This window comes from Pyxidicoccus xibeiensis (genome assembly GCF_024198175.1).
In the GTDB taxonomy this organism is placed as follows: domain Bacteria; phylum Myxococcota; class Myxococcia; order Myxococcales; family Myxococcaceae; genus Myxococcus; species Myxococcus xibeiensis.
This window is the reverse complement of sequence record NZ_JAJVKV010000016.1, coordinates 1-229840: the sequence shown is the minus strand read 5'-3', so window position 1 is coordinate 229840 and position 229840 is coordinate 1. Positions and strand designations below refer to the sequence as shown.

Here is a 229840-nt window from a genome sequence, read left to right as displayed (position 1 = left end):
CCTGACGAACCGCTGTCCCCGGAAGCCCGGTGGCGCTGCTGGAGCTGCGTCACCACGGCTTCGGTAGGCGTATACCGGGTCACCCACGTCCCGTGGCGAGCCGATTCCGCTTCGGGCGCGCCGCGACCTACTCCGGCAGCTGCTCCACCCAGCGGTGCAGGAGCGCCATCGCGTCGTGGTCCACCACCTCGGTGGCGAGCGGCGGCATGCGCACCCCCGGGCCCCGCCGGGCCATCAGCACGAGGAGCAGGCTGTCCTCGGGCGCTCCGGGCTGCACGCCCCGCTCGAAGGACGCGTACGTGGGCGTGGCGGAGGGCGAGGAGAGCCGGTCGACCTGGAGCCAGAAGTCGAGCTCGTTCTGGGGGGCGAAGCAGCGCGAGCCGCCCTGCGACGGCCTTGCCAGGTTGTGGCAGGAGCCGCAGTTGGCGTGCAGGTACCCGAGTGCCGCGCGCTCGGTGGCGTTGCCCGGGACTCGCGGCACCTCGCGGGGCGGCGCGGTGAGCAGCCCCTCGGCGACGAGGCCATCCAGGTTCAGCAGACCGGGCCCGGCGTCATGGGCGAGCTGGATGGCGGAGAAGCCCAGCACGTGGCTGCTCCTGCCCCCGTGGCAGGCGTCACACTGCGCCGCGGTGGGCACGTCGTGCTTCGTGCCGAGCACGTCCTTCGCGCCCGCCGGGGTGAGCACCGCGTCGGCCCCGTCCGCCGTCCAGAGATAGGCGCCGTCCGCCCAGTCCCGCTCACCGGGCCCGAACTTGAGCAGCAGCCGCGTCTCCACGCGCACGCCGTCGCGGGTGAACTCCTTCCACAGCCGCGTCCCCACGGGAAAGCGCCATGCGTCCATGTCCGAGGTGTCGATGCGGCCGCCCTCGGGCAGCGCCACCCAGCGGCGCTTCGCCGCGCCATCGCTCCACAGCTCGAACTGGGGCCGGAAGGCACGCACGCCGGGCGCGAGCGTCCCGGCCTTCACGTCCGCGAACAGCCCCGTCTCCGACAGCCGCGCCGGCAGCACCGAGAGGCGCGCCGGCGCCGGGGCGTCACACACCGTGTAGTCGTTGCACTGGCACGCGGAGGCCAGCGCGAGCAGGAGCCACAGCCAGGGGAACACCCGGAGACGCAGAGGAGTCATGGCGACAGCCTTCCAGCACCGCGCGGGCATCGCTTGCCGGTCCTTGCCCTGTCTGACACGCGCTTGCTGCCTTCCGCCGGCCGCTGGAGTCGCTTCCCCTACGGAAGCCCCGGGGTCTGATTGCACGGGACCCGGACTCGCCATCAAGGTTGGACCCAGGTACAGGAAGAGAGCCGAGCACGGTTGCCTGACAGACAGTCCCTCAGGCGCCGGTGCGCTTCGCCCCTCGAAGCTGGGTGGGCATCGTGTCCCACGAGGGATGATGGCCCCCTCCACGCCGTACACCGTGACGGACATGCCCTCATCCAGCCCCTCTCCCGCCCACGCTGAAGCGCGCTACCACGTTGGAAGGGAGCTGCTCGCCCAGCCGGCCAGGGACGCGCATGTCGTCCAGCTCTACGAGGACGAGTCGTTCCTCTTCGACGTCCTCGAGCAGTACCTGGCGGGAGGCCTGCGGGCCGGTGAGCCCTCGGTCATCATCGCGTCCGAGGCCCACCGGCAGGCCCTGCGCCAGCGGCTCGCGGCGGCGGGGGTGGACGTGGAGGCCGCCTGTGCCACCGGGCAGCTCACCCTGCTCGACGCGCGGCAGACGCTGTCGCGGTTCATGGTGGATGGAAGGCCGGACTGGGAGCGCTTCAAGGACGTCGTCGGTGGCGTGCTCGAGCGGAGCCGGGCCGCGGGCAACGGAGCCCGGGTGCGCGCCTACGGGGAGATGGTGGACCTCTTGTGGCAGGACGGGCTGCCCGACGCGGCCGCGGAGCTCGAGGAGCTGTGGAACGACCTCGCCCGGTTGCACGCCTTCTCGCTGCTGTGCACCTATGCCCTCGGCACCTTCGGCGAGGCCGGTCACGAGCGGCCGTTTCGCGACGTCTGCCGGGCGCACACCCACGTCATCCCCGCGGAGAGCTACTCCCAGCTCGAGGACCCGGACTGCCGCCTGCGGGAAGTCACCCTCCTCCAGCAGCGGGCCCAGGCGCTGGAGAATGAAATCGAGCGGCGGCGGAAGGTGGAGCAGGAGCTGCTGCAGGCCCTGCGCACGCGGGACGAGTTCCTCTGCGCTGCCGGCCACGAGCTGAAGACGCCCCTGACGGCCCTCCAGCTCCAGCTCCAGTCGCTCCCCGCGGTGGCCCTGCCCACTGCCGGCGACGGCGGAAAGCGCCTGCGCGAGCGCCTGGACAAGGCCATCCGCCACACGGAGCGGCTCACCACGCTGGTGGAGGGGCTGGTGGACGTGTCCCGCGTCAGCGGCGGCGCGCTCCGGCTGGAGCGGGCGGAGGTGGACCTGGCGCGGCTGGTGCGCGACAGCGTCGCCAGGGCCATGGACGAGGCGACGCGGTCCGAGTGCCAGGTCCGCGTGGTGGCGGACGGGCCCGTGCGCGGGAGCTGGGACCGCCAGCGCCTGTCGCAGGTGCTCCACCACCTGCTCACCAACGCCTTCAAGTACGGAAGGGGCAAGCCCGTGGACGTGCACGTGGAGGCGGCCGCCGGGCTCGCGCGGCTCGTGGTGAAGGACCAGGGCATCGGGATTGCCACCGAGCACCACGAGCGCATCTTCGACCGCTTCGAGCGCGCGGCGTCATCGAACCACTTCGGAGGCCTGGGGCTGGGACTCTGGATGGCCCGGAGCATCATCGAGTCCCATGGAGGCAGCATCCGCGTGGGCAGCGAGCCGGAGTGCGGCGCCGTCTTCGTCGTCGAGCTGCCGTACCATCCTGACTGAAGGACGCGGACATGCCCGAGAAGCCCACCGTCCTCCTGGTCGAAGATGACTTCGACATCGCCGACTCGCTGCTGGACGTGCTGGATGACGCGGGCTTCCGCCCCGTCTGGTGCCCCGAGGGTGCGAAGGCGCTCGACTACCTGTCCACGCATGCCGCGCCGGCCGTCATCCTGCTCGACTTGATGATGCCGGGGATGGATGGCTTCCAGTTCCGCCGGCGGCAGGTGAGCCAGCAGCAGCTGTCCGACATTCCCGTGGTGGTGATGACCGCGAGCCGGGACCAGGAGCGCCTCCAGGAGCTGTCACCCGCGGGGTGGATTTCGAAGCCCTTCCACCTGGACGAGCTGTTCCGGACGCTGGAGCGCTTCCGCTAAATCCAGAAGGCCATGTCGCGCTCGGCCTCCTCGGGGCCCGGGCCGTGGCCGCCCTCGAGCAGCCAGCGCCGGTACGCCTCGATGTCCGCGTGGTGCAGGTCCGCCTCGGTGCCAGAGTAGACGCCGCCGCCGGGCCCGTCACCCAGGCCCTCGCGCTGGATGCCCATGATGACCACGTCCTGCTGGATGACCTGCCGCGTGTACCAGCGCACCAGCGGCTTGAGCGCCCGGGCCACCAGCGCCCCCGGCACGTCCAGCGGGAGCCGGTAGCTGATGGCCGTGTAGACGAGGCTGTCCGTGGGGCCGATGGGCGTGCACTGCGAGTTGATGACGAAGCCGTGCTCGCCCCACAGGTAGTCCACGCGGGTGACGTTGGGCACGTAGTACTTGTCCGTGTGCACCAGCGGCAGGCCGCGCGGGTTGAACAGGCGCCCCAGCCCGGTGACGGTGTCCTGCTCCTGCTTGTACGTCACCAGCACGCTGCCCGCCGTGCGCCGCACGGTGGCGGGGACGCGCCGGCTCGCCGGCTTGCGGAACCAGCCCGGGTGCACGAAGAGCGTGTGCGGCACGTCCATGAAGTTCTCGACGAGGTTCGTCACCCCGTTCGGGAAGCGCGTCACCATGAAGTACACGGTCCACCCGGCCTGCCCCTGGTACGGGACGCGGAAGGGCTCGGCGCGCGCCTTCGACGCGTCGGGGCCGCCCAGGTAGACGAAGACGAGCCCGTCCTGCTCCACCGTGGGGAAGCGCTGGAGCCGGCCCAGCTGGCAGGGCTCGGGCTTCAGGCCCTCGCGCGCGCAGGCGTCCGCGTCCAGCAGCTCGTGCTTCTGGGTGGGCCCCAGCGAGGGCACCTCCACCACCGCGCCGGACGCGTCGTAGACCCAGCCGTGGTACGGGCAGCCGAGGCGGCCGCCGAACACGGCGCCGCGCGACAGGCGCGCATTGCGGTGCAGGCACCTGTCTCGCAGCGCGGTGGGGCGGCCCTGCTCGTCGCGGAAGAGGACCACGCCCGTGCCGAAGAGGGTGCGCGCCAGCGGCTCGCCGGCCTTCAGCTCCGGGGAGAGACAGGCCACGTACCAGTAGTCCTTGAGCGCGCCACAGCGGGCGAGGTCGGCCTCCGCCTCCAGGTCCACGTTGGCGGTGGGGCGGGCTTGGGGCGGGTGCAGTTGCAGGGGCTGTCTCATGCGGACGCTCCGGAGAAGTGGGCGGACCAGCCGGGCTGGCGGTGCAGGTCCATGGGCTTGATGTCGCCGGCACGCTGGCCGAGCGCGATGCAGCGGGCCTCGTAGCGACGCGCCCCTTCCGCGACGCGCACGGCGAGCACCGGGCCGAGCTGCCCCAGCTCGCGCGCATAGCGGTAGTGGTGCCCCTCGCACAGGGCGCGCTCCACGGCGGCGGCGGCCTCGGTGAGCTTCGTGTCCGGGGCGGGCGTCTCGAGGAAGAGGCGGTAGGCGGGGGGCTCCGGGGCGGTGGGCCACTCGGGGGCGAGCATGGCGAAGCCCGGGCGTGCGCCGCCGAAGAGGGCCGGCAGCGTGGCGTCCAGCACGGTGCCCACGCGTGTGGCGGAGAGCTTCTCTCCCACGAGGTCGCAGACGGCGTCCGCGCGGCCGAGGAAGCGCAGGCACGGCGTGGCGCGCAGGAAGCCCTCCACGCGCACCAGGTCTCCCAGGCGGTAGCGCAGCAGGCCTCCAGAGGTGGAGAGGAGCACGGTGTACGTGCGGCCCCGCTCCAGCTCGTGTGCGAGGCGGGGGCGGGCGTCGGGGCGCTCCGGGTCCTGGAACTCGAAGAAGTGGCTGCGGAGGGCGAGCACGGGCGCGGGCGTGTCGAAGAGGGGCAGCGTGACGACACCCTCCGTGGCGAGCAGCCCCTTGCCCTGCACCTCCACGCCCGTGAAGCGGCGGCACGCGGCGGGCACCGCGTGCGCGGCCTGCGCGTCCGTCCACATGCTGAGCAGGGAGAGCCGGGGCCACAGCTCGCGGGCCTGGAGGCCGTGGTGCAGGGAGGAGCGGAGCACGGCGGCGCGCGCGGGCTGCGCGGGGAAGCGCAGGCGGGCGAGGACGGCGCGCACCGCGGCTCCGTCATCTCCTGGCGGTCGGCAGGTGCCGCGCTCCAGGTCCTCCGCCAGTCGCTCGCCGTGCCGCACCAGCGCGTCCATGAGCAGGGTGAGGAAGCTGGGGTTCCACACGCTGATGAGCGTCAGGTCCTCGCGCGCGACGAGGTGCCACAGCGTCACGTAGCGGCAGGACTCCACGTCCGGCAGGGCACCCACGATGCCGGGCACGGCGAAGACCCGCGCGAGCAGCGGCCGCAGCGCACGAGAGAAGTAGGCGCTGTCCTCCATGCTGCCAACGGGGAGTCCTCCGGAGGTCCGTCCCTGCTTCGCGCCCATGGGGGAGATGGACCAGTAGCTCGGGCCGGTGCGCAGCGCGGGCCTGCGGTGGAGCAGCTCGAAGAGCATGGGGGAGAGGGCGGCCTGGAACTCGGAGAGCAGGCCCTGCGTCATCGGCACCAGCTTGCTCGCGCCCGAGGAGCCTCCGGACGGCTCGAAGCGGAGTACCGGCTCGTGGGTGAGCACGCGGGGCGCGCCGGCCGCGATTCGCTCCACGTCCGGCGCGACGGCATCCGGGGAGGCCAGTGGCACTGCATCCTGGAAGTGGCGCGGAGTCCGGATGCGGTCGAAGCCCGGAAGGCGCGCGGCCTGCTGGCTGCCCGAGACAGCTTGGAGCACCCGGGACAGGCATTCCGCCTGTGCCGCCTCCGGGACGTGGAGCGCGCGATGGAAGCGCAGCGCGGACGGGGCCAGCGCGGCGCGCAGCCCTCCGAGCATCACGGAGGAGGCCCTCACGGCGTGGCCCCCGGCGTCCCATTCCATGACAGAGCTGCCTGGAGCAGGCCCTGGCACCGGGCCGCGCGGAAGGAACGTTCCTTCCAGCCTGCCGACCCGGCCGGGGCACGACGCCACGTGGAATGAACGTTCCTTCCAGGCACCAGGGCCGGGGGGCGGGGCGCGCCGCGAAGCAGCCTCGCTGACGGCATGGAGGATGCACTCACCGCACGCCCCTCCTCACGTCCCCGCGCGGACGCCCACCTGGCGCAGCCCGCGCTTTGCCCAGCCCCGGAGCTGCTTGACGACGCTGCGCCCCAGCGCCCGGGTGAGGTCCCACCAGCGGATCTCCACCAGGCACACCAGCTCCTCGCCGTCGGCATGCCCGGGGTTGCGCTCGGCGAAGAAGGCGATGTGCGGGTGCGCGGCGGCCTCGCGGTCGATGGGCGCGATGCCGTCCCGCACGCGGTAGTGCGCCCCGTCGAAGCGCAGGGTGCCCCGCCCCGCGTCGTACTGCGCGCCGAACCAGCGGGTCGCCAGCTCACGCAGGAAGTCCGCGCGCCCGGACGGAGGCGTCCAGTCCCGCCGCGGCATCGTCCGCCAGAAGTAGTTCACCGCGAGCAGGTACGTCTTGAACCCGGCGCTCAACAGCAGCCAGTGCAGCGGACGCAGCGGGTGGCGCAGCTTGCGCGACAGCAGGAAGCGCCCGAAGCAGACCTGGAGCACCTTGTGCCCCCACCAGTCCGGATGGATGACGGTGTCGCCCGAGTACACCACCTCCACCACCTGTCCACCGGCCCGCTCCTCCGCGACGCGCAGCGTGCTGAAGCCCACCAGCTCCGCGCCCCGCCGCGCGTGCAGCAGGATGACGTACTGCTTGCCGTCCAGGTCCTCCGTGAACCGCTCCGGCGAAACGCCCGCGTAGCAGAGCTGCATCAGCGCCAGCATCTGCGCCCGCTGCGCCTCCGTCAGCGCTTCCCGCCGCACCGTGGAGCCCTTGAGCGACGACATCATGGCTGGGCGCTCCCGCGCAGCGCCGAGGCATCCGCCGGCTGCCGCAGCTCGTGGTAGCGGTCCGGCTCCAGCGTCACCTGCTGCACGCCGCCGCCATACCAGTGCACCTGTGCCGTCACCGGCCCCGCGTGCCGCCCCAGGCCGAAGTGCAGCCGGGGGTCCGCCGACGCGGAGAAGCCTCCCATCAGCCCCACCTCGCGCACCTGCTCCACGCGCCGGCCGCCCTCGTCATAGGAGACGACGACGCGCGTGCCCACCGCGCTCCGGTGCGTGCCCGTGCCATTGCCCACCAGTGACAGGCCCACGAAGTGCGCGGCCGGGGTCGCCCCGTCCCGCAGCGTGTTGCGATACACGGACACCGGCGCGTGCTGGTTGGTGATGAGCGTGTCCAGGTCGCCATCCCCGTCCAGGTCCGCCAGCAGCACGCCGCGCGAGTTCTCCGGCTCCTCCACACCCAGCTCCCGCGCCACGTCCACGAAGTGCCCCGGCTTCGCGTCGCCCAGGTTGAGGTACGCGCGCCGCGCCTCGTTCGGGTAGATGGTGCGCCCGCGGATGTCGCCCCACTTGTCCGCGTACGTGTGCATCTCCGGCCCGGACTGCATCAGCTTGTGGTTGACGTACCAGTAGTCCTTCCGCTGGCCGTCGGGGATGCGCCACTCCTTCCCGTCCAGCCGGTCATCCACCATGCCGTTGGCCTGCACCAAATCTGGCCAGCCGTCGTTGTCCAAATCGCCGGCCGCCGCGCCCCAGCCGAAGCGCCGCTCGTTGAGCGCGCCCCGGAAGGTGGCCTCGTCGCGGAACGTGGGGACGAAGGGCTCCTTCCCCGGCCCCAGCATCCACAGCAGGCTGCCCTCCGCCTGCAGCGAGTGGTGCACGTTGGACACGTAGACATCCAGCCACCCGTTGCGGTCGAAGTCCGCGACGGACGCATTCATGCCCTTGTACGTGTCCTTCCCAATCTCCCCGAAGAGGCGGCCCGCCACGCGGCGGAAGCGGCGCCCGGCCTCGTTGAGGTACACGTCGTCCGGACCGAAGTCGTTGGCCACGTACAGGTCCGTCCAGCCGTCGCGGTTCATATCCACCGTGCTCACCGCGAGCGACCAGCGCGTGTCGCCCAGGCCCAGCGCGGCGGCGTCCTGCTTCTGGAAGGTGCCGTCGCCCCGGCCCCGGTAGAGCGCCTTGAGGCCGCCGTTGTCCGCGTCGTGCCAGCCGTCGTGCATGAAGCGGAACATGCGCCTGTCTCCAGGGTGCTCGGCGTCCGGCAGGCGGAAGAGGTTGAGCGGCACCGGCGGCGCGTAGTCCGGCAGGTGCGTCGTCATCGCATTCAGCACCAGCAGGTCCAGGTGCCCGTCGCGGTCGTAGTCCAGGAAGGTGAGGCCCAGGCTCACCGCGTGGTCCGCCACCCCCGCCGCCACCGTCACGTCCTCGAAGCCCGCGACGCCAGTCTCGCGCAGCGTGTTGCGCAGCAGGCGCACCGGCCCGAAGGCCACCGCCACCGCGAGGTCCGCGTCTCCGTCCCCGTCCCAGTCCACGAAGGTGCCGCCGCCCGCCAGCCCCTCTTCCTTGTAGCGGGTGGCGAAGCGCTCCAGCGCGGGCACCGCGACGCGCTCGAAGCGGAAGTCGCCCAGGTTGCGGTAGAGGCCGGCGTGGTGCTCGGGCGTGGCCAGCGGGTGCGAGAGGAACAGGTCCAGCTTCCCGTCCCCGTCGTAGTCGCCCGTGGCCACCGCGTCGCCCACCGCCACCAGCCACTTGGAGACGTGCGCCAATCGCGGGTCCAGCTCGTCCAGGGTGCGCCCCATGGTGGAGCCCAGCCCCACCGACGCCGCGTCCAGCCGCTCCAGTTTGAAGGCAAGCGGCGCCGTGCGCGCACCCGGCGCGGCGGCCACCGAGTAGCCCACCACCATGACGGCGCCCAGCCCGCCCACCACGGCCGCGCGCTTCAGCCACGCGGGAGACAGCAGGCCCTTCAGGTGCTCGAACACGCCGCGCTGCCAGGCCGCGCGTGCATGGAGGAAGAGGAAGCGCAGGGTGGCGACGGTGAGGGCCGCGTAGAAGAACGTGTAGACGCTCTCCTTGAAGTGCAGCACCGCGTCCACCACCGTCACCGCCAGGGCCAGCAGCACCTGCCCGCGCCGAGTGCCCGGCGAGGTGGCCGGGTCGGTGAGCATGTAGAAGACGAAGATGAAGAAGGAGGGCGCGCCCAGCGTGCCGAGGAAGAGCACCTCCGGCGGCAGGTGGTGGCGCATGACGTACGCGCGCGCCGCCGTCTGCAGCGCGTAGAAGCCCAGGAAGCTGACCACCAGCCAGCCCCGCCCCACGCGGAAGAAGAAGAGCACCAGCGCCGCCATGACGATGAAGGCGGACAGCGCCACCTCACCGTTGGCCCACTGGTACGCAGGCGCGGCGGTGATGAGCTCGCGCGTGAGCAGCAGCGACGTGGCCACCGCGAACATCGACGGGTTGAAGACGTGCCGCCCCTGGAAGGTGAGCACGTACTTGGAGCCGATGGCCAGCCACACCGGCAGGAACAGCAGCCAGCTGGAGTGCGAGTAGTTGAGCAGCAGCGCCAGCGAGCAGCAGGAGATGTACGCGCTCAGCGGGACGACCTTCTCGCGCTTCAGCAACCACCCGAGCGCCATGTCCAGCAGGCTGCCGGTGACGACAATCGTGGCCATCTGCCACGGGCTGCGGTTGAAGCCGAAGAAGGTGAAGCCCAGCACGCCGTAGAGCGTGAGCAGCCCGGCGAAGGGCAGGCGCGCGTCATTCCACCGGGGCCACGTCCAGCCCCAGCGCTCGACGCGCGGTGTCGTGTGCAGCGGGGCATACACCTGTGCAGCCAGGTTCCCGCCAGGTCCAGCACTCATGGGATGTCGCCTCCGGCCCCGTGTGACGCGCGCCTTGGCGAGAGCCCGGGCAGCTGCCCCGAGCGTGCCCCGCCGCTGGCGGAGTGTCCATTCCGGCGGGGGGCTTGCAACAGCCCTCCCCGGATGTGCTCACCTGCGCGTCCGTCCATTTCATGCGCGCGTCTCTGCAAGCCCCGGGCACGTCCCCTTCCCTGCTCGCTCCTCTTCCCGCCTCGCTCCCACGACGCGCCGCGGTGCCGCGCGCACTGCTGGTGCGGGCCACCGTGCCCGGCCTGCTGCGGCTGGCCGCCGTCGAGTGGGCGTGGATGGGCGCGTGCTGGCTGGCCATGGCCCTGTGGCCGCCGGTGGCGCCGCTGGCGGTGCTCGTGCTCGGCGCGCGCATCCACGCGCTGGGCGTCATCTTCCACGACGCCGTCCACCTGAGCGCGCGGCACAAGGGCCCGGGGCTGCGGCTGCTGGAGGTCCTCACCGGCTACCCGGTGGCCAGCACCTGGGAGTCCACGCGCTACCACCACCTGCGCCACCACCACGACGCGGGCCTGCCCACGGACCCGTACCGCCGCCGCCCGCACCGGGGCTGGCGCCTGGGCGTCACCTGGCTCCTGTTCATGGGCGTGTTGCCCTTCTGGATGCTGCGCGGGCCGGTGGGGCTGCTCGCGTGGGGGGTGCCCGCGCTGCGCGGCGCGTATGCGCGCGTGTTCCTCCAGGCGGGCGCGGTGAAAGCGCCCCCGGACGCGGAGGAGGTGCTCGCGTGTGCCCGCTCGGAGGCCGGGCAGGTGCTCTTCCACCTGGGCGTGCTGGCGCTGGCGTGGCACTGGCCGGCGGCGGTGGGCTGGGGCTACGGGCTGCCGCTGGGGGTGGCCGCGGCGCTCAACGCGCACCGGCTGCTGGCCGAGCACACGCCGGTGGAGGCGCGCGGGCGCACGATGGAGGACGTGCTCGCGGTGACGTCGGACCACGGGCTGGGGTGGCGGGGACGGCTGGGGCTGGCGCCTCGCAACGTGGGCTATCACGTGGTGCACCACCTGCACCCGCAGGTGGCCCTGGAGCACCTGCCCCGGCTGCGCGAGTGGTACGTGGCGCACTTCCCCCACCACTATCCCCCGCCCCGGTGATGCTCTCCGTCCACACCCGCGTCCTGCTCACCGTGCTCGCCCTGGCCTGCGCCGTGGCCGCGCTCTTCTTCCGCCGCGCGCAGAACGCGAAGGGCGCGCGAGGCGGGCGCATCTCCGGGCCGAAGGTGGCCTGGCTCTTCTACGCGGTGTTCCTCTGGTTCCTCGTCTGCCCGCTGGTGGCGGCGGACGCGGCGGTGCCGCTGGAGGCGCGTGCGGTGCTGGGCGCCTTCGCCGCCTTCATGTGGCTGCGCGGCGCGGCGGAGCTGTACCTGCTCTACGTGACGAAGAGCTGGCGGCCCCCGTATGGCGTGGCGCATGACGTGGCGTGCATCGTCCTGGTGCTGGGCGGGCTCGCCTGGGGCCGCGCGCGGTGGACGGGGACGCTGGGCCCCGTGGAGATGTGGGCGCTGGCGCTGGTGCTGCTGGTGCTGGTGAGCCTGTTCGTCGAGGTGGCCTACGCGGCGCTGTTCTTCCACGCGGTGGAGGGACGCACCACCGGCGACGAGGGCATCTGGTTCGCGGACGAGGAGCAGGCGCGCTTCCGCCGTATCAACCGGCTGACGCTGGCGCTCAACGTGCCGCTGTACGCGGGGCTGGCCGGGCTGCTGGCGGTGGGCTGGGCCTGAGACGGCCCGGTGGGTGCTACAGTGCCAGGTCCGCATGGGACACCCCACTCTCGAGAACGAGACCCCCTTCGCCTTCGACCTGATGGGCCTCGCCGACGAGGAGGGGCGGCCGCTGCTGCTTCTCGTAGTGAAGGCCACCTACGCCTTCGGTGACTCCGCGTTGAAGCTCGCCGATGAGCAGGTCCCGGTGAAGTGGAGTGGCCAGCCGTGGGGCAAGCCCGGCGAGTCCAGCGACAAGTACGAGCCGGAGGTCGCCTTCATCAAGCCCGCCACGGACGTGGTGCTCCTCGGCCACGCATACCCGTCCCAGAAGGGCGCCACCGAGACGCTGGTGGCCCTCCAGGTCGGAGCGCTGAAGAAGGCCGTACGCGTGGTGGGCGAGCGGACGTGGTACCGGAGCATGGGCCACGTCGCCGCGACGAAGCCACTGCCCTTCGACAAGCTGCCCCTCACCTGGGAGCGCGCCTTCGGCGGGTGGGACAGGACGGACGCGGCGAAGCCCGCCTTCGAGCCGCGCAACCCCGTGGGCACGGGCTTCCGCGCCAGCCCGCGCCACTTCGACGAGGGGCTGAAGCTGCCCAACCTGGAGGACCCCGTGGAGCCACTGCGCGAGTTCGGCCAGAGGGTGACGCCCGCGGGCTTTGGCTTCACGTCACCACACTGGCAGCCGCGCGCGAAGTATGCGGGCACCTACGACGAGGCGTGGAACAAGACGCGCAAGCCGCTGCTGCCCAAGGACTTCGACCGGCGCTTCTTCAACGCCGCCGCGCCGGGCCTCGTCGCGCCGGGCTACCTGAAGGGCAACGAGCCCGTCATCATCGCGGGTGCCTCGCCGAAGGGCCGGCTGTCCTTCCCGCTGCCCGGCCAGGCGGCCCCGGTGGTCACCGTGGCGCTGGCCAGCGGCGAGGACGCACAGCCTGCGATGCACCTGGACACCATCATCCTCGACACGGATGCGGAGCACGTACTGCTGCTCTGGCGCGGGCACGTGGTGCTGAGCGAGGGCCTCCATGACGTGCGCGGTCTGAAGGTCACCGCCGAGGGCGTGTCCAAGCCGAAGAAGCCCTGAGAGGGCTCCATTGGCTGTCGCTGGCAGGAACCACTACAATCGCAGACAGCACGGACCCGGGGGGGGCCGCAATGGTCAAGCGCACGAAGAAGAACATGACGCGCGAGGAGAAGTTCATCCAGCGCGTCTACGCCCTGCGCCTCAAGAACCCTGAAAAGCACACCCGGCCCCGCGGCCTCCAGCGCGAACCAGAAGCCCGAACATCTCAGCAGCCAGAAACTGATTCGCGGAAACCTCGCCCCAGGGCGGCACCTCTATACGTTCGACGAAGGCAAGCTCAAGCAGGCCTACGTCCAGTCGTATTACGCGTGGAACGCCTGGAACTACATCGGCTCAGGCGCGGACGACGCACGCGACATCTACAAGGGAGAAGAAACGCGTTTCCCCGAGCACCAGTTCTTCCACGCCGACCACCGGCCCAACTTCTATCAGCTCTATCCGACCCCAGCCCTCGGTACCTACGCGGAGGTGGAGGCACGCTACAAGCAGGAGAAAGACCCCGACCTGCGCCGCTACTACCGACGCAAGACGAGCGTCCTCTACGTCAGCAAGGAGTTCAACAAGCGGTCGAGCGTCATCGGCGTCACCCTGCCCTACCCGTGGGAGGCCCACCACCTGCTCTCCACCAACGTCTTCTACAAGTACCTCACGTTGGCGCAGATCAAGGTCATCCTCCGCAGCGACTACGACATCAACGATGGCCGGAACATCATCTTCCTTCCCCAGGAGCCCATCGACACGCCCGTCCACAAGCTCCCGTACCATTCCTCCGGGCACACCCAATACGACAAGAAGATCAAAAGAGAGATGGTCACACTGAAGGCCACGCTGGATGACATCGTGAAGAACCAGCGCGACCACAAGGAGGCGGCCAAGATGATAGAGAAGGAGCTGCACGACCTCGAAACGATAATGTTCATGTACACCCGCGACGTGGGCAAGAAGCCCCGGCAGAAGCTCCATTGACCCCGATGCGCTACTTCGTTTTCGTCGAAAACGGGGACGTTGAGGACAATGCCGTCCTGTCGGACCCGCCTGAATCCATCAAAGATGAGCTGTTCAGGTTCCGTGAGGGCGTGCCCCTCAAGGACTGGTTTCCGTCCCCTGCCGTGTTCCCGATGGACCCGGAGTTCCCCAAGGCCCGCAAGCTCTATGACCTGCAGGCCACCACCCTCAGCATCACCATCGCGTCCAAGGCGCTCAAGACCACCTTCGACGAGGCCGGCTGCGACAACGTCGAGTACCTCCCCATCCTCATCCACAACCACCGGGGGAAGCTCGCCAGCGCTGACTACTGCATCGCCAACATCCTCCAGCCCGTGGATGCCATGGACCGCGAGGCCTCCATCTACACGAACAGTGCGCTGATTCCTTCGCTCGTCACGCGGCTGGAAAAGCTCGTCCTGCGGATGGAAGCAATTCCCCCCGGCCTTCACCTCTTCCGGCTCACCGGCGTCCCTCACTATCCGCTGGTCAGCGAGACGCTCAAGCGGGCCATCGAGAAGAAGAAGCTGACCGGGATGCTCTTCGTTGCTCCCGAGGAGTTCAACAGCGCGCTGTACTGAGCAGGGGGCCACATGCGCAGCCTGGCATCGTATATGGATGTCGGCAGGCAGTACCTCGTCCAGACCTCCGCGGACTTCGACCCGGCGGCCCCCTGGGACGAGCGGCTCGAGCACCACCGCACCTGGGGCTTGGCGCTGAAGATGGTCGCCTACGGGAAGCTGCTGGTGGAGTGCGACGTGCCAGGCTTCCATGCGCACCTGCTGTGCGCGGCGATGAACTGGCGCCAGCTGCTCACCCACGCCCGGGCCGAGGGCCACCGCGTCCCCGCTTCGATGAATGACGCGTTGCTGAGCGCCATCGCCTGCGGGCGGATGGACCTGGCGCTCGAGCTGGCGGAGCTCTCGGCCCGGGAGCCGACGGTGCCAGAGTACGAGGACGAGTTCCTCGGCGCCTTCTTCCTCCAGGAGTACCTGCGCTCCCGCGTGGGCCGGGGAGAGGCCGTGGACCTGGAGCGCCTGTGCCAGGACATCGATGACTTCCTGGGCGAGCCGAGCCCGCGCACGGACACGCTTCGTGCGCTCGCCCGTGGGGACGGGCCTGCCTTCGACGAGGCCTTCCGGACCTGGAACGAGACGGTGGCCGCCACCCGGGCCGACCCGGCCGCGCCCGGCTCCACCTTCTCGTCTGGCATCACCCGTCACGTCTGGCTGGAGGGGCTCGCCCTGCTCCGGCTCGCGGGTGAGGCCGGCCTCTCACTCCCATCCGAGCTCCGGCCGCTGCTGCCAGGACTCGTGCTCCAGCCACCCCCGGCGACGCTCTCGGCGGTGCCCTGGCTGCTCGGACAGACCCGCCTCACCGAGGAGGACCTGTGAGCGGCCCCGCGAAGCCGTCCATCCGGAGACTCGCCGTCACCGGCATCGGCATGGCGTCCTCGCTGGGCGACGCGGTGACGGCCTGCGCCGCGGCACGAGCGGGGCTGGTCCGGCCCGGCTCGCTGCCACTCTTCTCCGGCATGGACGGGGAGGAGCCCGCCGTCGTCTCTGGCCATCCCTGTGCCGAGGTCCAGGGCTTCGAGGGCTTCGCCCGGCTGTGCTACCTCGCGTTGCTGGCGCTCGAGGATTTGCTCACACGGTGGTCTCCGGGAGACGTGCCTGCCTCGCGTATCGCGGTGCTCATCAACCTGCCCACGAGCGATGAGCGCCCGCTGCTGCTCGCGCACCTGGGCCGCGCTGGAAGCAGCACGCCCGGCGCCCGGGAAGGAGATGTCTTCGCGGGCATGCTCGGCCCCCTCATGCCACGGCGCTGCGCGGAGCAGCGCTGCGCTTCGTGCATGGCGGGCATGCGGGCGTGGGCGAAGCGCTCCTCCAGGCCGAGTCCATGCTGGACAACCGGCAGGCGGAGCTCTGCGTGGTGGGCGGCGTCGACAGCTTCCTGGAGACCCCCACGCTGGAGTGGCTGGATGGCACCGGGAGGCTCAAGACACCCGAGCGGCCCACCGGGCTGATGCCCGGCGAGGGCGCCGCATTCGTGGCCCTCGGCCGGCCCTCCCGCGCTCGTGAGCCGCAGCAGCCTCCGCTGGCGCTGCTCGGGCCGCTGTCCTGGGGAGAGGAGGAAGCCGACGAGAGCCCCGCCCCCGGAGAGGTCCTGGCGCGCACCCTCCGCGACGTCCTGGAGCGCAACCCCGAGAGGGACGAGGAGGCCTGTGTCCTCATCCACGACCTCAACGGGCAGGATGGGCGCGCCCTGGACTGGGGTCATGCGCTGCTCCGGAGCAGCCAGGCGTTTCCGCGCATCGGGCAGCTGCCACGATGGCTGCCAGCCCTCAGCTTCGGAGACGTGGGCTGCGCCACGGGCTTCTTCCAGCTCTGTATCGCCGTGCGCGCCTTCGCGCGCGGGTACGCGGCGGGCCCACAGCTCCTGCTCGCCTGCAGCTCGGACGAGGGCGCACGGGCCGCGCTCGTTGTCACGGCCCCAGGCTCTCCGGGCTTCCATGACTCCGGGGACCTGGCCCGACCCGGCTCGCGCAGCGTCGTCCCGAGGGAGTAGACTGTCCCCTCTGGAGGTGGACGCCATGCCCGTCAATACCGGTGTGAACAAGATGTCCGTGGTGACCAAGGACAGCGGCGGCATCACCACGGCCTTCCCGGACGTGTGCAAGACGCCCAGCCCCGCCGGGCCCGTGCCCATTCCGTACCCCAACATCGCCCAGTCCTCGGACACCGATAAGGGCACCAAGAAGGTGTCCGTGGCCGGCAACCCGGTGTGCGTGAAGGACTCCAACTTCAAGACGAGCACCGGCGACGAGGCGGGCACCGCCGGTGGCGGCGTAGCCTCCAGCAAGACCAAGGGCAAGGCCGAGTTCGTCAACTTCTCCTTCGACGTGAAGTTCGAGGGAAAGAATGTGGCGCGCGCCATGGACCTGATGCTCCACAACGACAAGAACACGCCCCCCTTCCCCGTCATCCAGGGGCCCGTCATGGCCAGCGGTGATGGACCGGGCAAACCCAAGTGCCTCGTCTGCGACCACGACGTCTAGGCCCCCGCACGCTGGAAGCCACTCCATGAGCGCACCTCCCGACAGGAAGCCCCTCGCCCCGGAGCTGCACACCCCGGAGCCCATCCTCGGCAGTCGCGGAGGCCAGCTCGCCGGGCTCGATGCCTCGGGCGCCGTCCTCGTCGACTTCCCCGGCAACACCACGGGCCCCGTGCGCGCCCGGCTCGCCGTGGCAGTGGATGCGAAGACGCTCCAGGCCGCCGTGGCCCAGAAGCAGAAGGTCGTCCTCCTCTTCGAGAACGGCGACCCGCGCCTGCCCTTCGTAATGGGCCTCATCCAGGAGCCCAGCCCGACGCCCCTGCTGGACTCCCTGCTGAACGCGCCCCCCGAAGAGGCACGGGCTCCCACCGAGGCCCACGTGGACGGCAAGCGCGTGGTCATCGAGGGCCAGGACGAAATCGTCCTCAAGTGCGGCGAGGCCAGCATCACCCTGCGCCGCAACGGCAAGGTCATCGTGAAGGGCACCTACCTCGAATCCCGCGCCACCGGCACCCACCGCATCAAGGGTGGCTCCGTGGAGATCAACTAGCCCGCCATGGCCGAGCACTCCGGACGGACGCTGCGCTGGGACATCTACGAGGAGCACCTCAACGAAGGCGCGTTCCGGTGGACGCAGCGGGAGAAGGCGCTCGACGCGCCTGACTACACGCTGGAGGAAGTGGCGGAGCTGGAGGAGCCGGTCGCCGCGCACGTGGATGCGCTGGTGCTGGGCGGTGAGCCCGTCGCGAAGCGCCTGCTGGTGCCCGCGCTGGCGGACGAGCCCGAGCGCGTCGTCGCGGCGGCCCTCGCGCTGCTCGGCGCCGAGGAGCCTTCCGGCCCCGCCGCGGTGCTCGCCGCGCTTCCCGTGGCCGAGCCTCCCGCGCTCGTTGCACTCCGGCGCGCCCTCGAGCTGTCCTCCCCTGCCGCCATTCCCGCGGACCTGCCGTCACTCCTGAAGAAGGAGGATGGCCTGCCGGAGCTGTTCGCCCTGGTGCTCGACACGCTGGGCTCGCACGGGCTGACCACGGCGCCGCTGTGCACGCCGTTCCTCGCGCACCCGGAGCCGCAGGTGGCCGCCGCCGCCCTTCGCGCCGCCAGCCGTGCCCGGCTGCCGCTGGACTCCTCCGTGCTTCAGCGCGCGCTGGACTCGGGCGAGCCCGCGCTGCGTGACGCCGCCATCGTCGCGGGGCTGCTGGGAGGCCACCGCAGCGCCTGGGCCGCGTGCCAGGCCGTGGCCGAGTCCCGCACGCCCGGCGGCCGGCTGCCCCTGCTGCTGCTGGGCATGAGCGGGGACGAGCGCGACGTGAAGCGGCTGCTGGAGCTGCTCCCGGACGCGAAGCTCCAGCGGGACGTGCTGTGGGCGCTCGGCTTCAGTGGCCGCATGGCCGCCGCCGACGCCTGCGTGGAGCTGATGCGGCAGAAGCCCGTGGCGGCGCTCGCGGGCGAGGCCTTCTCCGCCATCACCGGGCTGCGCCTCGTGGAGCAGTACGCGGCCGTGCGGGAAGAAGAGGACGACGCGCTTCCTCCCCTGGAGGAGGACGACCTCGACGCGGACCTGTCGGCGAAGCCGGAGGACTCGCTGCCGCTGCCCCAGCCCGACACCGTGACGGCGTGGTGGCAGGAGACGCGCCAGAAGCTGGACGTGAAGCAGCGCTACCTCGCGGGGCAGCCCTTCACTCCGCAGGCCCTGCTCGAAGCGCTCGTCAGTGCTCCCATGCGGCGCCGCCATGCGCTGGCCCTGGAGCTGGCGCTGCGCAGCCGGGGCGCCATCCTGGTGCCCACGCGGGGCTTCGTCTCGCAGCAGCTCGCCACCTGGAAGGAGGCGCGCTCGGTGCCGGCGTCTTCCATCAGCCGGCCCTTCGCCGAGGGCCTCCGGGGCTGACGCTTCGGGAGGCGTGAAGGCCTCACGCCCCCGGGTGCACACCCGCGCCCGCGTCACCGTGGATGAGCCACTGGCGCGCGGCCGACTCCTGCCAGAAGCGCTTGAGCACCCGGTCCGCCCGGCTCTCCCGGGCAATGCGTTGCAACTGCAGCGAGACAATCTGGCTCTCCACCAGCTCCGCCACCCGCACCACACCGCAGCGCAGCCCGTACTCCTGCGCGCGGCGCAGCAGGTCCGCCGCCTCCGGTGACACCGGCTTGAAGGTGCGCAGGTCCGCCTTCAGCTTGATGTCCCGCCCCCGCAGCGACTCCGTCGCCGCCCTCAGCTGCGCCACGAAGCGCTGCATCTCCTCCACGCGGAGGTACCCGTCCAGGATGAAGTCCACGATGGCGTGCCGCCGGTCCACCTCGAGCTGGAACACGGGACTCCCCCCTTCACTCACATGGATTCACCGTTGAACCGGTTGAGCGAGGATTGGAGCGTAGAGAACCCCGAGGTCCGTCGATAGGCGTCCGGCAGGGCGGTGCGAGCGTTCAGTTCAGGAAGCCGTGCCCAGTTGCTCCAGCAACAGCGCCAGCGCCCGCTCCGCCACCGCGCGGCGGATTCCCGCACGCTCTCCCGTGAAGACGTGGCGCTCCACCGTGGCCTGTTCCCCCCTGCGCAGCACGGCGATGAAGGCCAGCCCCACGGGCTTCTGCGGCGTGCCTCCGCCCGGGCCGGCGATGCCCGTCTCCGCCACCGCCCAGTCCGCGCGCGAGCGCTCCAGCGCGCCCCGGGCCAGCGCCTCCGCCGCCTCCACGCTCACCGAGCCGTGCGCCTGGAGCAGCTCCAGCGGCACGCCCAGCTGCTCCACCTTGGACTCGTGCGAGTAGGGCACGAAGCCGCGCTCCACCACCGCCGACGCGCCCGGCACGTCCGTCAGCCTCGCGCAGAGGAGCCCGCCCGTACACGCCTCCACCAGCGCCAGCCGCACGCCCGCGGCCCGGCACCGCTCCAGTACCTCCCGCGCCAGCACGTCCGGTGACTCGCCCGTCATCTCGGTCCTCCCGCCAGGGCCTGGAAGCCCCACTTTCTCATCTTCCACGCGTACCCCGTGAGCCAGGGAAGTTGTCCTCCGTCCTGCGCGGAGCCCCCACCCCAGGCCCCCTGGTGCGCCCGGACGCCATCACCACCTTCCGGCCCCACCCGCCGCGCCGCAAGAGCCCTCCGGCGCCGCGCCCCCGTAGAGGTCCCCATGGCTGGAGCAGTGAGGAAGTCCCTGGCCCTCGTGTGGCTGCTGGCGCTCGCGTGGCCCCTGACGGCCGAAGCCCAGTCACAGGACGCCGACTGGCGGCCACGCTTCCCGCCCGTGGTGGACACGCCCTTCAAGAAGGTGCCGCGCCCCATCATCGGCGCGCTGAGACAGCCGCTCCATGAGCTGCCGCAGAACGACCACTTCGAGCTCATCGGCTACCACCCGCTGCCCAACCCGGGAGACACCATCGCCCGGGGCCGCAATGGCCCCACCGGCATCGCTGGCGACTGTCTCTACGTGGGCAGCCGCATCGGGCGAAGACCCGGCACCGGACCCGCGTTCGGCACCCCGCCCCTGCCGCCCGAGGTGCTCATCGTCGACATCTCCAACCCCCGCAGGCCACGTCCCGTGGGCGCGCTGCCGACGACTCTCAACGCCACGTCGCGAGAGCTGCGCACCATCCCCGACGCGCGCACCCTCATCATCATGAACTTCCGCGAGGTGGGCCCGGACAGCGGCGCGGTGAACAACTACCAGGTCTATGACATCACCGACTGCCGCCGGCCCGTGCTGCGGCAGACGATTTCGCTCGGCGTCGACCGGCCGCAAGAGTTCTTCCTGTGGAGGGACCCGCGCGAGCCCGCGCGCTTCCTCCTGTATTCCTCCATCCACCTGGGCGACGTGCGCGAGCCGTCCCTGCGCGTCTTCGAGCTGATGGCGCCCCCGGACGGCCCCATCAGCCCCGAGCCGGTGGCCACCTTCACCCTCACCCCCGCCGTGCCCCGCGTGCAGCCGGTGGAGCCGTTCGAGTGGCGCGACGACCACTTCGTCTTCGACACCGAGAAGTCCGCCGTGCAGCGCAACAACGTGCACTCCATGTCCGTCTCCGCGGACGGCACGCGGGTGTACGTGGCCAACATCCACGGCGGCTACTACGTGCTGGACAGCACGCGGCTGGCGAACAAGGAGCCGTGCATCCGCGACACCGTCACCGTGGACGAGACGAGCAACACCGACCCCCGCCTCTGCCTGCGCAAGCTCAACCCGCACCCGGACGCGCGGGTGGACTTCACGCCGCCGTATGCGTGGACGGAGCACTCGGTGTACCCGGTGCCGGGCCGGCCGTACCTCGTCATCTCCGGCGAGCGCAACGGCACCAACACCTGCCCGTGGAGCTGGGGCCACATCCTCGACATCTCCAACGAGCGGCGGCCCCAGGTCGTCTCGCGCTACATGCTGCCGGAGAACCTGGAGGCCAACTGCGTCACCGGCGGCCCGGGAGACCCGTCGCTGTTGCGCGAGTTCTCCCCGCACCAGCAGCTCGTCTTCCCCAACCTCTTCTTCGTCTCCTGGTACTCGGCGGGGCTGCGCGTCTGGGACATCGCCAACCCCGCGCTCCCCATGGAGGTGGGCGTCTATGTCCCCAAGCCCGCGTCGCGCGTGGTGGAGCGCTTCCGCGACAGCCCGGACGTGTGGATGTGGCCGCACCCCATCCTCTACAACGGCCTCATCTACATCACCGACGAGAACAGCGGCCTCTACGTGCTGCGCTACAAGGGCCCCCGCGCCAGCGAGCTGCCCCGCACGGGCCTGTTCGTCAGCAACACCAACTACCTCGCCCCACCCCCGCTGCCGCCCCGGCCGGCGGCGCCCGCCTCCCACCGGCCCTTCAACCCCAGCGAGGGTCCGCTGGAAAAATGACGGGGCACTGACCGCGCCAGCCGGGTGGGGGGTTTTGGGAGGAATCCCCTGGCTGATATAGGCGGCAGCCGCGAACCGCACTGGCCGGAGTGACAGTTTCGCGAGCTTCGGTTCTGGTGCGTGTGATGCAACTCCAGTGTCTCTGCCTCCTGCTGGCAATGCTCCCCGCGCTCGCAATGGCGCAGGGAGTGCCCTCTCCCTCCAGCGAGCCGCGCGAGGTGGAGGTGGATGTCCAGGCCACCGACGGGGGCACCGCCGTGTCCTCGGACGATGCCGCCCGCCTGGGCCTGGCCACCGACGGCGGCGCGGCGAAGCTGGAGCCGCCCGCGCTGGTGGCGGAGTCCCCCGCCGCGTGGCCCGAGGGCCTGGAGGGCACGCCCGGCGAGGTGACGCTGGAGCTGCTGGTGGACGCCGAGGGCGCGGTGGCCGAGGTGAAGGTGCTCCAGGCCCCCGCCGAGCCGCGCCTCACCGAGGCCGCGCTGAAGGCCGCGCCGGGCCTGCGCTTCTCCCCGGCCACGCTGGGCGGCACGCCGGTGTCCGTGCGCCTGCCCTTCGTCTACCGCTTCGAGCCGCCCGTCGTCGTCCCCGCCGCCACCGCGCGCATCCAGGGCGAGGTGCGCGCCCGCGGCACGCGCCGCCCCCTGGCCGACGCCACCCTCTTCCTGGACGGCAGCGCCGAGCCCGCGGGCGCCGTGGACACAGCAGGCCGCTTCACGCTGGAAGTCACGCCCGGCGCCCACAGGGTCGAGGTGCGCGCCCCCGGCCACAAGGCCTCCACCTTCGAGGAGACGGTGGCGCAGGGGCAGTCCCTGCAGGTCGTCTACCGGCTCCAGCCCGGCCAGGTGAACCCGTATGAGACGGTGGTGCGCGACGACCGGCCGCGCACGGAAGTCACCCGCATCAGCCTGCACGAGCAGGAGATTCGCGAGGTGCCCGGCACGCTGGGAGACCCGTTCCGCGTGGTGATGCTGATGCCGGGCGTGGGCAGCCTCGCGTCGGGCATCAGCTACCCGGTGGTGCGCGGCAGCCAGCCGGCGGCCACCGGCTTCTTCCTCGACGGCGTGCGCATCCCCATGCTGTACCACCTGCTGCTGGGGCCCGCCGTCATCCACCCGGACTTCATCGACACCGTGGACTTCTATCCGGGCACGCCGCCGGTGCGGCTCGGGCGCGTGCTGGGCGGCGCGGTGGAGGGCCGGCTGTCCCGCCCGCGCGAGGACCGGCTGCACTTCACCGCCTACGCGGACTTCATCAACAGCGGCGGCTTCATCGAGTACCCGTTCAAGGAGACGGGCACCTCCATCAGCGCCGCCGGCCGCGTCAGCTACACCGGGCTGTTGATTTCGCTGGGGGCCAACCTCCTCAACGAGCCGGGAGCGGAGAACGTGCGCGCCAACTTCTGGGACTACCAGGCGCGCGTGGAGCAGAAGGTGGGCCAGGGGCGGCTGCGGCTGTTCGCGCTGGGCAGCTCCGACGACGTGGGCGTGAGCCCGGGGACGGAGTACGAGGGTGACTCGGGAGGCGGCGTGGTGTCGCGCTTCCACCGGGTGGACCTGCGCGGCACGCACCCGCTCGCGGGCGGCGAGGCGGAGCTGGGCTTCACCGTGGGCTGGGACGCGGTGGGCCTCACCGGCGAGGAGTCGCGCCAGCAGCCCGCGGGAGGGCTGGCCTCCGAGCAGGTCGGTGAGTACGCGCTGGAGCAGACGAGCGTCGCGCTGCGCGCGGGCTGGACGCGGCGGCTGGGTGAGACGCTGGAGGTGGCGGTGGGCGGCGACGTGGAGCACCGGCGCGCGGCCACCGTCATCACCGGCCAGGCGCTGCCTCCGGGCTACCGGCCGGGCAGCGCTCCGGACCCGCTGAAGAACCCCTCGTCGCTGGCCACGTTCTCCGGCGCGTGCGCCACCGCGACGTGGAGCCCGGGCGAGCGCTGGCTCTTCCAGCCCGGCCTGCGCGTGGACGCGTACCACCTGGTGCCCGGCATCACCCACACCGCCGTGGAGCCGCGCCTCACCGTGCGCCACCGGCTGACGGACGCGCTCACCCTCAAGGGCGGCGCGGGCCTCTTCCACCAGCCGCCCACCGTGCTGCTGCACCTGCCCGCGGTGGACACCGCCGGCCTGCGCTACGGGCTGCAGGAGGGCGCGCAGCTCGACGTGGGCGCCGAGTGGAAGGCCTTCGAGGGGCTGGAGCTGAGCGGTGACGTCTTCTACAACCCGCTGTCGCGCACGGTGGAGTTCGACGTGCAGGACGTGGTGGAGAACCGCCGCCGCGGCTCGCTGGCCGCGCAGGACCTGGCCGCCAGCGGCTACGCGTACGGCTTCGAGCTGATGGCGCGCCACCCGCTGGGCCGCAACTGGTTCGGCTGGGCCTCCTACAGCTTCCTGCAGAGCAGGCGCCACGTGCGCCTCGAGCGGTATGGCGACGACAACCGGGTGGTGGAGACGCAGGAGGGCACCCTGCCCTTCGCCTTCGAGCAGGCGCACGTCTTCAACGCCGCCCTCAGCTACAAGCTCGGCAACAACTGGACGCTGGGCACGGTGGTGCACTTCAACACCGGCCGCCCCGAGTCCGGGCACGTGACGTCGCAGACCCACCGCCTGGTGCCGGGGCGCGAGGGACGCGGGGAGTGGGTGCGCCAGGACGAGGACCGCGTCGAGCGGCTGGGCAACTTCTTCCGCGTGGACTTCCGCGCGGCGAAGTCCTGGGCCATGGAGGACTTCACGCTCGACGCCTACCTGGACATCCTCAACATCTCCGTCCAGCAGGAGGTGTTCGGCTACGAGTACGGCCACGACTACGCCACCGGCGCCCCGCTGCGCAAACCCATGCAGCTGCCCATCATCCTCCCGCTCTTCGGCGTGAAGGGGACGTACTGACATGCGCCATCTGCTGCCCCTGTCCCTGCTCGCGCTTCTCGCCTCCGGCTGTGAACGGATGCCGGAGGACTCCGTCTTCCTCTATGGCCGGCTGCTGAAGGAGGACGGCTCGCCCCAGGCCGGCTCGCTGCGCGTGGAGCGCGCGCTGAACCGCAGCTTCGTCGACGGCCAGTACAACCCGGAGGTGGACTGGAACTTCGAGCCGTACTCGGAAGGCGACAGCCAGGACTCCGGCGACTTCACGCTGGAAATCGTCTACGGCGATACCTACGTGGAGGACCTGTACAGCTACGCGAGCCACCGCTTCCGCGTGTACCCGCCGCTGGACGCGGACGGCAACGGCGTCTTCGTGGCCTTCTTCTTCCAGGACGACGTGGAGCTGCCGGCGCTGCGGCCGTGGACGTCGGGGCTCGCCGTGACGAGCGGCCCCGAGGGCCCCACCCTGTCCTTCGCCCCCGCGCCGCCCGGGCCGGAGGTGCCTCCGGCCGGGAGGCAGCGCGAGTTCTACGACAACGAGGGGAACGTCGTGCCCAGGCCCCCCAGCACCACGATGCCGGTGGTGCAGCTGCATGGAGCGGGCGCGCTGGTGTGGCAGCAGCTCCAGGCGGCGTCGCCCTGGGTGCCGAGCCCCTACGTGCTGGAGGACTTCCAGGGCGTGGAGGCACAGGTCCGCGCGCTCAGCGCGGACGAGTGGTACTTCGAGCCACTGGCCGCCCAGTACAGCTCCGTCACCTTCCGGATGGAGTGGAGGAGCCCGCGCGTGGCGGTGCCCCCCGGGGGCCTCACGCCCATCAGCCGGGGCGCCGGGTGCAGCGCCGCGCCGGTGGACGGTGCCTGCCCGTTCACGGACGGGAAGCTCCTTCCCCGGGACACGCTGCCCGAGAGCCAGCAGCCCGGGGCCGGGAGTGACTTCGGCGTGGAGGCGGTGAGCTTCACGCTGCCCGCGCCCGCCCGCCCGCGGCGACTGGTGGTGCGCGCGCTGGAGACGACGCTCGGCTACACGCCGCGCATGCGGCTGGTGCTGGAGGGCAGCACGGACGCCGTCAGCTGGGCCCCGCTGGGAGACTTCCCCATCGTCAACTACGACGAGAAGGACCGGAACCGGGAGCTGTACAGCTACGCCCTCACGAACGACGAGGACAGCCCGTTCGACGCGCCGATAGTGGTCTTCAATGGCCCGCTGTTCCTCGATGCGCCCCTCACCGGCGATGCCCCCGTGCGCCATGTGCGGCTGCGCGTGACGGGCGAGGACGGGAAGACACCCGGCAGGCTGTTGAAGCTGGCCGAGCTGTCGCTGTTCGAATAGGCGAGCCGTGCCGCCGCGGGGCTCAGTCGTGGGTCCAGTACTCAATCTCGCCCTTGTTGGCGATGCCGGTCAGCTTCGGGTGCGCGTAGCCGTGCTCGAAGTTCGTCTTCCCGGCCTGGGCGATGAGGGGGCCGTTCTTCGCGTCGTACGGCCCGGCCCGGTCGGGGCGCACCATGGCCACATGGCCGCTCTGGCTGGGGTCCGGGTTCTTCCACGCGAGCACCGTGGGGTGGCCGGCGTTCGCCCGCGCCTGCGCCTCTTCCGGGCTTATCTTGCGCCAGCCGCGTGAGGGCCCGTGCTTGCGCAGCCAGTCGACCTGGCCATTCGCATTCGTCTCCACGGCCGGCTTCGCCCAGATGGGCTCCCCCACCTTCGCCTTGCCGTTCACCTTGCCCGGCTCGCCGGTCGCCGGGTCGTAGGCGATGGGAAGCTCGCAGCCCATCGCCTTCGTCGCGTCCCAGACGTACGTGTTGCAGTGGGTCTTCTGGTCGGCCTTGATTTCGTAGCGGGGGCTGACCGCCACGCTGAACTGGTCCAGCACCGCGTCGTAGGCGAGCGGGTTGCGCGCCCCCTCGGAGTTGCGGAGCACCGGCTCCACGGGCGCTCCGGGCGGCGTCTTCAGGAACAGCTTCGTCTTCAGCCCGGACTTCAGCTCGGTCAGCAGCTCGAGCGGGTTGGGCAGGAGCTGCTTCGGCTGGAAGGCGTCGAGCGTCATGGCCGGAGCGGCGGGCGCCGCCTTCGGTGCGCTCGCGGGCGGGGGTGGGGGGAGCTCGCGCGTCTGCTGGGGCGCGAGGGGGCGGCTCTGCGGTCCAATGGGTGCGGGCATGCCCCGGTGCTTTTGCAAGCCACGCGCCTGCGTCCGTCCCCCCTCGATGTGACTGCGCACCGTGACAGCTGTCACGCACTTGGAGGCCGGGTGTCCCAGCGTCCGGTGGTTCCTGCGTGACGCCCTGCCCCTCGCGCAGCAGAGTGCGCCGCGTGTCAGGGCAAGCATTGAGGATGGGGTGGAGTGTCGCGGCGGCGGTGCTGATGGCGGCCTGCGCCTCCGTGCGTGAGCGGCCAGCGGACGGCCCGGTGGACGAGGCCGAGGTCTACCTCCAGGCGTGGGCCCGAGGGGACGTGGCGGCGCTGCGGCGCGCGGTGGTGGAGCCTCCCTCCAGCTTCGAGGCGCAGCACCAGCACTTCCGCGACGGGCTGCGCATCGTCTCCTCCCGGTTCGAGCTGGGACGCGTGGAGCGCGACGGGGAGAGCGGCCTGGCCACCTTCCGCGCCTTCCACGTGCTGCGCGGGCTGGGCGAGTGGGAGGTGGCGGGCACGCTGCGCTTCGTGCGTGTCGGAGGGCGGTGGCTCGTGCGCTGGAGCCCGGAGGTGCTGCACCCGGAGGCGCGCGAGGGCGACCGCTTCTCGCGCACCCGGACCCGCGCGGAGCGGGCCGACCTGCTCGACGCGCGCGGAGAGCCCCTCACCCACGTGGGCGAGGTCATCACCGTGGGCGTGCAGCCTTCGCGGATGCAGGGGCTGGCCGCTGTCGCGTCCGCGCTCCAGGTGCAGCTCGGCGTGGACCCGGAGCGGGTGGAGAAGCTGGTGAGCGCGGGGGGTGCGGCGTCGGACCCCGAGCGCTTCGTGCCCGTCATCGACGTGCGGCCCGAGCGCTATCAGCAGGTCCGCCCCGCGCTGGCCCCCGTGCCCGGCATCTTCTTCCGCCGCAAGAGCGCCCGGCTCTCTCCGGCCGAGGGCTTCGCCGCGCACACCCTGGGCCGCGTCGGCGAGGTGACGGCGGAGCTGCTCGCGGAGCTGGGGCCGACGTACCTGCCGGGAGACGTGGTGGGGCTGTCCGGGCTGGAGCGGGCCTTCGAGGCGCAGCTGGCGGGACGTCCCTCCGGCGAGGTGCGGCTCACCCGGGCGTCCGGTGAGGTGCGCGTCCTCTTCCGCTTCGAGGGGACGGAGGGAACTCCGCTGTCCACCACGCTGCTGCCCGAGGTGCAGGCCGCGGCGGAGGCGGCGCTCGATGGTGTCGCGCAGCCCGCGGCGCTGGTGGCGGTGGACAGCGGCACGGGGGCAGTGCTGGCCGTGGCGAGCCGGCCGCTCGGGCAGGCGCTGAACCGGGCGCTCACGGGACGCTACCCGCCCGGCTCCACGTTCAAGGTCGTCACCACCGAGGCCCTGCTGGCCCAGGGCATGGGCGTGGAGGCTCCGGCGCCCTGCCCTCCCGTGGCGACGGTGAAGGGGAAGGCGTTCCGCAACTTCGAGGGCGAGGCGCTGGGGAACAGCACGCTGCGACAGGCCTTCGTCCATTCGTGCAACACCGCGTTCGTGATGCTGGCCGCGGGGCTCGGGGGCGAGGCGCTCGCGGCGGCGGCGCGGAGGTTCGGGTTCGACGTGGACTACCAGGCAGGGCTGCCCACTTCCGGGGCTTCGTTCCCCCCGCCCCGGGATGCCGCCGAGCTGGCTGCCGCCGCCATCGGACAGGGGCGCGTGCTGGCCACGCCGCTGCACCTGGCCTCGGTGGCCGCGGCGGCCGAGTCGGGCCGGTGGCGCGCGCCCTACCTCGTGGAGGACTTGAAGGAGACTGGGCCGAGCGCACAGCTCACGAGCGGGGCTCGCGCGCCCCTGTTCACGATGATGCGCGCCGTCGTCACCGAGGGCACGGGACAGGCGGCGAAGGCGGTGCCGACGCTGGCTGGCAAGACGGGCACGGCGGAGTTCGGCACCGGTGCGCCGCTGCCGACGCATGCGTGGTTCATCGGCTTTCGCGGCGGCATCGGGTTCGCCGTGCTGGTGGAGGATGGAGGCGTGGGCGGCCGCGTCGCCGCGCCCATCGCCGCGAGGTTCGCGGCGGCGTTGTGAGAGGGCGACGCTCAGCTCTACTCAAGGGGAGCGCCAGGCGTCTTCCCCGGGCAGGGAGGCCCCCAGTGGAACCCTCGCGATTCGAGGAATGAGGTCGTAGGCGCTCCGGGTCGGAAGCTCGCGAAGCTCCGCGATTCGCAGGATGGCGAGCCCGTCCACGTAGACCTTGCCCTCGGTGGCGAGAATCTCCTCATCGCTGTCGACCTGCTTCCGGTAGTCCTTCATGGCCCGCTTCCGGTCCACGATGAGCTCGTCGAAGGCACGAGCAAAGTCGGGCCCACTCCGCTCGACGAGAGCCTGGCAGACCTCCAGCTCGGGAGGGATGTCGCTCCCGACCACCTCTCGCCATCGGGCCAGGGCCTTCTCCTGCAAGCGCCTCTCCTCCGGCCCGAGCAGCAGCAGATGGAGGACTCGGAAGAACAGGTAGTCGTCCTCGTACTCGAGCTCCGCGAAATGCTCGCGGGGAGAGAGCGCCGCGAGGCGCGTCGCGGTTCGGACGTCCCCCGCCGCCAGCGCGGCGCTGAGGCCGACATCCTCGCTGACGCAGAGGAACTCGGGCAGAAGCTCGCTGCCCGAAGCGGCAAGGCTCAGCAGATGCGCTCGCGCCTGACCGGCCTTGCACAGGTGCGCGGCGAATGCCTCCGTGTCCGCCTCCTTCAGCAGGGCACAGAGTCCCATGAGCCGGTTACAGGTGGAGACGTTGAGCAACAGTTCCCCGACATTGCCCTTCCCGGCCTCGAGGCCGGCGAGGGCCTGGTCCAGATGGAAGGTGTAGCGCTCCTCCGCGAGGTCCACGGGATGGTGGCTCATCGCAGGTCCACGGGTGCGCCGACTTCGTGGAACCGCGCCCCTGTGATGCCCTCCTTCTGGAGGTAGTCCTTGAAGTCGCTCCGCAGAATCATCAACTGTGGCATGGCCTGGACCCGGAACAGGTCCACGGAGGGGTCGACCTCCTCGTCCTTCAGCACGAGCCGCTTCAGTCGCGCGAAGGACCTGTGCTTGTCCACAGCACTCGTGCGGCCCTCGCACCTGCTCATGTCCGCCCAGTCACGGGTGCCGAGGACATTGACGATGTAGCACTGGTCGCTTGCCACCCGGCCCTTGTGGTTCAGCAGGATGAAGCGGATGTACTCGACGTCCGCTCGCGCTTTTTCGAGGAGCGACTTCATGCGCTCCGACACCATGAAGTAGCCCACCGCGTTGTCGATGACGTCCGGTATCCGGAAGCCCTTCACCTCCGCCGCCATGTTGAACTTGAGACCGGAGGAGAAGAGCGTTCCCGTAGGTACCCCTTCCGCAGGCTTGTAGATATCAGGCATCCCTTTCGGGTATCGCCAGATACTGCAGTCCTTCTCTCCACGAATCGAGGTCAGGATGTAATGGTTTGTCATGGGCTCACCCTGGGCTCCTCATCCGCAGCTTCCTGTTGATACCGACAGACATCTTCGACGAGGCAGCCTCCCTGCCATACGCGACGATGTCGTCGAACTCCTCGTACTGCCAGGTTTCGAGGTCCTTCTTCACGTCCGGGGCCGTCTTGTCGGTAATGGGGTGCGGCGGATCGGCCTGCTTGCCTTTGCCGACCAGCCGCTTGATTCGGTTGATTTCATTGATGCAGTCCTGGGCATAGTTCGTCCTGCGCCCGTGCCGCCCGCGGTGGGTCGGCAGGGCGAGCGCGATGCCTATCTCCGGACTGTGCGGCAGGATGATGATGTTGTTGCCGCTGTTGATGTTGTACTCCGCTGCCTGGAGGACATTGAGCTCCTTGTAGCTGAGCTCATTCTTGAGCACCTCGTCGGGCATGATGTGGTGATAGTGGTGATTGAAGGGCTCGTAGGCCTTGTGCTTGAAGTTGTCCTGATGCTTGAACCCCCAGACCGTTTCCTGCCCGGGCTTCAGGGGGTTGACCGGAGTCCTCGAGCGCCTGGCCATGAGGCTGTTGGCCCCCAGCTTCCGCTCCCGCGGAATCGTGATGCTCTGAAGCCGCTCGCGCACGGCGCTGTCCTGGAGGTCGAGCTCGTACAGCGTCTGCCGGGTGGGATGCTTGCTCAGCTCCTTATGGCCGTTGTTCCGATAGGCGCAGCGGGGATGCTCTTTCGAGTCGAACGACTCGACATGCTTCTGGATGCAGCCGAGCTCATCCTTGTGCTTCTTCCTCTTCCAGAGGTTGGTGATGTGCTTGTCGCTTCCCGCCATGAATCCTCCGGCATCAGTCCATGAGGGGGTGTGAAGCACGGAGGCGGAGCGCGCCCCGGCTCCCGTCATCCCCCACCATCCAGAGCAGCGCGGCGTCCGTACCGGCGTAGCGCCGCCGGAACGCGTGAGCCGCCAGCAGCACGGCAAGGGGACCCGCCGCGGCCCCCACGTCTCCGAAGGAGATGGCCGGGTACCATTCCGGGCAGTCCTCCGGCAGCAGCCGCCGCCCCCGCAGGCGGATGAGCGCATGGCCCCAGTCCCTCGCCCGGTACTCATCGCCATTCAAGCCGGCGATGACGAGCCCCGTGCGTCCGCCCGCGCCACCGTCCCCACCGAGGGCCTGAGCGATGACCTCCGCGAGCACCGCTCCCACGGCCGGCTCGCGAGAGAAGCGATGGAAGGGCTCGGCCCCGATGCTCGGTGACTCCACCAGCGCCTGAACGGAGGCTCCATGCCGGCGCGCGGCGTCGGCACGCTCCAGGACGAGGAACGCGGCCGCCTCTCCAGGGAGCAGCCCCACCGCACGCTCAGGCCCTTTCAGCAGCCCGAGCTGGTCCAGGGCCCGCAACAGGTGGGGCTCCACCAGGGTGTCCACGCCGCCGATGATGCAGCGCTCGACCACGCCCCGCTCCAACTGCTCCCGCGCCCGCTGGAGTGCCTGGAGGAAACCCACCTCACCAAAGAGCACCTCCTGGGTGCGAGGAGCCCCCTGGACTCCCGCGGCCCGCAGGGTGGCGGGAATCAGGCGGTGCAGGCACTGCCCCCGGAGCCACTCCCGCTCCTCGGCGTGGGGAGCCTCCTCCTGGAGCATCCCCCGGTAGAAGTCGTTGCCGGTGACGAGGAAGACGGCACTCCGACGCCAGTCGTCCTGCCGCACGGCGGGATGCAGGTCCCGAAGGGCCGCGCTTCCCAGGACGATGAGCCGCCCGAGGCCGGAGAAGCCATCCGTCAACCAGGACACCTGATGCCCACGAGCAGGCTCCACCTCGCGCAGGTCCTCATCCCAGAGCGCGTAGCCCTCCAGCGCGGAGATGCGAACCACTCCCGCCCGGCTCGCCGCACAGCTCGACGCCGCGCCATCTCCAATGGCCGAGACCATCCCGCCGCCAGTCACCGCCAACATGCGCGACGCGTCCACGGAGGGACGCGGAGCTTGCCCACCAGAGACTATCGGGCCAGGCACCCGGGCTCGCGCTGGCGGCTCCGCGCCCCTGCCCTCCAACGGTCGGTCCACCAGGAGCCTGTGCATGCCGGCTCGTGCCGTGAGCAGCCTGGAGCGCTGCACCTCCGAGAACGCCCGCGTCGGCACCTGGCAGGCGCCGCGGCTGCGAAGCAGGACCTCCAGCGCCAGTGCATGGCGGCGTCGCATGGGCAGGAGCTCGAGGGACTCCAGCATCCATGCCGGGGTCAGCGGCTGCCCCCACAGGTAGCGGAGCCCTGGCCTGAATCGCGTCCGCTCCTGCTGCCACCACTCCCGGACAGCTCCCAGCGAGGCGCGTGGTAGCTCGACTCCGGTCGTCCCTGGCGCGAGTCCATCCCACGAGGCGCCAGGCGCCGACGCCTGCTCATCCCCAGGCTGCGCCTTGAACCGGCCCTCCAGACGCAGTCCCGTGATGCAACAGAACGCCTCCGCCGCGAGCCCGCCGAGCGACGTGTCCTCCAGCAGCGGGAGACAGCTCTCGGCGGCTTCCACGCATCCACTGATGCCCAGTGCCCAGAGCGCATCGGCGCATGCCCCCGGCTCCGCCAGTCTCGCCTGGAGCAACGCGAGGTTCTCAGGGTGCCGTCCCTCCATCCCGAGCAACATCATGGCGAGCCGGCCGTGCCCGGAAGACCGCTCCACGAGCCGTCGACACCGGGACCACACACCTTCCGCTCCCGACAGCAGGCCGGTGAGCAGCGCCTCATCACGGACGGCGGGTGACGGAGACTCCAGCGCCTCACGCAGCCAGGCCGCCTCGACCCGGCCCGGGGTGACACGCGCCAGCCGCAGGGCTGCCGCCTGGATCCGTGGCTCCACATGGGCCAGGAGCAGGCGCCAGTCCAGGTCCGGGTCTGGCTCGTGCCCCCAGAAGCCCAGGACCTCGAGCGTGGCGGCCACCAGGGCCGGCGCTTCGGAGCGCAGCAATGGCAGCAGCCTGGGCGCCCAGGAGGGATTCCCACACAGCTCGAGCGCGCGCTGAAGCAGGGAGCGCCGCGCCTCGTCCTCCTGGAAGAGCTCGAGAATGCGCTGGAGGTGACGCTCCTCGCCCGAGTACAGGAGCGCCAGGGCCCCGGCGGTGACCGTGTCCGCCTCGGACGATTCCAGCGCGGTCCCAAGCAGGGCCTCGACGCCGGGAGAGGCACTCTGTGCGAGCGCGTCCAGATGCGCGAGGAGGCGGTGCTCGTCTCCCTCGGTGACGTCTCCCAGGGTCAGGTGGGGTGAGCCCAGCGCGGCCTCCCACTGGGTCCACAGGAAGGCGGCCTCCCCCAGATGTTCCTCGAAGATTTCCTTCTGTGCCGAGGAGGGCTCCGCCAGCCCTGGCTCAGTTGATCTGGACATTCCCGCCCTTGATGCGGTTGGTGCCCATGGCGCGGGTTTCGACCCTCAGTCCCCGGATGAGAACCTGTCCGTCGCTGCGCAGGGTGATGCTCGAATCTCCGCACCGCAGGACGACCTCCTCCCTGCCCTCGAGCACGACCCGCTGACCGTCCAAGCTGACCTCCCGCGCCTCCGGACGCGCGGGCACGTCCAGCAGCGCATCCGTGAGTGGCGAAGGACTCGGCTCCTGAATGAGCCCGACGATGATGGGGCGCTGGGGGTTCCCCTCGTCGAAGAGGAGGACGACGGACTGCCGCGCCGCCACGGCCGCATCCATCGCACGGGAATCCAGCGAGACGGTCGAACGCGCCGGAAGCAGTCCGCCGGAGTTACCTCGGAAGTCCACCAGCAGGGCTCCCTCGCTGGCCCGGCCGGCGACCCAGCCCACCTTGTGCCCATGAATGAGGTCGGGAGCTGCTGTCCCGCGCTGCTCAGCACCTGGCTTCTGGCCGCTCATGCGACCTCCGCGGACATCACGTGTCGTGGTATTCGTTACAGACAGGGCACATCGTCTTCTCCGGGCTCTTCCCCGGCGCGGCCACGGGTGGCTGCATCAAGGGCACCGGAGGGGTGTTCTTGTCGTTGTGCAGCATCAGGTCGAAGGCACGCGCCACGTTCTTCCCCTCGACCTTCACGTCGAAGGAGAAGTTGACGAACTCGGCCTTGCCCTTCGTCTTGCTGGAGGCCACTCCACCTCCCGCCGTGCCGGCCTCGTCCCCCGTGCTGGTGCTGAAGTTCGAGTCCTTCAGGCACAGGGGGTTGCTCTCGACCGTCACCTTCTGGCTGCCCTTCGCGGTGTCGGCGGAGCGCGCGATGTTCGGGTACGGGATGGGGACGGGCCCTGCGGGGCTCGGCGTCTTGCACACGTCCGGGAAGGCCACCGTGGTGCCCTGTGAATCCTTCGTGACCACAGACATCTTGTTCACACCGACCGTGTTAGCCATGGCGCGGTCCGACCCTAGGAGTCGGCAACAAGGTGGGCAATCGCCCTCGGGGGCCGTTCGCGTTGCTCCGTCGTGTCTGTCTGGACTAAGACTGTCCGTATCAGCGGAGCTTGGGGGAACGCGATGAAGCAGCCAGAGGCGGCTTTCGAGGCAATCGCTCCCACAGCGGCAAGCCACTTCCGCCTGTACTGGTTCGCCGCCGTCTCTCGGGTGCTCGCACGCGTCGGCGCCTCGGACGAGTTCCCCTTCCTCGCCGGCTACCACGACGAGCTGGCCGCACTCGGCGCGGCCGGGCGCGACGACGCGTGGTGGCAGGCCGCCCTCTCCGCCTGGGAGCGCCGCGTCCCCGGCCACCTGCCCACGCGCGCCCTGCGTGAGGCCGCCGGGCTCGACCACCGCGCCCTCACCCTCCTCTTCTGCGTCGGCCTCACCGAAGAGGACGCCCGCTTCGGACTTCTCTTCGAGACACTGCAGGCCGCGCCCGGAGTTCACCGTCCGACGCTCGGACTGCTCCACGCCTGGTGGAACGCCGAGGGCGGCGAGGCCCGCGCCGCCCTGGAGCCCCTGCGCGAGGCCGGCCTCCTGCGCGTGACGAACCCCGACGCGCCCCGCATCGAGTGGGCCTTCGAAGTGCCTGGCCCCCTCTGGGACGCGCTGCGCGGCGACGTGCGCGCACGCCCCCTCCCGTGGCTGCGCCACCGCCCGGCGGCCGAGCTGCTGGAGCCCTCACGCCTGATTCTCCCGGACGCGCTGCGCGACACCGTCGAGCGGCTGCCACCCCTGCTGGACCGGCGCGAGGTGCGCACGCTGCTGGTGCGCGGGCCTCGCCACGGCGGACGGCGCACGCTGGTGGGCGCGCTCGCCCGCTCGCTGGGGCGCGGCCTGCTGGAGGTGGAGCTGCCCTCGCCCCGCGGCGACGAGCCCTCACGTCAGGCCACGACTCGCAACGAGGAGCACGCGCGGCTGGCCGGCACGCTGGCCACGCTGCTGCACGCCGTGCCCGCCTTCGTCGTCGACCCCGCTCCGGGAGAGGTCACCGAGCTGCCCGGGTTCGGTGCCTGTGATGCCCCCGTGGCCGTGGTGCTCGGCCGCTTCGGCGGCGCGGGCGGCAGGGTGGAGCGCGCCGTCACGCTGACGCTGGAGACACCGTCCCCGGCGGCACGCCGCGCGCACTGGCTCCGCTCGGGCGTCGTGGAGGAGGCAGTGCTCGACACGCTCGCCACCCGCTTCCGGCTGAGCAGCGGCCACATCCACGCCGCCGCGGAACTGGCCCGCTCGCAGGCGGCACTCGCCGGCCGCGACACCCTCACCGCCGAGGACGTGCGCCGCGCCGTGGGCGGGCTCGACCGGCAGGCGCTCGATGCGCTCGCCACGCGCATGGAGACGGGCGGCGACTGGAGTGAGCTCGCCGTCGCCGCCGACGTGCAGCGGGAGCTGCTCCACCTGGAGCGACGGTGCAGCCAGCGCGAGCAGCTGCAGGACGCCGTGGGCCCGTCCCTGGGCCGGCACCTCCGCCCCGGCGTGCGCGCGCTGTTCCGAGGGCCCAGCGGCACCGGCAAGACGCTGGCCGCGCGCCTGCTCGCGGCGAAGCTGGGCATGGAGCTCTACAAGGTCGACCTCTCCAGCGTCGTGAACAAGTACATCGGCGAGACGGAGAAGAACCTCAGCCGCATCTTCTCGCTCGCCGAGGAGCTGGACGTCGTCCTGCTCTTCGACGAGGGCGACGCGCTGCTCGCCAGGCGCACCGCCGTGCAGACGTCGAATGACCGCTACGCCAATCTGGAGACCAACTACCTCCTCCAGCGCATCGAGTCGTTCGAGGGCATCATGCTCCTCACCACCAACGCGGGCGACCAGATAGACACCGCCTTCGCCCGGCGCATGGACGTCACCGTGGACTTCCGCGCCCCCGACGCCGCCGAGCGCTGGGGCATCTGGCAGCTCCACCTGCCGGTGCACCACGCCGTGGAAGCGCAGTTCCTCCACGAGGTGGCCGCGCGCTGCGGGTTCTCCGGCGGTCAGATACGCAACGTCGTCCTTCACGCGGCCAGCCTCGCACTCGACGATGGAGGCACCATGGAGACCGAGCACCTCGACGCGGCCATCCAGCGGGAGTACCGGAAGTCCGGCGGCATCTGCCCGCTGAAGCGCAACGTGGGCACCATCCGGAGCGTGCGAGGATGAGCACCCCCACCCGCACGACGCGCCCGCCCGCGCCAGCGCCCGCCGCCTCGCGCCCCTCGCCGTCGCGAGCCGCCGCACCGGCCGGCGCCGCCTCCCGCATGGGCAGCGCTCCGGTGGTACGCCTGACGCCGCAGCCGGTGGGCGGCACCCTGTCCATCGGCGAGGTGGACCTGTCCTCGGGACAGCTGCTGATTCCCGAGGCCACCGCCGCCGAGGCGAAGGTGGGGCGCGACCTGGAGGTCCCCGTGCGCCTGCCCGGGCTCGCCGAGGGCACCATCAAGGTGCGCAAGCGCGGCGAGACGTTCAACACCACCGGCGCGGGCACCGCCATCCGCCTCGCCCACCCCGCGCTCGCGCCCCTGGCGGACGCGGTCCCCACCACGCTGGTGGTGGTGGTGAAGGACAACGTCGTCACCGGCTGGGTGGGCGTGGGCCAGCCGGGCCCCGTGCGCGGCTCGCGGCGCGCGCTCGTGGACGGGATGCTCAAGAGCACCGAGGCGCTCGGCCTCTTGGGCATGACGCGCATCACCGTGCCCCGCGTCGTCAATGAGTTCACCGCCGGGCGCATCAACCTCGCCGTGGAGAACATGGGCTTCCGCCTCGGCGGCTACCTGGAGGGCACCGGCTCGCTGAAGCTGGACAACCAGGCGCTGCAGGTCGAGGGCGGCGCGAAGATAGACATCCCCGGCTGCTCCGGCGGCGAGCTGCGCGTGCGCCGGGGCTCGGACGGCAAGCTGGGTGGAGACCTGCGCATCTCCGTCACCATCGGTCCGGCGTCGGGCGCGGTGGTGGCGAAGCTCGCGGACGGCTTCGTCCACGTGCAGGGCACGGTGGGGTACCGCAACGAGCGCATGGGCGGCACCATCACCCTCATCGCCACCGACGAGAAGACCGCGAGGGACCTCACCACGCGGACCGACCTGGACCCGTCCGCGCTGCCCGTCGCGCCGCCCGGCGAGGGCAACCCGCCCAAGCCAGGCAAGCGCGCCTTCTGCGGCTGGGGCGAGCTGACCATCACCCTGACGCCGTGGCTGTCGGGCCGCGCTCGCGTGCTCGTCAACAGCCAGGCACAGGCGACCATCATCGGCGAGGTCCGCCCGCAGAAGGAGCTCATCCTCTTCCCGGAGAAGGAGTGGAACAAGCGCCTCTTCAAGCTGGAGATTCGCGCGGGCTACGGCGTGCCCGTCATCGGCCAGGTGGGCGTGTTCGCCAACATCGGCCTGGAGGCCCTGGCGAAGGTGGGGCCCGGGAAGATTCACAACATGAGCGCCAGCGGGCAGTTCTCCACGGACCCGCGCGTGGAGAACCTGTTCGTCCTGGAGGGCTCGGTCAACATCTCCGCCTTCGCGGGACTGCGCCTGCGCGCCGAGGGCGGCGTGGTCATCACCGTGCTCGGCCACGACCTCAAGGCGGGCGTGGGACTGAACGCGCTGGCCGGCGTGCGCGGCTACGTGGACGCGGTGGCGCGCATCGGCCGGCGGATGAACGCGGCAGGCAAGCCCGAGTGGTTCATCGGCGGCCACATGGAGATTGCCGCGCAGCCGTTCCTGGGCTTCAGCGGAGATTTGTTCGTCGAGCTGGACTCGCCGTGGTGGTCACCCGCGCCCGACAAGAAGTGGACGTGGCCGCTGTTCAGCCTGGAGTACCCGCTGCCCGGCGAGTTCGGCATCGGCGCGGACGTGGACTACGTGCTCGGCTCTCGCACCTGGCCCACCGTCCAGTTCGGCGAGGTGGACTTCGACTCCAGCAAGTTCATGACGGACCTGCTGGCCAACGACGTGTCCAAGGGCAGCGGCGGCGAGCGGCGCAAGCCGGGCACCTGGCGCGAGGGCACGGGCGGCGGGGCTCCGGGCGGCGCGCGCGGAGGCAAGGGCCGAGGCGGGCGCGGAGAGAACACCGAGAGCTTCGACGGCCCCATCGGCGAGACGATGACGTTCTCCGACGGCGCCGAGTCCCACCGCCTGTTCATCAAGGAGGAGGCGCGCGGCACCACGACGATGATGGCGAGCGAGGTGGAGACCCTCGAGGCGAAGCTCACGAGGTGGCAGGGCCGGATGGACCTGCTGGCGGACGCGGACAAGGCGACGGTGCGCACGCTGCTGCCGCAGGCGAGGGACCGCGCCCACGCCCTGGACCAGCTCACCGACGAGCAGAAGACGCTCAAGGAGGCGGAGAAGAACGCCAAGGCCACCCACGACCGGCACAAGGGCACGAAGCGCAAGCGCTCGGGGCAGAACCAGAAGAAGAAGCCGTCGGAGATGAAGAGGCGCGTGCAAGTGGCGCAGGCCGCGCTGACGGCGCTGGTGAAGCAGGTGAGCACCCTCACCGCCGATGAGGCCTTCAAGCCCGTGGACCGCCAGGCCCGGCTGCACGGCGGCAGCGAGCCCGTCCAGTTGGGCCAGAAGGACGGGCGGGCCCGGCTGCGTGTGGCCGACTCCGACGAGGCCCTGGCCCTGGCGGCCGTCTCCGCCGGTGAGGCCATGTCCCGTGCGTTCAACCAGTCAGGGCCGAACCTCGTCCGCACCACCCGGGATACCGTGCAGGCGCGCGCGGAGAAGTTCAAGGTCGCGCGCATCATCGGAGGCCGCATCAACCGGCGCGTGCGCAGGTCGCTGGACGCGCCGCTGGGCGACGTGATGACCGTGGTGGCCAGCCTCGGCCGCACCATGCAGATCGCCAGGCTCGCCCGCGCGCTGAGGACCATTCCCGTGGCGCCGCGCACCCTCGAGTTCCATGGGAACCCCTTCCAGTATCCCGACAAGTCGAGCCCGCGCGCCCAGTACCGCACCGCCTTCCGCAAGGAGATGGCGCGCCAGCTCAAGCTGCAGCAGCGGGGCATCAACGGCTACACCGTGGACCGGTGGCTGAAGAACCTGCTGCTGTTCCGCATGGACGCGACGCTCTACCGGATGATGGACATGGGCGGACGCGAGGCCGTGCTGAAGGCCTTGAAGGAGCGTGCGGCCAAGGCCCTCGAGGTCAGCACCGACCGACAGAAGGACCTGGACGAGCGGCTCAAGGGCATCAGGGCCGAGCTCGACCGGCTCGCGCAGGATGCAAAGACCCTGGAGAAGCTCAAGCAGGAACTGGCCCAGGCCAAGAAGACCACCAAGAAGGCCCAGGAGGCCGTCGGCGTCAACAAGCGAAAACTCGAGCGGAACGTGAAGGCCACCGAGAAGCAGCAGGGGCTCCAGGCGCACTGGGAGCCGCTGCTCGCCCTGGCCAACGAGCGGCTCCGCCTGGCCCAGGTGGCCGTGGACCGGATTCTCAAGGCCCAGGGCTCGTCCGACCTGCTGGGCCTCCAGGTGGATGACGGAGTCACCGTGCAGCGGGAGCTGCACGAGGACCTGCGGCCCAGGCGCACCGACCTCGGCGGCACCGACGAGGAGGAGGACGAGATTCACTACCACGAGCTGCGCGTCATCGGGCGGCAGGGGAACGAGGTGAAGGTCCGCGAGAAGCTCAGCCCCTACTACGGTGCGATGGCGAAGCGGGTCGGCCTGTGGAATCAGTTCATCCACCTGAAGAACGGGTTCGGCACCTTCGCCGTCCTCCACAACCCCGACCAGGTCGCGGGAGGCGAGGACAGCTGGCCGGAGTTCAAGCTTCCCCCGGGGAAGAACTTCGACGACAAGGCCTGGACGACCCTCTTCCAGAAGATGCGGCGCTACGTCGGCAACTCCAAGGTGAACAGCCAGATTGGCGACCAGTGGAAGAAGCGGATGAACACCGAGGCGCAGGTCATCATGAAGCTCCTTCCGCCGCAGTCGCACCCCATCTGGAAGAACAACTTCCGGTTCGTGATGACGCCGCCAGAAGGGAAGCCGTGAGATGACGCCACTCGCGAAGCACTTCCGCCGGGGCATGGGGCGCCCCGCCCCCGCGACGGAGAATGCCATCCACTTCGAGGTGCCGGGCGCGCGCCTCTTCTGGGAGATGGTCTCCCCCGACCTGGGCGCGGGCTGGTACCTGGACCGCTTCGTCTACCTCTTCGGCCCCGGGCTGGAGCGGCTGCATCGCTGCCTGAAGGCGTGGTCCTTCCTCGTGCCGCCCGACCACCCGGACCGGCTGGTGCTCGGGTACAACATCCACGGCGCCATCCTGGTGCTCGAGGACGCGAAAACCTCGCTGCCGAAGGTGCTCGTCCTGGAGCCGTACCGGATTGCCTGGTGGACGCACGAGCACCTGGGCTTCGAGAACCTGCTCGCGCGGTGGCTGCCCGACCGGGAGCTGCCAGAGTTCCTCGACACCGAGGTGTACACACAGTGGCGCAAGTCCACGGGCGAGTACCTGGCCGAGGACATGATTCTGGCGCCGAAGCTGCCGAAGGAGGCAGGCGGCTCCCGCGACTTGGAGAACTTCCAGGTGGAGAACCTCTTCGACTTCTACGAGCGCACCGGCCGCGAGTACGCGAAGCTGGCGAAGGGAGGGAAGCCTCCTGGGCCCAAGGGGCGCAAGCGATGAAGCCGCCACCACCGCGAGCCCCCAGCTACCTGCAAGGCCTGCCCTTCCACCTGGCACCGCGCACCGCCGCGTCCATGAGCGAGCGCGAGCGGCGGGTGGCGGCGGCGCGCGCGGGGGACGCGCAGGCGGCGCTGGGGGCCGCGTCCATGCTGTTCGCCGGGGAAGAGGGGCCGGTGGACGTGCCGCTCGCCACGCAGTTGCTGCGGGACGCGGCGGAGCGGGGCTCGCTGGAGGCGCTGCTGATGCTGGGCGGGATGTTGTGGAGCCTCGACGGCCATGAGCACGAGGGCGTGAGGTGGCTGCAGGAGGCCGCGGTGCTCGGTGCGGCCGAGGCCGTGTATGTCCTGGGCATGGCGAGCGCGCGGGGTCGGGGCCTGCCGCGTGACGTGGCGCTGGCACGCCAGTTCCTGGAGCACGCGGAGCGCTCGGGTATCGCGGAGGCGCGGGACGAGCTGGCGCGGCTGCCCTCCTCGGGCTGAAGCAGGAGAGCGGCGGTTGCGCCGCCCGCCCATGCCCGCGTGGACTCGAGCACGGGGGCGTCCGAGCCGCTGCTCGCGAGACAGACCGGGGCTTGCCTGCGCATGCGCGGGAGCGGGCCCATGTTCCTTCCGAAGAGGCCAGGAGGAAGCCCGCCTGGCAACACACAGGAGGGACATCATGGCAACCCACCGCATTCCCGTGGTCTTCATCCACGGGCTCTGGCTGCACTCCGACTCGTGGAAGCCCTGGGTCGAGCTGTTCCGCGCGGCCGGCTACGAGGCGTTCAATCCAGGCTGGCCCGGAGACGCCAGCACCGTCGAGGAGACGCGGCAGCACCCGGAGCGCGTTGCCAACCTCAGCGTCGCGGACATCACCGAGCACCACGTCCGGTTCGTCCGCGAACTGGGCACGAAGCCCATCCTGATTGGCCACTCCTTCGGCGGGCTGATTGCGCAGAAGCTGCTGGGAATGGGGCTCGCGTCGGCGGCCGTGGCCATCGACCCCGCGCAGTTCCGGGGCGTGCTGCCGCTGCCCTTCATCCAGCTCAAGACAGTCTTTCCCGTGCTGGGCAACCCCGCCAACTACAAGCGCGCCGTGTCGCAGACGCCCGAGCAGTTCCACGAGGGCTTCGCCAACGCCGTCCCGGAGGAGGAGTCCAACGCGCTGCACGCGAAGTACACGATTCCCACCCCGGCCCGGCCGCTGTTCGAGGCGGCCTTCGCCAACCTCAACTGGAAGACGGCCGCCCGCGTGGACACCCGGAATCCGGACCGGGGCCCGCTGCTCATCATCGGCGGCGGCAGGGATGCGACGGTGCCCGAGTCCGTCTCGCGCGCGGAGTACCGGCGCTACCGCAAGGCGCCGACGGTGACGGACTACAAGGTGTTCAGCGACCGCGGGCACTCGCTGGTCATCGACCATGGCTGGAGGGAAATCGCCGAGACGGCGCTCGAGTGGCTGGCCCGCCAGCGGCTGGCCCCCACCGCAACGGGCGAAGAACACTTCCTGGGCCTGGACCCGGCCGCCGCGAGCCCGCCGCCCCCCGTGCCCAGGACGCCTTGAGGACCCGCGTGAGTCGCACGTCATCCGGTGCCCAGAGGACGGACTCCCGCCGGCCCTGTGCCATGGTCAACACGGCGCACCGGCTCCCGCGTTGCACTTGGAGCCGGAAGCACCTATCCGCAGGTCGCAGCGCCGCCGCGCTCCCATCTCACGCAGGTGACGATGGGCCCCGTTGCCCCCTGAGTGGTACCCCTCCTTGACCCCCACCTCCGCGCGCGCGGGACTCCATTCCCTGCCCTGGCCCACCCGGGCCTTCAGCGTCGCGCTGCTGTTCGGGGTGTGCATGGCCGCCTCGGTCAGGCTCGACACGCTCAGCCACAGCGTGCCCTTCCCCATCTTCCTCGCGGGCATCCTCGCGGCGGCGTGGCTGGGCGGGACGTGGCTCGCGCTCGTCTTCACGGGACTGGCGACCACCGCGCTCGCGCTGCAGTTCATCCCGCCGCGAGGGCTCCTCGTCGTGGCCGAGCCAGGGGATGCGGTGCTCCTGGGCACGTTCAGCCTCGTGGGAGGCCTCATCAGCGTGGCCGTCGCCTCGCTGCAGGAGGCGCGCGGCCGCGCGGAGCAGCTGCGGCGGCTCACCGAGGCGCTCGCGCGCGCGGCCACCCCGCCGGAGCTGGCCGCGGCGGTGCGGCAGCAGGCCCTGGCGATGCTCGAAGCGCCCCTCACCGCGCTCTGGACGGCGCAGGGCGGCACAGCCCCCCTGGCCCCGCGCCACGTCCCCGCCAGCCCCACCGAGCCGCTGCCCGGCGACTCCTTCACGACGCTGGCCGAGCACGCCCTCCGCTCGGGCGCGCTCCTGTGTCCCCGCAGCCCCGGCCCTGGAAGGCCCTGCGAGGTGGCCGTGACGCTGCGCGGGAGCCATCAGGTGCTGGGGGCGCTCGTGCTGCTGCTGCCAGGGCGCGCGTCCCCGGGCCTCCGGCAGCGCCGCCTCCTGCTGGCGCTGGGCGAGGCCTGCGCCGTCGCGCTCGAGCGGGCCCTGCTCCAGGAGCGGCTGCTGGGCGAGCGGCAGATGCTCGACGCCGTGCTCGCGCAGGCGCCGGTGGGCGTCATCGTGGCCGAGGCCCCCAGCAGCCGCATCCTGCTCTACAACGCCGCCGCCGAGCGCATCCTCGGCCACCCCTGCATCCCTTCCAACGCAGTGGCCGACTACGCCGCGTACGGCGGCCTCCACTCGGATGGCACGCGCTTCTCCGCCGAGGAGTACCCCACTGCCCGGGCGCTGCTGAAGGGAGAGCACGTCCAGAACGAGCTGCAGCGCTACCTGCGTGGCGACGGCGTGGAGACGCTCCTGGAAATCAGCGCCGCCCCGCTGCGCTCGCCGGAAGGTGCCATCACCGCCGCCGTGTGCGTGTTCTCGGACGTGGCCGCGCGCCAGCGCGCCGAGCAGGCCCTGCGCGTCAGCGAGGAGCGCTACCGGCAGATGTTCGAGGCGGCCCCCCAGGTCATCTGGACCAACGCGACGGACGGCAGCAACACGCTGTTCAACTCGCGCTGGTTCGAGCTGACGGGGCAGACGCCGGAGCAGGCCGCTTCGTACGGGTGGCTGAAGGTCATCCACCCGGAGGACCTGCCGCGGCTGCGGGCCCGGCGCGACGAGGGCATCCGCGAGGGCCAGGCCTACGCCGTGGAGTTCCGCGTGAAGGCGGCGCGCGGCGGGTACCGGTGGCTGCTGGGGCGCGTGGTGCCCCTGCGCGGCGCGTCCGGCGCGCTGGAGGGCTGGTTGGGCGCGGCCATCGACATCCACGAGCGCAAGCGGGCGGAGGCCGTGCAGCGGTTCCTGGCGGAGGCGAGCGCGGTGCTGGCCCGCTCGCTCGATGAGCGGGAGACGCTGGAGCAGGCCATCCGGCTGGTGGTGCCGGAGCTGGCGGACTGGTGCATCGTGGACCTCAACACCGCGGCCGGGCTGGAGCGCGTGGCGGTCTTCCACCCGGACCCGGCTGCCGCGCCGCACCTTGAGGCCCTGCGCCGCCACCGCCACCGCGCGGGCGCGTCCAGCCCCGTGCTGGAGGTCTTCCGCACCGGCGAGCCGCGGCTCATCGAGCGCTTCACGCAAGAGGACTACGTGGCCACCACCCGCTCCGACGCGCACCTGGCGGCGCTGCGCGCGCTGGCGCCGAGCCAGGTGATGGTGGTGCCGCTCGTGGCGCGCGAGCAGGTGCTCGGGACGCTCTCGCTCCTGTCGGGCGCCGCCCGGGAGCCCTACACTGGGGAGGACCTGGGGCTGGCGAGGGACTTCGCCGCCCGCTGCGCGCTGGCGCTCGAGAACGCGCGGCTCCTCAACCGGCTGCAGCGCTCGCTGCGCACCCGCGACGACTTCCTGTCCTCGGTGGCCCACGACCTGCGCAACCCGCTGACGGTCATCAAGATGCGCGCGGCGCTGCTGGCCGCCGAGGTGGCGAAGCGGGGCGAGCTCGCACCCGAGCGCCTGGAGTCCGCGGCGGCGCGCATCCTCAAGGCCACCGACGAGATGGGGACGATGATTGAGAGCGTCGTGGACCTGATGCGCGGAGAGATGGGCCAGGCCCCGAACCTGCGGCGCACGGACGTGGACATGGTGGCGCTCACGCGGGACGTGGCCTCGGACCAGCAGCAGGGCTCGCGGCGCCACGAGGTGCGGGTGCACACGCCCGACGCCCCCATCATCGCGCCGGTGGACCCGGTGCGCGTGCGGCGCATCGTCCGCAACCTGCTGACCAACGCGGTGAAGTACAGCCCGGAGGGCAGCAGCATCGACGTGAGCGTCCAGCACCGCGAGGAGCAGGGCAGCGGCTGGGCCGTCGTCGAGGTGCAGGACCGGGGCATGGGCATCCCCGCCCGGGACCTGCCCCACCTCTTCGAACGCTTCTTCCGGGGAGAGAACGTCACCGGACGCATCCCGGGCACGGGGCTGGGGTTGTTCGGCTCTCGCGCGCTCGCGGAGCAGCATGGCGGCCGCATCGAGGTGAAGAGCGTGGAGGGCCAGGGCAGCACCTTCTCGCTCTGGCTGCCGCAGACCGCGCCCGCGGAGGCGAGCAGCGGGAAGGAGCAGCGCGCATGAGCCACACGCCGGAGGCCGGCGCGCCCCCGTGGATTCTCGCCGTGGACGACGACCCGCGGGTGCTCGAGGCCATCCAGCTGGTGCTGGAGACGCTGGGAGGGCTGCGGGTCTGCACGGCCACGGACGTGGCGTCGGTGGAGGACTGCCTGACGCGCATCCGGCCCGCCGTCGTGGTGCTCGACCTGGGCCTGCCGGGCGTGGACGTGACGGGGCTGGCGGCGCGGATGCGTGGGGAGACGGAGCGGCCCGCCCCGCTGCTCGTCATCTCCGCGGACGAGCGGGGCGCGGCCCGGGCGGCGGAGCTGGGCGCGTATGCCTTCCTCGCCAAGCCCTTCGGGCCGGAGGAGCTCCTCGCCTGCGTGGGCCAGGGGCTGGGCCCCGGCGGCGGGAGGCCGTAGCGCTCCCGCGGGTACCGCTCGGTGCGAAGGGGCCCCGTGCCGGGAGCCCCTCCGCGGTAGCGCGGGGACTCAGGCTCCGCGACGGCGCAGGGCCAGGACGAGCCCGGCGAAGGCCACCAGCAGCCACAGGGCCATGGCCCCGGGGCCCGACGCGCTGCAGCCACCGCCACCCACGTCTCCGTCGTCCGGACCCACCGTGCCGGCGTCCGGCACACCCGTGCCGGCGTCCGGGTCTTCCGAGCCCGCGTCCGGTGTGCCCGCGTCCGGTGTGCCCGCGTCCGGCGGCTTCGTCAGCGTGCTCTCGTCGAGGTAGCCGCCACACGCGATGTCGAACGCCGACGGCTGCGCCCGCTGCGCCAGGGCCAGCGCGTACGCCCCCGCGCCGAAGCCCGCCATGGGCGTGTTGAACTTGTAGGTGCCTTCCATCTCGTCATACGTCTCGGAAATCGTCAGGTAGTTCTTCAGCGACTGGTCCGTCACCCACTTCAGCACCCGGTCCGCCCGCTCCGTGTCGCCGGCCAACCGCCGGGCCACCGCGCCCCGCAGGCTGACGATGACCCACTCCGCGCTGTCGTACTCGCTGCCCCACGGGCTGAGGTCCGAGCGCCCCGTGTGGTCATACCGGTCGTCGTTGCGCTGCCAGCCCGCGCCCGCCGGCGACGACAGCCGCAGGTCCAGGCCGCTGAACGTGGCCTGAGCAATCTTCCCCTCCGGGTCAAACAGCCCGAAGGCGAACGCGTCGAACACCGCCGCGTCCCAGTAGCCGCGGCCCGTCCTCACCTCCTCCAGGTTGGAGCCCAGCGCGAAGTTGCCGTCCGTCAGCTTCTCCGCCATCGCCAGGCGGATGGCCTCGCCCGCATTGCGGTAGCGCAGCGCCCTGTCCGTGTCGCCCTTGCGCTGCGCCAGCCACGACGCGTCGCACAGGCCGCGCGCCGCCGTCAGGCTGGTGTAGGCCCACGAGCGCTGGCGCCCGCTCCAGTGTGTCTCCCAGATGGACGAGTCCGGACGGATGAGCCCCGTCTCCGGGTCGATGAGCGCCAGCAGCGCGTCCGCCACCTTGGTGGACACCGCCGGCCAGTGCTGGTCCACCAGCGTCCGGTCCCCGGTGACATTCTCGTAGTGCCGCAGCGCCCAGAGGAAGAGGCCGAAGCCGTCGAACTCGATGTTGGGCCCGAACTCGTTGAAGTCCGTCTCCTCCACGCCGAAGCCGTGGTAGCGCGTGAGGGTGATGAGGTACGGCGGCATGCTGTACGACTGCAGCTCCTTCCAGTCGCGGAACCGGCCGCTGTCCGCCTTCAGGTAGTACTCGAGCGCGTCGCGCGCGTCGTCTTGCATCCCCAGCGTGGCCATGGCCGCCGCCGCGTATGCGCCGTCCCGAATCCACGCGTACGTCCACTGCCCCGGCGGGAGGCTGGCCAGCACCGCGCCCTTGCCCGCGTGCTTCACCGTGGCCGGCAGCGTCACCGGCGAGCCGTTGGGCTGCTTGAAGCGCGTGCGGCGCACCTCGCCGTCACGGGAGAGGAACTCGCGAATGAAGGTCTCCGACTCGCGCACCTGCGACATGTGCAGCACCACCGCCGAGTGGCGCGCCAGCGACTCCTCGTCGCGAGACACTCCCACCGGCACCTTCACCGTGTTCGTCTGGAAGTCCGCCCAGCGCGCCACCTCGGCCTCCACCAGCGCCTTCGCGTCCGACGTGCCCGCATAGTCCGCCAGCCACTGCCGCACCGTGGCCGCGGCCCCCTGGTTCCCGTGGTGCGCGAAGGCCACGCCCGCCCAGCGCTCCGCGCCCGCCGGGATGTCTCCGAGGGTGAACTGGTACGCGGTGGCCCAGCCCGTCCCCACCGCGGGAGCCGTCTCGTAGGCCTGCAGGTCCTTGGTACCGCCCCCGTTCACCACGTCGTACCCGCTGGCGTCTCCCGTGGCACCGGCCAGCCACGCCGCCCTGCGCGCCACCGTGCCCAGCGGGTGCGCCACCAGCACGCCCGCGAAGCCCTTCTCCGAGAAGACGTCCCCGGCGAGCTCCACCGCCTCGCCGTTCTCATCCGTCTCCGCCATGACGCCCGGCCGGCCGAAGCCCAGGTGGAAGTTGTGCAGCGAGAAGGCGCTCACCCCCGGCACCGCCGACGTGCCGGTGTTGCGCACCCGCAGCGCCATGACGAAGGACGCGTGCGGCAGCGATTGCGGCGCGAAGACGAACGTCGTCACCTCCAGCGGGCCCACCTTCTGCACCAGCGTCGCCAGGCCCGTGCCGCCCGTCTTCCCCGCCGCCCACGCCGCGTAGCCGCTCGCGTCCAGGTCGGCCCCCTGCGTGTGCAGCCAGCGCTGCGTGCCCTCCGAGCGCAGGCCGAAGAAGGCGTCGAAGAGCAAATCCCGCGAGTGCACCACCTTCGGCTGGCCGCGGTCGAAGACGTCCGCGCCCGCCACGTCGATGACGGGCTCCTCGGTGGCGAAGAGGTGCTCGCGGAAGTGCGACACCTTCTTCTGCTCCAGGTCCAGCATCACCGCGCCGTGCCCGTTGGAGGACGGCAGGCGCAGGAAGGTGCGCTGGACGGCCACCTCCGCACGGGCGCCCGGCGCCACGACACAGAGGAGCGTGAGGAGGAGGGACACCCCGCCGGGGCGTCGGAACGGATGGGGGAGCAGTTGCATGGCGCGGATTCTGGAGTGCTTCCGGCCCGGGGCCAAACCCCCAGGCAGGGGACACTCCGACGCGGGGCGGCAGGGCCCCCGCGCCCTGTCAGCCGTGCCTCCCCGCAACCGTGGCCGGGACCTGGTGTTGGAGGTCGGATATTATCCGATTATCCAGTAATTTCAGGAAGGCGAGTCGCGCTGCCCGTGCGGGTGGGATGCTCTCGCCGTCCTCCAGGAGAGCGCCATGCGTGTCGTCCGTCGGGTCCTCGCGGTCCTGCTGCCGTGCCTCGTGCTGTCGTCCGGAGGGGCCGCGCGGGCCCAGTCCTCCGGCGCCTTCGTCAACTGGGAGCACCCGCAGGTGCACCCGCTGGAGCTGACGCCGGACGGCTCGAAGCTGCTGGCCGTCAACACCGCGGACAACCGGCTGCTGGTGTTCAGCGTGGCGGGCGGGACGCCGGTGCTCACCGCCTCCATCCCCGTGGGGTTGGACCCGGTGTCCGTGCGGGCGCGGAGCAACACGGAGGCGTGGGTGGTCAACCACGTGTCCGACAGCGTCAGCATCGTGGACCTCACCACGCTCAACGTGAGGGCCACCGTCCCCACCGACGACGAGCCCGCCGACGTCGTCTTCGCAGGCAGCCCTCAGCGCGCCTTCATCTCCTGCTCGCAGGTCAACCGCGTGCTGGTGGTGGACGCGGCCAGCCCGCTGTCGGCGCCCACGCGGGTGCAGCTCGGCGGCGAGGAGCCCCGCGCGCTGGCCGTCAATGCCGCGGGCACCCAGGTGTACGTGGCCTTCTTCGAGTCCGGCAACCGCAGCACCGTGCTGGGCGGCGGCAACGCCATGGGCGGTGGAGGCTTCCCGCCCAACGTGGTGAGCCTCAGCGCCGGGCCCTACGGCGGCGCCAACCCGCCGCCCAACTCGGGCGCGTCGTTCTTCCCCGCGCAGAAGGCCGGCAACCCCACGCCCCCGCCGGTGAGCCTCATCGTGAAGAAGAACGCGAGCGGCCGGTGGATGGATGACAACGCGCGCGACTGGACGTCGCTCGTCTCCGGCACCAGCGCCGCGGCCTCGGGGCGCCGCCCGGGGTGGGACTTGCCCGACCGGGACCTGGCCATCATCAACGCGTCCACGCTGGCCGTCACCTACGCGTCCGGGCTGATGAACCTCAACATGGCGCTGTCCGTGCACCCGAACGGCACCGTCGTCGTGGTGGGCACCGATGCTCGCAACGAGGTCCGCTTCGAGCCCAACCTCCAGGGCCGCTTCCTGCGCGTGCTGGCCGCCGCGGTGAATCCGGCCACTGCCACGGTGGTGGGCCACTTCGAGCTCAACCAGCACCTCACGTACACGTCCCCCACCGTGCCCCAGGCCACGCGCAACCTGGCGCTGGGCGACCCGCGCGGCATCGCCTGGAACACCGCGGGCACGCGCGCCTACGTCACCGGCATGGGCTCCAACAACGTGGTGGTGTCGGATGACCTCGGCAACCGGGTGACGCACGTGCCGGTGGGCGAGGGCCCCACGGGCGTGGTGTTCGCCGGCACCCGGCTCTACGTGCTCAACAAGTTCGCCGCCAGCGTGTCGGTGGTGGACACGGTGTCGAACACCGAGGTGGCCCGCGTGCCCTTCTTCGACCCGTCCCCCGGCGTCATCAAGGTGGGCCGCCAGCACCTGTACAACACGCACAAGAGCTCCGGCCTGGGCCACATCTCCTGCGCGTCGTGCCACATCGACGGGCGCATGGACCGGCTCGCGTGGGACCTGGGCAACCCGGCTGGAGACGTGAAGGCCGTCACCGGGCAGAACCTGGGCATGAACGTCCCCGGCCTCAACACGGGCTTCCAGCCGTGGCACACGATGAAGGGGCCGATGACGACGCAGACGCTGCAGGACATCATCGGCCAGGAGCCGCTGCACTGGCGCGGGGACAAGGCGGGCCTGGAGGAGTTCAACCCCGCCTTCGTGGGCCTGCAGGGCGACGACGCGCAGCTCACGGTGGTGGAGATGCAGCAGTTCGAGGCCTTCCTCGCGACGCTGACCTTCCCTCCCAACCCGTTCCGCAACGTGGACAACTCGCTGCCGACGAGCCTGCCGCTGACAGGGCACTTCACCACCGGCCGCTTCGGCGCCGCGGGCCAGCCGCTGCCCAATGGAAACGCGGTGCGCGGGCTGAACATGTACCGGCCGCCGCGCCTGCTGGACGCGAACAACCTGGCCTGCTCCGCGTGCCACACGCTGCCCACGGGCCTGGGCGCGGACATGCGGTGGAATGGCAGCCAGTTCGTCCCCTTCCCCGTGGGCCCCAATGGCGAGCGCCACACGGCGCTGGTGTCCGTGGATGGCTTCACCAACGTGACGATGAAGATTTCGCAGCTGCGCAACCTCTACGAGAAGGTGGGCATGGACCTCACGCAGACGTCGAACCTGGCCGGGTTCGGCTTCTCGCACGACGGCGCCGTGGACTCGCTGGCGCGCTTCCTCACCGAGCCCGTCTTCACCCTGCAGAGCGACCAGGAGGTGGCGGACATGGTGGCGTTCATGCTGGCCTTCTCCGGCTCGGATTTGCCCCGGGGCTCGGCCACCTCGCTCCAGGAGCCGCCAGGGCCGGGCAGCAAGGACACGCACGCGGCGGTGGGCCGGCAGGTGACGCTCACCGCCGCGAGCCCCACGGCGGCACAGCAGGCCACGCTGGCCACGTTCCAGTCGCTGGCCGACAGCGGCAAGGTGGGCCTGGTGGTGAAGGGGAACCAGGGCGGCATCGCCCGGGGCGCCACGTACATGGGCGGGGGTATGTTCCAGACGGACCGGGCCCTGGAGACAGTCACCGCGTCGCTGCTCCAGACGCTCGCGGGCCCGGGCAACGAGCTGACGTACACGGTGGTGCCCAAGGGGTCCGAGGTCCGCATCGGCATCGACCGTGACTTGGACGGCGCCCTGGACCGGGACGAGCTGGACAGGGGCACCCGGCCGGATGACGCGAGCAGCAAGTAGCACTGTGTGACGGGCGCGGCCGTGGACCTGGAGGGAGCGGGTTCACGGCCGTGGCCCTGGAGGGCTGGCGGACCGACGTCTGAATCACCGCGCAGGTCCTGGCGAACGTCTGGCGCCCGTTCGCAAGCAGTTGTCGCCGGGCAACTACCCAGAAATGAGACTCATGACGTTCTTCCTTGTGCGCGGCGTCCACACCCGCCGCGACCGGAGAGGACCGCATGATTTCGCTTTCCTGGCCCCTGGCCCTGCTCTGGAAGAAGGCCGCCGCGTACCTGCGCGTGCTGCTGACGCAGGTGCTCTACATCGCGCCGCTCTTCTGGTTCATGGAGCTCGCCCAGAACATCGCCTGGAAGCAGATGAATGGTGAGTGGGGCTGGTACTACCCGGAGTCCCCCTACCACTGGTTCTCGTTCGGCAGCCTCATCCTGTGGACTGGCTGCGTCGGGCTGCTCTGGAGCATGCATTGCCTCTGGTTCTACCCGCGCCGCATGACGGTGTGGCCGCGCATCCTCATCTCCGCCGTGGTGTGCTGGCTGGGGGAGTGGTTCGGCGGGTACGTGGCCGCCAACGTCTTCGGCCACCCGCTCCAGGTGTGGCCCGGCTCGCCGCTCGTCTACGTCCACTACAGCGCCCTGTTCTTCTGGGTGAGCAACGCCGTCATCTACCACCTGCTCACCGTCAACGTGGTGGACCTCACCCCCGCGTACGACGCGCCTCGCGACCCGCCCGCCTCCGCCCAGGTGGCCTGAAGCCTCGCGACACGAGCCCAGCCATCCTCCGGGCCGCTCCGGACCTCCACAGGGGTCCGCGGGCGGCCCGTGTCGTTTCCGCGGCTCTGCTCGTGATTCAACCGAAGGGTTGACCTTTTCGGGCGGCGTCTCTATACATTGAACCCAATGGTTGAACGTCATTCAGGACAGCTCGACCAGGTCTTCCAGGCGCTCGCGGACCCGACGCGGCGGCGGATGCTGCGCAGCCTCAGTGCGGGGGAGCGCAGCATCGGTGAGCTGGCGGCGCCGTTCCGCATGTCCTTCGCCGGGGCGTCCAAGCACGTGAAGGTGCTGGAGCGCGCCGGGCTCGTGCAGCGGACGGTGCAGGGACGCACGCACGTGTGCCGGCTCGCGCCCGCGCCGCTGGCCGAGGCCATGGAGTGGCTGCGCTTCTACGAGCAGTTCTGGCCGGGCCGGCTCGAGGCGCTCGAGCAGGCGCTGCTCGACGACGGACGAACCGCCAAACGAGGAGCCCCCCATGAGTGACCACGGCGTCGTCACGGGCGAAGGCATCCTCCGCTTCGAGCGCCTGCTGCCAGGCCCCATCGAGCGCGTCTGGACCTTCCTCACCGAGTCGGAGCAGCGCGGCAGGTGGCTGGCCACCGGGAACATGGAGCTGCGCGTGGGCGGGCGCGTGGAGCTGCTGTTCCGCCACGCGGACCTCACGTCCAGCGTCGAGCCGACGCCCGAGAAGTTCAAGCGGTACGAGTACGGCACCGGCTTCGAGGGCCGCGTCACCCGCTGCGAGCCTCCTCGCGTGCTGAGCTACACGTGGGGCGGCGAGGCCAACGAGTCGGAGGTCACCTTCGAGCTCACGCCCCGCGGGGACGCCACCCTGCTCGTGCTGACGCACCGGCGGCTCGGCAAGGAGCGCGCCGTCATGGCCAACGTCGCCAGTGGCTGGCACACGCACCTGGGCATCCTCACCGACGCCCTCGGCGGCGTGGAGCGGCGCCCCTTCTGGTCGACGCATGCGCGCATGGAGGCGGAGTACACCGAGCGGCTCGCGGAGACCTGAGCCACCGTCGCTCGACGGCGGGGCCCGGGACGCGCATCACCGGACAGGTCCATGGGCGGCAGGTGCCTCCTGGGCTATACTTGGCGGCCCTGAAGGCGCAGGAACACGAGGCCGTCATGAGCGAACCACGCACCGTCGCGCTCACTGCATTGGGAGCCGCCACCTCCCTGGGAGGAATCGTCCAGGCGGCGGCCGCTGCACGGGCGGGTATCGTCAGGACCGGGGAGCTCACCGGATGCTGGCACCTGGACGACGAGCTCAACGAGCCAATCCCAGTCACCGGGCACCCCGCCGCCTGGCTGACCGATGGCTTTGAGGGCCTGGGAAGGTTCATGCAGCTGGGCGTTTCGGCCCTGACCGACCTGCTCGCCACCAGCCCGCACATCCAGCGGGAGCGCACCGGCTTCTTCCTCGCGCTTCCTCACGACGTCGGGCAGGAGGAGGACGCGGAGGAGCAGGACGAGGAGGCGCAGGACGGGGGCGAGGACGAGGAGGCGCAGGAGCCCCCGAGCGACGGAGAGGGGGACGAAGACATCGCCGCCCCGGCTCCCCTCTCTCCCGAGGAGAGTGCCCAGCGGTTGATGGAGCACCTCTTCCAGGAGACGGAGCTCGCGTTCCGCCCCGAGGCCATCCGCGTCTTCCTGGAGGGGCGAAAGGGAACCATCCTGGCAGTGCAGCAGGCCGTGCAGGCGCTCCTGCAGGGCCGGTACCACCACGCCCTGGTGATGGCATGCGACTCGCTGGTCGACCCGTGGCGCGCGCAGCGCATGCTGCGGGCCCGGCGCATCAAGACGTCCGACAACCCGGTCGGCTTCATGCCGGGCGAAGCGGGAGTCGCCATCCTGCTGGAACGGCTGGACACCGTCCGGACACGCCGCGACGAGCCCCTGGCCCTGCTGTTCGAGCCCGTCACAGCGCACGAAGCGCACAACCGTGCCGAGCAGCGCCACTCGAGTGGAGCGGCCCTGGTGGAGGTCATCGCCGGAGCCATGGAGCGCGCAGGCGCCATTGCGTCGCTCGAAGGAAGCGTCTACCTCGACCTCAACGGAGAGGACTTCCGAGCCCGCGAGTGGGGGGGTGCCCTCGTCCGCGCGAGAGGGCGTTGCCAGGTCGGCGCCTGGGCCCAGCGGCTTCCGGCCCTGAGCTTTGGAGAGACCGGGACGGCGGCCCCCCTGCTCGCGCTCGGGCTGGCGACCCGCGCCTTCGCCCGGGGCTATGGCAGGGGTGGCCAGGCCCTCATCCTGGCGTCGGACGACCACGGCGCCCGGGCTGGAATGGTCCTGAAGCACGACGCCAGCGGGCGTGCGAAATGACAAGAGAGAGGGTGGTCTCGTGAGCGTCCTGAAGCACATCAAGAAAGAGAAGAAGCGCGAATCGACCCTTCACAAAACCTCCAACTACGCGAAGAACTGCAACACGGGCTTCCGCACGAAGCCCTATTGCGAGATTCACCACATCGTGTGTCTCCAGTCCGTCGCGGCTCGCGTCGAGCAATACAACCCGGGGCTCAAGGACTACGTCGAGGCCTGCCTCTGGGTGACGCCCTGGGACATCAACGACTCCAACAACCTGATGGGGCTGCCCCTCAACTTCCAGTACCGGATGTCGGACGGCACCGCGCCGAAGAACATGCCCTCACACCAGGTCGACCACAATACGAGGGGTGGCTACCGGGAGGAGGTCTCCGATTACCTCAAGGAGAACGTGTGGAACGCGCTGACCGCCAAGAAGAAGGTCCACGACGTAGATGTGAAGAGGCTCAAGGACGAGCTCGACAAGGCCAGCACCACCTTCCGCGGGAGAATCAAGGTCCGGGGAACCCGCCAGGGGGGTACGAAGAAATGCTGGCAGAAGCGCTTCGACAAGGCCTACAAGGCCCTGTGGTACCACCCCTTCTCCATGGCCCTGCGTCCCAACCCTCGCCATCCAGGGCTGTCGCTGAAGACGCTGGTCAAAATCTTCAAGAAGCTGAATTGAAGGACCTCATCCAATGAGCAAGCTGCCTCTAGTCTGGGAGTGGGATGTCGGCGGGAGCTTCTGCGTCCTGACGCCGCTGCGGAACGTGGAAGACGAGTACGAGCTCTCCCGGGGCATCTCCAGAGCCAAGGGGTTCCCGTCCGACGCCGCCTTCCACATGGACCCCAAGTTCAAGCGGTACGTCGACCTGGCCGACAACCTCAAGAACCCCGACAGAATCATCACCGTCTCCAAGGCACTGAAGGAGTTCATCGAGGCCCGGAAGCCGCGCGAAGTCGAGTACCTGCAGGTGCCCATCTTCAACCACAAGAAGAAGGTGGCGAGCGATGAGTACTTCATCATCAACCCGCTGCGCGTCTTCGACTGCATCGACAAGGAGAAGTCAGACATCTCCTGGAACGCCATCGACCCGGACAAGATCAGCGCCGTCGAGAAGCTGGTCCTGAAGCCCAAGGCATTCGAGCCGGGGTTCCTGCTGTTCCGGCTGAAGCACTTCGAGCACGCCGTCATGGTGGACCGCAAGCTCGCACAGGCCATCCTCGACGAGGGCTTCACCGGCCTCATCTTCGACGAGGTCGACACCTTCGTGCGCTGAGCCAGCCATCCACGCGCTGTCCGACACGTCCCGTCCGGGAGCAACGCCATGACACTGAGTGCGAAAGAGAAGCAGGTGCTCGACCAGCTCAAGGAGCACCTGGCGGTCATCGCAGCCGGACACCCCGCCGTGGAGATTGGAGAGACGTACGAGGAGGCCGAGCTGTGCTTCCAGGCGATGGCCTGCTGCAAGCTGCTCAGGGCGGCCGACAAGGCGGGCTTCCAGAAATACCTCTTCTGGACGGGGCTCACCCGCCGCTACTTCCTCGAGCGGAGCAAGGACGAGGGCGGACAGAATGACTTCCGCCGCGCCAGGAGCCGGAGCGAGGGGTTCTTCTGCGCCGCCGCGGCGGGGGATATCCCCCTGGCGCTCGAAATCAGCGCCCTGTCCCCGACCCGATGGATGAAGAAGGGGGAGTACGAAGAGGACTTCGCCTATCACGAGTTCCTCTCCGTGACGCTCGGCGGGGCGGAGGAGGCTGAGCGCGAGGCGTCTCTCAAGCGCTTCGACAAGGCCCTGAAGGGTGATGCGTCCGCGCGCTACGACGTGTGCCAGGCCCTGCAGGAAGGGGACGGGGCGGCCTTCGAGCAAGCCTTCCAGGAGCTGTGTGAGCGGAATGCGTCCGAGCAGCTCAAGGAGCGCCCCGAGTTCGCCGACACCGCCACCTTCGAGCCCCGCAGCCGCGTCTTCACCGAGGGCTTCGCGCTGGTGAGAATCGCCGAGAGCCGGGGCATCCGCGTCCCCAAGCAGCCCTTCCCGCTGTGTCCGGAGACGGGCCGCGTCGGGCTGCTCCGCCGCCGGCCGGATGACCTCTTCGCGGAGATGGCGGGCCTTCAGTAGGGCGGAGCGCCCGGGCCCCATGGGGCGCTGAGGCTACTTCTCCGCGGCAGGCGGGGTGCGCTCCGCGCCCGAGGGCAGGGGCGCGGCGCTTCCGGACCGCACCTCCGGGTTTCCGACCTGCTGCGCGGCCTGCTGCAGCAGCACCGCCGCCGCCTGCGGCGGCACCGTGGGCGCCACGGGCAGGGCTTGCTGGACCGGAGGAGGCTGCGGAGCCGGCGCCGCGGGCTGGGGCTGCGCCGGTGCGCTCGGGGCCTGCTCGGGGCGTGGGGCGGCTTCCGCGGCGTTGCGCCGGGCCTGCGACTGCTGACCGAAGATGTATCCACCCACCGTGCCCAGCAGCGTTCCGAGCACGGCTTTGTCAATCTTGTCGTCCGTCGCGAGGATGATGATGGTCAGCAGCAGGAAGGCCATGCCGACCATCTCAATCAGCGTCCGCTGCTGGAAGATGATGGCCTGCACCTCCGGCGTGAAGAAGCGCGTGGAGATGAAGAGCAGCGACAGCGAGACAATCATGCTGATGACGGCCCAGTTCAGCCGCGCGTCCGTCTCCACCTTCTCGAGCTGACGCGCATCCAGCTCGGTGCTGAGCGTGTCGATGGCGCCCTGGGCGTCCTTCACCTGCTGGAAGCGGGCGTCGAGGCCCGCCTGGGCCCGGTCCATGATGTCCTGCCAGACCTTGGCCACCGCGTCCCGGTCCCGGGTGAACAGCCGCTCCAGCTCCGTCAGCGAGAGCGACTTCGCCCGCTCCGAGGCGCTGGCGACGGACTCCCGCATCTGCTCGAGGAAGGCCTCGGGCGTCTGAGCGTCGCGGCCAATCGCCGGAAACTGCAGAGACTTGAGCTCGAGGGCGCTCGGCATGTCCAGCTTCTTCGGCTCGCCGTACACCTCGTCCATCAGCGGTGAGCGCTGGCCGTCATCGGCGTGCTGGGGCAGGTAGTCGACGAGCGCGAAGGTCATGGCGCTGGTCAGGTCGTTCGCGGAGCGCTCCAGCCGCTGGTACACGTCCTTCGTCGGGAGGCCGCCCCTCGTGGTGACCTCGCTCACCGCGGCGAAGTCCTTCTGGAACCGGGTCAGCAGAGGCGCGAAGCGCGCGCTGTCGAACTTCTGCGCCTGGACCTCCGCCTGCCGCGCCCGCGCCGTCCGCAGCATCTGCCGGAGCGTGGTCATCTCGGCTTCCGCCGACTCCAGCGTCTTCTGCTGCGTCGTCATCCGCGCCTGGAGGAGCCCCGTGGACTGCTTCTCCGGCGTCTCCTCCGCCTTGGTCGCGGGCTCCGCGGCCAGGGCCGTCCCCATCAGCCCCCAGAGCGCGAAAGCGATAATCCGTCCTGCGTTCATGACAATCACCCCAGGGGAACGGCGCCGGGCCCGGATGTTCCCAGCCGGCGTGCCTGCCCTTTGCGCCATCCTAGTTCCAAATCGGAGGCGGCCGCTCAGGGGGCGGGCTACCCGGCTCCGCCGCCAAGCGCTGGCGCCGGAATGAGGCGATACCGCTCTTCGGTCTTCAACGCCCGGTTCCTCGCCAGGCGGACGAGCGCCACGCCCTCGATGAAGACGAAGGCAGACGTCTTGTGGAGATAGGGGTCGAAGAGTCCGGAGCGCTGCTGCCGCTCGACCCAGGCGGCCTGCTCCTCAATCATTCCCTGGAGGCCGGCTTCGAAGGCCTCGGCATCCGCGAGTGTCAGGCCCTTCACCGCGTCGAAGCGGTAGGACTGTCCTCCCTGGAGGCACCGCTCGAAGGCCGCCAGCTCCGAGTCCAGGTCGGGCCGCTGGAGTAGCATGGCGCTGAGCACACCGAAGTAGTGGAAGTCCTCCTCGGCCTCCATCCGCTGCATCCAGGTGGACGTCATCCTCGCCGCAATGTCCCGGGCCAGGTCCCATGCACCCACGGCGAGGGCGTCGAAGAGCGGCTCGCCCTTGCTGCGTGCAAGGTAGTACTGGTCGAACTCGGAGCATGCGCTCCGGCGCTTCAGCAGGTCCCGGTAGAGCGTCGCCGCCTGCTCCAGGCCATCGCGAAAGCCTTCCTCGTCCAGCTCGGACAGCAGCAATCCACAGCCGTACTGCCGCCAGAGGGCCGCCGTCTCCAAGGTCAGCTTCGCGTCCGGCTTCGCCGACGACGACTGAAGCCGGGGCATCCGCTGGCCCAGCAGGAAGAGGAGGTTGTCGAGGACCGAGTCCATGGGTGGAAGGACCTCAGCCCGGGATGGTCTTGCCCGCGGGGTTGACCGCGAGCCCGGTGAGCCCCGCCTGCTGGAAGGCCTCCAGGAGGTCGGAGCGCAGCACAATCATTTCCGAGTACTCCGCCATCCGGAAGAGCTGGGCGTTGTCGGGCACGGCATCCTCGCGCACGTGCAGCAGCTTGACCTCGGCGAGCTCGTTCGGGTCGCTGGCGGTGCGCCGGTACTTCGAGCGCTCGAAGTCCAGACACGGTACGCGCACCAGCGGATTGGCGATGGCATAGGACTCGCGGGTGCGACGGCCGCGCTTGTCCAGCAGTACGAAGGGCAGCAGCTCGATGGCCTCGCCTACCAATCCCCGGCTCTTCAAGACGTCCTGCACGCGCTGGGACACGTAGAGCACACGGTCCGGGTTGTCGATGAAGTCCGTGAACATGTCCCCAGCGCGTTCGTAGAGGCTGAGCTCGGTCGTCGGCGGCAGGTAGGAGGCACACGGGATGCCATCGCTCAGGTAGAAGTAGTCCTCGACCCTGTCCGGAAGGTCGACGATCTCCACCGCACGGGGGTCATGCGCATGTCCGAACGTGTAATAGGAATAGGGCATGGGCTCGTAGTTCAAACACCAGCGGCCGTGAGCTGCACACCGGGTTGACTTTAGTCCAGCCGCCTCTGCGATGGCGCATAGCAGCAAGGTGACGAGACGCTCAGCCCTGGCCCACCTGCACGCCCGGGGCGTCCAGCGGCAGCTTCAGCCGTGCGCGGCACCCCCGCCCCTCCGGCCGGTTCTCCAGACGCAGGCCTCCGCCATGGGCCTCCGCAATCTGCCGGCTCAGCGCCAGGCCGATGCCGCTGCCCTGCGGCTTCGTGGTGAAGAAGGGCACGAAGAGGTTGCCCGTGTCCGCCAGCCCGGGGCCCTCGTCCTCCACCCACACCTCCACCGCGCCCGGTGACAGCACTGCCCAGGACACCCAGACGTTGCCGCCCTCCGGAGCCATCTGCACCGCGTCCACCGCGTTGCGCACCAGGTTGATGAGCAGCTGCTCCAGCTGGTCCACGTCCCCGCGCACCACCAGTGCCGGGCCCGCGCGCACCGCCACCGGCCGGCGGTGCTCCAGCGCCGCCACCCGCCGCACCCAGCCGTCCACTTCCACGTTCCCCAGGGACGGCGGAGGCAGCCGCGCCAGCCTCGCGTACGCGGACATGAAGCGCGCCAGTGACTCCGAGCGCCGGGCGATGATGCCCAGCCCGCTCTTCGCGTCCTCCTCCCAGTCCGCCGCGCGCGGCTGCTGCACCAGCATGTCCCGCAGCGCCTCGGCGATGGAGCCGATGGGCGTCAGCGAGTTGTTGATTTCGTGGCTCAGCACCCGCACCAGCCGGCGCCACGCCTCGCGCTCCTGCTCGCGCAGCGCCAATCTCAAGTCAGCGATGACGACGAGCTGGTGCGGCAGCCCGCCCTGGCGGAACTCACCCCGCCGCACCTCGTAGGGGCCGCCCTCCTCCGCGAAGCTGCGCGTCAGCCGCCGGGGCACCGGGCCCTCCAGCAGGTCCGACAGCCCCAGCGAGCCGGCCCCCTTCCCCACCAGCTGCGAGCGAGGCTGCCCCAGCAGCCGCTCCCCCGCGCGGTTCACCAGCTTCAGCGTGCCCGCCACGTCGAAGGCCAGCACCCCGACGTCGATCTCCTCCATCACCTGCTCCAGGAGCGCCCCTGCCTCCAGCGCCCCCAGCCGCTGCTCGCGCAGCGTGTCGCCCAGCGCGTTGACCTCCAGCAGCACCTCGCCCAGCGCGTCACCCCCGCGCGCACCGCGCCCGCGCACCGAGTAATCACCCTCGCGCAGCGCGGCCAACAGGTTCGCCACCGCGTGCAGCGGCCGCATCACCCGCTCGCGCACCAGGAGCCCGACGCCGAGGAAGACGCCCACCACCAGCGTGGTCAGCGTCCACTGCACCTTCGCGGAGAAGTCCCCCGTCCACACCATGATGAGCGCGGCCACCGAGCCCGGCAGCCCCGCCAGCCACGCCAGGCCGAGCACCTGCACGTCATGTGGCGGAGGGCTGCGCTTCTGCTTCACCGAGCTCCCTTGATTCCGTAGTGCTGGAGCCTCCGGTATAGCGCGCTTCGCGACAGGCCCAGCCCCTTGGCCGCCTCGCTCACGTTGCCCTCCTGCCGCGCCAGGGCGCGCTCGATGAGGTAGCGCTCCACCTCCTCCAGCGTCATCTCCTCCAGCCGCGACGGGCCCTCACGCCCCACCCGCTTCAAGAGCAGGTCGTCCGCCGACACCTCGTCACCCGCCGCCATCAGCAGCGCGCGCTCCACCGCGTGCTCCAGCTCGCGCACGTTGCCCGGCCACGCGTACGCCAGCAGCGCCTCCAGCGCGCCCGCCGACAGCCGCACCGTGGGCCGCCCGTAGCGCCGGCCGTGCTCCGCCAGGAAGTGCGTCGCCAGCAGGGGGATGTCCTCGCGCCTGTCGCGCAGCGGCGGCAGCTGCAGCTCCACCGTGTTGAGGCGGTAGAGCAAATCCTCGCGGAAGCGCCCCTCCGTCACCGCCTTGGACAGGTCCACGTTGGTGGCGCTCACCACCCGCACGTCCACGCGCCGCACCTTCGACGAGCCCACCGGGTGCAGCTCGCCCGTCTGCAGCACGCGCAGCAGCTTGGCCTGCTGCGACAGCGGCATGTTGCCAATCTCGTCCAGGAAGAGCGTGCCGCCGTCCGCCAGCTCGAAGCAGCCGATGCGGTCTCCCTTCGCGTCCGTGAAGGCACCCTTCACGTGGCCGAACAGCTCGCTCTCGAAGACGCCCTCGGACAGGCCGCCGGAGTTCACCGCCACGAAGGGCCGGTCCGCGCGCGTGGAGGCCGCGTGGAGCAGCCGCGCCACCACCTCCTTGCCCGTGCCGTGCTCGCCCGTCACCAGCACGTTGGCCCCGGACGGCGCCACGCGCTCGATGAGGCGGCGGATGGGCTGCATGGCGCGAGACTCCGACACCATGGTGGGCAGGCCACCCTGGCCGCGCCGCAGGTGCTGGTTCTCCTCCTCCAGCCGCCGGCTGCGCTTCAAGGCCCGGCCCAGTTCCAGCTGCGTGCGCAGCGTGGCCAAAAGGCGCGTGTTGTCCCACGGCTTCTGCACGTAGTCGCGCGCGCCGCCGCGCATGGCCTCCACCGCGCCCTCCACGCTGCCCCACGCCGTCATCACCACCACCGGCAGCGCCGCGTCCTGCGCGCGGATGCGGCCGAGCAGGTCCATGCCCTCCTTCCCGGACGTGGTGTCGCGCGCGTAGTTCAGGTCCATGAGGACGAGGTCCACGTCCTCCGACTCCAGCGTGGCCAGCGCGCCCGCGGGCGACTGGGCGGTGACGACGGCGTACCCGTCGCGCTTGAGCAACAGCCGGAGCGCCTCCAGCACGTCTGCCTGGTCATCGGCGATGAGGATGCGCGAGGGCCTTGCGGCGGCGGGCGCGGGTGCGGCGGGAGGGGACGCGGTGGGAAGGGGCTCGGACACGGGGGGTACCTACCAGAGAGAATGTGCCAGAAATGGGACGGCGTCAGCCGCGACGGAGGATGGAGGCGGGGTCCACGCTGGCCGCACGGCGTGCTGGCAGCCAGCTCGCCAGCCAGGCAGTCCCCAGGAGCACCGCGGCCACCGCGCCCAGCACGGTGAGGTCCAGCGAGCTGACGCCATAGAGGAGGCCCTCCATCACCCGGTGCACCGCCAGCGCACCAGCGAGCCCCAGCCCGAGCCCCAGCCCTACCCGCCGCAGCGCCTGCCCCACGACGAGGCCCAGCACGTCCCGCCGCTGGGCACCGAGGGCCATGCGCACGCCCATCTCGTGAGAGCGCTGCGCCACCACGTAGGACATGACGCCGTAGATGCCCACCGCCGCCAGCACCAGCGCCAGCACGCCGAAGCTGCCCAGCAGCACCGTGCGGAAGCGGGGCCGGGCCAGGTCCACCGCCAGCCGGTCCTCCAGCGTGGTGGGCTGCGCGAGCGCCGCCGTGGAGTCCACCGCGCGCAGCTCCTCGCGCACCACCGCCTCCAGCGCCTGGGGCGACAGGCCCGGCGCGGCCCGCACCGCGAGCTGCGCGCCCAGGTCCGGCCCGTCTCCGCCCTGCGCCAGGGGGAGGTACGCCGTGGGCTCCTGCCCCGACTCCACCCCGGCGTACGGCACGTCCCCCACCACGCCCACCACCGTCAGCCACAGCGGGTTGCCCTGCGCGTCGTCGCCGCCGAACGTCACCCGGCGCCCCACCGCGTCCTGCCCGGGGAAGACCTTGCGGGCGAAGTGCTCGCTCACCACGAGGACTCTCGGGGTGTCCTTGCGGTCGTCCGCGGTGAGCCGGCGGCCCGCGAGCAGCGGCACGCGCAGCGCCTCCAGGAAGCCCGGCGAGGAGGCGTTGACGAGAGCATGCGGCCGGTTGGGCACGTCCTCCGTCCCCTCCACCCAGTAGCCGGAGCGGCGGATGTCAAAGCCTCCCGGCAGGCTCTGGCCCACGCCTGCCGCCGCCACCTCCGGACGGGCCTCGAGCCGGGTCATCAGGTTCCGGTAGAAGGCATTCACGTCGTCGCCGTGGGTGTAGCGGTCGCTGGACAGCGACACCAGCGCGACGAAGACGCCTTCCGGGTCCAGCCCGGGGTCCACCTGCTGCAGCCGCCAGAAGCTCTTGAGCATCAGCCCCGCGCCGGTGATGAGCAGCAGCGCCAGCGCCACCTCCGCCACCACCAGGGCCGCGTGCGTCCGCCCCCGGGACGCCTCGCTGGCGCTCCGGCCCAGCACCGTCCCCGGGCTCAGCTGGGTGCGCTGCAGCGCGGGGGCCAGCCCCACGCCCACGCCCGTGAGCAGCGTCACCGCCAGCGCGAAGAGCAGCACCCGGCCCTGCACCGCCACGTCGCCGCCGCGCGGCAGGGCATTGCCGCCCAGGGCCACCACCCAGTCCGTGCCCCACAGGGCCAGCAGCACCCCGCCCACGCCGCCCAGCGCCGCCAGCAGCACGCTCTCCGTGAGGAGCTGCCGCACCAGCCGCCCGCGCCCGGCGCCCAGCGCCACGCGGATGCCCAGCTCGCGCTGCCGCGACGCCGCGCGCGCCAGCTGCAGATGGGCCACGTTGGCCGCCGCCAGCAGCAGCACCAGCGCCACTGCGCCCAGCAGCACCCACAGCGCCAGGCGCACGTCCCGGGTGAGCTGGTCGGAGTAGCGCACCACCCCCAGCTCCAGCGCCGCGTCCTGCTTCAGCAGCTCCGGAGCGAGCGCCGCCAGCTCCTGCCGGGCGGACTCCAGCGTGGCGCCCGGCGTCAGCCGTCCCGTCACGATGAAGGCGCGATAGCCGCGCGCCGTGCGCGCCTCGGACGTGGCCGCTCCCGGCTGGCTGTCGTACGGCACCCACACGGCCGTCGTGGCGCGGGGCACCTGGAACGAGGGCGGCATCACCCCCACCACCGTGTACGGATGGCCGCTCAGCGTCAGCGTGCGGCCGAGCACGTCCTGCCCGCCGCCCATCGCCAGCCACTGCCCGTAGGACAGCACCGCCACCGGGGTGCGCTGCTCCTCGAGCGTGAAGGTGCGCCCGAGCAGCGGCTGCACGCCGAAGGCCTTGAAGAAGTCTCCCACCACCACCGTGCCGCGCAGCTGCTGCGTGTCCCCGTCGCCGGTGAGGTTGAAGACGTCATTGCTGTACGCGGTGAGCGAGACGAGCTGCTTCGACTGCCGCGCGATGTCGTCGAAGGACATCAGGCTGTAGCGCGGAGACACCCGCTGCGGCGTGTCCGAGCCCAGCATCACCACCCGCTCCGGCTCCGGAAAGGGCAGCGGCCGCAGCAGCACCGCGTCCACCACGCTGAAGAGCGCCGTCGTCGCGCCGATGCCCAGTGACAGCACGAGCACCGCCGCCACCGTGAACACGGGCGACTGGCGCATCGTGCGCAGCGCGTACCGCAGGTCCATCTTCAGGTCGCTCAGCATGGAGTGTCTCGCTCGTGCCTTCAGGGCTTCTGCAGCCAGCCGTCCGCGAGCTGGATGATGCGGTGGCCATACGCGGCGTTGGCCTCGGAGTGCGTCACCTGGATGATGGTGGTGCCGTCCTTGTTGAGGCGCTGGAAGACCTCCATGATGTGCTTCGCCTGCGCCGAGTGGAGGTTGCCCGTGGGCTCGTCCGCCAGCAGCACCTTGGGGTTGGCGATGAGCGCGCGGGCGATGCCCACCAGCTGCTGCTGGCCGCCGGAGAGCTGCGAGGGGAACAGGTCCTTCTTCCCCACCAGGCTGAAGCGGTCCAGCATGTCACCCACCAGCGACTCGCGCTCACTGCGCTTGAGGTTGCGGTAGGACAGCGGGACTTCGAGGTTCTCCGCCACCGTGAGGTTGTCCAGCAGGTGGTACTGCTGGAAGACGAAGCCGATGGTGCGCCGCGACAGCTCCGCGCGCTCCTTCGGCTTCATCGCGTGGACGGACTGGCCGTCCAGCACGTACTCGCCCGTCCACTCCGCATCCAGCATGCCGAGGATGGACAGCAGCGTGGACTTGCCCGCGCCGGACGGGCCCATCAGCGTGACGAACTCGCCGGGCTGGATGTCCAGGTCGATGCGGCGCAGCACCCAGGCGCGGCCGCCCGCCAGGGGGTAGGACTTCTCGACGTTACGGAGGGAGATGAGGGGCTGGGACATGATTCTCTCGTGCGCCTATTCGGAGCGCAGGGCAATGATGGGGTCCACCAACGTCGCGCGGCGCGCGGGCAGCCAGGTGGCGAAGAGGGCGACGCCGCACAGCAGCGCGGCCACTCCGACGAAGGTCCACGGGTCATACGCCGTGACGCCGTACAGCAGCGTGCTCAACAGCTGCGCCAGCCCGAGCGAGAGCATCAGCCCCGCCGCCACGCCCAGGCCCGCCAGCTTCAGGCCCTGGCCCAGCACCAACGTCAGCACGTCCCTGCGCGCCGCGCCCAGCGCCATGCGGATGCCCATCTCGCGCGTGCGCTGCGCCACCGAGTAGCCGATGACGCCGGAGATGCCCAGCGCGGCCAGCAGCAGCGCGGTGCCCGCGAACAGTCCCATCAGCAGGGCGGACAGCCGGCGCGAGCCGATGGAGTCGTCCACCAGTCGCACCATGGGCGCCACGTTGAACAGGGGCAGGTTGCCGTCCAGGGCGCGCACCTCGGCTTCAATCGCCGTGCGCAGTGCCTCCGGGCTGCCCGCCTTCGCGCGCACCGCGAGGTTGAGGTTGTAGAGCGGGAACTGCGCCGCCGCGTAGTACGCCGCCGGGCGCGCGGGCTTGTCCAGGCCCCACTCGCGCACGTCGTCGACGATGCCCACCACCGTAGCCCAGCGCGTGGTCTGCCGGTGCAGCCTCAGCCGCTGGCCCAGCGCGTCGCCCTTGGGCCAGTAGAGGTTCGCGAAGGTCTTGTTGATGACCACCGCCCCCGGCGCGGCGGAGTTGTCCGTCTCCTGCAGCATGCGCCCGTCGCGCAGCCGCACCTGGAGCGTGCGCAGGTAGTCCGCGCTGGCGAAGCGCGTCTCCACCGCCGGCCACGCCTCGTCCGGCCCCTTCGTCCGGCCCTCGATGTCGAAGCTGTTGTCCGTGCGGCCTCCCAGGGGCAGCATGTTCGCCGCCCCCGCGGACTCCACGCCGGGCAGGGCCTGCACTCGGGTGAGCAGCTCGCCCATGAACGTCTCCCGGCGCGCCGCCTCCGAGTACGCCGCCTGGGGCAGCGCGATGCTGCCGGTGAGGACTCCTTCCGGGGTGAAGCCCGCCTCCACCTCGTGCAGCGCCTGGAAGCTCTTCACGAAGAGGCCCGCGCCCACCAGCAGCACCAGCGCCAGCGCCACCTGCGCCACCACCAGCCCCGCGCGCAGCCGGCCCGCCTTCTTCCCATCCGTGCCGCGCGTCCCCTCGCGCATCGCGCCGCTCAGGTCCGCGCGGCTCACCTGGAGCGCCGGCACCAGGCCGAAGACGATACCCGTGAGCAGGGACACGCCCGCCGTGAAGAGCACCGACGGCACGTCCAGTCCCACCTCCGTCGCACGCGGCAGCCCGTCGCCCACCACCACCAGCAACATGTCGGTGCCCCACATCGCCAGCAGCAGGCCGAGCGCACCGCCCGTCACCGCCAGCACCAAGCTCTCCGTGAGGAATTGCGCCACCAGCCGCCCCCGGCCCGCGCCCAGGGCCGCGCGGATGGACACCTCGCGACCGCGGGCCGCCGCTCGCGCCAGGAGCAGGTTCGCCACGCTGCTGCACGCCACCAGCAGCACGAAGCCCACCGCGCCCAGCAAGAGCCACAGCGTGCCGCGCACGTCGCCCACCACCTCGTCCTCCAGCGACTTCACGGTGATGGCCCAGCCGCCGCCCTTGTAGTTGTTCTCGTGCGCGGCCTCCATCTCCCGGCCCACGCGCGCCAGGTCCGCCTGCGCCGCCGCCAGCGTCATGCCGGGCTTCAGCCGCGCTACCACGCTGAGGAACCGGCTGCCGCGCCGCTCCTGCGACGCCTGCTCCGGCGTGGGCGCGAAGGGCGCGTACACGTCCGTGTCCGCCGGATACTCCGCCCCGGGCGGCAGCACGCCCACCACCGTGTACGAGTCCCCATCCAGCTGCAGCGTGCGGCCCAGCACCTTCGGGTCCTGCGCGAAGCGCGAGCGCCACGCCTTGTCCGTCAGCACCAGCACCCGCTCGCGGCCCGGCGTCTCCTCGTCCTCGGTGAAGGCACGGCCGAGCACCGGCGACACGCCCAGCGTGGCGAAGAGCGAGGCCGTGGCGTTCGTCACGCTCAGCCGCTCCGGCACGTCCCCGCCGGTGAGCGTGGCGTCGTTCTCGTCATAGGCCGCCACCGACGCGAAGGCCTTCGGCAGCTCGCGGTAGTCCCGGTACTCGGGCACCGACACCGAGATGTCCTTCAGCTCCATCCTGAGGAAGTTGCCCCAGACGTGGACCAGCCGGTCCGGCTCCGCGAAGGGCGGCGGCTTGAGCAGCACGCCATTCACCACGCTGAACACGGCGCTGTTCGCGCCGATGCCGAGCGCCAGCGCGAGCACCGCCACCAGCACGAAGCCGGGGCTCTTGCTCAGCGTGCGCAGCGCGTAGCGGACATCCTGGAGGAGGGTTTCCATGGGGTTCCGGTGAGACGGAGCGTGAGGCGTAGAGGCGCACCCCTCCCGTGGCCGCGCCTTCGGGGGCACGGTGCGGGACGGAGCGTGAAGCGGGGACTAGCGGCGCTGCTCGTCCTGGACGATGCGGCCGTCGAAGAGGCTCACCGTGCGCGTGGCGGTGCGCGCGTGCGCCGGGTCGTGCGTCACCATGCAGATGGTGGCGCCGCCCTTGTGCAGCTCGGAGAGCAGCTGCATCACCGCCTCGCCGTTCTTCGAGTCGAGGTTACCGGTGGGCTCGTCGGCCAGGAGGATGAGCGGGTCGCCCGCCACCGCGCGCGCCACCGCGACGCGCTGCTGCTGACCGCCGGAGAGCTGGCCCGGCATGTGCCGCGCCCGGTGCGCCATGCCGACTCTCTCCAGCGCGCGCTCCACGCGCTGCTTGCGCTCGGCCGCGGGCATGCCCCGGTACGTCAAGGGCAGCTCCACGTTCTCGAACACCGTCAGGTCGCCGATGAGGTTGAAGCTCTGGAAGATGAAGCCGATGTGCCGGTTGCGCACCAGCGCCCGGTCCGACGGCGACAGCTCCAGCACGCTGCGCCCGTCCAGCAGGTACGCGCCGCGCGAGGCCGTGTCGAGCAGCCCCAGCACCGCCAGCAGCGTGGACTTGCCGGAGCCCGAGGGGCCGACAATCGCCACCCACTCGCCCTGGCGGATGGTGAGGTGGATGTTGGAGAGCGCGTGCGTCTCCACCTCCTCCGTCTCGAAGACCTTGGTCAGCCCCTCGAGCTGGATGAGGGACTTGCCCGCGTCCGTCTTCGGTCCACCCGCCAGCACCGCCTCTTCTGTCGAAGCGGGCGCCTTCACGTCGTTCGTCGTCATCATCGCAACCTCACCCGCTCGACCGCGTCCCACGCGGCCATGTCAGACAGCACCACCTGGTCGCCTTCTTGGAGGCCCTGTACGACCTCCACGGCGTTCACCGAACCCCGGCCCAGCTGCACCGGCACCCGAATCGCTTCGTCGCCCCCGGGCATCAGCCGGAAGAGGGACATCGTCCCGTTGGGCTGCGCGCCCGCGGGGCGGCCCACGGAGAGCACGTTGCCCAGCCGCTCCAGCTCCACCGTCCCCTCCACCGTGAGGTCGGGCCGGGCGCCACGGGGCAGCTCGGCCGGCAGCGACACCTCCACCCGCACCGTGCCCTGGCTGGCCGCCGGGGCCACGCGCGCTACCGTGCCCTCCACCACCCCGTTGCGCGTGTCGACCAACGCCTTCTGGCCGGGCTGGATGTCGCGCGCCTGCGTCTCGGCGATGCGCAGCTCCGCCTTCAGCCGCTCGGGCTTCACCACCTTCGCGAGCAGTACGCCCGGCGTCACCCACTGTCCCAGCTCCAGCGGCAGCTCCTGCAGCACCCCGTCCTCCCCGGCGAGCACCTTCATGGACTCCACCTGGGTACGTCGGAAGCGGGCGACCGCTTTCAACCGCTCGACCTGGCCCTCCTGGGCGGCGAGCTGGTCCTTCATGTTGACGGCGACCACGTTGAGCTTCTTGCGCTCCAGCTCCAGGCGGCGGGACAGCTCGCCGGCCTTCTCGCGGGTCTGCGTCACCTCGAGCTCGCCGATGAGCTCCTTCTTGTGGAGGGTGTCGCTGGCCGCGGCGCGGCGGACGGCGTCGGCGGAGTCGGTGGTGAGCGTCTCCACCGTGGCGGCCTGGGCCAGGCGCATCGTCTCCAGCTCGGTGCGCATGCGGATGAGCTCGGCCTGCGCGCTGGCGAGCTGGCGCTCGGCCTCCAGGGCCTGGAGCTGCACGTCGGGGTTGGACAGCTCCATGAGGAGCGTGTCGGCCGTCACGGTGGCGCCGGGGCGCACGTGGATGCGCTCGACGCGGCCCGCCGTGTCGGCGGTGAGCCAGCGGATGTACTCGGGCACCAGGGTGCCCGCGCCCTTCACCTGCCGCACCATGGGCCCGCGCTTCACCGTGTCGAGCCACACCGAGGCGCGCTCCACCGTGGGCGCCGCCGGACGCAGGCGCGACAGGCCCACCGTCACCGCGAGCAGCACACAGGCTCCGCCGATGGCGAGGACCCAGGGCTTGCGGGTCTTCTTCTTGGCTTTGGGGATGTCCACGGCCTCTCTAAGAGCGAGGCTCGTGCCAATTGCTTCTGGCCGTTCAAATCCCTGGATTTGCTCGGGAGGAGGGGGGACGTCCCAGGTCCGGTGCCCGGTTGCGGAAAGTGTCGTCCCAGAAGCGGACAGTGGATCAACGGAGGGCGGGCAGGCGGGCGCCACGGCAGCGGAAGTGCCGCTCAGTGCCCCTCCACGCTTCACTCATTGCGTCTCTCCACTCCGCCACGCGCCGCCGTGGACTGGAGACGCGTACGCATCAGCGCCCCCGGTGTGGTGCCCGTCAGGTGCTTGAACTCGGTGATGAGGTGCGACTGGTCGTAGTAGCCCGCCGCCACCGCGATGGCGCCCCAGTCCGGTGTGGCGGCGCGCTCCGAGGCCCGCACCGCGCGCTGGAAGCGCACCACGCGCGCGAACTCCTTGGGGCCCATTCCCACCACGTCGTCGAAGGCCCGGCGCAGCTGTCGAGCGCTGACGCCCAGTTCTCTCGCCAGCGCGTCGACACGCGGCAGCTCCGTGGCCTCCGTGAGCAGCCGGACGGCTCGCCGCACCGTGTACGCCCCCGCGGGCTCGAAGACGTCTCCCCGGCGGAGGCGCTCGGTGAGCGCCGTGTCCAGCAGGCGCAGCCGGTCCACCACGGACGGTGCCTCCGTGAGCGCTTCGCGCAGCCGCGCTCCCTCCGTGCCCCACAGCGTGTCCAGGGACAGGATGCGGTCCGTCAGCTCGGACATCGGCAGGCCGAAGAACGGGTATGCACCTCCCGGCTTGAAGCGCACCACGAGCATCTGCGGCGTCAGGACCTCGGTGCCCTTGCGCAGCGGGCTCAGCCTCGGGCCGATGGCGTGCGCCGCTCCGCGCTCGCCCCTGAAGCGGATGACCAGGTCGACCTCGCCATCCGGCAGCCGGACGTAGGGGCGGGCATCGGCTCCCCGCGAGACGACCCGGAATCCCTTCACGAAGCCCGCGAGCACGCCTCGCGGCGCGAGCTGAACGGACGCGTCAGTCATCGTCACAGCATGGGTCACCGCCTCGCGGTGTTCAACCCGGCCCACGGGCCATGGCCGATTCCTCCAATCGCATCCCGACGACTTTCCGTAGGTATCCGGCATGACAACCCCGCACGCCCGGCACGTCCCGGCGAGGAGCTGACCATGCACGTCCATCACCTCAACTGCGGCAGCCTGTGCCCCGCCGGGGGTCCTCGATTCGTCCAGGGCGAAGGCAGCTTCTTCGGGCGCGCCCGGATGGTCTGCCACTGCCTCATGCTGGAGACCCGGCAGGGCCTCGTCCTCGTCGACACGGGGCTCGGCATTGGCGATGTCCAGGACCCGCGCCGCCTCGGCCGGAGCTTCCTCAAGCGCAACGCGCCCAGGCTCGACCCTCGGGAGACCGCCGTCGCCCAGGTCGAGCGGCTCGGCTTCCGGCGCGAGGACGTGCGTCACATCCTCCCCACCCACCTGGACCTGGACCATGCCGGGGGCCTGGCCGACTTCCCCACCGCCGAGGTCCACGTCTTCCGCGATGAGTACGACGCCTCGCGGAATCCTGCCTCACGCAAGTTCGGCTACCGCCCGGTGCAGTGGGCGCATGGCCCACGGTGGATGCCCCATGAGGTGGCGGGCGAGCGCTGGTTCGGCTTCGAGGCGGTGCGCCCCATTCCTGGCCTCGGCGACGAGGTGCTGCTGGTGCCACTCGTGGGCCACTCGGAGGGACACTGCGGTGTCGCCGTGAAGACCGGCAGCGGCTGGCTGCTCCACGCGGGCGATGCGTACTTCAGCCACCACGAGATGAACCCCGTGGCCCCACGCAGCCCGCTCGGGCTCGCGCTCTTCCAGCGGCTCCGCTCGACGGACAACGCGGCGCGCGTCGCCAACCAGGTGCGGCTGCGCGAGTTGGTGCGCAAGCACTCTCACGAGGTCCGTGTGTTCTCCGCGCACTGCGGCACGGAGTTCCAGCGCATGACCGCGGGCACCGGACCGTCGCTCCAGGTGGCTCCGGCCCTGGCCAGCTGAGTGAGCCTCGCAGGGCCCGGAGGTGGCGACGCGCCCTCGAATTGGAATGAAGGTTCCTTCCGGGCAAGGCGGCGGGGACGCGCCTCCCGAGCTGGAAGGAGCGTTCCTTCCAGGCCAGGGCGCGGCGGGGACACGCCTCCCGAGTTGGAAGGAGCGTTCCTTCCAGGCCAGGGCAGAGGGGACGCGCCCCTCCGAGTTGGAAGGAACGTTCCTTTCACCGCTACTGCACGGCGAAGCCGAGCAGCTGCTCCGTCACGTGTCCCTCGCAGTTGGACGCGCCGGAGACGAAGTGGTCCTGCCCCTGGCCGATGCGGCACCGGTACAGCGGCACCGTGCCCGCCACCTGCGACGTGTAGATGTGGCCCACCGGCCCCATGGGCAGCTGGCCCTCGCAGTTCACGTCCGGCGAGAGCAGGTTGTGGTTGCCCACGCGGCACTCGTACAGCATCCGCGTGCCCGGCGCCGCGTCCCGCAGCAGCCTCCACGAGGACTCCACACGGAAGCCCGGAGGCGGCAGCCGTGACGACGCCCAGTGTCCCCGCGTCGAGTGGTACGCCCGCCGCAGCCGCGTGTACGGCAGGTCCTCGAAGCCGCAGGAGAGCTGCTTCGGGTTCAGGTCGTTGCGGTTCGCCAGCGCCCACGTGCTCCACGCCGGCTTCGCGCTGCCGTCCTGCCTCCGCAGCCCGAGCCCCAAGCCGCCCTCCGCCGCGTTGTCCCGCATGCGGTGGTAGATGTAGCTCTCGATGCCCGGCGTCCCCAGCACGTTGCGGAACGTGTCACACACCGCCGCCTGCTGCGCGGCCTCGGACGACTGCGGACTCGTCGAGTTGATGCCGCTCTCCGTGAGCTGGATTTCCCACGCGTGCGGCCTGCCGGGGTACGTCTTGCGCAGCCAGCCCGCCAGCGCCCCGAGGTTGCCGTACGTCACTCGCGGGTAGTCGTCCGCGGAGAACTGGGGCTTGAAGAGGTCCGGCGCATACGGGTGATACGCCACGCGCCATGCCCGCGAGCCCGCCCGCGCGGCGATGCCGCTGATGACGGTGATGCCCGACAGCAGCGGGCTGTGCGCCGCCGGCTGGTTGAACTCCGTGCCGAAGTGGTGCGTCAGCGAGATGAGCACCTTCGCCGCCGGCTGATGCGCCACCACCTGGTCATAGGCCGCGTTGTAGTTGGCCGCGTACGTGTCCAGCCACGCGGTGGTGTTGCACGCTCCCGCCCCCTGCCCGCAGCCGATGTCGAACCAGTCGTTCGAGTTCACCTCGTTGTGGATGACGAAGTCCGCGATGCGGCCATTCCCGTTGAGCCCGTTGTAGCGCTGCGACAACATGCCGGCGAAGCGCCCGTAGTCCGCCGCGTTGTTGGGCGCGCAGAAGATTTCGAAGCCCGGCGCCGCCGGCGTACACACCCGCCCCGCTCGCGCCCAGGCTGGCACCCCGTACACCACCGCCGTCACCACCACGCCCCGCGCCGTCCACTCGCGGATGGCCGCGTCCACCGCCGCATCCACCACGAAACACCGCCCGCTGTACTCCACCCGGCCCGCAGTGCACGGCGGAGCCTGCGGCGATGGCTCCCAGCTGGCCCACACCAGGTTCATCGCCACGCCGCCCGTGTTGTTCCCCACGAGCTCGTCGTAGCTCGGCCAGAAGTCCGGCTGCACGCCCTTGATGCGGTACGCGCTTCGCGTGGGATACGGCAGGTTCGCCTCGCCCGCCGCCGGCACCAGCGTCAGCACCGCCAGCACTCCCGCGAGCACCGCGCGTACGGCTCGACTCCAACGACGAAACTCCAACGTCATGGGAAGACTCCCGGAGAGAGGAATGGACCGTGAGGACCGTCTCCCCACCGTCCGTAGTGGACTCCCACGATGAGCTTGAATTACCCGCTATTCAATTAAATACAGGAGTGAGTCCTCATGCCTCCCTGCGGGTTGGTGGAAGTAGGCTGCGCGCCCCATGCCGTCCTCCCTGCTCGAAGCCTTCCTCGACCATGCCCACCGCGCCCCCGAGCGACCGCTGCTCACGTTCGAGGACGAGGCGTACTCCTACGGACAGCTCGCTGGCGGCGTCGCCGAGTTCGCTCGTGGCTTGAAGCACCTCGGCCTCCAGCGCGGCGAGCGTGTGGCGCTGTTCCTGGAGAACAGCCCACAGTTCGTCATGGCCTACCTCGGCGTGCAGTACGCGGGGGGCGTGGTGGTGCTCGTCAACACCGCGTACCGCCAGGTGGAGCTGGCCCACATCCTCTCCGACGCGAAGGCCCGCGCGTGCATCACCGGCACCTCGGGCGCGACGGAGCTGGCCCCGCTGCACCTGCCCTCACTCCAGTGGCTCATCACCGTGGAGCCCCCTGCCGCCGCGCTCCCGGCGTCCCTCACCGTGATTCCGTTCGAGGAGCTGCGCTCCCGTGGCACGGACGCCACCGTGCCGCTCGAGCTGCCCAGGTCCAATGACCTGGCCGTGCTCGGCTACACCTCCGGCACCACCGGCCGCTCCAAGGGCGCCATGCTGCTGCACCGCAACCTGGTGGCCAACGTGACGGCCGTCACCGAGGCGTGGCGGTGGACGGAGGCGGACCGGCTGCTGCTCGCCCTGCCGTTGTTCCACACCCACGGGCTCATGGTGGGCATGCACGGCACGCTGTTCACCGGCGCCAGCGTGGACCTGCGGCGGCGCTTCGGGGCCATGGAGGTGCTGGGCTCGCTGCGCGATGACGCCTCGCTCACGATGTTCTTCGGCGTGCCCACCATGTACGTGCGGCTGCTGGAGGAGTCCCGGCGCACCGGCGTGAAGCCGCGCCAACTGCGCCTGTGGGTGTCCGGCTCGGCGCCGCTGAGCCCGCAGCTGTTCGGCGACATCGCGGCGGAGTTCGGTGCTCGCATCCTGGAGCGGTACGGGATGACGGAGACCATCATGAACACCACCAACCCGTACGACGGCGAGCGCCGCCCCGGCACCGTGGGCTTCCCCTTCCCGGGCCAGGAGGTCCGCGTGGTGGACGTGCGCACGCGCCAGCCGCTGCCGCCCGGGCAGACGGGTGAAATCGAGGTCCGCGGTCCCCACGTCTTCGCCGGCTACTGGGAGCGCCCGGACGCCACCATGGAGTCGTTCGACCCGGAGGGTTGGTTCCGCACGGGCGACCTGGGAGAGCAAGACACGGACGGCTACCTGCGGATTACCGGCCGGGCTCGCGAGCTCATCATCAGCGGCGGCTTCAACGTGTATCCGCGCGAGGTGGAGGAGGTGCTCGCCATGCACCCGGGCGTCGCCGAGGTGGCCGTGCTCGGCATGCCGGACGCGGACTTCGGTGAGCAGGTGGTCGCCGTGGTGGTGCCCGTCGCTGGAGGGCCCGCGCCGGAAGCCCAGTCGCTCGTCGACTTCTGCAAGGACCGGCTCGCCAGCTTCAAGAAGCCGCGGCGCGTCGTCTTCATGCAGGCGCTGCCTCGCAATGCGCTGGGCAAGGTGCAGAAGCACCTGCTGCGCGACAGGCTGGTGGTCTCGGGCGCCTCCACAGTGGTGTGAGCCAGTCGGCGCGCGGGTGGATGGCCCGCCTGCCTGCACGCACAGGGAGCACCCGAAGCGGCCAGGGACACCCGCGCGCCAGGTGAATAGGGGCGTGGGCGTTAGCGTCGGGCAAGACAATGCTCCGTCGCTTTCTCCTGGTCGTCGTAGCAGTACTCGGCCCCGTGGCCGTTGGCAGCTCACGCGCCTACGCGCACACCGTGCCCCCGGAGTACGGGCTCGCGGCACAGGGTGTGCCGGTCGGCGGCATGCTCCTCGCCCGAGCAGACGTGTCCTCGCCGCCTCGGCGGAAGGACGCGTCACGTGGAACGGCCTCGGAGCGGGACAGCAAGAAGGGCGTGTCCTCCACGAAGAGTTCATCGACGCCCCGGAAGAAGGCTGCCTCGGCCACCAAGAAGCAGGGTGCCGCCGCGACCCGCAAGCAGCGCGCGTCCTCCACGGGCAGCACCGCGGCGACTGCGCCCGCCGCTTCCACGTCGCGCGTGGGCAAGCGCATCGCCGCGAATGCCACCGGGCTCGTGGGCGTCAGCTCCCTTCGCTCCGTCAGCACCTCCGTGCCGGATGACTGCACGGGCCTCGCGCGCCTCGCCTATACGGGCACGGGCATCGACCTCATGGCGGGCCCCGGCCGCAAGGGCGACAACGGCGTGACGCACATGTATCGCTCCGTGCGCCGCCGGGGCGCGCTCCACCGCTCGAAGCCCCGCCCGGGAGACCTCGTCTTCTTCCGCGAGACGTATGACCGCAACGGCGATGGACGCCGCAACGACGGCCTCACCCACGTCGGCGTCGTGGAGCAGGTGGAGCCCGGCGGGCTCGTCACCTTCATCCACCGCGGCGGCAAGGGCATTGCCCGCTCCCGCATGCACCTGCGCTGGCCCACGCACCACCGCGCCCGCACCCACCGCGAGGTGCTCAACGACTACCTCCGGCGCCCATCCCGCACGCACCGTGCGTACGTCACCGGAGAGCTCTTCGCCGGCTTCGCCTCCCCGGAACCCCTCGCCGCCCCTCCCTCCGTGGGACGGCCCCGGTGAGCCTCGCCCCGGAGCGTCCGCCCCTCGGCAGGAGGCCCCCGGGTCCAGCGCAGGATTCCGAACACACCGACTTCAATTCAGTGGTTCGCGTCCGGCGGTGTCCTACCTTCGCTCCCGAGGGCGGAAGGAGCACGTGTGACGGACACCTCTGACCTGCCGGGAGAAGCCACCCCGCGGGTTGCCACTGGCGTGCCAGGGCTGGATACCCTGCTGCGCGGGGGCTGGCTTCGGGGCGGCACCTACATCATCACTGGGCTCCCAGGGACGGGGAAGACCATCCTGGGCAACCAGTTCTGCTTCACCACCGTGGCCCGGGGTGAAAAGGCCATCTACCTCACCGTGCTCGCCGAGTCGCACTCGCGCATGGTGCTGCACCTGCAGGACATGCGCTTCTTCCGCGGCGACGTGATTGGCCGCACGCTCCACTACGAGAGCGGCTACGCCCCCCTGAAGGCCGAGGGCCTGGCCGGCCTGAGCAAGCTCATCTTCCGCTCGGTGCGAGAGCACGGCGCCACCGCGCTGGTGCTGGACGGCCTGGCCGCGGTGGAGGAGCGCGCCGAGTCGCGCCTGGCCTACCGCGAGTTCCTCCACGGCCTGTGCGTCCACAACGCGCTCGCCGGCTGCACCACCCTGCTGCTCACCGGCCAGCGCAGCGACCCGGCGGACCCGCAGTTCGCCATGGTGGATGGCGTCGTCCAGCTCGCCATGGAGCCGCTCGGCGTGAAGTCCGTGCGCAGCCTGGAGGTGTCGAAGTTCCGGGGTGGCTCGCAGATGGTCGGCCGGCACAGCTTCGACATCACCGACAACGGGCTCCTCATCTACCCGCGCGTGGAGGCCCTGTACTCGGGACAGACGGACCGGGTGCCGGAGCTCTCGCAGCGGCAGTCCTTCGGCATCCCCCGCCTGGACGAGATGCTCCATGGCGGCCTGGTGCGCTACTCGTCCACGCTCGTCTTCGGCTCGCCCGGCAGCGGCAAGACGCTGATGTGCCTGCACTTCCTGGCGGAGGGCGCGCGCCGGGGAGAGCCGGGCCTGTACTTCGGCTTCGTGGAGTCGCCAGCCCGCATCCTCAACAAGGCGGAGCTGGTGAGCCTGGACCTGCGCAAGCATGTGAAGGCAGGCACGCTGCACCTGGAGTCCCGCGTGGCGGTGGAGTCGCTGCCGGACGCGCTGGTGCAGGAGCTGTTCGACCTGGTGAAGAAGCACAAAATCCAGCGGCTGGTGCTGGATGGCCTGGAGCCCTTCATCCAGGAGTCCACGGACCCCCACCGCACCCCGCGCTTCCTCACCGCGATGACCAACGAGCTGCGCGCGCTGGGCGTCACCACCCTGGCCACGCAGCAGACCAACACCCTCTTCGGCCCGGAGCTCAACGCGCCGCTGGAGCGGGTGGAGGCCATCATCGACAACATCCTCCTGTTGCGCTTCGTGGAGCTGCGCTCGCAGCTGTACCGCATGCTGTCCGTGCTGAAGATGCGCGAGAGCGACAACGACCCGGCCCTGCGCCTGTTCTCCATCACCGCTGAAGGCATCGACGTGGCGGAGACCTTCGAGAGCGCCGAGGCCATCCTCACCGGCCAGGCGCGGCCCGTGACACCGGGGGCGGCGAAGAAGCCCCGGAAGAAGCAAGCTGGCGGTCGCAAGCGGCCGCCCAAGAAGAAGAGGGGTAGCGCATGAAGCGGCTCCTCATCGTGGACGACGAGCTGGCCATCGTCGAGGCGCTCCAGGACATCCTGTCCGTGGAGGGCTACGACATCGTCACCGCCTTCAACGGCTCGGAGGGCCTGCAGCGCATGGCGGCCTCACGGCCGGACCTGGTGCTGCTGGACCTGATGATGCCCGTCATGGACGGCCGGGAGATGCTGCGCCGCATGCGCGACGACGCCAGCCTGCGCGAAATCCCCGTGGTGGTGATGAGCGCCGGCCGCATCTCCGACGAGGAGCGCCGCTCCAGCGCGCGCTTCCTCGCCAAGCCGTTCGAGCTGGACGTGCTGCTGGACACCATCTCCGAGCTGCTCGGCGGCAAGCCGCCGGGCTCGGGGGGAGCGAACGGCGCCCACTGAGGCGCCGCGCGCCGGGCCGCTTCAGCCCGGCGTCGCGCGGAAGAGGATGTCCCGGTAGTACTGGAGCTCGGCGAGGCTGGCGCGCACGTCCGCCAGCGCGGTGTGCCCGGCGGGCGGCTTGCGGGGCTCCACGAGGTTCGGGTACCAGGCGCGCACCAGCACCTTGAGGCTCGTCACGTCCACCATGCGGTAGTGGAGGAAGCGCTCCAGCATGGGCATGTAGCGGAAGAGGAAGCGCCGGTCCGTGTGGATGGAGTTGCCGGCGAGCACGCCCTCGCCCAGCGCGCAGTGCTCGGACACCAGCGCCGTCACGTCACGCTCCGCCACGCGCAGGGACGTGGTGGAGGCGCGCACCTTGTCCAGCAGCCCGTTGCGCGTGTGCATGTCCTTCACGACAGGCTCCATGCGCTGGAGGACCTCCTCCGGCTGCCAGATGACGCGCTCCATCTCCGCGATGGGCCGCAGGTCCGGCCCGGTGATGACGACGCCAATCTCGATGATGGCGCACGACTCGGGGTCCAATCCGGTCATCTCCAGGTCCAGCCAGACGAAGCGCTGCTCACGCGAAATCATGAAGGGTGTCCAAATGAAGAGGGGTGCGGACCCTACCAGCCCCGGGGCCGCGGCGGGGACGCTCAATCCTCCAACACCGTCCTGACGTCCACTTCCGATTCCAGCGTCCGGTGCACCGGGCACCGGTCCGCCATGACCAGCAGCTTCGCCCGCTGCTCCTGCGTCAGCGGCCCGGACACCTTCACCGAGCGCTTCAGCTGGTCCACCCTCCCCTCCTTCGTCTCGCACTCCGCGCAGTCCTTCGCGTGGACCTTGTCGTGGCTCAGCTGGACGTGGACGTGCTCCAGGGGCCAGCCCTTCTGCGCCGCATACATGCGCAGCGTCATGGCCGTACACGCGCCCAGTGCGGCCAGCAGCAGCCCGTAGGGCGTGGGGCCCGTGTCGTCACCGCCCACCCGCAGCGGCTCGTCCGAGCGCAGCCGGTGCGTGCCCACGCGGATGTCCTGGGCGAAGCGGCCCTCGCCCGCCTCGTGGACCTCCACCACGCCCGGGGGCAGCGGGGTCTCGCGCTCGCGCACCGGTGTCACCCACCGCGCGGCCCACGGGCCCAGCAGGTCCGCCGCGAAGACCGCGTCCGCCTCGCGCGAGAGGAAGTGGTCCGCGCCCTCGAGCATCAACAGGCTGGCGGGCCTCCGCGCGGCCGACAGGAGGCGCCGCGCGTGCTCCAGCCCCACGTACCGGTCCTCCGGCGCGTGCAGCGCCAGCACGGAGCCCGGGAAGCCGCCCAGCGCCCGCGCCACGTTCGCCGCGTCGATGTCCTGGAGGAAGCCGCGCGTGAGGCGCAGCCGTCCCGGCCCCAGCACCACCTCCCCCTGCTTCGCCTCGCGCGCGGCGGGCTCCAGCCGCTCCAGCAGCGGCTCCGGGCCGGCGGGGGTGTTCACCAGCGCCAGCGCCGCGACCTCCGGCAGCCGGGGCAGCGCGGCGGCGGCGGCCGTGCCCCCCAGGCTGTGGCCCACCAGCAGGCGGGCGGGCGGGTAGCGCTCGCGCAGCCAGGCCGCCGCTTCCACCACCGCGTCCACGGAGGGCACCGTGTCCAGCCGTCCCTCCGTCCCGTCGGCGTTGGGCGCCGCGGTGAAGTCCAGCCGCAGCACGGCGAAGCCCCGCGACACCAGCGCATGGCACAGCCGGGCCGTCCCGGCCGAGGCGCCCAGGCACGCGAAGCACGACACCAGCACCGCGCTGGCGGCGGGCCGGCCTGGGGGCAGCTCCAGCGTGGCCGTCACCGGCGTGCCGCCCGCGCCTCGCAGCTCCACTGCCCGCGTTCCCATGCGCGTCTCCTCTCACGACTCGGGCCTCGGGCGCGCGGAGTTTCGCCGCTCAGACCTCCACCTCGCACTCGGCCGTCCACCGCCCATCCGCCGTGCGCCGCACGGAGGGGCCCACCAGCGTGACGCCGCGCACGTCCACGGCGTCGGGGTGGCGCGCGCGGTCCACGTGCTCACCGAAGGCGAGGCCGAACAGGTGCCGGCCGTCCAGGCGCACCGCGAAGCAGCGGAAGCGCAAGTCCCGGGCGGCCATCAGCTGGATGACGGCGCGCAGCCAGTCCGCCAGCAGCCGCTCGCGGTCCGGCGCGTCGCACTCCACGGGTATCTCCTCGCGCACCTCCACCGCCGCCGGGTCCGCCACCAGCGCGCACAGCGCCACCGCGGCCTGCTCGAAGGCCTCCTCCGGCGAGCGGCCATTGCCGCGCACCACCCGCTCGGTTCCCCGGGTGAGGTGCTCCCAGCGGGGCGCCGCCGCCCCGGGCGCGAGTCCGACGTCCATCGCTCCTCCTTGCATGCCGCCCTGCGTGTCCATGCTCATGCGCGCGCCTCCGCTTCCGCCGTGCCGAGGTAGCGCTCGAACCACTCCGCCGCCAGGCGCGACACCTCCTCCAGCGCGCCGGGCTCCTCGAAGAGGTGCGTGGCCCCCCGGATGATGCGGATGTCCTTGAGGCCCTCCAGTCGCGCCAGGGCCTCCTCGTTCAGCTCCAGCACCCCGAAGTCCTGCCCGCCGACGAGCAGCAGCGTGGGCGCCTGCACCCGATGCAGCACCGGCCCCGCCAGGTCCGGCCGCCCGCCGCGCGACACCACCGCGCGGATGAGGTCCGGGTGCAGCGCCGCCGCCACCAGCGCCGCCGCCGCGCCCGTGCTGGAGCCGAAGTAGCCGAAGCGCAGCGGCATCAGCTCCGGCTGGGCGCGCGCCCACTCCGTCACCGCCGCCAGCCTCCGCGCGAGGAAGGGGATGTCGAAGCGCAGCTCGCCGCTGGCGATGTCCCTTGCCTCCTCGGCCTCGTTCAGCAGGTCGAACAGCAGCGTGGCCAGCCCCGCCTCTCGCAGCGCGCGCGCCACGGCGCGGTTGCGGGGGCTGAAGCGGCTGCTGCCACTGCCATGCGCGAAGATGACCAGGCCTCGCGCTCCCGGTGGCATCCCCAGGCTGCCCCCCAGCCGCACGCCCCCCGCCTCCACCGTCACCTCGCGTACGTCCGGGTCCGTGCTCCTCCCGTGTTTCATGTGGCCATGCCTCCTCGTCTCACATCCAGAAGCCTCCCAGGTCCGTCGCCTCCAGCACGTCGCGTGGCGGCCCCGGCTCCCGCGAGCGCGCCACGAGCTGCCGCACGTCCGCGTCCGGCAGCGGCCGGCACTCGTCGTACACCTCGGACACCGCGCCCAGGGCCGGCACCGTCTCCAGGCAGTGCACCGCGTCCGCCTCGCCGCGCACCAGGTCCAGCGCGTGAGGCGTGGCCACGGGCGCGGCCAGGATGAGCCGGGCCGGCCGCTGGCCGCGCAGGGCCTGGAGCGCGGCGACGGCGGAGGCGCCCGACACCAGCCCATCGTCCACCAGCAGCACCACGCGGCCCACCACGTCCGGCGCGGCGCCCACCCGCAGCCGGCGCACCTCGTCGTCGACCTCGAAGGCCAGCTCCCGCGCCATGGAGAGAATCTCCACCTCGGGAATGGGCGCCAGCCTCAGCGCGTCGCGGTCCAGGTACAGCCCGCCGCCCTCGGACACGGCGCCGAGCACCGTCATCCGGCCGGGAATGCCCAGCCGCCGCGACACCCACACGTCCAGGGGGGCTTCCAGGGCGCGTGCCACCTCGTACGCCACACGCATGCCTCCGCGCGCCAGGCCCAGCACGCACACGTGCTCGCCCCGGTAGGGCAACAGTCGCGTCGCCAGCCGGCGCCCCGCATCCGCTCGGTCCCGAAACCGCATGAGTCCGTCCTCCACCTCCCAAGGTGAAGCAGGTGGGCCCGGCTGGCGGTGGAGGCTCGGGCAGAGGCCCGGCCGCTGGCGAGCCTCCGGGCGAAGCGGCGGGCCCCCCTCCTCCGGGCCGCAAGGCGCGCTAGGGTTGCGGGTATGGACCCCGTCCTCCTGACTGGCACCGCCAGCCCGCACCTGGGCCGCGCACTCGCCCAAGCCCTGGGCGTCACCATTACCGACTGCCACTTCGAGCGCTTCCCGGACGGGGAGATGCACGTGCAGATTCCCGAGTCAGTGCGGGGCCGCACGGTGGTGCTCGTACAGACCACGACACCGCCCGCCGGCGAGCACCTGCTGGAGTTGCTGCTCATGGCGGATGCGTGCTGGCGAGCGGGGGCCGCCCGGCTGGAGGCGGTGGTGCCGTACCTGGGCTACGCGCGGCAGGACCGGCGCGCCCGGCCGGGCGAGGCCCTGGGTGGACGGCTGGTGGCGGACCTGCTGTCGCAGGGGCGCTTCTCACGGGTGCTGGTGGTGGACCTGCACAGCCCCGCGCTGGAGGGCTGCTTCGGCGCGCCGCTGGAGCACCTGACGGCGCTGCCGCTGCTGGCGGAGGCGCTGCGGCCGAACCTGACGGAGAAGTCGGTGGTGGTGGCGCCGGACCTGGGCGCGGTGAAGCGCGCGGAGGCGCTGGCGCGGCTGCTGGGCCGGCCGTGGGCGGTGATTCACAAGGTGCGGCTGAGCGGTGACGAGGTGCACGCCAGCGGCCTCATGGGCGAGGTGCGCGGGCGCAGCCCCATCCTGGTGGACGACATGGTGTCCACGGGCGGCACGCTGGCGGCGGCGGCGGGCACGCTGCGCGAGGCGGGGTGCCTGGAGGACTTCACCGTGGTGACGACGCACGCGCTGCTGGTGGGCCCCGCCGTGGAGCGGCTGCGCACGCTGCCCCTGACGCGGCTGGTGAGCACCGACAGCGTGGAGCCGCCGAGCGGGCTGCCCTTCCCGCACCAGGTGGTGACGCTCGCGCCCATCGTGGCGCGTGCGCTGCGGCCGTGAGGCCCGGGGCATTGTCCGATGCCATCAACGAGAGGGAAGGCCTCGTGGAGGTGCCTCCTGGCCTGGCTGGTCCTGGGCCCTGGATGCGCACCGCCTCGTGCCATTCCAGGTGTCGTCCAACCGCGTCCGGGTGAGCGGCTGACGAGCATTCCTGGGCCGATGCCAGATTTCGGCCCCTTCAGTTCGTTCTCGGATGCGCTCATGGCGGCCTGCCCATTGATTCTCGAGAAGCCACACGCCACGGCGGGACGCCCGAGCGCTCAGGACTTCCTGCTGCGCTGGCAGCACTCAAAGGAGTATTGCGCCTGGCTGTATTACACCCCAGACCACCGCTACGAGATGAGCATGCTGGCGACGAACGTCGTCCAGGATGATGCGCGCAAGAGAAGCTGCGCGCTTCCTCCCGTCGTGGAGGACCGGCGATACCCGCCAGATGGCCTCGGCTACCTCTTCGTCCTTCACAATCATCCGTTCGAGGACACCCTCTCCGACAACGACATCCGCTACATCGTCTCGATGGCGGCCATTCACGGGCTCGAGTTCGAAACGAGGACAGGGAGCGTTCCGCTCTCCATCGTCGCGTTCTTCTCCGGCTCCGACGACGTCGAGAGGCCTTCGTGCGGTGGGTTCTTCCAGTACATCCCAAAGACAGGGCACGTCCTCAAATGGACGACCCCCCATCCGGGCAGTTGGCTGCGGAGGCAGACGGCCACGGTGACCTGGACCAGTGAGACGAGCTACCGCATCGACAGGAAGTAGGGAGACCGTCGCAGGACTTCCGTTCCTGAGAGCGCACCATGAAAAAGACCATCCCCCTTCTCCTGCTCGCCCTCCCGCTCTCCAGTTGCGTGCGGAGCCCACGCCCGGTCGTGCGCGAAGAGGACCTCACCATCGTCTTCCCTCACTTCTTCGGGCAGGACGCGGTGGCGGTCGGCTCGCACGACGGGGGCACCTTCGAGCTGGACGGGGCCACGCTGCGGGCCCTCTCCCTCGCCGCCAACGACTTCCTTCCGCCGGACGCAACGCCTCCGTCCTGCTGGGACAAGCAGGAGTCACAGCGCTACCGCGTCATCCGCCAGGCGGCGGTCATCTTCATCCGGATTGATGAAGACCCTGCCGCATGTGGCCGCACGGCTCGTGCCCTGCACTCAGGCGCCAGGTACGCAATCAGCGTGGACGGCCGCATCCTCCGGCGCATCGTGGATGGACAGCCCGAAGGCCCCTTCCTTCCCGTCAGCCCAGACGAGGAGGAGGAGGATGGAGGAGTCTCCGCGGAGCCCGGAGTGCCTCCAGCGCAGGGCGACGCACTGCCCTCCATGACGGCTGCGTCGCCTGACGCGGGGCCGACAAGCCCGGCCCCCTCCTCCCAGTTCGATGGCGGAGCACCGCCACGACCAGGCCCCTGAAACGCACGAAGGGCGGAAGGCACGCCAGCGCCCTTCCGCCCCTCGAGCTACCGCCGAGCCTGTCCTTGGCTCAGCTGATCTTCGCCTTGTACTCGTTCATCCACTGCAGGACCTGCTTGTGGTACAGGCCGCTGTCGTTCTCCACCGGCGGCGCGTACTTGTTGATGAGGCCCTTGTAGTCGCCCCGGTCGATGAAGTCGCGGTACGCCGGGCCGCCCAGCAGCCGGAAGTAGGCCTCCACGCCGCTCTTCACGTCGGGGAACTTCGCGAAGTTGCCGTTGGGCTGGCCGCCGAACTGCTTCTCCCACTCCGCGAAGCGCAGGTTGCCCGGGTTGTTGTTCTTCACCGCCGAGCCCGCCGTCATGAACGACGCTTCCTTGCGGAACATCGCCAGCGCCAGCTCCGCCGGGACGTTGTACTTCTTGGACATCGCCACGATGTGCGCGCCCTGACCCGCCAGGCCCGTCCCCTTCAGAATCTGGTCAATCTTGGCCGCCTTCGCCGCGTCCGTGCCCGTGGGCGCCGTGGGGCCCGTCACGGGACCCGGGCCGCTGGGCTTGTCCGTGCCCTTGCCCTTGAGCGCCTCGGTCAGCGCCGCGCGCGTCCTCGGGCCGAAGATGCCGGAGTTGGGGCTGATGTCGTGGTCCTTCTGGAACCGCGCCACCGCCTTCTCCGTCAGCGGGCCGAACTTGCCCGGGCCCGTGTTCACCTGGGCCTGCGTCATGTAGCCCGCCTGGATGAGCGCCTTCTGCAGCTTGAGGACCTCCGGGCCCTCCATCCCGCGCTTCATGTCCGTCTTCGGCACGCTCGCGCTACCGCCCGTCGGAGGCGTCGTGGTGGGCGGAGGCGTCGTGGTGGGCGGCGGCTTGCCGGTGGCCGTGCCGCTGTCGTTCACCCAGTACTCCACCGGGCGGCTGCCGAAGCCATCCTTCACGTGCTTGTTGTTGAAGTTGGAGCCGCCGGCCTGCGCCATGGACGGGCCCTGCGACGTCACCTCGCCGGGGCGCACCACGCCCACGTGGCCGATGCCGCTCGGGTTCTTCCACAGCGCGACGCTGGGGTGGCCCGCGTTGGCCATCTTCTGCGCCTCCTCCGCGGACACCTTGCGCCAGCCCTTGCTCTCCCCGTGCTTGTGCATCCAGTCCACGGTGGAGTTGGCGTTCATCTCCCGGCCCTTGCCCGGGGCCACGGCGTTGCCCTTCGCATCCACCCAGTGGGGAATCTCCGCGCCCATCGCGCGCGTCACGTCCCACAGGAAGATGTTGCAGAAGGTGTCCTTCACGCCGTCGCCGCTGGAGTCGCGCGGCGTGTAGCGCTTGTTCGCCCCCACGGCGAACTGGTTGATGACCTGGTTGTACGTGTCCGCGTTCCGGTTCTTCGGGTCACCCTTGAGCGGCGGGTTCGTCACCTGGGCGGCGTTGGTGACCACCGTCCCGGGAGCAGGCGTGCTGCCGTCGAAGCGCGGCGTAGCAGCGGCCGTCGACGTGCGGAGGGAGGGGGCGGTGGCGGTAGCGCTGCGGACGCTCATGGAGGTTCCTCGAAAAGTTCGTCTTCCCGAGGATTGTCGTCCGGCAGCCGAGGAAGTTGCCATTCCCCCCCTGTTCCGCCGGGACTAGGCTACCGGGTCATGTCCGACACGTTGCTGACGAAGCTGGAGTCCGGCGTCCTCACGCTCACCTTCAACCGGCCCGAGAAGAAGAACGCCTTCACGCATGCCATGTACCAGGCGGCCACCCACGCACTGCGTCAGGCAGAAGGAAACGCCGACGTGCGCGTGGTGCTGCTCACCGGCGCGGGAGGCGTCTTCACCGCGGGCAATGACATTGGCGACTTCATGGAGCACCCGCCCTCCGGAGAGGACAGCGCGGTGTTCGGCTTCCTGAGGGCCCTGGTGGACGCGCCCAAGCCGGTGCTGGCCGCGGTGGACGGGCCCGCGGTGGGCATTGGCACGACGATGTTGCTGCACTGTGACTACGTCGTGGCCAGCGAGCGCGCGCGCTTCAACATGCCCTTCGTCCAGCTGGGCCTGTGTGCGGAAGGCGCCAGCAGCCTGCTGCTGCCACGCATGGCGGGCATGGCGCTGGCCAGCGAGCTGCTGCTGTTCGGCGAGCCCTTCGACGCGGCCACCGCGCACCGCGCGGGCATCATCAACAAGGTGGTGCCGGAGGCGAAGCTGCTGGAGGTGGCCACCGAGCGCGCCACCGCCCTGGCCTCGCGCCCCGCCGAGGCCGTGCGGGTGACGAAGCGCCTCATCCGCGAGCCGCTCCGCGCCGAGGTCCACGCCACCATGGCCCGCGAGGGCGCCGAGTTCGTCCAGCGCCTCCAGTCCACCGAGGCCCAGGAGGCCTTCATGGCCTTCATGTCCCGGGGTAGCAAGAAGTAGGTCCGGGTACGACGCCACCAGCCCGCATCCTTTATATGCGGGCAAGACAAAGGGCCCGGCGCCAGACAGGCACCGGGCCCTTCTTCCTTCACGCCGCGCCGGACGTCAGCGCGTGGTCGGCGCCTGCGGCGGGCGCGGGGCGGCGCGCTGCGAGAGGAAGGACTCCACGCTGCTTCCCTGCGCGGCCTTCAGCGAGGCGCACTGGTCCACGTTCTCCAGCACCTGCGCCAGCATGCGGGGCCCGCCGGGGACGCGCGCGTTGCGCTCGGTGAAGAAGTCGGCGGCCTGCTGGCGCTTCTGCGCGTCACAGAAGCCGCCGGCGACGAAGGCCATCCGTCCGGCGACTTCCAGCGGCAGGCGCGCCTCGGGCGAGTCGCCGGCAATCCGGTCGTAGTTCTCCTTCACGAAGTCGAAGGCCACCGGCTGCGTGCGCGCGTTCTGCGAGGCGGCGAACAGCAGCCACATCGTCTCGCGCGGGTCCACGCGCTTGTCGAGGATGAGCCCCAGGCTCTGCTTCGCCAGCGCCGGGTCGGTGATGCTGCCCAGGGCGCCGAGCAGGTGCTGGCGCGTCTTGCGGTCCTTCTCCTCCACCGCGGCGGTGATGAGCTTCTGCTGGAAGGCCGCGTCCGCCTGCGTGCCGGCGATGGCGAACACCACGTCCACCATCTCCGGGGCCACCGCGCGCTTGTCCTTCAGCCACTTGTCCGCGAGCGCGCGCGCCTCGGCGACGAGCTTCGGGTCCGCGCCGTCACGGCCCGCCAGCCGCACCAGGCGCGGGCGGAGCAGGCGCGTGTCCTCGTCCTCGCCCGGGCGCGGGGTGAAGCCGAGCTGCCGCGCGCGCGGGCCATACGTGTCGCGCACGAAGCGCGCCCGCGCCTCGCGCGTCTCCTCCGCAATCATCCGCGGGCTGGCCAAATCGAGCAGGTCCAGCGAGGCCTCGGTGACGATGCGGTCCTTGTCGTTGGCCGTGCGGGCCGCCAGCGCCAGCGCCTCCGCCGCGGGCAGCGCGCCCGCCATGGCCAGCGCCCTCACGTCGCCCAGGAAGGCCACACGCTCGGCGCGCGACAGCTTGTCCAGGCCGGACTTCGCCAGCTTCGTCGCCGCCTCGCCCGCCAGCTGCATGCGGTAGTACCCGGCGCCCTCCGCGTTGGGGAACACCCAGGCCGGGCACCCCTTCGCGTCCGCCAGCGCCAGCTCCGCGCGCTCGCCCTCCATCAGCGTGCAGGTGCGCGCCTCCTTGTTGCCGGCCGCGTAGTCCACGCACACCGGCACCCGCCAGGACTGCGGGCCCGGCGCCTTCGAGCCCAGCCGCAGGTAGCGCTGTTGGGTGAGCACCACCTTCGCGCCCTGGGCGCCGCACTCCAGCGACGCGGTGACGAGCGGCGCGCCGCCCTGGTCCAAAAACGTCCCCATGACGCCCGTCACGTCCTTGCCCGCCTCGGCGGACAGCGCGTCCAGGAAGTCCTTCGCGGTGGCGTTGCCGTTGGCGTGCTTGCGCATGTAGCGCTGGATGCCCTTGCGGAACACCTCGCGGCCCAGCCACTCCTCCGTCATGGTGAGCACCGCGGCGCCCTTGCCGTAGGTAATCCCGTCGAAGGCGTTGTGGATGTCATTGGCGCTGTCGATGGGCTGGCGAATCTTCCGCGCGGACAGGAGGCTGTCGGCGTCCAGCGCGCCGCTGCGCTCGAGCACGCGCTCCACCGGCGCGTCCCACCTGGGCCGCCACGACTCCACGATTCGCGGCGTCATCCACGTGGCGAAGGCCTCGTTGAGCCACAGGTCGTCCCACCAGTTCATGGTGACCAGGTTGCCGAACCACTGGTGCGCCAGCTCGTGCACCTGCGTCTCGGAGAAGCCGCGCTGGCGACCCAGCGTGTCCTCCTCCGGCTTGGACAGGATGAGGCGCGAGTTGAACGTCACCAGGCCCGGGTGCTCCATGGCGCCGCCGAGCAGCGGCACGGCGATGACGTCCAGCTTCTCGTAGGCGTACGGAATGCCGAAGTACTCCTCCAGCGCGGCGAGGATTTCCGGCGTCACCTGCGCGGCGTAGGCGCCCTCCGCGGCCCGGCCACGCGGGGTGATGATGCGCGTCTTCACCTTCTTCTGGCCGGAATCCGCGGCCGGCAGGAAGTCGAAGGGGCCCACGCCGAAGGCGATGAGGTAGCTGGGCAGCGGCTGGGTGCGCGCGAAGCGGAAGGTGCGGCCGCCGTCCGGGCGGGCCTCCTCGGACACCTGCGGCGTGTTGGTGACGGCGACGTTGCCGGCGGGCACGTGGAAGGTGAGCTGCCAGGGCACCTTGAAGGCCGGCTCGTCGAAGGACGGGAAGACGCGGCGCGCGTCGATGGGCTCGAACTGGGTGTAGATGTACCAGTCACCGCCCTCGTTCACGCGGAAGGCGCCGTCCGTCTCCTTCTCGGAGGCGACGCCCTCGTAGACGATGTGCAGCTTCGCGGTGCCGGGCGCGAGCGGCTGCTCCAGCGCGAAGCCGAGGAAGTCCTTGCCGCCCTGCACCGGCCGCGCGGCGACGGTGGCGCCCGCCTGCGTGACGGTGGCCTCCTTGATGGTGAGCTGCTTGCCGTGCATCCACACGACGGAGGTGGGCTTGGACACGTCCAGGTTGATGTCCGCCACACCCTGGAAGGCGGTGACCTTGGGGTCCAGGGTGAGCTCCACCACATAGCCGGAGGGGCGCACGTCGGTGGGGAGGCGCAGCTCGGGCGGCGTGGGCGCGGAGGCCTCGGACGCGGCGGGCTGCGAGGTGGACGGCGCGGAGGCGGCGGGTGGCTCGGTGGAAGCGTTCTGCCGGGCACCGCACGCGCTGAGGAGTGTGACGACGGCCAGGGCCGCCGGACGGAGCAGGTTGGGCATGATGGCGCGCAGTGTGGCCCATGCCGGGCAGGCAGGGTAGCGCGGAGCGCGCGTGTGTGGCCTTGCCGCCAGGGCCACTTCGGGGTGGAGTGCCGCCGTGTCCGTGAACGCTCCCGCACCCGTAGTCCCAGAGACCGTGAAGCCGAAACATTCCGCCGAGCACCTCCTGCGCATCGTCGGTACGCCGCCGGGCCGGGTGGTGGCGTTCTTGACGCGGTTCGTCTGGGCATTCCTCACGTGGCTGTCGCCGGAGTCGCGTGACGCGCTGGCCCGCTTCGTGGGCAACCTGGCCTACACGCTGGGCATCCGCCGCCGCGTGGCCATGGAGAACCTGGCCCTGGCGATGCCGGAGAAGAGCGAGGCCGAGCGGCGGGAGATTGCGCGCGGCGCGTACATCAACATGTCGCGCGTGGTGGTGGAGTCGCTGCCCTCGGGCGAGCGGCTGCCGCCGGACTGGGCGGACCAGGGCGTGGTGGGCAGCGAGGCGTGGGAGGCGCTGAAGGCGCACGTGGCCACGGGCAAGGGTGTGCTGATGGTGACGGCGCACTTCGGCAACTGGGAGCTGCTCGGGGACATGCTCATCCGCCTGGGTGTGCCGCTGGACGCGCTGGTGCGGCCGCTGAAGGGCGCGCTGAACACGCGCATCGCGGAGAACCGGGTGCGCGTGGGCGCGGGGCTCATCTACCCGCGCGGGGCCATCCAGGAAATCATCGCCGCGGTGAACCGGGGCGAGTCCCCGTTCATCCTGCTGGACCAGGCGCTGCCGGCGAAGGCGGCGGTGTTCGTGCCGTTCTTCGGGAGGCTGGCGTCCACGACGCCGGCCCTGGCGGTGGCGGCGAAGCGCACGGGCGCGCCGGTGTTCATGGTGATGGGCGTGCGCAACGGGCGCGGGGGCGCGCGGCTGCGGCTGGAGGTGGAGGGCCCCATCCTCCCGCCCGCGCCGGGCGAGGCGGAGGACCCGATTACCGAGCACACGGCCCGGGTGACGGCCGCGCTGGAGCGCTGCATCCGCAAGTACCCGGACCAGTGGATGTGGCTGCACCGCCGGTGGAAGGTGCAGCCCGAAGCGGGCGCGCGAATCGCGGCGCTGGAGCCCGAGACGAAGGGCTGAGGGCCGGCTACCAGCGGTAGTCGCCGAAGAGGCAGTCCGCGAGCGTCACCTTGCCGAAGCCGGTGTTGCCTACGTAGAGATTCGGCACCGGTGTAGCGAGCACGTCCTGGGCAAGCCGGGTGGTGCCGAAGGCCTCGATGGCCAGGGCCTCCACCTTCTCCGCGAACGGCTGGAACTCCGGAGGGAGCGGTGGCTGGTAGGAGATGCTCTCCGCCTGGTGCTGGTGCAAGCGCTTGCTGTGGGTGGCGTAGAGAAGGTGTACAGGCGCGAGGATGCTCACCATCAGCACCACCTCCTTGTGCTCCGGCGCACCTATTGGATAGCCAGGCAGCAGCACTCGTATGGAGTAGGCCGGGTCGTAACGGATGTTGGGGTAGTCCCAGACCAGGGTCCCGGGCAGCTCCTCACGGATGCGCTTCAGGAACGCCGTCCAGGCACTCTGGTCTTCCACGGCAGCACGACGGAGCGCGTCGAGCCGTTTGAACTCATCCGAGGACTCGTATCGCTCCTCGTACACGTGGGCACCGGCAGGGAAGTACCGGTAGACCAGTCGGAGGAGCGCTTCAGTTGTGAGTGGCTGGCTCATGGATATGGCTCTCGGACCGCACAAAGGTAGGCATCCGCTGAATGAGGTGCAGTGCCTGCGCCTCTCGCTCTACTCCGGGACGAACTTCGTTCGAGGAATCCCAGTCTCGACGAAACGACGCACCCGAACCCCCGGAAGCTGGGCTGTCAGCAGGCGCCTCATCTCCTCGACGAACAGGCCACAGAGCTCCGCGCTCGTCGCCGGCCTCTTGCCCAGTGCGAAGCGCGCGGCCTGGTCTGCTGCCAGTGCTGTCTGTTCCTGAGCCATCAAATCCGGAATGGCTCCCAGCCGGGTGGACATGGGCAGTCCCACTTCGACGTCACACTGGGCCTGGACTGGCTGGGTCTGGGAGACTCGCGTCAGGGTGATGCTGGTCTGCGCAACCTTCCACCCACCCCCTTCGGGACCTTCTTGCGGAACGACCCTATGGAACTGGAAGGCCGCAGGCGGAATCGCTCCGGCCATCCCCATGGCGCAGCCCGCGCCCAGCACCCACCACCCAAGCAGCACGGCCAGCACGGAACGAAGTCGCATGGGCCCTCCCGGCCGGCACCCCCGCCAGCCCGAGGCTCAGCATCCCCGAAAATCCCCTCGGACGTCCTCCCCGCCCTACTCCACCACCACCCGCTTCAGGTGCGCGCCCAGTCGGGTGACGAACTCGTAGTGAATCGTCTGCGCCCACCCGGAGAGCGCCTCGGCGGAGACGGACTCCTGGCCGTCCCTCCCGAGCAGCGTCGCCGTCACCGGGCGCTCGTCCGCGGTGGCCCGCGTCACGTCCACGATGAGGTGGTTCATCATCACCCGGCCCAGCACCGGGCAGCGCCGCCCGTTCACCAGCACGTGCGCCTTGCCTGACGCCAGCCTCGGGTAGCCGTCGTAGTAGCCCACCGGCAGCACGGCAATCCGCGTGGGCTCCGGGCACCGGTACGTGCAGCCGTAGCCCACGTAGCTGCCCGCGGGCAGCCACTTCACCACCTGGCTGCGGCACCGCCACGACAGCACCGGCTTCAGCACCGGCACCTCGCCCAGCACCAGCCGCGCCGACAGCCGCGTCTCCGGCGACGGCCACAGCCCGTACATCGAAATCCCCACCCGCAGCGCCTCGTACCGCGCCCTCGGCAGCACCAGCGTCGCGGCGCTCGCGGCGATGTGCCGCTGCAGCGGCTTCGGCGGCTCCAGCTGCGACGTGAGGAACGCCAGCCCCTTCTCGAACGCGTCCACCTGCGCCAGCGCGTACTCCTGCTCCGTCACGTCCTCCGTGTTGGCGAAGTGGCTCAGCACGCCCACCACCTCCAGCACGTCGCGCGCCTCCACCAGGAAGCGCGACTCGCCCGGCAGCCCCTCCAGCGTGAAGCCCTCGCGCCCCAGCCCCGTGTCGATGTGGACGTGCACCCGCAGCGGCCGCTCCAGCTTCGCCGCGCGCAGCACCGCCACCGCGTCCGCCCAGCCACGGTCCGCCACCACCGCCTCCACGCCCTCGCGCGCCAGCACCACCGCCTCGGAAGGCGCCACCGCGCCCAGCACCAGCACCTGCCGGGGTGGCAGCCCGTGCGCCCGCTCGTGCTCTCGCACCTTCAGCGCGTCCTGCGGCGCGATGAAGTAGAGGACGTCCACCTGCCCGTGCACCAGCGGCAGCACCTGCGCCAGCCCGTGCCCGTAGGCATTGCCCTTCAGCACCGCGCCCAGCATGCGCGCCGGCCCGGCCCGCCCCTCCAGCGCCCGGAACACCTCCACGTTGTGCCGCAGGGCCGAAGCGCTCAGCTCCAGCCACGAGGCATGCACCGCGTCTCCAGGCCCACCACCGATTGACTCCAAAGCCACCTCCAGTTCGTCCCATACCAGCAATGCGCGGGCCACGGGCCGTGCGGCCCCCGGGACACACGCGCCCGCGCGCGGAGCAGGCGGACGGGAGCCGGTGGGCCCCACTGCGCCCGTGCCCCACATGCCTCCTTCCTCCCACGGCAGGTAGGAGAGCGACGAAGCCACCACGGCGAAACGGTTGAAACCGGATTCCAGGAGGGGGTGGTATCCTGCCGGGCGTGTCCACACCGGACGTTTCCCTCGCCCAGGCCTTCGTTGCGGCACGCGGCGCCACCGCCACGCCGGAGTCCCTGCCCGGCCTCCAGGAGCGGCTCGCGCGCGGGCTGGCGTCAGCGCGCTCGGCATGGCCCGGGGTGGAGCTGGAGGGCCCGCGCTTCGTCGGCCACCTGGCGCGGCTGCTCCCCGGCGAGGACGCCTCCAACGACGATGTGGAGAAGCTGAACCTCGCGGACGTGTACCTCGCCCGCGCGGCGGCGGACGGCCTGCCCTCCGCGCTCAAGGCCTTCGAGGCCCGCTTCCTCCCGGAAGTCGACGCCGCCGTGGCGCGGCTGAAGCTGCCGGCCACGGGCCTGGACGAGGTCCGCCAGCTGCTGCGCCAGCGCATGCTGGTGGGCAGCGCGGATGCACCGGCCCGGCTGGCCGCCTACCCGGGCACGGGCCCGCTGAGCGGCTGGGTGCGCGCGGCGGCGCTGTGGCTCGCGCTCGACTGGCAGCGCCAGCGCAGCGGGCAGACGCAGGCGGAGGATGGGGACTTGTCCATGCTGGTGGCGCCCGGGGACGACCCGGAGCTCGCCTACCTCAAGACGACGTACCGCGCGGAGTTCAACGCGTCGTTCTCCTCGGCGCTCGCGGCGCTGGAGCCACGCCAGCGCAACTTCCTGCGGCTGAAGTACCTGGACGGGCTGAGCATCGACCAGCTCGGCGCGCTGTACGGCGTGCACCGCTCCACCGCGGCGCGCTGGGTGGTGGGCGCGCAGGAGGCGCTGCTCCAGGAGACGCGCAAGCTGCTCACCGAGCGGCTGCGCCTCACCCGCTCGCAGCTCGACAGCGTGCTGCGCCTCATCTCCAGCCAGCTCGACGTGAGCCTCAGCCGCCTGCTGCGCTCGCGGCTGGACTGACGAAAGCCGTCCGCCGTGGCCTGCCTCGACGAGAGCACCTTCATGGAGCTGCTGCTGGGCACGCTGCCGCACACGCGCGCCGCGAAGGTGGACGCGCACCTGGACGCGTGCCCCGCCTGCCGGCGGATGGTGGCGGAGGCCCTGCGCGCACAGTCGCCCGACGAGGGCCCGCCCGGTGAGGCCACCGCGCTGACCCCGCCCCGCCCCGCGGGCGCGGAGGAGCGGCCCCTGGAGAAGGGCACCGCGGTGGGCCGCTACCTCGTGCTGGAGCGGCTGGGCGCCGGCGGCATGGGCGTCGTCTACAGCGCGTATGACCCGGAGCTGGACCGGCGCGTGGCCCTCAAGCTGCTACGCGTGGGCGTGCTGGGCCTGGACGCGGAGGAGGGCCGCGCCCACCTGCTGCGCGAGGCCCAGGCCATGGCCCGCGTCTCGCACCCGCACGTGGTGCCCATCTACGACGTGGGCACCTTCGGGCAGAACGTCTTCCTGGCCATGGAGCTGGTGGAGGCGCAGACGCTGCGCCAGTGGCTGAAGGCCGCGCCGCGCCCGTGGCGGCAGGTGCTGGGCCTCTTCCTGGACGCGGGCCGGGGCCTGGCGGCGGCGCACGCGGCGGGCGTGGTGCACGGCGACTTCAAGCCGGAGAACCTCCTGGTGGGCCGCGACGGCCGCGTGCGCGTCACCGACTTCGGCCTCGCCCGCAGCGCCAACCCGCCAGGCGACGAGACGCCGAGCACGCCCGTGGCGGGCGGCACGCCGGCTTACATGTCTCCGGAGCAGTTGGACCCGGACTCTCACCCCGACGAGCGCAGCGACCAGTTCTCCTTCTGCGTGGCGCTATACGAGGCGCTCCACGGCGAGCGCCCCTTCGCCGCCTCCACGGTGCGCGAGCTGCTGCTGGAGGTGCGCAACGGGAAGGTGCGGCCCGCGCCGCGCAACTCGCCGGTGCCGCCGTGGCTGCGGCGCGTGGTGGTGCGCGGCCTGTCCGTCAGCCCCATGGACCGGCATGGCTCCATGGACGCTTTGCTCTCCGCGCTCCAGCAGGACCCGGCGGCGCGCAGGAAGCGCACGCTCCAGGTGGCGGGCAGCGCGGCGCTGCTCGTGGCGGCGGTGGGCATCACCCACGCGGTGGGCTCGCGGCGCGAGCAGGTCTGCGCGGGTGCCCAGGAGGCGCTCGCCACGGTGTGGGGGCCCACCCAGCAGGGGGCCATCCAGTCCGCCTTCCTCGCCACCGGCAAGCCCTTCGCGTCCGCGGCGTGGCAGCGCGTGCGGCGCACGCTGGACGTGTACACCGCCGAGTGGGTGACGACGCGCACCACCGCCTGCGAGGCCACGCGCGTGCGCCGCGAGCAGCCCGAGGAGGTGCTCGCCCGGCGCATGCACTGCCTCGACGGACGGCTCGCCGAGGTTGCCGCCCTCACCCAGCTCTTCGCCCGTGCGGACGCCGGCACGGTGGAGCTGGCCGCGCGCGCCGCGGAGGCCCTGCCCCCCTTGCAGCACTGCTCGGACCTGGCCGCCCTGGCCGCGCGCGAGCCGGTGCCCGTGGACGCCGACGCGCGCACGCAGTCGGACGCGCTGCGCCAGTCGCTGGTGCGGGCCCGCGCGCTGAAGGCCGCTGGCAAGTACGCGGAGGCGGTGGCCCTGCTGGAGCCGGTGGCGAAGACGGTGAAGGCCTCGGGAGACCGCTTCGGCGCCGCGAGCGTGCTGCTGCTGCTGGGCGAGCTGCGCGAGGAGCTGGGCGACCTGCGCGGGAGCGAGGCCACGCTCTTCGAGGCGGTGTGGGCCGCGGAGGCCGGCCGCAACGACATGGCGGCCGCGCGCGCGTGGACCGCGCTGGTGCACACGTCGGGAGAGCTGCTGGAGCAGTACAGCCTCGCGTGGCGCTGGAGGGAGCGCGCCGAGGCGGCCATCGAACGGCTGGGCGGGGACGCGTCGCTGCGCGCGAAGCTCCAGGTGCGCACCGGCGCGCTCCTCTTCGCGCAGGGCCGCTACACGGAGGCCGCCGAGCAGCAGGAGGCGGCGCTCGCGCGGCTGGAGCAGACGTATGGCCCGGACAGCCTGGAGGCCGCGGACGTCCGGCTGGGGCTGGGCTCCACGCGGGTTGCCCAGCATCGCGTGGACGATGCGCTGAAGCTCTTCGAGCGGGCGCTGGAGACGCGGCGGCAGGCCCTGGGCCCGGACCACCCCGACGTGGCGCGCGCCCAGCTGGACGTGGCCCACGGCTACTGGCGGCAGGCCAACCTGCCGCGGGTGGAGGAGCTGTCGCGCACCGCGCTGGCGGTGTTCGAGCGCGCGCTCGGCACCGACCACCCCGACGTCTCGCGCGCGCTCAACCAGCTGGCCGCCGTCGTGGAGCGCCAGGGTCAGGGCGAGGAGGCCCTGCGCCTCCAGGAGCGCGCGCTGGACATCACCATCCAGTCGGAGGGCCTGGAGAGCGCCGGCACGCAAATCACCCTGAGCAACCTGGCCAACCTGCTGGCCCGGCTGGGACGCCACGAGGAAGCGCTGGCGCGCCACATGTCCACCATTGCCCCCCTGGAGCAGCGGCTCGGGCCCCAGCACCCCTTCGTGGCCAGGGCCTACCGGGCGTGCGGCAACAACTACCGGGACATGAAGCGCTTCAAGGAGGCCCACCCGTATCTCCTGAAGGCACAGGCCATCCTCGAGTCGCGCCAGGACGACCCGTACGGCTACCGGGCGGGCATCTGGGTGGACCTGGGCCGCAACTGGCTGGACCTGGGGCACCCACGCAAGGCCGCCGAGCTGCTAGAGCTGGCGGTGGCGAACCGCTCGGGCTCGAAGCAGTCCGCGACGGAGCGGGCCTACTCGCGCTTCTTCCTCGCCCGGGCGCTGTGGGAAGCGAACCTGGACCGCCCCCGCGCCCTGCAGCTGGCCAGGGAGGCCCGGCGGATGCTCCTGGGCATGGGCGAGCGGTACCAGAAGGTCGTCGCGGAGCTCGACGCCTGGCACGCCCGCCTGCCCCGGCCGGCCACGGTGCCGGCGGCAAGCACTCGCTAGCTTCCGTTGGAAGCACGACGGCCGACGAAAGAAGCGCCTCGGGGCTAACGCCGCCGGGCAAAGCGCATTAAAGGAGGAGCGGGATGCGAACGCTCTTCATCGGGGACGTGCACGGATGCGCGGACGAGCTGGATGCGCTGCTGGCCGAGTGCGGCTGGCAGCCGGCCGACCGCGTGGTGCTGGTGGGCGACCTGGTGGCGAAGGGGCCTGACTCCGCCGGCGTGGTGCGCCGGGCGCGAGAGCGCGGCTTCCTCGCGGTGCGGGGCAACCATGACGCGCACGTGCTGCGCTGGTACGCGGGCCGCGGGCCCAAGGGCAAGAAGCTGAAGCCCGAGCACCAGCACGTGCTGGACACGCTGTCTCCGGAGGACTGGGCGTGGCTGCAGGCGCAGCCCATCTACCGGCGCTTCCCGGACCTGAACGTGGTGGCGGTGCACGGCGGGCTGGTGCCGGGCGTGCCGCTGGAGGAGCAGCGCGAGGACGAGGTGCTCAACCTCCGCAGCATCGCCCCGGACGGCAAGCCGTCGAAGCGGGTGGACGGCGGCGAGCCCTGGGCCAGCCACTGGAAGGGGCCGGAGCTGGTCATCTTCGGCCATGACGCCATGCGAGGCATTCAGCGGCACCCGCATGCGCTGGGGCTGGACTCGGGCTGTGTGTACGGCGGGCGGCTCTCCGCGTACGTCCTGCCCGAAGGCAGGCTCGTGTCGGTGCTGGCGAAGCGCGCGTACGTGGACGTGGACGCGTCCCAGTAGTGGATGACATCCAAGCTCCTGTTGCGGGGATGGGTTCTCGCGCGCGTCTTTGATGACTGCGCCGACTCCAGCCATTCAACGAGGGTGTCACTCACGGTGGCATTCTCCCCGAGCCGCTCCAGGCCAGGCCCTTCCGGGCCGAGCCTGTGCGGGCCGAGCGCCCTCCTCAGGCCTGGGGCGGACGCACCACCAGCACGGGCCGGTCCGTGCGCAGCAGCAGCGCCTGCGTCACCGAGCCGAGCACCGCGAGCTTCAGCCCCGAGCGCCCGTGCGTGCCCATGACGATGGCATCCACCGCGAGCCGCTCGGAGGCCTGCACCAGCGTCGTCACCACGTCCTTGCTCCCGTGCAGCACCTCCACGCGCACCTGCCGGCCGGCGGCCTCCGCCGACTTCGGCACCAGCGCCATCAGCTGACGCCGCAGCTCGGCGTCCTGCTCCGGAGTCCGCGCGCCCTCCGTGACGTGGACCAGGTGCACCGTGCCGCCCTCGGGCGTCATCCCGAAGGCGTGCGACACCGCGCGGTTGCCCGTGGGGGAGAAGTCGGTGGCCACCAGCACCTCGCGGAAGGACGGCACCGGGAGCTCCGCGCCCCCCACCGCCCGCGCGGGCACGCACACCACGGAGATGCGCGCCAGCCGCAGCACGTGGTGCGACACGCTCCACAGCTTGCCCAGGGCGCGCCGCTGGTGCGTGCCCACCACCAGCAGGTCCGCTCGCTCCTGCTCGGCCAGCTCCACCAGGTGGTCGGCGATGCGGCCCACGCCCGCCTCCAGGCGGATGCGCGGCGGCTTGCCGCCCTCGGCCAGGGGCGCCATCAGCGTCGCCGTCTCCTTCTCCAGGCTGTGCTGCAGCTCCGGCGTCACCTCGCCGAACCCTACCGGGCGCTCCAGCCCCAGGCGCTGGTACTCCTCGTCGGGCCAGTACACGCGCCCGCCCACCAGCTCCACCGGGCCGTACTTGAGCAGCCCATGCACCCACTCGCGCGCCGTCTCGAAGGGCAGCGAGCGGTCCACGCCCACCATGACCTTGAGGGGCCGCTCCCCCCGCACCCACGCCTCCATCGCCGCCGGCTCGCGCACCACCAGCAGCGGCACCTCCAGCGCCTGCACCAGCCGGTCCACCGTGCCGCCCACGCCCAGGAAGCGCGCCTCGGGCGGCGGCGCGGCCGTCATCACCAGCGTGGCCTCCTCCTCGCGAGCGAAGGTGTCCACCGCCCCCGCCGGGTCCCCCATGAGCAGCGAGTGCCGCACCTGCCCGCCCCACTTCGCCAGGCGCTTCGCCTCGTCACTGAGCGCCTGCTCGGCGGCGCTCAGCAGGGCCTGCCCGAAGGCCCGCATGGAGTTGGCGTTCAGCACGTGGACCAGCCACAGCGGCTCCCCCTTCTTGTGGGCGAGCTGCGCGGCGATGTCGGAGGCGCGCCGGGCGGTGTCGGAGAAGTCGGTGGCGCAGACGATGGACATAAAGTTCCCTTTTCAGCGTGGGCTCGAACCAGCGGTTTCAGTACTTCGCGTGTCGGCACTACCGAGAGGCCGTCGGCGCGCGCAGGACCTGCTCGGCGCGCACCTCATTCTGCATGGGCTCACCATGCTCGAAGCTCCGGACATTGGCCAACGTTGTCTCGGCGATGTTGCCGAGCGCCTCGTGGGTGAGAAAGGCCTGGTGCGAGGTCACGAGGACGTTGGGGAAGGTGAGCAGCCGCGCCAGCACGTCGTCCTGGAGCACCTGCCCGGAGAGGTCCTGGAAGAAGATACCCTCCTCCTCTTCGTAGACATCCAGCCCGGCGCCGCCCAGGTGCCCGGACTTCAGCGCGCCCAGCAGCGCCCGGCTGTCGATGAGCGCGCCGCGGCCGGTGTTGACGAGCACCACGCCCTTCTTCATCCGCGCCAGCGCCGCCGCGTCCACCATGTGGCGCGTGCCCGGCGTGAGCGGAACGTGGAGGGAGATGACGTCCGAGGAGGAGAAGAGCTCCTCCAGCGGGACGTAGCGCACGCCCAGCTCGCGCTCGAAGGCGGCGTCCGGCGCCACGTCGTAGCAGAGCACCTGGCAGCCGAAGCCCCGGAAGATGCGGGCGGCCACGCGGCCGATGCGGCCCGTGCCCACCACGCCCACCGTCTTCCCGGCCAGGTCGAAGCCCACCAGCCCGTCCAGCGAGAAGTTCCAGTCGCGCACGCGCGAGAAGGCGCGGGCGATGTGGCGGTTGAGGGAGAGCACCAGCGTCACCGCGTGCTCGGCCACTGCGTGCGGCGAGTACTCGGGCACGCGGGCCACGCGGATGTCCAGCCGCTGCGCGGCCTCCAGGTCCACGTGGTTGTAGCCCGCCGAGCGCGTGGCCACGAGCCGCACGCCGCCTTTGGCCAGCACCTCCAGCGTGGCGGCATCCACCTTGTCGTTGACGAAGGAGCACACCGCCGGAAAGCCCTCCGCCAGCGGCGCCGTCTGCAACGTCAGGCGCGGCTCGAAGAAGGTGAGCGTGTGACCGAAGCGCGCATTGGCCTTCTCCAGGGCGTCGCGGTCATACCGGTGCGTGTCGAAAACGGCGAGCCGCATGCCTGCTCCCCAACCCGGCGTGGCAGTCCACTCCACCGGTCATGCCCGGAGTCATTGCAACGCCCGCTCCACCCGTCCCACACCGGAGCCAATGCCCTGAGCCGCGCAAAAGCTGCACACCCCCGGGTCGGGTCGCAAAAGCTGCGCGGCGGGCGAGCGCCCGGTGCCCTCCAGGGGGCCGGCGTGCGAGGGAGCCCTCGAAAGCCGCGCGCGGACACGCCAGGCCCTAGGTTTGCTGGAAGGGTTCGCGAAGGGAGGTTGCCCATGTTCCGCTGTGGGAAGTGTGGAGCGTTCAACCGCGTGCGTGAGCCTCGTCCATCGGGCGCGCCCGAGTGTGGCCGGTGCCATGGCGCGCTGGACATCTCCGGTGCGCCGCAGGAGGTGGACGGCGAGGGCCTGGACCGGGCCATCCTCGGCTCGCCCCTGCCGGTGCTGCTCGACTTGTGGGCGCCCTGGTGTGGGCCCTGCCGGGCGGCGGCGCCCATCGTGGACGCGGTGGGCCGGGCCCAGGCGGGGCGGCTGCTGGTGCTCAAGCTGAACACGGACGCGCACCCGCGGGCCGCCAGCGCGCTGCACGTGCAGGGCATTCCTACGTTCGTGGTGTTCGCGGGCGGGCGCGAGGTGGCGCGGCGCAGCGGCGCACTGCCCAGGGCGGAGCTGGAGCGCTGGGTGATGATGTCGTTGGCGCAGGGAGGCGCGGGGGCCACGGTGTGAGCGGCAAGGGAGGCACGCCATGGAGGCCGGCACCGGGCTGCTGACGGACCTCTACCAGCTGACGATGGTGGAGGCGTACCTGGACGAGGGGCTGTGGGACGAGGCGGTGTTCAGCCTCTTCACGCGGCGGCTGCCGGCACGGCGCAACTATCTGCTGTCAGCGGGCCTGGAGGACACGCTGGACGTGCTGGAGCACCTGCGCTTCGACGTGGAGGCGCTGGACTGGCTGGCCTCCCAGGGGCGCTTCTCGGACCGGCTGCTCGGCTGGCTGGAGCGCTTCCGCTTCAGCGGCGACGTGGACGCCATGCCGGAGGGCACGCCCGTGTTCGCCGAGGAGCCGCTGCTGGAGGTGCGCGCGCCGCTGCCGGAGGCGCAGCTGGTGGAGACGTACCTCCTCAACCAGGTCCACCTCCAGACGCTGGCGGCGTCGAAGGCGGCGCGCGTGGTGGAGGCCGCGGCGGGGCGCACGGTGATGGAGTTCGGCCTGCGGCGCATCCACGGTGTGGACGCGGGCCTGAAGGTGGCGCGGGCCGCGTACGTCGCGGGCGTGGACTCCACGTCCAACGTGCTCGCGGGGCAGCGGTATGGCATTCCGCTGGCGGGCACCATGGCGCACAGCTACGTGCAGGCGCACGACGACGAGCTGGCGGCCTTCCGCGCCTTCGTGCGCGTCTTCCCGGACGCGACGCTGCTGGTGGACACGTACGACACGCTGCACGGGGTACAGCACGCCATCCGGCTGGCGCGCGAGCTGGGAGAGGACTTCCGGGTGCGCGCGCTGCGGCTGGACTCGGGAGATTTGCTCGGCCTGTCGAAGGCGGCGCGGCAGCTGCTGGACGAGGCGGGGCTGGAGCACGTGCGGCTGTACGCGAGCGGCGGGCTGGACGAGGACGCGGTGGCGCGGCTGGTGGCGCACGGGGCGCCCTTCGACGGCTTCGGCGTGGGGACGGCGATGGGGGTGTCCGCGGACGCGCCCTCGCTGGACATGGCGTACAAGCTGGTGGAGTACGCGGGGCGCGAGCGCGTGAAGCTGTCGGAGGGGAAGGTGCTCCTCCCCGGCGCAAAGCAGGTGTACCGGTGCTACGAGGACGGCGAGGCGCGCGGGGACGTGCTCACGCGGCGGGGAGACGTGGAGGCGGGACGGCCGCTGCTCCGGCCCGTCATGCGCGCGGGGAAGCGGCTGCCGGGCGCGTCACCGCCGCTGAGGGACGTCCGGGAGCACGCGAAGCGGGAGGTGTCACGCCTCCCGCCCGGGGTGCGGGCCCTGGCACCGGCGAGACCGCCGTACCCGGTGAGGCTGGGCACGGCGCTGGCCAGGGAGCGCGAGGCGCAGGTGGAGGCCTGGTCCGCGGCGCCGTGAGCTACAGCGTGCTCACGTCCACGGTGAGCACGCGAGGGTCATAGAACCGGAGGAAGCCCTCTGACTCATCGGGGTTCTCGCTGAAGCCGCCTCCCACTACCACACGTCCATCCTGCATGAGCGCCAGCGTGCGGACCCTGGCCTTGGACGGCTCACTCCCGTTGATGAGGGTGACAGGGCCTCGCTTCCCTGCCGTGAGGTCCACTGCCGCGAACCAGCCCGTGGTCGTGTCGGAAGTGCCCGCCGCGGGGAACCGGTACCCGCCGATGAGCATCACGCCCGAGGGCGTCAACTCCTGCGTGAGGGGGGGCTCCGCTCCTGGGGGAAGCGCGATGAGGGGCCGCTCGGTCCCATCCGGGTTGAACGCGGTGAAGCCGGTTCCTCTGGAACCCCAACTGTAGATGAACGTCACGCCGTCGGCACGGACGCTGAAGACGGCCGGAGCGGAGGGCTTTTCCCAGACGACGTTGCCGTCGGCATTCAGCCTTCGGAACCAGCTCTTCACGTGCTCGAAGCTTCCGGCCATGGAGGAGCTCGGCTTCAGCACGTTTGCGGAGAGGTAGACGGCGCCGTCCGCGTCCACGCCCATCTCGGAGGGGTAGTTGTAGGGGCCCTCGTTGAACTCACGGCTCCAGCGCTCGTCCCCCTGGGAAGACAGCGCGACGAGCCGGAACCGACTCCCGGTCTCGAAAGGTCCCAGGGCCACGAGGAAGCAGGCACGGCCGTCCGGAGTCACCGAGAGCCGCTGGCCATAGTACGTCTCGGCACCCGGGGGGCGGGTCCACAGGGGGCTGCCGTCCGGGTCGTACTTGGAGACCCGTCCGTCGTAACTCAGCGCGTAGACGTTGCCCTGGGCGTCGAGGTCCATCGCCGAGGGGCCGACCGACGCCGGGAGCGACCACCGGACCTGGCCCGAGCTGTCGAACCGCGTCACGGTGGAGCCGTAATGGACGACGACGTCTCCGTTGGAGGCGACCTTCACGGTCCGAGGCTGGCGCGTCAGCCGCAGCTCCTGTTGAAGGACGGGGGTGAGTTCCTCCAGGGAGGCGACCTTGGGTCCGTCCATGCGAATGGAGCAGGTCGCCGACGTCGTCGTGCCGCAGGCGCCGCCCCAGCGGGTAAACCCGGCGGGCTCGGCCCGGAGCGTCACCTCGGCCTTCCGGATGGTGAGGGTGCAGGGCCCGGTGCAGGCCCCCATGCCCTCACTGGCCACGATGCGCGTGGCCCCCGCGGGCAGCGCTCGAATCTCCAGCTGGGTGAAGCCACGGCCCGTGAGGACGGCGTGGTCCCCGTCGGGAGCCCCCTCCGCCTGGAGCCGGGCCTCATTGCTGCCCGCCAGCGTCGGCGTGAAGCGCACCCGGACCTGGCACTCCATGCCCGCATCGAGGAAGCGCTCGCAGGTGCTGGCGGAGATGGAGAACCCGGTGCCCGTGGTGACGACGGACACCGACTCCACTGCGGCGGGTGAGGCATTGCGCACGGTGAACAGGTGCTCTTCAGAGCGCTGGCCCACCTCCACCTCACCGAAGTCGAGCGACGCCCGGTCGATGATGAGGGCCGCGCGTGGTGTGGCGGGAGGCTCGTCGGGGTCGTCCGAACATGCCAGGACAAAGGCAGGCAGGCAGGCGAGCAGCAGGAAGGAGCGCAGCGGATGGCGAGGCATGGCGCGCTTTCTAGCGAACCGCCGTGAGGAAAGACAAGCAAGCCCCAGCCCCTGGCCAATTGGCCGTTGAGACAACTCCCTGGCACAGGGGCAACCGGCCATGTGCGCAAGGCAGGATGACGAGAGCCCTGCCAATGCACACGCTCATGAAGCGCTTGCAGGATGTTCCACCTCGGCCAAGGAGCGCACACTGTCCGCTGCCATGATGGGTGGTCTGGTTCATTGGAGGCCGGCCCCATGACACGTCTCCACCGCTGGAGCTCGGCAACGGTGTTCGCGGTGGGGCACTCCACGCGCCCCATCGAGGAGCTCGTCTCGCTCCTGTGGGCGCATGGCGTGGCGACCGTGGTCGACATCCGGAAGATGCCGCGCTCGCGCACGAACCCGCAGTTCAACAGCGATGCACTGGAGAAGACGCTCCCCACGGTCGGCATCCGCTACCTGCACCTCGCGAACCTCGGCGGCCTTCGCAAGCGAGGCGCCCCGACGAGCAGCGCGAACGCCGCCTGGCGCAACGCAAGCTTCCGCGCGTACGCGGACTACATGCAGACCTCGGAGTTCGAGGAAGGCCTCTCCGAGCTGCACGACCAGCTGTCACACGGTCCACCGGCCCTGATGTGCGCGGAGGCGCTCCGCTGGCGGTGTCACCGCTCCCTGGTCGCCGATGCGCTGGTGGCGCGTGGCGCCCAGGTGCTGCATATCGAAAGCGTCGCACGGGCCACGCCGCACCGGCTGACCGCCTTCGCACGCATCAGCCGGGGGCGAGTGACCTATCCGTCCGACCCGCGGACTCCACGGCAGCCAGCCGTGCCATTCTCGGCAGATTGCAGGTAGCGCCTCTTCATCCCCCAGGTATGGTCCGGCACCATGACGACCGCCCTGCGACCCAAGAGCGTGCCACCTGAAGCCACCTTCGATGCTGACGCCAACCTCTGGCGAGAGGGGAGCCCCAACGACTCGCGCGAGCGCCTGTGGATCCATCCGTCGGGTCTCCTGCTGCTCGACGCCCCACGCAAGGCCGGCAAGCTCGATGGAGAGGTCAAGTGGTCACTCGCCATTCACGAGATGTCCGAGCACGCGCCGCGTGTGGCCATGCAGGCGGCGCTCGGCCTGCCGAAGGGGCCGACCTCCACGATGCTCGCGACGTTCGCGGACGGTGCGCTGGTCGAGGTGCGCTTCCGCCCCGGCTTCGACTTCCCGGACAAGCTGCGGCTCGAGCTGCGTGACGGCATGATTGACGGCACCCTCGAGTGGGTCGTCGGGCCGGTCAACGGTGCACTGTTCGAGCACGCCGGCACCACGCTGCTGCCCAAGGTCTTCAAGGTTCCGAAGCCCTGGCCCCATCGTCTGACGGCGGTCTTCGTCAAGGGCAAGCTGAAGAGCACGACGTACTTTGGCAAGGACGGCACGCCCCTCGACGTGAGCAAGCCCACGCTCACCGAGTGGGGGGAGACCATCGAGGCGAGCACCCTCGCCGGCTACATCGAGCGCGGTGACTTCGCGGCGGACGCGGCGCGCTTCTTCCCGAAGGCGCCGCGCGTGTCGAAGCCCGGCAGCAAGAAGGTTCGCGCCGTTCCCGCGGGTCGCGCGCTGGACGAGGTGGTGACGGGTGGGGGAGTGCCGTCGATGACCCTCGCGTTCGACTTCGACAGCTACGGCTTCGACTGCAAGAAGGAGGAGCTGTACGGTGCAGCCGACGACAAGTACGTCGGCATCGCGAGCGACGGGTCCGGCGAGATGTTCCTTCTCGACGTCAAAACGGGAGAGGTCGTCCGCTACGCGCACGAGGAAGGCTCTGTCGCGCCGGCCTTCACCTCGCTCGATCAGCTCGCTTTTTCGCTCCTCCGTGTCGAGGCGGCTGCAAAGAAGCTGATTCCGAAGGCGAAGCTCTCGGCGACGTTCAAGAGGCTGGGCCTCACGACGGCCGCCGCACTCCTGAAGGAATACTGAGCGCGCGGCCCCGGGCAGTGCGGAGGAGGAACAGCTCCACGCACTCCCGGCGCCCTCGAGCCCGCCGAGCATGGCTTCACGACCCGAGCGGGCACTGCTGCTCACGGGTGGACCGGTGAGCCAGCGGCCCCAGCTCCAAGGTCCTGGGGCGCGGCGCGCGGGACACCGTGAAACAGCAGTGCCCGCCAGACCGCTTCCCGCCCCTCAACGGGAAGTGCGCGCGCACAGGAGCTATGTCCCACGCGGCGCCCGCCCGAGCCTCACGGCTTCATCATCGTCACCTCAGGATGAGGGCACGGAGCCTCATCCCACCACACTCGCCGTGCGGCCCGCCGGAGCCACGCGCCGCTCGCGAAGCCCATCGACCGCGTACGCGCCGCTGCCCACCAGCGCCTGCGCCACGAGCGCGAGGATGAGGAAGGCGACGTACTCCCAGCCGCCGCCGGAGTTGGTGAACATCCACCCGTTCGCGACGTGGGGCTTGAGCGCACCGAGCATCACCGGCACCAGCGCCAGCGCCACCTGGCGCGTGCGGAAGCCGGCCACCAGCGCGAGGCCGCCGAGCAACTCCACGAGGAACACGGGCGTCGCCGTCCACCCGGGGAAGCCGTGGGCCTCGAAGAACTGCGCGGTGCCCGCGAAGGTGAAGATGAACGCCTTGGCCCCCGCGTGCGCGAGGAACACCGCGCCCAGGGCGATGCGGAGGACGGTGGCGCCGAGGGCGGGAGAGGTCTCGAAACGGCTCATGACGCAGACTCCTTGGAACGGGAGGAGGACGGTTCCCCCTCGCACGCTCCATGGAATGCCTTCGTCACGGGCGCCCCGGAAGGCGAGCGTCCCGAACGAATCGTTCTGCCACGAGAACAATCATCCCCACTTCGAGGTGCGGAACTCCGAGGCCAGCGCGTCGAGCAGGGCCCGCAGACGAGGGGCCGGCGTGCGGCCGGACGCATGGATGGCGTAGATGCCGATGGGCCTGGGCGCGAAGTCGTCCAGCACGGTGACGAGCCGCCCCGAGCGCAGGTCCGCGTCCACCATGAAGCGAGGCAGCATGGCCAGGCCGATGCCCGCGGCCACGGCCTCACGCAGCATGGTGCCATTGCCCGTGGCCAGGGAGCCGGACACCGGCACGCGGATGCGGCCTTGCGGGCCATAGAAGCGCCACTCGTCCTCGGAGCGCAGGTGCGTGTAGCGCAGGCAGTCGTGGTGGAGCAGGTCCTCGGGACGCTCGGGCGTGCCACGCCGCGCGAGGTACGCGGGCGAGGCGCACACGTGCAGCGACGTGGTGGCCAGCTTGCGGGCCACGAGGCTGGAGTCCCGCAGGCGCGTAATCCGGATGGCCACGTCCACGCGCTCCTCGACGAGGTCCACCAGCCTGTCGCTCAAGACGACTTCCACGGTGGTGTCCGGATGCGCGGCGAGGAACCGCGCCAGCGGACCGGCGAGGTACAGCTGCGCGAAGCTCACGGGCGCATTGAGGCGCAGCGTGCCCCGGCCCGCGTCGGAGGCGCCGCGAGTGGCGGCACCGGCCTCCTGGAGCATCCGCGCGCAGTGCGCGTACACGCCCATGCCGGCATCGGTGACGGTGAGCTTGCGCGTGGTGCGGATGAGCAGCCGCTCGCCCACGCGCGACTCCAGCCGTGCCACGCGCGAGCTGACGACGGACTTGGACACCCCGAGCGCCGAGGCGGCCTGGGTGAACGAGCGAAGCTCCACCACCCGTGCGAAGCACGCGAGCCCGAGCAGGTCGTCGAACAGGGGTTCACTCATCGGGCCCGCCGCCTCCCCTCTTTCCTGGATTGAGTTTCCTGTACTTCCGTTGCATGAGAGACCTCCGGCTCAAGCTCGCGGCGAATCCAGGTTGCGCAGGACGAACACCATGCACCCGACATTGACCGACTCAGAGCTCAAATCCCTGCTGGAAGAAACCCTGGCGCTCCAACGCCGCACCTGGAAACAGCGGGTGCCCGAAGCGACCCTGCGGCCACCGTCCCCGCCGAGGAGCTGGCCCTGCTGGAAGCCCACCTGGCGCAGCAGGGGATGGTGCTGCCGCCGTCGTACCGGCAGCTCCTGCGAGTCAGCAACGGCATCCCCGGCTACATGCAGGCGGAGCACCTGTCGCTGCGCTCCGCGGGCGAAATCGTCGCGTCGCAGGACGACGACACCCAATGGGACGAGCACGCCCCCTTGCACCGCTTCGTCATCGCCTCGGGCGAGACGTACGAGTTCATCGCCTTCGACGGCACCCGGTCCGATGCCACGGGTGAGGCTCCGCTCATCTGGGTGGACCCGCGGCGCGACGTGACGGAGCTCGAGGGTTTCGAGGCGTTCCTGCTGGCGCAGCTCCACTTCCAGAAGGATGTGCTGGAGGAGTAGGAAGCAGGCCCCTGATACCGAGCCGGCCTCGATATTGCAATCAAGTGGCAAGACCCACATCGTCACCGGCAGTTGACGAGGAAGGGCGCGCGGACCGTCGGTCCCTCCCGCCACAATGCGGTCCTCACCCACCCACCACGAGGACCGTATGACACGAGTGACTGCAACGAAGCCGTGGCTCTGGCTCGGGCTGTGTGCGCTGGCCTTCACCACCAGCGCCGCCGCCAGCCCCTGGACGAATGCCGGCTACATGAGCCGGGCCCGCCATTCCCACACCGCCACGCTGCTGCCCGACGGCAAGGTGCTCATCGCCGGAGGTGCGGACCGCACCACCGTGACGGCAACGAGTGAGACGTACACCCCCGCCACCAACACCTGGGCCCCCGCCGCCAGCATGAGCACGCCCCGCTCCGGCCACAGCGCGACGCTGCTGCCCGACGGCCAGGTGCTCGTCGTCGGCGGCTCCAACGGCAGCGCCCTGGCGACCGCGGAGCTCTACAACCCCGCCACCAACACCTGGAGCGCCACCGGCAGCCTGCTCACCGCGCGCCGCGGCCACAAGGCGGTGCTGCTGCCCACGGGCAAGGTGCTCGTCTTCGGCGGCCTGGGCACCAGCTACACCACCACCCTGAAGAGCGCCGAGCTCTACGACCCCGCCACCGGCACCTGGACGGCCACGGGCGCCATGTCCACCGTCTCCGGCATCACCACCGCCACGCTGCTCGGCTCGGGCGGCGTGCTCGCCATCAATGGCGACGGCATCGTCGCGGCCGCGGAGCTCTACAACCCGTCCACCGGCACGTGGAGCCGCGTGGCGGACCCGCCGCGCTTCTACGGGCACGCGGCCACGCTGCTGACCTCGGGCGCGGTGCTGGCCACGGGCCAGGAGACCGGGCAGTACGACAGCGGCGCGTGGCTGTACTCGCCAGGGAACGACTCCTGGAAGTACGCCTTCGAAGCCAACGAGACGCGCCGCCGGGGCCACAGCCTCACGCTGCTGCTCTCCGGCAATGTGCTCGTCGCCCGCGGCACGCGCAACCAGATGGGCGGCAGCGCGGAGCTGTTCTCCGCGGAGGACGAAAGCCTGGATGTCATTGGCTCGGACTCGCCCACCACCGGGCACACCGCCACGCGGCTGCCCTCCGGTCAGGTGCTCATCGTCGGCGGCACCAGCCAGGAGGAGCCCGAAATCTACTCCTCCGCGGAGCTCTTCACCGAGCCCTGAGTCCCCCACCCTGCCCGTCACTGCGCGCGCGTGACGGGCAGGGGCCCGGAGTGCGGGCGCCCCGTCTCGCAAGCACGAAAAGTCAGACGTCCACGCTTCGCACGTCGGTAGCGCCCGCACGCGTCGCCCCCCTCCCCGGGGGGCCCGGGAGCCCATCTGGTTCCAGCCCCCGGCCGCGTGCTCTACTCGCGCGCGTCCGTCATGGAATCCTCCCAGCTCGTCGCCTCGTGGCTCCAGGGTCGTGCCACCCTCGGTCCGGACCTGGAGCTCCGGCTCGCGCCCCGCACCGTCTCCGCGCTCGCCGGCAAGCTCCGCCGCGCGTACACCTGGATTTCCACCCAGGCCCTCGTCAGCCCGTACCAGGACGTGCACTTCGGAGACCCCGTCGTCCTCAACGGCGGAGGCACCCGCGTGGAGCTCGGCCCGGTGGGCTACTCCGCCTACGTGCTGCTGCCGCTGCTCAACCTGGCCACCTCGCAGCGCCTGCTCTTCGTCGGCGCGCCCGGGCGCGGCAAGACGACCATGGCCACGCTGGTGGCCCTCATCGCCGGAGGCGCCCCGGACGAGGTGCGCCGCGGCGTGCAGCACGGCCACCCGCAGCTGACGCTGACGGACCTGCTCGGCAGCCCGCTGCCCAGCGAGCTCATCCGCGCCGAGGACGCGAAGACCATCCGCGTCGCCTGGCGCCGCTGGCTCACCCAGCGCGTGAAGATCATCGACGAGTACAACCGCATCCCCACCAAGACACAGTCCGCGCTGCTGTCCCTCATGGCGGAGGGCTACGCGGAGATGTTCGAGCAGGTGGTGGAGTGCGGCCGCTCCGCCTGGTTCCTCACGGCGAACGACGACCAGGGCGGCGGCACCTTCCCCGTCATCGAGGCGCTGAAGGACCGCATCGACCTCGTCGTGCGCAGCATGCCCTTCCACTCGCACCACCTGGACACGCTGGCCAGGCGCATCACCGAGGGCACCGCGCCGGGCCAGTTCGTCCCCGCGGACATCGTCTTCACGCCCGAGGAGCTGGACGCGCTGGACGCCGAGGTGCGCGCCGTGCCGCTGCCGGCCCCGGTGCTGGAGCTGCTGGGCTTCTTCGCCGGGCAGCTCGAGTTCTGCCAGCGCGCCTCCACGCAGCTCGAGTACATGCTGAAGGACACGCTGCACCTGGCGGGCCGGCGGGTGGCGCACGTGTGTACGGAGGACTGCCCGCTCGACAAGAGCGTCAACCTCTGCACGCAGACGGAGAACGGCGTCTCCGCCCGCGCGTACCAGGCCGTGCTCCTCTTCTCCAAGGCGCTCGCCTACTTCCGGGGCTCGCCGGAGGTGACGGTGGAGGACCTGCGCCAGGTGCTCCCCTGGGCGCTGCACGACAAGCTCAAGCCCAACCCGCAGAGCGCCTTCTTCCAGAAGCCCGAGCACGCGGTGTACCTGCTCGACAAGGTCGGCTGGGTGCGGCAGCTCTTCGACGCGGCGGTGGTGCAGCAGGCGGCCTACGCCAAGGTGCGCGAGCCGGTGGCGCGGCTGAAGGCCCAGGCGGAGGTCCGCACGGCCACGCTCCATGCTGGCGAGGTCCGCCAGCGGATGGGCGACATCCAGCGCGTCATGGAGCAGGTGCTCCAGAAGCAGGAGCTCAACGGCCCCGTGCACGAGGACCTCGTCTTCCTCAAGAACCTGCACGGGCGCTACGGCGCGTACCTCCACAACCTGGAGCGGCGCGGGAAGGCGGAGGGCGCATGAGCGAGCCCTGGGAGACATTGGCGAGCGAGGTCGCCGCCGACGGTGAGCGCAGGCACTCGGGGTGGGACCCGGAGCTCTTCGACTCGCTGGTCCGCGGCCCCGGGGCGGCGCTGTGGGGCGCGCTGCAGGCCCGGCCCCGGCGGGAGCGGGTGGTGGGCGCGTGGCTGAAGCTGACCGCCGAGGCGGTGGGCCTGGGCCACGTGGACCGCGCCAGCGCGCAGCACCTCCTGTCCGGCAAGGGCGCCATGCCCGACTCGATGACGCTGATGGCGCGCTGCCTGCTGCAGCTGTCGCTCGCGCAGCTGCCGGCGTACCCGGAGGAGCAGGCGGTGGCGCTGCTCGTGCGCACGTGGAACCTGTGTGAGGGCCTGGCGGGGCAGCCCGTCTGGCTCAACCGCTACGTGGCCTCGGCGGCGGCAAGCGCCCCCGCGCTGGAGAAGCTGGACGCTTTCCTCACCACCACCCTGGCGCCGGCGCTCGCGCCCGTGCGCACGTCCACCTTCTCCGGCCCCTTCTCGCTGGCCATCCTCGACACGCGCAAGGTGATGGACGAGTTCCTCCCCGGCGAGATGCACCTGGCGGCCCCCATGGTCCTCTGCGTACACGACCGCCGCGACAACGGCGTGCACGTGGGCCTCTTCCTCGCGCCGCAGAGCGAGGCGCGCTTCCTCGGCCTCCAGCCCTGCATGGGCCATGGGCCGGTGGAGGTGCCCCCGGCGCTGGAGGTGACGAGCAACACGGCGCGGGTGAACGGGAAGGAGGCCGCGCTGCCGCTGCTGGGCACGCCGCACCGGACGCTCGTGGCGCGCAGTGGCTACGTGGTGGCCAGCGCCGTGGACTCGCAGCGGCTGTGGGTGCTGGACTCGCCATGACTGACGCGGCCCGCAAGCAGGCACCCGTGCAGGAAGTGCTGGAGCCGCGGCTCCAGCAGCAGGTGGAGGAGAGCTGGCAGCGGGCCCGGGGACGCTGGTCCCAGTTCCTGCTGCTGGGCGAGCCGCGCGCGGCGAAGGAGGGCTGCGCGCTGGCGCACATCGACCTCATCACCCGGCAGGTCTGGTTCAACGCCCGGGAGCTGCGCGGCCGCGAGCTGCTGGGCAGCCTGGAGGCGGTGCTCGCGCACGAGGTGGGGCACCACGTGCGCTACCCGGGCAGCCTCAGTGTCTCCGCGCGGCTGCGGATGATGGAGAAGACGCTGCTGCCGCTGGGGGACTACTCGCTCATCAACGTCTTCTGCGACCTGCTCATCAACGAGCAGCTCGGCGCCGACGAGGCGCTGCGGGCCCAGCTCACCGCCATCTACCGCGCCTTCCAGAAGGACGTGCAGTGGAAGCAGGACCCGGCCTTCCTCTTCTACCTCTCCATCTACGAGGAGCTGTGGCGGCTGGAGCCGGGCTCCCTGATGGGGGCGGGCTTCACGGACTTCTCGAAGCACTTCCCGGAGGCGCGCGCGGACGCGCAGCTGGTGGCGCAGAACCTCTTCCACCTGGGCCCCAACCTCTACACGCAGTTCCTCTACTTCGTGTCCATCGCCAGCCGCTACGTGCAGCCGCCCAGGCTCGACCTGCCGGAGAGCGCGGACCCGCTGTCCTGCTGCCGTGGCGAGCCGACCCCGGAGGACTGGGCGGACGCCCTCACGCCCGGGGCGCGGGAGAAGGAAGCGGTGCGCCGCGCGGTGGCGGAGGGCTGGCTGGACAAGGAGAACGGGGAGCGGCTCGTCGGAGAGAAGAGTCGGGAGCGGCGCATCGCCACGCTGCCCGGCCAGGGCACTGCGAACGCGGAGGGGGTGCCGGAGGTGATGGCCGCGTACTACCGCCTCGAGGCGGAGCGCTACCTGCTGCGCCCCCCGGACCGGCTGACGCTGGGCGAGGCGGTGGTGCCCACCACGCTGGACGAGTGGGAGCTGGGAGACGCGCTGCCCTCGGTGGACTGGCTGGCCACGCTGTCGCTGCGGGGAGACAGGCTGGGCGCGGTGGCGCCGCTCAAGCGCGAGCGCATCGCGGACTACGAGGGCCTGGACGTGCCGCTGTGGCAGCCGCGCGTGGAAATCTACCTGGACGTGTCCGGCTCCATGCCGGACCCGCGCACCACGCTCAACGCGATGACGCTGGCCGCGCAGATTCTCTGCGTGGGGGCCGTGCGCGCGGGCGGGTGGGTGCGGGCGGTGCTGTACTCGTCGGAGACGGTGGCCTACTGGGAGTGGTGCCGCTCGGAGGTGGAGATGTCGCGCTTCCTCATGCACTACATCGGCGGCGGGACGGAATTCCCCTTCAGGCGGCTGGGAGACTCGGTGAGGGACCAGCGTGGCCGTCAGCCCACGCGCGTCGTCATCACCGACCGGGACTTCGACCACAACTACGCCTCCAGGAAGGACAACGCGCGCATCTTCGCCGAGGCCGCGGCGGCCTCCGCGCCGCTGGTGCTGCTGCTGCACCAGCCCGTGCCGGAGATGGTGGCCCGCTACCGCGGCCTGGGGGCGCGCGTGGCCGAGGTGGTGGAGCTGGAGGATTTCCCGAAGGTGGCGGCGGCGCTCGCGCACGCCCTCTTCCAGGAGGAGCGCCATGTCGCGCTTTGAGAGGCTCTTCGGCCGCAAGAGCGGCCCGTCCGGCCCGTCTGGCCCGTCCGGGCCGGTTGACGACAGGCCCCGGCTGTCATTGCCCGCGCTGTGCCAGGCCCTGGCCGCGCGCCGTCCCGCGCTGGAGCGCAAGGAGGTGGAGCCGGAGCTGCTCCGCGCCCGGCTGGCGGACTTCCAGCGAGGCCATGGGCTGGAGCCGGTGCACCCGGGCCTCTTCCTCGACATGTGCGAGTCGCTGGACGCGGAGGGGTGGCGGCGGCTGGCGCTGGTGACGGAGGTGCTGTCGGAGCGTGCGGTGGGGATGGTGGTGGCGTTGCTGGCGCGCAAACACGGCGTGGGGCACCACGTGCGCGAGGGCTTCGTGGGCTTCGCGGGCGAGGCGAAGCTCCTGACGCTGGAGCTGCTGGGCCAGAGCCCGCTGCGGCTGGAGGAGCTGGCACGACGCTGGGTGAAGGCGCTGGGGGCGGGGCTGGAGGGTGAGACGGAGGAGGAGAGCACGCTGAGGCTGGAGCGGCTGGACTATGCGCGGCTGCTGGAGGAGGCGGAACGGGCGAAGCAGGCGGCGGAGGGGCGGCAGGGGAAGCTGAAGCAGCTGCGCGCGGAGCAGGACGCGAAGCTGACGCCTCGAGGGAAGTGGTAGCCATGCTCGAGACGCCCGCGAGCGCCGGCACGGAGTACCCGGAGGAGGACCTGCGGCGCTACCGGTTCCACACGGGCGCGCCGCTGGCGGCGCTGAAGCCGGACGAGGCGTGTCCGGTGCTCTACCGCGACCTCGGGCCCGTGGCGCTGCGCCGCTACCTCCGGGGCACGCTGCCCCGGCTGGCGGGCCCGCTGACGCCGCTGCTCTACATGCGCACGGTGGACTTCCGTGAGCCGTACACGGACCACGAGAACACGGGCCGGCTGGTGTTCCTGAGGCCGCTGCACGTGCAGCCATGGCGCTCGGGAGTGCCGGGCGTGTACGTGGCGCGCGCCACGCGGCCCGTGGACCTGGCCACGGTGGCGTACTGTCCCGGCTCCATTCCGCTCCAGGACGTGGAGCCGCTGGCGCAAGAAGTGACGGACGCGGCGGAGCTGCGTGAGGCGCTCGGAGGACGGGCGTACGACGAGGCGGTGGAGGGCGCGCTGCACGCGCTGGACGGGCTGGTGGCGGAGCTGGAGGCGGCGGAGACGCGCGCGGAGCCGCTGCGGCGGGCGCTCCAGTCCCACCAGCGCGACCTGCGGCTGCGGGCGCGCGAGGAGCTGGAGCGACTGGGAGTCCAGGAGCATGACCTGTGCGCCGCGTGGCACCACGTGCCACGAGAGCGCCGGGCGCTGCTGATGGAGGCCCTGCCCCGGCTGGAGCTGGAGCGCGTCCTCGGGGAGGCGGGACGATGAGCGCCGCCAGGCCCCTGCCCCAGCTCGTCCCCTGGGAGTCCTGCCGCGCGCTCACGTGCAGCGTGCTGCCGGTGCGGCTGGCGTGCAACCTGCGCTGCCCGTTCTGCTTCTCGCGCTCGTCCATCAGCGCGCTCCAGCACGAGAAGTCGGACCTGCTCCGCCTGGACCTCGCGCGCTACTACCGCGACGCGCGCGAGCGCGGAGCCACGCGTCTGGTCATCACCGGAGGCGGTGAGCCACTCCTCCGCCCGGAGCTGGTGCTGCACCTCGTGCGCGAGGGCCGCCGCTTCTTCGATGAGCTGGCGCTGTTCACCAACGGCACCTTCCTCACGCGAGCCCTCGCGGAGGAGCTGGCCGAGGCGGGCCTCTCCTACGTCTGCTGGTCGCGTCACGCGGTGGACGACGCGGACAACCGCGCGCTGATGGGCAAGCAGGCGCCGCTGCGCGAGGCCTTCCTGGAAGCAGCAAAACCACTGAAGGTCCGCGCCACCTGCGTCATGGCGAAGGGCCACGTGGACGGGCGCGAGGAGGCGTGGCGCTACATCCGCGCCCTGGCCCCGCTGGGCGTGCGCGAGTTCACCTTCAAGCACACCTACGTGGCCTACGAGCAGTCGGTGTTCCGCGAGTCCCCGGCGGATAAATGGGCGCGCGAGCACCAGGTGGAAGAAGACGTCTTCGAGGGTCAGGGACAGGTGGTGGGACGCCTGCCCTGGGGCCCGGTCATCCGTCGTATGGAAGAGGTGCAGGTTTGTTACTACCGGGAGCCGACGCCGCAATGGGAGCAGGAGAACGGGACATGTCGCTCGCTGAATCTCCTGTCGGACGGGAGCGTGTACGCCTCACTGGAGGACTCGCGGAGCCTGTTGTATCGGCTGAGCGACTAGCGAAGGCGCTGCCGCCCGAGGCGGTGGAGACCTTCCGTCCGCTGCTGCCGGTGGGGTACGCGGCGGGGGCGGAGGCCTACCGGCGCGCGGCGGAGGGGCTGACGGCGGACGACCTGACGCAGCACTACACGCGGGGCCTGCGCTTCTTCCACGACGAGCTGGTGCCCAGGGTGAAGGCGCGGCTGAGCGCGCTGAGCGGAGGGGTGTGGCGCTTCGACGACTACGTGGCCTTCGCGGCGGGCAGCGACTGCGACTTCATGAGCCACCTGGTGGAGGCGGTGGCCGCGAGGGAGCCGGTGCGCCTGTACCCCGGAGACTGGCACGGCTTCACGGTGGGCTGCACGCAGCAGGAGGGCATCCGCTGGGACGCGGAGTCGCCCGGAGCACTCGCGTGTCTGTGCATCCCCTCGGTGCGCAACGGCCACGTGACGGAGGAGATGCTGGCCTTCCTGGGGGCGTCACCGCACAGCCTGCTCAACCTGAACCTGTACCCCACGCTGTCCGCGACGGAGCGGACGGAGGTGGCGAGCCAGCTGCTGCCGCTGCTGCCGAGGGCGGTGCTGTCCATCAGCTTCAGCCGGGGCTTCGGGCTGACGGCGTCGCAGCTGGGCGTGGCGCTGGTGCACAAGGACCACCCGTACCGGAAGCGCTTCGAGACGCAGTGGAACTGGCACACGTACTTCTTCAACGCCATCGCGGCGCGGGCCTTCATGGCGGTGGACCTGGAGCGGATGCAGGCGGTGGACGCCGAGCGCCGCGCCTGGGTGCACACGTGGCTGGCGGAGCACGGGCTGCCGGTGGTGGAGAGCGGCAGCTACTACGTGAAGTCCTTCCGCGTGCAGGGAGCGCTGCCCGAGCACCTGCGTCCGCTGCACCGTGACGGGGTGGTGCGGCTGTGCTTCAAGCCGCCGCAGGTGGGGTAGACGCGCCCTTCTCCGTGGAGATGAACCGCACGTCGCGGCCATCGCACTCGACTTCGTCGAGGGGCTCCCACCGGTCACTGGCCAGCTCGAAGAAGGCCAGTGGCACCTCCATGGAGAAGGTCTCCCCCTTCTCGCGGTTGCGTTGCAGGACCCGCTCCCGGCGGACGTCCCGGGGGGCATCCAGCACGTAGATGGTGAGGGCATCTCCCCGGGCGTCCACGCGCTCATAGAGCCGCTCGCGGTCGCGCCGGAGAATGAGGCCAATCTCGAGCACGACATCGGTGCCCACCTCCAGCGTCCGCGTCGTCTGTCTCCAGATCTGCTCGATGCAGCGGGCGGTGCGCTCGATGTACCACTCCATGACGCCCACCTCCGGGCGGTCCGGTCGGAAGAGCTGTGCCATCCACTCATCCAGGTTCATCCGCACGGCGCGGTGCTGCTGGGCGAGCCGAAGGGCAAAGGTAGACTTCCCCGCTGCAACCGGGCCGACGACGAGGTGGATGTGTGCCATGCGGTCCCCTATGTTTGCTGATACGCGCGGAGCCCGGCAACCTGGTCGCTGCCTCGCCTCGGCCAGTCCAGCTCAGACGGACGGGAAGGGTTCACCCATGGTGCCATGGAAGGCAATGACGGTACTGCTACTGGTGGCGTCCGCATGCAGCGGCAACGTTCGCCAGGTCCGGCTGGATACGGGTGATGGAGTACCATGGGTCCACGTTCCGAATGCGGACGAAGGTGGCCTTGTGGTACTGGACCGGGCTGAGTTCCAGGAGGCCATGGCATCCCTGGCGGGACAGGTTCCCCCGGTCGCTCGGCCACAAGCCGCCGCGAGTCAGCTCTTCGAGGTCGCTGCGCGCGGTGGCACGTACCTGTACGAGCCACGAGACCGCCGGCTCATCCCCCTTGAGCCGAACGAGCAACTGGCTCCAGAGCTCTCCGAGACGGAGGTCGTGCTGACACGAGCCTATCTGCGCTGGTGCGAGCGCACCGGCCAGCGCGGTGATTGTCTCCGCCTCCTGGGTGAACACCCTACCGTTACCGGAGACGGCCGCTATGCGCTCGCCATGGCGTTCGCGCAGGGCGCCATCCAGGAAGAGATGTTGGAGGCCTTCAAGGACATGGCGGACCCAAGGGCCCTCCTGGCCGCGGCACTATGGACCTGCACGACGTATCTCATCCTCTGGACAGTCCCCGAGCCCCTGTCCAAGGGCATCGCCGCGACAATGACTGCGGTACTCATTGCCTACCTGGGGGTGGATACCTTCTGGGGGCTCATCGCCGGATTCAAGCAACTCGTGGATGAGGCAGACCGAGCAACCACGTTCGAAGAGCTCCAGGAAGCCGGTGAAAGCTACGGGAGAGTGATGGGCCGGAACGCCGCACGTGCCTTCGCCATGCTGGCAACGGCGGCCATCGGCAACACGATGGCAGGCTTCGCTACGAAGGTGCCGAAGCTTCCTGGCTCCGCACAGGCTGCGGCACAAGCCGAGTCGCAGGTAGGCCTCTGGCTGCCCGCCGTGGCGGAGGTCGAGACGGTGGCGCTCGCGGGCGAGGGCTTCACCATCGCCCTGGCGCCCGGCGCGACGGCGATGGCCGCACAGGGTCACGGCGGGGGTGGGAAGGTCCAGATCCACCACATCGCCACGAACAAGAACGAGAAGTCCAGGCAGCGCGGTGGGCCATGGACTCCGCGATTCAGGAAGCTCTTCGCCAGGGCCGGCATGACGCTGAGAGACGTGGAGAACAAGGTCCCCATCCAGGGCCACAAAGGTCCTCATGCCGAGAAGTACCATCAGGCCGTGCACAGACGCCTGTATGAAGCGACCGAGGAGTGCACCAACATCTCCGAGTGCAGAGCGGCACTGAAGAATGCGCTCGACCGGCTGGCCCGGGAGATTGCAACGCCGGGCACGGAGCTCAACCGGCTCGTCACCCAGCGGGCGGCGCACTAGTAGACGAAGTAAATTCCCAACATCAAATTGACCTAACTTCGCGCGTCAAGGTCAATGTCGCTCAGTAGGAACTTGCGTCGGGCAACACCGGTCCATCGCCCACGTACAACCACACGTCGATTGACCATCGGGCCAACTACATCATCAAGGACATCTTGGTGTGTTACACATCTCTGTTCGGCTCCGTCGTCTTTGACAACGGCAAGCCATTTTTGATCTAGATGGAGCGCTCGCAGTGTTCCACGAACTTCGGTCTCATCGCTTTGTTCGTTAACATTGGCATCGAGTTCTTGACGCAAAACGTGCGATATTGTTTCTCGCACTCCGCTATGCAGAAGCAGTGATTCCCTCTCAGGATCGTCGTTGGTTCCAGACTTGTGGACTCGCGTCAACTCCACCTCGCCTAGGCTCTTATCGCTCGGCACGATGTTTCGCACCAGTTTGATTAGCGCTTGCCGATACCCATCATCGGGAACAAATGTGCGCAACTCCTGGGCTGCATTAGGGCTTGAATCAGAGACCTTGCGCACTACATCAAATAAAGCATCTGCAACGTTCTCTACCTCAATCTCCGACTTATCAAACAGCTCCATTTGAGCCGGCTCGACTAGTCTAATAGAAAAACGATAGCTTCCCGCGACGGCCTGTGTTGCACGTGCCTGAACTGCGCTCAGGATCTCTTTCTTGGGAAGGCCTCCACGCCTGAGCGGCTCGCGGCGCACCCACTCAGCTGTTCGGTAGAGCAGACTTCGTATTTCAGCGCTTTTGGATAGAGCAAGTTCAAGCGGGGCGGTGCCGTAACCAACTGATCCACCCCTTAGGCTGACAATTATCTCGTTTGAGGAGTACTCCATTCCGGCTGGAAGCGCCCTTTCGTCCCAGACGACCTCCAGAAGTTCTCGCAACTTGTTGACGCGCACGTCTGCTGATAGACGAGCAAACCGGCTGGTTGATGGGCATCCGTCAGGCGCAGGCGAGCCGTCGGGGTGCGTGATGCCCATCGGGCCCGGCTCCGGGACGCCACCACGGCCGATGATGGCGTCCCGAGGCCGAAGGGTTACGCGGCGAGTTGCGCGCGCTCGAGCACGCCGCGGACGAGCTCGCCGTCGACGAGCTTGCGCTTGAGGCGGGCGGCGTCGCGCAGGCACAACTGGGCGAGGCGGTCGAGCTCGCGATGGGCGCCCTCGCTGGCCTCGTGGAGCAGCGCGACGGCGTCACGAGGGAACAGCTCGCGGTCGCAGCCGGCCAGGCGCAGGCGGTGGCGCAGGTACTCGGCGGAGTCTTCGAGGCAGACGGGGGCGAGGTGCACGCGCGTGTGCAGACGTGACAGCAGCGGCTTGTGGAGGCTGGTGGCCAGGCGGGCTTCGAGCTCGGGGAGGCCGACGAGGACGACGGAGAGCAGGGGCCGGCTGTCCCAGTCGTAGTTGAGAAGGATATGCAGGTGCCCGAGCACGTCGGGGTGGAGCAGGTGCGCCTCGTCGAGGAGGAAGGCGGGGTGGACGCGGCTGGTGGCGAGCTCCTGCACGTGCGTGGTGACGGCGTGGAAGACGGCGGCCGCGGTGGCCTTCGCCTGCAGCCCGAGCGCCAGGCACAGCTGGCGATAGAAGTCGCGGCGGCCGAGCGTCGCGTTATGGCAGTAGCTCAGGCGGAAGCGCTCCTTTGGGAGGCGATGGCGCAGGGCGCGCAGGACGCACGTCTTGCCGACGCCGGGCTCACCGGCGACGAGGACGGACTGGCGCGACTCGAGGGCGTCGACGATGTCGGTGACGACGGACTCTTTCGAGGGAGGCAACCAGAGTTCGGCGTCGGGTATCTCCTTGGTGAAGGGCAGGTGGTCGAGGCCGAAGGCGGAGAGGAGTTGCTGGGACATAGTGGGGTTACTCCAGGTCGGGGGCGGTGGGGTCGAAGGGGACGGACGGAGCGGGCGGGACGGGGCTGCGTGCGCGGTGGGCGCGGGCATTGGCCTGCACGTCGAGCGGCTGCAACTCGAAGCTGCGGCCGTCGTGCTCGACGCGGACAGAGGCGGGCAGCCCTTCGACCAGACAGCTGGCGACATTCACCAGACGGCCAGCGAGAAAGCCGTGGCGCACCTCGAAGAGGCGGCCGTCAAGGCTGACGACGCCGTCGCGGGAGACGCGGCGGCGCGCCCGCACGGTGAGCGCCTCGGCCAGCTGCGTCTCGGAGACGAGGCGCGTCTGGTGGGAGCCCCAGACGAGGCCGGGCGTGTCGCCCATGAGCGAGGCGTGCGGCTGCGAGTGGTAGTGGCGGGCGAGGAAGGTGTCGAGGCGCCGCTGCACCTCGGCCAAGGGCAGCGAGCGGTCCAGGTGGTCCAGGCAGCCCTCGCGCAGCGTGCGCCAGAAGCGCTCCATCTTCCCGCGCGCCTGCGGGTCATAGGGCTTGGCGTGGACGAGGGCGATGCCCAGGCGCGGGCACGCGGTGGCGAGCGCCTTGCCGGAGTAGGTGGAGCCGTTGTCGAGGTAGAGCGTCTCGGGCACGCCGTGCTGGCGCGCGGCCCGCACCAGCAGGCCGAGCATGTCGTCCTCGCGCTCGGTGGAGCGCGCCTCGAGCGCGACGACGTAGCGGCTCCTGTCGTCGAGCAGTGCGTGGATGCGCAGCGGCTCCCACTTCGTGCCGCCGGTGAGCACCGGGCCATGGCAGACGTCGCCATGCCATAGCGCGCCGGGGTACGCGGCTTCCCAGCGTCGGCGCTCGAGCCCCTCGCTCGTGCCGCGCAGCGAGACGCGGTCCAGCCCGCGCTCGGCGAGCAGCCGCCGCACGGTGGCCGCGCTCACCGCGTCCTCGCGCACGCTGCCCTGGCGCACCAGCGTCGCGACAATCAGCTCCGCGGACGCGCTCGGGTGCTCGCGCCGCACGTCGCAGATGAGCTGCTTCTGCCGCTCATCGAGTGCCTTCGCGCGGCCCGCATCCTTCCGCGGCCGGGGCCGCAGTGCGGCGAGGCCGTGCTTGCGGAAGCGGTAGTACCAGCGCTCCAGCGTCGGCACGCTGAAGTGCCGCGTGCGCTCGGCTCCGGGCGGACGGAACTTCTGCCGCGTCAGCTCCCTCAGCGCGCCGCGCAACTCTCCGCGCGTCAGCTGGCGGTGCACCACCGGGCCGATGACCTGGCTGCGGAAGATGGCAATCTCTTCGCCGTGGTCCTTCGGGACAAGCGCGTCCATGGAGGTCTCCTTCCCGCCGCCGCGTCCATCGCGGTCTTCGCGGGAAGCTCTCCCCTCGCATCCGCCTGGGCCGCTGGGAGCGTGCCCAACGCGGTGGGCGCGGATTGCCCAGCCACTTCGCGGTGATGGCCATCAGCTCACATGGCGGGCTCCAGCGAAGGCTTGATGCGCGAGCGGCGTACCCCGCCACGCGAGCGGCGCGTGAGCGCAGAGTGCCTGCGCCGCGCGGGCCGCGAGCGCCCGGAGCCCCTCCGCCACCGCGCCGAGCGGGAGTGCGCCGAACAACTGCCGCGTCCCCAACTGCCGCGCCCACCTCGCGAGCGACCGCCAGCCCCGGGCGGAGTCCCCGCGACGCGTCCAGTCGCTGGTCCGCCGTCGCACCGCCTCGGCGCCGAGGCCGCACAGGGCCCACAGCGCCAGGGCGAAGGCAATCGCCTCCCCGCTGAAGTGCTTGCGTCGGCAGACGGACGGCGGCACCACGCGCATCACCGCGCCACAGGGCTTGCAGCGGTAGCGGCGACAGAGCACCACCCTGCATTCCGGCGCCCCGTCCGGAGTCGGCGGGCCACGCTGCTGGCGCTCGACGAGCCCATGCCCATGGAGGCCCAGCCCGCCGCCTTCGTAGGCCCCGCGCCCACACGCCACGCAGCGCTTCGGCCGGCCCTCGTCCACCGAGGGTGGCCAGTTCTTGACGTCGCCCTCGAAACGGACGACTCCTCGGGTGTCCCGGTTCTCTTTTCGCAGGGGTTTCCGGGGCCCGCGCATGAGGGTGTTGCCGCACCCTCTGCGCACCTTTCTTCCCGTCCTCCTGCCCGCCTGCTACCTCATCGGGCGTGGCGCTCCAGTTTCTCGCCGACGATGGGCGGGCGGCGCGACCCCATCACGCAGCCGGCTCGATTTCGGGCTCCGCTCCCTCAACCAGGGTGCGCGTCAACACTCATGGGTTCGCTGCGAGCGTGCAGAAGCGATGGATGATGCAGGCGGACGGCAGCGGACAGCACCGCAGATCCGCGCGATCTTCTTCCACGACAGCTCGGCGCGCTGCGAGCGGCGTCCCAGCCACTTGCGCCACGTGTGCACCACCTAGTCAAGGGAGCGCGTGGGGCTCCGCGTGGTTCCGCTGATTCCGTAGTACGTGTAATGCTCCCTCACCTTCTGCATGAGGCTGCGGCCCCGCTCGACGGGCTGCCGCATGCGTAAACGCTGTGGTTTGACGCTTGGCGATGTAGCGCATACCGTCTCGCCCAGTTCTTGTGATCATTGGGGGGCACCAGATGATGCGATTCTTCTCAGGCGAGTTCTTCCTAAACTGGATGGCCAATGGTGGTACGGCAGTGCTCCTCAGGAGTATTTGGGTTACTGCCCTTGTGTATCTGGGGGCCGTGGCACTGAGCGAAATCACGGACCCCAAGAGCATCTTGTGGGATTGGAGTTGGGAAAGCTTTCGCACTGCCATCCATGAAACCATCCACTGGATTGGAGCAATTTTCGCGGGCGCGTACGTCGCCCTCTATAGCCGATTTTCCTCGCAATGGACCTATCTGGCAGGCTTGTATAATCAAATCCTGCAGACGCAGACTCAGCTGCAGAACGCAACCGAGGCCCAAAAAGAAAACCTGGACTCCTGGTGGGCCGCGTTCATCGAAGACTCCATTGAGCTACATCTCGCAAGAAAAACGATGTTTTCGTATATAATTAATGATGTCCTCCATAATCGTGCCGGAGTGGTAACGGCCTTGGAGAAGGGAACTCACGAAGCTCGCAAGCGGCTAGAGAAGCTTGGATTTACGTGGCCGCAACCACCAAGCCAGTGACTGACGCGGTGAGAGGCCCGCTGAAAGGCCGTAAGGTGGCCCAAGCTTGTGGGGTGCCCGAGAAGTAGTCCAACATGGTCAGCGGCGGCGCCGCTTAAACCAATCGTGCATCCTGATTCGCGTCCACAATCAGGCGGAAGGATGGGCGTAGAGGCGGTTGTACTCGGGCCAACTCGCATCCACATGGGCGCGCAATTGGGAGCGGCGTTGCCTATCGCCGCACTGCAGATAGCGCGCGCTGAAGGCCCGAGCAGCAACTCGGTCTGATTGAGCCACGAGGCATGCGGCGAGGTCACGAGGACCCGGACGTGGCGGTAGCGGCACAGGAGGTGGCGCGTGGCCTACAGCGGCGCTCAAGAACCTGGATGTTGGGCTTCTCGTCCACGCACAGCACCACCTCTGCGCGCTGAGCAAGGGCCTGGGCCTGCTCGTAGCACCAGAGGACCGCTGCCGCCTTCTGGCGGAAATTCTCGTCCGGGGTAGGCGTCTTCCCGTACCGGCTACGGTGGGGCTGCAGTTCCGTATGCTTGAGGATGAACTCTACCGTGGAGTGCGACGGGTGGGCGATGCCGCGCTCACGGGCGACGCGCGCCAGCGAGCGTGTACTCCACTGGGTCATGTGCAGACTCACTCCCGCCGGCTCACAGCAGGCCAGTTGCTCCACTTCTACGAGTTCCAGAGGGAGATCCGCGATGGGCGGCCAGAAGGAGGAGCGTCCCAAACTACGAAGGCCCCTGATGCTTCGTAACGTCGGCACAAGTTCCAGATGCTGGTGCGGTCGAGACCGAAGTGCTCGACCAGTTCCTGCACGACGGTGTCCTGGGCGGCGATGACCAACAAAATATGCGCCCGGCGCTCCACGCGCTACTCGGTGCGGCCATCGTGCACCACCTCTTCCAGAAGAGCAGTATCCTCCTTCGAGATCTGGGTGAGTCGCGGAGGTCGTCTCCTCATCCAGGAGAGCTATTCATCCTCCGCGACTATTTCGACTTACTTCCGGACACTCCACTAGAGACCCACCCATGCGGCAACCCTTCTTCGAGCTCACTGACGATGTCCAGATTCCGGGACGCTGGCACCTGGACAGCCCTGTCGACAGCGAGGGGACCGAGGTTGAAGACACTAGACAGTTCAACAGGGGCAGACCCGTTCAGGTGCCGGGACGCTTGACCGTCCCCATCGAGCACGAGGGCAGGCCACTCGACTTCACCGAGACGAACCTAAAGACTCCGGTCGTCCACGCCAGAGTTGCTTCCATCTTCGCGGAGCTGGCCCTCGATGACGTGCAGCTCATCCCCGTCGATGTTCAAGGTCAGCCAGACCCGTACTTCATCCTCGTGGCCACGCGCCTCATCAAGTGCATCGACGAACAGGCTTCCAAGGTGCAGTTCTGGACGGCCGAGGACGGCCTGCCCCACAAGACAGGGAAGTACTACGCCGTGGACGACCTGCGCATCGACAAGTCGAAGGTAGGAGACGCCAGGGTCTTCCGTACGGAAGGCTGGGCCGGCACCCTGATCGTCTCCGACGATATCAAGGCGGCCATGGAACGCATTGGCGCCACGGGCGCGAAGTTCGTGGAGGTATAGCTACTGCCCACTGCGGGAGAAGCCCCCGCTGCTCGCTACCCCTCTACGTGTCGAAGCGAAAGGCGGTCTCCGCAACGGAGGCGCGCGCCGCGAACCGCTGGCAGAACGTCCTCAGCTCCGGATACGGGTCAGTCGGCAGGACTTCCCGGAACTCCAGATGCGTCACCAGGCAGTAGAGCGTGACCTCCAGGAAGCTCAGGTCCCGCTGGGGCGGCAGCGCGGCGAGCGCGGCGCTCGCGTTCTCCTCCAGCCACGCCATGGTGCTGACCAGGCTCTTTCGCATCTTCGCGTGGTGGGCACTGCCGTCACTGGCGCCGCCCACCTTCCCCATGATGAGGTTCACCTCCGTCGCCATGGCATGGAGCACCAACTCCTGCGCATTGGCGAGCAGCGGCGTGTCGAGGTCCTCCGGCCACACCACGCGGAGCCTGGGACTCGACTGCCGCCACAGCTCGCGACAGACGTTGAGCGCACCGAACCAGCTTCCGCGGGGCGTCAGCAGGGTCGGAATCTTGAACGCGGGGTTGCCGCCATAGTCCTCCACATCGGAGGACATGAGGTCTCGCATCACCCGCAAGGAGTAATCGACGCGCAGCTCCGAGGCGAAGATGCGCGTGACACGCGTGAAGCTCGAGCTCGAGCGTCCAACGATGACAGGCCTGGCGAGTTCTTCGAGCGCTGCGGGCATCGGTATTCCTCCACTCCAGTGAACGACACGCGTCGACCTCAGCTGACAGCCTCTGCTCCCTCACGGAAAGGTGATGACGACCTTTCCGAACTGCGCACCGCTGGCCAGGTACTCGAAGGCGGCGTGCGCCTCCGAGAACAGGAAGGCGCGGTCCACCAGCGGCCGCACGCCCCGGGCCTCCAGCGCCCGCCCCAGCGTCTCCAGGTCCTCGCGACTGCCCACGGAGATGGCCTGCAGCCGCACCATGCGTCGCAGCGCGCGGGTCAGGTCGAAGCGCACCGTGGCGCTGTCCAGGAAGCCTACCAGGCTCACCGTCCCGCCCACCCGCGTCGCCGCGATGGAGCGCCCGACGCCCACTCCACCGAGGACATCCACCACGTGGTCCGCCCCACGGCCCTCCGTCAGCGCCAGCACCCGGTCCTCCCACTCCGGCACCGTCCCCGTGTCGATGCCCGCTGCCGCCCCCAGCGACACGGCCCGCTCCAGCTTCGCGGGACTCCGCGAGGTGACGAGCACCCGCACCCCTGCCATTCGTGCCAGCTGGAGCGCGAACAGGGACACGCCCCCCGTCCCCTGGACCACCACCGTCTCCCCGGGCTTCACGCGCCCGGCCGTGAACAGTGCATGCCAGGCGGTGACTCCGGCAATCGGCAGGGTGGCGGCCTGCACGTCCGACAGGAAGCCCGGCGCGGCCACGGCGGCGTCCTCGTGTACACAGGCGTACTCTCGCAGCAGTCCATCCAGCGGGCCACCCAGCCGCCGCCGGGTCCCCTCCTCCGTGGGCTCGCCGCGCACCCAGTCCGGCACGTACGCCGGGATGACGCGGTCTCCCACCGCGAAGCGGCGCACCTCCGCGCCTACCGCCACCACCTCGCCCACGCCGTCGGAGACCGGCACCAGGGGGCGCGGGAAGTCGCCATATGTCCCTCGCAGGATGGCCAGGTCCCGGTAGTTCAGCGCCACGGCGCGCAGCTTCACCAGCAGCTCGCGCGGTCCCGGCACCGGCACGGGCCGCTCCGTCCGCACCAGGGACGCCAGCCCGCTGCCCTGGGTCAACTCGTAGGTCCTCATGTCCACACCATGCGCTCGGACCCGGGCTGCGGAAACGAACGTCGGCGCACGTCCAACGTGCAAACATGCACGGCCATGCTCCAGTGGGACGACCTGCGCTACTTCCTCGCGGTGCACCGCCACGGCACCCACGCGTCGGCGGGCCGTGCCCTGCGCGTGGCCCCCACGACCATCGGCCGGAGACTGGCCGCCCTGGAGGAGGCGCTCGGCGTGAAGCTCTTCCAGCGCACGCCCGCGGGGCTGGTGCTCGGTGAAGCAGGGCAGGTGCTGCGAGCCCATGCCGAGCGCGTCGAAGCCGAGGTGCTCGCCTCGGAGCGCGAGCTGACGGGAGCGGACCGGCGCGTGGCGGGCGCGGTGCGAGTCACCGCGGGCGACGGGATGGCCGTGCAGGTCCTCGCCCCGAGACTCCCGGAACTGCAGCGGCTGCACCCGGAGCTGCGGGTGGAGCTGCGCTCCGACAACCTCGTGCTGGACCTGTCCCGCCGGGAGGCGGACGTGGCCGTGCGCCTGTTCCGCCCCCGTGAGCAATCACTCATCGCGCGCCGTCTCTCCCCCTTCGCCTTCAACGTCTACGGCAGCGAGCCCTACTTCGCCCGGCGCGGACGTCCGACAGGCGTGAAGGACGCGGCCCGGCACGACTGGCTCGGCCCGGAGGAGGCGCAGGACGCCACACCTCCGGGCCAGTGGCTGCGGCGCCATGTCCCCGCCGCGCGCATCGTGCTGCGCTCCAATTCCACCACGGTCGTCATGGCCGCCTGCGCCGCCGGACTTGGGCTCGCGGTGCTGCCGGAGCTGCTCGTGGCGAACGAGCCCCGCCTCGTCCCCGTGCTTCCCCGCGCCGCGCTGCCCACCCGCGAGCTGTGGGCCGTCACCCACCAGGACCTGCGTCACAGCGCCCGGGTCGCCGCCGTCATGGACTGGCTCGCAAGGCTCTTCGCCACGCGCCCCGGCTGAGGCAGGGCACACCAGCCCCGGGCGAGGAAGCACCGTGGAATGAAGGTTCCTTCCACCGAGCGCCGGTCAGGGGAGCCCGCGCTCCCGCAGCCTCGGGCGAGGCCCTCCGTGGAATGAAGGTTCCTTCCACCAACGTCCGCCCGGTGAGCCCCCACCGCCAGCCCCGCTACGGCGCCCCGTCCCGAGGTCCCGCCTCCGGAGGCTTCGCCGACCGCGCCCGCTTGACCGGGAGCCTCCAGCCATAGCGAAGGGACAGGAGCCGCAGCCCCCCACCCAACACCATCCCCGCGAGCAGCGCCAGCCGGGGATGCCCCATCATGGACAAAGCCAGACACACGGCACTCGCCGCCAGCGCCGCCGTGGCGTTGTAGCCGGGCACGGCCTTCATCAACTGAGGCGTCTGTCGTGCGAGCACGTCCCGGATGACGCCACCTCCCGCGGCGGTGATGGCGCCCATGAGCAGCGCGGTGCCGGGGCTCAGCCCCACCTCCAGCGTCCGCTGAGTCCCGGCCACGGCGAACGCGCCCAGCGTCAGCGCATCCAGCGTCGCGAGCAGCCGCACCCCCGGGCCGTGCTGGAGCTCGAAGATGAACGCGGCGAGCGCCCCGGCCAGCGCCGCCGCGAGGTAGCCCGGCTTCACCAGGGCCAGCGGCGGCCCGGCCTGGAGCAGCGTGTCGCGGAGGATGCCGCCGCCCACGCCGGAGACGAGCCCCAGCACGAGGAACCCCATCAGGTCCATCTTCCGGCGCTCGGCCAGCAGGGCCCCCAGCACCGAGCCCGCGAACACGCCCACCAGGTCCACGATGAGCGTGCCCAGGGAGATGACCTCCTCGGGGACTTCCGGCGTCGGCAATTCGAAGGGCATGGCCTCGCGTCACCGTAGGGAAGCCACTACGCGGAGGCAACCCGGGCCGCCGGCGACTGGTGCGCCGGACTTCAACGGGCAGTGACTTCCTCCCACTCCCGGCGTTCTGCCATGGTGGGGTTCTTCCGTCCCCGCCGGAGAAATCATGGACCGCCGTCTCGGCCCCGCGTTCTTCCTTGGCTCCGTGTTGTTGCTCGGAGCCTGCAAGAAGTCCCAGGACCCCGCACCCGCGGCCCCCTCCCCGGCGGCACCGGCGGAGGTGAAGGCCGAGCCCGTCCCCGGGTACACCCTCTCCTACCTCCAGGAGGCGAAGCCCTCGGGCTGCACCTGGACGCGCCAGGATGCGTCAGGCGCGCGCAAGGGGCTCTTCACCGTGGACGCCGCGTGCGAGCGGCTCCGGCTGGCCTGGAGTCCGAACGGGCGTCAGGGCACGGTGGTGGACCGGGGCAGCGCTGGCACGAAGCCCCGCGCGTGGCAGGTGGACTTCGAGTCCGGCCAGGGCACCGCGCTCCCGCTCCCCGAGGCGGGCCACACGGACGCACTCGGCTTCGACCCGACGGGCCATGTCGTCGCGCTGGTGTCCCAGGTGGAGGAGCTGGTGCGCCGCACGGAGGGCGCCGACGAGTACTTCCTCTTCGAGGGCCAGCGCATCCCCATCACCCAGCCCGAGGGCGGGCCCGGCCTGGCGCACGCCTTCCGCCGCGAGGGGGACGGGTGGAAGCGCATTGAAACAGTCGCCACCGTCTACGAGTCGGACGCGGCGGCGGGCACGGACGCGCTGGCGACGGCGGCCACGCTGGTGTCCTCCACGGCGGGAGTGGACCTGGACGCGCCGGCGGCGGCCGAGCTGCCGGAGGGCAGCCAGGAGGCGGCCCGGCTGGACGCGGTGGTGCCGGACAAGGGCCACTCGCAGATCGGCGGCTGGGTCTCCGTGGAGACGCATGGTGGCCCCCTGTACGCGTGGAAGGCCGCGGGCGAGCTGCCCGTGCTGATGCCGCCGCTGCGCTGGGAGGTGAAGGACCGGCTGGTGGAGCCGGAGGAGCTAGCGCTGACGTCCTCGCAGGGCATGGTGCTCCGGGTGCGCGGGCCGCTGCTGCTCGTCGCCGCCGACCAGGCCGCGCGCATCTATGACACCCGGACGAAGCGGCGCATCGCCACGCTGGATGGCGTGCACGACGCGCGCTTCTGGCCGCGGCCGCGCACCGTCACCGCCTCGGCGGGCCCGGACGCGGCCACCGCGCAGTAGCCGCGCCTCGGCGCCTCAGCGGGTGCCCAGCGTCGCCATGAGGAGCGCCACGTAGCCGCCGCCGCACACGACACAGGAGAGCACCGGCCCGGCCAGCGCTCCGAGCGCGGCCTTGCCCCAGCTCGTGCGGTGCAGGCCCTGGTACGCGACGACGCGCACGCCGATGGTCCAGAAGGGCGTCACGTACATGCTGCAGATGGGAATCAGCCCCATCAGCAGGGGCGCCTGGGAGAGCGCGTTGCCCCGCAGCGTCACCGAGAAGGGCGCCTCGGTGCCCGCCATCTTGAGCAACAGGTGGTCCACGGAGGAGCTCAGGAGCGTGGCGATGAGACCCATGACGGGCGCCAGGACAATCCACGCGCCGAACATGCCCGCCATGACCATGCGGAACCCGGTGGGCGACACGTTGTCGCTCTCCATGGCGGAGTCCGGCACCGGGAAGACGGACATGAAGGCCATGTAGACGAGCGCGGTGGTGAAGATGCTCACCAGCGAGCACAGCATGGCGAAGCCCATCGAGCTGCCGATGGAGCCGTCCTGCCGCATGCCCGCGAAGGTGGGCATGGGGCGGAACATGACGTCCAGGCAGGTATCCCAGAATGCGCGCAGCGTCCCCAGCTCGTCGCGCCGGTCCCACGGCAGCGCGCCCGCGGGGATGCGGCCATGGCAGGTGGCGCACAGGGGCTCGCCGCGCTCGCTCTGCCGCAGGCACTTCGCGCACGCGAAGCTGCCGCAGCGGCCACAGGCATGCAGGCTCGCCAGCTCGGGGTGGACGGCGCAGACGGGCTCCGAGGCGCCCGGCACGGCCTCGCGCAACAGCGTGTTGCCGCACACGCCGCAGGACTGTGCGCCGGGGACGACGAAGGACTGACAGTGGGGACAGGGGATGTTCATGAACGTCCCCATCCTCGCATGAAGGCGCCGGACACCGCGCGCGTGGGGATTTTCACCCTTCGTGGAGCCCGCTTAAGAAAGGAGCCATGAGACTCCTCATCGCCCTCCTCGTGTTGCCGGGAATCGCCTACGCGCAGGAAGAGCGGTCCGCGCCCGCTGACGGAGGCACGGTCAGCAAGTCCTCCGCCGAGACGAAGCAGCCCGCCCCCCCGGACGACCTCCTGCGGAGCGAGGGCGCCCAGGCGTTCCTCGAGCGGCCGCCGGATCCCAGGGACGTGCTGCCGTTTGGCGCGGGGATGACGCGCCCGGAGAGAATCAGCGGGGACCTGCCCCAGCCGACGCCCGAGGCTTTCGCCGAGGGCGCTCAGGGCACCGCCCTGCTCAAGTGCACCATCTGGGCAACAGGGGAGGTGACGCGCTGCCTGTTGCTCCAGCCGCTGGGCCACCTCGAGATGGATGTCGCCATCATGAAGGCGGTGAAGAAGTGGCGCTTCAAGCCGGCCACCTTCAGGGGCCATCCCGTCTCGGTGAGCTACACCTTCGGCTATAAGGTGGAGGAGCCCCCGAAGCAGCGCTGAAGCTACTGCTGGCGCGGCTTCACCAGCCCGTGGTCATCCGGCACCGGCCCGGAGGCGCCCCGCTCCACCGCACTGGGCCGGCTCGCGGAGGGCACGGGCGCGGACTCCCGCGCGCGGCGGGCCTGCCGGAGCGCGGCCTTCGCCTCCGCCTTCTGCCCCTGCGCGCCCGCGCGCTTCGCCAGCGCCTCCCACAGCTCGGGTGAGTCCGGGTGCAGCTCCACACCCGCGCGCAAGAGGCCCAGCCCCACCTGCGCGGACTCCGCCTCGCCCACCCGCTTCATCAGCCCGGCGGGAGACAGGGAGCTGCTCCCCTGCGGGGTGGCCAGCGCCTCGCGCAGGTGCGGCAGCACCTCCTTGTCCCGCTTCGCCGCCAGCAGCCCCTGCGCCAGCGCCACCCGCGCGTCCACGCTCTTCGGCTGCAGCTCCACCGCCACTTCCAGCCACTTCAGCCGCGCCGCCGTCTGCTTCTTCAGCGCGTGCCCCTCGGCCAGCCGCAGCAGCTCGTCCGAGTAGTCCGGCCGCACCTCGGGGGACGCGGCCGCCGCCGTGCGCAGCGAGGCCAGCAGGCGCTCCGGGTTCTTCATCTCGTCCAGCCGCTGGCGCTTGAGCGGCGGCAGCTCCGCGCGCTTCCAGCTGGTGACGAAGCGCAGCAGGTCCTCGCGCAGCGGCCCGCCGAAGCGCTCCGTGTCGGGCACGCCCTGCGCGTCGCACGCGGCCAGGTAGTCCGAGAAGAAGGACAGCGGCCCCTCGGCCGGGTACGTCCGCAGCCGCTCGGCGCCGTGGGCCTTCTCCAGCGTGCGCGCCATGTGCGCCCCCACGCGGATGAACACCGAGCCCAGGCGCGGGTCATGCCCCCCGCGGATGCGCTCCAGCGCCGCGCGCGAGTCCTTCGCAATCTCCTTGCGGCTGAGCATCTCCGACACCTGGGTGAAGGCCCCCGGCAGGTCCGTCTCCTCGGGCAGCGAGCCCGGCCCGCGCGTGGCCCACTGGTGGTACGCCAGCCCGTAGCTCGCGATGCGGCCCAGCCCCTCGTACACCACCGAGTCCACGCCGTCCGCCAGGTGCGCGTCGCGGCGGGTGACGCCGTCCTCCAGCACCTGCTCCATCAGCCGGATGGACAGCCGGCGCAGCCGCTTCGCCTCGCCCTCCACGTTGGTGGCCAGCGCAATCACCGTGTCCTCGGCGGGGAACATCACCAGCAGCGTGGTGGTCTCCGGCTGGCCGCCCGCGTGGGCCACCAGGTAGTGGCCGCGCAGCGGGTAGGTCGCGAAGCCCATGCCGTAGTCGGTGAGCCGTCCGTCGGCGGTGGCCATGGACGCCTGCATCCGGCCCATCGTCTCGCGCTTCACCAGCGTGTGCGCCACCACCGCGCGCCCGAAGCCGAGCATGTCGCCCACCGTGGCGCGGGTGCCGCCGCCGCCGAAGCGGCTGGACACGTCCAGGAAGCGCGACGGCTTCAGCGCGCCCCCCTGCAGCCGGTAGCCCGCGGCCTGGTGCTCGTCACGCGTGGCGGTGATGTCCAGGTCGGCGTGCGCCATGCCCGCGGGGCCGAAGACGTGCTCGCGCAGGTAGTCGCGGTAGGACTGGCCGGACGCCGCCTCCACGGCCGCGCCCAGCAGGTTGTAGCCCCACGTCGTGTACAGGTAGCGGGTGCGCGGCTCGAAGGCGAGCGGCTTCTGGGCGAAGACGGCTACCGCCTCCGCCGTGCTCACCGCCTTCACGTTGTTGCTGGACGCCGTGCCGTCATAGGTGGGCACGCCGCTCAGGTGCCCCAGCAAGTCGCGCACGGTGACGGGCCACTGCTTCGCCGGGTAGCCCGGCACCAGCGTGGAGATGTCCGCGTCCAGGCTCAGCTTGCCCTGCTCCACCAGCTGCATCACCGCCACCGCGGTGAAGGACTTGGTGACGGACGCCATGCGGTACGTCGTGCGCGGCGTCGCGGGCAGGCGGCGGGCCACGTCTCGCTGGCCATAGGCACACACCCAGCGCTGTCCGCCGCGAGTCACGCCCACGGACATCCCCGCCACGGGCCCCTGGGACAGCTCGGCGCGGACGATGGCATCCAGCTCGCGCTGCACTTCCGGAGCAAAAGAGGCGTCGGCCCCCTCACCCGCGGGCTCGCACACCGGAGCGCCCCGAGGGGCCGCCAGCGACGCGGGCCCCAGCAGCAGCAGGACGGCGGCGGCGAGGGACTTCAGGAGCGACGGGCTCATGGTGCGGCCTCAGCGGTGGAAGTCGACGGCGAGGACGCCGCGGGCCGCAGCATGGCCACCTTGCGGGTGGCGGGAGGCGTCTCCACCCACGCGCGCAGCAGCGCGTCGGTGACGAGGTGGCCGAGCACGTCCAGCCCCTTGCTGCGCGGGTGCACCAGGTCCTCGTGCATGAAGCCCGCCTTGTGGAAGCGCGCCAGCGAGCCCTTGCCGCCCATGGCGCCGTACATGTCGAAGAAGGCGCAGCCCTCGGCCGTGGCCACCTCGCGCTCGGCGGTGACGACGGCCTCCAGGAAGGGGCGCGCCTTCAGCGGGTCCTTCGCCTTCGGGCCCTGCACCGCGTCCATGGGGCCCACCACCATGCAGGCGCTGTCCGGCGCGGCCTCGCGCGAGCGGCGCAGCAGCGCCCGCAGGTCCGTGCGCAGCTTCTCCAGGTCCATCCGCTTCCACTCGATGCGCTTGGACTCGTTGCCGCCCAGGAAGAAGAGCAGCAGCCGGGGCGCGCGCTCGGCGAGCTGCGCCCGGAGGATGCCGTCGTCCATGCGCGCGTAGAGCCCCGCGTCCGCGGACGGCACGCCCAGCATGTCCAGGACGATGCCGGGGCGCGACTGCTGGAGCACCACCCCCTGCACCACCGCGCCCTTCCCCTCCGCCACCACCTCCACGGACTTCGCGCCCGGAGGAAGCTCGAAGCGGGTGATGCGCGCCGCGCCGTCTCCGGCCGGCTCGGTGCGCGCCAGCACCTGGCCCTCGCTGGACACGGTGAGCGCGCCCGCGCGCGGGACGTCCAGCCACCACAGCGTGCCCTGGGACTCGCCCTCCACCGTGAAGCGGCTGCGCGCCTTCGCGGTGGTGGCCACGTGGTACACGCCGGCGATTCCGAAGGGCAGCGGCGGCGCGCGCAGCTCGCCCAGCGTGCGCGGCTCCCACCCGCCGCGGCTGTAGCCGGTGCGGCTGCGCCCGCCGTACGGCGCCATGCGGTCCACCAGCAGGAGGCCCCGGCCCGCGCTCCCGAAGGCCTCGCCCAGGTCATCCCGGAGGATGTCGACGATGCGGTCTCCGGCGATGAGCGAGTTGCCGAACGCCTCGATGACGGTGGGCCGCGAGGACGTGCCCGCCGCCAGCGCATCCAGCGCCTCGAAGAAGGGCGCCAGCGCGGTGCGCGCGCAGCCCGAGCCCTCCGGCGCCACGCACGGGTCATCCACCTTCGCCCCGGGCGCCCCGAGCTTCTCCACCAGCTCCTGGATTGCCTGGGTGCGTGCAGGGCGAGCAGGCATCCGTCGCACGGACGTGGGCTCGGCCGACGGAGCCACCACGACAGGCGCAGGTGTGGGTGTGGCCTGGGGTATGGAAGACCCCACGGACGCGGTGGGCGCCGGAGCAGGCTCGACGGTGGCTGTGCTCGTGAGGCGCCGTGGCTCTGACCCGATTTCGCAGGCGGCCAGCAGCAGGCTACTTGCGAGGACAGGGAACCAGGCCCGCCGTCCACCCCACCGGACTTCCGAAGACGTCATGCGCCAGGCAGCGTAGACGAAACCCCCTACCCGCGCATGTTCCCGGCCAGCCCTGCCGCCTCCCTGCTCGCTGGAGAAGTCCGCCCCCAGCGGCGGACTTGGCGCCCGCGCCAAGGCCTCCGATTCATCCTGGACAACACAACTTCCGGGGGAGGGCCCTGCAAACATGCAAGGTCAAGCCACGAACATCGTCCCTTCACTTGGGGCACCAACGCCCCAAATTATCCGTCGCTCGTTATGGAGAAACCAAGAAACAGGGTAGCGAACTGGACGCGGATGCATCGGAGGTTCGGCGACCATGTGCGCAAGCTGAGAACCTCCCGGGAGCTGACGCAGGAGTCGCTCGCCGAGCGCAGTGACCTCTCCGTGGATGCCATCCGCCGCATCGAACGCGGCTCCTTCTCACCGTCGCTGGACACGCTGGGCAAGCTGTCCGTGGGACTGGACGTATCACTCAAGACGCTCTTCCAGGGCTTCGAGCGCGAGCGCACCGACGCCGTGGCGGAGATCTGCGACTTCCTCACGCAGCGCTCGGGGCGGGAGGTGCAGCGCGCCTGGCGCGTCATCCAGGCCCTCTTCGAGGAGCGCTGAGCCTCACCGCTTCCGCGACGCGTGGTGCAGGAGCGCGGCGCGGCTGGACACGCCCAGCTTGTCGAAGACGTGCTGGAGGTGCTTCTTCACCGTGCCCAGCGAGCAGTGCAGGTCCTCGGCGATGAGCTGATTGTCCCAGCCTCGCAGCACGCCGGCCACCACCTCCACCTCGCGCGGGGTGAGCTTCTCCCTCCAGGCCTCTGGAACCGGCGTGGCGTGGGGCGTCTCGCGCAGCACCAGCGCCCAGTGGCGCCGGCCCATCAGGTCCGCGGGCAGCGGCACGTAGGTGACGCCCAGGTCCATGTCCCGGCCCTCGCGGCGCCACGCGTCCGGCGGCGGCGTCTCCAAGCCGGGCGTGCCCGCCAGCGCGGCCAGGGGCGCCAGCAGCGCCAGCGGCAGCCCGCCGGGTCCGCGCTCCAGCGGAGAGAACCAGCGCTCCAGGAGCGCGGTGGCGTGCGCGGTGCGCATCACCTCGCGCGCGGGCGGGGCGAGCACGATGCACTCGCCGCCCTGGTGGTGGAAGAGGGTGTCCAGCAGGTCGGCGCGGCGGGACTCCTGGCCGAAGAGGCGGCAGTTGCGCACGGTGCTGACGAGCATCGGCGTCAGCCGCTGGAGCAGCGCGCGGTCCTTGTCGGAGAAGGGCCGCTGCCGCTCGCGGTACAGCGTGAGGCCGCCGTGCCAGTCGCCACGCGGGTCCAGCAGCACCGACATGACATGCTCCATCGGGAAGCCGATGTCATGGCAACGCTGGTACAGCTCGGTGCGCTCCAGGGCGCGGGGGGCCACCATCTCCGAGTCGCGCAGGACGATGTTGGGCTGATGGACGACGGCCTGGCGCACGAAGTCCACGGCGGACAGCTCGGCGTAGTGGGTGACGAAGGTCTCCGGCATCCGCGTCACCACCCAGTCGTAGCCGCCGGGCAGCTCGGGCTGGGACACGCACATGGCGGCGCAGTCGGTGGGCAGCAGCCGGGCCATGAGCCCATACGCCTGCTCCAGCACCTCGCCCAGGTTCAGCGAGCTGCCGAGCACCTCCACCATCTCGAGCACGAGCTCCTGCTCACGAGAGTCCAACCGCAGCGACGGACCCGCCATGCGACACCTCCGGCCCGGGACGGAGGGGTAACATACCACCCCGGGGCGGCGTCCAATTCCGCCCGGTGGAGACCGTCCTGCCGCTGACTCGCCCTGCCCACCTCCGGACCCGCCTCACGCTGGCAGTGCTGGCGGTGCTCGTGCTGCTGCTGGGCCTGGCCTCGCGCTCGCGCTCCATCCCCTGGCCGGCCTTCTTCGCCGAGTACGCCGGGGACACGCTGTGGGCGCTGCTGGTGTTCCTGCTGCTGCGCTTCGTGGCTCCGGCGCGGCCGGTGTCGCACGTGGCGGGCGCGGCGCTGGCGTTCTCCTTCGCGGTGGAGTTCAGCCAGCTCTACCAGGCGCCCTGGTTGGATGCGCTTCGCCGGACGCTGCCGGGGCGGCTGGTGCTGGGGGCGGGGTTCCTGTGGAGCGACCTCGTCTGCTACTCGGTGGGAGTGGTGGCGGGCGTGGCGCTGGACCGCAGGGTGCGCCCGCGCCCGGCTCCACCCGCGTCTTGGAATCAAAGCCACAGGCTGAAGTGACCCTGGCTCGCCGCCGTAGGGGAGGGGCTCTCTATACGGAGGCAATGAGCAGCTCCGCTCTTCAACTGGCGGGGCCGCCATTGCGGGTCAGGCTTCCTCGTCCGGCAGGAGCGTGCGGAGCAATTCGTCGTCAGGACCCAGCGGGCGCCAGCCGGGCGGGGGCGGATTTGCTCGCAGGGCAGCCATCACCTGATCGGCTCGTCCCTCATACGAATCAGGTATGTAGGCCGACCATGAGCCGAGCGCCTTCGCAACCTGGAAGCGGGGGCCGTCATCCATCACGGCCGGCCACCCGCTGGGAAGGTTCTGGGACAACAGGCGCACAAGCACATCTCGGACAAACCGCGTGACGCGCTTGCGCTGCTCTGCCTCGGCGAGGAGTCCGCTCAGGATCTGCACACCGGCGACGTCATCCTTGCCAAGCTCCTCGGCTAGCTCTACCCATGGGACGGCTGGGCGTGCGTCGGCAAAGGCCGTGAGCGAGTCGTACCCGCGCTCACGGACGCGCTCATACAGGCGGGCCTTCCAGTTCCCCTGCCACGAACGTCCGTCGGTCATCGACTTCGCCCCTTGGTGAACTTCATCGGGATGTCGTAGAGCTTCATGTTCTCCGCGACGATGTTGAGGATCTCGTTGCGGGTCAACATCCGGCCAGTCTCTCTCTCGGCCTTGCCCAACAGCCGCATGATCATCCGGTTCCACTCGCCGGGCCACGTGCGCCCAAGCTTCCAGTTTCCCCCACCATGAATCGCTTCGTGGCGCGCCTGCTCCAGCCGGACGCAGAAGTTGTCGATGTCCATGTCACCCTTGAGGCCGCGCTGCTCGAACCACTCCCGGTTCTCTTGCGGCAGGACGTGGTGCTTCGGATGCTCTGACATGCCCGCCCCGGCTTTACCCGTCTCATGCATGCCGCGCACCTCGGGACTGTCTCCCAGCGCTTCGCGTAGCCCCTCCGGCAGGTCACCGCTCGCCTGCGCCATCATCACCTGCCCACCGTGGATGCGGACGGCGGAGCCAACGGCGGGGATGGAGATGACACCCGCTTGCACGAGGCGCCGAATCATCTCCACCCACTCGGCGGAGACGACCACCTGCGAGCCGGACGTGACACCGCCGGAGCCCATGGCGAGACTCACCCCGACCGTGGCCGGAGCGGCAGGCGGAAAACGGGGCAGCGACATCTTCAACGCCGACATCATGGTGAGCATCTCCACCCACTGCGCCACGGCCAGGGTCCTTCCTGCATTCTCCATGGCTGTACGTGCCCCATGGCTGATGGAGTCGAACTCGCGGGTCAACTGCCCCATCAACCCGGGCATGGCCAAGGCTGCGTCCTCGACCTGCTCGGGGTCTCCTGACGCGAGCGCCGCCATGACGGGCGCTATCCGCTGCTGCACCCGCTTCAGGTCCACGAGCAGCGTCTCAACGCCGTAGGCGGGGCACTCGCGAAGCACGACATCAGAGAGGGTGAGGAAGTCGAGCCATGCCGCAAGCAGCATGGAGCCGAACATGGCCGACTGAAGGCGAGGCCCTGTCATCCGGAGGATGCCCAGTTCCATGTCCGCGTCGCCGACTTCCTCGGTAGCCACCACCCACTCCGTCGTGCTGCGGAGCGTGCCACGCAGCCAGTGCAGTTGTTGGGAGCCGAAGTCCAGATAGCGCGAAAAGGCCCCGTTGAAGCCACTCAGGCCCCGTCCGCCCAGGCTTGTTGGCGGACGGCTGGCCAGCTTCGAGAGCGCGCTGGTGATGTTGTCCGTGGAGCCCTTCACGTCATCCACGGCTTCGAGCACGGCATCCCGTACCTGTGCGGCACTCGCGGCTGGGGTGCCCGACATGCCGCCCGAGGCCGCTCCCGTCACATCCGCCTGTTGCGCTTTGCGCCGCGTCAGCCGGCGCTGGAGCCCATCCCCCGCGAACGAAGCGCAGGCGGTGAGGAGCACGGCGATGCACAGCAACAGTGCGTTAGCGCGCATTGTCCACCCCCAGGCCCACAGAGGCGAAAGCCCCCGGACGTAGAGTTCCTTCCGCTTCGGGGAAGAGCAGCGTGCCGGCCGTGCCCATGGCGTAGAGCTTCCCTCCGAGGAAGCGCCACCGCACCTCCGCCGCGCCGAGATAGCGCGCTCCAGGCTGGCCCATTCCCACGCCTAGCCCCTTCACGGACAGTTCCAGGTTGCGGCGGAAGAGCTGCACCGCGACGCGCCCGTCCACGTCGAAGCGACCCCAGGTGAAGACCTCTGCACCCAGCGACAGCTTCAGGTGCTTCTGGAGCCCGCCATAGCTGACGGCGTCCCATCCGACTTCCGCCTCGGCGTAGAGAGAATAGCCGTCCGGGAAGGGGGCATCCGCCAGTGGCATGCCGTCCGCGCCCGCTGCCCGGAAGCGCGCCAGTTCGTAGTCGGGGCCGAAGACGCCCTGCCGGAAACCTCCGTGCTGTCGACGTCCCTCCAGCCGCAGCTTCATGTCGAGCGTGGACGTCAGCACGTCCAGTCCCGCGCCCACCACCGCGCCCCATGCGCCGCCTTCCCCGGGCCGTCCTCCCCAGCCCGCGGACACGGATGCCTCGTACGTCGGACGAACCAGGAAGACGACCATCGCGTCCAGGTGCGCCAGCGTCAACGAGGGCGCGCGTCCTCCGGCATGCCCCCAGTCATGCACCGCCGACAGTGCCAGCGTGTAGCAGGCCAGCTCACGCGACTGGCCGAAGAAGACCTGCTCCAGGTCCAGGGAGAACTCCGCCCCCATGAGACGCGCTCCCAGCACGTCCGAGACGAAGGCGTCCGTATAGAGTGGCCCCATCGTGCCGAGGAGGAAGCCTCCTGCAGGGTGGTAGTCCGGGTTCGTCCGGTTGGAGTAGCGCCGCACGAGATGGCCGGACAGGAGGCTGTAGTTCTCCAGCCCTCCGAACCACACGGCCAGAGGCCCGGTGTCGGAGCCCAGCTTGAGACCGCGCACGAGCTGTCCCCAGTCGGAGAGCGTGTCCCAGTCCTCAGTTCGAACGACGCTCGCGCGCTCACCTCCGCCCCACAGTCGCAGCCGCACCGGGGCACCCACGTTGACGCCAAACTCCGCGCCACCGTCGATGATGAACGTGGTCTCGACCTGCGCGAAACCCTCGTCATGGCCCACCCCCATGCGAGGCAGCAACGCCCACGTCGTCGCCTCCAGGCGCGTCAGGTAGTGCCACTGTCGCGGCGAAGGCCGCATGGCAGGCTCGGCCGTCTCCTGCTCCACGGTAGGATTTGCTTCCTCCAGTGACTCGATAGCCGGGGACTCCTCCTGCTCGGGTGGGATGGAACGCTCGTCGCTCTCCTGCGTCCACGCGACGCACGGCAAGAGCAGCAGCAAGACAGCGGCCCGACTTCGCTTCACGCGCACACAAGCCTCCTGTGGAAGTCACCACACGGGAACCAAAAGGCACGCGTCTGACGTCCAGTTCGGCGAGGCGGAGCCGGGCCGGTTGCCAAGTGGCAGTAGCCCGCCGTGAGCCGTCTCGCGGCGGGGCTGTCTCCGTCGAGAGTTCATCAGCGAAAGGGCTCGTAACCACTGAGGATCACGACCCCTTTCAAGTGGAGGCGGCGGGAATCGAACCCGCGCTGGCGGATTGGGTCCCTACTCGGGCCACAGGCTGACCGCCCGGTCTTCCCTCTGAAAATGGGAGTGACTTCCCGCCCGAGTGAGTCCAGGACCGTCCATTGGAGTTGGTTCTTTTTTGGTCCCTGCGGACCCATCAACCCATCGAGGCTGGAGCCGTCCCAACCGGAACGGAGGTACGCGGGACCTATGAACGGGTGTGGCGCCCATCCTGATCACGCGGCGTACTGTACCTCCGCGCGCAGCGGCGCGAGCATGAGGGGCATGGCGGCGGTCCAGCGCTCCAAGAGTACCAGGGCGCGCAGGTCCAGGATGTGCTGGCCGGACTCCTCCTTCCAACGCGTCCCCGGGCGCTTCATGCGCAGGGCGACCAGCGACTTGCAGGTGGCCTCCACGTTGCCGCTGCCAATGGGCAGCCCCCGCGCTCGTGCCTCCGCGTAGTGCATCCGCTCGCCGTGGTTCTCCAAATAGGTGAGCGCCTCGTGCACCGGCCGCCGGTCGCCGAGGACGACGTCCAGCTTGCCGCTGGCGTGCAACGCACTGACGATGGTCCATACCGCCCCGGGCGCGTTGAGCAGCGACAGCTTCCACTTCTCACACAGCGCCGAAGCCCCTGCCTCGCCTGCCATCACGAGCGCTGCGGCCCCAAGCTTCTCCATCAGGTGCCAGAAGTCCACCAGCCGCACCACCTCACCGGCCGCGGGTGCGTGGGCGGTCAGCGACTCGTCCAGCAAGGCGTGCAGTTCGGGAGCGCCCTCGGTGAGGGCGACGACGTGCAGGGCAGGCTGCCTGGAGACGAGCACCTGGACATCGCGGGCCAGGCCCGCGGCAAGCCCTGGCGCATCGCCATGAGACATGCGGCCTTAGCGCACGCTGCCCAGCGAGTCGCCCTGCTCGTCATGGAAGGTGAGGCAAGCGGTGTAGGCCATGCGCCAGACGACGTCCACCGGACGCCGGGGCGCGCCCTTGCGAGGCCGCCCCACCGGACGCGGCCTCAGGTCCTCCATCGGCACCGCGACCCGGTCCATGCTGACGCTCACGCTGTGCGTTCCTTCGGGCACCGGCTGAGCTTCGGCCAGCACTGCCTCCACCCGGGGCCGCTGCTGGTCGTACAGCGCTCCCATCTGGTGGCCCATCCGCTCGAACGAGGAGCGGCAGTGGGGCAGCACGCCCACCTGGCGCGCCGTCGCTTCCGCCTCGCGCGAGGGCCCCCGGGCCAGCAGGTACGCCATGGGCACCGCCGCCTCGGGCAGCCCCCATCGGCCACGCACCCAGCGCGCAGGCCGACGCTGTCCACCCTGGGCCCTTTTTTCACCCCCACCTGCCGATAGAGGCTTCGCTCTATTTCGACGGGGCCTTGCCGCGTCTTGTACGTCGCCGTGTACCGGCCGACCCGGGCGTGGAGCTGGCCTGCGAGTTGGAGACGGGGGGCGTCGACGTCGTAGCCTCGAAGCAACCTCCGCTTTGCATCGCGCTGCAACGCCTCGGCGACCTCATCGATGGCCTTCAACGCGCCATCCGGGTCCACCTCCCCGAAGCTCTTCCCCGCCGCGGCCTCCTGCCGCAGCTTCGCCTCCATGGCCTTGAGCAGCTGCGCAACTTCCTCCGGCACCTCAAGCGTCACCTTCGGCACGTGCACACCTCCGTCGAGGCCCCCACCCGCAGTCTCGCACCTTGCCGATGACCAGGCCCACGGCCGCTCGATGGCCTGTTAGCTCATCCAACGCTCAGGATCGGATCCAGACCCTTTCGAAGCGACGAGATTGCAAGTCTGACGCTTGATGGCGGCACTGCGTCAGGCGCTAGAAAATTCATTGTCCACCCAATCTGACGTACCTTTTCCTGCGGGCGCGACCGTCACGTTAGGTGCAGGCCGCACCGCACGAGGGGAACATGAATCGCTCAGTCCATGATTGCCAAGGGGCAGTGAGAATACTCGTCATGCTGCTCATGCCGATGCTGGCAGGCTGCTCCATCTTCTCTCCCTATGCCGTGCCCCAGCGCAGGGTCAAGCTCAGCGAGCACGAACGGTCGGACGGCGGGGATAGCTCAGTCGCATTCTCTACCTCTGGTGACCTACGACTTGCCTTTCTCCGCGAGGAGAACGCCAAATCCGTTTATTGCGCCGAGCCAATGCCCGATGTCGCGCTTGGCTCCGAGCAGTCCGGCTCTGGTTCTCTGAGCGCTGCGGCCTCCCTTACACAGTCTGCATCCGCTGCGAACAGCGCGGCTCTGTCAGAGGAAAACGAAGCACTCCGTAAGGACCTGCGTGACGCCATACTAGCTTATGAGGAGGCCACGGAACGTCGGTACAATCGGTCAGTTTCTTCGAACCTTTCAAGCTCCACTTCGAGCAATGCCTCGCTCAATCTTCAGGCCACCTACAAGCTCGCAGTGACGGTCGCCGAGTTGGGAGGGAGGTCGCATCAGGTATTGCTTGCTCGTGAATTTCTGTACCGCCTTTGTGAAGCGAGAGCAAACGGCTTCTTCACCTCCCAGCAGGCGTACGTCGAACTGCAGGTCAATGCCCTGAAAATGATCCAGAGCATCGCCATGCCTGCTCGTCCTTCCGCGAACGCCGAACGTGCGGAACTCGTGAAGAAGCTGAACGAGTACGTGACGACGCAGACAGAGCTTTGCAAGACGCAGCAGTCGGCGTGCACCACCGCCGCTGCTGATGATGCGGCTAAGAAGGTGTGCGCTGCCGCCTTCAACAAGTGCGTGAGCGCCATCGTGACACCGAAGCTCCCGGCCGAAGAGCCTGAAGACAAGGCCAAAAGACTTCAAACTCCTTCCGGTTGGGAGTTCGAATTGACTGTTCCAAAAATCAACGAGCCTCTAGAAGTGTCTGGACGTCATTGAAACCTTACCAAGCCCTGATATTGATACGAAAGGCGATTTCACTCCAGCGTTCGAACTAACTGTTCCAAACTTCAATAACGGGCAAGACGTCTTACGGCGAACTGGAAAGTCCACCATGAAGAAAATTCTGCCATTTCTCCTGCTCGCGCTGACTACAGGTTGCCGACCTTCGGTCGGTGACCCTTGTGATCACAGCGACGAAGTCTGTAGCGCAGACAGTACCGGCCTCGTCTGTGAAAACGGGCGACTACGGATGGTGGATTGTGCGCAGGGCTGCATGGAGTGGTCTGATAGGGGTATCGTCTGCGTCGACTATGAGGCACGGGGTGGCGACTACTGCCGCCTAGCCGATGAGGGCAGGAGACAATGCCATCGCGCCAACGCCAATGAGATGCTCGTGTGCCGTTCGGGCACGTGGATGGAGGAATCCTGCAAGGAATGCAAGAAGGACGGAAGCACCGTTATTTGCCAGTCGTAGCACATGGCGAGGCACGTCCATCGCACAGATACAGCAGCCAGGGAATAGGAGGCGGCGAGGAAACTGAGACCGGCTGGCGTGATGGATGCGGCGGGACTCGAACCCGCGCTGGCGGATTGGCTCCCTACTCGGGCCCCAGCCGGGAAGGCGCCGGGTGCCCTCCACGCCCCAGCCCACGTCCTGACCGGGTAGAAACCCGGCACGAAAATCCCTCGAAATTCTTTCCTGGGACGACTCTCGGTCTTTCGCCTCTCCAAATTGGAGACGCGGTTCACCCGACGGAGGGCAGACACGCGGCTCCACTGAGGCACAAACACGTGCCGAGCAAACACTGGGGAGCATCTCGTGAAAAAGTATGTCTTGTTGTCGCTGGTCGCCGCTGTGCTCGTGGGTTGTGGAGGGGTTGAGGGAGCGCCGGGGCTGGAGGGACAGGAGGAGGTCGCCACCCTGCCCGACGGAAGTCTCGCGACGCTCAAGGACGTGGCCGGCGAAGAGGTTGCTCCTGTCATCCAGGTGGACGAGACGGGGCGCGTCACCGCCACTGCGGCCAACTGCCGCGCCGAAGTCATCTGGTGTAGGTCTCCCGCCACCGGCAAACCGGTCTGTGTCAAGCACGGTCGGTGCTCCGGGCTGCAGGGCGCGACTGTCTGCGCTGTGTTGATCGCCAGGATCTGCTGAGCGCGACGTTCTTCCCGACACATGGGCTGTCGGCATCCGTACGTGAGGCTGCGCCAGAGCCACTCCGGGTCCCTGTTGGCAATGCCGTGCAGGGCCCCGGCAAACACGGGACTCTCCCTGCGTTCCAGCTTGCTCGCGCCACCGAGGGCTGCTTCCGCTGACGCTTGGCGCACCAGGCACTTCGCGTGGGCTACCCTCTCTTCATGCTCCTGAGTGTCAGTGGCGTCAGTCGAGGTACTGCCGGGTGTCGGCGCCGTCGCGGTGCCGCACGCGCACCTTCGATAGAAGCTCGAGCGGCATGAGCCGGGCGTTGACGCCCATGCGGTCGCGCTCCGGGTCCAACGAAGCCCAGTGCGAGACGCAGCCGCAGTGGGCACAACGATGGAAGGCAACCCTCTGCTCGCCCCATTGGTAGGTGTCCTGGGCAGAGCCTTCCGCAACAACGCGGACCTGCCGGGGCGAGTAATACGCCCACAGCACGCCGTAGCGGCGACAGATGGAGCAGTTGCACTCGGTGACGTCGGTTGGCTCGGACTGCACCTCGAGCGACACGCGACCGCAATGACACGTGGCGAGAATCATGACGTTCACCGTGCTTCCAGCATGGGCGGGGGCTGCGCTCCGAGGGCCCGTGGATTCACCGCGCTCCGTGGCCCCACGCGGCTCCGGTGCTGCACGGGACGGTTCTGGAGGCGACGGCCAACGTCCGCGATGGCCTGGATGATGGGGAGCAGCTCTCGCCCCAGCTCGGTGAGTGCGTACTCGGCCGACGCAGGCGTGGTGGGCACGGTGGTGCGCGCGACCACGCCCCTGGCTTCGAGCTCCCGCAGGCGCTGACTGAGCACCCGCGCGGAGACGTCCGCGATGTCGAGGCGCAGCTCGCCGAAGCGCCGGGGCTGGGCGCTCAGGTAGTAGATGACGTGGGGCGCCCACGCCCCGCTGAGCAGCTCCATCGAGCGGTTGAGCGGGCATTCCTCTCCCGTCTTCACGCCCTTGCTGCGTCGGGGCCGGACGATGTCGGCCGGTGGAGTGGCCCGGTTCTTCCTGACCTTGAGCGCCATGTTGGTAACTCGGAGGTTACTGGAAAGGGTGGAGGTCCTTCGTCAGCGAGTGACGCTGCGTCGCCGCGACCGCTATCGAAAGGGGGACACCCTTTTCGAGGAGCATGCGGATGATGGTCGTGATGGGAGCAACGGGCAACGTGGGGCGGGAGCTGGTGCGGCTGCTGGCGGAGGCGGGAGAGGAGGTGGTGGCGGTGGCGCGGAAGGCCCCCGCGGAGCCCCTCCCGCGGCGGGTCCGACATGTCCAGGGAGACCTGTCCACTCCCGCGTCGCTGGCACCCCATCTTCGGGGCGCGGCGGGTGTCTTCCTGCTCGTTCCTGGCGGAGGCGAGGGGGTTGATCCCCAGGCACTGCGGACGCACCTGGAGGCGGCTCGCGTACCGCGCCTGGTGCTGCTGTCGTCCCTCGCCGCCGCCACTCGCCCCTCGGCGCCTTCCCATGCGCACCTGCGCGCCATCGAGGGCGTGTTTCGGGACTCGGCGGTTCGCTGGACGTTTCTGCGGCCTGGTGGCTTCGCCTCCAACGCCCTGGCGTGGGCCGCCTCGGTGCGCGCCGAGCGCAGCGTCGCGGCGCCCTTCGCCGATGTGGCGCTCCCCGTCGTTGACCCGGCGGACATCGCGGCCGTCGCGGACCGCGTGCTCCGTGAGGACGGCCATGCCGGCAAGGTGTACGCGCTCACCGGCCCCACCGCCATCTCCCCGCGTCAGCAGGCCGCGGCCGTCGCGGAGGCCCTGGGAACGCCGCTGCGCTTCGTGGAGTGGAGCCGCGACGAGGCCCGGGCGATGATGCTGCGGTTCATGCCCGAGCCCGTCGCCGAAGGCACGCTCGACATCCTGGGGACGCCGACGGAGGAGGAGCAGCGCATCAGTCCCGACGTGGCGCGGGTGCTCGGGCGGCCGGCGAGCCCGTTCTCCGCCTGGGTGGAGCGCAACGTCGCGGCCTTCCGCTGAGGCGCCTCACTCCGGGTTGAGGGTGGAGTGCTGGCGGCCATGTTTCCTGGCCGTCTCGGACCTGGTCTTCAACGTGGTCGATGCGCGAGGCGTGGGGGCGTGGCTCATCTTCTCGCTGTTCGGCACCCACCGCCGGCTCGGCGTCAGCAGGCTCTTCATGCGCTTCGCGAAGGACCGCCCGGCCTTCGAGGCGTCCATGAAGAGAATCACTGCGCTGGAGTTCGACCACCTCCTTCGGAGAGCGCGGTGTGCGCGTCTGAGCGACGAATGCAATGACACAAGCATGACGTAATGAATGCAGCGTCATGGCTTCGCGAAACGGGGCCTCCCTCCAGCAGCGCACGGCCCGGCGTGCCTGCAGGACGCGGACGCGTCTCGGAAGAACGCGAAGGGATAGCCAGTGGCCCTCACGCCCTGGCAGGCACTCCGAGGTGGTGGCAGGGCACGACAGTTGCTCATCACCTCAGCCACCACCTTCGACCAGAGACCTCACCATGAGCGTTACGCGTGCCTGCTCTTCCGTCTTCCGGGCGGATGCCGCTCCAGTCCCCGACGACGCCGACCTCGGCCGGCCGGGCTCCGCCACCGTGTCGTGCCTGCTGATGCAGGACGCCGTGGCCGCCGACGAGCTGTCCATCAAGGACGGCTACGGGACTGTCGCGCTGTTCGCCAACCCGTTCCGGGGAGGCAAGGAGGAGGCGCTCATCGTCGACACCGAAGGGCAGCTGACCTACCTGGAGCGCGCCGGGTCCGAGACCGGGTGGCGGCAGCGCCCCGTGCTCGGCGAGAATGCCGAGGCGATCCGGGCCACCGAAGTGCTCGTCGTGGTGCATCCCCAGGACTTCACCCTCTGGGCCATCTACAACGGTGGAGACGGCAACATCCCCCGGGGACTGAGGTTGTCCTCCACCGACGACAAGGGGAACGTCCTCTGCACGTGGACGGCCGTGCCGCATGCGGTCCGCTCGGAGTCCGGCCATGGGATTTCCGGCGTCCGGAACATGTTCGTGTACTACGACGGGACGAAGCCGCACGTCACCGCCATCGACGTCCAGGACGGCTCGGTCCTCACGCTGGGCGCGAGAATGAACGCCGCGTACCGGTTCGGCATATGGGGCCTCGCGGCGAACCCGGGCACGCTCGACCAGCTCGTCGGCGGGGTGGTCACCTCGACGTCGCAGTTCGCGCATCGGCCGTATTACTCGGTCGCGTACTGGCGTATCGGAAACAAGCTGGTGCGGTGCGCCGCGAACGACGGGTTGCCGTCCCGCGCGATTGCCTCGGACGCACGGGAGATTGTCGGTGTCTACCGGTCCTACGACATGCCCGACATCGGCGTGGTGTACCTCAACACCGCCGGTCAGCTGGTCAGCTGGAACATGGCCGCGGGGGCGCCCGACGGGCAGTACCGCTACACCGAGGGCCTGGGCGTGCTCACCGCGAAGTCGTGGCTCGACGTCAATGGTCTGATGCATGTGTATGGAATTGGCCCGGACACGCTGCCGAGCGGTGGGAAGACAACCGACCGGCTCAAGGTGCTGCACCAGGTGAGCTGGGACGCGGGCGGCGTTCCGGTGTGGTCGCGGTCGACGAACACTCCCCCGCTGGCTGGCGGCGCGGAGCACGCGCATGCCGAACCCACGGCCGCCGCGCCAGCGACCGTGCCGACCTGGGTCGGGCTGGTGCCTGACGTCGTCTCGTTCGCCCTCGACCCCTACCCGGACTACCTGCCCAGCCAGCTGGTGAAGCTGTCCGGCGTCGCCTCGGCGGCGGACAAGTACGCGGTCCACACCCAGGACGTCACGTCGATTCGCTGGTCCCGCGACAAGGTCCGGCTGGCCGCCACCGGCAGCCCGCACCTGGTGAACCACTACGTCAGCTCCGTGACCCTGCGGGACAGGCGTGGCAACCCGATGGCGTGGCGGCCGGTGCAGCTCAGCGCGGAGACGCTGGTGGAGATCCAGGTCGACGGTGCCTCGTACCTGGTCGGTCCCGGGCACAGCGTCGAGGTGCTGACCAACGGCCTGGGGAAGGTCACCATCGCCACTCCCGCCGACGGCCTGCTGCCGGCCACCTTGCACGTGGACGCCTCGGGACTGGAGAACGGCGCAATCGTTCAGCCGGCCGCGGCCGTCCACGAATACCTCGCTGGCAACTCGCCGCTGCCCTCTCAGGACGGGCTGTTCAGCGGCGAAGCGCTGCTGGCCGCCGAGACCTCCGGCAAGCAGCCCGTGGTGAAGCCCGGCACCCGGCTCGACGGCTGCAACCAGGTCGTGGCCAGCACCGGCAATGTCTTCCGCAAGGCCGCCGGCCAGCCCATGAAGTCCGCGCTGCGCACCGGCGCCGGGCCAGCGCCGGCCATCCATGGCTTCGCCATCGGCCCGGACCTGTCGCCCGCGGCGGCCGTCGGCGCCCTCGCCTACCACGAGTTCACCTCCGCCGAGGAAGCCGAGGCACACCGCGCCGCGATGCGCGCCCACCCTCGGTACCAGGGCATCTGGGACGACTTCGCCAACTGGGTCGGCGACGTCTGGGAGGGCATCAAGAACGGCGTCATCGAGGTGGCGAAGGTCATCGTCGACACGGTCACCATCGTGTTCATCAAGATTGGCGAGGCCTTCGTCGAGCTCGCCAACATGCTCATCGACACCGTCGAGACCGCCGTGCGGGCCGTCGAGGCCGTCGTGAGCCTGGTCGTCACGGCCGTGGAGAAGCTGGTCGACTGGCTCACCGCGCTGTTCTCCTTCAAGGACATCTGGGAGACGAAGAAGGCGCTGGAGTCCGGGTTGCACCAGATGGCCGCCTTTGCCTCGTCGACGTTCTCGCACTACGGCGGGCAGCTGCACGGCTGGTTCGAGAAGCAGGAAGCCGCCACCCACGGCTACTTCGAGGCCATCAAGGCGCAGTACCTCGGGCAGCCCGTGGGGAACGCGGCGAACGTGCTGCCGGCCGTGACGAACAACGAGACGAAGACCGTCATCTCCCCCGAGGAGCTGCACAGCAACCCGCAGGGGACCTGGCTGCTCGACCAGACCGTCAGTCCCCGGATGCTCGCCACCCTGACCGCGAATGCGAACGGGGGGGCCATCGACCCGAAGATAGATGCCGCGTGGACGACCTTCCTCACGCGGCTCGGTGAGACCGACCTGAGCCACGAGTTCCAGGCGGTGCTCGGCGACCTCAACATCCTGCTGTCGCAAATCACCAACCCGGCGGACCCGGCCGCGGCGGCGAAGGCGAGCATGGTCGCGCTCATCGACATCCTCGAGCAGCTCATCGTCGCCGCGCTGAAGGCCTTGGACCACGTGCTGCAGGCGGCGGTGGGGCTGCTCACCGGCGTGGCGGACGGCCTGAAGGCGGTGCTGGACCTCCCGCTCCCACTGGGGCCCGTCAACAGCCTGTACTCGTGGCTTCACCAGCAGAGCGGCGTGCCGGACCGCGATGACCTGACGCTCGGCGGCCTCATCAGCCTGATTGGCGCGTTCCTCACCACCACCGCGTACAAGCTCGTCCATGGCGTGAAGAGCAGCCCGTTCCCCGGCGGCAGGTTCCCGACGCTGCCCGCGCCGATGTGGAGCGGGCGCGACGCCAACCCCGAGGCCCGGGCAGCCCTGTTCGCCGACCCGGGCTTCGTCAAGAACATGAAGCTCGTGAAGGGCGTCTGCGGCGTCATGGGGATGGCGGGCGCGTTCACCAACGCCGCGGCGGACGTCATCCCGGTCCTACCGGCCAGCCGGGCACCGGGCTTCGGCCCCGCCGCCTTTGTCGGAGGCTCGAACGCCTTCCTGGTCGCCAGCGCGGGGATGATGGCCGCCTGCCCGCCGGTCAGCGGCAAGGACTGGGACAACGACCACGCCACCGGCGCGTTCGCGTTCGCGGCGGCCAATGCCCTCCTGTCGTGGACCGTGGTGTACCTGTACCTGTTCGACCGCGTGAAGGTGCCGGCGCTGAAGAACCTCGGTGATGTCACCTTGGGCCCGGTCATCGCGGTCACCTTGGCCTCCGGCCAGCTTGGCTTCACCGCCAGCGGCGGCCTGCCCAACGACTACGCCAAGGCGCAGGCGGGTCTGGCGGCGGTGCCCGGCCTCATCCAGGCGGTCCGCTTCGGCGCCAAGGACACGGCCAGCTACGGCCCGGCCCGCGCCTGGGCGGTCGGCGGCATCGACCTGCTCGTCGGCCTCACCGCCGGCGCGATGACCGCCGCGGCGGCATTCAGCGACGGGCCGTCCATCCCCTCGCAGCAGCTGCCGGACGGCAAGGTCGGCCAGAGGTACCAGGCCCGCGTCGCCCGCGACGGCGAGGCCGCGTACAACACCCCGTGGACGTGGACGGTCAGCGGCAGCCTGCCGCCTGGACTGAGCATGGACCCCGCCACCGGCGTGGTCAGTGGGGTGCCGAGGATGGAAGGGTCCACGGTGTTCGACCTGACGTGCGTGGACTCCTACGCGCCACGGCAGACCGCCGCTCGGACCGGGTTCCGCATCACCGTGCGGCCGTGAGTCGGCACAGAGATTCTGACGGGGTAGAGTGAAGGCCCAGCCTCCCCCGGAGGTGCCGCACGAGCTGTGCCGCTGGAAGGAGTCACTTGTGAAGATCTCGAACATTCCCTTCTGCACAACGGACTGGAGCACGCTCCAGCCCACGGAGCACCCGGGGGCTTCTGGGAAGGCGCTCTGGCGGACGCTCCAGGCGGGAGACATCCGGGTCCGGCTCGTTGAGTACACACCCGGGTACGTGGCGGACCACTGGTGCAGCCGCGGACATATCTTGCTCGTGCTCGAGGGAACGCTGCTCACGGAGCTGAAGGACGGCCGGCGTTTCGAGCTCGGGCCGATGATGAGCTACCAGGTCTCCGATGACGACGGGGCCCACCGCTCGTCGACAGAGACCGGGGCCAGGCTTTTCATCGTGGACTGAGGAGCGCGCCCGCACCAGGCCCGGGCGGGCATATCCCCAGGTTCAGGCGGCGCTCACCGCAGCCGCCTGAACCCTTCAAGACCTCTTTGCCGAGAGACTAGTTCGGGCTCAGCGAGAAGGCGGACACCCGGCCATCCGGGATGAGCGCCACCCGGTAGCGCAGCGTCGTGGAGCCGACCTGCACCAGGTACGTGTAGACGCGGTCATCCCCCAGCACCTCCCGCCTTGCCAGGACGAGTGGCCCCGACGGCCCCAGGCGCTGCAGCAGCGCCTGGTAGAACGGCGCCTCCTCCGGGAAGAACCACCCGGGCATGTACGCGAACTCGGCCGGGTCCAGCGCTCCGGCCCGCGTCTGCTCGAGCAGCGTCGCGAGCCGGGCGGTGACCTCCGGCTCGAGGTCCGGAATGGCGGCCAGCGGAGGCACCGCGAGCGCGGGGTTGACGATGGCGGCGATGCCATTGGCGAAGGCCGCGGGGTTCGCCTCCGAGAGGTTGAGCAGCACGATGATGGACAGGGAGTCCGCGGGGAAGCGGTAGTAGGAGGTCTTGAAGCCCTGCCATGCGCCGGAGTGCTGCTGCACGGGCCGGCCGTTGCGCTCATTGAGGAACCACCCGAAGCCATAGGGATAGGGGGCTCCGCTGGAGAGCTTCACGGGACTCAGGATTTCCCGCCAGCTCCCCTTCGTCAGGATGGCGCGGTCATCCACGGCCTCATCCCACGCCAGCAGGTCCTTCAGGGAGAAGTAGAGCGAGCCATCCGCCGTGGTGTTGAGGGAGGGAGAGACCCAATCCTGGTTCTTCACCACCCCGTCGAGCAGGCGGTAACCTGCCGCGCGATTCGGAACGATGTCCGCCTCGCTGATGCCTCGCGCCGTCTTCATGCGGGTGGGCTTGAAGACCTGCTCGCCCAGGACGTTGACGTAGGAGGTGCCCGCGACCCGGTTCACCAGGAGGCCCAGGAGGACGTAGCCGGAGTTGCTGTAGCTCCAGCGCAGGCCAGCGGGGAAGTTCAGGGGCTGCGCATAGATGAGCTGCGCGAACTCCGCGTCCGTGTAGTCCTTGCGAAAATCAGTCAGCGCATCCAGGTGGTCCCCGACGCCGGAGGTGTGCGTCAGCAGGTGGCGAATCGTGATGGGGGCCCACGACGCGGGCGCGTCGGGGAAGTACTTCGTGATGCTGTCGGACAGCGAGATGCGGCCCGCCTCCACCTGGAGCATCACCGCCATGGCGGTGAACTGCTTGCCCAGGGAGCCGGACTGGAAGAGGGTGTCCGGGGTGACGGGAACCTGATGCTCCAGGTTCGAGAAGCCATACCCCTTCGCCAGGATGACCCTGCCGTGGCTCACGACCGCCACGGCGACCCCCGGCACCTCCATCCGCTGCTGCTCCGCGCGCACGAAGGCCTCGATGCGCTCACGGAGCGACTCGTGTGCTGAAGCGGGACCGCCCGCGAGCAGACCGACCAGCAACACCATCGCCACGGAAAAGGACTGCAACGAACCGCGCATGGGAGCTCCAGACGTCCGGAGCAGGGATTGCTCACGGGGCCGCCCAGGGGAGCACCGTCCTCCCTGCGCGGTAAAGAAAGCGGAGCGGTGGGAACTACGATAGTTGTCGTATGGAGGTGTCTTGTTGGACCGCCTCCCGGCCGTTCGACTGGGCTCGTGGCAACTGCAACGAAGGGGCGTCTTCATGAAGCTGCATTGCTGGGCCTGGGTGGTCTCCGTCGTGCTGTGGTCCGCGGCTGGTACCCCGGGAGGAAAGCGACTCGGAGCCCCGGCGGAATTCCCCATTGATGGAATGAGAACAGTCGAACTTCGTGCCTCCCGTCCCATCCCGCGCCAGGCGGAGAAGCGCGGCGGTACCGCGGAAGCCTGGGCTCGGTACCAGGAGGGCGTGTATATGCTCGCTGCGCGGAGCGCGCCTCGCCCGGGAAGAGCCTGTTCGAGACGTGCTACGGAGGGAGTGGGAGAACCCTGATGGGCCTGCTTTTCGACGCACTGACCATTCACCGCCTTCGCGGTCTCCAGGAGCTGGAGCTGACGGGGCTTGGACGTGTGAACCTGCTGGTAGGGGGGAATGATTCGGGCAAGACGACGGTGCTGGAGTCCCTGGCGCTCTACTCCAACCCGCTGGACCCAATCGAATGGTTCAGGGCGGCGAACCGCCGTGACCCGCTGGCTACCGTCTTCGGTGGGACTCATTCAGAGAAGTTCCGGTGGCTGTTTCCGCAGCGCGCGCACGGGGGAGAGAACCACGTCGGAAGCATCCAGCTCGCGGCGGAAGGCAGGCTTGCGGTGCGAAACCTGCTTGCACAATATCGGGAGCTGCGAGGCCTACGCCCCGGGAAGTCGACTCCTTCCTCAGAGCCACTCGTCGGCCAGCCGAGCCGTGACCTCACCGTCGAGAGGCGGGGTGCCGAGCTCCAGATTCGAGTCGAGTCGAGTCCGACTCCCGACGGGGAGCGTGCCTCAGAGGCATACTCCTTCTCCATGTGGGACGATGAACCCTTTGTCATTCCCCAGGAGGAGAAGAAACAGCCGAAGCTCCCTGTCCGGGATATCCGCCCTCCGGACCATTGGATGGCATCAATTCCAGTCAAGGCCTTCTCGGAAGCACGCCTGGAGGGGTTCGAGGAGTCCGTCCGTGCACTCCTGCAGCAAATCGATCCACGAATCACCGGGTTGGAAATCCTGGCGCCGGAGGGCGAGGCAGTCCTGTACTTGAGGGATTCTGTCGCGGGACTCGTCCCCGTCAGCCTGTACGGCGATGGCATCCGTCGCACGCTGCTGCTCGCGCTTGCGCTGCCCAGAGTCGCGGGCGGGGTGCTCTTGATTGACGAGCTGGAGACCGCCATTCACGTCTCCGCGCTCAGCAAGGTGTTCCGCTGGCTGCTCGAAGCGTGCAAGCAGCATGACGTCCAGCTCTTCGCCACGACGCACAGCCTGGAGGTCGTGGATGCCATCCTGGGCGCGGACACCACCGAGCAGGAGGACATCGTCGGTTTCCGGCTGGAGCGCTCCGAGACAGGGACGACGGCCCGCCGCTTCGGGGAGGACCTGCTCAAGCGGCTTCGGTACGAGCGTGGGCTCGACGTGAGGTGAGAATGCGCTACGCCTACCTCGTGGTCGAAGGCCCCCATGACGTCGAACTCGTAGGGCGTCTCTTGAAGCCACATGGGTTCAAGCGCGAGAACCTCGTTGCGCGCCTGGACCCCTACTGGCAGCCGCTGGTGCCGTCAAAGTTTCCCTTTGGGGGAGACCTGAGCCGGCGTGTCCCGGTCCCCACGTTCTTCATCGCGCAGGCTGTTTCGGTCGCGGTGCATGCGGCGGGAGGCGACTCGGAAATCGCGAATCGGGTCGAGGAGAGCCTCGCGCTCTCTCGGCCTCCCGATGCGCTCGGCGTCCTGCTGGATGCGGACTCCACCCACTCTCCCTCCGACCGCTTCATGGCCGTACGGGACGCACTGCAAGACAAGAAGCTGGGGTTCGCGCTTCCCACCAGGGCAGGTGAGGTCGTCACCACGCACCCTCACTGCGGAATCTTCGTGCTGCCAGACAACGTCACCGCAGGCACGCTGGAAGACTTGTTGCTGGAGTGCGCGCAAGTCCACTTCCCGGCCCTGCTCGCGGATGTCCAGATGCTGGTAGGCAAGGTCCAGGCAGGCGCGTACGCGCTGGCGGCGGAGGAGTTGAAGGACTTCAACAAGCCCGCGGGGCCGCGCAAGGCGACGGTCGCCTGCATTGCAGGGGTCCTCAAGCCGGGCAAGGCCATCCAGGTCTCCATCCAGGACAACCGCTGGTTGGACGGGGCTGCATTGACGCGGCCCCGCATCTCCGCCGTCCTCTTGTTCCTGAAGGAACTCCTGGGGCTTCCCTGATCGCCGTGACGGGCTGCCGCTGGTTGGCGAAGAGCAGGTCGAGGTGCCCCAAAAACAGAATCGCCGATGGGCCGCGTGAGCGCCCAACGGCGATTCGATTCCACCGCGCGGTCTCCCGCGCGAATGGGACTACAGGGTGGCCGTGGTCGACAGCACCGGCGTGCGGGGGGTCGCAATGATGACGCCGCCACAGCCGCGAGGACCGCCACGAACCTTGGTCTTGATCTGCATGGTGTTCTCCTGGTGGGTGCTACGTGGCTCCAGCGCCCAGGCTGAATCCTTGCCGGCGCGGAGTATGGCAATCATTGACTGCCATGCCCGCCACGTCAAGCCCTGACACGCAATTCAGTGTCACTAAACATCTGATTTCATGAGTAACATTTTGCGCCACAGCGCTTCAAATCACACCAGACAGCAGTAACAGCTCACGCCACATCAGTAGCGTTTTGCGTCACACCACCCACCCGGACACTGGGGGGAGTCATGGGAACTTGATGGGGGTGGGTGAAGGTCGGGCCTGGTGCAGGGTGCTCCGGTACACGGTCAGGTCCACGGAGGTGGACGGAACCGGAACGAGCCAGGGGCGGTCCAGGGGCGGAAGGCCGACGCAACAGACCCGGAGCGGCCGAGTGCGCGCGGCGTGCTCCAGGTCGTCGAGGACGCGCTGGAGCCGGTCTGGGCCGAAAGGACAGTACAGGAAGAACACCGTGCCGATGGTGATGAGGCGGACCAGGTCCACGGCATCGCCCTCGACAAAGCGCACGCGACTCAGGTTCAGCCACGCCGCGCGTCCGCGTGCGGCCTGCACCAGGCCAGGCTGGATTTCGAGGCCGATGCCCCCGGCGCCCGTGAGCAGGTGCGTCAGCACGACGGCCCTTCCCAGTCCAGCTCCGACGTCCACGAAGACGTCGTCGCTCGTCACCGCGGCTTGCTGCACGGCTTCGAGCACCGTTGCCACGGGACAAGGCAGGTACGGCACGCACCCGCGCGGGAGGAGAGGCTCGTCCTCGGGCAGCTCGTCGATGTCCCACAGGAGGTCCAGCCAGGCATCGCGGTCCTCCGCGCCAACCCTGGTCAGCGCCGCCCTGAAGGTCGCAGGCTCGGGCCCGTTGCGCATGAGTGAGCTGCGCAACACTTTCGCAGCGTCCCGGGCGGTCTGTCGCATCCAGCGGACGCTAGCAAACGCACAGGAAGCATGGGAGCCCGGTTGAGGGTGGGGTGCCCTCCGTGTGTGAGTCCGACGGGTGTCCTGGACTTCACAGGTGACGACTCCCACGATTCCCGTCACCGCTCCCTCGCCGCATGCGCGGCGACGTGCTTGTGATTGGGGCTCCTGGACCTGAGGCCTCCTCCTGGCACCCCACGGACAGGGGGACGGCATGACACCTGCCGTCCCCTGCCCATGGGCGCCGCTCCTTGCTCAGGGTGCGGCACGGAAGGGGGCCGGGCCCCCTTGGAAGCGTTGCACTACCCGATGCAGTCGTAGACGCCGGAGATCACCGGGAAGGGCGCGAGTGCGCCGTCCGGAACGAAGCCATGCGGGGTCCATGGCTTGGCGGTCCTCGCGATGGTGGGGGTATTGCGGTACCCGAACAGGTACGCGGTGCTGTCCGAGCGCTCCTGCAGCACGGCTCCGCACCAGGGCGCGTTCGTGATGTTGGCCAGTGCCCCCAGGGGAACCGACTTCACGCTGGACTCGCCGCCGTAGAAGACGAGGTCCGACGGGTTGGTGATGAGGAACTTGGCGCCAGCAATCCAGAGATAGACTTCGTTCGTTGAACGCTCACGCACCAGGGCCTTGTTGTTGTAGTCCTGGAAAGGGTCCTGCCAGGAATGATTCGGGATGTTGTTAATGGTATCCCAGTTACCCCAGTAGGCCAGCTCCGCCGGGGACTGGATGTACCAGAACATCCCTCCCATGGCGACGTAGACAGCGGCGTAGCCATGCTGGCGAAGCAGCGTGCCGTCCCAAGGCAGCCGGGTGACGGCGTCGACGGTGGCCTTGGGCAATGTCATCGTGGGGTGGCTGGAATACAGACCCCACTGCGCAGAGGGGATGAAGAACTTCGCACCGCCCGCCACCAGGTGGCGGTCCTGCGTTTCGAGGCTGATGAGGACGTAGCCGTCGGGTGCCGGCGCATAGCCCGCCAGGGCCTGAGCACCTAAAAGGCACAGACACAGAGCGAGCAGTTGGGGGAGTACGGCAAGACGTGAGACAACGCGCACGGGGTCTTCTCCGTTGAAGGGGTGGTGACTGCTGACGCCACCCTACGGAGCAGGAGTGATGGAAGCGTGACGGCCGGCCACTGATGCGAGGGAGCGGCGCGGGCGCCGCGCCTCGGGTTGACTCGCGAGCCTCAGCGTCGCTGGGTCACGATGCGCGGCAGGCTCCACGGACCGCCGGGCTTGATGTCCCGACACATGCCAGTGGTGGTCTCGGCGGTCTGCACGAAGCGCTTGCCGTCCCAGGTCCATTCCTTGCTGCCCCAGCAATCGCCGATGCCGCGCCCCTTGTGCGAGGCGGAGATGACGCCGGCGTCGTACTCGACGCCCTTGTCGGTCACGAGCTGGGGCGCATAGGGCGGCTTGTCGTTGATGACCCAGAAGCCGCTGCCTTCGTTGTAGGCGGCCAGCCAGCACTCGCTGGAGGCGAGCAGCTTCTTGTCGGTGAGGCGGGAGATGGAGATCTCTGCCTCGGGGTTCTCGGCGAGCTTCTCGCACTCACCTACAGCGAGCAGCGCCTTGCGCAGGGCCGGGTCGGTGGCGAGCCTGGCGTCGCCGGGCCTCGCCTTGGCGAGCGGCGGAGCCCTGACCACGAGCGGTGGCAGCGGCGGCAGCACGCTGGACTCGGGCTTCGTGCCCTTCCTGACCAGCGCGCCGGGCGTGTCGAGGCGGCCCTGGTATTCGTCCATCTTCAGCAGCACGGCGGTAGCGCCCTTGTTCGAGAGCGCCCACACCTGCTCGCCATGGGACCACTCGAGGGTGCCGCTGCCGCGGAGCGCCGCCAGCAGCGCCGTCGTCTGCTGCGCGGAGAGGTCGGGCGTGTCGGACTTCTTCATGACGATGTCGCCGACCTCCTTGCCATCGATGCGCATCTTCAACTTGAAGGGCGTGTCGGGGAGCGCCTCGCTGCTTTCATCCCCCAGCACCAGGGTCGCGGTCACCGCCGCGCCCGGCCCGGCGTCCCGCTTGAGGAGAACGGAGACGGGCGGCGTGCCGCCGGTGTCGGCCTGATAACCCGCCGCCCAGCAGGTGCGCGTGTTGGCGCAGGTGAGCTCCCAGTCATGGTGGTAGAAGACGAGGCCCGGGAGCTTGTCATCCTCCCTGGTTGCGGCGACGGCGGTGGCGGCAAGGCCCGGCACAAGCAGGGCGCAGAGCAGCAGTGGAAGCTGTTTGTGCATGTCGGTCCGACGATACCGCGTGTCGCGGTCCGTCCTGCCCAGGTCCTGGCAGCAGCTCCATCTCCAGTTCGCCGCGGGCGATGTCTCCCCGGTGTGGGACCAGGAGCTGCCCATCCTCGAAGCAGGGGCCCGCGTCGGCGAGGGCGCGGGCCTTTCATCGAAGCAGGGCTGGAGGTCGCGCTTCACCTCGGCCCGCTCGACGACTCGTCGCCAGGGCCCGCAGCCGGGCCTGGACGTTCCGCCGACGCTCGTTGCTGAGCGCGGGACGCGCCACCAGCTCGAGGTACCGCTGGTAACGGCGCCGGGCCTCCGCCTTCCGGCCTTCATCCTCCGCGAGCCGTCCGAGCCGGTAATGTGCGTCCGCGATGAGCCCCCTCGACCACCGGAGTCCCTCTCCGCACTCCCCCGTCGCCAGGGTCTCGGGCCGCATCCGGGCCAGCAGCTGGAAGAGCCGTCGGGCCTGCCGGGTCTCACCGCAGGCCGCGGCAGCCGTAGCCAGTCCGAAGCGGACCAGTGGGCACTTCGGGGCCAGTCCGTAAGCCTTTCGCTGAAGCTGAAGCGCCCCGCGGTACCGGCGCTGCGCGTAGACGGCCTCCGCCAGCTGCGTGAGGAGCCAGTGGTCCTCGGGGCATCGGCGTAGCACTTCGCGGAGGAAGGTCTCCACCTCCGCCCATTGCTCCTTCGCGAAGTACCGCTCGACCCGTTGGGAGATGCGGCGGCGCTCGGCGGCCGTCAGGTCCGCGCCGGTCCGGGGAGCAGCCCTCTTGCTTCGTCTCGTGGCGTTCATGGCGACCAGGGACGGGGAAACCCGCATCAGCATGACGGCGGTCAGACCTGTGTTGGAGGGTGTGGATGGCGTTGGAGTCTGACTACCTCGCGAGTAGTCTCCGCGTGCGCCGTGCGGAGCGCGTCACGAGGGACTTCATGGAGCCTGACCACCTCAATCCGGCCAACCTGCCCCCGGGGACGCGCATCGGCCCGTGGTGTCTGCTGGAGCAGTGCGGCCGGGGCGCCAATGGCGTCGTCTACCAGGCCCAGCGCGTGGACGGGACTCCAGGCGTCGTGGCCCTCAAGCTGGCGCTGCACCCGGGGGATGCGCGCTTCCTCCGTGAGGCCGAGCTGCTCCGCCGCCTGCGCCACCCCGCCGTCCCCCGCCTGCTGGACCATGGCGACTGGCAGCCCCGCGAGGGCGTCTCCTACGCCTGGCTCGTCATGGAGTGGGTGGAAGGCCCGTCGCTCTATGCGTGGGCCCAGGCCTGGCGCCCGTCTTCACGGCAGGTGCTTCGGCTTCTGGCTCAGCTGGCCCGAGCGCTGGAAGCCACCCACGCGGCCGGTGGCCTCCACCGCGACGTGAAGGGCGACAACATCCGCGTCCGGAGCACGGACGCTCAGCCCTTCCTGCTGGACTTCGGCTCTGGACACCACCTGGGGGCCGCCACGCTGACCCTGCACCCCTTTCCACCCGGCACCCCGCCCTACCGCTCGCCCGAGGCGTGGCGCTTCTTCCTCCGCGCCCGCAAGCCCCCGGCCGTCGCATATGCACCGGGGCCCGCGGATGACCTCTTCGCCCTGGGTGTCACCGCCTATCGCCTGGTCACCGAGAAGTACCCCCCGTCGGCGCACCCGATGGATGACGATGCCTGGCTCTGGCGCCCCGAGGAGCTGGCGCACTGGACGGCGCGAGTCTGCAACCCCCGCTGCATTCCGGAATTGAGCGCGCTGGTGGCCCGGCTGCTCTCGCCCCTCCCTGAAGCGCGAGGAAGCGCGCGAGAGGTGGCCGAAGCGCTGGAGCAGGCAGCGCGCAACGCCGGACGCGAGGCGGACGTGCCGCTCCTCACGGGAGAAGAGCCACGGCCCGCGGGCCTCTTTCCCCTCCCCCAGCGCGTCACGGTGCGTCCCCCTCCTCGCGTGGCGAGGTGGCCCCGGCTCGCGGCCGCCGGCCTCGCAGGCGCACTGGCGCTGAGCGCCGGGGGGCTGCTGAGGGTGAGTCGCTCCGAGGAGCCCGCGGCGGCCCACCTCGTGGAGGAGGAAGAGTCCAGGGATGGCGGCACCGTGGCCCTCGGGGACTCCGTGCTGACGGCACCGGTGGAGCCCGAGCGAGCCCCCTCCGTGTGGTCCTCTATCGCGGTAAACCTGCCATCGAAACCCATCCCAGGGCAGCGGCGTCCGGACGCCAGGGGCCGCTGCCCCGGCAAGGTGCAGGTCGTCATCAACGGCGGTTGTTGGACGAAGCTGCCCGTGGACCTGAAGGACTGTGCTGATTGGGGCGGCTTTGAATACAGGGGCGCGTGCTACCAACCCGTCATGACTCCGCCACGCCCCGCCACCTCAGGCCCCGCGGCGCCCGACGACAGTCCATAGTCAGCGGCTGGGGCGAGGGTACGAGCTCCCCCGTCGAGCACCGCCAGCCATTGCGGCGTCTCAGTCCTGCTCGGGAGGCGGGTAGATGTCCTCGAGAATCTCCGCGCGCTCCGGGTACATCTCCCTGAACTCGGCCAGCTTCTCGGGCCCTCCGTCGATGGCCGCCATGTACAGCTTCCAAGCCTCGGCGAAGTCCTCGGTGTAGTTCCCGTCCCGCTTGTAGTCCGTCTCGGCGTACCCGCTGGTGAAGTTCTCGTCTTCCATCGCCGCCTCGTCCCAGCCGTCGGGGACGGGGGGCGGCTCGCCGGTGAAGACCTCGCCCAGGTCCGTCCAGAAGCCGTCGTCCTTCTCCTCCTGCTGCCGGCCGATGAGGTGGCCCAGCTCGTGGTGGAAGATGTCCTCGGACAGGTGCCGGCCGTCGTCGTAGAAGGTGATGGTGCCGTCGCCCGCGGTCGCCGCCGCCCGGTTCCCCGTGGCGGTCTCCGGGCCCTGGTCCGGCGTGACGACGACCTTCTGGAGCGAGCTGCGAAGCTCGGGAGGCGTCTCGCTGTACGAGTCGATGACCTGCGCGAGGAAGGCCTCGCGGTCGGCGTCCGTGCCGCCCTGGAACTCCACCTGGAAGGTCTCGTCTCCCACGCGGACGAAGTAGGTGTCCTCGCCAGCGAACGGCACCTGGAAGATGGCGACCTGCTCCGTCTTCCCGTCGGAGTTGACGAAGTCCACCGGCTTGCCCTTCCCGGCGATGGCCTCCTCCACGGCCTGCTCCCGGAGCTCCGCCGGGTCCTGCTTCTCCAGGCCGCCGGGGCCGCGCATCTGGAAGAGCTGCCCCGCCTTCTCACCCGCCCTCGACCGGGTCGTCTCGAACAGGCTGTCGCCGCCGAGCGTCCGCAGCGCCGGGTTCCGGGACTCGGTGAGCTGGGGCGTCGACATGGCGTCGGGGCCGGGCTTGCCGAGGCCCTTCTGGGCCTGGAGCTGGGACTTGGGCGGTGGCGGAGCGACAGAGGTGAACTGGCGAAGGCGGCTCTGGAGCTTCGTGAGCATGGCGGCTCTCCTTTCGCCCCAGTACGCACTCCGCCCGAAAAGGGTTACACCCGGCGCGACAGCGCCACCCGGTCCTCACCCTGGGCCGGGTCATCGAGGACCGCCAGCTCAGGGCTCGGGGAAGCCTTCGCGCACCCACGTGTTGGCGGTGTCTCGGTTGAACTTGAAGTTCGCGGCCACGCGATGCTTCGCGACGGTGGCGCCCGCGTCGTCGATGGCCGACAGCAGCGCGTGGGGCTCATACTCATCGGCCACGAGCTCGAGCCGGACCTCGTACCAGCGGCCCTCCCAGGCGATGGAGAGCTTCTTGGTCATGGCCTGGTCGCGCTGTCGCGCGGAGCGGTCGAGCACCTCCGAGGCCGTCTTCACGAAGGTCGCGAACGCCGGCCCATCGAAGGGCTTGGGGTTCTTCTTGTCGCGGCCCATCACCCACGGGCTGATGAGGACGGGCTCGGCGATGCCCTGCTTGCGGATCTCCACGGCCCAGCCGTCGTCCTCCTCGTTCTTGATGACCCTGGCTGACCAGCCGTTCTTCCGCCAGAACGTGGGCTCCATCACTTCGGGTTCAGCAGGCGTGCTCTCTTCGCTCATGGGGTTCCTCATACCCCCTGCTGGCCATTTGCCAGAGAGAGAAGTACCTGTCCCCTGCGCCACAGCAGTCGACCGCGCGCTCGGCCTGCTCGCGGCCGAGCGCTCCTTGCAACGCTGCTCGCTGGCTTGGAGGCGGAAACCGCCGGTGCGGCTGACATCATCGGGTCCGCTCCAGCTATCCTACGACGCGTCCGCCCCCAGGACGTTCACACCTTCCGACCATTCCACCGGGACCTGACATGAGCCTCTCAACCTGCGCACGTAGACTGTTGTCGAACCTGTGGCTTGTGGCTGCGCTCGCACTGGCGGGCTGTGACACCTCTGCCGACAGCGACGGGCCCGTCGGATGCAACAACTCCTGCCTCGACGACTATGACTGCCCCGGGGCGCTCTACTGCCTCGACGGAGCGTGCTTCGGGACGGAGTGCTACTCCTCGGGCCAGTGCGAGAGCGAGGGAAGCTCCTGCTCGGTCAGCGGAGACTGCTGCAAGGGGAACTGCAACGGAGGGGTCTGCCGCTCGAGCTGCTCGAGCGGAGCGGACTGCGCCAGCAGCGCGCAGTGCTGCAACTCCTACAGCGACGGAAGACGCTGCGGGCCCTGCTAGGAGTGTGTTGCCGCCAGCACGGCCATCGCCATCGTTGCGACCCTCCTCTGTTGCCACCTGCGCTTCACGGGTGACCTCCAGGATTTGCCCGAGCGCATCGACTCTTGTGTTTCTCGTTCTGGAAATCTCCCACGGTCATCATGCCGCCCCAGGCTCAGGCTCTGGGCCCACGCGCCCCCGGCTGCAACTTCCTGGTGCGCCCCGTCGCCCTGGGAGGCAGCGGCAACATCGGCTGGACGAGGGTGGCCAGCGCGTCCACGAAGCGTCGGACCTTTTCCGGAACGTTCCGCCGGCTCGGGTAGACGGCGTAGACCGGTAGCAGCAGTGGGGGCTCCTGGGCGAAGAGCACCTTCAGCCGGCCGTCACGGACCGCGTCGCGGCACAGCGCCGCGGGGACGCGCGCGATTCCGACTCCGGCGATGGCCGCGTCGCACGCCACCTCGAAGTCGTTCACCATCAGGACGGGCTCGATTCGCGCCTTCACGCCGCCCACCACCCACGTCTCGAAGGCACTGAGCGCCACACACCGGGCCGAGCCGAGCTCTCGGGCGGTGGGGGTACCGTGCCTCGACAGGAAGGCGGGGCTCGCAACGAAGTGGACGGCGCCCTCGCCCACCTTCCTCGCCACGAGCGACGAGTCGTCGAGCCGACCGATGTGCACGGCGACGTCGAACCCCTCCTCGAACAACAGGTCGGCTCGGCGGTTGCTCAGCACGAGCTCCACCCTCACTTCGGGGTAGCGGGCGAGGAACTCCAGCACCACGGGGGCCAGGTAGCGGCGTCCGTAGAACACGGGCGCGGAAACGCGCAGCAGCCCCACCGGCTCCGACTGGCGTCGCTGCACTTCGTTGTTGGCCTCGTCAATCTGCGTGGCGATCTCGGCACACCGCTCGTAGTAGCTCGCTCCCGAGCCTGTGACGCGCAGCCGGCGCGTCGTTCGCTCGAGGAGCCTGACGCCGAGCCGCGCCTCCAGGTTGCCGATGCGCTCACTGACGCTCTGCTTGGTGATGCCAAACCGGCGCGCCGCCCCGGTGAAGCTGCCCTCGCGAACGACCGCTGCGAACAGGACCATGTCGGCGGGTGAGATCATGACTGTCAAGCCTAGCCTGACAAAGCGTCCGGGGTGCGCGCATTGTCCCGCGGGGCGGATGAAGGGATGGTGAGCGCCTCACCGCTCACTCGCAGGAGCCTTCCATGAAGCTCTATTTCGCCCTCCGGACGCGCGCCACCCGGGCCCGCTGGCTCCTCGAAGAGCTGGGGATTCCCTATGAGCTGGTGCGGCTCGACCTTTCGAAGCACGAGCAGGACACGCCGGAGTACCGGGCGTTGCAACCCTTCGGCGAGCTGCCGGTGCTGGTGGATGGAGACACCCGGCTCTTCGACTCGACTGCTATCTGCCTCTACCTGGCGGACCGCTTTCCGGAGAAGCACCTGGCGCCCGCGCCTGGCTCAGCGGAGCGCGCTCCCTATCTCCAGTGGATGCTCTTCGCCCAGGTGACGCTCGAGCCGCAGGTCCTCGAGCACCTGCGCAACGCCGAGCTGCCCGAGGCACAGCGGCGCGACCTCTCGGAGCAGCGCGTCCACCTGGAGAAGGTGCTCACGGTCCTCGACGAGGCGGTGGGCGGAAGGGAGTTCGTCGCGGGAGACGCCTTCTCCGCCGCTGACGTGCTCCTGGCGTCCGTTCTCCACATGGCGCACAGGGTGAATCTGCTCGAGAAGCACCCGAGGCTCCTCGAGCTCGTCGTTCGCCACACGCGACGCCCCGCTTCGCGCCGCGCTGTCTCGGGCTGAGCCGCCGGACTACTCCTGGATGACCCAGGGGTATCCGCTCTCGATGCCCTTCGAGGCCCTGGCGAACCATGCGCCAGCCACGCGCCGGTGTTCATCCGGCTCGCGGCGGCCTACCTCGCTTGCAGACGCAGCCGCAGCGGGGCTGGACGGACTGGAAGACCCGCCTCCTCAGCCCTCCTCTCCCAGCGCGCGCAGCTCGAGCCCGAAGGCCGCCTCTACCAGCAGCGCCACGATGCGTGCTGTCTCCACGCCCTCGCCCTTGCGGTTGACCACCACGATGACCGCGTCGCCGCGGCCGGGCAGCCAGGTGAAGAGGCTGGAGAAGCCGTCCGCCGCGCCGTTCTTGCTGACGACGAGCGTGCCCTTGCGCCCACCCACCCGGCTCGCGTTCCAGCCGAGCACCATGCCAGCGCCGCGCTTCTTCTCCGCCGGGTAGGGCGTGAGCATCTCCTCGCGCGTGGCCGCGTCGAGCGCGGCGTTGCGCTCGAGGGCGGCGTGCAGCCGCACCAGGTCATCCAGCGTCGTGGAGAGGAACCCGGAGGGCACGCCGTAGAGGCCCTGGGGCTCGGGGAGCATCTCCCGCCAGGCGCCCTTCTTCAGCTCGTGGCCGGTGGCGAGGTTGCGCGCGGTGGCCGGGTAGCCCGTGTCCACCATGCCCAGGGGACGCCAGACGTCCTCGCGCATGAAGGTGACGAAGGGCCGGCCGCTGGCCGACTCCACCAGCCTGCCGACCACCACGTAGTTGAAGTTGGTGTAGTCGTTGCGCGTGCCCGGGTCGAAGGTGAGCGGCACTCCTGAGTAGTTGGCGAGCGCCTCCTTCCAGGTGGCCGGTTTGCCGGTCTTGTCCCCGATGCCGCTCGAGTGCGCCAGGAACTGGCGCACGGTGATGGCGCGCCAGGCCGGGGGAAGCTCGGGCAGGTAGCGCGAAGCCGGCACGTCCAGGCCGAGCTGGCCACGTTGCACCAGCGTCAGTGCGCCTACCGCGGCCAGCGCCTTGGAGAGCGAGCCGATGTGGAAGACGGTGGCGGAGTCCGGCCGCTCGCCGCCGCCGCGCCGCTTCTCGCCGTACCCCTTCTTCACGACGACGGTTCCACCCCGCACCACCGCGACGATGGCGCCAGGCAGTTCCTGCCGCTGCATCTCCTCGGTGAGGATGGCGTCCACGCGCCGCTCGAGTGCCCGGTCGATTGCCACGGTGGGCTCGGCCCGCTGCGCTGCGCGCCCGGGAGCGCTGGCGGCACGCCGGGTTGGCGCCGGGTCGGCATGCGGGTGCAGGGGGATGAGGACCAGCAAGGCCCACAGCGGAATGGGGATGCGCACGGGGCAGACCTCCGGTGAGAGGTGCACGGCGAGTCTGGTGTCGCCCGGCCCATCTGTAGCCTGCATCGCCCCTGGCTGGCCAATCGCCAGTCCATCGCCTGTCCCACCGGCCCGGGGCACAGCCCGAGCCCGCGCGTCGACCTCCGGCTACGGCAGAGCTGCCGACACGGTGTGGCAGCTCGCGCTGCGCAAGGACTACGGGCGGTGGTGCCGGGCGTATGAGGCACCGGGCGACTGCCTCTCCTTGCTGGAGGACGGCCTGGGCCTCTCCTCCACGGACAGGCTGGCGCCGCCCGGGGCCAGGAGCTGCTCGACCGTGCGGGCCTGCTCCGCCCCCTGCGACAACCCGTGGCGAAGTAGGGCGGGAGCCACGCCCCCGCCCCTCACCGCTCAGCCCCCTACCAGGCGTAGTCCTCCGGCGCGGGCTTGTGGCCCGGGAAGAGCTCATCCAGCCGCGCCAGCGCCTTCTCGTCGAGCTTCACCTCCAGCGCGCGCAGCGCGGACTCGAGCTGCCCGGAGGTGCGCGGTCCGACGATGGGCGCCGTGACTGCGGGCTGGTGGAGCAGCCAGGCCAGCGCGACATCGCCTGGCTCGTGGCCCAGCTCCTCCGCGAGCTTCTCGTAGCCCTCGATGCGCTCGCGGTTCTTCTGGAGTGCCTCCTGCGCGCGTCCTTCGAGCCGGCGCTTCCCCTCGCGCTCCTTGCGCAGGACTCCGCCCAGCAGGCCTCCCTGGAGCGGTGACCACGGCAGGACTCCCAGGCCGTAGTGCCGCGCGGCGGGCAGCACCTCCAGCTCCACCGTCCGGGCCAGCAGGTTGTAGAGGGACTGCTCGCTGACCAGGCCCATGAAGTGGCGTTGCGCGGCCGCCGCCTGCGCCTGCGCGATGTGCCACCCGGCGAAGTTGCTGCTGCCCACGTAGAGCACCTTGCCCTGGGCCACCGCGACCTCCATCGCCTGCCATATCTCCTCCCACGGCGTGGCGCGGTCCACGTGGTGGAACTGGTACAGGTCGATGTAGTCGGTCTTCAGCCGCTTCAGGCTCGCGTCCAGGGCCCGGCGGATGTTGAGCGCGGACAGCTTGCCCTCGTTGGGCCAGTCGCCCATCGGGCCGTAGACCTTGGTCGCCAGCACGGTGCGCTCGCGCCGGCGTCCTCCCTGGGCGAACCAGTTGCCGATGATTTGCTCCGTACGGCCCTTGTTCTCACCCCAGCCGTACACGTTCGCCGTGTCGAAGAAGTTGATTCCCTTGTCGAGCGCGGAGTCCATGATGGCATGTGCATCAGGCTCCTCGGTCGTCCAGCCGAAGTTCATCGTGCCCAGGCAGATGCGGCTGACCGACAGACCCGAACGACCCAGATTCGTGTACTTCATGGCGACTCCTTCACGGCCAGCGTTGGACCCGGGGAGCCTGTCCACTCGCACCAGCGGAGTCCAGCCCTCCTCAGGCTCTGTTCCCGATGTCGCGGTACCCGGCCCCCTGGTTCGTGCCCGAACCGTCGAGCATTGCGAACTCAGCAACCCAGTTGCTTGAACGAGGCTCCGCATCCGCCGTAGCTTGACGGTTGGCGCATCCATCGGCGGCGCCCCCCCATCCCCGGGAGGTCCCATGGGTCGATTCTCGTATCCCGCTACCTTGCTCCTTCGTGTCGTGACCCTCGTGGTGCTGACCTCCTGCAATGGAGACGACGGAGGTCGAGTCGAGGACATCGTGGTCACCGCGCCCACGGCCTACCTGTGGGTCAACGAGACACTCCAGTTCACCGCGGAGGCGCGCGACGGCAAGCGGAAGCCGCTCGAAGGACGTGCCATCACCTGGCGAAGCGAGGACCCCTCGGTGGCCACGGTGGATGACACCGGCCTGCTCACCGGAGTGAGCGTGGGCATCACCGATATCGTAGCCACGAGCGAGGGAAAGCAGGGGCGGCAGCGCATCAACGTCCGCTCGCGGGCGGCATTCGTGGGGGTGGTGATGGAGGGTCGACACCTGCCGAGGCTCGAGCAGTACCTTCCGACGCTCAAGGTGGGCAGCGAGGTGGTGCTGCTCGCCGACGCGTATGACATCGGCTTGAACAGGCTTCCCGATGCCGTCCGGGACATGCGCTGGTCCAGCTCCGACTCCACCATCGCGTCGGTCAGCGCCACCCCATATGGCGCGAAGGTGACGGGGCTGGCGCCGGGCAAGGTGACCGTCACCGCCGACTTCGAGGGCATTCGCCGGGACTTCACGCTGGTGGTCGGCAAGGGGTACACGCTCACGGAGTTCGGCACGCCGCTCGCCCTGACGGTGGAGGTGACGAACCTGAACGAGCACGGGCACGTGGTGGGGAGCATCGATCGCCACGCCTTTGTCTGGCGGGGCGGGCCGGTCATCGACCTGGGCCTCGAGGGGGAAAGCGTCGCATGGGACATCAACGACCACGGACAGGTGGTGGGGGACTTCGGTCTCGGCTGGACCGCCATCCGGGCGTTCTCCTGGCAGGAGGGACAGGCCACCGACCTCTCCGTGTCCCCCGGGCCGGACATGCACGCGGTCGCCATCAACAATCAGGGCGAGGTGGCCGGCTTCACCCACTCCCGCTGGGTGGGCGGCGAAGGCGCGGCCCATGCCGTGGTGTGGAGGAATGGCCAGCTGAACGACCTGGGCACCCTCGGAGGGTACGCAGCCTATCCTCTGGACATCACCTCCCAGGGGCACCTCGTCGGCTTGAGCGTCGCTTCCAGCACGAGCCAGACGCCCTTCATCTTCCGCGATGGGCAGCTCTCGACCCTGTCGGTCAGTAACAGCTGGGGCACGACCGGGGGACGGGCCGTGGCCATGAGCGAGGACGGCACCGTCGTCGGGAACACCGGCGATGGGGCCTTCGTGTGGAGGAACGGGGCCTTCACGTACCTCGCTCCGGACGAAGAGACGACCCTGCGGGTCTTCGACGTGAACAACCATGGGCAGGTGGTCGGCCAGACGGAGTCACGGTTCGGAACGACGCTCGCCTTCCTGTGGCAGGACGGCGTCGCGCTGGACCTCTCCGGGCTGGTGGACCTCCCGCTGCTGGGGACGCTCACCAACGCACGGGCCATCAATGACCGGGGGCAGATCGCCGTGGAGACGGACATCAATGGCGGCCCCCCCGGGGGCGCCCTGCTCACGCCGGTGCCGTAGAGCCTTCTCGGCGAAAGGCCGGGCTTCGAGCCGCCCGACCCGCCTCAGCCGAAGAGCTTCGACCAGAAGGACTTCTTCTCCTCCGGCGGTGGCTTCTGGCTCACGGGCCTGCTCGCGACGTCGAAGTCGAGCCGGGCCACCTGGAGCAGCCCCACCATTCCCATGCCGCCATCTTCATGCGTCAGCTTGAAGTCTCGCTGGCCGAACGCCACTGCGTACCCATGGGGGTCGTGGTGCCACACGGTCATCTCACCCTTGCGGACGGGGGCGCTGCCATGCAGTCCCGTGCCTGGATACAACGAGGGCACCCGGGTTTCGTACTTGCGGCCGTCGAGTGCCTCGAACACCGCATGGACCCAGACGAAATCCATGGAGCTGTTCGGCGGGTCGAACTGGATGGAGCGAAGCTCGCTGAAGGGCAGGTCCAGCACCATGCTGCCCTTGAAGCAGGGCAGGTGCGGCCCTGTCAGGTCATCCGTGTCCGTCAGGTCGGAGAATCCCACCCGGGCGCCATTGGTCCGCGTCAGGGTTCCGGAGACCCTGGGAGCCAGGCCCGTCCCTTCCGCCAGGGCACGGGCCGCGTCGGAGTATTCACCCTTCGCATGGAACACCGCTGCCTGGAGATAGGCGCGTGAAAAGGGCTGTGGCTCTTGAAGCGCACCGCGCTCCCAGGCCAGTCCGGCATCCTTCCTTCGTAGCGAGTGCAGTCGCTCCAGCCTGGCGCAGTGGCGCAGGAAGGTCGCTGCTTCGGAGACTCCAGGCTCGAGCTTCACCATCTCATCCAGCGCGCGCAGGGCTCCCTCGTAGTCCTCCAGGCGCACCCTCACGTTGAATGCCATCAACAGTTGCGTTCCTGAGGGCGCCTTCGACAACTCCGCCTCGAGCAACTGGAGTGCTTCCTGGAAGTCGCCTTCCTCGATGTGCTGTTGAATCTGATTCATGATGGATGCCCCCCCGGGCCTGAGCGGCGACCATACCAGAGGGCCGCGGGCGTCGAACGGGCCTCATCGCAGCAGCTCGCGCAGCGCCGACGGGGGGACGTCGTTGTACCGGCGGAAGGTCCTCGTGAAGTGGGCGTGGTCGGCGAAGCCGGTGCAGAAGGCGACGTCCGTGAGCGTCAGCCGCTCATCCCCCAGCAGCGCGTGCGCGGCGGCGACGCGGGAGCGCTGCAGCATCTCGGAGAAGGTGGTCCCCTCCTGCCGCAAGGCCCGCTGGAGGCTCCGGCGCGAGAGGGAGAGTCGCACCGCGGCCTCCTCGAGCGTCCACGGGTGGAGGAGGTCTCCGCGCAGCAACTGCTGGAGCCGGGTGCGGAGGTCATGGAGCGCTTCACCGGGTGAGGCCTCGCACCGCGGGCCACCCGCCGGCTTCCAGTGGATGGTGGCGAGGTCCGTCGCGTCGGGCAGCACGCGCGGCCCGGGCGCCTGGGGACCGCCGTGGATGACCACGGGCGCACCTGCCTCGGGCGTGAGCGTGACGACCAGCTCCGTGAAGCCCGCCAGCTCCAGGAGCGCGATGATGGCGCCCCAGATGAACAGGTCGTTGACGGCGAGAATCGTCCCTCCGTCGATGGCCACGTGGCGCACCGTCATCCGGGCGCCGTCCGCGTCATGGTGGAGCAGCCGCGTGCGGTGGCGCGAGTGGCCGAAGCGCTCGAGCGTCTGCCACCTCTCGACGATGTGTCGCGGCGTGGGCCCGGTGGTGATGGCGCGGATGACGGGATGGTCGGCCAGGGCTCGCAGCTCACGGCCGAGCGCCAGCACGGGCCTCCAGCCATGGGCCTCCAGGACGGCCTGGAGCAAGGCGACCTTGTCGCGTCCCCGGGGCTGGAGCTCCGGGTAGTCGCGTGCGACTGCCGCGTGCAGCAGTGCACTCAGGCTCGAGCTGGTCAGGGTGCCTTGGTCCACCACGGGCAGCGGCTCCGGGTCAGCGGGACGCGCGCGGTGGCGGCTCGCCGCAGCGCCCCGCCTTGCGCCAGTCGGCCAGCGCGGCGAGGAAGAGTGTATTGAAGTCCTCGCCAGAGAACGGATTCTGACTGGTCACCAGGCTGCAATCGCGCACGGCCCGGGAGCGGCCCGGGAAGGCCGTCTCGTGGAGGTAGCCGGCCGCGTCGAGCTGCTCTCCAATCTCGCGAACCTGTGCACGCTTCCCCATCACGAAGGTCTCAATGTACCACTCCTCGAAGCCCGAGACGGAGGTGACGCGCCGGCCGAGGAAGGGACTCTGGTCGACGGGCAGTCGCGTCAGGAGCGCGGGGGCATGGCAGACGAGCCCGACGGGCCGGTCCGTGGCGCCGAAGTCGAGGAGCAGGCCCTGCAGGTCCGTGTCGTGCAGCAGGTCGACCATGACGCCCTGGCCGCCCGGCACGAGGAGGGCCTGGAACGCGGCGGCGCGGGCCCGGACCTCGGACAGGGGCAGGGGCGCGAGCAGTGCCGGGAGCGTCGCCACGAGCGCCTGCGCTTCGGCGAGCGCCCCGGGGTGCTTCTTCCAGTACGACGGCTCCAGGCTCTCCGGGTCCCACACCGGCGGCCGGCCCCCGGGCGTCGCGATGACCACCTCGTAGCCCGCGCCCACGAGGGCCCGGTAGGGCTCGTAGAACTCGTTCAGGAAGACGCCCGTCCGCCGCTTGCTCCCATCCGCGAGCGTCTGCTCGGAGGCGGCGGAGAGGACCATGACGACGGCGCCAGGCGGTGGGAGCGCCTCGGCCGCGAGGGTTCCTGGCGGAAAGACCACCTGGCGCGTCGGCAGCGTGGAGCAGCCCAGGACCCCGGCGCAGCCCGCGGCCATGAGGACGAGGTAGGAGAAGCAGCGCTGCAGGGCCCGCTGCAAGCGAGACGTGGCAACCCGATTCGTCGTGGACGCACCCATGTCATTCCTCCCGGTGACGGCTTCAGCGCCACCGTAGGAAGTCCAGGAGGGACGGGCTTGAACGTATGCGCCAGACCCCGGTGTCTCCCGGCAGACGCGGCGTCGGCGCCCCCCCCCGGCCCCAGCGCCGTGAGGCAGCCTGTTCACACTCAGTTACATTTGATACACTTGTGGTGACTCTCCCATTCACCCCACGAGTGAGGTCGCCATGTCCGTCTTCCGCCGTCCGTCTTCCATCCGTCTGTCAGTCCTCGCATGCGCCGTGTTCGTCAGCCTGGCGGCCTGTGGCCCCGAGCTGGAGGAGCCTGGCTCGTCTCCCGAGACTGCACAGCCCCCCAGCCCGGCGTCGGAGTACCTCGAGCCCCTCGAGCCGGTCGCCTCGGAGTCACCGGACGACGGCGCCGTGGAGGCCATGGCGAGCAACTACTGCTGCCAGATTTCCTGGCTCGGCGACCCGCAGCCCTTCATGTGCGTCGGGTACAACACGCTCAAGGCCTGGGCGCGCACGAAGTGTTACGCGACCGCGGCGAGCATTCCCGCGACGGTTCCGGTGCTCGCCTCCGGCACGTGCAGCAGCTACGTGTTCTGCCGGGGCCTGCCGTAGGCGCGTGTACCACGGTCAAGGAGGCACTCGACGCGTTCCCGCAGCTGACGTCCCTGCCCGACACGACTTGACCCGAAAAAACGGGCTCGACTCTCCATTGGGAGGCAACTGGAAGCCTACGCATCCCCAGGCCCACAGGAGTCTCCCACCATGAAGTTCCTCCCTGCTTCGTTGTGCTTCGTGTTGCCGCTGCTCTCCGCCACGCCCGTCCAGGCGCAAGCGCCCGACACCTGGACGGAGCACTGGTTCGAGCACGACCAGAATGTCTCCCGCGTCTACCAGGACGCTGACGTGGCCGTGTACTTCGACTCGGACGTGAACCGGTCCATCACCTGGCCCAACACCTTCGTGGGCGACGTGTGGCGCTACACCAGGCGGACCTACGGACACTTCGGCACGGACTCGCAGCTCTACGCCATCTTCCACGCGGCGAAGTACAGCGGAGGCCACCCCTCCACGTACTTCGACGCCAGCCATGACAGGCGCAACGTGATTGATGTGGGCTCCAGCTCCCCCACGGCCTGGACGAGCGGCACCGGCAACGACCTGGACATCGTCACCCATGAGGTGGCCCACATCGTGGAGCTCGCCAGCAAGGGCGTGCACGACTCGCCTGCCTTCGGCCTGTGGCGCGACAGCAAGTGGGCGGAGATCTTCAACTACGACGTGTACCTGGGGCTGGGCCGCACCAGCGATGCCAACCGCTGGTACAACCTGATGGTCAACACGACGGACAACTTCCCCCGCGCCAACACCCACTGGTTCCGGGACTGGTTCTACCCCATCTACAAGAACCACGGCGGCGCCTCGGTGCTCAACCGGTACTTCGTCCTGCTCGCGCAGCACCTGCCGAAGAACGGCGGCAACTACGCGCGGGGCCTGAACTGGGGAGAGTTCATCCACTTCTGGAGTGGCGCCGCGGGCGTCAACCTCAAGACCCTGGCCACGTCCGCCTTCGGCTGGCCCGCCGAGTGGGAAGCGCAGTTCACCCAGGCTCAGCGTGACTTCCCCTTCACCTACAACGCCCCGGGCCCCACGGCGGTCTCCGTGTTCCAGGACCAGAACCACGGTGGCTATGGAATGGCGCTGCCCGTCGGCCGCTACACGCTGTCCGCCCTGCGTGCCTGGGGCGTGCGCAATGACGACATCACCTCGCTGAAGGTCTCCAGCGGCTACAAGGTCACCCTGTACGAACACGACAACTTCGGCGGTGCCAGCCTCACCAGGACGGCTGACGATGCCTCGCTCGTCGACGACGGCTGGAACGACAAGGTGTCCTCGCTCATCGTGAGCGCGTCGGGACCGTAGGTCAGCGCTTCACGTGCCCGTGCAGGACCGGGTAGGCATCGACGTACACGTCCAGCGCGGTGACGCGCGGGACGACACCGCGCCGGAGGGCGCTGCCAGGCAGCACTCCCACTGGAAACTCCAGGCTTTGTGGCATAGACGCGCTGATACATGGAGCTCCCGTCCGACCCCGCCCCCTCCCCTCCGCCCGCCCGCCCCACGTCTGGCGTTGAAGCGTGGCTGACGGCCGGGCTCGTCGTGGCGGCGGTGGTCGCGCTGGCCTACCTCTGCGGCTACCTGGCCGTGCCCATCGTGGACGACGCGGCCATCTCCATCGCCTACGGCCACACGTTCTTCAGCGGCGGAGGCCTGCGCGTCACCCCGGCCTCTCAGCCGGTGGAGGGCTTCTCCAATCCCATCTGGACGCTGCTGCTGGGGCTGAGCCGCCCGCTGGACCTGCCGCCGGACACGTATGCGCACACGCTGGGCATCGTCTTCGGCCTGCTGGCGCTGCCCCTCTTCGCGCTGTGGGGCCCCGCGTCGGAGCGCCGGGCTCCGCGCCTGGAGGACGCCGCCGCGCCGTGGGTGGCCGCGTCCAGCGTCACGTACGCGAGCTGGATATCCAGCGGCATGGAGACGGGCCTCCAGGCCTTCCTGCTCGCCGCGGCCGGGGTGCTGCTGCTGCGGGAGCTGCGCACGGGGGTGGGCGCGAGCGTGGGCCTCGCGCTGGGCCTGCTGTGCCTCACGCGCCCGGAGGGCGTTCTCTACACCGCCGCGGCCTGCGCGCTCTGGCTCGTGCACCGCGCCCTGGAGCGCCGCTGGACGGGACGGCAGGCGCTCGGCATCGCGCTGTGGCTGGGGCTCCTCGTGGGCGGGTGGCTCGCGGTGCGCTGGGTCTACTTCGCGGACCTGCTGCCCAACACGTACTACGCCAAGCGGCTCTGGCGGTTCGACGGGCCCGCCTACGTGCGCAACTACCTCGCGGAGCACGGGCGGCTGTGCCAGCTCGCGGCGGTGGGCATGGTGCTGGGCCTGGTGGGAGGCGCGGCGCGCGCGAGGGTGGCGGCGCTCGCGGCGCTCTTCCTCGCCAGTGGGGTGTGGTTCGCGTGGCGCTCCGGGGACTGGATGCGCGAGTGGCGCTTCCTCGCGCCCCTCGTGCCGCTGCTGGGCGTGGGCATGGCGGCGGGGCTGTCCGGCGTGCGCGCCAGGGCGGCCTGGCTCCGCGGGCGCGGGGCACGGTGGACGTGGCCGGCACGGGCCGGGGTGGCCGTGGCGGCGCTGGGGGCGCTCTTCTTCGGCGTGCCCGCCCTGCGGGCGTCGGTGCTGCGCGCGCCGCGCATCAAGCCCTCACCGGAGCTGCCGTACGAATTCATCGCGGAGCGCTTCCGCCACGTGCGGGAGATGGCGGACAGGCTCGGGCAGGTGCGGCCGCTGCTGGGGTACCCGGACCTGGGCGGGCAGGCGATGGTGCTGCGCCAGGCGGAGGTCATCGACGTGGCAGGGCTGGCGGACTACGCGCTGGCGCACCACGCGGGCAACTATCCGGCGCTGGAGGACTACCTCGTCTCGGAGGGGCCGCCCGTGCTCCTGGACGCGCACGGCCCCAGCGGGCACCTGCGCGGCTTCCAGCAGCTCATGTCGCAGTTCCGCGCCGAGCCGGGGGACCACTGGCGGCTCGTGGGGCTCTCCGACAAGGAGGACCCGCGCTGCCCCGGTGGCAAGGCCGCGGCCCTGGCGCCGGACCGGGAGGCGCTCGCCCGCCTGTTCGAGCAGGACATCCAGGAGGGCGCGGCGGAGCGGGGACTGAAGCGCTGGCGCTGCGTCTTCGCGTACAAGCCGCTGGGCGAGCTGCCGACCCGCGACGCGCGGGAGCAGCTCGCGGACCTGGCCGAGGAGCGCGGCGAGGCCCTGGAGCGGGAGGGGAAGCTCGTCCCCGCGCTGCGCCACTACTCGCTGGCCACGCTGCTCGACAGGGGCGACGCGCACCGGCGCCGGAAGACGGAGGCCCTGCGCGGCCGCATCTTCCCACGGCCGCCGGGCGGATGACCGCGGGGGCGAAAGGCCCTCCTCCTACTGGCGCAGCACCCGGTCCGCGAGCGAGCCGAGCGGGTCCACGAGCCAGGGCTCGACACCGGCCGGCAGGAAGCGCGGCATCGGGGCCATGAAGGTGAAGCGCGCGGGCATGAGCAGGTTGGCCACCACCAGCACCGCCGCGAGCGCGGGCAGTCCCCAGGCCCTGCCTGCCGTCACCGGCGCCGCGCCCGGCTGGCGCTCCAGCTGACCCCGGAGGGCCGTGTACGCGAGGAAGGCCTGCAGGTGCGTGAGCGAGAACAGCCGCGCGAAGTCGAAGGCAATCAGCACGAGCACGAGCGAGCTGCACGAGGCGACGGCGTACACCGCGGCCCACGTCCACCGCGCCCGGCGCTCCAGCCCCGAGCGCCACAGCCGCGCCAGGCCCAGGGCCATCATCACGAAGGTGGTGGGGAGGAAGACGAGCAGGCCCCGGGCGTAGATTCGCCACAGGTCTTCGTGCTCGAAGATGCGTCGCACGTTCTGCCGGAACGACACCCGCAGCAGCTCGTGGACGATGTCCACCCACCGCGACGGGGTGGCGCCCCACTGGAGCATGCGGGCATGCAGCGCGTCGGAAGGCGGGGACAGGAAGATGAAGCACGCCAGGAGCGCCAGCGCCACGAGCACGGCCAGCACCCGCGCCGCCGTGCGCCGGTCCACCGCCAGCCCCGGGCGGGACGGGTCCAGGGCGGCCAGCAGGAGCACGGGCACCAGCACCACCGAGGCCGTCTCGTGGACGAGCATCGTCACGGCCGCGATGGGAACGAACCAGGCCAGGGACAGCCGCCCGCCCCGCACCGCGAGCAGTGACAGCACGGCGAGCAGGCTGTCGAAGTACCCCAGGCACATGCCCGTGTGCCAGACGAACGCCGAGGACGCGAAGAGGAACGCCACGGCCACGTCATCCCGCTCCGGGCCCCCGTCCGCGGCACGGCCCCGCAGCAGCGCCCGCGTGGCGGACGCGGCCCAGAGGGTGAACAGCGTCATGGCGGCGAAGGACACGCCGATGATGATGTGCCGGACGGTGGCGCCGTCCTTCTCCGCGAAGAAGGGCAGCAACAGCGTGCCGGGAAGCCCCCGCTTGACGAAGCCATGACTGTAGTTGAGCAGGTGGTGGCTGATGGCCCAGTCATGCGGCACCGTCACCAGCCCCTTGAGCAGGGTGAAGCCCAGGACCGCCCACAGCACCGCGAGGAGGACGGAGCGGGCCCGCGCCGCGACACCGGCCGGTGGGCCCTCGGGGGCACTCCGCCCGGGCGTGTCCGCGGGCACTTCGAGCGGTGCCGCGCCCTGCACCGGCGCGGACGATGGTGTGGACATCTTGTCGAGACCTCAGGGCGTTCCGGACCGCGCCCCTGCTATCACGAGTCCCGTGGCAGTGCGCACACTCATCCTGCCAGGCGTCGACACGGGCGGCTCACCTGGTGATGGGCCCCTTGCGTTGCTTCTCTCCCGAGCTCCTTTCGCCAGGCACCCGTCCCAGCTAGGCCTCACCTGGTGCGGCCCGATGAAACGCTCCGGCGCATCTACTGGGGAGACGAAGGCACACGCTGTCACCGGCCCCACCTGGGGCACCGTGCCCACCCGGTCCACCCGCTTGACGAAGGACGCCGCCTCCCGTCCCCGATTCGCAGGCCCTCACGCGATCCATCGCCCTCCGTCCTCGACGGCCTGCTGGAGAATCGTGGTGCCCTGCCCGCGCAAGGCCCCAGAGGACGCGCGGCAGGCGTACCAGGTGGCCCGCCTGCAGCAACGCTTCCGCTGGACGGGGCTGGACGTGCGGTTACCGCCTCGGAAGGCCCCCCGGTGTGCCTTCCTCGGGGGCTTCAGCCTGCACGCAAACACGCACCTGCATGCCAACGACAGGCCGGGCCTGGAGCGGCTGTGTGCCGGTACGGAGCGCGAGGTGCCTTGGCGCTGGAACGCTTCGAGGAGGCGGCTGCCGGACGCGGCCGTTCCAAACCTGTCCGACTGTCCGACAGGTTTGCGCCCTGTGTCGCCGGCAGGGGCCACAGCCTGGTGCTCAGTCGCTGGAATTCCCAGGGCGCAAACCATGTATTCAAATTATCGGATTGGCTTTCCGAAGGAGCCTTGTGTGTCTCCTCGACACCCCAGCACCTCTCCTGTCCTCGGCACGACGCGAGGAGGGGTGGGCCGCTTGGTCTGGGTCCTCCTCCTGCTCCTGGGCTTTGGAGCAGAGGCCAGGGCCGCCGGACTGGTGGTCACGGGGCGGGTCCACGGGCCGGACGAGCGGCCGGTCCTCCAGGCCGAGGTTCACGTCTTCTCGGGCCACCAGGAGTTGACCCTCGTACCGGAAGCCACCGATTTGCATGGCGACTTCCGCTTTTCTCTTCCGGGCGTCGATGTCACGCACGTTCAATGCGAACTGCGCGCCCGGGGTTACGTGCCGATGCTCATCACCGTTCCGGTGAAGAACGGTCAGGCGGACCTGGGCACGGTCGTGCTCAAGCCTCGGAAGAGCCTGCGCATCGCCACGGTGAAGTATTCGCAATCGGCGCTCGATGACTACTTCCACGCCGACGTGCAATTCCATAATGAGACCCAGGAGGTACAGATCATCACCGAACTGGCTTTGTTCGGGCAGAAGCTGGAGCGGACCGGCTGTCTCGACGTGTCGCCGGCCTTCATCGTGCGATTCGATCATGCCCTGGACGGCGCCAAAGGCGCGGCTTCCGTGACGAACCGGGTGGAGTTGGTGAACGCCGACGGCAAGCCGCTCGACACCCTGCGTATCGAAGGCACGCTGGAGTCCCTCCCGTGTGAGCAGGCTCGTCTGCGGCTGCGAGTTCCCCTGAGCCTTCGGCTCGCTCCTGGCGAGTGGTCGCATCTCCAGGTTCGGATTCCCCAGACCATGACCGTGGCCGGTGGAGCCCACGACCGGCTCGAGCTCGCTCGATGGCATCAGTTCGTGCTCTCCATGACGCTGGCCGACGGCACGACGGTCATGACCGAACCTGGTCCCCCTGCCTGAGTCCACCATGTGCCTGCTCTCCGGATTCTGGGCGGATTTGAGGAGTCGAGGCGCCACCGTCGCGAGAGTCGACCGCTCGCTGCCCGAACTCGCGGTGCTCACGCTCACTTCGACGCTGGCGGCGGGAATCGGCTTTGCCGACCAGGTCACCCGGCTGCTGTCACCAGTGCCTGGAGCCGGATTCGTGCTGCCCGCCCTGCCAGCGCTGCTCGTCTCGGGATTGTGCGGCCACCTCATCCGGGCGAAGAGCCCTGGCCAGGCCCCGCTGGTGACCGGTGTTCAGGTTCCGCCCGTCTACCGCTACCGGCAATCCGTCCGGCTCGCGGCGATGGTCCTGTTCCTGCCGCTCACCGGAGCTTTCTTGTTGAGTCTGGCCAGGAATCGCCCGGTCCTGTTCGCCGGGGAGCGCCTGCTGTCGGGACACGTGTGTAGCAGGCTCGACGGGGCTCCGGTTTCCAGGGCGACGCTCGAGGTCCTCGATGAGCAGGAGGGGATACTGTCCGTCCCCGAGCGGACCGACGACTCCGGTTTCTTCATCGCCGACATTCCTCGATTCTCGAGGCGGCCCGCGCGTCTCCGCCTCTCTGGTGGCCAGTGCGCGCCGGTGACGATTGCGCTGGCGCAAGAGGTCTCTTCTGCCCATGGGTGTGGGCACACACGTGTCGCGCGAGCTGGGAGCACGTGGTTCATTCCTTGTGAGGGTCGAAAATGATGCGAACCTCCTGGATTCCTCCCGTCATCCTCCTGTCGCTTCTCGCACTGGGCAATGCGCAGGGGGCTGAAGCACCACCCAGGCCCTCTCTACCCGTGGCCGGCGCCGGGAAGGAGCTGAGCCCCTCGGAGCGTGAGGAATTGGAGCCCGTGATACGGCTCTGGGACCAGAACGACTTCGCCGGAGCCATCGCCTTGCTCGAGCCCATCGCGCGCCGGCCGGGGGCCCCCCCCGCGAGCATCGCGCTGCTTGCGTACTTCTACGAACGCGATCATCAAGAGGACAAGGCCATCCGCACCTACAGGCAGTGTCTGTCTCTTCTGGGCCCGCAGGGGGACCTGGTACACGCCAACGTCCGCTTCGCGCTGGGTCGACTCCTCCTGAATTCGGGACAGTACGGAGAAGCGGTAGCGCTGCTTGAACAGGCGTGGAATCATCCTTCCTACGAGGTCTCGAATCCCCTGATCCCCGAGCTCCTCGCCCAGGCCTACGCGGGCCTCCAGCGGCCCGAGTTGGCGGCCGCCTTCGCCGTGGGCTCCATCGGCATTGCGCCTGCCCATGAGTACGCCTGGAAGACGTGGGACCTTCTGGGAGGCGAGCCCAAGCACTTCCGGCGTCCCCCGGGCTTCCGGCGGGACGTCTTCTTCCTTGGCGAATCGCCCACCGCCGACCTCGTGCTCCGCCACGGGAATCCGAGGGAGTGGCAAGAGCCCGAGCTGGCACGAGCCGTCCGAGACTACCTCTCCTTCGCCGAGGCGCTCGATGCCCAGGAGCCCGCGGTCGCGGCGCGGTTCCGGCAGGTGGGGCTTACCTCCTACTTCCGTGACGTCATTGCCGCAATGAACGCTCGCCCCCCCAGGAAGCGCTGCGCAGGCTCAGCGAGCAGAGCACGTCCGCGGGCTACGAGACCCTGCCCCTGGACCTGCGATTGTTTGGTCTGCAGCTCGAATCCTGGCTCCACATCCAGACCGCCCACCTGATTCATGCGTTGCAAGCCGTGGAGCGCATGAGCGAGTTCGCGCGTCAGGCTGGGAGCCCTCGCGCGCTCGCTTTAGCGAGAGGCGCAGGGAAAACCCTCTCCATTGCGGCCTTCAGGTCCGTATCGTTCGACCCGCTCACGGGGCAATTGCGAGAGGATGATCCAGAAGACTTTCTCGGGGCCGGAACCGGCGGCGGTGGGGAAGGAGTCCGCGAGCGTCGATTCCGTTATGGAATGACCAGCTCTGACGAGGACCTCGCGACCGTGGGTACCCACCGTTTGGCCGCGGAGATGGGCCTGGACCCCGAACTGGGAGCGCGGTTGGAGTCGCTCATCCGCGCGAGAAACCTGGAACTGCCCGTGAAGGTCTATCTGGAATCGGTGTCGCGCGAGCTGGGCCCGTCCTCCGTGCGGGTGGAAGGAGAAGCGCTGGCCAGCATCCAGGATGACGCGGGCATCTCCCTGCTCGAACGGCTCGATCAGCAGATCTCGGCGCACGCCACGCCGGCAATCCCACCCACGACCGTCACGGCGTACGTCGTGGGCAAGAGGTTGATGGCACTGTTCTCGCCTGACGCCCCTCGGTGACGCCCTCAGCCTCCCTCGAGCGGAGGCAAGGCCGGAGCCGGATGCCCTGGGGCGAGGAGCCGCTGACAGGGCCCCCTCCCTCTCACGCGTCTTCCCTCACACCGCCAGCCTGACCGGCTCCCGGGTCCGGGGTCAGGGCACGATGGGGCTCACCGAAGGACATCAGCCGGCGGTGCAGCGGCGCGAGCACGCCGAGGAGGAGCACGAGCACACCGGTGACCTGCAGGATCCGCTCGATGGAGACCCTCTCCCCCAGGGGGCCGAAGAGCAGCATGGACAGCGGCATCAGGGCGGTGGAGAGCATGGTCATCACGCTGAAGACCCGCCCCAGGTAGGCCGGCTCCACCTTCTCCTGGAGCATCACCGTGGCGGGGGTGTTGTAGAGCGGCAACGCCACGCCGAAGAGCGCCATGAACGCCAGGTACACCCCGAAGTGGGGCACCACCCCGAGGCCCACGATGCACGCCCCCATGATGAGGTTGGAGACGACCATGGTCCGCATGCGGTTGCCGAAGCCCTTCCACACGGCGAGCACGGCGCCCCCCACCATCATGCCCACCGAGAAGACCATCTCGATGGCCGTCAACCGCCACACCTCGCCCCCGAAGCTGCGCGCCGTCTGCAGTGGCGTGAGGAACGCGCCAGGGGTGATGAGCACCAGGATGACCCCCAGGTAGCCGAAGAACGGCACCAGGTGCGCGTGGCCGCGGATGTACCCGAAGCCGTCGCGAATCTCCCTCAGCTGCGAGGCCCCCTCCTGCACCGGCGCACGAGGACGCGCCTCCACCCGGACGAAGAAGGCGACGAGGACGATGGCCAGGGCCGCCGTCACCACGTCCACGTAGAAGAGCACCTGCAGGGGAGCCACGGACATGAGGAAGCCGGCGAGCGCCGGTGCCCCCAGCATGTTGACCGAGTTGAGCGTGCCCTGGATGCCGTTCACCCGCATCAGCTGGTCTTCGGGCACCAGCTGCGGCAGCAGCGCATTCACCGAGGGCTGCTGGATGGCCGTGCCCACCGAGCGCACCGCCGCGGCCAGGAAGAAGAGCCACAGCTCCGTGCCGCGCAGGGTGAACACCACGGCCAGCGCCAGGGTCACCAGCGCAATCAGCGCATCGGAGAGGACGATGAGCTTGCGGCGGTCGTACCGGTCGGCCCAGACCCCTGCGAACGGCGACAGGAGGAACGTGGGCAGGAAGCCGACCACGATGTAGAGCGTCATCATGACGCTCGAGCGCGTCTGCAGCGTCACCTGCCACAGGAGCGCGTACTGCACCAGGGAGGAGCCCAGCAATGACAGGGCCTGGCTGCCCAGGAAGAGGGCCGTGTTGCGTTTCCAGGAGGCGTGCATGGCCGGACTGTAACCGCTGGGCTGCCCTCAGTCCCGAGCCGAGCGGCGCTGAGCTACGTCTTGAGCGGCGCGGCATGGCCGAGCGCTCCAGTCCTCCTCCATTCGGCCGCCACGGGCCCTGGTTCCAGGGCAGGATGGGGCATGCTCGTCACCGAAGATGCACTCCGGAGGTTCATCGTCTCGCTGCGAAAGGGCGCCACGGAAGCGGCGTCCTCGCCCGCCGTGCGGGACTTCGCCGAGCGCGCCCGCACGCTCGACCCGCGCAGCCTCGTCCGGGAAGGCACCGCGCTCCTGAAACAGGAAAAGGACGCTGCCATCGCGCGTGTGGTGCTGCGCACGCTCCGGGGCCTGCTGGGTGACATCGAGGAGCATGGCGAGCACAGCGAGTTCGCCGATGAGGCGCAGTTCGTGCGGCGCGCTGTCTCCACCTGGGCGAAGCGCGTTGACGGCGACGCGGAGGACGTGCTGCTCGCCGACGACCTCGAGACGTCCCTGGTGGCGGTGGTTGAGTCGTCCGACATCACTCCCGCGGAGCTGAAGGCCTGGCAGGTCCTCCGCAAGAGCCGCCGCCTCGCCACGGCCCTGACGGCCCTCGTGAAGAAGCCCGTCTCACCGTGGTTCGCCGAACTGGCCGCGGCGTACATCGGGCGCGAGGTAACGCGGATCGCGAAGAGTTCCCGGGCCGAGTCCTGGCAGTCGAAGCTCGACGACGTGCCGGTGCTGCTCGGCCTGCTGCCCAGGCTGGGCACGCCTCCAGTCTTCACCCCGCGCGTGCTGCGCGCCGCCAACCTGGTGGTGCTCCGTCACGAGCACGCGCCCACGCGTGAGGCACTGGCCGCGATGAACGCTCACGCGGCCTCCGCCGCCGACCTGGAGCGCGCCGAGCGCATCCAGCGAGGGGCCGCCGTCAGGGCGGGTGTCCGCGCCGCGAGTGCGCGACGTGCAGTGAAGACTGCGCAACGGACAACGAAGACGGCGAGAAGGAAGACGACGCGCTGACGCCGTCGAGGTGTCGCACGCGCACCTTCACGGGCCTTTCTCGAAGAATCTGGACGAGCCGGAGAGCCAGGTCCGGGCCGCGGGCCGCAGCCGTCTGACACGGCAGAAGTGCTTTGACGTGTCAGCCCTCGTCCATTGACGTGATGGCCCGGGGCTCCGTCCCGAGCGCGCTGGGCCTGCCCCCTGGGGCGAGGGCGTCATGGGCTGCTGGCATACCGGCTGCAAAAGGTCGGAGCCATGCCCTCCCAGCCCGCCCAGTGGCCCCACACGAGTCAGCCTCAACACTCGACCCATGGCCTGCTGCTCCGGCTCGGCGAGCAGCGCCTGGAGACCCGTCACGGAGCCTTCCAGGTCCACGTCTTCCAGAACCTCTTCACACGCGCCTACACGCTCGCGGTCTGCCGGGGAGGGCTCCAGACACCGGAGCCGCTGCTCGCGCGCATCCACTCGGCCTGCATCACCAGTGAGGCGTTCGGCGGCTGCGACTGTGATTGCGCCGAGCAGCTCGACCTGGCACTCGAGCGCATCGCCGGGGCGGGGCGCGGTATCGTCTTCTACCTGATGCAGGAGGGCCGGGGCGCGGGCTATTCCGCCAAGGCGCGCGACCGCATGCTCGTCCAGGCGAGCCGCCAGCGGGTCACGACCTTCGAGGCGTACCAGGCGCTGGGCCTCGAGCCGGACCATCGCCGCTACCACGAGGTGAAGCTGGCGCTGCGGCTGCTGGACGTGAGCGCACCCCTCCGCCTGCTCACGAACAACCCGGAGAAGACTCGCGCGCTCCAGGAGCAGGGCCTCGTGGTCGATGCCGCCGAGCGAATCCAGCGCGAGGCGAGCGCCTTCAACGTCCATTACCTCTCGTCCAAGCGCCGCGTGGGCCATGCGCTCTCCAGTGGCATGCTGAACCAGAAGGAGGCCGAGCTGCCGGAGCGCATCTCCTCGTTCGAGCCGGCTCCGCTCGAGGCGGCCCCATACCTGCTGAGGATGGCGTCCTATCTCCTCCCCATCCGCGTGGGCCCCGAGCGCGCGCTGGCGTGGTTCAGGGCGCACGTCTACTTCGACCTCCTGGCGGGCTGCGAGCGCGTCGTGCTCACGTATGGCCAGACGGGGGAAGGTGCGCGGCGGGTGCCGCTCGTGCGCATCCAGCGGGAGTCGCTGCTGGAGCGCTTTCCCCTCTGCCATGGCCACTACAAGCCCCAATGGAAGCGGACGGTGGAGGAGTTGGTCCGGCACGGGCATGGCGTCGTCGTGTTCCCGTCCGCCGATGGCGACGCGGCGCTGCTGGTGGCCTCGGCCCTCGGTGCACGGGTGCAGCCCGAGCAGTGGGTGGCTTCCCGATGCACCGACGACGCGCTCTTCGTGCTCCTCGCGCAGCATGTCCCGGGCAGGGTGGTGACTCCCGCCTTCACCCACCACGACGAGGACGGCGCGCGCAGGAGCATGAACGACGCCCTGGTGCGGCACGGCTTCTCGCTCACCCCTCCGAGCGTCTTCGAGGCCGGTTCCTGAGAGAGCGCCCCGATGTCCGAACCGATGAAGACACCTGACGAACGGCGCCTGGAGCGGCTCACCTGGCCCGAGCTGGAGCGGCTCCTCGCGCGGGGTGTGCGGACCGCCGTCCTTCCACTCGGCGCCATGGAGCAGCATGGCGCGCACCTGCCGTTCGCGACCGATACCTGGATTGCCGACGCGCTCGCGGAGCGCTTCTGCGCCCGGGTCCCCGAGGCAATCGCCTGCCCGGCCCTGCCCCTGGGCTGCTCGGCGGAGCACCTGGCCTTTCCGGGCACGCTCAGCTTGAGCACCGCCACGTTGCGCGCGGTCCTGCTGGACGTGCTCGCCTGCTGCAGGCGACATGGGTTCGAGCGGGTGTTCCTGTTCACGGGCCACGGAGGCAACTACGGCCCCCTGGCGGAGTGCCTCGACGCGCTGCGCGCCGCGAGTGCGCCCATGGAGCTCATCGTCTTCACGGAGTCCGCCCGGCTCACGCGCGTCCTCCTGGAGGCGAGCGGGGCGCACGGGGTGGGCCCGGAGTGCTCGGGGCACCATGCCGGCGAGTTCGAGACCTCCATCATTCGCGGCCTGCGGCCGGACGCCGTGCGCCTGGACCGGCTGGAGCCGGGCTTCATGGGGCCGAAGCCCCGGTCCGGCTCGCTCTTCTATCCGAGCCTCCGCGACAACGCCCCGAACGGCACCGTGGGAGACCCCCGGCCGTCGGCTCCGGAGCGCGCGGAGCACTACCTGGAGGCCTGGGTCCGTGTGCTCGTCGATGCGTACCACGCGGCGACTGGACAGAACCCGAGCGGGGGGCTGAAGGCCTCCCCCGGGGAATCGTAGAGTGAGCCTTGGAGGCCGCGATGACGACGCCATCCCTCAATCAGCTTGCCCGCGACCTGGTGAGCCGGCGCGCAACGCTGGGAGAGACCATCCCTGTCCTCTCGCGGGCCGAGGTCCTCGCGGCCAGCGATGCCGCCCTGCTCTCGGTGCCGGGGTTCCGGCGGCTCCACGCCGAGCGCTGGGACCCGGCCCTCCCGGAGCCGGGGGACCTCACCGCGCTGCCTGAAGGCTCTCTCGGGAGTTGCTACGCGCGCTACATGGCGCACTACCGGCTGTCCCCCGACTTCTTCCCCATCCAGTCCCGGCTCGGCCCGGACGCGACGCCCACCCAGTACGCGGTCCATCGACTCAACAAGTGCCACGACGTCTTCCACGTGCTGGGGTCCTACGAGACGTCGGACGCGGACGAGGTCGCCGTCCAGTCGTTCGTGTTCGGACTGGCGCCCGCGGCGCTCGCCCTCTTCCTGGCAGAGGCGGCAGTGCACCCGGACATCGTCACGGAGCGGTACAAGCACCTGCACGACATCTACTCGAGTCACCTCCAGGCGCAGGACTTCGAGCGGGGTGTCGCCGCGGTGTCCCTCCTGGGCGAGCGCTTCGAGTCCCTGATGGAGCAGCCCCTCCATGTCCTGCGGAGGCGGCTCGGCATCTCCGAGCGGACACCCTCCCTCCTGGGGCACCAGGGCGAGAACTCCTGCGCGGGCTTCACCTCCCTCCCCTTCTTCACGGCCGCGAGAGCGGTGTGAGCACGGCCGCGAATGCTCCTGGTGCCGGGGCGGAGCGGCCTGTATCTCTTTCGAGATGAGCGTCATGCGCATGCGCAATGCAATCGTCGTCGGTGGGACGGGCAACATCGGCAGGGCCGTCACGAGCAGGCTGCGGGCGGAGGGGCTGCACGTCGTCTGTGCCTCGGAGGATGTGACGCAGGAGTCGTCCGAGTCGATGCGCGTGGACGTCACGGACGAGGTCTCCGTGAAGTCGCTGTTCGACAGGGCAGCGGCGTCAGGCCCTCTCTCGCTGCTGGTCAACTGTTCGGGCTTCGGAAGCTTCACCCCCATCGAGGAGACCTCGCTCCAGGACTGGCGAAGGACGCTCGACGTGAACCTGACCGGGACCTTCCTGTGCGCGCGAGAGGCGTTCAGGCAGATGAAGGCGCACGGCGGCGGGAGAATCATCCACATCGGCTCCGTGAGCGACCACCTCACCCTGCCCATGAATGGCTCCTATGCCGCCTCCAAGCATGGTGTCCGCGGTCTCACGGGCGTGTTGAACGAGGAGGGGAAGGCCCACGCCATCCGGGCCACGCTCCTGTCGCTGGGGGCCGTGTACACGGCCTTCTGGAAGTCGCGCTCGGAGTTCAGCCCCGCCGACATGCTGTCCGTGGACGACGTGGCCGAGTGCATCTGGGAGATTGCCCGCAAGCCGCTGCACATCCGCGTCGATGAGCTCCGCTTCGTTCCTTCGAAGGGAGTCCTCTGATGGAGCGGCCCTCGGGTGCGAACCTGGCGCTCGTCACCGGAGCCAGCCGGGGGATTGGCGCGGCCATCGCCGACGTCCTCGCGGAGAGCGGGTTCCGGGTGGTCCTGCTGGCGCGTGACGCGGAGGCCCTGGCCCGGCAGGAGCGCAAGCTGCTCGACTCCGGTGCCCGGACGTGGTCGTTCGTGTGTGACCTCGCGGACGAGGCCGCGGTGAACGCGACGCTCGCCCGCATGGAGGCCACCGTGGGCGTCCCCGGCGTCATCGTGAACAACGCCGGCTTCGGCGGGCCCTTCCATCGCGTGGACGAGGTCTCCAGGGCCGAGTGGGATGCCTTGTTCAGCGTGAACGTGGATGCCGTCTACCACCTCTGCCGGTGGGCCCTGCCCCGCATGAAGGCCGCCGGGTTCGGGAGGGTCATCAACATCTCCTCCTCGCTCGGGTTGTTCGGCGGGGCGCTCTCCTCCACCTACGCGGCCACCAAGCACGCCCTGGTCGGCTATTCCAAGTCCATCGCCGCCGAGTGGGGCGCCCATGGCATCACCTGCAACGCCATCTGTCCCGGCTATATCGACACGGAGATGCTGGCGAAGGCGGACCCCGCGTTTCGCAAGGAGCTGTTGCGGAGGATTCCCGCCGGGAGGTTCGCCACTCCCGACGAGGTGGCCCGCCTGGTGGCCTTCGTCGCAGGGCCCTTCGGTGGCTACCTCAATGGCACGACGCTGGTCATCGACGGGGGATTGTCATCCCACCTCGCCAACGACCTGCCTTCGTTCTGATCTCCCGCGGCTCCAGCGCGGCGCAGGGGGAAGAAGCGTCGCGCAGGGGCGGTTGCCCAGGAGGAAGGAAGGTCGAGATGCGCACGTCGTCGCTGCCAGCCCAGGGGATGCACCCCACCCGCCGGGCAGGGCCGCGCCTTCGGTCGTGCGTCCGCCACAGGGCTGCAGCCTGGCTTCCGCTCGCTGAGCCACCTCGCTCGTAGAGGTGTCTCGCGCTCGCTGAGTGGAGCAATGCGCCGCGAAGCGCCTCCGCATTGGAGCGCGCGGAGCGTCGCGCCGTGCGAACGGCCCCGCTCCGATTCGGGCTTCCCCCTTCCTCTTGCCCAAGGCCGCCATGCGCTACCTCGCCCTTGCCATGAATCTGGATGGAACCCTCGCGACCGGCGGACGTGCCGAGGCGTCCGCGCTGGCCGCGCTCACCCGGCTGCGCCGCACCGGGCGCCGCATCATCCTGGTCACCTCGCAGCGGCTCGCGGAGCTCTCCCCGGTCTTCTCGTCCCTGGAGCCCTTCGACTGCATCGTCGCGGAGAACGGTGCGCTCCTCTATTGGCCCTCGCGCCGCGAGAGCACGGCCCTCTGCCGCCCGGTTCCCGAGGCCTTCGTCAGCGCGATGCTCCAGCGCGGTGTCACTCCGCTCGTGCGCGGCCAGGCGGTGGTCTACGCCCCGCGCGCCCGGGCCAGCACGTTCGTCGAGGCCATCGGCGAGCTGGGCCTCGAGCTACAGGTCATCTTCGCCGGAGAGCGTGTCCTGGCCGTGCCGCCGGGCATCAACAAGGGCGAGGGACTGCGCGAGGCCCTGCTGTCGCTCGGGATGTCCGTGCATGAGGTCGTCAGCCTCGGTGCTGGCGCCAACGACCACTCGCTGCTCGGCGTGAGCGAGTGCGCGGTGGCGGTCGCCAATGCCCTGCCGGCGCTCAAGGAACAGGCAGCCTTCACGACGCGAGGCTCGGCGGGCGCGGCGGTGGTCGAGCTCGTCGAGGAGCTGGTCCAGCACGACCTTCAGGCCACGGAGGCGTGGACGCCGCGAGAGGTGCTGACGCTCGGGTACGACCCGGCGGGCGAGCGCGTGGGCATCCCCGCGTACGGCCAGAACCTCCTCGTCGTCGGTCCGCGCGGCGGCGAGGGTGCCAGCTACGTGCGGGGCTTCCTCGCGCGCCTGGTCCAGCGGCGGTACCAGCCCTGCGTCATCGACTGCATCGGAGACTTCGAGCTGCGCGACGACCTGGTGAAGCTGGGCGGCCGGCTGCAGGCGCCCCGCGTGCAGCAGGTGATGGCCGCCCTGACGGCGCCGTCCGTGAAGCCCGTGGTGAGCCTCGCCGCGGTGCCGCCTGAAGCGCAGCCCGGCTTCTTCCGCGAGCTGCTCCAGGCGCTCGAGGGAATGCGGCTGCGGACGGGACGCCCCCACTGGCTCATCGTCAACGGCGCGGAGCGCCTGTGGCCCGCCGGCGCGGAGGCCGCGCATCGCGACGCGCCGAAGCTGCGGGAGACGCTCCTGCGAGTCGATGACCCGGAGGCGGTGGCGCGTCCCATCCTCCGGCAGATGGACGTCGCGGTGGGGGTGGGGCCGGCGCCGGGCCGGGCCATCCAGCAGCTCGCCAGGGCGCTCGACGAGACGGCGCTGCATCCGCCCCTGCACGCGGGAGCGGAGCATGCGGTGCTCGCCTGGTTCGTCGCCGAGGGGCGCTGGCCGCTGCGGCTGAGGGCGCCGCCACGGCGAGCCGAGCGCCTGCGCCGGGCCCCCGAGCAGGTGGAGGGCGACCTGGGGGACCGCGGCTTCATCTTCCGGGGCGTCGGAGGACGGCCCGAGGTCCGAGTGCACAACCTGCGCGCCTTCTGCCAGCGGGCCGTGCAGGTGGACGACGACACCTGGCTCTTCCACCTCTGGCACGGAGACTTCTCACGCTGGCTCCGGGACGCCCTGCACGAGGACGCGCTTGCCCAGAAGGTCGCAGCCATCGAGCGCCGCTACGAGCTGCCCGCGGCGGTGAGTCGCCTCGAGGTTTGCGGCGCCATCGCCCATCACTACGCACTGGCGGCCTGAGCGGGGGGCGGCTGGCGCGCCCGAGCATTCCCCCAGGAGCGTCACATGCTGACCGATATCTCGCTCGTGCTGGCCATCGTGCTGGCGACCATCGTCCTCTTCTCCCTGGAGCGGATTCCGCTCGAGGTCACCTCGCTGGCCGTGGTCTGCCTGCTGGGAGTCACAGGCGTGCTGACCCCCGCCGAGGCCTTCGCCGGGTTCTCCAACGAGACGGTCATCTTCATCTTCGCGCTGCTGGCGATGACCGAGGGGCTGGCCTCCGCGGGAGTGATGCACCGGGCCGGCAGCTGGCTGTCCCACCTGGGCCGGCTGGGGCCCCGGGGCTTCCTGCTGGGGGTGATGCTCCTGGTCGCGGCCTTCTCCTCGGTGGTCTCCAACACCGTCACGACGGCGGCCTTCCTCCCGGTCGTCCTGCGCGCGGCGAAGGCCGCGAGGCTGCGCCGCAGCTGGGTCCTCATGCCGCTCGCCTTCGCCTCCATGCTGGGCGGGATGGGCTTCCTCTACGGCACCTCCACCAACCTGGTGGTCTCCGCGCGTCTCGACGACCTGGGCCTCGGGCCCATCGGTCTCGTCGAGCTGACCCCCGCCGGGGTGCCCATTGCGCTCCTGGGCATCGCGCTGGTCGTCCTCCTGGCGCCCCGGGTCCTTCCCGCTCGCACGGGCGCGGAGACGGAAGGCGCGCGCGGCCGCCACTTCGTCACCGAGGTGCTGGTCCCCGAGGGCTCCCGGCTCATCGGCAAGGGGCTGGTGTGGCTGGAGCGCCGCGTGGGGCTCGAGGTGGTGTCGCTCACGCGAGCGGGGGCCCGCGGGGCTCCGGGGCCGGACGTCCGCCTCGCGGCGGGTGACCGGCTGCTGCTCGGCGGGCGGCGCCGGGACATCCTGCGTCCGGGCCAGCTGCGCGGCCTGGTGACGGCGCACGACCTGGAGTCGCCGACGGCGCGGCGCGGGACGGAGTCCGTGCTCGCCGAGGCCATCGTGCAGCCGACGAGCGGCGTCTCGGGAGTCCGGGTGGGCGACGTGGGCTTCTCGCGGCGCCTCGGCGTCCGGCTGCTGGCGCTCCACCGCCACCCGTCCATCCAGCGGCCCCTGCAGTCGCGGGAGCTGGGCTCCCTGCGGAGCGTGCGGCTGGAGCCGGGAGACGCGCTGCTGCTCTGCGGCCCGCGCGAGCGCCTTCACGCGCTGATGGACGAGCCCTCGCTGCTGCTGATGCCGGACCTGGACTTCCTGCCGCTTCCGCGTCGCTCGCGGGCGCTGCTCGCCAGCCTCATCTTCGTCACGGCGCTCGTGGTGGGGTCGACGGGCGTGGTCTCCCTGTCACTCGCGGGAGTGGCCGGCGTGCTGCTCATGGTGCTGACGGGGTGTCTGGACGCGAAGCTCGTGTTCCGCATCGACTGGCGGGTGGTGCTGCTCATCGGGTCGATGATGGCGCTCGGGCTCGCGATGGAGAAGAGCGGGGCGGGGCAGCTGCTCGGCGGCTTCGCCTCGGGGCTCGCGGAGGTGGGCGGCCCTCGACTGGTGCTGCTGTGCCTGATGCTGCTGACGGTGGTCCTCTCCATCCCGATGAGCAACCAGGCCGCGGCGCTCGTCGTGCTGCCGGTGGGAATCAGCGCGGCGGCGGGGCTGGGCGTGGACCCTCGCAGCTTCGCCATGGGGATTGCGCTCGCCGCTTCGTGCTCGTTCCTCACGCCCCTGGAGCCGAGCTGCATGCTCGTCTTCGGGCCCGGGCGCTACCGCTTCAGCGACTTCCTCCGGCTCGGAGGGCCGCTCACCGCGCTGATGCTCGCCACGCTCGTGGTGCTCGTTCCGTGGGTGTGGCCCATGGACGCACACCCGGCCGCCGTGCCCCTCGGTCAGCCCAGCCGGAATGCCCGCTATACTGGCCCTTGAAAAGGGGACGCGATGGGACCCGAGACCCTCCTCAACGAGCTGCGGAGCTCCGAGCTGTTCACGCCCGGATTCCCGAAGCGGGCCCACTACACACGCACGCAGTGGGCCCTGCTTCCCGAGGAGGTCCGACAGGCGGCACATGAGCCGGAGCGGCTCGCGCTCGCTCGCGTCAAGAATGTCCAGGCCCTCGCCGGAGCCGTCCGCGAGCTCGGGAAGGCGCGCTACGAACCCGCCGTGCCGGTGCTCGCGGAGCTGTGGGCCCACTGCGCGCTGCCTCTCGTCCGCACGGCGGCGGGTGAGGCGCTCCGCGCCATCGGAGGTCCCGAGGCAAGAGCCGCGCTCGAAGCCTGGCTCGAGGATGCCGACCGGATGTCCGTCATCCTGGCCATATGGGCCATCTTCGACGCCGATGCCTCGGCCGCCTACGAGCGCTTCGCTCCGTATTTCGAGCGGGAGTCGCTCCGGCTACCGGGAGGCGCCATCGTCCCAGGGTACGTCCTCAGGACGTTCTCGCCGAGCGCGCGCCGCCCCGACGGGACTGGCAACCTGAAGCCGGAGTGGAGCGAGCCGCGAGCCCCCGCCTGGTTCAGGGAGGACCGTCGCTGGGTGATGCTCTGCAACCGGCTTCGACGCGACGCGCGCTTCAAGCACACGGCGACCAGCGCCCTCGAACACGCCGACCCCGAGCTGGTGGACCTCGTGCTCGGGGACTCGGCCTACCAGCCGCCTTCCGCCCCCCCACGCACCCACGCGGAAGGCGATCTGCTGGCCCGCTATCTGCGCGGCGAGCATGAGGAGGTGTGGCGCATCTTGAGGGAGCCCGAGGCCATCGCAGGCGACTTCCGCGAGGAGGCACTTGCCGTGGCGAGGGAGACGATGCGGCGTGTGGCGCGTGCCGTGGACGTGCTTTCAGCTCGCCTCTCCGAGCGCGGCTGGAGGGTCTGGCTGGCGGGGGGTGCCCCTCGGACGCCACCCGCCGCGGGCGACGCGGCGCTCCTCGCGACCCTCGTCACCCTCACGAAGGCCCCCCTGCCCCCCAGCCTCCAGGCCTTCTGGGAAGTGGTGGGCGGAATCAATTTCATCTGGGACGACGAGCACGGCGACGAGGCCCCGGACCTCGGCACCGGTCTCGCAATGAATCACATGGACCCCCTGGCGATGCCTGCCGCGGGAGAGCTGCCGGACATCATCGACGAGTGGGGGCTCCCCCGCGATGAAGCCGATTCAGACGACGACGAGCCCATCCGGGTCTGCCTCTCGGGCGATGAGTTGATGAAGGCGGGAATCAGCGGCAGTACGTATGGCATCGAGCTGCCCTTCGCGGGGGCGGACCCGATGGTCCTGGGGTATATGTACGACCTGAACTTCGTGGACTATCTCCGACATTGCATTGAGTGGGCGGGCTTCCCGGGCCTCGCTATCGAGGCCGAGCCCCGGATCGACGCGTTCGTGAGCGAGCTGACCCGGGACCTCGAGCCTTTCTGAGGGCAGCGCGGCGGCAGCCCCTCGAATCCTGCCGTCCCGGCGTGCTGACACGCCTCGCCGTGCTTCACGGCACCACTCCCCCAGGAACAGGCCGGCTCATCGCGCGTCCCTCACAGAGAAGCCCAGGTCGCGTAGCCCATGAGGCTGAATGCTGTCAGGGGTTGAGCGCCCGAAGCTGGACTGGACAGACTTCGAACCGCTAGAAGGGCGCCCCATGTCCTTCCGACGGCTCGCCCGCGTGCTCGGCGCGGCGACTCTGCTCGCGGCCTTTCGACTGGCGCATGCGGACCCATCCCCCGTGGCGCTTCCCACGGTGCAGCGCGCGTTCGAGCATGGGCGCTTCGCGGAGGTGCTGAGGGACGCGGAGCAGGCGCTCACCCAGGCGCCCCCGGCCGAGCAACCCGTCCTGCACCAGCTCGCCGCGCTCTCGGCCTTCAACCTCGGCGAGCATGACCGGTCCGACTCCCACTTCCGCGCGTTGCTGCGGCTCGTGCCCGACCATGCGCTCGACCCCTACAGCATCCCGCCCCCGGCGCTGCGGCGCTTCGAGCAGCTGCGCATGGTGATGGAGCCGGAGCTGCTGGCGATACGGCGTCAGGAGCAGGCCCTTCGGGAGGCGGAGCTGGCGCTGGAGCGCGAGCGCGAGCGCGGCGCGGAGGTGGAGCGACAGCAGGCCCGGGAGCTCGAGGCGCAGCGGCAGCGCACGGCCGAGGCCACGCGCGCCGCGAGCGCCTATCGCCCCCTGGTGGCCTGGCTGCCCTTCGGCGCCGGCCAGTTCCAGCAGGGCCGGAAGACGGCGGGCACCGTGCTGGCGGTAGCCGAGGGGGCGCTCGCGCTCGGCAGCATCACCTCCTTCATCACCTACCACGCGCTCCTCGACCGCCGGACCATCCAGGTGGAGCGCGCGGACGGGCCGCACGTCATCACCGAGCGCGGAATCCAGCCCGCCTTCCAGGAGCGGATGCGGGGCTGGCGCACGGTGAACCTCATCACGACCGTGGGCTTCTTCGGCCTGTGGCTCGCGGGCGCCGCCGAGGCCCACCTGCGCGAGCCCGAGGCGCCAGGCCCTTCCTCTTCCCCCACTCCCACTCCCACGCTGAGCATCGGCGCGGGCGGCGCCAGCGTCGGCCTCGGGCTGCGCTTCTGACCATGGACCTCCGGCCCGCCCGACCGCGTCTTCCCGCGCTGCTGCTCGCGCTCGTGGTGCTCCCCGCCTGCCCCATCCTCACGCGGGACAACTACCTCGAGAACCGCCCTCCCCGCCTCGTGGAGGAGCTCTCGCGGCCCGAGGGCTACGAGGTGCGGGTGCGCGCCGAGGAGGGCTGCGCGCCGCTGGAGTTCTCCGCCCGGGTCGATGACCCGGACCTCGACGACGACATCCGCTATCGCTGGTTCGTCGATGACGTATTGGTGGCGGATGGGGTGGTGCGCAACACCGACCTCGAGCAGCTGCGCGCCGTGCCGCTCTCCTGGAGCGAAATCCCACGCGTGCCGGACAGCCCGCTCCGGGAGCCGGGCACGCACGTCGTGGAGCTCATCGCCGCCGACGCCGAAATCCTGGGGCGCGAGCCCCAGCCCCGGCGGCCTCGCCCGGACGGGGGAGGCGACCCGACCTATGCCGACAGCCGCGCGTGGGTCGTGACGGTGGAGCCCGGGCCCCCCTGTCCCTGAAGGCCTCCGCGAAACCTACTTCTTCGAGGCGCGGTGCTGCTCGATGGCGAGCGCCAGCTCGGGCTTCTTGCGCCGGGCGACCTCGAAGAGGGACTCACCCGCCGGCTGCTGGGCGATGGGCGCGTCCGGGTCCGCGCCGTGGTCGATGAGCTCCAGGAGGACAGCGGTCGAGAAGTCCTTCAGGTAGGCCATCGTGAGGGGGAGCATCGGCTTGCCGTTGATGGAGATGGGCAGGCTCGGGTCCGCGCCGGCCTTCAGCAAGGCGGAGATGACGTCCTCGGGATACCCCTTATGGCGGAGGGCATGGTGCAGGGGCCGGGCGCCGTTGGCGTCGGCGGCATGGGGGTCCGCGCCTGCGGCCAGCAGCCGTGGCACGTGGTGGACCTGCACCAGCGCGGCCTCGTCCGGGTCCATGCCGCCGTCCGTCATGGCCCTGAAGACCTGGATGGCGATGGTGAGCGGCGTGCCACCCTCCTCGTCCCTGGCGTTCGGGTCGGCGCCGGCCGCGAGCAGTGCGTCGACCGTCTCCTCGGCGATGGTTCCCACCGCGATGTGGAGCGGCGTCTGTCCATTCTCGTCGCGCGCATCCACCACCGCGCCCCGCTTCAGGAGCAGGCGGGCGCTGCGCACCGAGTCCTCCGGGTAGGGACCCAGGAGCGCGGCCTGGTGCAGCGGCGTGAGCCCGCCGTCCTCCACCCCATTCACGTCGGCGCCCGCGTCCAGCAGCAGCTCGAGGGTGGCGACACTCTTGTGCTTCCAGCTGTTGAAGATGGCGAAGCCGAGCAGGGACTGGCCGGGCGCCGCCTCCACATTCACCGGAGCGCCCGCGTCCAGCAGGGCTCGCACGGCGATGGGCTCGGAGCGCAGGCAGGCCCACGCCAGGGGGCTCAGGCCCTGGCGGGTGCGGGCCTCCAAGGATGCCCCGTTCGCGAGGGCTGCGCGGATGGCGTCGGCGTCGTCGTTGCCGATGGCTTTGAAGAGGGCGTCGCTCATTTGCCGGAAGATAGGCGCGGAGGCTCCACCCAGGATGGGAATTCCTCCAGCGCCCCCCCCGGGTGGCGTGCGTGGGTCCCATCGGCGCTATCCTCGGCGCAGCTTCTTCCCGGGGGTCCTCATGAGTCAGAAGGAGGCGTCAGAGGAACTGCTGTCGCGCGTGTACTCCCATCCGGATGACGACAGCGCGCGCCTGGTGCTGGCGGACCTCCTGCTGGAGCAGGACGACCCGCTGGGGGAGTTCATCATGCTCCAGTGCGCGTCCCAGCCCGACGAGGCCCGGGTCCGCGCGCTGCTGCAGCAACATGGTCTGACGTGGCAGGCGCCGCTCGGGCCGCTCATCCACCCCGGGGCCACCCGCTTCGAGCGGGGCTTCCCGGTCTCGGTCCGGATGAGCTTCTTCCAGCAGCCGCGACCTGCGCCCGGGCCGGCCTGGGGCACGGTCCGGGAAATCAGCCTGCGCGGGTCGCTGACTCCCCTGGCCGCGGACTGGCTCGCGAGCCCGCACCTGCATGCCGTGACACGGATGCATGGGATGCATGCCGCCATCGCCCGGCGGCTGGGGGCGTACCCGCTCCCGGTGCGGAGGCTGGAGGTGGAAGGCAGGGCCTATCGCGAGAGCCATCCGGATACGTTCCTGGCGCTGTCCGCGCTGCCACACCTGACCTGGGTGGACGTTCCCGACGCGGCCCCTGGCGACGTGAGCCAGTGCGCCACCTCGCCCATGGCCCGACGCCTGGAGCGCTTCACGGCTTCGTCGAGCGAAGACTGGTTCCTGGCGGCGACGCCCTCGGAGGAGGTGACGGTGTCGGTGACGCTGTTGCGTGAGGAGGGCGTCGGCGAGCTCGAGGCGGCCATCCGTGCCGCGGTGGGCTTCGGCACCCGGGCCCTGCGCCTGGTGTCCCGGCCCCGGCTCGAAGGGGCGAGCCTGCGGCTCCTGAAAGAAGCAGCCGCCGCCTACGCACGCACCGAGTGGGTTTGAAGCCTCACTCCAGCGTGGCAAGGGCTCCAGAGGTATAGAGTCGCAGGTGGAGCCGGATGACAGGAGCCATCATGAAGCTGGTATCGAGCAGTGCCATCGTGACGGGAGCGGGCCAGGGCATCGGGCTGGGAATCGCCGGGCGCCTCATGCGGGACGGAGCCAATGTCCTGCTCTTCGGACGGACGAAGGAGAAGGTGGAGGCGGCCGCCACGGAGCTCAACCGGGCGATGGAGGGGCGCACGCGCGCCGTGGCCCTCGCGGGCGATGTCACCCGCGCGGAGGACGTGGCGCGAGCCGTCGAGGTGGCTACGCGTGAATTCGGTCTGCCGGGCATCCTGGTCAACAACGCCGGGACGGCCACCCTCCGCCCGGTGCTGGACCTGCCGGAGGCGGAGTTCGACCAGGTGCTGGACATCAACCTCAAGGGCCCCTTCCTGTTCACCCAGGCAGTCGCCAAGGCGCTCGTCGCCGCGAAGCAGCCGGGCTCCATCGTCAACATCTCCTCGCTGAACCAGACGGCCGTGACGGACGGGCTCGCCCACTACTGCGCCTCCAAGGCGGGGCTCGCGAACTTCTCGAAGGTGGCGGCCTCGGAGCTGGGGCGCTACGGCATCCGCGTGAATGTCGTGGCCCCGGGCGCCATCCGCACCCCGCTGGCCGAGATGGCCGGCCTCATGGAGGGCCCCATGTACCGGGAGTTCCTCGCCCGCACGCCGCTGGGCAAGGCCTGCGGCGAGCCGGAGGACGTGGCCAAGGTGGTGTCGTTCCTCTGCAGCGACCTCGCGTCGTGGATGACCGGAGAGACGCTCGCCGTCGACGGTGGCAACCACATCCGCGGGCTGCATAGCTACGCGGACGCGCTGGGCATCACCAAGCCCGCCCAGGGCTGAGCGCGCACCGGGGCCTGGAGTCGACTCCAGGCCTCCCTGGAAGACGAAGCCAGCTCAGCTGGCTTCGAGGACCGGTGGTGCCGCTGACCGTCAGCTCCCCTGGTACCAGTTGAGGCCAGCCAGCAGATTGAAGGCCAGGCCCTTTCGCGTCCCCTCCGGGACACTGGCGGAGCCGTAGTGGCCCCGGCCCTGGACGTCCACGACGAAGCGCCCCGCCCTGAAGACCTCGAAGCCGGTCCCGAGCGTCACGGACGGCCCCACATGGAACTTCCCCTCGCCCTTGCTCTTCACGTCATAGAAGGCGGGCGCATCGAGCGTCAGCCCGACGCCGCCCATGACCCACCACCGGTCCAACAGCCAGAACTGCAGGGACGGAATGACGCCCTCGAAGCCCCTGTCCCGCTCCCTGCCGCTCCCCGTGTACCGGTAGATGCTGCCGGGAAGGTGCAGGAGCAGCGCGGTGTCGTGCCGGAGCATTGCTCCAATCTTGAGGTTCGGAAACGACGGTGTGAGCTCGGCCTGGGCTGGCAGCTCATCCACCGAGGTCCGGATGGAGGAGACACCGAAGGCCACTCCGAGCACGAGCCCACGCCTTCCCTCCTCCGCCCTGGCACGGGTGGACCAGCCGACGCTGACGCACAGGAATAGCCAAATCCACGCTGACCTCATGACTGCCTCTTCCTCCGGAGCAAACGACCTCACCGGCATGCGATGTAAGTTTCACTAACATCGAGACCCGAAAAAAGGGGCTGCCTGCCGCTCGCGGATGGCGCCACCAGGCCCGCCATCCACGCCGCTGCCCCTGCTGAGCACGTCGAATCATGTTAGTGACACTCACATTGGTAGCATCCATCCTCTGGGTGAGCAAGCAAGAAGGAGGTCTGCCGGTGGCGCGCAGGAGCAGCAAGACGGAGCCGGAGCGCAAGACGCGGGACGCCTACCACCACGGGCAGCTGCGGACGGCGCTCCTGCAGGCGGCGCTGGAGACCATCACCGAGCACGGCGTGGACGCCGTGAAGATGAACGAGCTCGCCCGCCGCACGGGGGTCTCGGTGGCGGCTCCCTTCCGGCACTTTCCGAACCGTCAGGCCCTGCTCGTCGCGCTGGCGGAAGACGCCGCGCAGCGGCTTCAGGCACGGATGGAGGCAGCTGCCCGCGCCCAGGAGGAGCCGGTCGAGGCCCACCGCGCGCGTGGGGTGGCCTACGTCCGGTTCGCGGTGGAGGAGCCCGCCTACTTCGCCGTGCTCAGCCGGGCCGACGTGATTGCCGACTCCCCCGTCCTGCAGCGGATGTCGGCGATGAACCTCGAGGCGATGGACGTGATTCTCGGAAAACGGCGGGGCGGAGAGGCGACTCCCACGCTCGTGCGCCGCACCGCGGGCGTCCTCGCGGCCCAGGCACTCACCTTCGGTCTGGCCCGCATGATTGTCGAGGGACTGCTCGGCGACATCACCCCTGAGCAGGCGGAGCGTCTGGCCTACGAGGTCACCGGGGTTCTCGGGGAAGGGCTGTAGCCCCCCCTGCTCGGAGGGAGCGGCCCCCCGTTGCGGCCTACGTGCCTTCTTCCTCGCGGAAGGAGGCAACGCTCGGCCCGTCGAGCCCGCTGGCGGCGGAGTGGTACCCGCTGCCATTGCCCTCTCCGCCATCCCGCACGCCTCGGAGGAGCGCTTCCACCTGTGTGAGCCGCGTCGGAAGTCCCACCTCGCTGAGCACCTCGGCGGCGTTGACGTCGAGCCTCCAGAAGGCCGTGTTCCCCACGAGCGTCTGAAGCACCTCGCGCTGGGGCTCGGAGAGCGCCTCGCCGACGCCTTTCGGGAACGCGGTGGCGAGCGCCGCGCGGGCGACTCCGTAGACCGAGCTCAGGTCCGCCCGGGACAGGACCTGGAGGAGCGAGCCCAGGTACCGCATCCGCTCCGTGGCGGGAAGCAGCGTGAGCACCACCACGGCCTCCGTGCTCTGCGCTTGCACCTGCTCCAGCAGCACCGCTACCGCCCTGTCCCTGTCCGGCAGGTGGAGTCGAAGCCAGCTCATGGCGGCCTCGCCCCGGACGTGCGCGTCCTCCGAGCCCAGCGTGCGTTCGAGCGCCGCACGGGTGGCGTCGGTGGCCGGGTGGAGCGACAGCACCCGGGCGGCGGTCTGGTGCAGCGCGGAGCTCGCCGGGCCTTCGAGCAGCATGCACAGCGCGCTGGCGGCACGCGGGTGGTCCGTGAGGCCGAGGAGCCAGGTCGCCGCTTTGCTCACCTCGGGGTTCGCATGTCCCGACAGCCGGACCCAGGCCTCCACGCTGTCGACCAGCGCGAGCAGGAAGGGGCCGTAGACGGGCGCGCGGCCCGCCTTCTCCAGGGCCTCGGTGGCCTGCGACGGCTGGTCTCCCTTTCGCTGGCGGAACGCCTTCTTCAGCCTGTTGGCGGCATCGAGCTTGTAGCCACGCGTGCCGACGTCCACGAGGAACGGGAGCATCCGCTCGAGCGCGGCCTCGTTCTCGAAGGTCGCGGTGATGGCGCACAGCCAGGGGAGCACCGGCCCGGCGAGCTCCGAGACCGTGCCCTGGTGGTACAGGTTCTCGCGCAGCGCATCGAGGCCGTGCTCGACGGCCGCCGGGTGGTCGAGGGCGATGATGCGCAACAGGGAGGGGACCTGCTTCGAGTCGAGGTTGAAGTAGCTCTCGAGGCCTCCCCACTCCATGTCCAGCGCCTGCCTCAGGAATGGCGGGACGGGGCTTCTCTGCATCTGGAGGATGAGCGGCAGCAACGTCCCGACGTCCGCCGTCGCGGAGAGCGCGAGTCCATCGACGTCGAGCTCCTGTCTTTCCGCGCCCGCCAGGTGCAGCGTCCAGCGTCCGGTGAGCTGCTCGCCCTCGACGCTGCCCTCGGCCACCACGGCGCCGTGCACGTCGAAGACGCGTCCGCGCCCCTCGGCTGACAGCACCTCCGTCCGCAGCCGGCCCTCGCCGTCGAAGCTTCGGACGCTGACGCGCTCCTCCCGCGCATCCAGGCGCTCCTCGCGCAAGGGGAGGTCCGGGAGCTTCGCCCATCGCCGGATGGACTCGCCCGAGGGGAGCCGCACCAGCTCGCTGAAGCCCTCCGGCTGGTCATAGGCCCGGCTCCGGACGCAGCGACCCGTCTCGTCGAACCAGTCCTCCTCCTCCTTCCTGCCGAGCTGCTCCGGGAGCACGGACTCGCACTGATAGCGTCGGAGGCCGCCCTGGAACTCGACCTCCTGGACGCGGCCTCTCAGCTCGCCACTCTCGTCGACGCGGTAGAGCTTCCACACCTTCCAGGTCCCCACCGGCCCGTGCTCCGGGTCCACCCTGCCGACAATCCATCGCTCCATCCCCGGGACCCAGACGGCCTCGGAGGGAAGTGCCTTGGGTCGCGCTTTCTCTTCCAGCGGTCGGAACGGCAGACCGGCCGGGAGCGTGACGAGCCGCTTCGCCAGCTCCGGCAGGCCTTCGAGCCCGGCATGCAGCGCGGCGCCGGGCTCATGCCCGAAGCCCAGCGCCAGCAGCTCCTCGAGGGCCGGGGTATCCCCTTCGGCGGCGGCGTGGACCAGCGGGTTGCCGTTCGGCTTGACGTACGGGCTCCTGCTGCCCACGGTCCCCCGCTTCTCGGAGTGGTAGCGCACCACCATGAGCTCGCCGCTCAGCGTCCAGAACCGGTGCAGTCCCTTGAAGTACCCCCGGTTGTCGAAGAGGCCCGTCTTCCACGCGTCCGCTGCGTCGGTGAGGTAGGTGCCCTCCGGGACGCCGGCGGGCCTCGCTGGCGCCGGCGCACCTGCCGCGGTCAGGGGCTGGTCCGCCTCGCCGAGGAACTGGATGAACTTCTGCCAGCCGTCCTCGAACAGCACATGCACCTTGCGGATGGCGGGTGGCAGCGCGGGCTGGGGCTCGTCGGTGGGCTTGTCGGTGAGGTACAGGGTGAGCTCGACAGCCCGTCCACCTTCGACCCGTTGCTCCACGGAGCGCGAGCCATCAGGGTGGTACCGCACCGAGCGCCCTTGCTCGACGTCCTGCTGGTAGTCGCTCTCTTCCTGGAGTGAGCCGTCCTTCCGCCAGAAGCGCCAGCGGCCATGGCGCTTCCCTTCGAAGCGGGGGCCGTCACCCCACTGGTTCGTTTCGGGGAGGTACTCGGCGGTGGGCGGGACACTCGATGGGCGGGCGGGGGCACTCATGGCGCCCGACACGCTACAGCCGCCGGGCCTCCCCTCCAGAGAGAAACCTGGGCCACGGAAATCCCATCCTCTCTACCGCTGATAAGAGGCGGGCTTCACCGGCTCCGCGAGGAGCCGCAGCGCGCGCTCCAGCACCTCGTCCCTGCCCGCGCGCAGGCCCGCGAGCGTCGGCTGCACGGCCACATGGGGCGTGAGCCCCTTGCGCTGGAGCTGGCCCCCATCCGCGTGACGGATTTCCATCCCCGTGAAGGTCATCCAGATGCCGCCGGGCAGCGTGGTGTACGTCATGTTGCCATTCGCCCCGGCGGTGGGACTGCCAACGAAGGTCGTCCCGCAGGTGGCCTCCAGCATCAACCCCGTGTGCTCGGCATGGCTCATGGCACGCTCATCGATGAGCGTCACGGTGCGGCCGCGGTACACCGGCACCTCCGCGGTGGGCAGGTCCTGCTTCACCGTCATGCGGCCATTCACCAGCATCGAGCCCGCGACGATGGGGACCTCGGCGCGGGTCCAGGTCTTCGCGCCCTTCACGTTGAGGTACGGCGCCAGCACGTCTGCCGCTCCCCGCGGGTAGCCCCGCAGGTCGAACACGATGGCCCGGGTCCCCTGGGCCTTCTTCATGACCTCCGCCACCTCACCGGGCTCGAGCTGCGCGAGGTTCACGTAGCTGATGTTGTCCTCCAGCAGCTTGAAGGGCTCGCGAGGGCCTTCCTTCCGGGACGCCGCGGGGAACCGCGTCAGCTTCACGTCGCGCGCGCCCTTCTCGTTGCGCACCGTGAGGGTCGCCTCGGTGCCCGGGGGACCCACGAGCGCCAGGTAGATGTGGAAGAAGCGCGTCGACGCCGCGGTGGAGCCCTGGTGGATGGACTCGAGGCGCCGGAGCCGCTCCTCGATGGGCTGGCCGTCCACCTTCTCGATGACATCCCCCACGGAGAACCCCTGCGCGAGCTGCGCGTCGAAGAGCTCGGTGACGACCACCTTCCCCTCGATGTCTTGCGCCTCGAAGGGAACCCAGGCTCCAGTCCAGAACTCGTCGTACGTGGAGGGACCGCTGAGGCCGACATGACCGTCGCGCAGCTCCCTGGCGGCCTTCGCGACCTCGAGCGCATACTCCTTCTCGTCCCTGGCGGCTTCGAAGCGCTTCAGCAACAGGGGGAGCTGCTGGCTCCAGTTCACCTCCATCAGGTGGGTGAAGGGGAAGAAGCGCTCCACGACGTTCCACAGCCGCACGGCCGCCAGCAGGCGCAGCTCACGCGAGGGGTACGGGGACTCCTTGTATGCGTTGTCCGGACGCCACAGGATTTCGGGCGGGGCGGAGGCAGTGGAGCCCTTGGGCCTGGACTTCTGCCTGGCCAGCTCCAGCGCCCGGGCGAAGGCCGCGTCGGGGGCCTTCAGGTCGGCTCGCGCAGGGAGCTGCTCATCGAGGCCCACGGGCAGCACCGTCTCGCTCGTCCGGACGGTGGCGGTGAGCTTCTCGCCCAGCGGCACGTCCTGGGTGTCCACGGCGAGCGCGTCCGTCACGGGCCCCTCGCCCACGAACAGCGCGCGGCCGGCGGCGCGCAGCGCCAGCATCCTCGGAGAGACCAGGCTGTGCTCGTCCAGCAGGAAGACGACCCGCGAGGGCTTCTTCCCGGGAGAACCTCGCACGAGGGTGCTCGCCTCCTGCGTGAAGGCCGTGGTGTAGGGGGCATCCATGCCGGTCTGCGGCTTGTAGCCCCCATGAATCGTGGACCTCAGCCCCGGAACGGCCAGCTCTCCGTCGAAGAACAGGGGCAGGAGCCAATCCGCCGCGCTGGAGACGGTCCACACCTCCTGCGGGTTGAAGCCACGCAGCCGCACGTCCACGACCGCGGCTCGCGCCTTGGCGAAGGGCTCGCGGAGCTTGGGGCCCAGGCTATAGAACTCCCGGGAGCTCTCGGGGGACGTGAGGTTGCGCAGGTCCAGCACCACCACGTCCTTCTCCAGGCCCAGCACCGGCCGGAGCGTCGGCGGAGCCAGCGTGGCGGGCGGCCGCGCGCTCTTCACCTTCGTGGCGGGGTCCTCGAGCGCGTCGAGCATCGACTGCACGGCCGCCGCGTACTCGTCGGGGCTCCTGGCGGCCTCCACCTTCGGCACCGCGCTCAGGAACGCCGCGTCCCAGTCGATGCGCCGTGACAGCATCCACGGGTGGCGGTAGCGCACCTGCCCCCAGAGCTCCCCCAGCGCCGTCAGTCGCTGGAGCCGGGTGCGCTCCTGCTCCTCCGGCTTCGCCTGTTGTGCCGCTGCCCCGGAGACAGCGAGCAGGGCCAGACACACTCCCAGCCTCAAACCCATGCCATGGTGCCGCATCGTTCGTGCCCTCCCTGCGCCGCCCGGTGCCAGCGCACGCCGACTCTATTCGAGAAACCGCGCTGCGAAGGAGCCGGCGGAGAGAGTATCCGCTCCATCAGGCATTGGAGCTGTACGGCGAGACGCTCCGATGCCCTCGTTTGCCTGACCCCTCGGAATGCCGCCATAATGCCTCGCCCGCACGAAGGGGGAGTGTGCGATGGATTCCGTCAAGAAGCTCCAGACAGCGCTCGCACGGTTGAAGTCATTGATCGACCCGGAGGAGTACGGCGGCTCCGTGGGCCCGCAGTGGAGTGCTCGAGACATCAACCAGCTCTCCCAGGAGCTCGGATGTCCCATTCCCGCCAACCTGCGTGCGTTCCTATCGTGGGGAACCCTTATCGGGCGGATATCTCCGAAGCGAGACCATGAGGTCTTGAAGAAAGACACACTCTGTCACTTCGTGAGGGGCGGGGAGTGGAGCCAACAAGGCTACATGCCGCTCATCGAAATCGAGCCGGGTGCAGAAGGGATGCCTCAGTACCTCGCCATCTCACTCACGGAGCCTGATGGCCCATTGCTCCAGGGTTGCTCCATCCTCGAATTCAGCCAGCACTCATCACTGACGTTGAACGGCTGGGTCGAGCTCATGTGCGAGGACCTGGAGACTCACGAGTACCGGCCGTGTTCACTCAAACCCTCGGTTGGATGGGAGCCGTCGAGTCGCCTGCCCACGACGCAGGAACTGATTGCGCTCCCCGAGGGCACTGCCTTCCTCGTCAAAGAAAAGCTCCTGCGTTCAAAGCGAAGCTGGGCACTCCACGTCAAGATGGCTCACGAAGTCTGGGCCACGTGCAGGGTCCATCCGGCCATCGTGAACATGCTTGCCGCCCCAGGCAACCCAGACGCCCCGGAGACATTCCGCCATATGTTTGCAGCCATCGTCGTCGCGGCCGACAGGCTCAAGATCTCGACTCGCCGTGCGCCAGAGCTCTGGGGCAAGGACGCAGAATCCATCGCAGACTCGCTCTCGAGTCGTTGCGACTTCATGTGGCAAGGGTCGCTGAAAACCGGGCCCTCCTAGCAAGAAGGCTTCCGTGCCCACCACGGGGGGACGACCCCACACCCTGTGGCCCACGTGCCCCACAGGCACTGCTCATCCACCGCGACGGCACGGCCCGCTTCAGACGGACCCCGCCCGCAATGTGACGTGGGATTCAGTAGTACGTAACTTGCACACGGCTCCGGTGGTCAGCCCGCGGCAGCAGGCCGCGCGCTTCACTCACTTGGAGGGTGGTTCTCTGGATACGCTCTACATCTCGTCCCGGCGTGGGCTCGCTTCCAGCGGACCCTGGCTGGCGCTGCTCCTCTGCCTGGCGCTTCCTGCCTTTGGACAGACTCCGAGTGCGCGCGACACGGCCATCGAGCTCTCCGCGGTGGCGGTGGACTCACCGGCCAGCCTGACCCTGAGCTGGACCGCCTCGGCCACCGGGGTCACCTCGCAGACGCTCTCTCGCAGGCGGCTGGGAAGCGCGACGTGGGAGCCCGCCGTGACGCTGGCCCCCAACGCGACGTCGTACTCCGACACCTCCGTCGTGACCGGTGTCGTCTACGAGTACCAGGTGCGGCGGGTGCGGAGCGACTACGTGGTGTTCGCCGGGTTCGTGGCCGCGGGCATCAGCGTTCCCGCCGTCCATTCCCGTGGCTCGGTCATCGTGCTGGTGGATTCGACGCTCCTCCCGCTGGCCTCGGCCGACATCGACCAGTTCCTCTGGGACCTCCGGGGCGATGGCTGGAAGGTCCTCCGGCACAACGTGCCCCGGACCGAGCTTCCCCCCGCCGTCCGCGCGCGCATCCAGGCGGCCCGCGCCGCGGACCCGGCGGTCCAGGCCGTCGTCATCCTGGGCAGCGTGGCCCAGCCCTACTCCGGCCAGACGGCCCCTGACGGACACGGGGACCACAGTGGCGCGTGGCCCTCGGATGCGTACTACGCCGACGTCGACGGAACCTGGACGGACACCACCGTCAACATGACGAGCGCCACGGACCCCCGCAACCGGAACACGCCCGGGGACGGGAAGTTCGACCAGTTCATGCCTCCGTCCCCGCTCGAACTCCAGGTGGGCCGGGTGGACTTCCAGAACATGCCCGTGTTCGGCGCGGGCGGCGAGAGCGCGACCGATATCGAAGCGAGGCTCTTGCGGCGGTACCTGGCCAAGGACCACGCCTGGCGTCACGGGCAGTGGAGTGTCCCGGCCCGCGGGCTCGTGGATGACCACTTCGGCTACTACGGCGGCGAGGCCTTCGCGGCGAGCGGCTGGCGCAACTTCTCCGCGCTGGTGGGCCGGCCCGCGGTGGCCAGTGCGGACTGGATGAGCACGCTCCGGACGAACGCCTACCTGCTGGCCTACGGGTGTGGCGCAGGCAGCTCGCAGAGCGCGGCCGGCATCGGGACGACGACCGACTTCCGGAACGGCGAGTCGCGCGCGGTGTTCACGTTCCTGTTCGGCAGCTACTTCGGAGACTGGGGCTATGCGAACAGCTTCCTGCGTGCGCCGCTGGCGGCCACGGGCTACGGGCTCACCTCGGGCTGGTCCGGCCGGCCCCACTGGTTCGTACACACGATGGGCATGGGGGAGACCATCGGGCATGGCGCGCGGCTGACGGCCAACAACCGGAGCGACTATTCCATCTGGAGGAACAGCTCCACCAACCTGGTCCACATCGGGCTGATGGGAGACCCCACGCTCCGCCTCCATGTCGTGGCCCCACCCCCGAAGCTGTCCGTGTCCGGCTCGACGAGCGCGAACCTGAGCTGGGCGGCCTCGGCGGATGCCACCGCGGCGGGCTTCCTCGGCTACCACGTGTACCGGGCGACGAACCCGGATGGACCCTGGACCCGGCTCACCGGCGCGCCGCTGACGGCCACCTCGTACAGCGATGGCTTCGCCCCGGCTTCGGCGCACTACGCCGTCCGCGCCCTCCGGAAGGTCACCTCGAACAGCGGGACCTACGAGAACCTCAGCCAGGCCGCGTTCGTGGCGTGGCCGAGTCCCTCCTTCACGAAAGCGCCCATCCTCAGCATCCTCCCGGACCAGGTCACCAACGAGGATGTGGCCACCGGGCTGGTGAGCTTCACCGTCCAGGATGAGGACACCCCCGTCGACGTGCTCCGGGTGACGGCGACGTCCGCCAACACCGCGCTCATTCCTCCTGGAAACATCACGCTCCTCGGCAACGGCACGAGCCGCACCCTGCGGGTCGTGCCCGGTGCGAACCTGTCTGGCACGGCGACCGTCAGGGTGGCGGTCTCGGATGGAGCGGGGGCCGTGAAGGGCTCGTTCCTCTTCACCGTCAACCCCGTGAATGACGCGCCCGTGGCCATTCCACAAAGCGTGACCCTTCCCGCGAACACGCCGGCCACGCTCACCCTCACGGGCAGCGACGTGGAAGGCGCGAGCCTCCGCTACACCGTGGTGACTCCGCCCACCCAGGGCACGCTCAGCGGCACCCCGCCGGCCCTCACGTACGTGCCCGACCCGCAGGCCGCTGGCGTGGACAGCTTCACCTTCAAGGTGAACGACGGCGCGCTGGACTCCAGCCCGGCGACGGTGCGCATCACCCTCACGTCGGGCGTGTCCACCCTGGCCCACTGACGAACGGGGAGCACCGGAGGCCCGCCGCTCTGGCATTGCCCGGAGCGGCGGGCTGGCTCCACGGCTCACCCTCCAGCCTCACATCCCCCCCTCTGGCGTCGGGTCGATTCCCCCCTCCCGCACAACAGGATTGCACGTACATGACTCTTCACTCGCTCGTACGGACCCTCGTCGTCTGTGTATGGATTCTGGGCTCAGCCGGCTGCAGTGGCACGGCCTCCGGGACGGAGGACGCCGGAGTCCCGGTGGGAGCCGACGCAGGGCCTGACGCGGGCGTTGACGCAGGCCCGGATGTGGGCTTCGACGCGGGTGTCTCATGCGGACCGGGGCCCGCGCGCCCTGCCTCGCCGACGAAGCTCGCGGCGGCAGGCGTCTCCTCCTTCGAGGTGTCGCTGACGTGGGAGCCGTCGACGGAGGTCTCGGTCAAGCGCTACCGCGTGCTGCTGGGCGCGGCGCAGGTCGGGCTGGTGAATGGGCCGTCCTTCACCCACCGCCCGGTCGTCCCGGGCGAGACGTACACGTACACCGTCACCGCGCTGACCGACGCAGGGGGAGAGAGCCCTGCAACGAATCCGGTGACGGTGACGATTCCGAATCCCCAGCCGGATGCGCTGTCCGGGCTGGCGGCCGGGCACTGGTATGAGTTCCCGAGCTCGAAGCTCCAGGCCGCGGCCCTGAGCCCCGACCAGTATCCCTGGCTCCGCTGGGGTGAAGGCATCGGCGGAATCATGAACGACTGGTCGAGCGGTGCCCTCGACACCCAGCGCGACCGGCTCTACATCTCCGGCGGCGGGCACAACGGCTACTTCGGCAACGAAATCTACAGCTTCGATCTGCGCACGGGCGCCTGGCGGAACCTGACCGAGCCGGACCGGGTCCTCCGCCCCGAAGACGAGTGTCCCCCTGCGGAGCTGGGGGTCAACTGCGCCATCCACACCTACGATGGGCTCGAATACGTGCCTCCGCCGTTCGACCGGTTCGTCGCCATCGGCTGGGATGGCCGGCCCACGACCGCGCTCAACCTCGACACGAACCGCTGGCAGAGCTACCCGGACATGCCACAGCTCGCGACGCGCACCGGCTCCAACAGCGCCTATGACCCTCACACCCGCGTCCTCTGGTACCACTCCGGCGCGGAGGCGCTGTCGGTCTGGGACCCCGTCACTGGCAAGTGGACCGTCCGCGGCGTGGCGGACCAGCTCGGCTACTACAAGAACGCGGTCGTTGACCCCCGGCGCAAGCTGTACGTCGAGGTCGGGCAGGGCGTCACCGATACCTGGAGCATCGACGCGCTGGGGAAGTTCGTTCCGACGCGCGTGCGGCTCGAGACCACGGGCGACACGGAGATTGAAGACGGGGGGAATCCCGGCGTCGACTACGACCCGGTGACCGACAGAATCGTGGCGTGGAAGGGGGGCGGGGACATCTACACGCTGGACCTGGACACCCGCGTCTGGACGAAGCATGCCGCGCGGAGCACGGTGGTGCCCGGACCGGCGAACCTGAACGGGACCTACGGGCGGTTCCGCTACGTGCCGGGCCTGAATGTCTTCGTCGTGGTCAACACCGTCGACACGAATGTCTTCGTCTACCGCCTCGACTCGAGGCCCGCTCGCCTGTTGCGGCGCATCGACGTGAAGACGGCGAAGACCCCGGTCGAGACGAGCTCGACCGGCAAGCTGCAGGTGACGGCGGTGTTCCAGGACGGAAGCTCGGCCGCCGCCACATCGGAGGTCACGCTCAGCTCGCTGGACCCGGACGTCGCGACCGTGGATGCGGCCGGCACCTTCCGGGCCCTCAGTCCAGGCCGGGCCCGGCTGCAGGCGAGCTACACCGACCCGCTCACCCGGCGCGGTCTGGTGGGCGCCCTCGAGCTCGAAGTGGTGCCGATGGCGGGCGACGTCGTACTCGACGCGTTGAAGCTCGAGCCGTCATCGGCGCTCAAGGTGGTCCGCGGAAGGCCGGCGGGCTTCACGGCCGTCGGGTCCTTCCACCGTGGCACCGAGGTCTTCACGCGCGATGTCACCTGCGAGGCCACCTGGAGCTCCGACAGCCCGGCGATTGCCACGGTGACCCACGGCACTGTCCAGGGCGTCTCGGAGGGAGCAACGACGCTTCGCGCGAAGGTCGGGGCCGTCGAGGCCCAGGCGGCCCTCGAGGTCATTCCGAGCGCGACGCGGGAGCTCATCACCCTGAACTTCCAGCCTCCGGGACCGCCGATGGTGACGGGCTGGGCGGTGGCGGATGACTCCGCCTTCGATGCGGCCCGAGGTTGGGGCTGGCAGGACGCGGCCGGCCTCTATACCCGAGGCGACCGCCTCGCCACCCGCGACCCGCGCCTCGCCAGCTTCGTGGCGACGACCGGAGGAAGGTTCCGGCTCCAGGTTCCGGATGGCCGGTACCACGTGGCGGCGTCCGTGGGAGACAACACCTTCGGCTCGGGCCTCGCGAGCGTGGAATTCGCGGGTGCAGGCGTCGTCTACGGCGTCGGCGGGGGCAACACGGCGGGCGCCAGCATCGTCGAAGCCACCTCGGGCAAGGGGCTCGTCTTCGACGTCGTGGGCCCCATCAACTGGCTCGCGGTGATGCGGGTGAACGGCCTGGAGTTCGATGCGGCGCTCGCCGCGGCGAAGACCTGGTAGGGAGCCACTTCGAGTCGCGCCCGGTCACCGCGCAGACTGAAAAACAGAATCGCCGATGGGCAGCGTGAGCGCCCACCGGCGATTCGATTCCACCGCGCGGGCTCCCGCGCGAATGGGATTACAGGGTCGTCAGCACAGGCGAGGTGGGGCCCAGCACGATGACGCCGCCACAGCCGCGAGGACCGCCACGAACCTTGGACTTGATCTGCATGGTCTTCTCCTGGTGGGTGATACATGGCTCCAGCACCCAGGATGTACCCTTGCGGATGCGGAGTGTGGCAATCAAAGACTGATACATCCGCCACGTCAAGCTCAATCACATTATTCAGCGTCACTGGACATCGAGTTTCATGAGTAGCCTTTCCCGTCACAGCAGTAGCACTTCATGTCACATCAGCTCTCAGTAACATCTCACGTCACATCAGTAGCGTTTCGCGTCACACCTCCCGCTGCTGTCTGAGAAACGACCTGCTGGCAAGCGAGGGAAGTTGGAAGCGAAGCGCTCCCGGAAATGTCAGACCGACCCGGTATGAATCTCCCTGCGCGGCGCCACTCAGAGCGTCGCCGAAAAGGTTACCTTCACAATGAAGATGTCATTGATTTCCCTCGGGTTTTTGGTCGGCATGACGGGGGTCGGCTGCGCGGGTCTCGACGAGGCCGAGGCGGTGGACTCCTCCGGGGCGACGGACGCGACCTCCCAGGTCACCCAAGGGCTGGTCACCCAGGTCACCGGTACCAGCCCGGTCACCTTCGTCGCCACGTCGGGCAACGAGACGAAGCCATACGACCAGTCCGCCACGTCGGTGGTGGCATACATGCGGGATTCAACGACCGGGACGTTCACGGCCTATCCGGGCACGGGCTCCGCGGCCGGCACCATCTCCGTGCCGAACGTCCCTTCCGGCCGCATCTACCTGAAGCTGGGCTCGCGCTACCTGGTGAGCACCGGCCGCGCGTTCGACCTGGGCTCCACGGAGTGGGGCCGCGATGGCACCTTCGCCTCGCTGCCCACTCCCGTGACGGTGTCCGCCACCGGCCTGTCTCCCTGGCAGCCGGGTGACCTCCTGGACATGTATTCGCTGAACCCGGGCGCGTTCGGCTACATCTACGGCAGCGCCACGGGGTTCCCCCTGGCGGGCGCCACGTCGCTCTCCGGGTTGAGCTTCGATTACGCAAACATGCTCAACCCGGTGCTGCTCGACAGCGGTCGCGGGGATGTGTTCTCGCTGGCGCAGCTGCGGTTGCAGACGAGCGCGAATGGAGTGCCCTACCGCGCCATGCACAAGGTGCTCGACACGAGCATGACGCAGGTGGAGGGCCAGCCCGTCACCGTCAGCGGCACCTTCACCCAGCCCGTCGCGACAGGCACCTTCGCGGTGGACTGGAGACGCTCGGCCTTCGAGGCCATGCGCACCCAGGTGAACCCGGGCGCGGTCAGCACGTACAACGAGATCTGGATGTCCGCCCGGCCGGCCGCGCTGAGCTCGGCGCTCGCGTCCATCAGCGGGCCGCCACTGCTCGTGAAGCTCAATCCTGACACGCAGCGGACCGACATCGTCACGGGGAGCATGACCTACAACAACCCGCTCCCGGCGACGTGGCAGAAGGTGGCGCTCGCCGCCGCGGGCTTCACGAAGAGCTACGCGCTGGGAACCGCGACGCCCTACACCATGAGCGTGGACATCCGCGTGGATCAGGAGGCGAGCGCGTTCACCGCCGCGCCCGTGCAGCCCCTCGTCGGGCCGGTGCAGGCGCCCCTGGTGAACACGCGCGGCGCGTTCCAGAACCTCACGGGCGTGGGGACCGACGCCTCGCTGCGCTGGTCGAAGCCGCTGGTCGGCACGGCCACGAACTACGTGGTGAACATCTACCGGCTGGGCACGAGCAACGGTTCGACCACCGCGACGCGCGTGGCGGTGCTGCACACGGATCTCCAGAGCGTGTACCTGCCTCCGGACGTGCTGCAGGCGGGCCAGACGTACTTCGCGGAGATCCAGAGCTGGTACCAGCCCGGCTCGGACCTCGCGACGAGCCCGTTCAAGCGCTCGCTGCCTCGAGGCCGCGCCAGCGTGCTCACCGGCATGTTCAGCCCGTAGACGCTGAAGTCCTGGGAAGGGAGGAAGCCCGCTCCCTCCCTTCCTCACGAGCCGCATCGCTTCAGTGAGGCTCTGACTCGACGTTCGCCCCGTGGGCCAGCCGCTGCGCCGAGGACCGCCGCGACCCTGGCTCGCGAACCCTGAGCGCGCGGCCGGCGGCCCTGTGACGTGAAGCGCTCTCACCACAACGCCTTCAGCCGGCCACACCGCTCTTCCGTGAGCTACTGGGACACACTGAACCCTCTGGAGTCGCCGCACCGTCAGGCGGTCGCCCCCCTGGCTGCCCGGCAGACGTGGGGGCCGGCCCTGTGATGTACCGGTGCCTACCCTTCAGGGCATGAGAAGCTCAGAGGCGGAGACGGCCAGCATCCTGCTGGTGGATGACATCCCGGCCAACCTGGTGGCGCTGGAGGCCGTCCTGGCGCCGCTGGGCCAGCGCCTGGTGCTGGCGCGCTCGGGTCGGGAAGCACTGGCGGCGCTGCTGCAGCAGGACTTCGCCTGCATCCTGCTCGACGTGCAGATGCCGGGGATGGACGGCTTCGAGACGGCCCGGCTCATCAAGGGGCGGGAGCGCACTCGCTACGTGCCCATCCTCTTCATCACCGCCTTCTGCAACGAGGAGTCGCTGGTGCAGCGAGGCTATGCGCAAGGGGCGGTCGACTACATCGTGAAGCCCTTCAACCCGGACATGCTGCGCACCAAGGTGGCGGTGTTCGTGGACCTCTACCTCCAGTCGCAGCACCTGCGCCGGCACGCGGGGCTGTTGCGGGACCGGGAGCGCGAGGTCATGGAGCGCGAGGCCGAGGAGCGGCTCAGGGCCGCGGCGCTGGACGAGCTGCAGCTGGCCCCCGAGCCGCTGGTGCTCACCGATGCGCTCCTGGCCGCCGCCCCGGTGCCGATGGCCATCCTCTCCCCGGAGCTGCGCGTGCTGCGCGTCAATGACGCCTGGGCCCACCTGTGGGAGACGAGCGCCACCATCCTCGTTGGCCGCCGGGTGAGCGAGATGACGCCCGCCCTGGCCCAGGACCTCGAGGTCCCCGTCGCCCAGGTCCTCACCTCGGGGCGGCCCCTGACCGACCTCCCCCTGGTGCCCGAGCAGCGCGACGGCGCCCGCCGCAACGCCCGCCTGCTGGCCAGCTACTTCCCGCTCTCGGCGCGCGAGGGCGCCCCGTCCGCGGTCGGCGTGCTCCTGCGCTCGGAGTCCGGCGAGCTCGCGCAGCCCTCCCACCCCGAGGCCCACCGCTCACGCAGCGTGCACTGAGGCTCCCGGGATGCCGCGGCGCTCGAGGACGGTGTCTGCGCCCGTGTCATGGCGAGTAGTCTCCTCGTGCGCGGTACGGACCGCCTCACGAGGGACCTCATGGAGTCTGACGACCTCAATCCGGCGCGCCTGCCCCCGGGGACGCGAATCGGCCCGTGGTGTCTGCTGGAGCAGCGCGGCCGGGGTGCCTCCGGTGTCGTCTACCGCGCCGTGCCCGCCGGGCAGCAGGGTGCGGAGGCCGTGGCCCTCAAGCTGGCCCTGCACCCGGGGGATGCGCGCTTCGTCCGTGAGGCTGAGCTGCTCTCCCGCCTGCGCCACCCCGCCGTCCCCCGCCTGCTGGACCATGGCGACTGGCAGCCCCGCGAGGGCGTCTCCTACGCCTGGCTCGTCATGGAGTGGGTGGAAGGCCCGTCGCTCTATGCGTGGGCCCAGGTTCAGCGCCCGTCTTCACGGCAGGTGCTTCAGCTTCTGGCTCAGCTGGCCCGAGCGCTGGAAGCCACCCACGCGGCCAGAGGCCTCCACCGCGATGTGAAGGGTGAGAACATCCGCGTCCGGAGCGCGGACGCTCAGCCCTTCCTCCTGGACTTCGGCTCCGGCCACCACCTGGGGGCCGCCACGCTCACCTCGCAGCCCTTTCCTCCCGGCACTCCGGCCTATCGCTCGCCCGAGGCGTGGCGCTACGTCCTCCGCTCCAGCAAGCCTCCGGCGGTCGCGTATGCCCCGGGCCCCGCGGATGACCTCTTCGCCCTGGGTGTCACGGCCTATCGCCTGGTCACCGGGAAGTACCCACCGTCGGCGCACCCGGAGGAGGAGGATGCCTGGCTCTGGCGCCCCAAGGCGCTGGAGCACTGGACGGCGCGAGTCTGCAACCCACGGTGCAGTGTGGAGCTGAGCGCGCTGGTGTCCCGGATGCTCTCGCCCCGCCCCGAGGACCGAGGGAGCGCACGGGAGCTGGCGGAAGCGCTGGAGCAGGCGGCGCGCAACGCCGGACGCGAGGCGGAGGTGCCGCTCTTCACAGGAGAAGAGCCACAGCCAGCGGGCCTCTTTCCCCTCCCCCAGCGCGTCACGGTACGGCGTCCGCCTCGCATGCGGAGGTGGCCCGGGCTTGCGGCCGCGGGTCTCGGAGGCGCACTGGCGCTGAGCGCCGGGGGGCTGCTGAGCCTGAGCCGCTCCGAGGAGCCCGCGACATCCCGCCTCGCGGAGGGGGAAGAGTCAGAGGATGGCGGCACCGTGGCCGTCGGGGACTCCGCGCTGACAGCGCTGGAGGCGCCCGAGCGCACCCCCTCGGTGTGGACCGCCATCGCGGTAGACCTGCCTTCCAAACCCTTACCAGGGCAGCGGCGCCCGGACGCCAAGGGCCGCTGTCCCGGCAAGGTGCAGGTCGCCATCAACGGCGGTTGCTGGACGAAGCTCCCCGTAGACGTGAAGGTCTGTGATGATTGGGGCGGCGTTGAATACAGAGGCGCGTGCTACCAACCCGCCATGACTTGGGAACGTCCTGCCACCTCGGGCCCCGCGGCTCGCGACGACAGTCCATAGCCAGCGGCTTGGGCGCGGGACCTGGAATTTCAGGGACTTGCAGCCCCGGGCCCCTGCGTGCCCCTGGGCGCCGGGAAAAAAATCACCCGCCGCGAATCCATTTGCCCCCTCCCTGCCTCTTTAGGGGCGTGAGGGGATTTTCCCCGGCACGGCACGCGAGGTCCCGGGGCTTCATGACTTCACCCACCCACAGGGAGACGTGGCTCCTCTCGGCCCATGCCGGAGATGCCGACTCGCTGGCCCGCCTCCTGGAGGTGTACCGGCCCGACATCCGGCGCTACGCCCAGCAGCGCTGCCTCATCAGCGATGTCGACGATGCGGTGCAGGAGGCCCTGCTCGTGCTCGCGCGGCACCTGAGCTCGGTCCGCAACCTGGCGTCCTTCTCGAGCTGGCTGTTCAAGGTCGTCCAGCGCGAGTGCCGGCGCCTGGGCCGCACCGTCCTCCGCCAGGACCCCTACGAGGAAGCGGCCGTCGACGCGTGGATGGCCACCCATACGCCCGAGTCCCTGAAGCTCGACATGGCGTCCGCCCTGGAGTCGCTGCCGCCTCACTACCTCCAGGTGCTGCTGCTGCGTGACTTCGAAGAGCTGTCCATCCGCGAGATTGGCGAGCAGCTCGGGCTGGACTCGCCCGCCGTGAAGAGCCGCCTGCACCGCGCCCGCGTGATGGTTCGCGAATACCTGCTGGCCTGACTCCACTCCTTCAGCCACGCCGGACTCCACCGCTCCTGTCACGGGAGACGGCCGTGGCCTGCCTCATCCCTACCCGCTCCACCGGAGAACTCCCATGTCGACCCTCGGCATCATCCACACGGCGCTCAGCGTGCTCCCCATTCTCTTCGGACTCTGGGCCTTCCTGCGCGACGGCAGAATCGACCCGGGCACCCGTGTCGGCGGGCTGTACCTGCTCACCATGGTGGCGTCGATTGTCACGTCCTTCGGGCTGTCCCGCGCCGGGGGCTTCAACCCGGGCCATGCGCTCGGCATCCTCGCCCTGGTGCTCATGGGACTGGCCGTCCTGGCGCCGCGCCTGGGCTGGCTCGGCAACGGCGCGCCGTACGTGCAGACCCTCGCCATGTCCGCCAGCTTCCTGGTGCTGCTGATTCCCGGCATCGTCGAGACGCTGACGCGGCTCCCCGTGGGCCAGCCGCTCGCCACCGGTCCCGAGTCGCCCGCCATCCAGGGCACGCTGGGCGTCCTGCTGGTCCTCTTCCTCGTCGGCACGGCCTTCCAGGTGGTGAGGCTGCGCACCGGTGCGCCGAGGACCACTGCGGTCCTGGCTCGCGAGCCCTGAGCGCACGGCCGGCGGCCCCGTGACGTGAAGCGCCACTCACGGGGCTCGCCGAGGACGTCACCCTGCTGATGGCGGTGTCTCCGCATGATAGGGTTGGAGATACACAACGCAGCTGGCAGGGGGGCCTCATGCGTATCAAGCGAGATGCATTCTTGTGTGCGGTGCTGATTGGAGGCGGCGGCGTGGCCTGGGCGCAGACGCCGCCGGAGTCAGCCGCGACGGCCAAGCCAGCTGCCACGCCGGCGCTCGACCCGTCCAAGGGGAGGGAGGTGGGGATGGTGTTCGAGTCGTGGCTGTCGCCGCATCAGGAAGGCGACGAGGAGGAGAACACGCCGTCGTCGGTGCCGAAGCAGTTCCGCTCGAAGACGCCGTCGCTGAGCCGGGCGGCGCGCGAGGCGGCGGGCCATCGCGGCCACGGGCAGCTCCGCTTCAGCAAGGACCTGAGCCGCGCCTGGGTCGACGTGAAGATCGAAGGCGTCAACACGGCCGAGATCAACATGTTCCACATCCACTGCGGCAAGCCGGGCATCCTCGGGCCCATCCTCGTCGACTTCTCCGTCGCCACCGACCTCAAGAGCAACATCGCCGACGGCATGTTCTCGGTCGAGATTCGCAACGAGCACATCGTCAAGACGACGGAGCACGGCCACGGCAGCGTGATTGGCGCCTTCACCATGGGCTGCATCATCCCGAGCCCATCGCTGTCCGGCGTGAAGCCGACCAAGGTGCTGACGGTGGCGGGGATGGCCCAGATGGCCCAGTCGGGTGAGCTGTACTTCAACCTCCATACGACAGGTCAGACCTACTACGGCGACATCCGCGGCCAGCTCCTCCCGGCCGACAGGACTCCCGCCAGCGTTTCCGCGACGAGGTGAGCGTGCAGACGGCGCTGGCGGCCCCTGGGCCTGGCCCGGTGAGGTAGGCTCCTCCCGTGAGCGACATCCTGGCCGAGCGCCTCGGGCGCGCGCTGGCGTCCTTCGAGCGCTACGAGGAGGAGGACGCCCTCCAGAGCCTGCTGGAGGGCTGGAGCGAGTCGCGTGACGAGCGCATCGCCCGGCTCATCGAGCGACTGTCGGTGTCGCTCCCCGCCGGGCTGGCTCCGTTCACGGGGCCCATCGAGCTGTCACAGCTGGTCGAGGACTTCCAGACCGTCGCGGCGCACCGGTACCCACGCGGGTCGAGCATCCAGCTCATCGACATCCAGAAGTGGCACCCCGACCCCCGCCTGACGCCGGGGGCGCTCGCGCTCGCGGACATGCCCGTGGCCCACAAGCCGACCCCCGGGTTCTGGCTCTGCGAGCTGCTCAGCCACGTGAAGGACCCGCGCGCCCTCGAGCCGCTGCGAGCCATTCACGCCACGCTGGCGCCCGGGACCCCATTCGCGTTCAGGCTCGAAGGCGTCATCGAGGGCATTGCCAGGCAGCGTGTCTCCAGACCCGGTGCGGAGGCCTCCGCCCTTTGCGACGCCCTGGAGGAGGCCCTGACCCGGCGCGAGGAAGCCACGGCCCGGAGCGCGCCCCTGCGCGAGGTGCTCTTCACCAGCGCCGTTGCCAGCCCGGACGACGATGGACCGCGGCTGGTGCTGGCCGACCTCCTGCTGGAGCACGGAGACCCACTCGGTGAGTTCATCGCGCTCCAGTGCGGCTCCCAGCCCGACGAGGCCCGCATCGCCCGGCTGCTCGAGCTGCACCGCACGAAGTGGGAGCTCATGCTCGGCATCTACGCCGACGGGCCGGTCCGCTTCGAGCGAGGCTTCCCGGTGGCCGTCAAGCTGTCGATACCTGAGCGGAGGGAGAGGCGTCACTGGGATGAGATGCGCCTACCACCTCCCAGGCTGGAATGGGGCACCGTCCGGGTGGTCGACTGGAACTGGACGGGCGACGAAGAACAGGCGGACTGGCTCGCGCACCCGCACCTGCGCGGCGTGACGGTGCTGCGGAAGGTGAATGCAGCAATGGCCCAGCGGCTGGGGCGCCACCCGCTCCCGGTGCGGAGGCTCGAGCTGAGGGGACCGCTCACCCGTGACGCGCCGGGCGTCTTCACCTCGCTGGCCGCGTTGCCGCACCTGGTGCATGTGGAGGTCCAGGAGGCAGGACCCCAGGACGTGCACCTGTGCGCCAGCTCTCCGCTGGCCCAGCGACTGGCGTGCTTCGAGGCAGCGGGCAGCGAAGCGTGGTTGCTCTCGGCAACCCCCGCGGCGGAGGTGCCCATCGAGGCCACCCTGTGCGACGAGTCCGGCTGCGCGGCCCTGGCAGAGGTCCTCCGCGCGGCGGAGGGCTTCAGCACCCGCGCGCTCCGCCTCCACTCCCGGCCCCGTCTCAACGCGACGCAGCGAGGGCTGCTGGAGCAAGCCGCCACCGCCTATTCGCGCGTCGAGTGGAGTGTCCGGAGCGCCTTCTGGTGACGCATTGCCGACGGGCGTGAGGCTCGCCGCGACCGAGCCTCCTCATGGAGGGCAGCCAGGTCGGGCGAGCTGACACGCGCCTCGTGATGCCACCCGCAGGGGGCTGGAAATCCCAAGGCACTCCTTCCCGAACGGACCAGCCAGGCGCTGGCACATCGGTTGCCATGCGCGGCACCTGTTCACCCGTGTCGCCTTCACGCACCCCATCATCGGGAGGGTCGTATGCGCTCTTGGAAACCTCGCGTTCGCGCGGGCTACGCAATGCTTCTCGCAGGCCTGCTCCTGGTCCTGCTTCCCTCACTGGCCGCCGCGCAGCAGACCACCGTGCCGCAGCTCGGCAACCCGGGCCTGTCCGCGCAGTCCGGGTAGGCCGTCACGCTGGCGATGCGGTTCAACGCCGTGCCCATGGCGCAGGACTACTATGTCTTCGTGCACTTCGTGGACGCCAACGGTGTGCAGCACTCCTCGCTCAACGGGGACCACCTGCCACCGGTGGGCACGTCCCGGTGGAGCGGCTCGGTGGCCTACAACGTCCCCCGGACGCCGCCCTTGGACCTCGCGGCGGGGACGTACACCCTCCGCCTGTGGGACCCAGCAGTGCGTCGACTTGTGCGATGATCGCTACGGCATCTGCTCCGCCTCCTGCCTCCCGAGATGCCGAGACCACAAGGACGAGGTCGGCTGCACCGAGACCACGCCGCTGCGCTCCGACCCGGACGCCGAGACCCGCAGCGCCGGCAGCGTGCCGCGGGCCAGCGCGCCGAGCTGCGCAACCTGGTCAACAACCTGCGCGGCGTGGGCAACAACGCCGGCATCTGACGACTCGACGACGAAAGGGACACGACGAATGGCCGCCTCCGACGCCACCCCCTACAGCTTCATGCACGGCTCGATCCAGGACGCGCAGGTCCTGCGGGTCGCCGCGCAGATCGATGAGATCACCGACACCGGCGCGGACGAGACCGAGGTCATGATGTACAACCTCTCGACGCGCAAATGGCTGTCGCGCAACATCGAGTTCCGCGTCATCGCGCTCACCACCCTGCCGGGCAAGCCGCCCACCCTGATCGCCATGGGCCTGGGCGGCGACGTGATGGCCGGCAATGCGCAGGGCGCCTGGGAAGAGCATGTCGAGGACACCGAGGACGGCCCGAAGCGCCGGGGCGACATCCGCACCGTGACGACCGTCGGCCAGGAGGTGTACGCCGCCGGCATGGGCCGTCAGCTCTACCGCCGCAAAGGCAAGGGCCGCTGGGTGCGCGCCGATGACGGCCTGGTGCAGCCGCGCGGCACGCTGCAGGCCAGCGGCCTCAACGCGATCGACGGCACCGGCAATGGCGACCTGGTGGGTGTCGGCTTCCTAGGCGAAATCTGGGAGCGCCGGCAGAACGTCTGGCGCCCGATGGACAGCCCTACCAGCCTGACCCTGCAGGACGTGAAGATTCTCGGGCCCACGCTCACCGTCGCCTGCGGCCAGGAGGGCACGCTGCTGGCCTACCAGGGCACGGCGTGGGAGCCGCTGGAGCACCAGGCCACCGAGGCCGACATCTGGTCGCTCGACCGCTTCGAGGACCAGGTCTTCTTCGGGGCCGAGGACGGTCTCTACGTCACCCGGGGTGGCGGTCCGCTCGAGAAGGTCGATGTCGGCGAGCACAGCGACGGTCCGTTCCGCCGCGTCCATTGCCACGCCGGGCTCATCCTGGCCGTCGGGACCAAGGCCGTGCTCATCAGCAAGGACGGCAAGAAGTGGCAGGACATCACGCCGTGACGCCGCCTGATGACTTTCTCGTCCACCGCCGGAGGTGACAGCTTCCACCGCCCCGCCAGCTCGCAGCCCTCCAGGAAGAGAGAAAGCTCGCTCACCGTCAGCTCCACGGCCTGCGCGCCCTCCTCGCACCAGGGCCTTGCGAAGCGGCCCGGAAGAGTCTCTTGGTGAGGAGCACCAGGCCCGTGCCGTCGAAGTGCAGCACCTTGGCCCGGCGCCGACACCGGCCGCCAAAGAGGAAGACGTCGCCCCTGAGCAGCTGCCGTCCCAATATGGACGAGCCCCTCACGGCAGCAGGGTCTGCACCGGCGTCAGCTTCCAGCCGTGGTCGTCCCCGAAGGCACCCTCCTGGCTCCGGCCCCAGCACCAGAGCGGACGGGTGCCGCCGGCGCCCTCGCGCACCGCACAGGTGAGGTCATCCCCTGTCGACACGTCGACCCAGCCCACCGAGCCCGAGTCCAGCTCCACCGGTGACAGGCGGTTGTCGCGCGTCCCGTCCCCCACCTGGCCCGACTCGTTCAGCCCCCAGCACAGGAGCTGGCCCACGCTCTTGCGGCCACAGGCGTGGGCCTTGCCTGCCCACACGTCGGCGAAGCCGGTGCCCACCGCCAGCGGCTCCGGGCTGCACCCCAGCGGCGGGGCCCCTCCACACAGCTGGGGACCGGTGACGCCGCCGCCAAGCTGGCCCACGTCATTCCGGCCCCAGCAGGAGAGGCTGCCCGTGGAGCGCAGCGCGCACGTGAAGTCATCGCCCACCGCCACCTTCGCCCAGTCGTTCGCCGTGCCGATGCGCAGCGGGCTCGTGGCACAGGCGACGCCGCTCCCGCAGCTCAGCGGCACGTTGGCCGAGCCCGGGTGCACACCGAGCTGTCCGTGCACGTTCGAGCCCCAGCACCACAGGCTCCCGTCGGTCTGGATGCCGCAGGCATGCTCGACCCCTGCCGAGACGGAGCGCCACGTGGAGCCCACCGACACCCGGGTGGGCACGAGCCGGTTCACCCGGTCCCCCACGCCCAGCTGTCCGGACGCATTGTTTCCCCAGCAGTGGAGCGAGCCGTCCGTCTTGCGCGCGCAGGTAAACTTCGTCCCCGCGCCGAGGTCCGTCTTCCCCTGCGCCCAGTCGAGCGCGGTGCCAACCTGGGCCACCCGGGGATTGCCGCTCGTCCCACCGCTGCCCAGCTCGCCGCTGCCTCCATTCCCCCAGCACCACAGCGAGCCATCCGTCCGCGTCGCGCAGGTGTGGAGCATGCCGGCGCCGGGGCTCGCCCAGGGGCTCACCCCCGAGCTGGCCTCGGTGAAGACCTTGGGGGACTCGGTGCTCCCATTCCCCACGTCCCCGCGCCCCGTGCACCACAGTGTCCCGTCCGTCCGGGTGGCGCAGGCGCCCGCCCCCAGGGAGCCGACCTGGCTGCCCCAGAGGCGCACGAAGACCTCCCGCCAGTTCGTGGCGGTGCCCACGGGTGTCGGCACCAGGTGGCTCTGGTCCGTCCCCGTCGCCGTCTGCCCCAGCATGTTGTCACCCCAGCACCAGGTCGTCCCATCGCTCCTGCGCCCGCAGCTTCCGTGCAGGGCCGAGGAGACCTCGACCCAGTCCGTCGCCGTGCCCACGGGGCCCGCACCGGACTCGACGGTGCGCAGCCCGAGGCCCAGCGCGCCGTACCCGTTCGCGCCCCAGCAATGGAGCCGGCCCGTCGTCTTCACGCCGCAGAAGTGGTCGTAGCCCGGGCTGACCTCGCGCCAGCCCGTGTCGATGAGCCTGGGACTCGTGTCATAGGGAGCGCCCCGCACCCCGCTGGTGGCGCCCCAGCCCCAGAGCGCCCCGTCCTCGCGGACCGCGTAGGTGCGCTGCACGTGCCCGCCGACCTGTACCCAGGCCGCGCCGGGAACGGACACGGCGGTGGGCGTCGCCCTGTTGAGCGTGGAGCCATTGCCGAGCGCATGGGCGCTCCCCTGCCCCCAGCAGGCAAGCCCTCCCTCGAAGGAGATGGCGCAGCTGTGCTGGTCCCCCGCCGCGAGCGTGGCCCAGCCGTTCGCTCCGCCGACGCGCACCGGGGAGGCGTAGGTGCCGCCGGTGACGCCCTGGCCAATCTCGCCGTTGGCGTTGCGGCCCCAGCACCAGAGCGTGCCGCCCTGCTTGACGCCGCAGGTAAAAGAGCCCCCCGCCGCCACCTCCAGCCACGGGCCCGGGTCCACCCGCGTCGGGCGCGTCACGTCACCCCCGGTGCTCCCCACGCCGAGCTGGCCGTGGTCGTTGCGCCCCCAGCAGTACAGCGAGCCGTCCAGCCGGATGGCGCAGACATGGCCGGTGGCGGAGTTGAAGAAGCCCGCGCCTCCCACGGCGACCGAGGCCCAGTCGGACAGGCCAAGCGCCTCCTGCACGGGCGCGGCGGAGTCCTGCTTCGTCCCGTTGCCGAGCTGGCCCGAGGCATTGCCTCCCCAGCAGCGCAGCGTCCGGTCGGACGCAATCGCACAGCCGAACGTCTCGCCCCGGGCCAGCCGCCTGCCCGCGTGCACGCGCACCTTCACGACACCGGGAACCGAGGTGTCGAAGCCATCCGTCGCGGTGAAGGTGAACGTCGTGTTGCCACGGGCCGTGGCGTTCGCGGTGAATGTGAACCGGCCCGCCACGGCGTCGTCGAGCACCACCGTCCCCTGGGAGCTGCCCGAGGCGAGCGCATGGCCCACCACCGGGTCGCCGTCCGGGTCGTACGCGGACACCGCGCCGCTCGCCGCCTTGCCCGCGAACACGCCCACGCCATCCTGGTACGACGTCACCGGCGCGCTGTTCTGGATGGTGACGGTGTTCGAGGTGACGACGGCCGTGCTGACCGTCCCGTCGCTCACGCTGAGCCGGCAGGAGAGGCTGTCGCCCTTGCGGAACTTCCTGCTGTCGAGGAACGGCCGCGTCCACCCGGCCACCACGGCGCCATTGACGTACCAGGCATACGTGGACGTCAGCGCGTCTCCATCGGCGTCGCCCTGGCCTTGGGCCGCGCAGTCGAGGGTGCTGGTGACGTAGTACGGGCCCGAGCCCAGGGAGGCTCCCGTCAGGGTGGGCGTGCTGTTCTGGATGGTGACCGTGTTGGACTGGAGCGTGGTGCCCGTCTGCGTGCCGTCGTACTCGGTCATCGCGCAGGAGATGACCGCGCCCTTGGAGAAGTGGACCGTCCCGTCCAGCGTGCGCGACGTGGCGCCTTGAATGGCCAGCCCGTCGCGGTACCACTGGTACCGGAAGCCGGTCGGGTCGTACTGGGCACCACCGGGGCCCGTGGCCACCGCGGTGAGCACGTCATGGGTGAAGAAGGGCCCGGTGCCGATGGACACGCCGGTGAAGCGCCCGGGCGGGCTCTCGATGTGTGTCGAGCTCGAGTCCACCGGGGCGCCGCTCTGGGTGCCGTCCGAGGGCGTCACCCGGCAGCGAACCTCATCGCCCGCGTCGAACTGGCTCGCCCCATCGAGGGTGGAGGCCGTCTGTCCGGCAATCACCGCGCCGTTCTTGAGCCAGGTGTAGAGGTAGACGGGCGCATCGCCATCCGGGTCCGCGAAGCCTGAAGGCGTGCAGGCAATCACCGAGTCGGTGCCGAAAGGCCCCGAGCCCATCGACACGCTCGCCAGGGTCGGCGCCGAGTTCACGATGGTCACCGGGCTGGACGTGACCTCGGCTCCCACCGCCGAGCCGTCATCCGGGGCGGCGACACACCGCACCGAGTCACCGCGTTTGAAGGCCGTGCCCGGGAGCACCGCCGAGAGCTGGCCGGCGACGGGGGCGTCGTTGACGAGCCACCGGTAGCGGTAGTCCGGCGCGTCGAAGTCCACGTCCTGGAAGCCCGAGGCCACGCAGGTGACGGTGTCGTCCGTCCGGTACGAGCCCGCCGGAATCCGAGCGGTGGTCATCGTCGGAGGCGTGTTCTCGACGGTGATTGTGCCCGAGGCCACGGCGGCGCCGGAGTCAGTGCCGTCGGACGGCGTCACCACGCAGGAGAGCGTGTCACCCTTGGAGAACTCACTGGCACCATTGAGCGTGGCGGTGGTCACGCCGCCGACGGGGAACGCGTTCCTGAGCCACTTGTAGGTCAGGCTCACGGAGTCGCCATCCCGGTCGGAGACGCCGGAGACGGCACAGGTCAGGATGTCACTGGTCCGGAAGGGCCCGGCCCCGAGCGAAGCGCTCCCGACCGAGGGAGGCGTGTTCAGGACGGTCACCGTCGCCGTCGTGACGGCCGGCCCCGGGGTGCGCCCATCGAATGGCACCACCGAGCAGCGGACCGAGTCCCCTCGCTTGAAGTGCGGCGCCAAGAGCGATGCCGTGCTGGCGCCGGAGACCGCGACGCCGTTGACGAACCACTCGAAGCGGTAGCCCTCGGCATCTCCGTCCACGTCGGCCCAGCCCGAGGGCACCACCGTGAGCGTGTCGCCCGAGCGGAACGGGCCCTGCCCCAGGCTCGCGGAGGCGACGCTGGGAGGGTCGTTCACGGGCCGCACGGTGAGGGAGACCACCGCGGGCTGGGAGTTGTTCGTTCCGTCATGGGCCCGGAAGCTGAACGAGTCCCCGCCATGGAAGTGGGCGGCCGGCGTGTAGACGAAGGCGCCTCCCGGACTCAGCGTCACCGAGCCATGACCCGGCTGTGCCACCATCGCGTACGTGAGCGCGCCACCTTCCGGATCCGTGCCGGTGACAGCGCCGGAGAGCCCCACGTCCTCATCCGTCGACAGGGACTGCGCAGTCGCCGTCGGGGGCAGGTTGCCCGGGTCCGTGGGACAGGCGGCCATGGCCGCGGTGGACAGGGCACACAGGACACTGAAGCGCAGCACGGAACCCCCTCTGAGTACGGGCATGTGGGGGCCAATACGGTTCGGCTCCCAACAGATATTTGCAGCCCGCAGTCGGAGTGGATCTCCGCCCTACCAGGTATCGATGAACCTCCTCCGGCCCTCGCGCGCCGGCCTGAGATGCACCGGCTCTGCCAATGGCAACCGTTGCTGCCTCACCAGAGCTGGACCGGAGACAGCCGGCGCTCCGAGCCACCGTTTCCGAGTTGACCCCAGGAATTGCTTCCCCAGACCCGGGCGGTGCCGTCCGCCTTCAGCGCCAGGGAGTGGGAGCCGCCCGCCACCAGGACCTCCACACCGCTGAGGCCGGACACCTGCGTGGGCGTCAGTCGCCGGGTGGTCGTCCCATCACCGAGTTGCCCCGAGATGTTGGAGCCCCAGGCCCAGACGCTGCCGTCCACCTTCAGCGCCAGCGAGTGGGTGCTTCCGGCCGTCAGGGCCGCCACGTCGGTGAGGCCGAGCACCTGCGCGGGCCACCACCGCGCGTAGGTCGCCCCATTGCCCAGCTGGCCGTCGGCGTTGCTGCCCCAGGCCCAGACGGTGCCATCCGCCTTCAGCGCCAGGGAATGGGCGCCGCCCGCCGCCAGGGCCACCACGCCCGTGACGCCTGTCACCTGCGTGGGCGTCAGTCGTTGGGTGGTCGTCCCGTCGCCGAGCTGGCCATTGTAGTTGAAACCCCAGGCCCAGACGGTGCCGTCCGCCTTCACCGCCAGCGAGTAGTGGTTGCCCGCCGCCAGGGCCACCACGCCCGTGAGGCCGGACACCTGTGTGGGCGTCCGCCGGGTGGTGGTCGTCCCGTCGCCGAGCTGGCCGCTGCCGTTGGCGCCCCAGGCCCAGACGGTGCCGTCCGCCTTCACTGCCAGGGCATGGTGATAGCCCGCCGCCAGGGCCACCACGCCGGAGAGGCCGGGCACCTGCGTGGGCGTCAGTCGTTGGGTGGTCGTCCCATCGCCGAGCTGGCCGTCGGCGTTGCGGCCCCAGGCCCAGACGGTGCCATCCGCCTTCAACGCCAGCGAGTGGAAGTTGCCCGTCGCCAGGGCCGCCACGTCGGTGAGGCCGGGCACCTGCGTGGGCGTCAGCCTTGCGGTGGTCGTTCCATCACCGAGTTGCCCGAAGGAGTTGATGCCCGAGGTCCAGACGGTGCCGTCTGTCTTCAGCGCCAGGGAGTGGTCGCTGCCCGCGGCCAATCCATGGCCACCGGTGAACAGGGAGGAAGTCGGAGCGGAGTACCTACCCAACGTGCCATCCCCGACCTGGCCCGCGAAGTTATTGCCCCAGGCCCAGAAGGTGCCATCCGCCTTCAGCGCCAGCGAGTGGGACTGGCCCGCCCGCAGCGCCGCCACGCCGGAGAGGCCGGGCACCTGCGTGGGCGTCAGTCGTTGGGTGGTCGTCCCATCGCCGAACTGGCCGCTGGCGTTGCTGCCCCAGGCCCAGACGGTGCCATCCGCCTTCAGCGCCAGCGCGTGGGACTGGCCCGCC

Annotated in this window: 192 protein-coding genes and 2 pseudogenes (1 of these 194 cut by a window edge); 110 read left to right on the top strand and 84 right to left on the bottom strand. The window is 70.2% G+C overall.

All coding sequences use genetic code 11. The features are described 5' to 3' along the window. Positions 1-5, top strand: part of the annotated coding region (locus LXT23_RS42355; protein WP_253986180.1) for a sensor histidine kinase (this coding region is incomplete at its 5' end). The annotated region extends 563 nt beyond the left edge of the window; 5 of its 568 annotated nt are in view. A 122-nt stretch (positions 6-127) separates the two neighbouring features. Here the strand turns inward: LXT23_RS42355 and LXT23_RS42350 are convergent. Next, the gene (locus LXT23_RS42350; protein WP_253986179.1) at positions 128-1126 is read right to left on the bottom strand and encodes a hypothetical protein; all 999 of its coding nucleotides are present in this window, start codon (positions 1124-1126) and stop codon (positions 128-130) included. Between the two features lie 259 nt (positions 1127-1385). On the opposite strand from LXT23_RS42350, the gene LXT23_RS42345 reads away from it, so the two are divergent. Together LXT23_RS42345 and LXT23_RS42340 are read left to right on the top strand one after the other, a co-directional pair. Continuing rightward, the gene (locus LXT23_RS42345) at positions 1386-2846 is read left to right on the top strand and encodes an ATP-binding protein (protein WP_253986178.1); all 1461 of its coding nucleotides are present in this window, start codon (positions 1386-1388) and stop codon (positions 2844-2846) included. Positions 2847-2857: 11 nt separating this feature from the next. After that, positions 2858-3220 (top strand): response regulator, encoded by a 363-nt coding sequence (locus LXT23_RS42340; protein WP_253986177.1) that lies wholly within the window; start codon positions 2858-2860, stop codon positions 3218-3220. Here LXT23_RS42340 and LXT23_RS42335 read toward each other — a convergent pair. From LXT23_RS42335 to LXT23_RS42320, 4 genes are all read right to left on the bottom strand, one after another. Further along, positions 3217-4404, bottom strand: coding sequence for an aromatic ring-hydroxylating oxygenase subunit alpha (locus LXT23_RS42335; RefSeq protein WP_253986176.1), 1188 nt, complete (start codon positions 4402-4404; stop codon positions 3217-3219). The two genes, LXT23_RS42340 and LXT23_RS42335, sit on opposite strands and share 4 nt — an antisense overlap. Further along, positions 4401-6047, bottom strand: a complete 1647-nt coding sequence (locus LXT23_RS42330; RefSeq protein ID WP_256561702.1) for a GH3 family domain-containing protein — start codon at positions 6045-6047, stop codon at positions 4401-4403. Before LXT23_RS42330 ends, LXT23_RS42335 begins: the two co-directional genes overlap by 4 nt. A 237-nt stretch (positions 6048-6284) precedes the next feature. After that, complete coding sequence (locus LXT23_RS42325; protein WP_253986174.1) at positions 6285-7058, bottom strand: hypothetical protein; 774 nt, start codon at positions 7056-7058, stop codon at positions 6285-6287. Continuing rightward, positions 7055-9922 carry an FG-GAP-like repeat-containing protein gene (locus tag LXT23_RS42320; RefSeq protein ID WP_253986173.1) on the bottom strand — a complete coding sequence of 956 codons (2868 nt, stop codon included), beginning with the start codon at positions 9920-9922 and terminating at the stop codon, positions 7055-7057. Before LXT23_RS42320 ends, LXT23_RS42325 begins: the two co-directional genes overlap by 4 nt. Before the next feature lie 233 nt (positions 9923-10155). Between LXT23_RS42320 and LXT23_RS42315 the strand changes: the two genes are divergently transcribed. The 10 genes from LXT23_RS42315 (at position 10156) to LXT23_RS42270 (ending at position 18653) form a co-directional block, all read left to right on the top strand. Beyond that, the gene (locus LXT23_RS42315) at positions 10156-11037 is read left to right on the top strand and encodes a fatty acid desaturase family protein (RefSeq protein WP_253986172.1); all 882 of its coding nucleotides are present in this window, start codon (positions 10156-10158) and stop codon (positions 11035-11037) included. After that, positions 11037-11663 (top strand): hypothetical protein, encoded by a 627-nt coding sequence (locus LXT23_RS42310; protein ID WP_253986185.1) that lies wholly within the window; start codon positions 11037-11039, stop codon positions 11661-11663. Before LXT23_RS42315 ends, LXT23_RS42310 begins: the two co-directional genes overlap by 1 nt. A 34-nt stretch (positions 11664-11697) precedes the next feature. Then, positions 11698-12732, top strand: a complete 1035-nt coding sequence (locus LXT23_RS42305; RefSeq protein WP_253986171.1) for a DUF2169 family type VI secretion system accessory protein — start codon at positions 11698-11700, stop codon at positions 12730-12732. Positions 12733-13200: 468 nt separating this feature from the next. Then, positions 13201-13698, top strand: coding sequence for an AHH domain-containing protein (locus tag LXT23_RS42300; RefSeq protein ID WP_253986170.1), 498 nt, complete (start codon positions 13201-13203; stop codon positions 13696-13698). Positions 13699-13703: 5 nt separating this feature from the next. Continuing rightward, on the top strand, positions 13704-14297 hold the full coding sequence (locus LXT23_RS42295; RefSeq protein ID WP_253986169.1) for an imm11 family protein: 594 nt from the start codon (positions 13704-13706) through the stop codon (positions 14295-14297). A gap of 12 nt (positions 14298-14309) precedes the next feature. Beyond that, entirely contained in the window at positions 14310-15110 is an 801-nt protein-coding gene (locus tag LXT23_RS42290) for an immunity 49 family protein (RefSeq protein WP_253986168.1), read from the top strand. 475 nt (positions 15111-15585) lie between these two features. Next, positions 15586-16284, top strand: a complete 699-nt coding sequence (locus LXT23_RS42285; RefSeq protein WP_253986167.1) for a hypothetical protein — start codon at positions 15586-15588, stop codon at positions 16282-16284. A 25-nt stretch (positions 16285-16309) separates the two neighbouring features. Then, positions 16310-16774 carry a DUF4150 domain-containing protein gene (locus LXT23_RS42280; protein ID WP_253986166.1) on the top strand — a complete coding sequence of 155 codons (465 nt, stop codon included), beginning with the start codon at positions 16310-16312 and terminating at the stop codon, positions 16772-16774. 25 nt (positions 16775-16799) lie between these two features. Then, entirely contained in the window at positions 16800-17321 is a 522-nt protein-coding gene (locus LXT23_RS42275; RefSeq protein WP_253986165.1) for a DUF6484 domain-containing protein, read from the top strand. Positions 17322-17327: 6 nt separating this feature from the next. Then, positions 17328-18653: a TIGR02270 family protein gene (locus tag LXT23_RS42270; protein ID WP_253986164.1), complete on the top strand. Its 1326-nt coding sequence runs from the start codon at positions 17328-17330 to the stop codon at positions 18651-18653. A 22-nt stretch (positions 18654-18675) separates the two neighbouring features. Here LXT23_RS42270 and LXT23_RS42265 read toward each other — a convergent pair whose 3' ends face one another. Beyond that, positions 18676-19074: an STAS/SEC14 domain-containing protein gene (locus LXT23_RS42265; RefSeq protein ID WP_253986163.1), complete on the bottom strand. Its 399-nt coding sequence runs from the start codon at positions 19072-19074 to the stop codon at positions 18676-18678. 117 nt (positions 19075-19191) lie between these two features. Continuing rightward, positions 19192-19689 carry a CinA family protein gene (locus LXT23_RS42260; RefSeq protein WP_253986162.1) on the bottom strand — a complete coding sequence of 166 codons (498 nt, stop codon included), beginning with the start codon at positions 19687-19689 and terminating at the stop codon, positions 19192-19194. 198 nt (positions 19690-19887) lie between these two features. On the opposite strand from LXT23_RS42260, the gene LXT23_RS42255 reads away from it, so the two are divergent. The 3 genes from LXT23_RS42255 to LXT23_RS42245 all read left to right on the top strand — a co-directional run bounded on the left by LXT23_RS42255 (position 19888) and on the right by LXT23_RS42245 (position 25770). Further along, positions 19888-21588, top strand: a complete 1701-nt coding sequence (locus LXT23_RS42255; protein WP_253986161.1) for an LVIVD repeat-containing protein — start codon at positions 19888-19890, stop codon at positions 21586-21588. Between the two features lie 125 nt (positions 21589-21713). Beyond that, positions 21714-24464 (top strand): TonB-dependent receptor domain-containing protein, encoded by a 2751-nt coding sequence (locus LXT23_RS42250; protein ID WP_253986160.1) that lies wholly within the window; start codon positions 21714-21716, stop codon positions 24462-24464. A 1-nt stretch (position 24465) separates the two neighbouring features. Beyond that, positions 24466-25770, top strand: a complete 1305-nt coding sequence (locus LXT23_RS42245) for a hypothetical protein (RefSeq protein ID WP_253986159.1) — start codon at positions 24466-24468, stop codon at positions 25768-25770. A 22-nt stretch (positions 25771-25792) separates the two neighbouring features. Here LXT23_RS42245 and LXT23_RS42240 read toward each other — a convergent pair whose 3' ends face one another. Next, on the bottom strand, positions 25793-26596 hold the full coding sequence (locus LXT23_RS42240) for a hypothetical protein (protein ID WP_253986158.1): 804 nt from the start codon (positions 26594-26596) through the stop codon (positions 25793-25795). A gap of 173 nt (positions 26597-26769) precedes the next feature. On the opposite strand from LXT23_RS42240, the gene LXT23_RS42235 reads away from it, so the two are divergent. Continuing rightward, positions 26770-28617 (top strand): penicillin-binding transpeptidase domain-containing protein, encoded by a 1848-nt coding sequence (locus LXT23_RS42235; RefSeq protein WP_253986157.1) that lies wholly within the window; start codon positions 26770-26772, stop codon positions 28615-28617. A 21-nt stretch (positions 28618-28638) separates the two neighbouring features. Here LXT23_RS42235 and LXT23_RS42230 read toward each other — a convergent pair whose 3' ends face one another. From LXT23_RS42230 to LXT23_RS42205, 6 genes are all read right to left on the bottom strand, one after another. Then, the gene (locus tag LXT23_RS42230; RefSeq protein WP_253986156.1) at positions 28639-29427 is read right to left on the bottom strand and encodes an immunity 49 family protein; all 789 of its coding nucleotides are present in this window, start codon (positions 29425-29427) and stop codon (positions 28639-28641) included. Continuing rightward, positions 29424-29936: an imm11 family protein gene (locus LXT23_RS42225; RefSeq protein WP_253986155.1), complete on the bottom strand. Its 513-nt coding sequence runs from the start codon at positions 29934-29936 to the stop codon at positions 29424-29426. The genes LXT23_RS42230 and LXT23_RS42225 overlap by 4 nt, the downstream gene beginning before the upstream one ends. A 76-nt stretch (positions 29937-30012) precedes the next feature. Beyond that, entirely contained in the window at positions 30013-30813 is an 801-nt protein-coding gene (locus LXT23_RS42220) for an AHH domain-containing protein (RefSeq protein ID WP_253986154.1), read from the bottom strand. A gap of 13 nt (positions 30814-30826) precedes the next feature. Continuing rightward, positions 30827-33355 carry a TIGR02270 family protein gene (locus tag LXT23_RS42215; RefSeq protein ID WP_253986153.1) on the bottom strand — a complete coding sequence of 843 codons (2529 nt, stop codon included), beginning with the start codon at positions 33353-33355 and terminating at the stop codon, positions 30827-30829. Next, positions 33339-33851, bottom strand: coding sequence for a DUF6484 domain-containing protein (locus LXT23_RS42210; protein WP_253986152.1), 513 nt, complete (start codon positions 33849-33851; stop codon positions 33339-33341). The genes LXT23_RS42215 and LXT23_RS42210 overlap by 17 nt, the downstream gene beginning before the upstream one ends. A 16-nt stretch (positions 33852-33867) precedes the next feature. After that, complete coding sequence (locus LXT23_RS42205) at positions 33868-34338, bottom strand: DUF4150 domain-containing protein (protein WP_253986151.1); 471 nt, start codon at positions 34336-34338, stop codon at positions 33868-33870. A 123-nt stretch (positions 34339-34461) separates the two neighbouring features. Here LXT23_RS42205 and LXT23_RS42200 point away from each other — a divergent pair, with 123 nt between their 5' ends. From LXT23_RS42200 to LXT23_RS42170, 7 genes are all read left to right on the top strand, one after another. Further along, positions 34462-36522, top strand: coding sequence for an AAA family ATPase (locus tag LXT23_RS42200; protein ID WP_253986150.1), 2061 nt, complete (start codon positions 34462-34464; stop codon positions 36520-36522). Next, complete coding sequence (locus LXT23_RS42195; RefSeq protein WP_253986149.1) at positions 36519-40352, top strand: polymorphic toxin type 15 domain-containing protein; 3834 nt, start codon at positions 36519-36521, stop codon at positions 40350-40352. Before LXT23_RS42200 ends, LXT23_RS42195 begins: the two co-directional genes overlap by 4 nt. Position 40353: 1 nt before the next feature. Further along, a complete protein-coding gene (locus tag LXT23_RS42190) occupies positions 40354-40986 on the top strand; it encodes a hypothetical protein (RefSeq protein ID WP_253986148.1) in 633 nt (210 codons plus the stop codon). Continuing rightward, the gene (locus LXT23_RS42185; protein WP_253986147.1) at positions 40983-41465 is read left to right on the top strand and encodes a tetratricopeptide repeat protein; all 483 of its coding nucleotides are present in this window, start codon (positions 40983-40985) and stop codon (positions 41463-41465) included. The genes LXT23_RS42190 and LXT23_RS42185 overlap by 4 nt, the downstream gene beginning before the upstream one ends. A 178-nt stretch (positions 41466-41643) precedes the next feature. Then, the gene (locus LXT23_RS42180; RefSeq protein ID WP_253986146.1) at positions 41644-42528 is read left to right on the top strand and encodes an alpha/beta hydrolase; all 885 of its coding nucleotides are present in this window, start codon (positions 41644-41646) and stop codon (positions 42526-42528) included. A 196-nt stretch (positions 42529-42724) separates the two neighbouring features. Continuing rightward, positions 42725-45565 carry an ATP-binding protein gene (locus tag LXT23_RS42175; RefSeq protein ID WP_253986145.1) on the top strand — a complete coding sequence of 947 codons (2841 nt, stop codon included), beginning with the start codon at positions 42725-42727 and terminating at the stop codon, positions 45563-45565. Beyond that, on the top strand, positions 45562-45963 hold the full coding sequence (locus tag LXT23_RS42170) for a response regulator transcription factor (protein WP_253986144.1): 402 nt from the start codon (positions 45562-45564) through the stop codon (positions 45961-45963). The genes LXT23_RS42175 and LXT23_RS42170 overlap by 4 nt, the downstream gene beginning before the upstream one ends. A 69-nt stretch (positions 45964-46032) precedes the next feature. On the opposite strand, the gene LXT23_RS42165 is transcribed toward LXT23_RS42170, so the two are convergent. Further along, positions 46033-48615: a glycoside hydrolase family 15 protein gene (locus tag LXT23_RS42165; protein WP_253986143.1), complete on the bottom strand. Its 2583-nt coding sequence runs from the start codon at positions 48613-48615 to the stop codon at positions 46033-46035. A 226-nt stretch (positions 48616-48841) separates the two neighbouring features. Between LXT23_RS42165 and LXT23_RS42160 the strand changes: the two genes are divergently transcribed. The 8 genes from LXT23_RS42160 (at position 48842) to LXT23_RS42125 (ending at position 56789) form a co-directional block, all read left to right on the top strand. Beyond that, the gene (locus LXT23_RS42160; protein WP_253986142.1) at positions 48842-51589 is read left to right on the top strand and encodes a hypothetical protein; all 2748 of its coding nucleotides are present in this window, start codon (positions 48842-48844) and stop codon (positions 51587-51589) included. Between the two features lie 218 nt (positions 51590-51807). Next, positions 51808-52338 (top strand): hypothetical protein, encoded by a 531-nt coding sequence (locus LXT23_RS42155; protein WP_253986141.1) that lies wholly within the window; start codon positions 51808-51810, stop codon positions 52336-52338. Between the two features lie 147 nt (positions 52339-52485). Then, on the top strand, positions 52486-52845 hold the full coding sequence (locus LXT23_RS42150; RefSeq protein WP_253986140.1) for an ArsR/SmtB family transcription factor: 360 nt from the start codon (positions 52486-52488) through the stop codon (positions 52843-52845). Then, positions 52838-53377 carry an SRPBCC family protein gene (locus LXT23_RS42145; protein ID WP_253986139.1) on the top strand — a complete coding sequence of 180 codons (540 nt, stop codon included), beginning with the start codon at positions 52838-52840 and terminating at the stop codon, positions 53375-53377. The genes LXT23_RS42150 and LXT23_RS42145 overlap by 8 nt, the downstream gene beginning before the upstream one ends. Positions 53378-53493: 116 nt before the next feature. Continuing rightward, positions 53494-54690 (top strand): hypothetical protein, encoded by a 1197-nt coding sequence (locus LXT23_RS42140; protein ID WP_253986138.1) that lies wholly within the window; start codon positions 53494-53496, stop codon positions 54688-54690. 19 nt (positions 54691-54709) lie between these two features. Further along, a complete protein-coding gene (locus LXT23_RS42135; RefSeq protein WP_253986137.1) occupies positions 54710-55354 on the top strand; it encodes an AHH domain-containing protein in 645 nt (214 codons plus the stop codon). 13 nt (positions 55355-55367) lie between these two features. Next, a complete protein-coding gene (locus tag LXT23_RS42130; RefSeq protein WP_253986136.1) occupies positions 55368-55949 on the top strand; it encodes an imm11 family protein in 582 nt (193 codons plus the stop codon). A gap of 48 nt (positions 55950-55997) precedes the next feature. After that, positions 55998-56789, top strand: coding sequence for an Imm49 family immunity protein (locus tag LXT23_RS42125; RefSeq protein WP_253986135.1), 792 nt, complete (start codon positions 55998-56000; stop codon positions 56787-56789). Positions 56790-56822: 33 nt separating this feature from the next. Here LXT23_RS42125 and LXT23_RS42120 read toward each other — a convergent pair whose 3' ends face one another. From LXT23_RS42120 to LXT23_RS42070, 11 genes are all read right to left on the bottom strand, one after another. Continuing rightward, on the bottom strand, positions 56823-58124 hold the full coding sequence (locus tag LXT23_RS42120) for a hypothetical protein (RefSeq protein ID WP_253986134.1): 1302 nt from the start codon (positions 58122-58124) through the stop codon (positions 56823-56825). Positions 58125-58231: 107 nt separating this feature from the next. After that, a complete protein-coding gene (locus tag LXT23_RS42115) occupies positions 58232-58966 on the bottom strand; it encodes an immunity 49 family protein (protein WP_253986133.1) in 735 nt (244 codons plus the stop codon). A gap of 13 nt (positions 58967-58979) precedes the next feature. Beyond that, positions 58980-59567 carry an imm11 family protein gene (locus LXT23_RS42110; RefSeq protein ID WP_253986132.1) on the bottom strand — a complete coding sequence of 196 codons (588 nt, stop codon included), beginning with the start codon at positions 59565-59567 and terminating at the stop codon, positions 58980-58982. A 100-nt stretch (positions 59568-59667) separates the two neighbouring features. After that, positions 59668-61032 (bottom strand): sensor histidine kinase, encoded by a 1365-nt coding sequence (locus LXT23_RS42105; RefSeq protein WP_253986131.1) that lies wholly within the window; start codon positions 61030-61032, stop codon positions 59668-59670. Next, entirely contained in the window at positions 61029-62459 is a 1431-nt protein-coding gene (locus tag LXT23_RS42100) for a sigma-54-dependent transcriptional regulator (protein ID WP_253986130.1), read from the bottom strand. The genes LXT23_RS42105 and LXT23_RS42100 overlap by 4 nt, the downstream gene beginning before the upstream one ends. 43 nt (positions 62460-62502) lie before the next feature. Further along, on the bottom strand, positions 62503-64914 hold the full coding sequence (locus LXT23_RS42095; RefSeq protein WP_253986129.1) for an ABC transporter permease: 2412 nt from the start codon (positions 64912-64914) through the stop codon (positions 62503-62505). A gap of 20 nt (positions 64915-64934) precedes the next feature. Next, entirely contained in the window at positions 64935-65612 is a 678-nt protein-coding gene (locus LXT23_RS42090; RefSeq protein ID WP_253986128.1) for an ABC transporter ATP-binding protein, read from the bottom strand. A 15-nt stretch (positions 65613-65627) separates the two neighbouring features. After that, positions 65628-68048, bottom strand: coding sequence for an ABC transporter permease (locus LXT23_RS42085; RefSeq protein WP_253986127.1), 2421 nt, complete (start codon positions 68046-68048; stop codon positions 65628-65630). A gap of 96 nt (positions 68049-68144) precedes the next feature. Beyond that, positions 68145-68906: an ABC transporter ATP-binding protein gene (locus tag LXT23_RS42080; RefSeq protein WP_253986184.1), complete on the bottom strand. Its 762-nt coding sequence runs from the start codon at positions 68904-68906 to the stop codon at positions 68145-68147. Then, entirely contained in the window at positions 68906-70150 is a 1245-nt protein-coding gene (locus LXT23_RS42075; RefSeq protein WP_253986126.1) for an HlyD family secretion protein, read from the bottom strand. Before LXT23_RS42075 ends, LXT23_RS42080 begins: the two co-directional genes overlap by 1 nt. Before the next feature lie 197 nt (positions 70151-70347). Continuing rightward, complete coding sequence (locus LXT23_RS42070; RefSeq protein WP_253986125.1) at positions 70348-71154, bottom strand: helix-turn-helix domain-containing protein; 807 nt, start codon at positions 71152-71154, stop codon at positions 70348-70350. A 144-nt stretch (positions 71155-71298) separates the two neighbouring features. Between LXT23_RS42070 and LXT23_RS42065 the strand changes: the two genes are divergently transcribed. After that, a complete protein-coding gene (locus LXT23_RS42065) occupies positions 71299-72159 on the top strand; it encodes an MBL fold metallo-hydrolase (RefSeq protein WP_253986124.1) in 861 nt (286 codons plus the stop codon). 220 nt (positions 72160-72379) lie between these two features. On the opposite strand, the gene LXT23_RS42060 is transcribed toward LXT23_RS42065, so the two are convergent. Beyond that, positions 72380-73957, bottom strand: coding sequence for a DUF5722 domain-containing protein (locus LXT23_RS42060; protein WP_253986123.1), 1578 nt, complete (start codon positions 73955-73957; stop codon positions 72380-72382). 157 nt (positions 73958-74114) lie between these two features. Between LXT23_RS42060 and LXT23_RS42055 the strand changes: the two genes are divergently transcribed. From LXT23_RS42055 to LXT23_RS42040, 4 genes are all read left to right on the top strand, one after another. Then, entirely contained in the window at positions 74115-75677 is a 1563-nt protein-coding gene (locus LXT23_RS42055; protein WP_253986122.1) for an AMP-binding protein, read from the top strand. Between the two features lie 164 nt (positions 75678-75841). After that, positions 75842-76714 (top strand): CHAP domain-containing protein, encoded by an 873-nt coding sequence (locus LXT23_RS42050; RefSeq protein ID WP_253986121.1) that lies wholly within the window; start codon positions 75842-75844, stop codon positions 76712-76714. Between the two features lie 135 nt (positions 76715-76849). After that, positions 76850-78391, top strand: a complete 1542-nt coding sequence (locus tag LXT23_RS42045) for an ATPase domain-containing protein (RefSeq protein WP_253986120.1) — start codon at positions 76850-76852, stop codon at positions 78389-78391. Then, a complete protein-coding gene (locus tag LXT23_RS42040; protein ID WP_253986119.1) occupies positions 78388-78777 on the top strand; it encodes a response regulator in 390 nt (129 codons plus the stop codon). Before LXT23_RS42045 ends, LXT23_RS42040 begins: the two co-directional genes overlap by 4 nt. A 21-nt stretch (positions 78778-78798) precedes the next feature. Here LXT23_RS42040 and orn read toward each other — a convergent pair whose 3' ends face one another. From orn to LXT23_RS42015, 5 genes are all read right to left on the bottom strand, one after another. Then, positions 78799-79350 carry an oligoribonuclease gene (orn, locus tag LXT23_RS42035; protein ID WP_253986118.1) on the bottom strand — a complete coding sequence of 184 codons (552 nt, stop codon included), beginning with the start codon at positions 79348-79350 and terminating at the stop codon, positions 78799-78801. Between the two features lie 62 nt (positions 79351-79412). Continuing rightward, entirely contained in the window at positions 79413-80618 is a 1206-nt protein-coding gene (locus tag LXT23_RS42030) for an alpha/beta fold hydrolase (RefSeq protein WP_253986117.1), read from the bottom strand. 49 nt (positions 80619-80667) lie between these two features. Next, positions 80668-81114 (bottom strand): archease, encoded by a 447-nt coding sequence (locus LXT23_RS42025; RefSeq protein WP_253986116.1) that lies wholly within the window; start codon positions 81112-81114, stop codon positions 80668-80670. A gap of 35 nt (positions 81115-81149) precedes the next feature. Further along, complete coding sequence (locus tag LXT23_RS42020) at positions 81150-81842, bottom strand: dienelactone hydrolase family protein (protein WP_253986115.1); 693 nt, start codon at positions 81840-81842, stop codon at positions 81150-81152. Between the two features lie 19 nt (positions 81843-81861). Then, positions 81862-82545, bottom strand: coding sequence for a phosphoribosyltransferase (locus tag LXT23_RS42015; protein ID WP_253986114.1), 684 nt, complete (start codon positions 82543-82545; stop codon positions 81862-81864). 144 nt (positions 82546-82689) lie between these two features. On the opposite strand from LXT23_RS42015, the gene LXT23_RS42010 reads away from it, so the two are divergent. The 3 genes from LXT23_RS42010 to LXT23_RS42000 all read left to right on the top strand — a co-directional run bounded on the left by LXT23_RS42010 (position 82690) and on the right by LXT23_RS42000 (position 84992). Further along, positions 82690-83586, top strand: a complete 897-nt coding sequence (locus LXT23_RS42010) for a ribose-phosphate diphosphokinase (RefSeq protein ID WP_253986113.1) — start codon at positions 82690-82692, stop codon at positions 83584-83586. A 216-nt stretch (positions 83587-83802) separates the two neighbouring features. Then, positions 83803-84345, top strand: a complete 543-nt coding sequence (locus LXT23_RS42005) for a hypothetical protein (RefSeq protein ID WP_253986112.1) — start codon at positions 83803-83805, stop codon at positions 84343-84345. 38 nt (positions 84346-84383) lie between these two features. After that, entirely contained in the window at positions 84384-84992 is a 609-nt protein-coding gene (locus tag LXT23_RS42000) for a hypothetical protein (RefSeq protein ID WP_253986111.1), read from the top strand. Positions 84993-85062: 70 nt separating this feature from the next. Here LXT23_RS42000 and LXT23_RS41995 read toward each other — a convergent pair whose 3' ends face one another. Beyond that, the gene (locus tag LXT23_RS41995; RefSeq protein WP_253986110.1) at positions 85063-86520 is read right to left on the bottom strand and encodes a peptidoglycan-binding protein; all 1458 of its coding nucleotides are present in this window, start codon (positions 86518-86520) and stop codon (positions 85063-85065) included. 99 nt (positions 86521-86619) lie between these two features. On the opposite strand from LXT23_RS41995, the gene LXT23_RS41990 reads away from it, so the two are divergent. Then, the gene (locus tag LXT23_RS41990) at positions 86620-87375 is read left to right on the top strand and encodes an enoyl-CoA hydratase (protein WP_253986109.1); all 756 of its coding nucleotides are present in this window, start codon (positions 86620-86622) and stop codon (positions 87373-87375) included. A gap of 105 nt (positions 87376-87480) precedes the next feature. On the opposite strand, the gene LXT23_RS41985 is transcribed toward LXT23_RS41990, so the two are convergent. After that, positions 87481-90243, bottom strand: coding sequence for a M1 family metallopeptidase (locus LXT23_RS41985; RefSeq protein ID WP_253986108.1), 2763 nt, complete (start codon positions 90241-90243; stop codon positions 87481-87483). 136 nt (positions 90244-90379) lie between these two features. Here LXT23_RS41985 and LXT23_RS41980 point away from each other — a divergent pair, with 136 nt between their 5' ends. After that, a complete protein-coding gene (locus tag LXT23_RS41980; RefSeq protein ID WP_253986107.1) occupies positions 90380-91354 on the top strand; it encodes a lysophospholipid acyltransferase family protein in 975 nt (324 codons plus the stop codon). Positions 91355-91361: 7 nt separating this feature from the next. Here LXT23_RS41980 and LXT23_RS41975 read toward each other — a convergent pair whose 3' ends face one another. From LXT23_RS41975 to alr, 3 genes are all read right to left on the bottom strand, one after another. Next, entirely contained in the window at positions 91362-91940 is a 579-nt protein-coding gene (locus tag LXT23_RS41975; protein WP_253986106.1) for a hypothetical protein, read from the bottom strand. Between the two features lie 69 nt (positions 91941-92009). Beyond that, positions 92010-92474, bottom strand: a complete 465-nt coding sequence (locus LXT23_RS41970) for a hypothetical protein (protein WP_253986105.1) — start codon at positions 92472-92474, stop codon at positions 92010-92012. A 75-nt stretch (positions 92475-92549) separates the two neighbouring features. Further along, positions 92550-93767, bottom strand: coding sequence for an alanine racemase (gene alr, locus LXT23_RS41965; protein WP_253986183.1), 1218 nt, complete (start codon positions 93765-93767; stop codon positions 92550-92552). A gap of 212 nt (positions 93768-93979) precedes the next feature. Between alr and LXT23_RS41960 the strand changes: the two genes are divergently transcribed. From LXT23_RS41960 to LXT23_RS41950, 3 genes are all read left to right on the top strand, one after another. Further along, positions 93980-94879, top strand: coding sequence for a sigma-70 family RNA polymerase sigma factor (locus LXT23_RS41960; protein WP_253986104.1), 900 nt, complete (start codon positions 93980-93982; stop codon positions 94877-94879). 15 nt (positions 94880-94894) lie between these two features. Continuing rightward, positions 94895-97894 carry a tetratricopeptide repeat protein gene (locus LXT23_RS41955; RefSeq protein ID WP_253986103.1) on the top strand — a complete coding sequence of 1000 codons (3000 nt, stop codon included), beginning with the start codon at positions 94895-94897 and terminating at the stop codon, positions 97892-97894. An 83-nt stretch (positions 97895-97977) separates the two neighbouring features. Then, positions 97978-98646, top strand: a complete 669-nt coding sequence (locus tag LXT23_RS41950; RefSeq protein ID WP_253986102.1) for a metallophosphoesterase family protein — start codon at positions 97978-97980, stop codon at positions 98644-98646. Between the two features lie 166 nt (positions 98647-98812). Here LXT23_RS41950 and LXT23_RS41945 read toward each other — a convergent pair whose 3' ends face one another. Together LXT23_RS41945 and LXT23_RS41940 are read right to left on the bottom strand one after the other, a co-directional pair. Then, positions 98813-100108, bottom strand: a complete 1296-nt coding sequence (locus LXT23_RS41945) for a universal stress protein (RefSeq protein ID WP_253986101.1) — start codon at positions 100106-100108, stop codon at positions 98813-98815. A gap of 58 nt (positions 100109-100166) precedes the next feature. After that, positions 100167-101195, bottom strand: a complete 1029-nt coding sequence (locus tag LXT23_RS41940; RefSeq protein ID WP_253986100.1) for a 2-hydroxyacid dehydrogenase — start codon at positions 101193-101195, stop codon at positions 100167-100169. A gap of 264 nt (positions 101196-101459) precedes the next feature. Here LXT23_RS41940 and LXT23_RS41935 point away from each other — a divergent pair, with 264 nt between their 5' ends. Next, positions 101460-101909: a thioredoxin family protein gene (locus tag LXT23_RS41935; RefSeq protein ID WP_253986099.1), complete on the top strand. Its 450-nt coding sequence runs from the start codon at positions 101460-101462 to the stop codon at positions 101907-101909. 19 nt (positions 101910-101928) lie between these two features. Further along, positions 101929-103269 (top strand): nicotinate phosphoribosyltransferase, encoded by a 1341-nt coding sequence (locus LXT23_RS41930; RefSeq protein WP_253986098.1) that lies wholly within the window; start codon positions 101929-101931, stop codon positions 103267-103269. A 1-nt stretch (position 103270) separates the two neighbouring features. Here the strand turns inward: LXT23_RS41930 and LXT23_RS41925 are convergent, their stop codons facing one another. Beyond that, positions 103271-104932: a choice-of-anchor D domain-containing protein gene (locus LXT23_RS41925; protein WP_253986097.1), complete on the bottom strand. Its 1662-nt coding sequence runs from the start codon at positions 104930-104932 to the stop codon at positions 103271-103273. A 237-nt stretch (positions 104933-105169) separates the two neighbouring features. Here LXT23_RS41925 and LXT23_RS41920 point away from each other — a divergent pair, with 237 nt between their 5' ends. Further along, a complete protein-coding gene (locus tag LXT23_RS41920) occupies positions 105170-105766 on the top strand; it encodes a DUF488 domain-containing protein (RefSeq protein ID WP_253986096.1) in 597 nt (198 codons plus the stop codon). 33 nt (positions 105767-105799) lie between these two features. Further along, positions 105800-106882 carry an SMI1/KNR4 family protein gene (locus tag LXT23_RS41915; RefSeq protein WP_253986095.1) on the top strand — a complete coding sequence of 361 codons (1083 nt, stop codon included), beginning with the start codon at positions 105800-105802 and terminating at the stop codon, positions 106880-106882. A gap of 303 nt (positions 106883-107185) precedes the next feature. Here LXT23_RS41915 and LXT23_RS41910 read toward each other — a convergent pair whose 3' ends face one another. Together LXT23_RS41910 and LXT23_RS41905 are read right to left on the bottom strand one after the other, a co-directional pair. Further along, positions 107186-107629, bottom strand: a complete 444-nt coding sequence (locus LXT23_RS41910; protein WP_253986094.1) for a DoxX family protein — start codon at positions 107627-107629, stop codon at positions 107186-107188. A 120-nt stretch (positions 107630-107749) separates the two neighbouring features. Then, positions 107750-108652, bottom strand: coding sequence for a LysR family transcriptional regulator (locus tag LXT23_RS41905; protein WP_253986093.1), 903 nt, complete (start codon positions 108650-108652; stop codon positions 107750-107752). Between the two features lie 270 nt (positions 108653-108922). Between LXT23_RS41905 and LXT23_RS41900 the strand changes: the two genes are divergently transcribed. The 9 genes from LXT23_RS41900 to LXT23_RS41860 all read left to right on the top strand — a co-directional run bounded on the left by LXT23_RS41900 (position 108923) and on the right by LXT23_RS41860 (position 117973). Continuing rightward, complete coding sequence (locus LXT23_RS41900; RefSeq protein ID WP_253986092.1) at positions 108923-109258, top strand: SMI1/KNR4 family protein; 336 nt, start codon at positions 108923-108925, stop codon at positions 109256-109258. Positions 109259-109406: 148 nt separating this feature from the next. After that, the gene (locus tag LXT23_RS41895; RefSeq protein WP_253986091.1) at positions 109407-110483 is read left to right on the top strand and encodes a Kelch repeat-containing protein; all 1077 of its coding nucleotides are present in this window, start codon (positions 109407-109409) and stop codon (positions 110481-110483) included. A gap of 201 nt (positions 110484-110684) precedes the next feature. Beyond that, positions 110685-112217, top strand: coding sequence for an AAA family ATPase (locus LXT23_RS41890; protein WP_253986090.1), 1533 nt, complete (start codon positions 110685-110687; stop codon positions 112215-112217). After that, positions 112214-113089 carry a hypothetical protein gene (locus LXT23_RS41885; RefSeq protein ID WP_253986089.1) on the top strand — a complete coding sequence of 292 codons (876 nt, stop codon included), beginning with the start codon at positions 112214-112216 and terminating at the stop codon, positions 113087-113089. Before LXT23_RS41890 ends, LXT23_RS41885 begins: the two co-directional genes overlap by 4 nt. Further along, on the top strand, positions 113086-114789 hold the full coding sequence (locus LXT23_RS41880; protein ID WP_253986088.1) for a hypothetical protein: 1704 nt from the start codon (positions 113086-113088) through the stop codon (positions 114787-114789). Before LXT23_RS41885 ends, LXT23_RS41880 begins: the two co-directional genes overlap by 4 nt. Beyond that, entirely contained in the window at positions 114776-115429 is a 654-nt protein-coding gene (locus LXT23_RS41875) for a hypothetical protein (protein WP_253986087.1), read from the top strand. Before LXT23_RS41880 ends, LXT23_RS41875 begins: the two co-directional genes overlap by 14 nt. A 2-nt stretch (positions 115430-115431) precedes the next feature. Then, positions 115432-116166, top strand: coding sequence for a hypothetical protein (locus tag LXT23_RS41870; RefSeq protein WP_253986086.1), 735 nt, complete (start codon positions 115432-115434; stop codon positions 116164-116166). Beyond that, positions 116163-117050: a radical SAM protein gene (locus LXT23_RS41865; RefSeq protein ID WP_253986085.1), complete on the top strand. Its 888-nt coding sequence runs from the start codon at positions 116163-116165 to the stop codon at positions 117048-117050. The genes LXT23_RS41870 and LXT23_RS41865 overlap by 4 nt, the downstream gene beginning before the upstream one ends. A 23-nt stretch (positions 117051-117073) precedes the next feature. Beyond that, complete coding sequence (locus LXT23_RS41860; RefSeq protein ID WP_253986084.1) at positions 117074-117973, top strand: PLP-dependent aminotransferase family protein; 900 nt, start codon at positions 117074-117076, stop codon at positions 117971-117973. Here LXT23_RS41860 and LXT23_RS41855 read toward each other — a convergent pair. After that, a complete protein-coding gene (locus tag LXT23_RS41855; RefSeq protein WP_253986083.1) occupies positions 117951-118484 on the bottom strand; it encodes an AAA family ATPase in 534 nt (177 codons plus the stop codon). The two genes, LXT23_RS41860 and LXT23_RS41855, sit on opposite strands and share 23 nt — an antisense overlap. A gap of 97 nt (positions 118485-118581) precedes the next feature. Here LXT23_RS41855 and LXT23_RS41850 point away from each other — a divergent pair, with 97 nt between their 5' ends. Continuing rightward, a complete protein-coding gene (locus LXT23_RS41850) occupies positions 118582-119925 on the top strand; it encodes an AHH domain-containing protein (protein WP_253986082.1) in 1344 nt (447 codons plus the stop codon). A gap of 32 nt (positions 119926-119957) precedes the next feature. On the opposite strand, the gene LXT23_RS41845 is transcribed toward LXT23_RS41850, so the two are convergent. From LXT23_RS41845 to LXT23_RS41830, 4 genes are all read right to left on the bottom strand, one after another. Continuing rightward, positions 119958-120926 (bottom strand): hypothetical protein, encoded by a 969-nt coding sequence (locus LXT23_RS41845; RefSeq protein WP_253986081.1) that lies wholly within the window; start codon positions 120924-120926, stop codon positions 119958-119960. Positions 120927-120982: 56 nt separating this feature from the next. Continuing rightward, positions 120983-121795: an ExeA family protein gene (locus LXT23_RS41840; RefSeq protein WP_253986080.1), complete on the bottom strand. Its 813-nt coding sequence runs from the start codon at positions 121793-121795 to the stop codon at positions 120983-120985. A gap of 7 nt (positions 121796-121802) precedes the next feature. After that, positions 121803-123101, bottom strand: a complete 1299-nt coding sequence (locus tag LXT23_RS41835; protein WP_253986079.1) for a helix-turn-helix domain-containing protein — start codon at positions 123099-123101, stop codon at positions 121803-121805. Between the two features lie 132 nt (positions 123102-123233). Then, on the bottom strand, positions 123234-123632 hold the full coding sequence (locus LXT23_RS41830; protein ID WP_253986078.1) for a hypothetical protein: 399 nt from the start codon (positions 123630-123632) through the stop codon (positions 123234-123236). A 743-nt stretch (positions 123633-124375) separates the two neighbouring features. On the opposite strand from LXT23_RS41830, the gene LXT23_RS41825 reads away from it, so the two are divergent. Next, positions 124376-124915, top strand: a complete 540-nt coding sequence (locus LXT23_RS41825) for a hypothetical protein (RefSeq protein ID WP_253986077.1) — start codon at positions 124376-124378, stop codon at positions 124913-124915. A 292-nt stretch (positions 124916-125207) separates the two neighbouring features. On the opposite strand, the gene LXT23_RS41820 is transcribed toward LXT23_RS41825, so the two are convergent. After that, complete coding sequence (locus tag LXT23_RS41820) at positions 125208-125534, bottom strand: hypothetical protein (protein ID WP_253986076.1); 327 nt, start codon at positions 125532-125534, stop codon at positions 125208-125210. Positions 125535-125937: 403 nt separating this feature from the next. Here LXT23_RS41820 and LXT23_RS41815 point away from each other — a divergent pair, with 403 nt between their 5' ends. Then, the gene (locus LXT23_RS41815; protein WP_253986075.1) at positions 125938-126504 is read left to right on the top strand and encodes an imm11 family protein; all 567 of its coding nucleotides are present in this window, start codon (positions 125938-125940) and stop codon (positions 126502-126504) included. A gap of 43 nt (positions 126505-126547) precedes the next feature. Here the strand turns inward: LXT23_RS41815 and LXT23_RS41810 are convergent, their stop codons facing one another. Continuing rightward, positions 126548-127192: a glutathione S-transferase N-terminal domain-containing protein gene (locus LXT23_RS41810; protein WP_253986074.1), complete on the bottom strand. Its 645-nt coding sequence runs from the start codon at positions 127190-127192 to the stop codon at positions 126548-126550. Positions 127193-127252: 60 nt separating this feature from the next. Next, a complete protein-coding gene (locus LXT23_RS41805) occupies positions 127253-128263 on the bottom strand; it encodes a zinc-dependent alcohol dehydrogenase family protein (RefSeq protein WP_253986073.1) in 1011 nt (336 codons plus the stop codon). 75 nt (positions 128264-128338) lie between these two features. On the opposite strand from LXT23_RS41805, the gene LXT23_RS41800 reads away from it, so the two are divergent. Next, positions 128339-129217, top strand: a complete 879-nt coding sequence (locus tag LXT23_RS41800) for a LysR family transcriptional regulator (protein ID WP_253986072.1) — start codon at positions 128339-128341, stop codon at positions 129215-129217. Between the two features lie 166 nt (positions 129218-129383). Here the strand turns inward: LXT23_RS41800 and LXT23_RS41795 are convergent, their stop codons facing one another. Further along, a complete protein-coding gene (locus LXT23_RS41795; RefSeq protein ID WP_253986071.1) occupies positions 129384-130082 on the bottom strand; it encodes a trimeric intracellular cation channel family protein in 699 nt (232 codons plus the stop codon). Positions 130083-130227: 145 nt separating this feature from the next. Between LXT23_RS41795 and LXT23_RS41790 the strand changes: the two genes are divergently transcribed. Beyond that, positions 130228-131328 (top strand): hypothetical protein, encoded by a 1101-nt coding sequence (locus LXT23_RS41790; protein WP_253986070.1) that lies wholly within the window; start codon positions 130228-130230, stop codon positions 131326-131328. 15 nt (positions 131329-131343) lie between these two features. On the opposite strand, the gene LXT23_RS41785 is transcribed toward LXT23_RS41790, so the two are convergent. Then, the gene (locus LXT23_RS41785) at positions 131344-132222 is read right to left on the bottom strand and encodes a YIP1 family protein (protein WP_253986069.1); all 879 of its coding nucleotides are present in this window, start codon (positions 132220-132222) and stop codon (positions 131344-131346) included. An 86-nt stretch (positions 132223-132308) separates the two neighbouring features. On the opposite strand from LXT23_RS41785, the gene LXT23_RS41780 reads away from it, so the two are divergent. Next, entirely contained in the window at positions 132309-132800 is a 492-nt protein-coding gene (locus LXT23_RS41780; RefSeq protein WP_253986068.1) for an energy transducer TonB, read from the top strand. 2 nt (positions 132801-132802) lie between these two features. Here LXT23_RS41780 and LXT23_RS41775 read toward each other — a convergent pair whose 3' ends face one another. Next, positions 132803-135013: a serine hydrolase gene (locus LXT23_RS41775; RefSeq protein ID WP_253986067.1), complete on the bottom strand. Its 2211-nt coding sequence runs from the start codon at positions 135011-135013 to the stop codon at positions 132803-132805. Then, on the bottom strand, positions 135010-136524 hold the full coding sequence (locus LXT23_RS41770; RefSeq protein ID WP_253986066.1) for a GDSL-type esterase/lipase family protein: 1515 nt from the start codon (positions 136522-136524) through the stop codon (positions 135010-135012). Before LXT23_RS41770 ends, LXT23_RS41775 begins: the two co-directional genes overlap by 4 nt. A gap of 237 nt (positions 136525-136761) precedes the next feature. Between LXT23_RS41770 and LXT23_RS41765 the strand changes: the two genes are divergently transcribed. Beyond that, on the top strand, positions 136762-137115 hold the full coding sequence (locus tag LXT23_RS41765) for a helix-turn-helix domain-containing protein (RefSeq protein ID WP_253986065.1): 354 nt from the start codon (positions 136762-136764) through the stop codon (positions 137113-137115). Between the two features lie 3 nt (positions 137116-137118). On the opposite strand, the gene LXT23_RS41760 is transcribed toward LXT23_RS41765, so the two are convergent. Then, on the bottom strand, positions 137119-138210 hold the full coding sequence (locus LXT23_RS41760) for a helix-turn-helix domain-containing protein (RefSeq protein ID WP_253986064.1): 1092 nt from the start codon (positions 138208-138210) through the stop codon (positions 137119-137121). Positions 138211-138275: 65 nt separating this feature from the next. Here LXT23_RS41760 and LXT23_RS41755 point away from each other — a divergent pair, with 65 nt between their 5' ends. Beyond that, positions 138276-138731 (top strand): ribosomal maturation YjgA family protein, encoded by a 456-nt coding sequence (locus tag LXT23_RS41755; RefSeq protein ID WP_253986063.1) that lies wholly within the window; start codon positions 138276-138278, stop codon positions 138729-138731. Positions 138732-138818: 87 nt separating this feature from the next. Here the strand turns inward: LXT23_RS41755 and LXT23_RS41750 are convergent, their stop codons facing one another. From LXT23_RS41750 to LXT23_RS41735, 4 genes and pseudogenes are all read right to left on the bottom strand, one after another. After that, positions 138819-139289: an NUDIX hydrolase gene (locus LXT23_RS41750; protein WP_253986062.1), complete on the bottom strand. Its 471-nt coding sequence runs from the start codon at positions 139287-139289 to the stop codon at positions 138819-138821. Then, a complete protein-coding gene (locus LXT23_RS41745) occupies positions 139286-140704 on the bottom strand; it encodes a DUF2380 domain-containing protein (RefSeq protein WP_253986061.1) in 1419 nt (472 codons plus the stop codon). The genes LXT23_RS41750 and LXT23_RS41745 overlap by 4 nt, the downstream gene beginning before the upstream one ends. After that, positions 140694-142106 carry a hypothetical protein gene (locus tag LXT23_RS41740; protein ID WP_407692950.1) on the bottom strand — a complete coding sequence of 471 codons (1413 nt, stop codon included), beginning with the start codon at positions 142104-142106 and terminating at the stop codon, positions 140694-140696. The genes LXT23_RS41745 and LXT23_RS41740 overlap by 11 nt, the downstream gene beginning before the upstream one ends. Positions 142107-142537: 431 nt before the next feature. Beyond that, positions 142538-143955 (bottom strand): annotated as a pseudogene (locus LXT23_RS41735) (ISKra4-like element ISMfu2 family transposase). Positions 143956-144215: 260 nt separating this feature from the next. On the opposite strand from LXT23_RS41735, the gene LXT23_RS41730 reads away from it, so the two are divergent. Together LXT23_RS41730 and LXT23_RS41725 are read left to right on the top strand one after the other, a co-directional pair. Then, positions 144216-145184 carry a hypothetical protein gene (locus LXT23_RS41730; RefSeq protein WP_253986060.1) on the top strand — a complete coding sequence of 323 codons (969 nt, stop codon included), beginning with the start codon at positions 144216-144218 and terminating at the stop codon, positions 145182-145184. A gap of 823 nt (positions 145185-146007) precedes the next feature. Further along, positions 146008-146340, top strand: a complete 333-nt coding sequence (locus LXT23_RS41725; protein WP_253986059.1) for a hypothetical protein — start codon at positions 146008-146010, stop codon at positions 146338-146340. 225 nt (positions 146341-146565) lie between these two features. Here the strand turns inward: LXT23_RS41725 and LXT23_RS41720 are convergent, their stop codons facing one another. Continuing rightward, the gene (locus LXT23_RS41720) at positions 146566-146922 is read right to left on the bottom strand and encodes a GFA family protein (protein ID WP_253986058.1); all 357 of its coding nucleotides are present in this window, start codon (positions 146920-146922) and stop codon (positions 146566-146568) included. A gap of 5 nt (positions 146923-146927) precedes the next feature. After that, positions 146928-147401: a winged helix-turn-helix transcriptional regulator gene (locus LXT23_RS41715; RefSeq protein WP_253986057.1), complete on the bottom strand. Its 474-nt coding sequence runs from the start codon at positions 147399-147401 to the stop codon at positions 146928-146930. 110 nt (positions 147402-147511) lie between these two features. Between LXT23_RS41715 and LXT23_RS41710 the strand changes: the two genes are divergently transcribed. After that, complete coding sequence (locus LXT23_RS41710; RefSeq protein WP_253986056.1) at positions 147512-148351, top strand: NAD(P)H-binding protein; 840 nt, start codon at positions 147512-147514, stop codon at positions 148349-148351. A gap of 6 nt (positions 148352-148357) precedes the next feature. Here LXT23_RS41710 and LXT23_RS41705 read toward each other — a convergent pair whose 3' ends face one another. Continuing rightward, on the bottom strand, positions 148358-148549 hold the full coding sequence (locus LXT23_RS41705) for a hypothetical protein (protein WP_253986055.1): 192 nt from the start codon (positions 148547-148549) through the stop codon (positions 148358-148360). A gap of 296 nt (positions 148550-148845) precedes the next feature. Between LXT23_RS41705 and LXT23_RS41700 the strand changes: the two genes are divergently transcribed. Then, entirely contained in the window at positions 148846-152850 is a 4005-nt protein-coding gene (locus tag LXT23_RS41700) for an Ig domain-containing protein (protein WP_253986054.1), read from the top strand. Between the two features lie 88 nt (positions 152851-152938). Next, the gene (locus tag LXT23_RS41695) at positions 152939-153268 is read left to right on the top strand and encodes a DHCW motif cupin fold protein (protein ID WP_253986053.1); all 330 of its coding nucleotides are present in this window, start codon (positions 152939-152941) and stop codon (positions 153266-153268) included. A gap of 97 nt (positions 153269-153365) precedes the next feature. Here the strand turns inward: LXT23_RS41695 and LXT23_RS41690 are convergent, their stop codons facing one another. Beyond that, positions 153366-154775 carry a serine hydrolase domain-containing protein gene (locus LXT23_RS41690; protein WP_253986052.1) on the bottom strand — a complete coding sequence of 470 codons (1410 nt, stop codon included), beginning with the start codon at positions 154773-154775 and terminating at the stop codon, positions 153366-153368. Between the two features lie 471 nt (positions 154776-155246). Between LXT23_RS41690 and LXT23_RS41685 the strand changes: the two genes are divergently transcribed. Beyond that, the gene (locus tag LXT23_RS41685) at positions 155247-156371 is read left to right on the top strand and encodes an AAA family ATPase (RefSeq protein WP_253986051.1); all 1125 of its coding nucleotides are present in this window, start codon (positions 155247-155249) and stop codon (positions 156369-156371) included. 2 nt (positions 156372-156373) lie between these two features. Next, positions 156374-157147, top strand: coding sequence for a DUF3226 domain-containing protein (locus LXT23_RS41680; RefSeq protein ID WP_253986050.1), 774 nt, complete (start codon positions 156374-156376; stop codon positions 157145-157147). A gap of 481 nt (positions 157148-157628) precedes the next feature. On the opposite strand, the gene LXT23_RS41675 is transcribed toward LXT23_RS41680, so the two are convergent. The 4 genes from LXT23_RS41675 to LXT23_RS41660 form a co-directional block, all read right to left on the bottom strand. After that, positions 157629-158264: a class I SAM-dependent methyltransferase gene (locus tag LXT23_RS41675; protein WP_253986049.1), complete on the bottom strand. Its 636-nt coding sequence runs from the start codon at positions 158262-158264 to the stop codon at positions 157629-157631. Between the two features lie 350 nt (positions 158265-158614). Further along, positions 158615-159373, bottom strand: a complete 759-nt coding sequence (locus LXT23_RS41670) for a hypothetical protein (protein WP_253986048.1) — start codon at positions 159371-159373, stop codon at positions 158615-158617. A 131-nt stretch (positions 159374-159504) separates the two neighbouring features. Further along, positions 159505-160548, bottom strand: a complete 1044-nt coding sequence (locus tag LXT23_RS41665; protein ID WP_253986047.1) for a DUF1176 domain-containing protein — start codon at positions 160546-160548, stop codon at positions 159505-159507. A gap of 154 nt (positions 160549-160702) precedes the next feature. Beyond that, positions 160703-161335, bottom strand: a complete 633-nt coding sequence (locus LXT23_RS41660) for a tetratricopeptide repeat protein (protein WP_253986046.1) — start codon at positions 161333-161335, stop codon at positions 160703-160705. A 65-nt stretch (positions 161336-161400) separates the two neighbouring features. Between LXT23_RS41660 and LXT23_RS41655 the strand changes: the two genes are divergently transcribed. Further along, positions 161401-162909 carry a serine/threonine protein kinase gene (locus LXT23_RS41655; RefSeq protein ID WP_253986045.1) on the top strand — a complete coding sequence of 503 codons (1509 nt, stop codon included), beginning with the start codon at positions 161401-161403 and terminating at the stop codon, positions 162907-162909. 60 nt (positions 162910-162969) lie between these two features. On the opposite strand, the gene LXT23_RS41650 is transcribed toward LXT23_RS41655, so the two are convergent. From LXT23_RS41650 to LXT23_RS41640, 3 genes are all read right to left on the bottom strand, one after another. Further along, the gene (locus LXT23_RS41650) at positions 162970-163950 is read right to left on the bottom strand and encodes a hypothetical protein (RefSeq protein WP_253986044.1); all 981 of its coding nucleotides are present in this window, start codon (positions 163948-163950) and stop codon (positions 162970-162972) included. A gap of 108 nt (positions 163951-164058) precedes the next feature. After that, positions 164059-164541 carry a hypothetical protein gene (locus LXT23_RS41645; protein ID WP_253986043.1) on the bottom strand — a complete coding sequence of 161 codons (483 nt, stop codon included), beginning with the start codon at positions 164539-164541 and terminating at the stop codon, positions 164059-164061. A 759-nt stretch (positions 164542-165300) separates the two neighbouring features. Beyond that, positions 165301-166218, bottom strand: a complete 918-nt coding sequence (locus tag LXT23_RS41640; protein ID WP_253986042.1) for a LysR family transcriptional regulator — start codon at positions 166216-166218, stop codon at positions 165301-165303. A gap of 122 nt (positions 166219-166340) precedes the next feature. On the opposite strand from LXT23_RS41640, the gene LXT23_RS41635 reads away from it, so the two are divergent. After that, entirely contained in the window at positions 166341-166937 is a 597-nt protein-coding gene (locus tag LXT23_RS41635) for a glutathione S-transferase family protein (RefSeq protein ID WP_253986041.1), read from the top strand. A gap of 168 nt (positions 166938-167105) precedes the next feature. On the opposite strand, the gene LXT23_RS41630 is transcribed toward LXT23_RS41635, so the two are convergent. Beyond that, entirely contained in the window at positions 167106-168257 is a 1152-nt protein-coding gene (locus tag LXT23_RS41630) for a serine hydrolase domain-containing protein (RefSeq protein ID WP_253986040.1), read from the bottom strand. A 130-nt stretch (positions 168258-168387) separates the two neighbouring features. Between LXT23_RS41630 and LXT23_RS50910 the strand changes: the two are divergent. Beyond that, positions 168388-168546: pseudogene (locus LXT23_RS50910) on the top strand (AHH domain-containing protein); the annotation flags it as partial. 109 nt (positions 168547-168655) lie between these two features. Here LXT23_RS50910 and LXT23_RS41625 read toward each other — a convergent pair. After that, positions 168656-169627 (bottom strand): aldo/keto reductase, encoded by a 972-nt coding sequence (locus LXT23_RS41625; RefSeq protein WP_253986039.1) that lies wholly within the window; start codon positions 169625-169627, stop codon positions 168656-168658. A gap of 235 nt (positions 169628-169862) precedes the next feature. Between LXT23_RS41625 and LXT23_RS41620 the strand changes: the two genes are divergently transcribed. Beyond that, on the top strand, positions 169863-171413 hold the full coding sequence (locus tag LXT23_RS41620) for an Ig-like domain-containing protein (RefSeq protein WP_253986038.1): 1551 nt from the start codon (positions 169863-169865) through the stop codon (positions 171411-171413). 44 nt (positions 171414-171457) lie between these two features. Here LXT23_RS41620 and LXT23_RS41615 read toward each other — a convergent pair whose 3' ends face one another. The 3 genes from LXT23_RS41615 to LXT23_RS41605 form a co-directional block, all read right to left on the bottom strand. After that, the gene (locus LXT23_RS41615; protein ID WP_253986037.1) at positions 171458-172354 is read right to left on the bottom strand and encodes a type VI secretion system accessory protein TagJ; all 897 of its coding nucleotides are present in this window, start codon (positions 172352-172354) and stop codon (positions 171458-171460) included. 63 nt (positions 172355-172417) lie between these two features. Further along, positions 172418-173320, bottom strand: coding sequence for a helix-turn-helix transcriptional regulator (locus LXT23_RS41610; protein ID WP_253986036.1), 903 nt, complete (start codon positions 173318-173320; stop codon positions 172418-172420). 16 nt (positions 173321-173336) lie between these two features. Further along, positions 173337-174278 carry a DJ-1/PfpI family protein gene (locus LXT23_RS41605; RefSeq protein WP_253986035.1) on the bottom strand — a complete coding sequence of 314 codons (942 nt, stop codon included), beginning with the start codon at positions 174276-174278 and terminating at the stop codon, positions 173337-173339. Between the two features lie 208 nt (positions 174279-174486). Between LXT23_RS41605 and LXT23_RS41600 the strand changes: the two genes are divergently transcribed. The 3 genes from LXT23_RS41600 to LXT23_RS41590 all read left to right on the top strand — a co-directional run bounded on the left by LXT23_RS41600 (position 174487) and on the right by LXT23_RS41590 (position 178215). Next, the gene (locus tag LXT23_RS41600; protein ID WP_253986034.1) at positions 174487-174882 is read left to right on the top strand and encodes a hypothetical protein; all 396 of its coding nucleotides are present in this window, start codon (positions 174487-174489) and stop codon (positions 174880-174882) included. A 150-nt stretch (positions 174883-175032) separates the two neighbouring features. After that, the gene (locus LXT23_RS41595) at positions 175033-176190 is read left to right on the top strand and encodes a hypothetical protein (protein WP_253986033.1); all 1158 of its coding nucleotides are present in this window, start codon (positions 175033-175035) and stop codon (positions 176188-176190) included. A gap of 150 nt (positions 176191-176340) precedes the next feature. Next, a complete protein-coding gene (locus tag LXT23_RS41590) occupies positions 176341-178215 on the top strand; it encodes a hypothetical protein (RefSeq protein WP_253986032.1) in 1875 nt (624 codons plus the stop codon). A gap of 24 nt (positions 178216-178239) precedes the next feature. Here LXT23_RS41590 and LXT23_RS41585 read toward each other — a convergent pair whose 3' ends face one another. Next, the gene (locus tag LXT23_RS41585) at positions 178240-179562 is read right to left on the bottom strand and encodes a hypothetical protein (RefSeq protein WP_253986031.1); all 1323 of its coding nucleotides are present in this window, start codon (positions 179560-179562) and stop codon (positions 178240-178242) included. An 838-nt stretch (positions 179563-180400) separates the two neighbouring features. Here LXT23_RS41585 and LXT23_RS41580 point away from each other — a divergent pair. Genes LXT23_RS41580 through LXT23_RS41565 form a run of 4 tightly spaced genes read left to right on the top strand, consistent with a single transcriptional unit; the run spans position 180401 to position 183513 of the window. Continuing rightward, positions 180401-181234, top strand: a complete 834-nt coding sequence (locus LXT23_RS41580; RefSeq protein WP_253986030.1) for a hypothetical protein — start codon at positions 180401-180403, stop codon at positions 181232-181234. Positions 181235-181241: 7 nt separating this feature from the next. Next, positions 181242-181946, top strand: a complete 705-nt coding sequence (locus LXT23_RS41575) for a hypothetical protein (protein WP_253986029.1) — start codon at positions 181242-181244, stop codon at positions 181944-181946. Further along, positions 181943-182926: a tetratricopeptide repeat protein gene (locus LXT23_RS41570; RefSeq protein WP_253986028.1), complete on the top strand. Its 984-nt coding sequence runs from the start codon at positions 181943-181945 to the stop codon at positions 182924-182926. The genes LXT23_RS41575 and LXT23_RS41570 overlap by 4 nt, the downstream gene beginning before the upstream one ends. 26 nt (positions 182927-182952) lie before the next feature. Further along, on the top strand, positions 182953-183513 hold the full coding sequence (locus tag LXT23_RS41565) for a hypothetical protein (protein WP_253986027.1): 561 nt from the start codon (positions 182953-182955) through the stop codon (positions 183511-183513). Positions 183514-183595: 82 nt separating this feature from the next. Here LXT23_RS41565 and LXT23_RS41560 read toward each other — a convergent pair whose 3' ends face one another. Continuing rightward, positions 183596-184864, bottom strand: coding sequence for an MFS transporter (locus LXT23_RS41560; RefSeq protein WP_253986026.1), 1269 nt, complete (start codon positions 184862-184864; stop codon positions 183596-183598). Positions 184865-185005: 141 nt separating this feature from the next. Between LXT23_RS41560 and LXT23_RS41555 the strand changes: the two genes are divergently transcribed. The 11 genes from LXT23_RS41555 to LXT23_RS41505 all read left to right on the top strand — a co-directional run bounded on the left by LXT23_RS41555 (position 185006) and on the right by LXT23_RS41505 (position 197533). Further along, positions 185006-185863: a hypothetical protein gene (locus LXT23_RS41555; RefSeq protein ID WP_253986025.1), complete on the top strand. Its 858-nt coding sequence runs from the start codon at positions 185006-185008 to the stop codon at positions 185861-185863. A 237-nt stretch (positions 185864-186100) separates the two neighbouring features. Continuing rightward, positions 186101-187369: a GTP cyclohydrolase II gene (locus tag LXT23_RS41550; RefSeq protein ID WP_253986024.1), complete on the top strand. Its 1269-nt coding sequence runs from the start codon at positions 186101-186103 to the stop codon at positions 187367-187369. Between the two features lie 12 nt (positions 187370-187381). Beyond that, entirely contained in the window at positions 187382-188194 is an 813-nt protein-coding gene (locus LXT23_RS41545; protein WP_253986023.1) for a creatininase family protein, read from the top strand. Positions 188195-188214: 20 nt separating this feature from the next. After that, positions 188215-188940: a Coq4 family protein gene (locus LXT23_RS41540; RefSeq protein ID WP_253986022.1), complete on the top strand. Its 726-nt coding sequence runs from the start codon at positions 188215-188217 to the stop codon at positions 188938-188940. Between the two features lie 64 nt (positions 188941-189004). Beyond that, positions 189005-189673 (top strand): SDR family oxidoreductase, encoded by a 669-nt coding sequence (locus tag LXT23_RS41535; RefSeq protein WP_253986021.1) that lies wholly within the window; start codon positions 189005-189007, stop codon positions 189671-189673. Then, entirely contained in the window at positions 189673-190449 is a 777-nt protein-coding gene (locus LXT23_RS41530; RefSeq protein ID WP_253986020.1) for an SDR family NAD(P)-dependent oxidoreductase, read from the top strand. The genes LXT23_RS41535 and LXT23_RS41530 overlap by 1 nt, the downstream gene beginning before the upstream one ends. A gap of 334 nt (positions 190450-190783) precedes the next feature. Further along, entirely contained in the window at positions 190784-192490 is a 1707-nt protein-coding gene (locus LXT23_RS41525; RefSeq protein WP_253986019.1) for an HAD hydrolase family protein, read from the top strand. A 45-nt stretch (positions 192491-192535) separates the two neighbouring features. After that, complete coding sequence (locus tag LXT23_RS41520; protein ID WP_253986018.1) at positions 192536-194377, top strand: SLC13 family permease; 1842 nt, start codon at positions 192536-192538, stop codon at positions 194375-194377. Positions 194378-194389: 12 nt separating this feature from the next. Beyond that, on the top strand, positions 194390-195862 hold the full coding sequence (locus tag LXT23_RS41515; protein WP_253986017.1) for a HEAT repeat domain-containing protein: 1473 nt from the start codon (positions 194390-194392) through the stop codon (positions 195860-195862). A gap of 214 nt (positions 195863-196076) precedes the next feature. Further along, a complete protein-coding gene (locus LXT23_RS41510; RefSeq protein ID WP_253986016.1) occupies positions 196077-197009 on the top strand; it encodes a hypothetical protein in 933 nt (310 codons plus the stop codon). Positions 197010-197011: 2 nt separating this feature from the next. Further along, on the top strand, positions 197012-197533 hold the full coding sequence (locus tag LXT23_RS41505) for a hypothetical protein (protein ID WP_253986015.1): 522 nt from the start codon (positions 197012-197014) through the stop codon (positions 197531-197533). 15 nt (positions 197534-197548) lie between these two features. Here the strand turns inward: LXT23_RS41505 and LXT23_RS41500 are convergent, their stop codons facing one another. After that, on the bottom strand, positions 197549-198526 hold the full coding sequence (locus tag LXT23_RS41500) for an ankyrin repeat domain-containing protein (RefSeq protein WP_253986014.1): 978 nt from the start codon (positions 198524-198526) through the stop codon (positions 197549-197551). A gap of 121 nt (positions 198527-198647) precedes the next feature. On the opposite strand from LXT23_RS41500, the gene LXT23_RS41495 reads away from it, so the two are divergent. Next, positions 198648-199508 (top strand): TIGR02996 domain-containing protein, encoded by an 861-nt coding sequence (locus tag LXT23_RS41495; protein WP_253986013.1) that lies wholly within the window; start codon positions 198648-198650, stop codon positions 199506-199508. A gap of 71 nt (positions 199509-199579) precedes the next feature. Then, a complete protein-coding gene (locus tag LXT23_RS41490) occupies positions 199580-200398 on the top strand; it encodes an SDR family NAD(P)-dependent oxidoreductase (RefSeq protein WP_253986012.1) in 819 nt (272 codons plus the stop codon). A 90-nt stretch (positions 200399-200488) separates the two neighbouring features. Here LXT23_RS41490 and LXT23_RS41485 read toward each other — a convergent pair whose 3' ends face one another. Beyond that, positions 200489-200980 carry a hypothetical protein gene (locus LXT23_RS41485; protein WP_253986011.1) on the bottom strand — a complete coding sequence of 164 codons (492 nt, stop codon included), beginning with the start codon at positions 200978-200980 and terminating at the stop codon, positions 200489-200491. 305 nt (positions 200981-201285) lie between these two features. Between LXT23_RS41485 and LXT23_RS41480 the strand changes: the two genes are divergently transcribed. Then, on the top strand, positions 201286-201912 hold the full coding sequence (locus LXT23_RS41480; RefSeq protein ID WP_253986010.1) for a TetR/AcrR family transcriptional regulator: 627 nt from the start codon (positions 201286-201288) through the stop codon (positions 201910-201912). Positions 201913-201949: 37 nt separating this feature from the next. Here LXT23_RS41480 and LXT23_RS41475 read toward each other — a convergent pair whose 3' ends face one another. Together LXT23_RS41475 and LXT23_RS41470 are read right to left on the bottom strand one after the other, a co-directional pair. Continuing rightward, positions 201950-204568 (bottom strand): HEAT repeat domain-containing protein, encoded by a 2619-nt coding sequence (locus LXT23_RS41475; protein ID WP_253986009.1) that lies wholly within the window; start codon positions 204566-204568, stop codon positions 201950-201952. 72 nt (positions 204569-204640) lie between these two features. Continuing rightward, positions 204641-206863 carry a S41 family peptidase gene (locus LXT23_RS41470; protein WP_253986008.1) on the bottom strand — a complete coding sequence of 741 codons (2223 nt, stop codon included), beginning with the start codon at positions 206861-206863 and terminating at the stop codon, positions 204641-204643. Between the two features lie 232 nt (positions 206864-207095). On the opposite strand from LXT23_RS41470, the gene LXT23_RS41465 reads away from it, so the two are divergent. From LXT23_RS41465 to LXT23_RS41405, 12 genes are all read left to right on the top strand, one after another. After that, the gene (locus LXT23_RS41465; RefSeq protein ID WP_253986007.1) at positions 207096-207959 is read left to right on the top strand and encodes a hypothetical protein; all 864 of its coding nucleotides are present in this window, start codon (positions 207096-207098) and stop codon (positions 207957-207959) included. A gap of 148 nt (positions 207960-208107) precedes the next feature. Continuing rightward, positions 208108-210531 carry an Ig-like domain-containing protein gene (locus tag LXT23_RS41460; RefSeq protein WP_253986006.1) on the top strand — a complete coding sequence of 808 codons (2424 nt, stop codon included), beginning with the start codon at positions 208108-208110 and terminating at the stop codon, positions 210529-210531. 245 nt (positions 210532-210776) lie between these two features. Beyond that, positions 210777-213173 (top strand): Ig-like domain-containing protein, encoded by a 2397-nt coding sequence (locus LXT23_RS41455; RefSeq protein ID WP_253986005.1) that lies wholly within the window; start codon positions 210777-210779, stop codon positions 213171-213173. 584 nt (positions 213174-213757) lie between these two features. After that, complete coding sequence (locus LXT23_RS41450) at positions 213758-215269, top strand: ABC transporter substrate-binding protein (protein WP_253986004.1); 1512 nt, start codon at positions 213758-213760, stop codon at positions 215267-215269. Positions 215270-215606: 337 nt separating this feature from the next. Next, complete coding sequence (locus tag LXT23_RS50830; RefSeq protein WP_407692949.1) at positions 215607-216530, top strand: ATP-binding response regulator; 924 nt, start codon at positions 215607-215609, stop codon at positions 216528-216530. 99 nt (positions 216531-216629) lie between these two features. Next, positions 216630-218069 carry a serine/threonine-protein kinase gene (locus LXT23_RS41435; RefSeq protein WP_253986003.1) on the top strand — a complete coding sequence of 480 codons (1440 nt, stop codon included), beginning with the start codon at positions 216630-216632 and terminating at the stop codon, positions 218067-218069. Positions 218070-218242: 173 nt separating this feature from the next. After that, positions 218243-218761 carry an RNA polymerase sigma factor gene (locus LXT23_RS41430; protein WP_253986002.1) on the top strand — a complete coding sequence of 173 codons (519 nt, stop codon included), beginning with the start codon at positions 218243-218245 and terminating at the stop codon, positions 218759-218761. Between the two features lie 94 nt (positions 218762-218855). Next, positions 218856-219362 (top strand): hypothetical protein, encoded by a 507-nt coding sequence (locus LXT23_RS41425; RefSeq protein WP_253986001.1) that lies wholly within the window; start codon positions 218856-218858, stop codon positions 219360-219362. A gap of 128 nt (positions 219363-219490) precedes the next feature. Continuing rightward, positions 219491-220237, top strand: coding sequence for a CHRD domain-containing protein (locus LXT23_RS41420; protein ID WP_253986000.1), 747 nt, complete (start codon positions 219491-219493; stop codon positions 220235-220237). 56 nt (positions 220238-220293) lie between these two features. Further along, positions 220294-221766 carry a TIGR02996 domain-containing protein gene (locus tag LXT23_RS41415; protein ID WP_253985999.1) on the top strand — a complete coding sequence of 491 codons (1473 nt, stop codon included), beginning with the start codon at positions 220294-220296 and terminating at the stop codon, positions 221764-221766. Between the two features lie 384 nt (positions 221767-222150). Further along, positions 222151-222384, top strand: coding sequence for a hypothetical protein (locus LXT23_RS41410; RefSeq protein WP_253985998.1), 234 nt, complete (start codon positions 222151-222153; stop codon positions 222382-222384). A 229-nt stretch (positions 222385-222613) separates the two neighbouring features. Further along, entirely contained in the window at positions 222614-223534 is a 921-nt protein-coding gene (locus tag LXT23_RS41405; RefSeq protein ID WP_253985997.1) for a hypothetical protein, read from the top strand. 97 nt (positions 223535-223631) lie between these two features. On the opposite strand, the gene tnpB is transcribed toward LXT23_RS41405, so the two are convergent. The 3 genes from tnpB to LXT23_RS41395 form a co-directional block, all read right to left on the bottom strand. Then, positions 223632-223820, bottom strand: a complete 189-nt coding sequence (tnpB, locus tag LXT23_RS50825) for an IS66 family insertion sequence element accessory protein TnpB (protein WP_407692948.1) — start codon at positions 223818-223820, stop codon at positions 223632-223634. Further along, on the bottom strand, positions 223817-228343 hold the full coding sequence (locus LXT23_RS41400) for an Ig-like domain-containing protein (RefSeq protein WP_253985996.1): 4527 nt from the start codon (positions 228341-228343) through the stop codon (positions 223817-223819). The genes tnpB and LXT23_RS41400 overlap by 4 nt, the downstream gene beginning before the upstream one ends. Positions 228344-228516: 173 nt before the next feature. Then, positions 228517-229840 (bottom strand): RCC1 domain-containing protein (locus LXT23_RS41395; protein WP_456107031.1); only part of this gene is annotated, 1324 nt, incomplete at its 5' end.

Bases quoted from the DNA above. Each gene is read 5' to 3' on its own strand.
- LXT23_RS41525 (WP_253986019.1), top strand. From the start codon at position 190,784: ATGCGCTACCTCGCCCTTGCCATGAATCTGGATGGAACCCTCGCGACC.
- LXT23_RS41845 (WP_253986081.1), bottom strand. From the start codon at position 120,926: ATGGGCATCACGCACCCCGACGGCTCGCCTGCGCCTGACGGATGCCCA.
- LXT23_RS41750 (WP_253986062.1), bottom strand. From the start codon at position 139,289: ATGACCGACGGACGTTCGTGGCAGGGGAACTGGAAGGCCCGCCTGTAT.
- LXT23_RS41645 (WP_253986043.1), bottom strand. From the start codon at position 164,541: ATGAGCGAAGAGAGCACGCCTGCTGAACCCGAAGTGATGGAGCCCACG.
- LXT23_RS41515 (WP_253986017.1), top strand. From the start codon at position 194,390: ATGGGACCCGAGACCCTCCTCAACGAGCTGCGGAGCTCCGAGCTGTTC.
- LXT23_RS41795 (WP_253986071.1), bottom strand. From the start codon at position 130,082: ATGCCCTTCGAATTGCCGACGCCGGAAGTCCCCGAGGAGGTCATCTCC.
- LXT23_RS41450 (WP_253986004.1), top strand. From the start codon at position 213,758: ATGAAGATGTCATTGATTTCCCTCGGGTTTTTGGTCGGCATGACGGGG.
- LXT23_RS41575 (WP_253986029.1), top strand. From the start codon at position 181,242: ATGTGCCTGCTCTCCGGATTCTGGGCGGATTTGAGGAGTCGAGGCGCC.
- LXT23_RS41405 (WP_253985997.1), top strand. From the start codon at position 222,614: ATGGCCGCCTCCGACGCCACCCCCTACAGCTTCATGCACGGCTCGATC.
- LXT23_RS42185 (WP_253986147.1), top strand. From the start codon at position 40,983: ATGAAGCCGCCACCACCGCGAGCCCCCAGCTACCTGCAAGGCCTGCCC.
- LXT23_RS41655 (WP_253986045.1), top strand. From the start codon at position 161,401: ATGGCGTTGGAGTCTGACTACCTCGCGAGTAGTCTCCGCGTGCGCCGT.
- LXT23_RS41850 (WP_253986082.1), top strand. From the start codon at position 118,582: ATGGTGCCATGGAAGGCAATGACGGTACTGCTACTGGTGGCGTCCGCA.
- LXT23_RS41775 (WP_253986067.1), bottom strand. From the start codon at position 135,013: ATGAGCCCGTCGCTCCTGAAGTCCCTCGCCGCCGCCGTCCTGCTGCTG.
- LXT23_RS41785 (WP_253986069.1), bottom strand. From the start codon at position 132,222: ATGAACATCCCCTGTCCCCACTGTCAGTCCTTCGTCGTCCCCGGCGCA.
- LXT23_RS41540 (WP_253986022.1), top strand. From the start codon at position 188,215: ATGACGACGCCATCCCTCAATCAGCTTGCCCGCGACCTGGTGAGCCGG.
- LXT23_RS41595 (WP_253986033.1), top strand. From the start codon at position 175,033: ATGAAGTTCCTCCCTGCTTCGTTGTGCTTCGTGTTGCCGCTGCTCTCC.
- LXT23_RS42085 (WP_253986127.1), bottom strand. From the start codon at position 68,048: ATGGAAACCCTCCTCCAGGATGTCCGCTACGCGCTGCGCACGCTGAGC.
- LXT23_RS42330 (WP_256561702.1), bottom strand. From the start codon at position 6,047: ATGCTCGGAGGGCTGCGCGCCGCGCTGGCCCCGTCCGCGCTGCGCTTC.
- LXT23_RS41690 (WP_253986052.1), bottom strand. From the start codon at position 154,775: ATGCGCGGTTCGTTGCAGTCCTTTTCCGTGGCGATGGTGTTGCTGGTC.
- LXT23_RS41840 (WP_253986080.1), bottom strand. From the start codon at position 121,795: ATGTCCCAGCAACTCCTCTCCGCCTTCGGCCTCGACCACCTGCCCTTC.
- LXT23_RS42205 (WP_253986151.1), bottom strand. From the start codon at position 34,338: ATGGCTAACACGGTCGGTGTGAACAAGATGTCTGTGGTCACGAAGGAT.
- LXT23_RS42030 (WP_253986117.1), bottom strand. From the start codon at position 80,618: ATGGGAACGCGGGCAGTGGAGCTGCGAGGCGCGGGCGGCACGCCGGTG.
- LXT23_RS41820 (WP_253986076.1), bottom strand. From the start codon at position 125,534: ATGACCCAGTGGAGTACACGCTCGCTGGCGCGCGTCGCCCGTGAGCGC.
- LXT23_RS41430 (WP_253986002.1), top strand. From the start codon at position 218,243: ATGACTTCACCCACCCACAGGGAGACGTGGCTCCTCTCGGCCCATGCC.
- LXT23_RS42015 (WP_253986114.1), bottom strand. From the start codon at position 82,545: ATGCGGTTTCGGGACCGAGCGGATGCGGGGCGCCGGCTGGCGACGCGA.
- LXT23_RS42025 (WP_253986116.1), bottom strand. From the start codon at position 81,114: ATGGACGTCGGACTCGCGCCCGGGGCGGCGGCGCCCCGCTGGGAGCAC.
- LXT23_RS41420 (WP_253986000.1), top strand. From the start codon at position 219,491: ATGCGTATCAAGCGAGATGCATTCTTGTGTGCGGTGCTGATTGGAGGC.
- LXT23_RS42260 (WP_253986162.1), bottom strand. From the start codon at position 19,689: ATGACGGGCGAGTCACCGGACGTGCTGGCGCGGGAGGTACTGGAGCGG.
- LXT23_RS41510 (WP_253986016.1), top strand. From the start codon at position 196,077: ATGTCCTTCCGACGGCTCGCCCGCGTGCTCGGCGCGGCGACTCTGCTC.
- LXT23_RS42230 (WP_253986156.1), bottom strand. From the start codon at position 29,427: ATGAGCCACCATCCCGTGGACCTCGCGGAGGAGCGCTACACCTTCCAT.
- LXT23_RS42270 (WP_253986164.1), top strand. From the start codon at position 17,328: ATGGCCGAGCACTCCGGACGGACGCTGCGCTGGGACATCTACGAGGAG.
- LXT23_RS41535 (WP_253986021.1), top strand. From the start codon at position 189,005: ATGCGCATGCGCAATGCAATCGTCGTCGGTGGGACGGGCAACATCGGC.
- LXT23_RS41495 (WP_253986013.1), top strand. From the start codon at position 198,648: ATGAGTCAGAAGGAGGCGTCAGAGGAACTGCTGTCGCGCGTGTACTCC.
- LXT23_RS42200 (WP_253986150.1), top strand. From the start codon at position 34,462: ATGAAGCAGCCAGAGGCGGCTTTCGAGGCAATCGCTCCCACAGCGGCA.
- LXT23_RS41950 (WP_253986102.1), top strand. From the start codon at position 97,978: ATGCGAACGCTCTTCATCGGGGACGTGCACGGATGCGCGGACGAGCTG.
- LXT23_RS41920 (WP_253986096.1), top strand. From the start codon at position 105,170: ATGACACGTCTCCACCGCTGGAGCTCGGCAACGGTGTTCGCGGTGGGG.
- LXT23_RS41940 (WP_253986100.1), bottom strand. From the start codon at position 101,195: ATGCGGCTCGCCGTTTTCGACACGCACCGGTATGACCGCGACGCCCTG.
- LXT23_RS41810 (WP_253986074.1), bottom strand. From the start codon at position 127,192: ATGCCCGCAGCGCTCGAAGAACTCGCCAGGCCTGTCATCGTTGGACGC.
- LXT23_RS42145 (WP_253986139.1), top strand. From the start codon at position 52,838: ATGAGTGACCACGGCGTCGTCACGGGCGAAGGCATCCTCCGCTTCGAG.
- LXT23_RS41780 (WP_253986068.1), top strand. From the start codon at position 132,309: ATGAGACTCCTCATCGCCCTCCTCGTGTTGCCGGGAATCGCCTACGCG.
- LXT23_RS41800 (WP_253986072.1), top strand. From the start codon at position 128,339: ATGCTCCAGTGGGACGACCTGCGCTACTTCCTCGCGGTGCACCGCCAC.
- LXT23_RS42170 (WP_253986144.1), top strand. From the start codon at position 45,562: ATGAGCCACACGCCGGAGGCCGGCGCGCCCCCGTGGATTCTCGCCGTG.
- LXT23_RS42310 (WP_253986185.1), top strand. From the start codon at position 11,037: ATGCTCTCCGTCCACACCCGCGTCCTGCTCACCGTGCTCGCCCTGGCC.
- LXT23_RS42325 (WP_253986174.1), bottom strand. From the start codon at position 7,058: ATGATGTCGTCGCTCAAGGGCTCCACGGTGCGGCGGGAAGCGCTGACG.
- LXT23_RS41425 (WP_253986001.1), top strand. From the start codon at position 218,856: ATGTCGACCCTCGGCATCATCCACACGGCGCTCAGCGTGCTCCCCATT.
- LXT23_RS41665 (WP_253986047.1), bottom strand. From the start codon at position 160,548: ATGCACAAACAGCTTCCACTGCTGCTCTGCGCCCTGCTTGTGCCGGGC.
- LXT23_RS42155 (WP_253986141.1), top strand. From the start codon at position 51,808: ATGATTTCGCTTTCCTGGCCCCTGGCCCTGCTCTGGAAGAAGGCCGCC.
- LXT23_RS42320 (WP_253986173.1), bottom strand. From the start codon at position 9,922: ATGAGTGCTGGACCTGGCGGGAACCTGGCTGCACAGGTGTATGCCCCG.
- LXT23_RS41835 (WP_253986079.1), bottom strand. From the start codon at position 123,101: ATGGACGCGCTTGTCCCGAAGGACCACGGCGAAGAGATTGCCATCTTC.
- LXT23_RS41970 (WP_253986105.1), bottom strand. From the start codon at position 92,474: ATGCGACTTCGTTCCGTGCTGGCCGTGCTGCTTGGGTGGTGGGTGCTG.
- LXT23_RS41855 (WP_253986083.1), bottom strand. From the start codon at position 118,484: ATGGCACACATCCACCTCGTCGTCGGCCCGGTTGCAGCGGGGAAGTCT.
- LXT23_RS41600 (WP_253986034.1), top strand. From the start codon at position 174,487: ATGTCCGTCTTCCGCCGTCCGTCTTCCATCCGTCTGTCAGTCCTCGCA.
- LXT23_RS41715 (WP_253986057.1), bottom strand. From the start codon at position 147,401: ATGGCGCTCAAGGTCAGGAAGAACCGGGCCACTCCACCGGCCGACATC.
- LXT23_RS41475 (WP_253986009.1), bottom strand. From the start codon at position 204,568: ATGAGTGCCCCCGCCCGCCCATCGAGTGTCCCGCCCACCGCCGAGTAC.
- LXT23_RS42245 (WP_253986159.1), top strand. From the start codon at position 24,466: ATGCGCCATCTGCTGCCCCTGTCCCTGCTCGCGCTTCTCGCCTCCGGC.
- LXT23_RS42010 (WP_253986113.1), top strand. From the start codon at position 82,690: ATGGACCCCGTCCTCCTGACTGGCACCGCCAGCCCGCACCTGGGCCGC.
- LXT23_RS42345 (WP_253986178.1), top strand. From the start codon at position 1,386: ATGATGGCCCCCTCCACGCCGTACACCGTGACGGACATGCCCTCATCC.
- LXT23_RS42000 (WP_253986111.1), top strand. From the start codon at position 84,384: ATGAAAAAGACCATCCCCCTTCTCCTGCTCGCCCTCCCGCTCTCCAGT.
- LXT23_RS41895 (WP_253986091.1), top strand. From the start codon at position 109,407: ATGACACGAGTGACTGCAACGAAGCCGTGGCTCTGGCTCGGGCTGTGT.
- LXT23_RS41885 (WP_253986089.1), top strand. From the start codon at position 112,214: ATGAGCGAGCCCTGGGAGACATTGGCGAGCGAGGTCGCCGCCGACGGT.
- LXT23_RS42150 (WP_253986140.1), top strand. From the start codon at position 52,486: ATGGTTGAACGTCATTCAGGACAGCTCGACCAGGTCTTCCAGGCGCTC.
- LXT23_RS42210 (WP_253986152.1), bottom strand. From the start codon at position 33,851: ATGAGCGGCCAGAAGCCAGGTGCTGAGCAGCGCGGGACAGCAGCTCCC.
- LXT23_RS41995 (WP_253986110.1), bottom strand. From the start codon at position 86,520: ATGAGCGTCCGCAGCGCTACCGCCACCGCCCCCTCCCTCCGCACGTCG.
- LXT23_RS42225 (WP_253986155.1), bottom strand. From the start codon at position 29,936: ATGCCTGATATCTACAAGCCTGCGGAAGGGGTACCTACGGGAACGCTC.
- LXT23_RS41615 (WP_253986037.1), bottom strand. From the start codon at position 172,354: ATGAATCAGATTCAACAGCACATCGAGGAAGGCGACTTCCAGGAAGCA.
- LXT23_RS41590 (WP_253986032.1), top strand. From the start codon at position 176,341: ATGGAGCTCCCGTCCGACCCCGCCCCCTCCCCTCCGCCCGCCCGCCCC.
- LXT23_RS42195 (WP_253986149.1), top strand. From the start codon at position 36,519: ATGAGCACCCCCACCCGCACGACGCGCCCGCCCGCGCCAGCGCCCGCC.
- LXT23_RS41975 (WP_253986106.1), bottom strand. From the start codon at position 91,940: ATGAGCCAGCCACTCACAACTGAAGCGCTCCTCCGACTGGTCTACCGG.
- LXT23_RS42250 (WP_253986160.1), top strand. From the start codon at position 21,714: ATGCAACTCCAGTGTCTCTGCCTCCTGCTGGCAATGCTCCCCGCGCTC.
- LXT23_RS41520 (WP_253986018.1), top strand. From the start codon at position 192,536: ATGCTGACCGATATCTCGCTCGTGCTGGCCATCGTGCTGGCGACCATC.
- LXT23_RS41555 (WP_253986025.1), top strand. From the start codon at position 185,006: ATGCTCGTCACCGAAGATGCACTCCGGAGGTTCATCGTCTCGCTGCGA.
- LXT23_RS41915 (WP_253986095.1), top strand. From the start codon at position 105,800: ATGACGACCGCCCTGCGACCCAAGAGCGTGCCACCTGAAGCCACCTTC.
- LXT23_RS42055 (WP_253986122.1), top strand. From the start codon at position 74,115: ATGCCGTCCTCCCTGCTCGAAGCCTTCCTCGACCATGCCCACCGCGCC.
- LXT23_RS41605 (WP_253986035.1), bottom strand. From the start codon at position 174,278: ATGGGTGCGTCCACGACGAATCGGGTTGCCACGTCTCGCTTGCAGCGG.
- LXT23_RS41805 (WP_253986073.1), bottom strand. From the start codon at position 128,263: ATGAGGACCTACGAGTTGACCCAGGGCAGCGGGCTGGCGTCCCTGGTG.
- LXT23_RS41790 (WP_253986070.1), top strand. From the start codon at position 130,228: ATGGACCGCCGTCTCGGCCCCGCGTTCTTCCTTGGCTCCGTGTTGTTG.
- LXT23_RS41925 (WP_253986097.1), bottom strand. From the start codon at position 104,932: ATGCCTCGCCATCCGCTGCGCTCCTTCCTGCTGCTCGCCTGCCTGCCT.
- LXT23_RS41770 (WP_253986066.1), bottom strand. From the start codon at position 136,524: ATGACGTCTTCGGAAGTCCGGTGGGGTGGACGGCGGGCCTGGTTCCCT.
- LXT23_RS42240 (WP_253986158.1), bottom strand. From the start codon at position 26,596: ATGCCCGCACCCATTGGACCGCAGAGCCGCCCCCTCGCGCCCCAGCAG.
- LXT23_RS42080 (WP_253986184.1), bottom strand. From the start codon at position 68,906: ATGACGACGAACGACGTGAAGGCGCCCGCTTCGACAGAAGAGGCGGTG.
- LXT23_RS42120 (WP_253986134.1), bottom strand. From the start codon at position 58,124: ATGAACGCAGGACGGATTATCGCTTTCGCGCTCTGGGGGCTGATGGGG.
- LXT23_RS42350 (WP_253986179.1), bottom strand. From the start codon at position 1,126: ATGACTCCTCTGCGTCTCCGGGTGTTCCCCTGGCTGTGGCTCCTGCTC.
- LXT23_RS41635 (WP_253986041.1), top strand. From the start codon at position 166,341: ATGAAGCTCTATTTCGCCCTCCGGACGCGCGCCACCCGGGCCCGCTGG.
- LXT23_RS41410 (WP_253985998.1), top strand. From the start codon at position 222,151: ATGCGGTTCAACGCCGTGCCCATGGCGCAGGACTACTATGTCTTCGTG.
- LXT23_RS41905 (WP_253986093.1), bottom strand. From the start codon at position 108,652: ATGAGTGAACCCCTGTTCGACGACCTGCTCGGGCTCGCGTGCTTCGCA.
- LXT23_RS41930 (WP_253986098.1), top strand. From the start codon at position 101,929: ATGGAGGCCGGCACCGGGCTGCTGACGGACCTCTACCAGCTGACGATG.
- LXT23_RS42220 (WP_253986154.1), bottom strand. From the start codon at position 30,813: ATGGCGGGAAGCGACAAGCACATCACCAACCTCTGGAAGAGGAAGAAG.
- LXT23_RS41720 (WP_253986058.1), bottom strand. From the start codon at position 146,922: ATGATTCTCGCCACGTGTCATTGCGGTCGCGTGTCGCTCGAGGTGCAG.
- LXT23_RS42180 (WP_253986146.1), top strand. From the start codon at position 41,644: ATGGCAACCCACCGCATTCCCGTGGTCTTCATCCACGGGCTCTGGCTG.
- LXT23_RS42160 (WP_253986142.1), top strand. From the start codon at position 48,842: ATGCGTGTCGTCCGTCGGGTCCTCGCGGTCCTGCTGCCGTGCCTCGTG.
- LXT23_RS42340 (WP_253986177.1), top strand. From the start codon at position 2,858: ATGCCCGAGAAGCCCACCGTCCTCCTGGTCGAAGATGACTTCGACATC.
- LXT23_RS41620 (WP_253986038.1), top strand. From the start codon at position 169,863: ATGGGTCGATTCTCGTATCCCGCTACCTTGCTCCTTCGTGTCGTGACC.
- LXT23_RS41435 (WP_253986003.1), top strand. From the start codon at position 216,630: ATGGAGTCTGACGACCTCAATCCGGCGCGCCTGCCCCCGGGGACGCGA.
- LXT23_RS41935 (WP_253986099.1), top strand. From the start codon at position 101,460: ATGTTCCGCTGTGGGAAGTGTGGAGCGTTCAACCGCGTGCGTGAGCCT.
- LXT23_RS41865 (WP_253986085.1), top strand. From the start codon at position 116,163: ATGAGCGCCGCCAGGCCCCTGCCCCAGCTCGTCCCCTGGGAGTCCTGC.
- LXT23_RS41760 (WP_253986064.1), bottom strand. From the start codon at position 138,210: ATGGCGGGTCCGTCGCTGCGGTTGGACTCTCGTGAGCAGGAGCTCGTG.
- LXT23_RS42235 (WP_253986157.1), top strand. From the start codon at position 26,770: ATGGGGTGGAGTGTCGCGGCGGCGGTGCTGATGGCGGCCTGCGCCTCC.
- LXT23_RS41945 (WP_253986101.1), bottom strand. From the start codon at position 100,108: ATGTCCATCGTCTGCGCCACCGACTTCTCCGACACCGCCCGGCGCGCC.
- LXT23_RS42165 (WP_253986143.1), bottom strand. From the start codon at position 48,615: ATGCAACTGCTCCCCCATCCGTTCCGACGCCCCGGCGGGGTGTCCCTC.
- LXT23_RS42305 (WP_253986171.1), top strand. From the start codon at position 11,698: ATGGGACACCCCACTCTCGAGAACGAGACCCCCTTCGCCTTCGACCTG.
- LXT23_RS41685 (WP_253986051.1), top strand. From the start codon at position 155,247: ATGGGCCTGCTTTTCGACGCACTGACCATTCACCGCCTTCGCGGTCTC.
- LXT23_RS41910 (WP_253986094.1), bottom strand. From the start codon at position 107,629: ATGAGCCGTTTCGAGACCTCTCCCGCCCTCGGCGCCACCGTCCTCCGC.
- LXT23_RS41505 (WP_253986015.1), top strand. From the start codon at position 197,012: ATGGACCTCCGGCCCGCCCGACCGCGTCTTCCCGCGCTGCTGCTCGCG.
- LXT23_RS41890 (WP_253986090.1), top strand. From the start codon at position 110,685: ATGGAATCCTCCCAGCTCGTCGCCTCGTGGCTCCAGGGTCGTGCCACC.
- LXT23_RS41585 (WP_253986031.1), bottom strand. From the start codon at position 179,562: ATGTCCACACCATCGTCCGCGCCGGTGCAGGGCGCGGCACCGCTCGAA.
- LXT23_RS42140 (WP_253986138.1), top strand. From the start codon at position 53,494: ATGAGCGAACCACGCACCGTCGCGCTCACTGCATTGGGAGCCGCCACC.
- LXT23_RS42275 (WP_253986165.1), top strand. From the start codon at position 16,800: ATGAGCGCACCTCCCGACAGGAAGCCCCTCGCCCCGGAGCTGCACACC.
- LXT23_RS41660 (WP_253986046.1), bottom strand. From the start codon at position 161,335: ATGAACGCCACGAGACGAAGCAAGAGGGCTGCTCCCCGGACCGGCGCG.
- LXT23_RS42020 (WP_253986115.1), bottom strand. From the start codon at position 81,842: ATGAAACACGGGAGGAGCACGGACCCGGACGTACGCGAGGTGACGGTG.
- LXT23_RS41900 (WP_253986092.1), top strand. From the start codon at position 108,923: ATGGTGCTGCCGCCGTCGTACCGGCAGCTCCTGCGAGTCAGCAACGGC.
- LXT23_RS42295 (WP_253986169.1), top strand. From the start codon at position 13,704: ATGCGCTACTTCGTTTTCGTCGAAAACGGGGACGTTGAGGACAATGCC.
- LXT23_RS42335 (WP_253986176.1), bottom strand. From the start codon at position 4,404: ATGAGACAGCCCCTGCAACTGCACCCGCCCCAAGCCCGCCCCACCGCC.
- LXT23_RS50830 (WP_407692949.1), top strand. From the start codon at position 215,607: ATGAGAAGCTCAGAGGCGGAGACGGCCAGCATCCTGCTGGTGGATGAC.
- LXT23_RS41875 (WP_253986087.1), top strand. From the start codon at position 114,776: ATGTCGCGCTTTGAGAGGCTCTTCGGCCGCAAGAGCGGCCCGTCCGGC.
- LXT23_RS41625 (WP_253986039.1), bottom strand. From the start codon at position 169,627: ATGAAGTACACGAATCTGGGTCGTTCGGGTCTGTCGGTCAGCCGCATC.
- LXT23_RS41815 (WP_253986075.1), top strand. From the start codon at position 125,938: ATGCGGCAACCCTTCTTCGAGCTCACTGACGATGTCCAGATTCCGGGA.
- LXT23_RS41675 (WP_253986049.1), bottom strand. From the start codon at position 158,264: ATGCGCAACGGGCCCGAGCCTGCGACCTTCAGGGCGGCGCTGACCAGG.
- LXT23_RS42280 (WP_253986166.1), top strand. From the start codon at position 16,310: ATGCCCGTCAATACCGGTGTGAACAAGATGTCCGTGGTGACCAAGGAC.
- LXT23_RS41825 (WP_253986077.1), top strand. From the start codon at position 124,376: ATGATGCGATTCTTCTCAGGCGAGTTCTTCCTAAACTGGATGGCCAAT.
- LXT23_RS42290 (WP_253986168.1), top strand. From the start codon at position 14,310: ATGCGCAGCCTGGCATCGTATATGGATGTCGGCAGGCAGTACCTCGTC.
- LXT23_RS41465 (WP_253986007.1), top strand. From the start codon at position 207,096: ATGGATTCCGTCAAGAAGCTCCAGACAGCGCTCGCACGGTTGAAGTCA.
- LXT23_RS41745 (WP_253986061.1), bottom strand. From the start codon at position 140,704: ATGCGCGCTAACGCACTGTTGCTGTGCATCGCCGTGCTCCTCACCGCC.
- LXT23_RS42065 (WP_253986124.1), top strand. From the start codon at position 71,299: ATGCACGTCCATCACCTCAACTGCGGCAGCCTGTGCCCCGCCGGGGGT.
- LXT23_RS41765 (WP_253986065.1), top strand. From the start codon at position 136,762: ATGGAGAAACCAAGAAACAGGGTAGCGAACTGGACGCGGATGCATCGG.
- LXT23_RS42070 (WP_253986125.1), bottom strand. From the start codon at position 71,154: ATGACTGACGCGTCCGTTCAGCTCGCGCCGCGAGGCGTGCTCGCGGGC.
- LXT23_RS42060 (WP_253986123.1), bottom strand. From the start codon at position 73,957: ATGACGTTGGAGTTTCGTCGTTGGAGTCGAGCCGTACGCGCGGTGCTC.
- LXT23_RS41545 (WP_253986023.1), top strand. From the start codon at position 187,382: ATGTCCGAACCGATGAAGACACCTGACGAACGGCGCCTGGAGCGGCTC.
- LXT23_RS42190 (WP_253986148.1), top strand. From the start codon at position 40,354: ATGACGCCACTCGCGAAGCACTTCCGCCGGGGCATGGGGCGCCCCGCC.
- LXT23_RS41730 (WP_253986060.1), top strand. From the start codon at position 144,216: ATGAATCGCTCAGTCCATGATTGCCAAGGGGCAGTGAGAATACTCGTC.
- LXT23_RS42040 (WP_253986119.1), top strand. From the start codon at position 78,388: ATGAAGCGGCTCCTCATCGTGGACGACGAGCTGGCCATCGTCGAGGCG.
- LXT23_RS41880 (WP_253986088.1), top strand. From the start codon at position 113,086: ATGACTGACGCGGCCCGCAAGCAGGCACCCGTGCAGGAAGTGCTGGAG.
- LXT23_RS41550 (WP_253986024.1), top strand. From the start codon at position 186,101: ATGCCCTCCCAGCCCGCCCAGTGGCCCCACACGAGTCAGCCTCAACAC.
- LXT23_RS41640 (WP_253986042.1), bottom strand. From the start codon at position 166,218: ATGGTCCTGTTCGCAGCGGTCGTTCGCGAGGGCAGCTTCACCGGGGCG.
- LXT23_RS41570 (WP_253986028.1), top strand. From the start codon at position 181,943: ATGATGCGAACCTCCTGGATTCCTCCCGTCATCCTCCTGTCGCTTCTC.
- LXT23_RS42095 (WP_253986129.1), bottom strand. From the start codon at position 64,914: ATGCTGAGCGACCTGAAGATGGACCTGCGGTACGCGCTGCGCACGATG.
- LXT23_RS42115 (WP_253986133.1), bottom strand. From the start codon at position 58,966: ATGGACTCGGTCCTCGACAACCTCCTCTTCCTGCTGGGCCAGCGGATG.
- LXT23_RS41565 (WP_253986027.1), top strand. From the start codon at position 182,953: ATGAGCGAGTTCGCGCGTCAGGCTGGGAGCCCTCGCGCGCTCGCTTTA.
- LXT23_RS41705 (WP_253986055.1), bottom strand. From the start codon at position 148,549: ATGGACGCCTCGAAGGCCGGGCGGTCCTTCGCGAAGCGCATGAAGAGC.
- LXT23_RS41990 (WP_253986109.1), top strand. From the start codon at position 86,620: ATGTCCGACACGTTGCTGACGAAGCTGGAGTCCGGCGTCCTCACGCTC.
- LXT23_RS41560 (WP_253986026.1), bottom strand. From the start codon at position 184,864: ATGCACGCCTCCTGGAAACGCAACACGGCCCTCTTCCTGGGCAGCCAG.
- LXT23_RS42215 (WP_253986153.1), bottom strand. From the start codon at position 33,355: ATGTCCAGATCAACTGAGCCAGGGCTGGCGGAGCCCTCCTCGGCACAG.
- LXT23_RS42130 (WP_253986136.1), top strand. From the start codon at position 55,368: ATGAGCAAGCTGCCTCTAGTCTGGGAGTGGGATGTCGGCGGGAGCTTC.
- LXT23_RS42090 (WP_253986128.1), bottom strand. From the start codon at position 65,612: ATGTCCCAGCCCCTCATCTCCCTCCGTAACGTCGAGAAGTCCTACCCC.
- LXT23_RS41985 (WP_253986108.1), bottom strand. From the start codon at position 90,243: ATGCCCAACCTGCTCCGTCCGGCGGCCCTGGCCGTCGTCACACTCCTC.
- LXT23_RS42125 (WP_253986135.1), top strand. From the start codon at position 55,998: ATGACACTGAGTGCGAAAGAGAAGCAGGTGCTCGACCAGCTCAAGGAG.
- LXT23_RS41500 (WP_253986014.1), bottom strand. From the start codon at position 198,526: ATGAGCGACGCCCTCTTCAAAGCCATCGGCAACGACGACGCCGACGCC.
- LXT23_RS42110 (WP_253986132.1), bottom strand. From the start codon at position 59,567: ATGCCCTATTCCTATTACACGTTCGGACATGCGCATGACCCCCGTGCG.
- LXT23_RS41490 (WP_253986012.1), top strand. From the start codon at position 199,580: ATGAAGCTGGTATCGAGCAGTGCCATCGTGACGGGAGCGGGCCAGGGC.
- LXT23_RS41530 (WP_253986020.1), top strand. From the start codon at position 189,673: ATGGAGCGGCCCTCGGGTGCGAACCTGGCGCTCGTCACCGGAGCCAGC.
- orn (WP_253986118.1), bottom strand. From the start codon at position 79,350: ATGATTTCGCGTGAGCAGCGCTTCGTCTGGCTGGACCTGGAGATGACC.
- LXT23_RS41700 (WP_253986054.1), top strand. From the start codon at position 148,846: ATGAGCGTTACGCGTGCCTGCTCTTCCGTCTTCCGGGCGGATGCCGCT.
- LXT23_RS42255 (WP_253986161.1), top strand. From the start codon at position 19,888: ATGGCTGGAGCAGTGAGGAAGTCCCTGGCCCTCGTGTGGCTGCTGGCG.
- LXT23_RS41650 (WP_253986044.1), bottom strand. From the start codon at position 163,950: ATGCTCACGAAGCTCCAGAGCCGCCTTCGCCAGTTCACCTCTGTCGCT.
- LXT23_RS41680 (WP_253986050.1), top strand. From the start codon at position 156,374: ATGCGCTACGCCTACCTCGTGGTCGAAGGCCCCCATGACGTCGAACTC.
- LXT23_RS41710 (WP_253986056.1), top strand. From the start codon at position 147,512: ATGATGGTCGTGATGGGAGCAACGGGCAACGTGGGGCGGGAGCTGGTG.
- LXT23_RS41870 (WP_253986086.1), top strand. From the start codon at position 115,432: ATGCTCGAGACGCCCGCGAGCGCCGGCACGGAGTACCCGGAGGAGGAC.